The following is a 225,026-nucleotide window of genomic DNA, read 5'->3' on the forward strand; positions in this document are numbered from 1 at the left end:
CACGGTTTCGCAGCGGGTGTCGCAGGAGCAGCAGCATTACGCCAACCAGTATCACTTCACCGTGCAGGCGCCGCGTTTCAGCCTCGATCCCAACGATATCCAGGCGGTGTATCCGCCCGACCAGACCCAGGGCGAATACACCGATACCCTGGCCCATGTGGTGTTCACCAAGCAGACCCTGCCATGGCTGCGCAGGCCGAGCCTGGCCGAGCCACAGGTGGCCTTTCCCGATCAGCAGCACGACATGGACGTGCCGACCTGGCTGGCGGTGTTGATCTTCGACGAAGACGACGAAATCGCCTACCGCCAGCAAGGGTTCAGCGCCAGCCCCAGCGCTGGCAGGTTGCGCGATCTGTTCTTCAAGCGGCCACCGGGGCAGGGCGCCCAGGGCTACTCCTACTTCTACGCCGCCACCGGCCTTGATGCCGGCAGCGATGCGACGCAGCTGGAGCGCTACCTGGACTATGGCCAGCATGCCGACGACCCCTGCAACTACCTGGATATCCCGCTAGAGCTGTTCTGGCGGGTTGCGCCGTCGCTGGATGACCTGAAGATGATGGCCCACGTGCGCAACGTGCAGATCACCCGCAAAGCGACGGTCAACGGCGTGCCGGCCTCGCGCAACGATCTGTCGAAAGTGCCGGGTACCTCCAATTTCGCCATCGTCACCGGTTGCCGCCTGCCGCAGACCGCCAAGCGTTGCATCGCGCACCTGGTGTCGCTGGAAGCGCTGGAGCCATTCCTGCCGATCGATCCGGCCACCTCGGACGATGCCAGCCAGGTGCGCTGGCCTGACTCGGTGAGCCTGCCCCCTGAACCGGCCTTTCCCATCGCCCGTGATGGCTTCATGCGCCTGGCGGTACTGACCAGCTGGTCGTTCACCTCGACCGGTACCGGCAAGCGTTTCGAGCAGTTGCTGCTCGAACTCAACCCCAAGCAGGCCAGCAGTGTCGATGGCGTCGGCAACTTCGCCCTGGGCCTGCCGGTCGCCGCCGCGCAGGCGGGCGAACCGGAGGCGACACGCCAGGCCAGGAATGCGCTGGAGATGGGCTACACCGCGCTGGGCCACCATACCCGGGACGCCGGCAACACTGTTTCCTGGTACCGCGGGCCGCTGACACCCTACCGGGTCATGAGCAACACCGTGCCGCCGACATGGACCAGCGCCGATGCCGCCAGCGGCTACGACCCGGATACCGGGATGTTCGACATCTCCTATGCGGCAGCCTGGCAGGTCGGCCAGTTGCTGGCGCTGCAGGACAAGCACTTCGCGGTGATGCTCTACAACTGGCGGCGCAACAACCTGCGGGATGTCGCGGCGCAGATGGAGACGGCGATGCTGCAGCAGTCGCTGCACGAGATCCAGCAGCAGGTGCGCCATGACACCTTGGTCCAGCCCATGCTCAGGTCGTTCCTGCCCGCCAGCGAGGCGCAGCTGGCAGCGGTCAGCCTTGGCCAGGCCCGCGTCGAGCGGGCGGGCACGCAGCGCGATGTGCTCGCCGACCCCGAGTTGCTGCTGGCGGTCAAGGCGCCCACCTTGGAGGTGCCGCCCGAAATCTATGGTTGGCTGGCCAGGCTGAAGCTGCTCGATGGCGTGCCGTTCAACTACCTGGTGGCGGACGAGCGCATGCTGCCCCCGGAGTCGATCCGCTTTTTCTACCTGGACGAAAACTGGGTACAGAGCCTGCTCGATGGCGCCTTGAGCATTGGTCGCGCGGTAACCGGCAACAACGCCGCGCCCACGGTGGTGCACGACGTCGCGGTCAAGGCCAGCGTCGATCGCCGCGCCACCGGCCAGGCCTCGGTCAGTCGCCGCGAGGCACTGGGGCTGCAGGCGGCAGTGCAAAAGCAACAGATGGACGTGATCAGCGGCTTCCTGTTGCGCTCGGACGTCGTGCAGGGTTGGCCGGGGCTCGAGGTCAACGCCTACACCCCCGACGGCAAGGCCATGGATATCGTGCGCTTCGAGCGCCTGGCGCCCGGCGTGCTGCTGTGCCTGTTCGAACTGGACGGCCAGCCGCTGGGGTCGGTCGATATCCATGAGCCCGCCGAAGGCCTGCACTTCGGCGTGACGGACAGCCAGCCCAAGGCCATCAACCTGCGTTACAACTTCACCAACGCCGCCCATACCGCCGGCGACCAGGTGCCCGATGTGTTTCAGCCGGTGCCCTGGCGCGATGCGCAGCAAGCCCGGCAACTGCGCTTGTATCGCCTGTCGCGCAACCTGCATGGGCCGCAGTACGCCGACTACATACAGGGCATCTACAGCGGCTTCGATCACCTGCCGTCCTCCGAGTTCGCCTTGCAGATGGTCAAGGGGGTTGGCCTCGTTTCGTTCAACGTCAGTCCAGGATCGCCAGCATGAGCTTGATCATTCCCGTGAACGTCCAGGCCCTGCGGGTCAGCCCGAACGATGCAAGCCTGGTGACCAAAAGCCACGAATTGTTCGCCGGCGCCACCACCGGCTATGACGGCCTGCCCTGGCGCGAGCCCGGGCGCAATGGCGCGATCGTGCATTCGGGCACCTGGAGCAAGGCCAACGTCAGCAGCAACATCTACAACCCGTTGAGCCAGAATGTCATTGAGCAGCTCAAGGCCGGCATTCACCTGCACTGGGCGCTGCCCGACCGTATCGCCCAGGGGCGCCAGGTATCCTCGGGCGAGGTGGAGTACCCCGCGGCCCCCAACCGCTGGATGGTTACCCGGATCCTGCGCTGGGCGCAGGGTACGCACGTCAAGCAGTGGCTGATCGAAAGCGACTACCTGATGACGCCTCAGGAGTACGTGTCCGACTATTACCCTGCCAGCCAGCGCAACAGCATCTCGCTGCCGGTGGGCTGGGACGTGCCCCCCGGCTACGACGTCAGCGGCAATGGCGGCGCGGCGTATTACCCACCATCGCGACGCATGGGCCGAGTGTTCGAGCTCAAGACCTGGCAGCCGGAGCCCGACGCTCCGGGTGCGGGGCTGCTGGACGTGCGCCATCTGCCGGCGTTCGTGCTGTCGGCCGGCAACTACATGGCGCCGGGGCAAAGCCTGGGCGCGGTCAGTGCCATGGGCAACAGCGGGCCTACCTTCAGTGCCTATTACCCCGACTGCTCCAGTGTCTTCGGTTTTCACGACAATTTCCTGGACATGGGCCAAGGCTTCAGCCTGGGCAACGTGCAGTTCGATGTGTCTTATCAGGTCAGTGGCTGGCACAGCCACGCGGCCGACGACCCGTTGCAGGACGCTACCTTTCGCCAGGCGCTGGCCCAAGCCCAGGCCGACAACCAGCGGGCGCCGGACAGCGAACGCCTGTCAGCCGAACAGCTGTTGGCCGACGTGGTGGCAGGCTTCTACCAGTGGACCTATAACCCGCAGCCGGGGCAGTTGCCGGAGCGTTGCCTGTACACCGCGCAGGCTGCGCAAATCCCTTGGGACACCCGTGGGCAAAACCCGGCCGTGCCCGGTGCGAAGCCCGGGTTTCCCAAGTGCTACCTGGCGCCGGTGAGCGAGCGTGACGAGTCGGTGCGCGCGGCCCTGGGCAGCTCCAGCTCCTCGGCACTGGCCGCGCTGATCAAGGAACAATGGCGTAGCTGGAAACCCCAGGGAGCGACGGGCGGGCAGGGCGGCGACAGTGAGGCGATCGAGCACAACCTGGAGTTTCTCCTCGACGCGTTGCAACTGGGGCTGCTTGAGCGGGTGGGCAGCGACCTGACCCTGGTTCAGCTGGAGCAGGAGGTGCATCAGAACGGCTTCGGTGCATTGCAGTCCGGGCGCATCTGGATGATCCGCGAAAAGCGTTCGGCCAATGCCACGCCCTATGCCAATGCGCAGGCAACCCTGCCCGACGATCACAATCAGCTGGCCGAGAAGCTCGACAGCCTGAACCGTTACCAGCAACGGCTGGATGCGCTGCTCAACGTCATCGTCTCGTGTCGCCAGCAGATTTTCATGGACTGGTACAAGTACATCACCGCCCTCTACGACGAGAGCGGCTCGGTGCCTTTCGACATCCCGCAACTGAACAGCTACCTGGCCGAACAGATCCTCGACCTGTGGGCGAAGTTCGAGGCTGCTTTCGGCAAGGCTGCCGATGCTTCTCCGGCCAGCGGCAACATTCCGCTGTTCTGCTGCGGGCCGGAGGACTTCCTGCAGCAGGCGACCGATGGCCGCTATCTGACCAAGGCCTCGGCAGCGAGCCTGGCCGGGCGGCTTGTCGCCCAGGCCAACACCCTGGTGGCGCTGCTGTCCGAGCAATACCCCGGGTTCGAGCTGCAGACCACCAATGCCGCGCGCTTCTGGCAACCCAACGAGCCCGTGATGGTGGTGACCGGCGATACCGTGCAACCCGCGCGGCGTAACGGCAACGTCAAGCTTTTGCCGTGTCGTCTTGGCAGCCAGTTGCTGGAGCAGGTCGACAATGCCAGCGCCAGCCTGGGTGCTGGCGCTCTGCGTGCCTCGCTGACACTGGCGGTGCCTTCGGTGAATCCCGCAGCCAGTCCGGAGGCGCACGATCTGCAGCCACTGCTGGACGACCTTGGCCGCCTGCTGGGCGAGAAGTGCCTGCTCGACCCCTTGCTTTGCGCGCAGATCGCCTCGGCTCTGAATGGCGCGTCTGCAGCCGACGTGCAGGCCGCGCAACAAGCACTGGTGGCGCAAATCCAGCAGGCCTGGGCGCAGAATGCCGACGCACCGTGGAAGGCGCTGCCGATCATCGACAACCCCAGCCAGACCGTCGGCGGCCTGAGCCTGCGCTGGCAAGGGCAGGCGCCGCAGGGCCTGGCGCTCAACCATGCCCGTGACTGGCAGGATCCGTTCCTGCCGCTGTTCCTCACCTGGGAGGCGACCTACGTACCGTTCGAGCACCGTCGGGACGGTGCATCGGACTACGCCGCCGGCTATATCACCGAGCAGTTCCAGCTGGACGCGCGTGAAATCGAGCTGGTCTTCGGCAAGACGCCACCGCAGGCTGCGGCTGGCCGGGTGAAACTGACCGACAGCATCTTGCTGTCGTCCAAGGTCGCCGAACCGTTGATCGAGCAGTTGCGTCGCTACCTGCAGCACAATGACAACCCCGACCTGCAGGCGATCGTCCAGTACCTGCTGGACAAACCTCTGCTGGCGCAGGGGCTCAGTGGCGTCAATGCCGGCTTCCTCACCCGTGCGGCCGGTCTGCAGCTCAAGCCGTTCAACCCGTTCTACGATGAAGAGTCGACCCCCACGGCACTGGTCGACACGTTCGACAACACGCAGTACGTCAACAGCCTGACGCACTTCGTGGCCTGGGCGGCTGGCGAGCAGACCGGGCAAGTTCCCATCAGCCAGGAGAGCCTGTACAACCTGCTGCGCGCCGGTTACTTCAGCCTGTCCAGGTTGCAACTAGTGGATGCGTTCGGGCGCAAGCGCCTGCTGGTCGACACCGAGCGTTTCGAAGACCGCGACAAAGTCACCCTGGCCTGGCAGATGCAGGCACCGGACGGCGAGGCCGGCAAGGGCTACCTGGCGCCCCGGCTGGCCCAGCCGAGCCGCCTGCTGTTTCGTTGGCTGAGCGCCTCCGACGATGAGGTGCAGATGAACCCGCTGCCGTCCACATCGCCGCTGTGCGGCTGGATCGTACCCAACTACCTGGAGAACGCGCTGATGCTGTTCACCGGCGATGGGCGGGTACTCGGCTCGCTCGGGGTATTCGGCGCGCAGCAGGCGGTCGCCTGGCATTCGGCCCCCGGCAACCCGGCGCGGACGATGCGCGAAGACCTGGCCGACGCCAACCGGCACTTGGTCAAACTGGCCAGTTTCATCCTGGGCAAACCCAGGGCCTTCTTCGCCGCGTTGCTCGAGACTATCGACAATGCCCACACCTACATCCTGCCCAACGACCAGCAGGCGGCCCAGGCCCAGGCGGTGCTAATGGGCCAGCCCCTGGCATTGGTGCGCGCCAGCCTGCGCTGCGAGGTCCAGGGGCTGCCGGCCATGGCCACCGGCAGCGATGAACTGGCCCGCCTGCTGCCGGGCCAGTACGACAAGGTCTACGACTGGAGCTTGCGCGACGACGCCGCCATCGGTGGCGTGAGTATCCCGGTCAGGCTGGGTGACCGGGACCACCTCGAGGATGGTCTCGTCGCCTACCTGCTCGACAGCGAAGGGCCCTACACCACGCTCTATGCGCCGGCTGCTCCCAGCCCGGCGGTGGACGGTATCGCGCAGCCGGCGGCAGACACCATCACCCTCAACCTGCGCGCCAACCTCGACCCGCCGGCGCAGCCCTATGCCGATGCCGCGGCGCAGATCGCCGGCCTTCGCGATGTGCGGGTGCCGGCGCAAACGCCCCTGAGCCTGCTGATCGACCCCAGGGCCAGGGTGCATGCCACCACGGGGCTGTGGCCGGTCAAGGCCATCGGCATACCGCCGGATATCTGCGCCGCCGCGTTGCGCAACATCGAGGTGACATTCTTCACCCACCCGATCCTGCGCAGTCATCAGGCCCTGAGCCTGCCCTTGCCACCCGAGCCAGGCTTTACCTGGGAGTGGACTACCAGCGTGCTGCAGGGCGGCGTGCAGGTGCCGCGTGACGAGCCCTTGGCGGCCAGCCAGGTCGGAGACCGCGCGGCGTTCTCCTACACACCGCAGACCGCCGAGGATGGCTGGTTGAAGCTGAGGCCCGTCGCCAAGGACGAGTAAGGATCGGATAGACCAAAGGAGATTCGCCATGGCTGTCAGTGCCACGTTCCTCAACGACTCCACCCGCAAACCCGAGCTCTACATTGGCCGTTCCGACCTGGGTGACTACACCCTCACGGTGACCAGTACCACGGCGATCACCGCCACGGACATTCGCCTGCAGTTTCCCGGTACCTTGCTCAGCGCATCGGATGTGGGGAAGATCAAGGTCGCCGGCAGCGCCTGGAGGGCCACCGTGCAAGGCAACATGCTGGTGCTCAACGGCAGTCAGGGCATCGATGCCGGAGGCCGCCTGGCGCTGCAACTGAACGGAGTCGCCTCGAGCTTCTTCAGCCAGACCAACGCCGATCTTGGTGTACGGGTGAACGGGCAGAACATCTCACCGCCGTACAAGCTCTTCCTGCTGCGTTACCCTGAACTCGCCGCCGACCTGCGCCAGAACATGGCCGCGCAGTTGCTGCCAGACAGCAGCGTCTATGTCACCCCGGCGGACAACGTCACCATCGAGAACCTGCTGGTCCTGCAACTGACCAACCTCAAGCCGGGCGAGCCACTGGTGACAAAGCCCTGGGTGGACACGCCCACGGTACTGCTGTCGTTCGTCTACGGCGACAGCATTGGCGCATTGACCCCGGCCGACCCGCGTGATCCATTCTCGGCCTGGAACATCAAGGCCTCGGTGGAGGCGACCTACCACAATGGCCAGCAGACCTACGAATGGGGGGCGACCAATCCGGACCCGGGCGCCGGCGGCAACGACCCGGTATGGACCCTGAAGCCGGTGAGCACGAACCGAACGGTGCTCGGGGCCGGCGCGGGCGCCACGGCCGCCTTCGTGATCGAGAACATCACCACCCAGGCCCCGCGTGGGGCGACGCTTGCCTACCTGCAGTACAGTGATTTTCCAGGCTATGACGATGGTTACTTCACCCTGCCGGTGCAGAAGCGCGAGCCGACGCCGAATATCATCTTCTTCAATGGCGTGCCCTCCAACCTTGCCAACCTCGGTGACGAAGCCACCCTGCGTTGGCAGTGCTTCGACGTGCGCCAGGTCAAGTTGCAGTATGGCAACGTCACCCTGGACAGCGCCAAGGGACAGATCGGCACAGGGGTGAGCAGCGTCGCGCAATACAAGGTCAGGTGCGACAGGACCACCCAGTTCACCCTGAATGCCTACAAGACCCTCAACGCCGCCACACCGGACTTCACCACCCAGTTCACGGTGAACGTGCCCCCGGTGGCGATCGACGCGTTCACCGCTACGCCCGCCAGCGGCAGGGTGTCGACCGCCGTGACTCTGGCCTGGCAGACCCATGCCGCACGCTCGGCGATCCTCAGCGCGCCTGGCCAGGAAGATCATGCGATTGACAGGGAGGATCTGGCCTCGGGCCGTTACCAGGTCTTCCCGCAAAAGCCGATCAGCTACACCCTGACCGTGCAGGGGGAGGGCGGGCCGCTGTCGCGCAGCGTCGATCTGTTCTTCCTCAAGCGCGGCTGGAACACGTTCAACGGCACTCCCGACTTCATGGCGCCCACCGGGGCCATCGTCTTGAGCCAGGACACCACGTTGTGGCTGTTGTCGCCAGACAGCGCCAAGGCGATCTTCAGTACCCACGATGGGCAGAACTGGACCCAGGTTGGCGCATTCGACGACACCTTCACCGCGCGTGCCAATGCTGCAGGTGTGTACTGGAAGGGGCGGTTCTGGCTGATGGGCGGCGATACCGGTGCCCGGAGGCTGAACGATGTGTGGAGCAGCAGTGACGGCCTGCATTGGACCCAGGTGACCGCCGGCGCCGCCTGGCCTGGGCGGCGGGACTTCGGTTGCGTGGTGTTCCAGGACAAGCTGTGGGTGATGGGCGGGGAGGACCAGAACTACCAGTTGCTCAATGACGTATGGTGCTCGAGCGACGGGATCAACTGGCAGAAATCGGGCAATGCCGGTTGGTCGCCGCGCTCGCGGTTCGGGGTGACGGCCGCTGGCGACAGGTTGTATGTGGTGGGTGGCAAGTCGCAGCTGCAGCCAGCCGATAGTGATGTCTGGGCCAGCCGCGAAGGCAGTGGCTGGGAAGAACAGGCGCCGATGCCGGCGGCGGGGCGTACCAATCCCATCGTGTTCGTGCAGGACGAGGCGCTCTATGTAATGGGAGGCACCGCGGCGGATGGGAGCGCGCTGGGCGATCTCAACCTGTGTTCGCGCAACGAATGGAGCGTATTGCCCGGCATTTCGTGGAGCGTAACCAGGCCCGGCTACACCTGGTTCCGCGAGAGCGTCTGGATTGCTGGAGGCACGAAGGGCGGGACAGGGGCGAACAGGGCCGTCTATGCCTTGATGTTCTGACGGGTCGGGGAGGGTTGCGTGTTTCTGCGAGGGTGTGTCGAGGTTGCTCGAGCTGCCGGACAGGTGTAGGAGGCCGAAGGGGCATGCGTATAATGGCTATGCGCCATTAACTTCTGATCGCCATAAGGACATGCCGTTGCAATCTTCCCTGAATATCCAGCGCTTGTTGGCCGACAAGCAAATCGTGGTTCCCGATTACCAGCGTGCTTACGCCTGGGACATACCTTCGGACAGCAGTCGGTCGTCCCAGGTGGACGTCTTCCTCGCAGACTTGGAACGCCATCAGCTCAGCCATAGCCGCTCACCTTACTATTTCGGTCACTTCCTCTTCGAACGCACGGCCGAAAAACTGCACATCATTGATGGCCAGCAGCGCCTGACCACCATCACACTGTTCCTGCAGGCGCTTATCTGTCGGTTACGAACACTGCGGGCGCTGAACGAGGAGGAGGAAAGCTGTGTACGCGACATGATCCGTTGCGGGCACCTGCTGCGCTTCCAGACAATTGACTATGACCGCCAGGTGATGAACGACGTGGTGTTCGATGGGGTGAAGATCGACTACAGCGCTCTCGAAACGAAATCGGCGCTACGTATCCTGCGCGCCTTCGATTACTTCACCCAGCAGTTGCGCGACAAACCGCTCGCCTGGCTTGTAAGGATGCTCGCAGTCGTGGCTCAGGCGCGATGCACAGCCCACCTCGTGCATGACAAGGCAGAAGCTATCCAGATGTTCATCTTCCAGAACAATCGGGGCAAGCGTCCGTCGAATTTGGAGGTGACCAAGGCGCAGTTCATGTATGCGGTGCATCTGCGGGCAGAGGATCCGCACCTGCGCGAGCGATTGATCGAAGACTTGAACGCGCGTTTCGGGCGGATCTACAAAGCCATTGCCTCGACGGGCTATCGCATCGATGAAGACGACGTCTTGTTGTACACCCTTCGTGTCCAGCACAACTCGCTTTGGGAAAGCGCGCCTTTGGAAAGCATTGAGCAGGCCCTGTCGAGTGATGATGCGCTGGACTTCATCCAGCGTTTCGTCAAGCTGCTCGAAGCCAGCTTCGTCTACCTGTCGGCCTTTTTTGGCCGGGATGAAAAGGAACACTTCGCCATTCACTCGCTGGTCTGCCTGGGTTCGTTGGCGATTGCCCTGCCTTTCATCATCAAGGCCTATCGCCAGGTCATGCCCATGGAAAACATCAACGCCCTTTGCAGCGCCTTCGAGGGATTACTGTTGCGCCATCGCTTGATCGGCAGCCGTGCCGATCTGACTTCGCGCCTCAACGATGTGTTCGCCACGTTCTGTGAATCGGATGCGGACATCCAGCCATTGCTGGACCGCATTGCCCATCTGAAATCGGCACAGAAGGGTTGGTGGGCGTTCTGGAACGATGCAAAACTCGAAGAAGCCTTGGAGGGCGACATCAGTCACGCCAGCGCCCGACACCTGCTTTGGAAGTATGAGGTACATCTGGAAGGTGAAGGGCAGCAGGGATATCACCCCCGCCGGTTCGATCGCATAGAAAGACCCGAACTGGAGCATATCGCACCGCGCAGCGAGCCATCCTGCGACGTGCATGGATATGGTGAATACAGCGAAGACTTCCGGAGCCTGTACCTGAATTGCCTGGGAAATTATCTGTTGCTGTCAAAGTCGCACAACTGCGCGGTGGGGAACATTCCCTTCGCTCGCAAGTTGGCGACCTACAATCACAGCGCGCAACAGCGTGAGATACAGAGCTTCCTGGGAGAAGACGGCGTATGGGGAATGGATGCTATCGATAAGCGACATGAGCGCATGGTCGGGGTGTTGATGCAACAACTCTAGTGCGCAGTGCCTGTACACCAGGCGTGCTGCCGAAGTGCCCTGTCTCGGAAATACATTCTCTTTTGCCTAGTGACTTGGGTATCCGGCCTAGGCGCAGCCAAAAGTGAACAGCTTTTTTCCGAGGGAGGGCATCAGACTGCGCTGGAGCGGGCTATTTCCTCTCAACCCGGTTGCCCGGCACATGCAGATATGACATGACGCTCTCCGTCAGCTCGGTCGCCAGCCGTACCGCCTCCTTGTTGCGTGCCATGACCGCGGCCACCAGGCCTTCGATCAATGCCAACACGGCGATGTTGGAGCTGGTCAGCACCGGATGATCGGCGGGGGCATACAGCACGTGGCGGGCCAGCGGCGCCAGGGGTGAGGCCGGAGAGTCGGTGATGGCCAGCACGGTGGCCTTGCGTTCATGGGCGAAACGCGACAGCTGCAGGGTGTCTTGCGAGTAACGTGGCAGGGCGATGGCCAGTAGCACGTCCTGCTCGGTGATCGCAGCCAGGCGGTAGGCGGCATTCTCGTTGCCGCCCTCCATGCTGATGGCACAGGTGTCCTTGCAGAACGGGATCAGGGTCGAGGCGGCCAGCCCGGCCAGGTACACGCTGTTGCCGAAGCCCAGCACATAGACCTTGCGTGCCTCGAGCAGACAGCCGACGAACGCCTCGAAGGTTTCGGCCTGGTTGTTGCTGGCGGTGGTCGCCAGGTTGCTGCTGGCGCTCTGGATCTGTTCGTGCAGGCCAAAGTCGCCGGCCGGGCGCAAGGCGAGTTCGTTGCGCAGCTTGTCCACTGGCGAGACCATCTGCTGCAGGGTGGCCACCAACTCGGCTTTCATGCCGCTGTAGCCGCCCAGGTCCAGGGCCTTGGCCAGGCGATTGACCGCCGCCGGCGAGGTCTCGGTCGCCTGGGCCATGTCCTCGATGGTCAAGGTCGCCGCCTTCAGCGGGTGGCGCAGGATGTACTCGGCGACCTTGCGCAACGAGGGTGGTAGTTCTGCCAGGCTCTCCGACAGCTTGCGCATGACCGGCGCGGCGTAGACGGTGGTGTTCTTGGTATGGCTCGACATCCGGCGCGAGGCTCCCTGTGAATTGCCGGTAGTGTATCCCAAGGCGCTCTGCGGCGGGCTGGCGCAGAGCGCCTCGGGGTTACTTCAGGCTGCCGGCGAGGAACTGGCGCAGCCGTTCGGACTGCGGCCGCGCCAGCACCTCGCGCGGCTCGCCGCGTTCTTCGGCCAGGCCCTGGTGGAGGAACAGCACCTGGTTGGACACCTCGCGGGCAAAGCCCATCTCGTGGGTGACCACGACCATGGTCCGGCCCTCCTGGGCCAGGTCCCGCATGACCTTGAGCACATCGCCGACCAGTTCCGGGTCGAGGGCCGACGTCGGCTCGTCGAACAGCATTACCTCGGGCTCCATGGCCAGGGCACGGGCGATGGCCACGCGCTGCTGCTCGCCACCAGACATGTGCGCCGGGTAGGCGTCGCGGCGGTGGCTGACGCCGACCTTGGCCAGGTAGTGCTCGGCTTTGTCGCGGGCCTCCTTGCGGTTCATGCCGAGCACCTGTACCGGGGCTTCCATCACGTTGTCCAGGGCACTCATGTGTGCCCACAGGTTGAAGTGCTGGAAGACCATGCTCAGCCGCGCGCGCAGGCGCTGCAACTGACGCGGGTCAGCCGCCCGCAGCCCGCCTCGGGGGCACTCGCGCAGCTTGAGCTGTTCGCCGTTGACCAGGATCTGCCCGGCGTTGGGCTGTTCGAGCAGGTTGATGCAGCGCAGGAAGGTGCTCTTGCCCGAGCCGCTGGAGCCGATGATGCTGATCACGTCGCCGGCATCGGCCTGCAACGAAACACCCTTGAGCACTTGGTGGTTGCCGTAGCTTTTGTGCAGGTCGTGGATATGCAATTTGTTCATCAGACGGTACTCGCAGGGTTCAGTCGCTGAGCAGGCGACCTTGGCGGATGGCGGTATTGCCGGCGACCTTGGCCAGCCACAGGCCGGGCTGGGCGAAGCGCAGGCGTTCACGGGCGTAGAGGATGCCGTCGGTGGTGGCCCTGACCACACTGTGGCGGTCGCTGAGTGGGTCGAGCACTTCGAACAGCGGATCACCCACGCGCACCTGCGCGCCCAGCGGCTGCAGGTAGCTGACCACCCCCGGGTGCTCGGCGTAGGCGTATTGCGCGCCGGCGAAGGGCGTGGGTTGGCAGCAGTGTTGCGGGGCGGCTTGCCATGGGCCGTCGACCATGCCCTGGTCGGCGAGGTAGCCGAGGATCTGCTCGGCGCTGGCCTGGCATTGCTCGCGCTCGGTGTCGGCCATGCCGCGCAACTCGATGGTGGTCGCCACGCAGGCCAGGGGAATTTCCGCTTCGGGGAAGTACTCGCGCAGGTGCAGCCAGGGCGCGGCGCAGGCTTCGTCGAAGGCATCGCCACCGGCGCCTTCGGCCAGCAGCGCCGCTTGCGCACCGAGGCGAGCCGCCAGCGGACGCAACTGCGCCCAGTGCTGCGGCATGGCATACAGCAGCATCACCGATTCGAAATCGCAGTGCAGGTCCAGTACCAGGTCAGCATCGCAGGCGTGGCGCAGCAGCAGGCGGCGCAGGCCGTCGAGTTCCGAGTGAGGCGCGGGCAGTTCGTCGAGTAGCTCGAGCATGGCCTGGCGGATGGTTGCCACGTTGGCCTGGCCATCGCTGCCCAGCCGGCCTTCCAGGTGTACGGCCAGCGCTTCGGTCAGCGCCGGGAAATCACGATTGAAGTTGTTGCCGCTGTTGAACTCGAAACGCCCCTGGTGGGTGGCCTGGAACATCTGGCCGATGCCGATCGGATTGGCCAGCGGCACCAGTTCGATCACCGCAGTCAGCCGGCCTTGTGCCTCGAGTTCCAGCAACCTGCGCTTGAGCTCGATGGCCACGCGCATCCCAGGCAGTTCGTCGGCGTGCAGCGAAGCCTGTATGTACGCCTTGCGCGGGCCGCTGCCAAAGCGCAGCACGCGCAGCGAACGCTGGGTGCCGCAGGCGCTCCAGGGCAGGGTATGGTCAATGTGCTGCATGGAAGCTCCTTAGTGCTTGCGCGGGGCCAGGTAGGCCAGCCAGTGACGCTCGGCCAGCTTGAACAGGCGCACCAGCATGAACGTCAGCGCCAGGTAGATCAGCCCAGCGGTGATGAAGGCCTCGAAAGGCAGGTAGTAGCGGGCGTTGAAGGTCTTCGCCGCGCCGGTGATGTCCACCAGGGTGACGATCGACGCCAGGCTGGTGGTCTGCAGCATCATCAGCACCTCGTTGCTGTACTGCGGCAGGGCGCGGCGCAAGGCCGAAGGCAGCAGGATGCGCCGGTACAGCGTCAGGCGTGACATGCCCATGGCACGGGCGGCCTCGACCTCGCCCCGGGGTGTCGCGCGCAGGCTCCCGGCGAGCAGCTCGGCGCTGTAGGCGCTGGTGTTGAGGGCGAAGGCCAGGCAGGTGCAGAACGTCGCGCTGGACAGGTACGGCCACAGCGAGCTCTGGCGCACGGTTTCGAACTGGGCCAGGCCGTAGTACACCAAGAACAGCTGCACCAGCATCGGCGTACCGCGGATCACGTAGGTGTAGAGCCAGGCGGGGTAACGCAGCAGGCACGTGCGCGAGACACGCATCAGCGCCAGGGGGATCGCCAGAGCCAGGCCGCAGGCCAGCGAAATCAGCAGCACCTTGAGGGCCAGGGCAATGCCGTTCAGGTACAGCGGCAGGTTCTGCCAGATCAGCTGATAGTCGAGTGTCATCGGGCAGCTCCCCTAGAGTTCGGCGGCTTTGCAGCCGAGCGAGTAACGTTGTTCCACGCCGCGCAACAGCAGCAGCGACACGCTGGTCAACAGTAGGTACAGCGCGGCCACGGCGAGGAAGAAGGTGAACGGCTGGTGGGTGGCGTCGGCGGCGTTCTTGGCCTTGAACATCATGTCCTGCAGGCCGATCACCGAGATCAGCGCGGTGGACTTGGTCAGCACCAGCCAGTTGTTGGTGAAGCCCGGCAACGCCAGGCGCACCATCTGCGGCAGGCTGATTCGCCGGAACACCTGCGCGGCGCTCATGCCGTAGGCCGCACCGGCTTCGGCCTGGCCCTTGGGGATGGCGAGGAAGGCGCCGCGGAAGGTTTCCGAGAGGTAGGCGCCGAAAATGAAGCCCAGGGTGCAAACTCCGGCAATGAACGGGTTGATGTCGATGTACTGTTCGTAGCCCAGTGCCAGCGCCAGGCGGTTGACCAGGTCCTGGCCGCCGTAGAACACCAGCAGAATCAGCACCAGGTCGGGAATGCCGCGTACCACCGTGGTGTACACCTCGCCCGGTGCCGCCAGCCATTTCAGCGGTGACAAGCGGCAGGCCGCACCGACCAGGCCCAGGCCGATGGCCAGTGCCATCGCCAGCAGGGCCAGGCCGATGCTCAGCCACGCGCCATCGAGAATGCTCGATCCATAGCCATGAAGCATGATGAAAACCCTCGTCAGCCAGTGCTATTGGCCGTAGATGTCGAACGGGAAGTACTTGCGCTGCACCTGTTGATAGGTACCGTTGGCGCGGATCGCGGCGATGGCGGCGTTGAGCCGCGCGAGGTTGGCGGCGTCGCCCTTGCGCACGGCGATCCCGGCGCCGCGGCCAAAATAGTGAGGGTCGCCGATGTCCGGGCCGACCAGGGCGAAGCCTTGGCCCGCCGGGGTCTTGATGAAGCTCTCCTCGGTGTTGACGATATCGGCGAGGGTGGCGTCCAGGCGCCCGGACACCAGGTCGAGGAAGGCTTCGTTCTGCGAGGCGTAGCGCACGATCTCGACACCCGCCGGTTCCAGTTGCTCGGTAGCGAAGCGGTCATAGGTAGACGACCGCTGAACGCCGACCTTGCGACCCTTGAGGTCCACCACCGGGGTGTCGAGCCGGCTGCCGGCCTTCATCGCGAACTTGCCGGGTGTCTGGTAGTACTTGTCGGTGAAATCGACCGACTTCAAGCGATCCTCGGTGATCGACATCGACGACAGCACCGCGTCTATCTTGCGCACCTTCAACGACGGGATCATGCCGTCGAACTCCTGGATCACCCACTGGCACCTGACCTGCATCTGCGCGCACAGGGCATTGCCGATGTCGTAGTCGAAGCCGGCGAGTTCACCTTCGGGGGTGCGGTAAGAGAAGGGCGGATAGGCAGCCTCGATGCCGATGCGCAGGCTGGCGTCGTCGGCCTGGGCGAAGGCACTGCAGGCATAGAGTGCCAGCGCGCCGAGAAGTCCGGTTTTATTCATGTTGTTGGCTCCGGTGGATGGGGCGTTACCGGCCATGGCTCGACAGGCTCAGGGCTTGGGTATGGCCTGAAAATGACATGAATAATTTCATAAATCAATACAGTGAAAATAAACGTATCACTGCGTGGCTTGGTATTGCCCTGCCCAATGGCGCACCCGAGTGCGCTGAGTTCAAGCGCCACGCTTATGGCACGGCATTTCCACGATCACATTCGTTGCGCGCGGCGAATGCTGACAATTAACATAACGTTAGTTTTTATTTTGCCGGCACGGCTGCCAATGCTCTTTGGCGGTCAGCGGGCGCTTTCGTCGCCATGGGAGGATGATCAATGCACACCAGAATCACCGAGTTGCTAGGCACGCGTTACCCGATCGTCCAAGGGGGTATGCAGTGGGTTGGCCGCGCCGAACTGGCGAGCGCGGTCTCCAATGCCGGAGGTCTGGGCATCCTGACCGCGCTGACCCAGCCAACAGCCGACGCATTGGCGACGGAGATCGCGCGGTGTAAGGCCATGACCGCGCTGCCGTTCGGTGTGAACCTGACCATCTTGCCGACGACCACGCCGCCACCCTATGCGGACTATGCGACGGCGATCATCGAAAGCGGTGTCAAGATCGTGGAGACTGCGGGCCGCAGTCCGGCCGACCTGGTAGAGCGTTTCAAATCCGCTGGCATCAAGATCATCCACAAATGCACCTCGGTGCGTCATGCGCAGTCGGCGCAGCGGGCGGGTGTCGACGCAGTCAGCATCGACGGGTTCGAGGCCGCTGGGCACCCGGGCGAGGACGACATCCCGGGGTTGGTGCTGATTCCTGCCGCCGCCGCCGCGTTGCGCATTCCCATTCTCGCCTCCGGTGGCATCGCCAACGGCGCCGGCATGGCCGCCGCGCTGATGCTCGGCGCCGAGGGCATCAACATGGGCACGCGCTTCATGCTGACGCGGGAGGCGCCGATCCACGAGGCCATCAAGTCGGCGATCGCGGCGGGAACCGAGTTGGACACCCAGCTCATCTTCCGGCGCTTGCGCAATACCGGGCGGGTGTTCCGCAATGCGATTTCCCAGCAGGTGGTAGAGATCGAGCGCGATCCTGCCGTGCAATTCGAGGACATCAGGCCTTTGGTGGCCGGAGCGCGGGGCAGGGCGGCCCTGGAGAGCGGCGAGGTCGATGGCGGTATTCTCTGGGCCGGCCTGTCCATCGGACTGGTGGACGATATCCCGAGCTGCGCCGAACTGATCGACAGGGTCGTCGCTGAGTGCCGCCAGGCCATACGTCGCGGTGCGGGCCTGGTAGAGGAGCTGCCATGAATTACCAGACCATTCGCTACGAGCCGGGAGACGACGGCATCCTGCTGCTGACCCTCGCACGCCCCGCCAAGCTCAATGCCTTCACCGTCGAAATGTGCGATGAGCTGGTTGACGCCTACGCACGTGCCAGCCAGGACGATACGGTCAAGGCCATCGTGGTGACGGGGGAAGGGCGCGCATTTTGCGCAGGCATGGACCTGTCGGTGGAGGGCAATGTGTTCGGTCTCGACGAGCGCCTCACGCCGACCCTCGAAGACATGCGCCGGTGCGACGACCGGCCGGAGATCGAACGAGGCGTCAGAGATACGGGTGGGCGGGTGGTGATGGCGATGCTCGAATGCCTCAAGCCGATCGTCGGGGCGATCAACGGCCCGGCAATCGGGGTCGGCTCGACCATGCTGCTGCCCATGGACTTTCGCCTGGCGTCCCCGCTGGCACGCTTCGGTTTCGTCTTCGGCAAGCTGGGTGTCACGCCGGAAGGTTGTTCGACCTGGTTGCTGCCGCGCATCGTCGGGCTCGAGCATGCCTTGGAATGGATGTACCGGGCGCAGATCTTCGATGCCGACGAGGCGCTCGCCAAGGGCTTGGTGCGCGCGTTGCTGCCGGCCCAGACGCTGGTGACTGGCGCGCGCAACTTCGCGCTGTCGCTGGTACGCGAGCGCTCACCGGTATCCACTGCGCTGATTCGCCAGATGCTGTTCAGGAATAGTGCCCAGGCGCATCCACTCGCGGCCCATGAGATCGAGTCGCTGGCGATGTTCTACACCAGCCAGGCAGATGGCAAGGAAGGGGTGCGCGCCTTCCTTGAAAAACGTGCTCCACGGTTTGCAGGCCGCGCCTCCCATCTGCCGCCGTTTTACCCTTGGTAGGCGAACGGTACGCATGCCATGTGGTATGTACCGAATGATACGCTGATGGATTCAGCTTTATTTCAAGGGCGTTTGATCGATCAGCTCGGTACGATTGCTGTGTTGAGGTGGCCTCGGCGCCTATCGCGATCCCTGGGAAATCCATGGCCGGGCGATGGCGCAGATGGTGCCATTTCTGCGTCAGCAACTTTGGTAACGCGCAGGCCTGGCTTGGCAGCCCCCCGGTATTGGGTGTACCTCCCCAATGTTCTCGGGTTGCTTGGCTAACGCGTTGATTTAAAGCTGTTTATTTGATGGCATAGCGCTTGCTTGCACCCTCCACAGAACCCGTGAGTCCTGTGGAGGTGCAGCATGATCATCCCCCTCGAAGGCGCCACTCCGTGCGTGCCGGCATGAACCGCAAGCTACGCCCTGCCTACCTGGGGCTGCTGCTGGGCACCGCGCTGATCGGCCTCGGCGTGGCCTACGAAAAACTCTGGTGCGACCCCCGCGAACTGCTGCAGGAAAGCGCCGATGCACGAGCGCTGCACACACTCAGCCGCGAAGGCGTGACCGTGGAGTTCGAGGCTCGCCCCCTGGGTAGTGGCGAGCTGCGCGAAGGCGACTTCGCCAATATCCGTTTCAAGGTCAGCGACCAGGCCAGCGGTCAGCCCTTGTCGGGCATGGCCCCCGGTGCCTGGCTCGATCCCGCGCAGTCAGCCCCGGTCGGCGACCGCGACAGCAGCTGCAAGGCGCGCGTGGCGCTGTTTCTCAAGAGCAGCATCGGCGCTCGCCCTTTGCTCGACCTGAACAGCTACTTCCTGCTGGTGCTGAACAAGGATGCCAGCCTGACGGTGATCGACCCGACCGTGTCGGTGGGCGGAGTTACCAGTACCCTGGCGCGTATCGACCTTCCGGGGCGGCCCATGGACTGGGTGGCCACCGGCGATGACAAGCAGGTGTTCGTGTCCATGCCCGAGCGCAACCAGGTGGCCTTGATCGACACCGAGACGTTTACCCGAGTGGCCACCCTCGACGCCGGCGAGCAGCCGCTGCGCGTGGCGCTGCAACCGGACCAGCGCCTGCTGTGGGTGGGCAACAACAGCCATGACCCCGCCAAGGGCGGGGTGACGGTGATCGATGTGCCCAGCCGCACCCCGCTCAAGTCGTTCGCCACCGGCTCCGGCCACCACGAGATCGCCTTCAGCGCCGACTCGCGCTTCGCCTTCGTCAGCAACCGCGACGGCGGCACCCTGAGCGTCATCGACACCGCGCAGATGCGCCTGGTGAAGACCCTCGAGGTCGGCCCGCACCCGTTGTCGGTGGCCTATTCGCCGCTATCGCAGGCGGTCTACGTGGTCGATGGCCAGGAGGGCACGGTGCGGGTGATCGACGCCCGCAACCACACCTTGCGCCACACGGTCCAGGCCGAGCAGGGCCTGGGGCCGATGCGCTTCAGCCAAGATGGCCGCTATGGCGTGGTGCTCAACACCCTGGAGAACCAGGCGCTGGTGATCGATGCCAGCACCGACCAGCTGATCCACCGCATCCCGGTGGCCGCCGAGCCCTACCAGTTGACCTTCACCAAGGCCTACGCCTACGTGCGGGGTTTGGCCTCGCCGAAGGTGAGCATGATCAACCTGGCGAGCCTGGGGCAGGGGCGCACGCCGATCGTCCAGGGCTTCGAGGCCGGCCCGGCGGCACCGCGCCAGGCCGGCGACCTGCCGTTGGCCCAAGGGGTGAGCATCTCCCGCGACGACAATTCGGTTTTCGTGGTCAACCCGGTGGACAACACCACCTACTTCTACGCCGAGGGCATGAACGCGCCGATGTCCGGCTACAACAACCGCGGCCATCAGGCCCGCGCCGCGCTGGTCATCGACCGCAGCCTGCGCGAGCTGGCGCCCGGCGTGTACGGTTCGACGGTGAAGCTGCCGGCCGCCGGCACCTTCGATGTGGCGTTCCTGCTCAACCAGCCGCAGATCATCCACTGCTTCAGCACCGAGGTCGCGGCGTTGCCGCAGTCCGGCGTGCCCAAGCGTGCCCATGCCGAGTTCATCGGCACCGACCAGCCGCTGTTGCAGCACGCCCCTTACCTGGCCCAGGTGCGCATCCTCGGCGAGGACGGCAAGCCGCGCCTGGGGCTTGGCGACCTGAGCCTGCGCTACTTCCTGGCGCCTTCGTCGCTGCCACGCAACGTGGCGCTGGCCGAGGTGGGCGACGGGCTGTACCAGGCGCCGCTGGAACTGGCCGAAGCGGGCGCCTGGTACCTGCATGTGCAGTCGCCGAGCCTCGGGCGTGCCTTCACTGAAGAAAACTACACCAGCCTGCGCGTCCTGCCGGCCGCCGAGGCGCCCACCGCTTCCCAAGGGGAACCCAGGAGTGTGCGATGAACCGTCTGCATGGTGGAAAATTGCTGGGCCTGAGCCTGCTGCTGGCCAGCAACCTGGCGCTGGCCCATGCCGGCCACGACCACGGCGGCGCTGCCGAGCAACCGCCGGCCGCTCACCAGGAAAAAGCCAGCGTGCGCTTCGCCGATGTGGCGCTGCTCGACCAGGACGGCATGCCGGTGCGCCTGGAAAAGGACCTGGTGGGCGATCACCTGGTGGTCATGGGGTTCATCTACACCAGCTGCACCACGGTATGCCCGGTGGTGTCCTCGATCATGAGCAAGGTCCAGCAGCAGCTGGGCGGGCGGGTGGGCGAGGAAATCCGCCTGGTGTCGATCAGCGTCGATCCACAGCGCGACGATTCCAAGCGTCTGGCCGGGTACGCTCGGGCGTTCCAGCACGGGCCGGGGTGGAGCTGGCTGACCGGTTCGCCCTATGCCATCAGCGAAACGCTCAAGGGGCTCGGCAGCTTCAGCGCCAATCTCAGTGAGCACCCGCCCTTGATCCTGGTCGGTGACGGTCGTAGCGGGCACTGGACGCGCTACTACGGCTTCACCGACCCGAACGTGCTGATCGGCGAGATCAACCGCCTGAGCGCGCGCCGGGTGCATGCCAAGAGCACGGCCATCGCCGGCCAGGAGGTGCGGCCATGAGTGCCCATGCCTCCCGCAATGCCAGCATGCGCAGCCTCGACTGGCTGGTACTCGGCGCTTGCCTGTGGATCCTCGCCTCGGTGGCCTTTGCCCATGAGGGCCACGCCCCGGCGCCGCAACCTGCGCCACAGACGATGGTCAGCGGTGGCGGTACCCGCGATGCGCAGACCTGGTTCACCGACACCGTGCTCAAGGACCAGGATGGCCGCGAGCTGCGCTTCTACAGCGACGTGCTCAAGGACAAGGTGGTGATGCTCAACGTGATCTTCACCCACTGCAACGACGCCTGCCCGCTGATCACCCGCAAGCTGCGCGAGGTGCGCGAGGCCATGGGTGCCGAGCTTGCGGCGCAGGTGACCTTCGTTTCGGTGAGCAGCGATCCGTTGAACGATACGCCCGAGGTGCTCAAGGCGTTCGCGCAGAAGCAGGGGGTGGATGGGCCGAACTGGCTGTTTCTGACCGGTGACAAGGCCAGTGTCGACCTGGTGCTGGGGCGATTGGGCCAGTTCCTGCCCAGCCCCGAGCAGCACTCGACGCAGTTGATTGCCGGTGACGTGGCGGGCAAGCGCTGGAGCAAGATCCGCCCCGACGCGCCGCCCGCGGCGATCGCCCAGCGCATGCAACTGCTGGCACAGCCGTTGGCGGGGCGCTGACATCATGAGCGCCGCAGCCAAGTGGGGCCTGCTCATATTGTGGTGGTGCCTGTGCGGGGCGGTGCAACTGAGCGAACAGGAACTCGCTGGCAAACGCCTCTACCGCGAAGGCCTCTCCAGCAGCGACGCCCAGTTACTGGCCCGGGTCGGGCCCGGCGACATGAGTGTGCCGGCCAGCGTGTTGCCCTGCGCCGGTTGCCACGGCAACGACGGGCGCGGCCGCAGCGAAGGCGGAGTGCGTCCGCCGAGCCTGGACTGGCAGCGCCTGGCACTTGGCCCTGGCGACCGCGAGGCCAACAACCGGCGCTACCCGGCCTATACCGATGCCAGTCTGGCGCGGGTCATCCGCAGCGGCACCGACCCCGCCGGCAATCGCCTCGACCCGGCGATGCCACGCTTCGACCTGAGCCTGGCCGACCAACGCAATCTCACCGCCTACCTCAAGCGCCTGGGCGAGGACCGTGACCCCGGCGTGGAAGAGAGCACCTTGCGCCTGGGCACCTTGCTGCCCGAGGACGGCCCGCTGGCCGAGGCCGGGCGCACGGTGCGGGCAGTGCTGGAGGATGGCGTCGCGCAGTTGAACCAGCAGGGCGGCATACATGGGCGACGGCTGCAACTGGTCGCGCTGGACCCAGGGCAGGACCCGGCCAGCACCGCACAGGCATTGGACACGCTGATGCAACGAGAACGGGTGTTCGCCCTGGTCGCGCCCCTGGCGCCACTGCTCGACAGCCGCCAGCTGGAGCAGGCCGGCCTGCCGCTGATCGGTGCCACGCCACGCAGCGGTGGCAACACGCAGGTGTTCGATCCCTTGCCGGGCGTGCCCGGGCAATTGCTCAGCGTGGCGCTGCATGCCCGTGATGCCCTTGGCCTGGCGCCCGCTACCTTGCGGGTGGTGTATGCCGGCGCAGAGCAGGCCGATGCGGCGCAGGTGCTGCAGCAGCGTTTGCGTCAACTGGGGTTCGCTACCGCGCCGCCCCTGGCGTTCATGGGCCAGGCCCCGGACGGCGAGGGTATCCTTTTCCTCGGCCACGCCCAGGCATTCACCGCGCTGGCGTCGAGCCTGCAGGCGAGCGGGCGCAACCCCTACCTGTTCGCCGTGTCGGGCCAGGTGGCCGGCGCCGTGCCGGGATTGGCACCATCATGGTCGCGGCGGGTGCTGCTGGCCTATCCCTTCGTACCCGGCGACTGGACCGCGCAAGGCCGGGCGACCCTGGCCGGGGTGCAGCTGCGCCAGGGCCTGGAGCCGCGCCAGGCGTCGTTGCAGGTCAGTACCCTGTGCGCCTGGCAATTGTTGGTCGAGGCCTTGAAGCAGATCGGGCGCGACGCCAGCCGTGAACAGCTGTTGGTCGCCCTGGAGCAGTTGCATGACATCGATACCGGCCTCACGCCGTTGCTCGGTTTCGGCCCCGGACGCCGCCAGGGCATGACAGGTGCCCATGTGGTGGAGGTAAGCCTGCCGGGGCCTGGTTTCATTGAAGTGGCACCGTACCGAGCGGTGCCGGATAGCCCTTGAGATTCAGGAGAAGATCACCATGCGCACCCTGATTGCCTGCCTGTTGTCGCTGCTCGCCCTGGCCAGCCACGCCGACACCCCGGCGGCGCGGGTCAATGGCGTGGAGATCGGGGTGCTGCGCCTGGAGCGCTACTTCAGCGAATACCTCCAGGCCCAGGGGCGGGCGGTGGCGAGCATCCGCAACCCCAACCTGTACCAGCGCCTGCGCGCGCAGGCCCTGGATGAACTGATCGACAAGGAACTGCTCTGGCAGGAGGCCCAGCGCCAGGGTATCGATATCAGCGATGCGCAGGTGACGGCGCGGGTCGGCGAGGTCGAGGCGGCCTTCGGCAGCCCTGCGGTGTTCGAGCAGCGCCTGGCGCAAGCCGGCTTCGATCGGGCAGGCTTCGCTGACTACACTCGACATGAGATGGCCGCCCAGCAGGTTTTCGCCCGGCTGAGCGCGGTCGAAGAGCCCAGCAGCGCCGAAGTTGCAGCTTTCCATCAGGCCAACTGGCAAAGACTGCAAGGAATGCAGAACCAAAGTGATAATACTTCTGTCCTACCAGAACACGGCCTGCGCCTGGCCAGGGATGCGCTCGTCGCGCAACTCCAGGCCCAGGCGCGGCAGGCCGTACGCCAACGTTTGCGGGATTCCGCTACAGTGGAGCGCGCCGACTGAGGGGCGGGCAGGGCATTCCCCATTGTTGGGGGAAACGCCTCCGGGCAATGTGCCATCATCTTCCCCGGATATGGGGAACGGCCAGTCTGCGAGGTCTGAGGTAACAGACAAGCTGCAACGATATCAACGACTTGAAAGCGGTAAGCACTGATTTTTCATGCCTGGCACGAAGCCTGCTCAAGCCTCTACAAGGCCGCACTTCGCAGACCGGGAAACCGGGCAGTTCATGGGAGTGGACCTTGGTGAACAGAGTATTGGTAGTCGATGACGAACAGACCCTTGCGCAGAACCTGCAAGCTTATCTGCAGGCGCAAGGCCTGGAGGTCCATCTCGCCCACGACGGTGCCACGGGTATCGAAGAGGCCGAGAGACAGGCACCGGACGTGATCGTGCTGGATTACCGCTTGCCCGACATGGAGGGGTTTCAGGTCCTGGAGACCGTGCGCAGGAACAGGCAATGCCATTTCGTGCTGATCACCGCCCACCCGACCGCCGAGGTCCGTGAGCGGGCCGCCGAACTGGGCGTGACCCATGTCCTGTTCAAGCCGTTCCCGCTGATGGAACTGGCCCGCGCCGTCTTCGACCTGATGGGCATCGAGCGCCAGCGCAGGAGCACCGACCAGCCGGCCGCAGGGTACGTCGAACGACGCCAGAACAGGAACGAGTCGTTCCCCTTGCAGTTGTACGATGGCAGCTGGGTCCTGGCCGACCGCCGACGCAATGGCGGCAAGCCCACCGAACCTGACGACGAACAACTGCTCACCGGGGAATAGCGGCGCCCAAGGCCTCCAAGCCCGCGGCGCCGCCCCTGAGCGGAGTCGCAGGCCATGTCCCAGGCAATCGATGCAAGCAGTAACGGCCTCATCGCCGGTAAGCCGGAGCAGGCGCCCCTTTATCTTCCATACCCCCGCGACCTCCTGGCCCAGGCCCGCCAGCATGCCGGCGAAGAACGCCTGCTGGTCTGCCTGGAGCGCCTCTGCAGCGACACCCCAGCCACTTTCACCCAGCGCCTGGCCACCACCCTGCATTACCCGGTGCTTGCCACCCAGGCCCTGTTCGCCTGCGCCCCGGCCTTCGACCGGGTCAGCCTGGCGCAGTGCCTGAAACACGAATTCGCCCTGGTCGAGCACGACGGCGAGCGGGTCGGCGTGTTCGCCGACCCCTTCGACAGCGCCCGCCTGGCCTGGATCGACGACTGCCTGCAGGGCGCGCCGCTGTACCTGGCCCACGCCGCCGACCTGGCCGCGTTCCTGGCCCGCCACGAGGAAAGCTTCCATGCCGTCGATGCCCTCGGCCACGAGGCTGAACCCGGCAACGAGGCCGACCCGCTGCAGCGCCTGTCGCTGACCAGCATCAGCGAGGACCAGAGCCGGGTGGTCAAGCTGGTCAACTCCACCCTGTACGACGCCCTCAAGCTGCACGCCAGCGACATCCACTTAGGCATGACCGGCCAGGGCCTGACCATCAAGTACCGCATCGACGGCGTGCTCAACGGTGCCGGCAAGGCCAGCGGCAGCGCCTTCGCCGAACAGGTGATCTCGCGGATCAAGGTGATGGCCGAACTGGACATCGGCGAGAAACGCGTGCCCCAGGACGGTCGCTTCAAGGTGGCCATCGGCGAGCGGCAGATCGATTTCCGCGTCTCGATCATGCCGAGCATCTTCGGCGAGGACGCGGTGCTGCGGGTCCTGGACAAGCAGGACCTGTCCGACCAGGTCAGCGGCGTGCAACTGCAGGCCCTGGGCTTCGAGGCCCATACCTTGCAGGCCCTGCGCCGCCTGGCCGCCGAGCCCTACGGCATGATCCTGGTCACCGGCCCCACCGGCAGCGGCAAGACCACCACCCTCTACGCCATGCTCAGCGAGATCAACCACGGCATGGACAAGATCATCACCATCGAAGACCCGGTCGAGTACCAGCTGCCCGGCGTGCTGCAGATCCCGGTCAATGAGAAGAAGGGCCTGACCTTCGCCCGTGGCCTGCGCTCGATCCTGCGCCACGACCCGGACAAGATCCTCGTCGGCGAGATCCGCGACCCGGACACCGCGCAGATCGCCGTGCAGTCGGCGCTCACCGGGCACCTGGTGTTCACCACCATCCACGCCAACAACGTGTTCGACGTGATCGGCCGCTTCAACCAGATGCAGGTCGACCCCTACAGCTTCGTCTCGGCGCTCAATGCCGTGCTGGCCCAGCGCCTGGTGCGCCTGGCCTGCCCGCACTGCGCGCAGGCCTGCGAGCCGGATGACGACTTGCTGGCCGCCTCGGGCCTGGCCCGTGACGCGGTGGCCGGCTGGCGCTTCGTGCGCGCCCAGGGCTGCGGCCAGTGCCGTGGCAGCGGCTACCGCGGGCGCAGCGCGATTGCCGAACTGCTGCATCTGGACGACGACCTGCGGCAGATGATCGTCGAACGTCGCCCGCTCTCGCAGATCAAGCAGCTGGCCTGCCAACGCGGCCTGCGCCTGCTGCGCGCCTCGGCCGTGGACCTGGTCCGCGATGGCCGTACCACACTCGAGGAGATCAACCGTGTCACATTTATCGCCTGATCGGTATTGCGCGGTGCTGGGCGCCGAGGGTGTCGGCCTGGGCCATTGGCACGGCCGGCAGCATCAATGGCTGGGCAGTCGCGCGTTTGCCTGCGACGCCGCCCAGCCGGCCTGGGCCCCGGCACTGCAGGCCCTGGCCGGGCTGCTGGGTGAGCATCCGGCACGCGGCGCGCAGTTGCGCGTGCTGCTCTCGGCCCGCTACAGCCGCTTCTGCCTGGTGCCCTGGAGCGATGCCATCGGTACTCCGCGCGAACTGGATGCCTACGCCCGGGCCTGCTTCGAGAACCTTTACGGGCAGCCTCTGGACGACTGGCGCATCGTTCTTTCGCCGGAGCCGGCCGGCGCTGCGCGCATCGCCACGGCGCTGCCCGAGGCACTGCTCCAGGGCCTGCAGGCACTGGGACGGGAAAGCCGCCTGAGCCTGCGCTCGGTGCAGCCCTACCTGATGGCCGCCTACAACCGCTGCTCGGCGCAGCTGACCCAAGGTGATTTCCTCTTCGTACTGGCCGAGCCGCGCCGCAGCGTGCTGCTGCTGGCTTCAGGCGGCGCCTGGCAGCAGGTGCTGGCCCAGGGCTGCGCCGATAACGACCAGGCGCTGCAGGCGCTGATCGAGCGTACCTGTGAACTGTATGGCGAGCAGCTGCCTCGGGTATACCTGCACGCCCCAGGGCGCACGGCGGCCTCGCAACTGACCGCGGTGCAGCTGTGCGAAGCCAGCACCGAATCCGATCCGTTGTGCGCCATGTGGCGGGCGGTGGCCTGACATGCGCCGCCTCGACCTGGAATTCCAACCCCGCCACAGCAGCCCCCTGGCCTGGTCATTGCTCGCCCTCGGCGGCGCCGTGCTGGCCGTGCTGGTGCTGGCCCAGCAGCAACTGGTGAGCGAGCAGGTACAGCTGGAAGGCCGCGTACACCAGCTCGAACTCAAACTAGGCCGGCGCCCGGCCACCGCCGCGGTGCAGAGCAGCGCAGTGATCCGCGAGCAGGCCGAGCGCCTGGCCCAGATGCGCAGCGTTTCGCAGCAGTTGCAGCGGCCATGGCAGCAGCTGTTCGCCATGCTTGAAGCGATGCCGCAGGAAGATGTGGCGCTGCTCAGTCTGACCCCTGATGCCCGCAAGGGCCAGGTCCGTATCAGTGCCGAGGCGCGCAACCTCGAGGCCATGCTGCAGTACCACCAGCGCCTGGAGCGCAGCGCCGAGCTGTCGGACGTGTCGCTGCTCAACCACGAGGTGGTGGCCGGGCAGGTCGAGCATCCGGTGCGCTTCAACCTCACCGCCACCTGGGAGACCGGCCATGCGCGTCCGTAGCCTGATCGTCCATGAAGCGCTACGGCGCCTGGGCCGGGCCGGGCTGGCCGCGGTGCTGATCGGCGGCCTGGCCCTGGCGGTCGCCCTGGCCGGGGTGCTGCCCCAGTGGCAGGCGGTGCGCGAACTGCGTGCCAGCGAGGCCGATGCCAGTGCCCAAGTGCAGCGCCTGGCGCGTGGCGAGCTCAAGGTGCAGGCCAAGCCCGAGCAACAGGCGCTGGACGACCTGCGTCAGCAACTGCCCGATCAGCCCCAGGCCAGCGAGTTGATCGAGCGTCTGTACCACCTGGCCAGTGCCGAACGCATCAGCCTGGCCCGTGGCGAGTACGCCCTGGGCGTGGACCCGAAGACCCAGCTGGCGCGCTACCAGATCGTCCTGCCGGTGCGCGGCAGCTACCCGCAGATCCGTGGCTTCCTCAAGGCGCTGCTCGGCCAGTTGCCGACGCTGGTGCTGGAAGACCTGGAACTGCAACGCAAGCGGATCGGTGACCGGGAACTGACCGGTCGGGTGCGCATGACCCTTTACCTGTCGAGGTCGTGATGAACACTCAGCGTGCGGTGATTTGGGCCGGGTTCCTGGGGTTGAGCGCGGCGCTGGCGTGGGCGCCGGGGCACTGGTTTGGTGTTGAGGACGAGGCGGCCCCGATCGCCGGCAAGCCGGCTCCCACAGCGCCGGAAGCGTCCAGCAACCCAATGGCAGCCGACTCACCGGCGATCGGGGCGGCGCCGCCCTCGAGAGACCTGTTCCCGGTCCAGCAATGGACCCCACCCCAGGCCCTGGCCACCGTCACCGAACAACACGTGGTCACCGCCCCGGAGCCCGCCGCACCTACCGCCCCGACGCTGCCGTTTCGTTTCATCGGTCGCATGGGTGAGCGCGACGACCTGCAGATCTTCCTGCAGAGCGGCGAGAAGCTCTACGTCGTGCGCCAGGGCGATGTGATCGACGACACCTACCGTCTGGACCGCGTCTCGGCCACCGAGCTGAGCCTGGTCTACCTGCCACTGCATCAGCCACAGACCCTGTCTGTCGGGAGCGCACCATGAAACCGTCGAAGTTGTGCAAGCCTGCGCCGTTCGTGCTCCTGGCCCTGTGCGTGGCCATTGCCGGATGCGGTTCGAGCGCCGCGCGCAAGGACAGCCAGGAACTGATCAAGGAAGGCCAGTACGAGGCCGGCATCGCTCGCCTGGAAGAAGCCCTGCGCGAAGATCCGCGCGACACCGAGTTGAACATCGCCCTGGCCCATGGCCGCCAGGCCGCGGTCGAGGCGCTGCTGACCCAGGCCGACAGCGACCGCGTGCGCCATGACTTCGCCGGCGCCCGCATGGGCTATGGCCGGGTACTGACCATCGAGGCCAACAACCGCCGCGCCCAGGAAGGCATCCGCCAGCTGGAGCTGATCCGCACCCTCGACGACCGTGTCGCCCTTGGCCAGGCGGCGCTGCGCCAGGGCGACCTGTTCGGCGCCGAGCGCTACATGCGCGAGGTGCTGCGCCTCGACCCGCAGAACCAGAAGGGCCAGATGCTGCGCAGCGACATCGAGAACGTCCAGGCCCGTACCGCCACGCCGTACCCGCAACTGCGCAGCAAGCTGGAGCGCCCGGTCACCCTGGAGTTTCGCGATGCCGACCTGAAGACCATCTTCGAGGTGCTGGCCCAGGTCGCCGGGATCAACTTCATCTTCGACAAGGACCTGCGCCCGGACATGAAGGCCACCATCTTCGTGCGCGAGGTGCGCATCGAGGACGCGGTGGCCCTGCTGCTGGAGCAGAACCAACTGCGCCAGAAGATCGTCAACGACAACACCTTGCTGCTCTACCCGGACTCGCCGCAGAAGACCAAGGACTACCAGGAACTGGTCATGCGCACCTTCTACCTGACCAGCATCGATGCCAACACCGCGTTGAACATGGTCAAGACCATGCTCAAGACCCGCGACGTGTTCGTCGACGAGCGCCTCAACACCCTGACCATGCGCGACACCCCCGACGCCGTGCGCATGGCCGAGAAGCTGCTGCAGTCCCAGGACCAGTCCAACCCCGAGGTGGTGCTGGAAGTGGAAGTGATGGAAGTGGCCACCTCGCGCATCCTCGACCTCGGCCTGCAATGGCCCAACACCTTCGGCGTGCTGACCAGCGACGGCAAGTCGGTCAGCGTGCTCGACCAGTTGCGCGGCATCGACTCCAGCCGCATCAGCATCTCGCCGGCGCCGCAGGCCAAGATCAATGCCCAGGACAAGGACATCAACACCCTGGCAAGCCCGGTGATCCGGGTCAGCAACCGCGAGCAGGCGCGCATCCACATCGGCCAGCGGGTGCCGATCATCAGCGCCACCTCGGTGCCCTCGACCCAAGGCCCGGTCATCACCGAAAGCGTCACCTACCTGGATGTCGGCCTCAAGCTCGAAGTACAGCCCACCGTACATCTGAACAATGAAGTGGCGATCAAGGTGGCCCTGGAAGTGAGCAACGCCACGCCCCTGGAGGCCACCCGCCAGGGCACCATCCCGGTCCAGGTCGATACCCGCAACGCCCAGACCAGCCTGCGCCTGCACGATGGCGAGACCCAGGTGCTGGCCGGCCTGGTGCGCAACGATCACAACGCCAGCGGCAACAAGATCCCCGGGCTGGGCGACATTCCCGGCCTGGGCCGGCTGTTCGGCAGCAACAAGGACGACATGAGCAAGTCCGAACTGGTGCTGGCGATCACCCCGCGCATCGTGCGCAACCTGCCGTACCAGAGCCCGTCGGACATGGAGTTCGCCACCGGCACCGAATCGGCCCTGCAGGTGCGCCAGCTGGCGCAACCGGCGCCGGCCAGCGCACTGCCGGCCGATGCTCCGGTTGACGAGCCGGCTGCGGCGCCGCTGGTCGAGGGGCAGATGGCCGTGGTACCTGCCGCCGCGAGGCCACGGCCATGAAACGCCGCCAGCAGGGTTTCAGCCTGATCGAAGTGGTGCTGACCCTGGCACTGCTCGGCTTGCTCGCCAGCATGGCCGCGCCCCTGACCGAGACCGTGGTGCGCCGGGGCAAGGAGCAGCAGTTGCGCGAGGCCCTGTACCAGATCCGCGACGCCATCGACGCCTACAAGCGCGCCTTCGACGCCGGCTATATCGAGAAGCGCCTGAACGCCAGCGGTTATCCACCGAGCCTGCAGGTGCTGGTGGACGGCGTGCGCGATGTGCGCAGCGCCAAGGGCGCGAAGTTCTACTTCCTGCGCCGCATCCCCCACGACCCGCTGCGCGCCGCCAAGGACGACGACCAGGGTGGCTGGGGCCTGCGCGCCTACGACAGCGCGGCCGACAGCCCACGCGAAGGCGAGGATGTGTTCGACGTGTATTCCAAGGCCAGCGGCAAGGGCCTGAACAACGTGCCCTACGGGCAATGGTGAAGGCGATGAAAGCGAGCCGAGGCTTCACCCTCATCGAACTGCTGGTGGTGATGGCGATCATCGCCACCCTGATGACCATCGCCATGCCGCGCTACTTCAACAGCCTGGAGGCCTCCCGCGAGGCCACCTTGCGCCAGAGCCTGGCGGTGCTGCGCGAGGCGCTGGATCACTACTACGGCGATACCGGGCACTACCCCGATTCGATCGACCAACTGGTGGAGCAGCGCTACCTGCGCAACACCCCGGTCGATCCGATCACCGAGCGGCGCGATGCCTGGCAGCTGGTGCCGCCGCCCGAGGGCGTGGCCGGCGCGGTGGCCGACATCAAGAGCGGAGCAACCGGGAGGGCGCGCGATGGCAGCCTCTATGCCGAATGGTGAAGCCGGCTTCACCTACCTGGGCGTGCTGCTGCTGATCGCCGTCAGCAGCGTGGCCCTGGCGGCCACCGGCACCCTGTGGGCCACCAGCGTGCAGCGCGAGCACGAGCGCCAACTGCTGTGGGTGGGCGGCCAGTACGCCCAGGCCCTGCGCAGCTACTACCGCGCATCACCGGGCCTGGCCCAGTACCCACAGGAGCTTGGGGAGCTGGTGGAAGACAACCGTTTCCCGTCGCCGCAGCGCCACCTGCGCCGGCTCTACCCGGACCCTGTCGGCGGCGGCGAGGCATGGGGCCTGCTGCGCGCGGTCGATGGCCGCATCACCGGGGTATATAGCCGCTCCGACGCCGCGCCGCTCAAGCGCAGCGGCTTCGACGCCCAGTGGAGCGCCTTCGAGGGGCTGGAGCACTACAGCGACTGGCAGTTCGTCGCCGAGCAGGCCTTCGCCGAAAGCGCCGCTGGCGCCCGTCCACACGCCGGCCTGGGAGAGGCGCCATGAAACGCCTGGCCGCGTGGGTGTGCCTGTGCCTGGCCCTGTTGCATGGCCAGGCGCAGGCAGGGGCCGAGGACGAGATGATGGGCTTCATCGTCGACAACACCATCTCGCACATCGGCCACGACTTCTATCACGCCTTCAGCGACCGGCTGCGCGCCACCAGCCGGCTGGATTTCAACCTGGTGGTGCGCGAACGCCCGGATGCCCGCTGGGGCAGCCTGGTGACGGTGGAGTACGAACGCGACGTGCTGTACCGGCGCTTCCTGCCGCCCAACACCACGCAACTCAACGACGAGGCCATCGCGGCCGCCGACCTGGTCCGCCAGCAGATCATCCAGCGCAAATTGCAACGGCTGCTGCAGGACACAACCGATCTGGAGAGGGACGAGCTATGAGCAACCACCTTGCACGACGCATCGCCGCCTGCCTGCTGGCCGCCGGCCTCGGTGGCCAGGCCCTGGCCACGGAGCTGGTGTACACCCCGGTCAACCCGTCCTTCGGCGGCAACCCGATCAATGGCGCCTGGCTGTTGAACAACGCCCAGGCGCAGAACGACTACGACGATCCCGACCTCAAGGACCGCAGTTCGGCATTCGCCGGTACCTCGGCCCTGGAGCGCTTCAGCAACCAGCTCGAGTCGCGCCTGCTCGGGCAGTTGCTGGACAACATCAGCAACGGCAACACCGGCAGCATGTCCACCGACGCCTTCCTGATCGATGTGATCGACGATTCCGGGGCGCTGAGCATCAAGGTCACCGACCGGGCCACCGGGGAAGTCTCGATCATCGAGGTCAGCGGCCTGAACCCCTGAGAGGGACGGGTCTTTTACTGGGGAGAGAACGCCATGAAACGCCTGCTGAGCACACTGCTGATCCTCGCCGCCCTGGCTGGCCTGCAAGGCTGCGGCCTGCGCGAGCCGATGCCCGCGGAACAAGACCCCGAGACCCCGACGCTGACGCCGCGGGCCTCGACCTACTACGACCTGGTCAACATGCCGCGGCCACGCGGTCGGCTGATGGCGGTGGTGTACGGCTTCCGCGACCAGACCGGGCAGTACAAGCCAACCCCGGCCAGCTCGTTCTCCACCAGTGTCACCCAGGGGGCGGCGAGCATGCTGATGGACGCCCTCAACGCCAGCGGCTGGTTTGTGGTGCTGGAGCGTGAAGGCCTGCAGAACCTGCTGACCGAGCGCAAGATCATCCGCGCCTCGCAGAAGAAGCCTGACGTCGCCGAGAACATCCAGGGAGAACTGCCGCCGTTGCAGGCTGCCAACCTGATGCTTGAGGGTGGCATCATCGCCTACGACACCAACGTGCGCAGCGGCGGCGAGGGCGCCCGCTACCTGGGCATCGGCCTGTCGCGTGAATACCGAGTCGATCAGGTCACGGTCAACCTGCGGGCGGTGGACGTGCGCACCGGGCAGGTATTGGCCAACGTGATGACCAGCAAGACCATCTATTCGGTCGGGCAGAACGCCGGGGTGTTCAAGTTCATCGAGTTCAAGAAGCTGCTCGAGGCCGAGGTCGGCTACACCACCAACGAGCCGGCGCAGCTGTGCGTGCTGTCGGCTATCGAGGCCGCGGTGGGCCACCTGCTGGCCCAGGGCATCGAGCGGCGGCTGTGGCAGGTGGCCGGGGAAGGGGCGGGGGACAAGGCGGTGCTGGACAAGTATCTGAGTCAGTATCAGCAGCAGTAGCGACCTACGGGGGCACGTGGCCCGCCGATGCCCCCTGCAGTTGGCATTCAAAGCAAATCAAACTTTGCAGCCGTGGCGGTATCTCCCATTAACGCAACCAGGAGAAACCACCATGTCAGATCCACGCCATTCGCCGGCCAAGCAGGGCCCGCACTCATCCGAGCAGGCCACCGAGCCCGACGACCTCGGCTTCGACCCGGACTCGCCGGATGTCGATGACCCACAGGTTGATCCCCAGGGGCCGGCGAAGCCACCGAGGGATGTCGAAAAAGAGCGCTGAATCATTCGCCGCATTGGTCGTACAGCCGGCGCGCCAGAAGAATCGCCGGCATGTTCGACTCCGCCCACTGCGCCAGACGCTCCACCGTACCGCCCAGTGTCGCGCCCAGTTCGGTGAGGGCGTAGTCGACGGTGGGGGGCACGGTCGGGTACACCTGGCGCTCCACCAGGCCGTCGCGCTCGAGCTTCTTCAGGGTTTGCGACAGCACCTTCTGCGAGACGCCGGCGATATCCCGGCGCAGCTGGTTGAAGCGCACCCGCTCGCCGGCGCTCAGGCGGTCGATGAGCAGCAGCACCCATTTGTCGGCAAGGCGGTCGAGCACCAGGCGGGCCGGGCAGTTCGGGGCGAATACGTCGTAGGCGGGGCATTCGCGGTAATGGGCCATGGGTTACTCCGAGGTAATCAGGTGAGTGAAAAGTGCCTTCTTGAGCGCCCGGGCGGGACTGGTTAGGCTTTTGTCCATGGTTCGCGGCCGCGCCATACCCTCCTGTTGAACGCACTGAAGGACTATCGAGATGAACACCGAACCCAAGGTTTCGGCGCTGCGTGCTGGCCGCTGGATCACTCTGCTACTGAGCGCGGCGGCCACTCTGGGCAATGCCGGCGAGCTGGTGACCCCGGCCACCCTGGTCGTGGACCAGAGCCTGCCCAAGGCCCAGCTGGAGCAACAGATCCTCGCCGCCCGCCGCTACGACACCTTCTGGAACACCGGCGACGAAGCCATGGCCCGCGCCGCGCTGGCCAACGACTTTCGCGACAACACCCTGCCGCCGGGACGGCCACAGGGCCTGGAAGGGCCATTGAGCGCTTCCAGGGCATTCCGCGCGGCGGTGCCGGACCTGCGCTGCGAGGTATTGCAGATGATCGTCGCAGGCGACCGGGTGAGCGCGGCGCTGCGTTTTACCGGGCACTTCACCGGCAAGCTGGGCGAGCACCAGGGGCAGGGTCAGGCCATCGACTTCATCGCCATGGATATCTATCGCATCGCCGATGGGCGGATCGCCGAGGACTGGCATCTGGAGGACAACCTTGCGTTCATGCGCCAGGCCGGGTTGGTTGGGCGCTGAACACACGGGCTGGCCTTGATCCAGGGTTGCCAGGACTGGCCTCATCGCCGGCAAGCCGGCTCCCACAGGTACAGTGCATGGCGTGACATTTGAGTGGTCGGTGTGGGAGCCGGCTTGCCGGCGAAAGGGCGCGAAGCGCCCCCGGTCGGTCAGTCGAACACACGTGGCGGATTGACCGGCGTATCGCCCTGGGCCAAGGCCCAATGGGCGATCTCGTCCTTGCGCATGAACGCCACGCCGGCATGGCTGCGGGCATAGGCGAAAAACTGGTCCAGCGCATGCACCACGGTAGGCGTGCCGCCGATGCGGTCATGCGCCGACAGCGACATCAGCCGGCGCCGTTGGCGGCCTTCGGCATAGAGGACGTCGAACTCGTCCTTGAGCTCCTGCAACAGCGCGGCGCCGGTCATCGCCGTGGAACCGGCGATACGGCCGATGTCGTTGTTGCGCAGGGTGTAGGGCACCACCGCGAACGGCTTGCCGCGCACCGGGGTGATCGAGGGTTCGTCGCGGGCCAGGTCGTCGATGTGGTAGAGAAAGCCGAGCTCCTGGAGGATGTTCAGGGTCTCGCGGGAGTGACGCATCCAGAACGCGTTGAAACCCACCGGGCGTTGGCCGGTGACGCGCTCGATGATGGCGCTGGCCTGCTCGTACTGACGACGCTCCTCTGCCGGCGTCAGGCTGTACTGCGGTGCCCAGTGCAGGCCGTGGCCGGCGGCTTCGTGGCCGCGCCTGACCACCTCGGCCGCCAGCTCCGGGTAAGCCTCCACAGCCTTGCCGACCATGTGCGAGGTGCCCTTGATGCCGTGCCGGTCGAACAATGCGAGCAGGCGCGGCACGCCTTCCAGCGGGCCATAGCGGTACCAGCTCGGGGCGATGGTGTCGGGGTAGCGTGAATCCAGGGGCGGGAAGGGGCTTTCGGCGTGTTCCGGCTGGCCACCGGACTCGAATTGCAACGACACGGAAATCACCAGTTGCGCGCCATTGGGCCAGAACCCTTTGCCATCGGCGCTATCGGGCAGTGCGCCGGTGCTGCTGCCCGGCTCTTTCGCCAGTGCCGCCCCCGCCGCGACGGCGATGCCGCTGGCGAGGGTGCCTTTGATGAAATCTCTTCTGCTGGCCATTGTGTTGCTCCTGTGCGGGATGTCGATGCCGGGCAGTGTAATTAGCGAGGAAATCACCAATAATCGGGCGAAAGCCAAAATCATATTTCGGAAAAGTCGAAAAGTATGCTGGATAACCTGGCGTTGTTCCTGACCATCATCGAAAAAGGCAGCCTGTCGGCGGCGGGCCGCGAGCGCGGGTTGTCACCGGCCACGGTGTCCGAGCGCCTGGCGGCGCTGGAGGCGCATTACGGGGTGGCTTTGCTGACTCGCAGCACCCGTTCGCTGAGCCTCACCGACGCTGGCCGGCAATTGGCCGAGGGCGCGCGGCGCCTGCTGGCCGAGGCCGACGAGCTGGAAAGCCGTCTCAGAGACGGCCAGCAGAAGATCTCCGGATTGGTGCGCCTGAGCGCGCCGGTGGATCTCGGCCAGCATTGCATCGTGCCGCTACTAGATCGATTCCTGGCCGAGCATCCGCAAGTGTCGATCGACCTGGACCTGACCGACGGCTACGTCGATTTGGTGGGGCAGGGCATCGACTTCGCCATTCGCTACGGCACCTTGGCCGACAGTTCCCTGCGCGCACGGCCCCTGGGCGACAACCGCCGAGTGGTGTGCGCCGCGCCCGACTACCTGCGCTGCCACGGCACGCTACTGCACCCGGACGACCTGGCGCGCCACGACTGTATCGTCATGCGTTTCGGCATCCACGCCGAACGGGTCTGGCCATTTCGCCTGGACGGCGTGGCCTACCCGGTGAGCGTGCGCGGGCGGCGGGTCGCCAATAACGGTGAGCAGGTGCGCCGCTGGGCGCTGGACGGGCACGGGCTGTGCCTGAAATCGCTTCGCGATGTGCGCGACGACCTCGACAACGGCCGTTTGGTCGAAGTGCTGGAAGACTTCAGCGCCGGGCAGGTAGCCCTGCAGATCGTCTACCCGCCGACGCGGGTGCAGCCACGGCGGGTAAGGGCGTTGATGGAGGCGATCATCGAAGGCCTGCGCTAGCGCGCCCCGTGGCAGCTGGCCGAGCCATTGCCACAGGGCGGACCGGCATCAGCCTTCGGCTTGTCTGGCGGCCTCGACACCGGCGGCCGACAGCTTGATCGGGTAGTTGACGCTGAGCGTGTGGCCGGCTTCGACATTCACGCTGCCGTCGTGGATCAAGCCTTGCTCCTGCAGGGTCTTGAGCATGCCGGCCACGGCTTTCTCGCCGCGGTAGTTGTCCAGCACTTCCTTGCCCAACCCTTGCGGGTGGGCGTGCAACAGGCGGGTCAGGACTTCCGAACGCAGTGCATCATTGCTCATGGGAGCCTCGCTTTGTCAGTGGGGCGGGTTACTGGCCGTGCTTGGCCTGCAGTTCCTTGGCATGCTTGAGGTGCTCTTCGAGCTTGGGCAAGGTCTCGCCGGCGAAGGCCTTGAGCTCGGCCTTGTCGGAGGAGGCGGCCTCTTTCTTGAACAGTTCCACGGCTTTCTCGTGGGCCTCGACCTGGTTGTTGACGTAGGAGCGGTCGAACGACTCGTCGCGCCATTCCAGGATCATCTTCTTGACCTTGTCGGTCAGCGCCGCTTCATCGGGTACGCTGATGTCCAGTTTGCGGGCGATGTCGCCGAGCTTCTGGTTGGCCTGGGTGTGATCGGTGACCATCTGCTGGGCGAAGGTCTTGATTTGCGGGTTCTTGCTCTTGTCCAGCGCCAGCTTGCCGGTCACCACTTCGGCGATGCCGGCCTCGGTTGCGGCGTCGACGAAGTCGTCCGACGAGGCGGCCATGGCCTGTAGCGACGCCATGCCCAGCACCATGGAAAACCCGACCCGCTTGAGGAACAGAGTGCTCATGTGTGACTCCTTATCCGTTGGCGCGACGTCAGTGTCGCGTACGGTTGAGGGCCGGCGGCGGGCAAAGGTTTAATTTTTCTGCGTGTTTTGAACCGATCGCGACAAGCAAAGCTCACACCTTCAAAGGTGCAGAGGAACCCGACCATGAGCATCGAACGCAGTATTCCCGAACTCGAGGCCTGGTACGCCCAGTACGACGATGCCAGCTATCGGCGCGAATCGCCCGACGCCTATCACCATGAACTGCTGCGCACGGCCGAGGCGCTGCGCGATGATGGCGCGATCGACTGGGACGACTGGCTCAAGCTCAAGGAGCTGGCAGACCAGGCCCACCTGGGTGCACTGCAAGACGCGGTGCAGGCCCGCGTGGACGACCCCGACGCATGAAAGCGCTGAAGATCGCCACGTTCAATGTCAACGGCATCCGCAGCCGGCTCGACAACCTGCTGGCCTGGCTGGCGCGTGAGCAACCCGACATCGTCTGCCTGCAGGAACTCAAGGCCAGCGACGCGCAGTTCCCCCGTGAGGCCATCGAGGCTGCTGGCTACGGCTGCCTGCACTTCGGTCAGGCGTCATGGAACGGGGTCGCCATCCTCGCCCGCGGCAGCCAGCCCCTGGAGGTACGCCGCGGCTTACCGGGCATGGAGGACGACAGTCAGAGCCGTTATATCGAGGCGGCGGTGCATGGCGTGCAGGTGGCTTGCCTGTACCTGCCCAACGGCAACCCGCAACCGGGCCCGAAGTTTGTCTACAAGTTGCGCTGGTTCGAAAGCCTGATCGCCCATGCCGACACGCTGCGCCGCGCCGAGCACCCGGTGTTGCTGGCGGGAGACTTCAACGTGGTGCCCACCGACCAGGACATCTACAACCCGAAGTCGTGGCTCAAGGACGCGCTGCTGCAGCCCGAATCACGCGCCTGCTACCAGCGCTTGCTGGAGCAGGGCTGGAGCGATGCGTTGCGGCAGTTGTACCCGCACGAGCGGGTCTACACCTTCTGGGACTACTTCCGTAACCATTGGCCGCGCAACGCCGGGCTGCGCATCGACCACCTGCTGCTCAACCCGGCCTTGGCCCCTTACCTGAAGGACGCCGGGGTCGATGCCTGGGTGCGCAACGAGGCGCACGCCAGCGACCATGCGCCGGTGTGGATCAGGCTCGGCACACGCAAGCGGCGCTGAACTATAGTGATGGACGGCAAAGGCGGGACGACAAGGAATTTCGATGGTCGCAGCCAGGAAAAATATGGAGGACGGCGTGTTCGCGGTGACCGGCGAAGGCCGCGCCGCGTCGTTGTTCCGCCTGATCCTGGGCTTCATGGCGATGGTAATGCTGGCGTTCGTGTTGATCGAGGGCTGGCGGATCTGGCGCGAGTACCGGCAAGTGTTCAGCGACGCCGAGAATGCGGTGATCAATCTGGCCCGGGCCACCGCCCAGCACGCCGAGGACGCCATCCGCCAAGTGGATGCCATCACCGCCGTACTCGTCGAACGCCTGGAAGGCGATGGCTTCGCCCACATCGATCGCCCGCGTCTGCACGCCTTGCTCAAGCAGCAGGCGCAGATCATGCCGCAGCTGCACGGCTTGTTCGTCTATGGCGCTGATGGCAGTTGGATCGTCACCGACAAGGACAGGGTGCCGCCGGGCGCCAACAATGCCGACCGTGACTATTTCATCTACCACCGTACCCACACCGATCGCCAGGTTCGCATCGGCTCGGTAGTGCGCAGCCGCTCCACGGGCGACCTGATCATTCCCATCTCGCGGCGCCTGGATCTGCCCGATGGCCGTTTCGCCGGGGTGCTGCTGGGGACCATCAAGGTCGACTGGTTCGTGCGTTACTACGGCGACTTCAAGATCGACGAACGTGGCGCCCTGGTACTGGCCAAGCGCGATGGCACCATCCTTGTGCGGCGACCCTTCGTCGAGCAGGTCATCGGCCGCAGCCTGGCCGGCAGCGAGATCTTCCGTCATTACCTGCCCTACGCCAGCGAAGGGGTGGCCGAGGCGGTGGCTGTGGTCGATGGCACTACGCGGCTGTATGCGTTCCGCGCACTGTCCAGCTACCCGCTGGTGGTACAGGCGGGTTTGTCGCGGGAGTCGATCGTCGCGCCCTGGCGGCACGACATGCTCAAATCGCTGGCGGTGCTGGTCCTGCTGCTGGTCGGCCTGGCCGGCTTCGGTTGGATCGTCCTGCGCCAGTTGCGCGCGCGCATCGCCATCGAGCGCGCGCTGCACCAAGCCCACCAGACCCTCAAGGCCCTGGCCCTGACCGACAGCCTGACCGGGCTGGGCAACCGCCGTCGGTTGGATGCGGTGCTCGAACCGGAGATCCGCCGGGCGCGGCGCCAGGGCCAGCCGTTGGCCCTGGTGATGCTCGACCTGGACTACTTCAAGGCCTACAACGACCGCTACGGCCACCCGGCGGGCGACCAGTGCCTGCGGCGTTTCGCCGAGCTGCTGCGCCAGGCGCTCAAGCGCCCAGGGGACCTGGCGGTGCGCTATGGTGGCGAGGAGTTCACCCTGTTGCTGCCCGATACCGATGTCCAGGGCGCCAGCCAGATCGTCCAGGAGATCCTGCAGCTGTTGCGTCGGCTGGCCATCGAGCATGCCGGCAGCCCGTTGGGGCATGTCTCGGTCAGTGCCGGTATCGCGGTGGGGGCGCCGACGCTGGAGACAGTGACCCCGGAGAACCTGATGGCGGCAGCGGATGCGGCGCTTTATGAAGCCAAGCGCCAGGGGCGGGATCGTTACTGTCTGGCGGCCAGCGTGGAGCAGCATCCTGCGCATTGAAGCCGTAATGCCTGCTGTGGCTATGGGGCTGGGGCCTCACTCCACCTCGACCAGCACCCCATCACGACCAAGCCGATAACGCTGCAGGTCCTGGGCCAGGGTCAGGTGCCCGTTGTAGTACGCCTGCGCCTCTTCGCGTACCTCCTCGATGGAGCCACCACGCCCACCGCCTGACTGGTAGCGGGCGCTGAAATGCGTCAGTACCAGGTTCCTCACGCCCGCCGTTTCAGCGAAGCGCGCCACTGCGGCAGCGGTGCTGTGGCCAAAGCTTGCCTGGGCACGCTCGACCACCGGTTGGGTGAAGGTGGCCTCGTGGACCAGCACATCTACCTTCGCCGCCAACGTGCCCAACAGCTCCGGGCGGTCGTTGTCGCCACAGACGATGATCCGTTGCGCAGGGCGTGTCGGTTGCAGGTAGGCCTGCGGGTCGAGTTGGCGCCCCTCGTGCTCGACGCGCCTGCCACGGGCCAGTTGCCCCCACAGCGGCCCGGCGGGGATGCCGTCGGCCTGCAGGCGTTGGATATCCAGCCGGGGTTCGGGGTCGCGTTCCTCGAATACAAAACCGTAGGACGGCACCCGATGCGACAGCTCGACCACGCCGATCTGCACTGTGCCATGTTGCAGTCCGGTGAATGTCTCGAGCGCCTGCATCTGCAGCTCGAAAGGCAGGTAGGTGTCGCTGACCGCCAGGCTCTGGCGCACCCAAGCTTGCAGGTTGGCCGGTAAGACCAGCTGCAACGGCTCCTTGCGCCCTGACATGCCGGCACTGGCCAGCAGCCCGGGCAAGCCGAAGCAGTGGTCGCCATGCACATGGGTAATGAGGATGGCGCGCAGATCGCGCACCGACAGCGGGCTGCGCAGCAGCTGGTGCTGTGTACCTTCGCCGCAATCGACCAGGTACCATCCGGTACCGGAGGATTCGATGACCGCCGTCGCGCTGACGTTGCGGGCCTTGGTGGGCACCCCGGAAGAGGTGCCCAGAAACTGCAGGTCCATTGCCTGACTCCTTGATTCGACGTTGTTGCGGCCCCGCAGGGCGGGGCGCGCGGAGGCTAGCATGGTGCTGCCGGAGGGGCCAGCACCGGAGCACTCCCAACATCGAGCTTACGCGCCACCAGGCCGGGCTAGTAGACACCGCCCTGGGCGCTGGCGGCGGCCCCTGCCTTGAACTTGCCCGCCAACCCCTGCAAACCGCGCATCAACACCGTGGTGTCGACCCCGACCGCGACGAACGCCGCGCCCAGCTCGATATACCGGCGCGCCAGCGCTTCGTCGGCGCTGAGGATCCCCGCCGCCTTGCCAGCGCGAACGATGCGTACGATGGCGTCGTCGATGGCCGCCTGCACCTCGGCATGCCCCGGATTGCCCCGCTGGCCCATGGCGGCGCTGAGGTCGGCGGGGCCGATGAACACGCCATCGACGCCTTCGACGGCGCAGATCGCGTCGAGGTTGGCCAATCCCTCGCGATTCTCCACTTGCACCAGCAGGCACATCTGTTGGTCGGCCTGGTCCAGGTAGTCGGGGATGCTGTTCCAGCGCGAGGCTCGCGCCAGTGCGCTGCCGACACCGCGTACGCCGTGTGGCGGATAGCGCATCGCCCGCACTAGCTGGCGTGCCTGCTCGGCGCTTTCGACCATGGGCACCAGCAGAGTCTGCGCGCCGATATCGAGCAGTTGCTTGATCAGCGCGGTATCGCCGATCACCGGACGCACGATGGGCTGGGCCGGGTAGGGGGCCACGGCCTGCAACTGGCCGAGCAGGCTGCGCAAGTCGTTGGGCGCGTGCTCGCCGTCGAGCAGCAGCCAGTCGAAGCCGGCATTGGCCGCCAGCTCCGCGCAATACGGGTCGGCCAGGCCGAGCCACAGGCCGATTTGCGCCTGGCCGCTGCGCAGGCGTTGCTTGACGGTATTGATGGGCATGTCCATGGGCGCTCCTCAGACAAAACGGCAGGCGATCGAGCCGAGTTGATCGTAGTCGACGTGGAAGGTGTCGCCGGGACGGGCGGCCACCGGGCGGGTGAACGAGCCGCCGAGAATGATCTGGCCGGCCTCGAGCCCCACGTCATGCGCTGCCAGCTTGTTGGCCAGCCAGGCCACGCCCTTGGCCGGGTGATTGAGCACCGCAGCCGACACCCCGGACTCCTCGATCACACCATTGCGATACAGCACCGCCGGTACCTTGCGCAGGTCGATATCGCCCGGGCGCACGGCGCGCCCGCCCATCACCACGCCGGCGTTGGCGGCGTTGTCGGAGATGGTGTCGAACACCTTGCGGGTGGCGCCGCTGAGCGGGTCGACCTGCTGGATGCGCGCATCGATGATCTCCAGGGCCGGGATCACCCACTCGGTGGCGTCGAGCACATCGAACAGGGTCACGTTCGGACCCTTGAGCGGCTTGCCGAGGATGAACGCCAGTTCCACCTCGACCCGCGGCACGATGAAACGCTCGAAGGGAATGTCGCTGCCTTCGTCGAACAGCATGTCGTCGAGCAGCGCGCCGTAGTCCGGCTCGGTGATGTTCGACGAGACCTGCATGGCCCGGGAGGTCAGGCCGATCTTGTGGCCGACCAGCTTGCGGCCGTCCTCGATCTTCTGCGCCACCCAGGCGCGCTGGATGGCGTAGGCGTCGTCGATACTGATCGAGGGATGTTCCAGGGAGAACTGGCCGACCTGTTCGCGGGTGCGTTCGGCCTGATCGAGGCGGGCGGCGGCTTGCTGGATGATGCGGGCGTCGAGCATGGAGACCTCAGGGCTGGCGGGTGAACAGAGGGTGCAGGCTGCTGTGCTTGGCGTCGTACACCTGCGCCTGGCTTTCGTCGATCTGTAGGGTCACGCCGACTGGGCGACGTTCCAGCAGCGTATCCAAATGCCGGCGCAACACTGCCAGCAGCGCGTCGCCAACCTGCTGGTGCACCGCGGCGCTGCGTCCGCCGCCCATGCGCAGGTTGGCGTAGACGAAACCGTAGGCGCCGCGGCCATCGGCGATTGCCGCATGGGCGGCGGGGTAGGCCAGCACACGGGTGCCGCCGGTGGGGAACACCTGGCGATGATGTTCGTCGTGCTGGGCGAGCATGCAGTCGGCCAGGGCGCGACACAGGCCGGGCATATCGGCGTCGGCTTCGATATCCGGGCTGTAGAGCAGGACCAGATGGGGCATGGTGGTGCTCCTTACAGGCGGCTTGTGGAGGTGACCCCGGCCGGGTTCGAGGCCTGGGCGGCGGGGATCGCGCTGCCGTCCTGCGGGGTGACCGGGAAGATCGCGTTGATCTGGCCGGTGCCGGAGGAGCCGAAGTACGGCGTCACCACTTCGGCCTTGCCGTCGTACTGCGACCAACCCAGGGCGCCGAGCAACATGGCGGTGTCGTGCATGAAGCCTTCGCCATGGCCCTTGACCGCGTACTCGGGCAGCATCGCGCAGAAATCGGCCCAGTCGCCGTCCTGCCACATGCGCACCACGCGGTGGTCGAGGGTCTCCAGGAACGGGCTCCAGACCTTGGTGGCGAAGTCCGGGGCCTGGCCGTTCTGGGCGAAACGGTGGGACAGCGAGCCGCTGGCCAGGAAGGCCACGCTGCCGTCGTAGTGTTCCTCCACCGCCTTGCGCATGGCCCAGCCCAGGCGTGCGCTGTCGTTGAGGTAGTGCGAGGTGCATAGCGCCGAGACCGAGATCACCTTGAAGTGCTGGTCGGTGTTCATGTAGCGCATCGGCACCAGGGTGCCGTATTCAGGCGCCAGCGTGGTGGCGTCGTGGGCCATGGTCTCCACGCCCAGGCGATTGCATTCTTGCGCGAGGATTCGCCCCAGCTCGGGGTTGCCGGGAAAGCCGTAGTTCATGTTGGCGATGAAGTGCGGCAGTTCGTTGCTGGTGTACAGGCCTTCGAAGTGCGCGGCGCAGTTGATGTGATAGTTGGCGTTGACCAGCCAGTGGGTGTCGAACACGACGAGGGTGTCGACGCCCAGTTCGCGGCAGCGCCGGCCGATCTCGAGGTGGCCGTCGATGGCCGCCTGACGAAAGCCCTGGCGCGGGCCGGGCAGTTCGGACAGGTACATCGACGGTACATGGGTGATCTTGGCGGCGAGAGCGAGTGTGCCCATGGGAATCTCCGGTAACGGGTTGTTGTTATGTATCCATGGCGAGGGCTTCGCCCTCGTTTCGCCGGCAAGCCGGCTCCCACAGTGTGCGGTGATCCCTGTGGGAGCCGGCTCGCCGGCGATGGGCTGCCCAGCAGCCCCGCGTTACACCCCCCAGCGCGGAATGTGATGGCTACCCATGGATATACACACGTTCTTGATCTCGGCGAAGACCTCGAAGCTGTATTGCCCGCCTTCGCGGCCGGTGCCCGAGCCCTTGACGCCGCCGAACGGCTGGCGCAGGTCGCGCACGTTCTGGCTGTTGATGAACACCATCCCGGCCTCGATACCACGGGCCAGGCGATGGGCCTTGCCGATGTCCTGGGTCCAGATGTACGAGGCCAGGCCGTACTCGGTGTCGTTGGCCAGTTGCAGCGCCTCGGCCTCGTCCTTGAACGGGATCAGGCACACCACCGGGCCGAAGATCTCTTCCTGGGCGATGCGCATCTTGTTGTTCACATCGGCGAACACCGTCGGCTGGATGAACTGCCCCTTGGCCAGGTGTGCCGGCAATCCCGCCGGGCGCTCCAGGCCGCCGGCCAGCAGGCGCGCGCCTTCTTCCAGGCCGATGCGGATATAGCCGGTGACCTTGTCGTAGTGCTGCTGGGTGATCATCGAGCCGACCTGGGTCTTCGGATCGGTCGGGTCACCGACGATCAGGCGTTTGGCGCGGGCGGCGAACTCGGCGACGAACTGCGGGTACACGCTCTCCTGGATGAAGATGCGGCTGCCGGCGGTACAGCGCTCGCCGTTGAGCGAGAAGATGGTGAACAAGGCGGCATCCAGCGCACGCTCGAGGTCGGCGTCCTCGAAGATCAGTACCGGCGACTTGCCGCCCAGTTCCATGGAGTACTTCTTCAGGCCGGCCGTCTGCATGATCTTGCGGCCGGTGGCGGTGCCGCCGGTGAAGGAAATGGCGCGCACGTCCGGGTGACGCACCAGGGCATCGCCGGCTGTTGCGCCGTAGCCCTGGATGACATTGAGTACGCCATTGGGAATGCCGGCCTCGACCGCCAGGCGCCCCAGCTCATTGGCGGTCAGCGGCGACAGCTCGCTCATTTTCAGCACCGCGGTATTGCCCAGGGCCAGGCATGGCGCGGTCTTCCAGGTGGCGGTCATGAACGGCACGTTCCACGGCGACACCAGCGCGCACACGCCCACCGGCTGGTAGAGCGTGTAGTTGAGCATCTGGTCGTCCACCGGGTAGCTGTGGCCGTCCATGCGCGTACACACCTCGGCGAAGAAGTCGAAATTGTGCGAGGCGCGGGGAATCAGCACGTTGCGCGTCTGATGGATCGGCAGGCCGGTGTCCAGGGTTTCCAGTTCCGCCAGCTGCGGCACGTTCTGCTCGATCAGCTCACCGAGGCGGCGCATCAGGCGAGCGCGTTCCTTGGCCGGTGTATTGGCCCATTTCGGGAAGGCCTCCTTGGCCGCGGCCACGGCCAGGGCGACTTCCTCGGCGCCACCGCTGGCGACTTCGCCGATGGCCTCGCCGGTGGCCGGGTTGTAGTTGACGAAGGTGTCGCGGCTCTCGACTTCGCGGCCATCGATCCAGTGCTTGATCATGCTGTTGCCTCTTGTGCGTTGCGGGCGAAGAACTCGGCTTCGCTGACGATCCGGTTGACCAGGCGGCCGACGCCTTCCACTTCCACCACCACCTCGTCGCCCGGGACCACGTCGGCCAGGCCTTCCGGAGTACCGGTGGCGATCATGTCGCCGGGTTGCAGGGTCATGAAGCTGGAGAAGTATTCGATCAGGTAGGGGATGTCGAAGATCATGTCGGCCGTGGTGCCTTGCTGTTTCAGCTCGCCGTTGATCCAGGTGCGCAGGGTCAGGTTCGACGGATCCGGCACATCGGCGGTGTCGACGATCCACGGGCCCAGCGGGGTGGTGGCGTCACGGTTCTTCACCCGCAGGTTGGGGCGGTAGTAGTTCTCCAGGTAGTCGCGGATGGCGTAGTCGTTGCACACCGTGTAGCCGGCCAGGTAGTCGAGGGCGTCCTCGCGCTTGACGTTGCGCGCCGGCTTGCCGATCACCGCCACCAGTTCGCACTCGTAGTGCATGTACTTGACGTTGTCCGGGCGCCAGCTGACCTGGTTGTGTCCGGTATAGGTGCCGGGCGACTTGACGAAGGCCAGCGGCTCGGTGGGCGGGGTGAAGGCCAGCTCGGCGGCATGGTCGGCGTAGTTAAGGCCCAGGGCGAACATGCTGCCGGTGGCCGGCGGCAGCCAGGTGACCTGGTCGGCGTCGACCACACGGCCATCGGCCAGGCGCAGTTGCTGGTCGTTCTCGACGGTGACCGCGTGGACCTGGCTGTCGAACTGGATACGGGCGTGCTTCATGGGACGAGTCCTTGTTCGGCGACGATGGGGTTGGTCAGCTGGCCGAGGCCGTCGATCTCGACCGTCACCTGGTCGCCGGGCAGTACATCGACGCGGCCTTCCGGGGTGCCGGTGATCAGCACGTCGCCGGCATGCAGGGTCATGAACTCGCTGATCTCGGCGATCAGCCGGGCGACGCCGCGCACGCAGTTGGCGGTGTTGTTCTGCTGGCGCAACTCACCGTTGACCCACAGGCGAATGCCCAGCGCGTCGGGGTTGCCGACCTGTGCGGCCGGCACCAGTTGCGGGCCGAGCGGGCAGAAGCCGTCGCGGCACTTGGCCTTGACCGCCGGGCGGTAGTAGCTGTCTTCGGGCAGGCTGAACTCGTTGACGATGGTGTAGCCCGCCACGTATTCCAGCGCGTGGTCCAGGCTGACGCGGCTGGCATCCTTGCCGATGACCACGCCCAGGGCAGGGCCCGCTTGCAGGCGTTCGACTGCCGATGGGTAGGTCACCGGCTGGGCGTGCCCATTGCGGGTATTGGGCGTTTTGATGAACAACACCGGCTTGACCGGCGGCTGCTGGTACGGCGCTTCGTGGAAGGACGCCAGATGCTGTTGCAGCAGGCCCTGGTAGTTCAGGGCGACGCCGAACAGGCTGCCGCTGGCGACCTCGTGCAAGGCACAGCTCATGCATTTCTCCTGCGATGGGCGAAGCGACCGGAGTCGCTCCGTGGTGTTTTTGTTAATGTGTTAACGTTATATTTAATATGTTAACGATCGTCAAGGCATTCGCCGCTGGTCGGTGGTGCTAGGATGGTTTCCCCCGGCGCGTTTCACCGCTGCGAGAACAACAATGAAAGAACGACAGCCGATCCCCAACATCAACATCGGTCAGGTCTACGACCAGCGCTACAGCGACAGCGAGGTGCATTACGACCGCCTGGGCAACCTGGCCGGTTTCTTCGGCCGCAACATGCCGGTGCATCGTCACGACCGCTTCTTCCAGGTGCATTACGTGAAGACCGGCAGCGTGCGGGTATACCTGGACGAGCAGCGCTACCACGAGTCGGGGCCGATGTTCTTCCTTACTCCGCCGACCATTCCCCATGCCTTCGTCACCGAGCCCGATGCCGACGGCCATGTGCTGACCGTGCGCCAGCAACTGGTCTGGCAACTGCTGCAGGCCGAGCCTGGGCTGGCGCTCGCGCCGCGCCTGCAGCCGGCGTGTGTCGCGCTCGGTCATCTGCAGGGGGCGGCGGCCGAAGAGGTGCGGCGCCTGGAGCAGCTGTTCGACCTGCTGGGTAGCGAACTGGGCCATGGCCAGGCCGGGCAGGGCACTGCGGTGCAGGACCTGGCGCGCCTGGTGATGATCAGCCTGCTGCGCCTGTGCGCCAATTCGCTGGAGGCCACGCCCGCCCGGCACGAGGACCTGCAGCTGTTCCACCGTTTCAACGAACTGATCGAGCGCCACTACCTCGACCACTGGACCCTGCCGGCCTACGCGGCAGCCCTGGGCGTGACCGAGGCGCGGCTGAACGACGTGTGCCGGCGCATGGCAGATCTGCCGTCCAAGCGCCTGGTGTTCGAGCGGCTGATGCAGGAGGCGCGGCGCTTGCTGCTGTACACCGGCGGCTCGGCCAACGAGATCTGCTACCGCCTGGGGTTCAAGGACCCGGCGTACTTCAGTCGTTTCTTCCAGCGCCATGCGCAGATGACGCCGGGTGAGTATCGCCAGCGCCAGGCGGGGTTGCGTTGACATGCGGCGACGGGCTCCGGGCGGCTGGCTGTCGGCAGATCGTGCTATGGGGAAGGTATCGCGGGAATGGGTGATTGCCAGGAGCGCTGGTACTTTTCACAGGGCTGGACAGCCCGGGTGAAAATGTATTTCACTTTATTAATATCTTAATAAAACAGCCCTTGATCCTGATGACCCAACCAAGACCCTCCCTGACCTTGACCCTGCTGCAGGCCCGCGAAGCGACCATGGCGTTCTTCCGCCCGGCCCTGAATGCCCACGACCTGACCGAGCAGCAATGGCGGGTGATCCGTATCCTGCGCCAGCAGGGCGAGCTGGAAAGCCACCAGCTGGCCGACCAGGCCTGCATCCTCAAGCCGAGCATGAGCGGCGTGCTCAAGCGCCTGGAGCGCGACGGCCTGGTGGCGCGGCGCAAGTCGCCGGAAGACCAGCGGCGCATCTTCATCAGCCTGACCGTGCGCGGGCAGCAGGCGTTCCTGGCGATGAGCGAGGAGATGGAGCGCAATTACCAGGAGATCCAGCGCCAGTTCGGCGCGGACAAGCTGGAGCAGTTGATGGGGTTGTTGAACGAGCTGAAGAAGGTCAGGCCCTGACATCATTGGGGCCGCTGTGCGGCCCATCGCCGGCAAGCCGGCTCCCACAATGTCCGCGCCAACTGCCAACCCTGTGGGAGCCGGCTTGCCGGCGATGGGTTGCACAGCAACCCCATGGTCTACTGCCCGGCCAACTGCAGCGAATCATCGAGAATCTTCAGCAACGACGCTGCCCGCCGCGCATACACCGCCGGGGGCGCGTACAGCAGCTCCACATGCAGGCTGTCGATGATCCCCAGGTAGGCATCGCCATACAGCTCCAGCTTGTTGCCATCACTGCGGGCCCAGGCATGTCGGTCGAGCAGGGCCTGGCAGAAGCCCAGGCGGATCCGCTCCAGGTACGCCTCGAAGCCGCCGGTGACGATCGAGCGGACCGGCGCCGGCGGCAGGAATGCACTGCGCAGCACGAAGCGCAGGTTGGCCGAGGCCGCGTAGCGCTCGGCCAGGTGCAGCGGATGCCAGTGTCCCGGCGCCTCGCGGCCCGCCGCTTCATGGCCGAAGCCCGCCTCGACGTAGGCGGTCTCATCGGCCAGGGCCCGTTCGAAGGCGCAGACGAACAACGCGTCCTTGTTGGCGAAGTGGGCGTACAGCGAGGCCTTGCGCATGCCCGCCAGGGCGGCGATCTCGTTCAGCGACGAGCCGTCGTAGCCGTGCTCGGCGAAATGCTCCACGGCATGCTCGCAGATGCGCGCGGCGGATGGGGTCAGGGCTTTCAAGGCGGTCACTCCGGGTTGACGCTGCAGGACGAGGCGCTGATTGTCTTTGCCACGGCGGCGCGGGTCAAACCGACGATGACCACGGCCGCCGCCGCCAGCAACCAGGCCCAGGCCAGCGCGCCCAGTGTGGCCAGGTGCCCGGCCAGGGGCGTGGCGCTGGACGAGATCACCAGTTGCAGTGCGCCGAGCAGGGCCGCCGTCGAGCCGACATCGCGCTGCTGCGATGACATCGCCAGGGCCATCAAGGTGGCCTCGCAAACCCCCAGGCCGAACAGCGCCAGTACCACGCCCGCCAGCAGCAGTGGCAGGCCTGCGCCAGACAGGCCGGCAATCACCGCCAGTGCTGCGCCGGCACCCATGCACAGCGCCCCCCACCAGGCCACCTGGGCCACGCCGTGCCGGCTGACGCAATAGCCGGACAGCGCCGCGCCGAGCAGGATGGCAACGCCGCAGCCGCCGAACAGCAGGCCGAAGTGGGTGCTGGAGAGGCCGAAGTGCTGCTGGTACACATAAGCCGAGCCGGCGATGTAGGCGAACAGGAAGAAGAACACCGCCGACAGGGCCAGGGCCGGGCGCAGGAACGCGCCGTCGGCGGCGATGCGGGCGTAGGTACGCCATACCCTGGCCGGTGCCAGGCGTACCCGATGCGCTGGCGGCAATGTTTCATCGAGGGTCATGGCCGAATTGACCAGGGTCAGCAGGCCGAGGCCGGCCAGCACCAGCATGATCGCCCGCCAGCCGTAGGCCGCGTCGATCACTCCGCCCAGGGCCGGGGCGAGGATCGGCGCCAGGCCCTCGATGGTCATCAGCAGGGCGAAGATCTGCGCCGCCCGTGCGCCATCGGCGCTGTCGCGGACCATGCTCATGATCACCACCAGCGTCAGCGCGCTGGCCAGGCCCTGCACCAGGCGCGCCAGCAGCAACGCGTCCAGCGACGGCGCGCCCGCCGCGGCCAGGGAGGCGATGCAGAACACCAACAGGCCGGCGAGCAGCGGGCGACGCCGCCCCCAGGCATCCACCAGTGGCCCGAACAGCAATTGCCCGGCGCCCATGGCCAGCAGGAACACGGTCAGCGTCAGCTGAACCTGGGTATAGCCGGTGGCGAAATCGCGGGCCATCTCCGGCAGGCTGGCCAGGTACATATCGATGGCAGATGGGCCAAGGGCGCCGATCAGGGCGAGGGAGGCGGCGAAGCGCAAGTGTGAAGCGGGCATAAGCGGAAGTCCGTAAAAGCAAAAATATTACCCTACCGAACGGTAGGTTGGCGAAGTATGCCAGATATCTGCCGGGGGTCAACGCAAGGTCTGCCCACCAGGCAACCGCTTGCGCCCCAAATACACCGTCGCCGTTTGTTTAGCGCCACCGGTCCGATCCGCTCGGAATAATCCGAATCCCTCTTTATCGCCGTACTCCCAATCCATGTACGGCGCCTCGCCGTGCAACCCTTAGCCACACGAGGTTTTTGCAACCATGGCCAACAAAGACAGCAACATGACCGGTCGCCAGGACACCAACAAGCAGGACGCCAACAAGACCGGCAGCCAGGGTGGAACGAAGAACCCAGGCAATTTCGCCAATGACCGCGAAAAAGCGTCCGAAGCCGGTCGCAAGGGCGGGCAGAGCTCCGGCGGCGGCAATCGCCAGAGCGAGTCCGGCCACAAGGGCGGCCGCTCGTAAGTGAGGGCACGCGGTGCCGGGTTCGCCTGGCACCGCGCACACCCCACCAGGAGGTTCCCATGCGTATCGCACCCCTGATCTGCCTGTTGGGCAGCCTGAGCCTGCTGGCCGGCTGCTTCGACCGCGACAATGACCATCCGGCGAAAGACGCCGACCCGAGCAAGCCCTCGCTGCAGATGCAGCAACCCAATCCACCGACCAGCAACCCGTCCCCCGAAACCAAGCCGCAGAATCCATAACGCGAGGTGACTGGCATGGTGGCGATGATCCGTGACGGCGTGCGTTCGCAAGCCAGGCGCGACATGACTGATGAGGTAGCGCATCGCTACCAGGCGTTGCTGGCGGGACGCGATGCCACTGCCGAGGACTGGCTGGAAACACAACTGCGCCGCGTTCGTGACCGGGAAGATGACCTCCCGGAAGATCCGAACCTGCTGCCCCAGTGGGCCGAAAACCATGCCGCCCAGGTCGCCCACGACCATGCTCATTACCTGCGACAGCGGCGCGAAGGAGCGCCCCGGCGCTACTTCGCCACCCGCGCCCAGGCCCTCTGGTTCCTGCAGCAGGTCGCGCCGACCAAGGCGGTCGACGGCGCCTGGCTGCACGGTACCCTGCGGCATTGGCGCGACCCGCGTTACCACGGGTTGATCCGCACCTTTCTCGAAGAACTGGGCGACGGCGACCCACGTTGCAATCATGTGTTGATCTATCAGCGCCTACTCAGCCGCCTGGGGTGCCTGCAAGGGCTGCCACTTGAGCCTTCGCGCTTCGTGCAAGGGGCTGTGCAGTTGGCCCTCGGCCAGCACTGCGAGCGCTTCCTGCCCGAGGTGATCGGCTACAACCTGGGGTATGAACAGCCGCCGCTGCACCTGCTGATCACCACCCATGAGCTGGCCGAACTGGGTATCGACGCCCATTACTTCCAGTTGCACGTGACCATCGACAACGCCGCCAGCGGCCATGCCCGGCGTTCGCTGGAGAGCCTGCGTATGCTGGCGCCAGTGGACGATGAAGATTTCTATGGGCGTGTCAGGCATGGCTACCGGCTCAACGACCTGGGGCTGGACACACCTTCGCTGATCGCCAGCTTCGACCTGCAGGGCGAACTGCTCGCTGCGCTGGAGCGCAAGCGCGTGTTCGGCCAGTTCATGCACTCCGATCGCTGCCGCCTGCAAGGGCGGACCATCAACCAGTGGCTTGCAAAGTCGGGGGCGATGGCCGGGTTCCTCGAGGCCCTGCAAGTTCAGGGGTGGATCAAACGTGACAGCGACCCGACGCAGAGCCGCTTCTGGTCACTGATCGACGGCCCCGGCGCGGCGATGTTCGGCGTGTTCAGCGCCTACGAGAAGCAGCTGTGGCATGACTGGATCGCCGGTAGCTGGCAAGGTGCCGGGCCTCGTCGTGTGTCACCAGGGCAGTGGGAGCAGGCGTTGGCCCTGCAGGCGGAGGCGCCCGGCCGGGCCCAGGCCTCGGAGATCGCCACGCTGATCGAGGCCATGGCCGGTAACCGGCACGCCGAACCCGCTGGCCTGCGTGCCACTCGCGACTATATCGCTGCCACCGGGCTGTTCCAGGGAGGGCCGCGGTGATGCAACTCGACCAGAAGCAAATCCGTGCCGACGAGGCTTTGTTGCAACTGGGCCGCAGGCTGCACGCCGATGGCTACCGCTTCACCTGCGTCACCCCGGCGACCCAGGCGCGGGTCAACTCTCGGACTCAGGCCCAGCGCGCATGCACGCTGCGAGATGTATTCGGCTGGAGTCGACCGTTCCCGGCTTCGCTGATCAGTGCCGACGAGCTGGAGCAATTGCGCACCGCCGGCGTGCTGGAGGCGCACGGCGAGCTGTGGCGCAGCCGGGTGCGCTGGTCGAGCCTGGATGACCTGTTGCTGGTGCATTCGGCCTGGCCGACGGACAGCAATGACGCGGTGTTCTTCGGGCCGGACAGCTACCGCTTCGCCCAGCTGATCGAGGATCACCTGCGGCGCAGCCCCCGGCGCGTGCAGCATGCCGTCGACATCGGCTGCGGCAGCGGTATCGGTGCTTTGCTGATTGCCCAGGGCGCACGGCATGCGCAGGTCAGCGCGCTGGACATCAACCCGCTGGCGCTGCGCTACACAGCCGTCAACGCCGCCCTGGCCGGGCTGGCCAATGTGTCGGTCGAGCCCAGTGACCTGCTCACGGGCATCACCGGCACCTTCGACCTGATCGTCGCCAACCCGCCCTATATGCTCGATGCCAGGCAGCGCGTCTACCGTCACGGCGGCGGGGCGCTTGGTGCCGACCTGTCGCTGCGTATCGTCGAACAGGCTTGTGAACGCCTGACACCGGGCGGCACATTGCTGCTGTACACCGGGGTGGCGATCGTCGAAGGGCGCGATGCGTTGCTCGAGGCGGCCCGCCTGCGCCTGGCCGGCCCTGACTTGAGCTGGCACTACCGGGAACTGGATCCGGACGTGTTCGGCGAACAGTTGCTCGAGCCTGGCTATGAACAGGTCGAGCGCATTGCCGCCGTGGCCCTGACCGTCACCCGCCGCGGCGGATGAGCGCATGGGGCGGCCCTGCACGTTCGGCATCGAGGAGGAGTACCTGCTGGTGGCGCTGGATAGCGGCCGGGTGCTGTCCGCGCCGTCGGCGGCACTGACCCGACTGTGCCGTGAGGTGCTCGGGCCGTGTTTCGCCGAAGAGATGTTCCGCAGCCAGATCGAGCTGGCCTCGCCGGTGTTCGACACGCTGCACCAAGCCCGCGCTTTCCTCACCGAGCAACGCCAGCGCCTGAGCCAGGCGCTGGCTGGCGAGGGGGCGGGCCTGTACTGCGCGGCAAGCCACCCCAGCGCCCAGTGGTTGCGCCAGCATCCACGCGCGACCCCGCACTTTCGCCAGTTGTTCGACGACTACCGGCTGGTGGCCCAGCGCAGCCTGTTGAACGGTCTGCACGTGCATGTCGGGGTGCCACCGGGCCTGGATCGCATGCAGGTGATCAACCGGGTGCTGTACTGGGTGCCCTTGCTGTTGTCGCTCAGCACCTCGTCGCCCTACTGGGGCGGCCAGGACACCGGCTACATGAGCTATCGGCGTGTGGTGTGCGGGGAATGGCCGCACATGGGCCTGCCGGAACCGCTGCCGGATTGGAGCGCCTACGAGCGTTATCGGGCGCTGTTGCAACGCACCGGCACGTTGGCCGAGGACGGCGACTTTTGGTGGGCGATAAGACCTTCGCGGCGGTTTCCGACCGTCGAACTGCGCATTTGCGACGGCTGCCCCCGGCTGGAAGACGCCTTGGCCGTCGCCGGCCTGTTTCGCCATCTCGTCGAGCATGCGCTGGGGCGACACGCTGGTGCCCCCAGCCGGGAGATGCGCTGGATTACCCAGGAGAACTACTGGCGCGCCATGCGTCATGGCCGCCTTGCCACCTTCATTGGCGTGCATGACCAGCAACCGGTGAACGCCGAAGTCTGGCTGACCCAATTGCAGGTGCAATGCCCGGCCGACACTGCCGATGCCGAGCGATCTTTCCAGCAAGCACGGCGCATCCTGAGCGACGGCAGCAGCGCCGATCGCCAGCGCCAAGCCTACGGGTTGGCCCGCGAGCAAGGCCTGGATGAGCGTTTGGCAATGCGCAACGTGGTCAGGCAGGTGATGGACGACCATCTGTCGGCGACGGGCCCAGCTTGAGCAAACCATCCATCAGCCGGTTGCCTCGAAACTTGTGTGGTCTCTTGCGGTGCGGGCTTGCCCCGCGCCAGACCTTACGCAGCCATCACCCGAAGGAGTCCAGCCGATGCCCAGCAAGCCCCAGGACCAGTTCACCCTGCAGAACCCCCTGACCCAGTATCCGCATCCGCCATTCCCCGCCCAGCAGCAACCCGCTCCAGGCCTGGATGCGCACATGCAACCCAAGCCCGACCACGGCGAAACCACTTACAAGGGCTTTGGCCGCCTGGCCGGTCGGCGCGCCCTGATCACCGGTGCCGATTCGGGTATCGGCCGGGCCGTGGCCATTGCCTTTGCCCGGGAGGGCGCCGACATCGCCCTCAATTACTTGCCGACCGAGGAGCGTGATGCCCGCGAAGTGGTGCAGCTTATCGAGGCCGAAGGGCGCAAAGCCGTGGCGTTGCCCGGCGACCTGAAGGATCCGCGCTTCTGCAGCCAGCTGGTCGACCAGGCCCATGAACGGCTCGGCGGGCTGGACATCCTGGTCAACGTTGCCGGCAAGCAGGAGGCGCGCAAGGAGATCGGGCAGATCACCCACGAGCAGTTCGACCATACGCTGAAGACCAACGTCTACGCGCTGTTCTGGCTGTGCCAGGCCGCCGTGCCGCTGATGCCGGCCGGCTCGACCATCATCAATACCGCGTCGATCCAGTCCTACCAGCCATCGGCCACGCTGCTCGACTACGCCACCACCAAGGCCGCCATCGTCGCCTTCACCAAGGCCCTGGCCAAGCAGGTGATCGAGCGCGGCATCCGGGTCAACGCGGTGGCCCCCGGGCCGATCTGGACCGTGCTGCAGCCCAGTGGCGGCCAGCCACCGGAGAAGATCCCCGACTTCGGCGGGCACACGCCGATGAAGCGCCCGGGCCAGCCCGCCGAGTGCGCGCCGTTGTACGTGCTGCTGGCCAGCCAGGAGTCAAGCTACATCACCGGCGAGATTTTCGGCGTCACCGGGGGCAATCCGCTGCCGTAGGGCAAAGCCGAATAAACCTTCCGCGCGCCGCGCAGTCAGTCCTTGTAAGCGCCCCGTCGATGTGGGCCAGGGAGGTGGCTGATGAAACTCGTCTGCCTGCTGCGTGGCTGCCAATGGCGCAGCCAGTTGATCCGTGAAGTCGCCGGGCTGCAATGCCAGTGCTGCGAACGCTGTGGCGCGTTGCGCTACAGCCAGCCCGGCCTGTCCTCGAATGCATAGGAGCCAGCCATGGCCAGGGCTATCTGGAAAGGCGCGATCAGTTTCGGGCTGGTGCACATCCCGGTGTCCCTCAACACCGCCGTGCGCAGCGAGCGGGTGGATTTCGACTGGCTGGACAAGCGCAGCATGGAGCCGGTCGGCTACAAGCGGGTGAACAAGGTCACCGGCAAGGAAATCGACAAGGAAAACATCGTCAAGGGCGTGGAGTACGAGAAGGGCCGCTACGTGGTGATCAGCGAGGAGGAAATCCGCAAGGCACGGCCTGAGGCGACCCAGACCATCGATATCTTTTCGTTCGTCGAAGCCGGGGAGATTCCCCTGCAACAGTTCGACACGCCGTATTACCTGAGCCCGGACCGCCGGGGCGGCAAGGTCTACGCCTTGCTGCGCGAGACCCTGGCCAGCACCGGCAAGGTGGCCCTGGCCACTGTGGTGCTGCACACCCGCCAGCATTTGGCGCTGCTACGCCCGCTCAACGAAGCGCTGGTGATGATCACCCTGCGCTGGCCGGAGGAAGTGCGGGGCCTGGAGACACTGGAGCTGGACAAGAGCGTGACCGACAGCAAGGTCGACAAGCGCGAGCTGGATATGGCCAAGCGCCTGGTCGAGGACATGAGCGGGCCATGGAAGCCCGATGACTACCACGACGCGTTCCGCCAGACCATCCTCGACCTGGTCGAGGAGAAGGCCAGCAAGGGCAAGATCGAGACCGTGGAGAAAGGCGAGGGCGCCACGGCGGAGAAGGGCGCGGACATCATCGACCTTACCGAACTGCTCAAGCGCAGCCTGGGTGGCAAGAGCAAGGCGAAGAAGCCTGCGGCCAAGCGCCCACGCAAGGCGTCATGATCCGAACGCCGCTCTACAGGATCTGGCCTTCCAAGCCGCTGAGGTAATCGCCGAATCCCTGCCGCGCCCGGCTGTCCCGACGGCTGCTGGTCGCCACGCTATGGCTGGCGGTCCAGACGATCTGCGCACCGATGGCTTCCAGCGCCAGTACCAGTTGCACATCCTCGTGGGCCGGCAGCGGCTGGAAACCGCCGACCTTGGCATAGGCCTTGGCGCACACCCCAAGGTTGGCGCCGTGGATATGCCGATGGCCTTCGGTTGCCTGGTAGCGGCTGTGGTACAGCTGACGCAAGGCGGCACCCTGCCAGGGTTGCCAGCGCTCGATATGCACCGTGCCGCATACTGCGTCGGCATGCCATTGCAGCTGCGACAGCAGCCAGTGGCCTGGCACGCGGCTGTCGGCGTCGGTGAACGCCAGCCACTGGGCGCCGCGCTCGATCATCCACGCCGCCCCCAGGCGGCGGGCAATGCCGACATTGCCGGCCTCCAGTGCCAGCGTATGCACGCCATGGCGCCTGGCGATACGGGCGCTGGCATCGGTACAGCGATCGAGCACCACCAGCACCTCGACCTCCAGGCCCGCGGCTTCGGCCCGCGCAGCTGCCACCCGCACGGCCTTCAGGCAGTGTCCGAGACGCCGGGCCTCGTTATGGGCGGGAATGATCACCGCGATCATGGGCAGGTCTCGTCCAGGTCGACCACCCGTGGCTGGCACGACCAGTATTCGAGGAGGAAGTCCGCCTCTTCATGGCGCAACAGCGGATACAGCGGCAGGTGCCTGGCCAGCAGGGCATGCACTTGGCCGCCGTCCTGGGGGCAGCCGGCAATCGGATGGCGCCAGTGGCAGGCCAGTAATCCGCCGTCGCCAGCCAGGCTGGCCACTGACTGTTCGATCACCTGCAACCAGTCGGTGGGGTCGAGGTAGTAGCCGATCTCGCTGAGCACGATCAGGTCGAACTGCCCGCCCGGCCAATCGCCCGGCAGGTGCCCCTGCTCGACGCGGACATGATCGAGCCCCGTCAGGCGTTGACGGGCCAGCCTCACGGCAGTGGCGTCGATGTCCTGGCACAGCAGGCTGGCGCAGCGCTCGGCCAGCAACACACTCAGCTCGCCGTTGGCGCAGGCCGGCTCGAACGCCCGGCCGTAGCACTGGCTGGGCAGGCTGGCCAGCGCCAGGTCGCGCTTGCGGCGTTCGTACCAGCGGGTGCGAAAGGCCCATGGATCGTCGTTGCCGGCATACAGGTCGGCGAAATACTGCACGTCGAGGCTCATGGCGACTCCATTACAGGAAGATCAGTTCGAAAGGCTGCAACAGGCAGGTCTGCAGGCTGACGGGCAGCACCGGAGGATGCTCGCCGTCGGGCTGCAACTGGCTGGCGTGGGCGGCCAGGGCCTGGCGTTTGTACGCCAGGCGGGTGTCGTCGAGCTGTAACCGATGGGCCTGGGGCCAGGGCAGGCGCGGGTCATCGGGCGTCGCCCAATGCCACGCCCACACCGGCGCCTCCGCCAGTTGCACCCGGCGGGCCTGGGCCGCCTGGGCAGCGGCGCAGCCGGCGGCTTCATGGTCGCAGTGGCCGTCACCGCGCCAGGTGGTCAGTAGCAGGTCGTCCGGTTCGAGCAGTTGCTCCAGGTAGTTGGCCAGAAACGCTTGGTTGCGGGGCAGGGCGCCGTCCTTGAGGTTCAGGCGCCGCCAGTCCAGGCGGTTGAGGTCCAGATCCAGCTGTTGCAGGGCGTGCCGGCTTTCCTGGGGGCGCTGGTGGCGCAGACGGTGCTCGGTCCAGTGGGCTGAATGGGGGTGGCTGCCTTCGCCATTGGTGGCGGAAATCAGCAGCAGGTCCTGCTCGCGTCCGTGGAAACCGGCCAGCAGCCCGCCGGCCATGAGGATTTCATCGTCCGGGTGAGGGGCCAGCAATACCAGGCGCCGGCCCGGCGGACAGAGCTGTTCGGGCTTGAGCCACTTGGCGCGGGCCAGGTGCGCGGATTGCTGCCAGTCGCGCCAAGGGGTGCCGGCAGCCGTCTGGATACGGTTCTCGCTCATAGCTGCCAGGCTCCCGCCGGCATGCCGGTCACCTGCCTGCCCAGTTCGGCCAGGTCGCGTTCGGCATGGCTCTGGCGCAGGTACACGGGCAGGTCGGCGCTGAGCCGGGCGAAATGACTGCTGCGGCAGAAGGGCGTGGCCCCCAGCGCCCTGCCGACATGGCGGATCACCTGCTCGACGGTCTGTTCGACCTGGGCGCGGGCGCGGCGCACTTCGAAGCTGGCGTCGGCATGGGGCTGCTGGTCGATCCAGGCGGCGCATTCACGAAGGGCCGCGCGGGCGCCGTACAAGGCGGCATCCACCGCCCCCAGATGGGCATCGGCGTGTGGATCGGGGCGGGGCCTACGGCAATGCTCGCGCAGGTAGTCGGCCAGGGCCTCGGCTGCGCCGTACCAACACGCGGCGATACCGGCGCCGCCGTGCCAGAAGCCGGGACGAGCCAGGTACTGACCGGGCAGGCCGATGGCCAGCCCGGGGGTGTCGTCGAACTCGATGCTGACGCTGGTGGTGGTGGCCATGCCCACCGCCTGCCACTGGTCGGCCTGGATGCGCTGGCTGGGGTGCGACAACTCGATGGCCACCAGTTGCGGCTGGTCATTCTCCCAGGCGGTGATCAGCGCCCGGTCGATCTGCAGCGCGCCCGAGCACCAGGCCTTGCGCCCTTGCAGGCGTACCTGCCCGTCGTGCCGCTCGACGATACGGGCACGGGCGTCCGGCGGCTCGGCGGCCCACACCCCCCAGATCCCGTCCTGGGCGTGATGGGCGGCGCCGCATTCGGCGAGGATCGCCAAGGCATCGGTATGGCCTTCATAGAGCTTGGCCAGGGTCAGGTCGCAACCGGCGACCCGCGCGAGCGTCTGCCAGCGCTTGAGGGTCTGGCCCTGGCCGGGCAGGGGCAACAGGTCGAGGTGGTCGGCCTGCATGGCCTGCAGCAGCTCCGGCAGCAAGGTGTCGAGGTCGATGGCCTGCGGGCGGGCGCCGAAGCGGCGCAGCAGGCGGTCGAGGTTGGTCAGGTCGAAGTCCTGGACGATGCTCATCAACTTGGCTCCCCTTGGAGGTTCTTCTTCCAGCCACGTAGGTTCATGGCGCACAGGCAGAATTGCAGGACGATCAGCGCCCAGGCCTGGACGTGCCAGCCCCACAGCGTCCACATCAGGTTGCTGGCGATGAAACAGCAGAAGCCGATGCGGCGTCGGCGCGGGCGTTGCGAGCCGATGCACCAGGCTGCCAATACGGTCAGCAGCATGGCGGGCCATTGCAACAGGTCGAGCACGCGCTCCATCAGGCGATTCCCAACTGCTTGCGCATGCGCACGGTGATGGACTGCCGGGTCTTGGCCATGTCCGCCCATGGGTCGTCCACCTCGGCCAGCCGCGCCTGCAGGTTGCCGATGTGCCACTGGTTGGCGCCCTTGAGCTGGGTCAGCTCTTCGCGCCAGATCGGCACCGACACCGGCAGGCCTTCGCGGGCACGCAGCGAATACGCCGCGACCGTGGTGGCGCCCTTGCCGTTGCGCAGGTAGTCGATGAAGATCCGTCCGACCCGGTTGCGGGGCCCGGAGACGGCGCTGAGCCGCTCCGGGAACAGGCCCGCCATATGCTCGACGAGGGCATGGCTGAAGTCCTTCACTTCATCCCAACCGGCGCGGCGGGTCAGTGGCACCACCAGGTGCATGCCCTTGCCGCCGCTGGTCTTGAGGAACACCTTCAGGCCCAGCTCATCGAGCAGGGTGAGGGTCAGCTGAGTGGCTTCGAGCATGGCTTTCCAGGGCAATGCCGGATCGGGATCGAGGTCGAGGACGAAGCGGTCGGGCTTGTCGAAATCCTTGTCGGTGGCATTCCAGGTGTGCAGCTCGAGCATGTTCATCTGCACCGCGCCCAACAGGCTGTCGGCGCGGTTGAGCACCATCGCCGCCTGGCCGGCCTGCGCCTTGCTGTAGCTGCGCAGCGCCGGGATGTGCAGCTGGCCGGCGTTCTTCTGGAAGAACAGTTCGCCGCCCAGGCCGTCCGGTGCGCGCACCAGCGCCACGGGGCGGTCCTTGAGCTGCGGCAGCAGCCAGTCGGCGACCTGGGCGTAGTACTCGGCGACCTGGCGCTTGGTGGTGCCGTTGCTGGCGTCGACCACGCGGTCGGGGTGGGTCAGGCGCAGGCTGCCGAGGGGCTCGGCGGGGGGCTGCGCGGCGCGCTTGGCGGGCATGGCACGCTCCAGGTCGATGGCGGTGGCGGGTTTGTCGTCGCGCAGGCCGTGGAACACCGAGTGGCGGACGATGCCTTCGCGGGTCATCTGGGCGTAGGCGACTTCGGCCAGCAATTGCGGCTTGAGCCAATGCACGCCACGGGCCTCGGCGCCACGGGGCGGCTTGGGCAAGGCCGGCTTGTCGACTTCCAGGGGCTTGAGGCGGGCATGCAGGCTGTCCAGCGTGGTGGTGCTGAACCCGGTGCCGACCTTGCCGGCATAGCGCAGCTGGCCGCTGTCGTTGTCGTGCAGAGCCAGCAACAGGGCGCCGAACGCGTTGCGGCTGCCTTTGGGGTCGGTGTAGCCGACGATCACGAACTCCTGGCGCTGCTTGCACTTGAGCTTGATCCAGTCGCTGCTGCGCCGGCCCACGTAGGGGCTGTCGGCGCGCTTGCCGATCAGGCCTTCGAGCTTGAGGCGGCAGGCGCTGTCGAGCAGCGAGTCAACTGGCTCGGTGAAGTCGGCGGAGAACTTGAGGAGGTCCGAGGGCGTGTTTTCCAGCAGCCGGGCCAGGGTGGTGCGTCGCGCCTGCAGCGGTAGCTGGCGCAGGTCTTCGCCACCCAGGTAGGGCAGGTCGAACAGATAGTAGGTGATGCATTCGTCGTGCTCGGTGTCGAAGGCGTTCTGCAAGGCCTGGAAGTCGGCCACACCCTGGTCGTCGACCACCACCATCTCGCCGTCGAGCCACGCCGAATCGAGCTCCAGCGCTTTCAAGGCCTCGACCTGGCGCGGCATCTTCGCACTCCAGTCGTGGCCATTGCGGGTGAACAGGCGCACATCCGCGCCTTCGATGCGGGCGAGGATGCGGTAGCCGTCGAACTTGACCTCGTAGTGCCAGTCACCGCTGGGCGGCGAATCGACCAGGGTGGCGAGTTGCGGCTGGAGCCTGTCCGGCAGGGCGACGAGGCTGGCCTTGGCCTTGCGTTTGTTGGGAGTGGCTGTTTTCGCAGGCCGGCGCGGCGGCAGGGTGCGGTCGCTCAGCACGCTGTCCGGCAGGGCTTCGACGATGCTGTAGTCGGTTTCGCTGCGGGCCTGGCCATCGTGGGACTTGACCAGCATCCACTGCTCCTTCTTGCCGGCCAGGTGGGTGCGGAACAGGTTCCAGACGCCCGACAGCTTTTCGCCCTGCAGACGGAAGCGCAGCTTGCCCTTGGCATAGGCCTCGCGTGGATCGCCCTCGGGCTCCCAGATACCGCGATCCCAGACGATCACGTCACCGGCGCCGTAGTGGCCTTCGGGGATATTGCCTTCGAAATCGGCGTAGTCCAGCGGGTGATCCTCGACATGCACGGCCAGGCGGCGGACCTTGGGGTCGAGCGAGGGGCCCTTGGGAATGGCCCAGCTTTTCAAGGTGCCATCGAGTTCCAGGCGAAAGTCGTAGTGCAGGTGACTGGCGTCGTGTTTCTGAATGCAGAACTGCAAGGCATGGGCCTTGCCCGTGCGGCCGCGTTTGCCGGCAGGTTCGGGCGTGGCGTTGAAGTCGCGCTTGCGCTGGTACTCCTGCAGGGGCTTGGCCATGGCGGGCTCCAAAACAGTTCGCGGGGTCTCTAGGTTGGGAGACAAGGCGGCTGGGCGGAGTTCAAAAAAGCGTGGGCAGCTGCTGTCTGAAGAAACTCTGAATCATTGGCGGGCAGGGGCAGTCGACCGAATGAGCCCACAAATCGGAGAGCGATCATGCCCATCCCCGAAGACCCTAAGCCGACGGTCGAGATCGACGACACGCAAGACCGCATGGGCAGTGTCCATGAGCTGGATTTCAGCGAACGCCGTGATGAACGCCGGGGCCGTATTGGCGACGAGCGACCGGCACGGGAGGTAGAGGAGGAGCATCCACCGAGACGCGTTGCCGAAAGTGGCATGACCGGTGGCGAGGCGCTGAGTGACAGCCTGCACGAGGACAATGTCACCCTCGATGACCTGAGCCCTGACACGCTGCTGGACGAGACCGGTGCCCGCGATCCGGATGAGCCGGGCATGGCGGGCGGTCCGGCGGACAAGACCCTGCGCCATGTCGAGGCCCACGAGATCGGTGGCGGCATCGGCCTGGACGAGGCCGAACTGGCCCGCTCGGCGCCGTTGGACGGCGAGCCGTGGACCGACGAGGTCACCCCTGAAGACGAGCGGAGAGAACGCTGATGAACGAGCAACGTTGTTCCTGCAACCACTGTTCCTGCACCGTGGATGCCAATGCCGTGGTCCAGGATGGCAAGGCTTACTGCTGCGAAGCGTGTGCGACGGGGCATCGTAATGGTGAGCCTTGTCGCATGGGGGATTGTAAATGTGGGGAAGTGAGTCAGCCGAAGGAGAGTAATGTCGATAACGCGTTGGATGAGACTTTTCCGGCGAGTGATCCTATTTCGCCTTGATATTTATTTATACAGCAGCCCTGTCGCCAATTAATTCGACGATAGGGCTGCTGCCCACTAAAATTACATACCTTCACCCACACTAAAACCTTCAGCTCTTGCTCTTGCTCTTGCTTTTGCTTCTAAGTGCGCGATAGTTCAGGCGACACAAATTGCTCTTGCTCTTGCTCTTGCTCTTGCTCTTGCTCTTGCTCTTGCTCTTGCTCTTGCTCTTGCTCTTGCTCTTGCTCTGCTTTTGCTTCTAAGTGCGCGATAGTTCAGGCGACACAAATTGCGACTTCAGGAGGCCGAACGGAGGTCTTGCGGAGGGAGGTGACGGGCATGGATGCCCGTCAAGCGCTGCGCCCCAGGATGGGGCGTTCAGCGCGGTCCTCCCGGGAGCAAGGCCGGAGTGAGGGGACCCCGGAGCGAAGCGTAGGGGCCGGATGAATGGAGCGAGCATTTTTTGGTTCCTTTTTGATGCTTCAAAAAGGGACCCGCCGTAAGGGCGGAAAGGTGATTATGCGTCACCGTCGAAAATGAATGCGCATATAACTTTCAAAACACACACTGTGTAAGTCAAAGTCAAAGTCAAAGTCAAAGTCAAAGTCAAAGTCAAAGTCAAAGTCAAAGTCAAAGTCAATCGGCATCGGTTTTTATAGTTATAAGTGCATTCATTTACGATGTCGACGCATACTCACCTTTTCGCCTTTACGGCGAGTTCCTTTTTGTCGTGGCAAAAAGGAACCAAAAACCGTGCGCTCCATTCATCCGGCCCTCCGCTTCGCTCCGGGTTCCCTCACTCCGGCCTTGCTCCCGGGAGGACCGCGCTGAACGCCCCATCCTGGGGCGCAGCGCTTGACGGGCATCCATGCCCGTCACCTCCCTCCGCAAGGCCTGCGTTCGGCCTCCTGAAGTCGCGAAGTTACGGGCGGCGCCTGCACTGGCGCAGCTGTCGCTAGCGGGCTTCGGGGGTAGACTCCTGATCGGCAACGGCAACGGCAACGGCAACGGCAACGGCAACGGCAACGGCAACGGCAACGGCAACGGCAACGGCAACGGCATCGACCCCACACGTTCGCGTCAATGCGTCTGCCAGATCCCATTGTTGCGTTCGCAATCACTACGCGCCTGCCCCAGGCTTGGGGTGTCGTAGTAGTAGGTGATGATCCGCGCATCCTTGGGCACAGCCGGCCGGGTCGAGGGCTCGCCGCGCCCTGCGGCATCAGGATTGGCCAGGGTCTCCTGGGTCAGCGGGGCGATGCAGCTGCCCACGCTGCCATCGGCGCAACGCTCGACCTTGCGTTTCTGGCTGTTGAGCATCTCCTTGCTCTCGTTGCTGCACGACCAGGCAATCGCTTCGGCAGGCATGTTGCCGTAGCTGTAGCAGGTATGCCGCTGCACCGGCTTGACCGCCTCGCTGGACGAGCGAGTGACCACATCGCAACCCTCGGCCAGGACCTGCCCGCTGAGCAGGCTGCCCAGCAAAGCCACACACACAATGAACCGCATGACGAACCTCCCGGGCCCGTGAGGCCCTCAGCGCTTGTCCAGGGCCGGCCCGGCCTGTCGGCGCAGGGCCTTGGCGCGCTTTTCCAGAATCAGGTAGGTGATCACCGCCAGCAACAGCGGGATCAGGTAGTACAGCGTCCGATACCCCAGCAATGCGGCCACCAGCGTGCCCTGGCCCAGTTGCCCATGCAGCAAGGCAAGGAACACCGCCTCCAGCACCCCCAGCCCGGCAGGGATATGCGCCACCACCCCCGCCACGCAGCTGATCAGCAATACCCCCAGTACCGACGGATAGAACAGCTCCGGCGGCAGCAGCAGGTGGATCAGCGCCGCCATCAACGCCCAGTTGCTCGCGCCCAGCGCCACCTGGCACAACGCCAGGCGCAGGCTCGGCAAGGTCACTTCGTGCCCGCGCAGGTGCCAGGTGCGTCGCTTGGCGAAGGCACAGGCGAGCAGGTAGCCGGCCGCGACCGCCACCATCAGCACACCGATCAGGCGCAGGCCGCCGGCCCCGACCGCCCAGCTTGCCGGCAGCTTGACCAGGCCCAGGGCGAACACCGTGCCGGCCAGCAGCAGATAGCCCATCCAGTTGGTCAACAGCCCCAGGGTGAGGATGCGGGTGATGGTCGCGGTGTCCAGCCCCAGCCGGCTGTACAGGCGATAGCGCAGGGCTACGCCGCCAACCCAGGTGGTGAAGTTGAGGTTGAACGCATAGCAGACGAACGCCACCGGCAGCACCTGGCGGGCCGGCAAGCGGTGGCCGGTGTAGGCGCGGGCGAGCAGGTCGTAGCTGGCGAACACCAGGTAGCTGCACAGGGCCAGCAACAGCCCCAGGGCCAGGGTCGAGGGCCGGTAGGCCAGCAGCGACTGGCGCACTTCGTTCCAGTCCAGGTTGCGTGCCAGGGTGAACAGCAGCACCGGGATCAGCACCAGGAACAGCAGGGTGAGCAGGCGCATGCCCCAGGTCTTCCAGCGTGGCTTGGCCATCAGGTCTTGCCCCCGTTGAAGTCCGCCGGCGCTTCGCTGTCCGCTTGCAGCGACTGCAGGCGCTGCCGGTGCGCGGGGAACCAGCCGGCGATGCGCGGGAAGTAGCGGGTGATGTGAAAGCCCAGGAAGATCAACGGCGCGCGCCACCAGTAGCCACGCACCATGCGTTCCAGGGTCACGCGCTTGCAGTGCGCGGCGGTCAGTTCGCTCAGGTGCCGGTACAGGCCATCGTTGAAGGCGCGGTCGCGGATCATCAGGTTGGCTTCGAGGTTGAACGACAGGCTCAGCGGATCGAGGTTGCTCGAGCCCACGGTGGACCACTCGTCGTCCACCAGCGCCACCTTGCCATGCAGCGGGCGCTGGCAGTACTCATGGATTTCTACGTCATCGCGCAACAGGTAGTTGTAGAGCAGGCGCGATAGCGCGCGGACCCAGCGCATGTCCGGTTGCCCCTGCAGGATCAGGGTCACCGCCACACCGCGACGGGCAGCGTTGCGCAGCTCGCGCAGCAAGCGGTAGCCGGGAAAGAAATAGGCGTTGGCGACGACGATGCGGTGCCGGGCTTCACGGAAAACCTGCAGGTAGCACGCCTCGATGTCGGTGCGATGGCGACGGTTGTCGCGCTCCACCAGCACGGCGCTGGCCGAGCCGGCGTTGTCACCACCCGGCACCACTGCGCTTGGGCCGCCCAGCACCGGGGCAAGCATCCGGCAACTGGAGGCGTGAACCTGGGCCACCACTGGGCCTGTGACCTCCACCGCATAGTCCTGCTTGGCCTGCGGGCCGAAGTCGCCGAGGTGGTCGGCACTGTAGTTGATACCGCCAATGAACGCGCGCTGGCCGTCGATCACCAGGATCTTGCGGTGCAGGCGCCGGAACAGGTTGGTGCGCATGCCGGCCAGGCGCGGTTGCGGGTCGAACGCGTGGAAGCGCACCCCAGCCTCGGTCATCGAGGAAACAAACCCGTCAGGCAGGTCGGCGGTGCCGTAGCCGTCGACCGCCACCTCTACCCGCACACCGCGCCGCGCCGCATCGATCAACGCCAGGCGCAGCGGCTGGCCGACCTTGTCGTCGTAGATAATGAAGGTTTCCAGGAGAATTTCTTCCCGCGCCTGGGCCATCGCCTCGAATACGCGCGGGTAGTACTGCTCGCCGTTGATCAGCAGTTCGACGTGATTGCCGTCGCTCCAGGCCTGTTTCATAGCGTCACCTGCGCCACCAGCGGGGCATGGTCGGAGAGGTGCGACCATGGGTACCTGGACAACACCCGAGCCTCGCATGCCTGGGCATTGCGCAGGTAGATGCGGTCCAGGCGCAGCAGCGGCAGGCGCGCGGGAAAGCTGCGCGCCGGCCTGCCGAAGGCTTCGACCAGAGACGCCGACAACCGCGCATCGGCCTTCAGCCGCCAGTCGTTGAAGTCGCCGGCGACGATGACCGGCTCATCCGGCGGCAGGCGCTCGAGCAAAGCCAGCAACAGGTCGACCTGACGCTGGCGGTGCTCCTCGCGCAGGCCCAGGTGTACGCAGACGGCATGCACCTGCTCATGGCCGGGCACTTCGAGCTGGCAGTGCAACAGGCCGCGCTCCTCGTTGCCATGGATCGACACGTCGAGGTTGTCGTAGGCGCGGATCGGAAACTTTGAAAGCAGCGCGTTGCCATGGTCGCCATGGGGATAGACCGCGTTGCGTCCGTAGGCGAACTGCGGCCACATGCTGTCGGCGAGGAACTCGTACTGCGGGGTCTGCGGCCAGGTGGGGTGGCGCTCGGCATGTCGCTGATGGCTGCCATGCACCTCCTGCAGGAACACCAGGTCGGCGCCGGTGGCGCGCACCGCCTCGCGCAGCTCCGGCAGGATGAAGCGGCGGTTGAACAGGGTGAAGCCCTTGTGAACGTTGAGGGTCAGCACCGTCAGGCGGTGTACGGCGGTCACCTTGTCGATGATGCAGTCGGGGGCGGGCAGGGTGCCGTTCATAGCGACTCCTGCGGCTCGACGCCGGGCTCGGTCACCAGTTCGCCGTCGAGGCCGAGCTTGCCCAGCAGGCGACGGGCATCGTAGGGAGCATGGACTTTCTGGTCATTGTCGAAGTAGCAGTAGACGTCACGGGAGGCGCGTTTTGCCGGGGCGCGACCCACGACACGCCGGGCATCCTCCGGCTGGCCACCTGCGGCCCAGGCCTGGATACGCAGACGCCAGCGGCGCAAGGCGCTGGCGGTGTAGCCGCTGCTGTAGAGCTCGACATCGCCATGCAGGCGCAGGTAGACGAAATCGGCCGTGACTTCCTCGACATAGGGCCATTTGCCGGCGCTGTCGGCGACTACCAGCGCGACCTTGTGCTTGCGCAGCAGGGTGATGAAGGTGTCGCAGAGGAAGCTCGGGTGGCGAATCTCCACGGCATGGCGCAAGCGTGTATTGCCGCGGATGGCGGTACCACCGTTGTCCTGCAGGCGCTCGGCGGCCTGCCTGGCACACGCACGTGCGGCCTTGCGGTCGCGGGGTAGCAAAGCGAGGAAATCGCTGAAGCGCTGGGCGTCGAACTTCATGCTCGGCGGAAACTGCCAGAGGAATGGCCCCAGCTTGTCGCCCAGCAACAACGGCCCCGAGGCAAAGAAGTTGGCCAGCGGCTCGTCGATGTCGCGCAGCCGTCGCACATGGGTGATATAGCGCGGCGCCTTGACCGAGAAAACGAACCCTTCCGGGGTTGCATCGCGCCACTGGCGGTAGCGCTCGGGGGTCTGCAACGCGTAGAACGAGCCATTGATCTCGATGCTGTTCACCGCCCGCGAGGCGAACGCCAGCTCATCGTCCTGGCGCAGACCCTTGGGGTAGAAGTCCCTGCGCCATGGGCCATAGCGCCAACCGGAAATACCAATGCGGATCTCGCTCACGAGGGCTCCCTACGTTCGTGTACTCATCATTAGCGACCGGTAGCGGGGCGGGAGGGTTCATCAGGGTTGACGAGTGGTGCTGCTGCAGGAATCTGAACTGCGGAGCCTTCGGAGGATGCCGGTGGCTGGGGCACGAATCTCGTGAAGGGGTTAACTGCCTTACGTTCCGCCAGCACAGCAACGATCCCCAGGGCGAACGCTGTCGCCCTGGTTGGACCCTTTTAGGCATCAGCGTTCCTTGTCCATCCCTTGGCCTTGGTCACGCTGTTGACCACCACCGTTTCCAGTGTCGGAAAGGTTTCCCTGGTCGTCGGGTTGCTCCACCGATTGCCCGCCTTGACGCCCGGTGTCCTGGGACTGCGCCCAATCCTTGTCGGTCTTCTCTTCAGGCTGCCGGCCGGCCTGCTGGCCACCCTTCTGCCTGTCGCTCATGTCGCCTGCCGAGCCGTGGCCCCCTTGCTGGCCGGCGTTGCCCACATTGGTGTCGGCGCCCTGGGTCTGATCGCCGTGCTTGTCTTGATTGTCAGCCATGATGGCTTACCTCTGCTCGAACACAGGAAGGTCTGTGTTCACTTGTGACTGAGGTATCGGGCAGCGCAGTGCAAAGATTCTCGGATTATCGGACCAACTGCCTGAAGGACAGCGGGGCAAACATTTAGCGGGTGAAAAACAGTAGTACAGGGTGTGGCCTGCGTTGCAAGGAAAGCCGCCGATCAGGGGCGAGAAAAACCGGAACTTTGCCCGCCTCGCAGGCCTCCACCGCATGCCGGCGTGCAAATCGAGGTGAGCCATGAGCAGCGACGACGATTTCAATGACGATCTTGAACCAGGGGCCCCGGTGCAACCTGATGAGGACGAGCCGGAGGTGCAGCCGGATGACCCGGACATCGAAGGCCTGCCTGGCGAAACCGGACAACCGGCCTGAAGGAGGGCTAGCCATGAGATTCGACCGCTTTGCCCAATGGCTGGCCAACCGCAGCGGGCGCCCGGCGAGCTTCGTCATCGCATTGATGCTGATCATCGCCTGGGGCGTGAGCGGGCCACTTTTCCATTTCAACGACACCTGGCAATTGGTGATCAACACCTCGACCACCATCATCACCTTCCTCATGGTGTTCCTGATCCAGAACACCCAGAACCGCGACAACGACGAGCTGCACATCAAGATCGACGAACTGCTGCGCACGACCCAGCGGGCGCATAAGGCGCTGCTCGATCTCGAAGACATGGGGCCGGCCGAGCTGCACGCGCTGCGCAAGCATTACCAGCAACTGGGCGAGCATGAGCAATCGACGCCGGGCATCGACGCTCCGGACAAGACCACGCCTGACTGAGCCTGGAGGACGACATGGCCAGACACATCATCCACTACACCGGCCCGATCAACTCCGCGACCTGCGGCAACCTGATCAATACCTGTTCCAAGGCCTTGCAACAGGGCGCCGAGGTGCTGCAGATCAACATCGCCACCATGGGCGGCGAATGCAGCTACGGTTTCACCCTGTACAATTTCCTGCGCTCACTGCCGGTACCGGTGCATACCCACAACCTGGGCACGGTCGAATCGATGGGTAACATCCTGTTCCTGGCCGGCAGCCACCGTACTGCCTGCGCCTACAGCAAATTCCTGTTCCACCCGTTCCACTGGACCCTGCACGGCTCGGTGGACCATGCACGGATGGCCGAGTACGCCATGAGCCTGGACTACGACCTGCGCCTGTATGCGCAGATCGTCGCCGAGCGCACCGAGGGTGCGAGCGAGCGGCTCGATGTGACGCGCTACCTGATGGCCTATCCGCGGATCCTGGGGCCTCAGGAAGCGCTCGACAGCGGGATGATCCATGCCGTGGACGAACTGCCGATCGAGGTCGATGCCGTGCAGTGGAGCGTCCATGCCTGAGGCACGAGGCGCCCCGGCCATAGGCAGGCCGAGGCGGGGCGTGTGGTGCGTCAGTAGGGTAGCGAGCCGCTCAGACTCTCGATCGCCTCGATCAGCTCGTCGTAGCCCACCGGCTTGTTCAGGTGCCGGTCGAAGCCCGATTGGCGCGAGCGGTACTGGTCGGCGCTGGCCCCGTAGCCGGTCAGGGCGATGGCTGGGGTGTAGCGCAGGTGTTCCAGGCCTCGCAGGGCCTTGATCAGGGCGTGACCGTCCATGACCGGCATGCCGATGTCGGACAGGATGACGTCATAGCGGCCATGGGCGGCCGCCTCGAGTGCGGTTCGCGGGTCGCTGTGGGCCTCGACTTCGGCGCTTTCCATTTCCAGCAGCTGCTGCATCACCTCGAGAATTTCCACCGAGTCGTCCACCAGCAACACCCTGACGCCGCTCAAGCGGCCCTCGATGCTGTCGCCGCTGACCTCGGGCTGGGCCTGCTGTCCTGACGCGCACAACGGCAGGCACACCGTGAAGGTGGTGCCGCAGCCCAGCCCGGCGGACGCCGCGCTGACCGTGCCGCCGTGGGCCTCCACCAGTTGGCGCACCAGCGACAGGCCGATGCCGAGCCCGTCTCGGTGGTTGCCGGAACCCTGTGGCGCGGCTTGGGAAAACAGGTCGAAAACGCTTTCCAGGCTTTCGTCGGTCAGACCGATACCCTGGTCGATCACTTCCAGGCGCGCCTGGCTATCCTGGCGGGTTAGCGTCAGACGGATCTCGCTGCCGGCAGGGCTGAATTTCAGCGCATTGTTGAGCAGGTTCCAGACGATCTGCTCGAGCCGGGTGCCGTCGGCCTCGACATACACCGGGGCGCCGTCGGCGGGCAGAGCCAGACGCACCTCGCAGGCGTGCTGCTCGTTGGCCAGCACCGCCTGGATGGCCTGCAGCACCGCGCACAGGTCGAGCACCTGGGTCTTGAGCTTGAGCTTGCCGGTGCGGATGCGCGCCACATCGAGCAGGTCATCGATGATCCGCGCCTGGCTGGAGACCGCGTCGCAAATGGTGCCGACCGCCTTGCTGGCGACACCGTTGCTCTTCACCGACGGGGAGCGACGGAGGATTTCGGCATTCAGCTGGATCAGGTTGAGCGGGTGCTTGAGCTCATGGGACATGACCGCGAAGAACTCGTCCTTCATGTGGCTGCTGCTTTGCGACTCGGCCAGTTGCTTGCTTTGTTCGTCGTGCAGACGCTTGTGCCCGGTGAGGTCGCGGGCGATCTTGACGTAGCCGCGCAGGCTGCTGCCCTTGAGCCGTGACACTTCGCCGCTGCAGTAGAAGCGACTGCCGTCCTTGCGCACATGCCAGCGCTCGTCCTGGCCGCGACCGTGCAGGCGGGCGCTGCGCAGTTCGCGCTCGGGCACGCCGCTGGTCCGGTCCTGCTCGGTGAAGATCAGCTGGTAATGGTGACCGAGCACTTCGTCCTTGCCATAGCCAAAGATCAGCGCCGCGCCGGTATTCCAGTCGGTGATCAGGCCCTGTTCGTCGAGCAGGATGATGGCGAAGTCGTGGGTGCTCTCGGCGACCAGGCGCATGCGCTCCTCGCCCTGGCGCAGGCGTTCCTCGGCGGCGCGGCTCTGGCTGATGTCGATGAAGGTCAGTACGGTGCCGTCGACGTTGCGCTCGCTGGCCCGATAGGGCAGCAGACGGGCCAGATACCAGTGCTGGTTATGGCCGACCACTTCGCGCTCGATGGTGGTCTCGCGCTCGACCACCGCCCGGGCGTCATCGGCCAGGCCCGGATAATCGAGGCGATGGGTGATGTCGAGCAGCGAGCGCCCGGTGTCCACCGGCAGCATGCTGAAGATATCGGTGGCGCGCGGGGTGAACCAGCGGATGCACAGGTTGCGGTCGACGAACACCGTGGCGATGTCGGTGGATGCGATAAGGTTGCTCAGGTAGTCGTTGACCTTGTCGGTTTCCTCGACCTTGGTCTTAAGTTCGTAGTTGACCGTCAGCAGCTCTTCGTTGATCGACTGCAGCTCTTCCTTGCTGGTTTCCAGCTCTTCGCTGGCCGAGCGCAGTTCCTCGTTGATCGCCTGCATCTCTTCGTTGGAGGCGGTCAGTTCCTGGCTGGAAAACTCCGACTGCTCGATGGTTTCCTGCAGCTGCAGGCGCGTGCGGTGCAGTTCGCGCTCCAGGTTGCCCAACAGCATCCCTTCGGTCTGTTCGACGGCGGGTGCCTGGGTGATTGCGCTGTCGGCCTCGCCGCTCTGGAAGACCACCAGCAGGCACTCGCTGCCACTGGGTTCGTCCTGGTGCGGCTGGACCAGGATGCGTACCCCATCGGTATGCTCATCGAGGTCTAGGGGGACAGTGCGCGAGGTCACGGCCTGGCCGCTGCCCTGGGCCTGCAGCAAGGTGCTGCGCAGGGCCGGACGCAGCGGCGTGAGGACCAGGTTGAGCAGGTTGTGGCTGAGCTCGCCGCCGGCATGGCGCAGGTAGCGCCCCACGCCCTCGCTCATGTGCAGGATATTGCCCTCGGCATCGACCACCAGGCTCGGCGGCGTGCAGCGGGCGAGGGCGCGGTGATGGATTTCGGCATAGGACAGCTTGCGGGCGGCGCGTGCCCGGGCCGGTGCCGGGGCGAGCGCAGGCTCGGGGGCCTGCAGGCGCGCCGGATGACGCACGGCCGCCACTTCACGGGCACGGAAGATACGGTTGCGCTTGTCCACGGCGACGAACAGGTCGGCGGCAAGGTCGGTGGATTCGGAGCTGCCCAGGAACAGATAGCCGCCCGGGCGCAGCGCGAAGTGGAACAGGCGCAGGATGTCGCGCTGCACTTCCCGGTCGAGGTAGATCAACAGGTTGCGGCAGACGATCAGGTCCAGTTGCGAGAACGGCGGGTCGGACAGCAGGTTGTGGCGGGCGAACAGGACTTTCTCGCGGACCTCCTTGCGCACTCGGTAATGCTGGTCCTCCTTGAGGAAGAACTGGCGCAGCCGCGCCGGCGACACATCGGTGGCGATGGCGTCCGGATACTGGCCGCCACGACCGATGCCGATGGCGCGGTCGTCGAGGTCGGTGGCGAAAATCTGCACCTGGGCGCTGCGTCGTTCGATCGCCAGCTGTTCGGTCACCAGCATGGCCAGGCTGTAGGCCTCCTCGCCGGTCGAGCAGCCAGCCGACCAAACACGTACCTCGCGGGCCGGTTCTTCGTTGCCTTCGCGGTTCACCAGGCCTGGCATCACATGGCGCTGCAACGCCTCGAAGGCCTCGCGGTCGCGGAAGAAGTTGGTCACGCCGATGAGCATGTCGGCCAGCAGCGCCCGGGATTCGTCCGGGTGGCATTGCAGGTAGTCGCGGTAGCCGGCCAGGTCGGTCTGGCCGGTCACGTGCAGGCGCCGCTCCAGGCGGCGCAGCACGGTGGCGCGCTTGTAATGGCTGAAGTCGTGGCCGGTGTTGTCCTGCAGCGACAACAGGATTTCGTCAAGCAGCGGGTCGCACGCCGCCGGGTCGCCCTCGCGCTCGCCCAGTGCGGGCGGCAGGCTGTCGTCGTCGATGCGCGGCAACTTCACCTGGCGGGCGGTGCGCCACAGTTCGACCAGGCGGGCGGGCATCTCGGCCACTGGCAGGACCAGGTCGACCATGCCGGTGGCCAGCGCCGCCCGGGGCATCTCGGGGTACTCGGCGTCCTCGGGGGATTGCACCAAGGTCACGCCGCCCTGTTCCTTGATCCGCGACAGGCCCACGGCGCCGTCGCTGCCGGTGCCCGACAGCACCACGCAGAACGCATGGTCCTTGTGCACATCGGCCAGGTCGCGGAAGAACAGGTCGATGGCCACATGGTCGCCACGGCTGCGTTTGGCCGGGCTGACACGCAGGTAACCGTCGTTGGTCGACAGGCGATTGGCCGGGGAAATCACGTAGACATGGTTGCGCTCGATCGGTACCGGTTCGCTGACCTGGCGCACAGGCATGCCGGTCACCGCCTGGATGATCCGGTCGGCCTGGCTCTGGTGGTCCGGCGACAGGTGCAGCACCACCACGAACGCCATGTCGCAGTCCTGTGGGGTGTGGCGGAAGAAGGTGCGGATTGCTTCCAGGCCGCCGGCCGAAGCGCCGATGCCGACCACAGGGAAATCCAGGTGGCTCGGGCTTAGTGCCGGATTGTGCGGCGAGGCGAGGGACGTTTTGCTGGAGGACTTCATGGCATCAGCCTTGTACGGACCTGGAAATGGCCCTGGGACGCTTGGTCGGGCACTGGGCGCAGATTATAGGCTGCTGTTCATCCCGGCGACGAGCGGTTGGCTCCGAGCCGGGTCAGGTGTTCGAGGGCAAGTGGCCGGCAAGCGCATGGCGGCGTTGCCTTCGTCCACCGTCAGTATTCAGAGCTGTGACCCTTGGCGAGACGGATAAGTGCCGTCGGTCAGAACCCCTGCATAACAAATGAGCCGTTGGCCGGCTCCCCTGTTCGTAATTATGTGCACGGCATCTTCGCGCGGCACGTCCAACCCAGCGTAAAGGAGAAACGTCATGGCTCGTGACCAGGATCAGACCGGCCAACGCGGCGGCACCAAGGAAACCAACCCAGGCAACTTCGCCAATGATCGTGAAAGGGCCTCACGGGCGGGCCAGAAGGGTGGCCGCAACTCTGGCGGCAACTTCGCCAATGACCGTGCCCGCGCCTCCGAGGCCGGCCGCAAGGGTGGCCGCAACAGCCACGGGAGCGCCAGCGGTTCGTGATACTGCGGGCCCTCCCTTCCTGATTGTCGGACATTTTTTGAATTTTCATGGAACGACGTGATCTGTCAGAAAGTCATCCATGGAGAAGAGGAGGGCCTGCGTCAATGCCAAGTCCCCAGCTGTTTACCATCGAATACCTGCTGCACGGTCAGCCACGGCGTTTCATCATCCGCCAGGAACACATGGACAATGCCGAGGCCTGGCATTGGGCGAGTTGCGACGCGGGTTTGGGGATCATTCCGAAGTTCGGACGCGAGCGCATAAAGAAAGTCAGCCGGCCCATGGCCGAACGGCATGGGATAACCGATGTGCGCTGGCGGGTGTGAACCGGCGTGGACGCATGGTAGGCAATAGACTTCAGCGTAAGAGCGAGCCTGGCCGAATGTCAGTCAGTTAGCGTCACTGAGGCTGCTACGCAGCCTATCGCCGGCAAGCCGGCTCCCACAGGGACCGCGCAATTCATAAGGTCTGCGCTGTACCTGTGGGAGCCGGCTTGCCGGCGATGGGTCGCAAAGCGGCCCTATTGCTCAACTGAGCGGCATTAGGCCTGACCTGCTCTCACACTTCCATGCACACTCAGGCGCCTGACTCCGGGTCGCTGGCCGGAACCCCGGGGCGGTTCTCTTCCTCGGTCAGGTTCGGGTCGGCATCCGGGTCGTCGACCTGATCGTTGCGGCGGTCTGGCTCGAGTTCCGGCCAGTCGCTCTGCACATCGCCACCGCCCATCCAGTGTTTCGTGCTCATGTCGTCATCCTCTCCTCAGAGTGAAGAAACGGCCCACGGTCGGGCAGGCCGAACACAGGAGTGAACATCGCCACCCTCATGGATTGGGAGGTTGCAAAGCGCTTGAAGGGTCGATTGTATGCCACTGTGCGCCGACCAGCGGTCGCTCAGTTTCCCGAATACTTCACCGCGGCGGCCGTGCGGGTTGGCACGTTGAGGGTCTTGAGCAGCGACGACACATGGATGCGCACGGTGAATGGCGAGATGTCCAGCGCCCGGGCTATCTCCTTGTTGGTCTTACCCTGGGCGATCAGGCGCAGTACGTCCTGCTGGCGGTGGGTGAGCTGTTCCAGCTCGCTGGGGGCATCCAGATGCGGCAGCAAGCCGCTGGGCGCGTAGTCGACCACCACTTCGCCGTCGCGAATGGCCAGGATGGCCGCGCCGATGGCTTCGGGGCTGACGCTCTTGCCGATGAAGCCATCGACGCCGGCGGCCATGACTTCGCAAATCACCTCCGGGTCGTCGACCATCGAGACGACAATCAGCGTGGTGCGCCGCAAGTGCTGGCGCAGCTCGGCGAGGCGGCCAATGCAGGTGAGGCCGGGGAAGCGCAGGTCGAGGATCAGGGTATCGGGAGTGTCGCCTGTGCTGGCCAACCTGAGCACATCGGCGAGGCTGCCGGCTTCCTCCAGGCGCGCCTCGGGCAGGATGCGCCGCACGGTGTTGACCATGGCCTCCCTGAACAGCGGATGGTCATCCGCCACGATGATGCGGCAACTCACGTCGTGGAACTCCCTGTCGTCCGACCCATGCTAATTTAGCAGTCAGCTGCGGCTTTTTCCCACGAAAGGTGCCGCAAATGCCGACTGGCGCACAAGGACGTTACCCCATGAAGTTCGAGAAGAACAACGAACTGGATCAGGCCAACCTGCGTATCATCGTCGCCTCCTGCGCCATCACTTACGTGGCGTTGCTGGGTTTCCTGCCGGGCCGCTCGCCCTCCACATACCTGCCGGTGCTGCTCTACTACGCGGGGTTCGTGGTGGTATCGATCGGCATGCGCCAGGCCATCAAGCGTTGGCCCGGCCACTACCCGGCGCGGCGCATCTTCGGCATGCTGGGCGATTACACCGGCACCAGTTTCGGCCTGGTGGTTGGCGGTGAGACCGCGCTGCCGCTGTATGCGGTGATGGTGTGGATCAACCTGGGCAACGGCATGCGCTTCGGCTCGCGCTACCTGGCCATCGCCACCGTGCTGGCCCTGGCCGCGCTGGTTGTGGTGTGGCGATTGACCCCCTATTGGCAGGAACAGCCGTTCCTGCTGCCGATGCTGCTGACCACCAGCACCCTGATTCCGTTCTACGCCCACCTGCTGCTGGAGCGCACGCGCAAGGCCACGGCCCTGGCCGAGGCGGCGACGCGTGAGAAGTCGCGCTTCCTGGCCCAGGCCAGCCACGACCTGCGCCAGCCGATCCACTCCATTGGCCTGTTCACCGCCTGCCTGCGCGAAGCGCGGCTGGGCGAGGAAGAGCGGCGCCTGGTGGACAGCATCGACCGCTCGCTGCTCAACGTCTCGCAGTTGTTCCGCTCGATCCTCGACCTGTACACCCTGGACAACGGCCGGGTGCAGCCAAAGTGGGAAACCTTCGCCGTGGACGGTTTCCTGCGCGAGTTGCTGCGCCAGAACAGCGAGGCGGCGCGCTGGGCTGGGGTCGAGATGCGCCTGGTGCCCAGCCGCCACTGGACACGCGCCGACCCGGGGATGCTCGCGACCATGGTGCAGAACGTGCTGTCCAACAGCTTCAAGTACGCCGCCGGGCGCCCGTTGCTGATCGGCGTGCGGCCACGCGGCGAGGGCCTGGCCATCGTCGTCTGCGACCAGGGCCGGGGCATTGCCGAGGAGCACCAGGGCCACGTGTTCGAAGAGTTCTACCGGGTGCGCGAGGCACGTGACAAGGACGTCGAGGGCGTCGGCCTGGGGCTGGCCATCGTCAAGCGCCTGGGGCAACTGATGGGTTTGGCGGTCAGCCTGCGCTCGCGCCAGGGGCATGGCACCACGCTGACCTTGCAAGGGCTGCCCAAGGTGCCGGCACAAGTGCCACGGGCCGTTGCCGACCAGGCCGTGCAGGCAGGCATGCTCACCGGTTTGCGGGTGTGCCTGGTGGAGGATGACCACAACGTCCTGCAGGCCACCAGTGCCTTGCTGCAACGCTGGGGCTGCGAGGTGCAGGCCGAGAGCTCGCCCTTTGGCCTGGCCAGTGACTGCGATGTGATCGTTGCCGACTACGACCTGGGCCCACAGGCCACCGGCATCGACTGCATCGACCAGTTGCGCGCGCAACGCGGCGCCGAAGTGCCGGCGTTGATCATGACCGGCCATGATATCGACAGGCTGCAGGGCGCCCTGCAGGCACGGGGTATCGCGGTACTGGCCAAGCCGGTGCGACCGGCGGAGCTGCGTGCGGCGCTGCGGGGTTTGCGTGAGAGCGTAGCGGCGCCGGTCGTCTAGGCCGGCGCCCCCGACCATCACTGGAAGACCGGCGCCTGGCCTTCTTTCCAGCAGGTGGGGGATGGCGTGTAGATACCCATGCCGGCCACGGCCACCAGGCCGCCGCTGGGCACCTGGCAATCGTACTGGCCCTTGCTGGTGCTGGCGGTGAAGTAGGTGGTGTTGGAGTCGCTGCGCAGGTTGCTGACCTTGCTCACGGGCACGCCGAGGGTGACCTCGGTGCGTTGCTTGAGGGTGTCGGCGCTGGGGCTGGCGGTCTGGCAGCCGGCCACGGCGGCAAGGCCGGCGAGCAGGACGAGGGACTTGAAGGGGAAGGACTTGAGGATCATCGCGTTGCTTCCTTGGCATTGTTCTCGGTACCGCGCCCGCGCCGCCAGGAAGGGGGCTGGCGGTGGGACGCTTGGCCGACTATAGCGCCAGGGAAACGTTGCGCGATGTAGGGCGGATGTGCGAGGTGGCATTTTGCCTTTAGTGTCCGTTCTTCGAAGTGTCCGCCGTTAACGTTGCAGCGCCTATCAGACCGAGCGCCGCCCGCGCGGCGCTCGATCTCAAAAGCGCTGCAAGACTATCGCCAGGCCTCGCCCCCCAACCGCGCTCACCGTTTCACCACCAAGGTCAGAATGTCATAACTGGCCACCAGCTCACCCAGCTGGTTGGTCACCTCTACATCCCAGGCCACCACCCCTTGTGCCTGCCCCAACGGGCTGGTCTTGCCCTGGTCGATCTTGCGCTTGCAGGTCAGGCGCGCCTGGATGGTGTCGCCGATGCCCACCGGGGTGATGAAGCGCAGGGTGTCCAGCCCGTAGTTGGCCAGCACCGGCCCTTCGCCGGGGCTGACGAACAACCCGGCGGCGGCCGACAGCACGAAGTAGCCGTGGGCGATGCGCTTGCCGAACTGCGACTGTTTGGCGGCGATCTCGTCGAAGTGCATATAGAAGTGATCGCCCGACAGGCAGCCGAAGTTGACCAGGTCGGCCTCGGTCACCGTGCGGCGGTGGGTCAGCAGCGACTCGCCGATGCGCAGGTCGTCGAAATGGCGGCGGAACGGGTGCATTTCGGTTTCGATCACCTCGGCGCCGCGCACGTACTCGCCGGTCACTGCCATCAGCATGCTCGGCGAACCTTGCACCGCAGCGCGCTGCAGGTAGTGCTTGACCGCGCGCAGGCCACCCAACTCCTCGCCGCCACCGGCACGGCCGGGGCCGCCGTGCTTGAGCTGCGGCAATGGCGAACCATGCCCGGTGGACTCCTTGGCCGCCTCGCTGTCGAGGACCAGCAACCGCCCATGCCAGGCCGCCGCCACCGGAATGGCCTTGGCCGCCACGGCGCGGTCGGCGGTGACCAGGCTCGCCACCAGGCTGCCCTTGCCGCGGGCGGCCAGGGCCAAGGCCTCGTCGAGGTCGTCGTAGGCCATCAGCGTGCTGACCGGGCCGAACGCCTCGATATCATGGGCACCGCCCTCGGCATGCGGGTCGCGGGCCAGCAGCAGGGTCGGGGCAAAGAACGCGCCCTCGGCCACGCCATCGCCGACCGGGGTGAAACCGTCACTGGCGCCCAGCAACTGCTCGCAGGTGGCCAGCAACTGGCGCACGCGCTCGCCGACATCACGCTGCTGGTCATGGGAGGCCAGCGCCCCCATGCGCACGCCTTCCACCGAAGGATCGCCCACCACCACCTTGCGCAGGCGTTCGCGCAGGCGGGTGGCCACCGCATCGATGTGCCTGGCCGGGACGATGGCGCGGCGGATCGCCGTGCATTTCTGCCCGGCCTTGGTGGTCATCTCCCGCGCCACTTCCTTGATGTACAGCTCGAACTCCTCGCTGTCAGGGCTCACGTCCGGGCCAAGAATGGCGCAATTCAGCGAGTCGGCCTCGGCGTTGAACGGCACCGAGTTGCGGATCAGGTTCGGGGTGACGCGCAGCTTGGCTGCGGTGTCGGCGGAGCCGGTGAAAGTCACCACGTCCTGCCCCTGCAGGCGCTCGAGCAGGTCACCGGTGCTGCCGATCACCAGTTGCAGGCTGCCGGCCGGCAACAGGCCCGATTCGTTCATCAGGCGTACCACGGCCTCGGTCAGGTAGCTGGTGGACGTTGCAGGCTTGACGATGCACGGCATGCCGGCCAGGAAGGTTGGGGCGAATTTCTCCAGCATCCCCCAGATCGGGAAGTTGAAGGCGTTGATATGCACAGCCACGCCCGCACGCGGCACCAGGATATGGCTGCCGGCGAAATGGCCTTGCTTGCCCAGGGGGATCGCCGGGCCTTCATGCACCAGGTTGCCCGACGGCAGCTCGCGGCGGCCCATGCTCGAATAGGCGAACAGCGTGGCGTTGCCGCCTTCGATGTCGATCCAGCTGTCGGCGCGGGTGGCGCCGCTGTGATGGGACAGGGCGTAGAGCTGCTCCTTGCGCTCGGCCAGGTACAGCGCCAGGGCCTTGAGCCGGGCGGCGCGCTGCTGGAAATCCATGGCCAGTAGCTGCTTCAGGCCCTGGGCGCGGGCAAAGTCCACGGCCTCGGCGAAGTCCGGGCGTTCTTCGTGGCTGTAGGCCAGGACGTGGCCATCAAGGGCGCTGCGCAGGGCCTGGGCGCCGTGCTGGCCGATCCAGCGGCCGGCGATGAAGCTTTGCAGGGTAGGGGCGGCGGACATGCTGTTCTCCATGCTGTTCTGATAGACAGGGGGCGCGCTTACCAGAGCGCCAGGGTGTAGCCGATGATCAGACGGTTTTCGTCCACGGCGTTGGTCAGGCCATTGCCGGAACGGAAGGTGACGTTGCGCCAGCGCAGGCTGACGTCCTTGAACGGGCCGCTCTGGATCACGTAGGTGATGTCAGTGTCGCGTTCGCGCTCGCGGCCATTGCTGACCGTGGCGGTTTCGGCGTGGCGGCCGTCGGTGTAGCGGGTCATGAAACTCAGCCCGGGGATGCCGATGGCCACGAAGTCGTAGTCGTAGCGCAGCTGCCAGGAGTCGAGCCCGGCGCGGGTGAAGGTGTTGTAGGTGACCAGGTTGACGGTGTACGGATCGCCGCCGTTGAGGAATGGGAAGGCACTGTCGCCGGACATCTGCTGCCAGGTGGCGGTGAACTTGTGGGCCTTCACGCCCAGGGTGAACATGGCGTTGAAGTTGCGGTTGTCGATGTTGCCCGCGCGCTCGGCGCCGTCGCCGCGGCTGTCGAAGTAGCGCAGGTCGCTACGCAGGCTGACGCCCTCGGCCAAGGGCTGGGTATGCAGAAAACCGACGTATTGCTGGCGGTAGATGTCTTCGAGCTTGGCGTAGTAGTAGCTGACGCTGGCCTGCGGAGTGAGGGCGTAGCTGCCGCCGCCGAAGTCGTAGTGGTCGCTGCTGGCGGCACCGTAGCCGATATCATCGCGCCCGGAGGAGTCGCGCAGGTTGGCCTTGGTCAGGCGCCCGCCGTTGAAGGTCAGGCCGTCCAGCTCCTGGCTGGTCAGCAGGCCGCCCTGGAAGGTCGAGGCCAGCAGGCGGGTGTCGTTGTACACCACCACCGGCAGGATCGGCTGCAACGTGCCCAGGCGCAGGGTGCTCCTGGAGACCCGCAGCTTGGCGGCCAGGCCCAGCTCGCTGTAGTCGTCCACTGGCTCCAGGCTGTTCGGCCCGTAGGGCAGCAGGCCGGTGTTGCGTCGGTCGCGGCTGGAGTCGAGCTTGATGCCCAGTTGGCCCATGGCGTCCACCCCGACACCAACAGGCCCTTCGGTGAAACCCGATTCGAAGCGGGCGGTGAAGCCCTGGCCCCATTCCTCGGCCTTGCTCTGCGGGGCGTTGCTCTGGCGGAAGTCGCGGTTGATGTAGTGGTTGCGCAGCTCGAGGCGGGCGTGACTGTCAGCGATAAAGTCCGCCATGGCCGGCAAGGGCAGGGCGAGGGTGGCCAGCCAGGCGGCTGACTTGAGGTGCGTGCGGTTCATTGTTGTTGTACCCGACATTGTTATTGTTCTTGAAGTCAGTGCTTGCTGGCACCGGCGGCGCCGATACCGGTCATGGAGCGGATGAACTGGGCCAGGTAGCGCCCACGCTCTTCGTGCGCCCGCTGCGAGCCGTCGGTGACCGAGAAGGCCCAGGCCGCGAGGAAGGCCAGTGACATGGAGAACAGCGCCGGGTTGCTGTAGGGGAACAGCGCCCGTTCGTTGTGCAGCACGTTGACCCACACCGCCGGGCCCAGCACCACCAGCACGATCGCCGAGACCAGCCCGGCCAGGCTGCCGCCCACCGCGCCACGGGTGGTCAGGCCCTTCCAGAACATCGAGAGCAACAGCACCGGGAAGTTGACCGAGGCGGCCACCGCCAGCACCAGGCCGGAGAGGAAGGCGATGTTCTGCGACTCGAACAGCAGCCCCAGCAGCACCGCGAACAGGCCGATCCCCAGGGTAGCCAGGCGCGATACGCGCATTTCTTCCTGCTCGCTGGCCTGGCCCTTGCGCACCACGCAGGCGTACAGGTCGTGGGATACCGCCGAGGCGCCGGACAGCGCAAGGCCGGCGACCACGGCGAGGATGGTGGCGAAGGCCACCGCCGAGATGAAGCCGAGGAACAGGTTGCCGCCCACCGCCTGGGCCAGATGCACCGCGACCATGTTGCCGCCGCCGATGATCGCCCCGCTGGCGTCGCGATAGGACGGCTCGGTACCGACCATGACGATGGCGCCGAAGCCGATCACGATCAGCAGCAGATAGAAGTAGCCAATGAAGCCGGTGGCGTAGAACACGCTCTTGCGCGCTTCCTTGGCGTCGCTGACGGTGAAGAAGCGCATGAGGATATGCGGCAGGCCGGCAGTGCCGAACATCATGCCCAGGCCCAGGGAAATGGCATCCACCGGGTTGGACAGCAGCGCGCCCGGCGCCATGATCGCCTGGCCCTTGGCATGCACGGCCACGGCGCTGGCGAACATCGCCTCGGTGCTGAAGCCGAAATGCCTGAGCACCATGAATGCCATGAAGGTGGTGCCGGAGAGCAGCATCACCGCCTTGATGATCTGCACCCAGGTGGTGGCGAGCATGCCGCCGAAGGTGACGTAGAGCACCATCAACGCACCCACCAGCATCACCGCGTACAGGTAGTTGATGCCGAACAGCAGCTCGATCAGCTTGCCGGCGCCGACCATCTGCGCCACCAGGTACATCAGCGCCACGGCCAGGGTGCCGAAGGCCGAGGTCAGGCGCACCGGAGCCTGGGCCAGGCGGTAGGAGACGACGTCGGCGAAAGTGTACTTGCCCAGGTTGCGCAGGCGCTCGGCGATCAGGAACAGGATGATCGGCCAGCCGGCCAGCACGCCCAGGGCATACAGCAGGCCGTCGTAGCCATTCATGAACATCATCGCCGAGATGCCCAGGAAGGACGCGGCGCTGATCATGTCGCCGGCGATCGCCAGGCCGTTCTGCATGCCGGTGAGACCGCCGCCGGCGGTGTAGAAGTCGCTGGCCGAGCGGGTGCGCAGGGCGGCCCAGCGGGTCACCAGCAAGGTGAAGCAGACGAACACCAGGAACATCGAGATGGCGGTCCAGTTCATCGCGCGCACTCCTGCTTGACCACTTCGTTGAGCGGGTCTATGACGCGGTTGGCGCGGTGCATGTAGATGCCGGTGAGGGCGAAGGACAGCAGCACCATCAACACGCCCACCAGCATGCCGACGCTGGTCACTCCACCGCTGAGGGACTGGCCGAGCACGCCCGGGGCGAAGGCCACCAGCAGGACGAAGCCGTAATAGGCGACAAACATGGTCAGGGTCAGGCTGCCGTTGAGGCGGCGCTTGCGCTTGATCAGTTGCACGAAGGCGGGGTGGTTGCTGATGGTTTCGATGTGTTCGGGTGTCATGGGAGCGTTCTCTCTGGCTGTTGTAATTGTTTTTCAGGTCACGCGGGTGTTGCGGTGTTGCTGAGGGCCTCATCGCTGGCAAGCCAGCTCCCACAGAGATCTTTGTGGGAGCCGGCTTGCCGGCGATGAGGGCGCCTCGGTGTCAAAGCTGATCGAAGTCGAGCACCACCTTGTCGCTCAGCGGGTAGGTCTGGCACGACAGCACATACCCGGCGGCCACTTCGTAGTCTTCCAGGGCATGGTTGCTGTCCATCTCCACCTCGCCCTCGATCACCTTGCACTTGCAGGTCGAGCACACCCCGGCCTTGCACGAGTACGGCAGCTCGGCGCCGATGGCATTGCCGGCGTCGAGCACGCTGCGGGTGTTGCGCGGCAGGTCGAAGGCCAGGGCGCGGCCATCGCTGATCACGGTCACCTGGCTGACCGCCGAATCCAGCTCGCGGGCTGCTTCACGGGCCTCGCGGCGGGCTTCGCTGCCGGTGGCGGCGAACAGTTCATAGTGGATGCGCGCCTTGTCCATGCCGTTGGCCTGCAGGCTGTCGCGCACGGTTTCGGTCATGGCCTGGGGGCCGCAGATGAAGGCGGCATCGAGTGAGGTCACGTCGAGCCAGCGGGAGAACAGCTGGCCGCACTTGTCGGCGTCGATGCGGCCGTTGTACAGGTCGACGTCCTGTTGCTCGCGGCTGAACACGAAGATCAGGTTGAGGCGCTCGAGGTACTGGTTCTTCAGGTCCTCGAGGCGGTCGCGGAACAGCGCGCTGTTGCTGGCGCGGTTGCCGTACAGCAAGGTGAAGCGGCTGTCTGGTTCAGTGGCCAGCGTGGTGGCGACCAGCGACAGGATCGGAGTGATGCCGCTGCCGGCGGCCACGCCCAGGTAGTTGCCCCGGCGCGCCGGCTCCAGCGGCACGAAGAAGTTGCCCGAGGGCGGCATCACTTCGAGCTGCTGGCCGGCCTTGAGCACTTCGTTGGCAAACGCCGAGAAACGACCGCCCGGCACGCGCTTGACGGCGACTCGCAGCTCGTCGTCCTGCACCGCGCTGCAGATCGAGTAGGAGCGGCGCACCTCTTCGTCATCCAGGCGGGTGCGCATGACCAGGTACTGGCCCTGGGTGAAACGGAACTCATCGCGCAGGTGCGCGGGCACGTCGAAGGCGATGGACACCGCGTCGCGGGTCTCCTGGCGCACTTGCTTGATGGTCAGGCTGTGAAACTGGCTCATGGCGTTCTCCACGGCTCAAAGGCATTTGAAATAGTCGAACGGTTCCAGGCAGGCGCGGCAGCGGTACAGGGCCTTGCAGGCGGTGGAGCCGAACTGGCTGAGCAGTTCGGTATCGGCGCTGCCGCACTGCGGGCAACACACGCTGGGTGCCGCACCACGCAGGTTGGCGCTGCCCTCGGGTGGGGCGATGCCGTAGGCGCGCAGCCGCTCACGGCCTTGCGCACTGATCCAGTCGGTGCTCCATGCCGGGGTGAGACGACGCTCCAGCGCCGGCTCCGCGAAGCCGGCCTGTTCCAGGGCCTGGCGAATGTCACTCTCGATCACCTCGGTGGCCGGGCAGCCGGAGTAGGTCGGGGTGACCACCAGGTGCAGGTGGCCGGCGCGCCAGTCGAGGTCGCGCACGACACCCAGGTCGACCACGCTGACCACTGGCACTTCCGGGTCCATCACCTCGGCCAGCACCGCCCAGGCCCGGCTCAGGTCGCCATCGCGCAAGGCCCTGGCGCCGCGGTCGCCGGCGATCAGCTCACCAGGTCGCATCGGGGTAGGCTCGCGGCAGAAACTGCATTTCAGCCAGCAGCAGGCCGAGGTGTTCGCTGTGCAGGCCCTTGCGCCCGTCCAGGTAGAAGTGGCTGGCGGCCTTGGGCAGGGGCAGGTCGACCGAGGCGAAGATAGCCGTGACGGTGTTCAGCCAGTGCTGGGCGATCCGCGCCGGGTCGGCGCCGATACCGGCATTGGCCAGCTGGACTTCGCCGTCGTTGGCCACGCTCAATTCGACCGTGAAGCGCCACAGTGTCGGGATGGCTTCGAGCATGCGCCGACGGCTTTCTTCAGTGCCGCCGCCCAGGCGCTGCACCCACTCGCCGGAGCGGCGCAGGTGGTAGGTGACCTCTTTCAGGGCCTTGGCGGCGATGCCGGCGATGCGTTCGTCGCTGGAGGCCGTGAGCCCTTCGAGCGTGGCGTGGTGCCAGGCGTCGTAGAGGAACTGCTTGAGCATGGTGACGGCGTAGTCGCCGTTGGGTTGCTCGACCAGCAGCAGGTTGCGGTAGGCGCGCTCGTCGCGGCGGAACGCCAGGGCATCGGCGTCTCGGCCGTCGTCCAGCAGTTCGGCGGCGTAGTCCAGCCAGTTGCGCGCCTGGCCCACCAGGTCGAGGCCGACGTTCATCAGCGCCAGTTCTTCTTCCAGCGCCGGGGCCTTGCCGCACCACTCGCACAGGCGCTGGCCCTGGACCAGGGCGCTGTCGCCGAGCAGCAGCAGGTATTGGATGAGTGCTTGCTTGTGCATGGCGGGCCTCACATGTGTCCGACTTCGGCGGGCAGCTCGTAGAAGCTGGCATGGCGGTAGATCTTGTCGTCCGCCGGGGCGAACAGCGGGTCTTTCTCGTCGGGCGAAGAGGCGGTGATCAGCGCCGAGGGCACCACCCACAGGCTCACGCCTTCGCTGCGGCGGGTGTACAGCTCGCGGGCGTTCTCGATGGCCATGGCGGCGTCGGCGGCATGCACGCTGCCGACGTGCTTGTGGTTCAGGCCGTGCTTGCTACGCACGAATACTTCGTAGAGGGTCCAGTCAGACATGCTCGATCTCCGCATCGATGGCCGCTTCAGGCGGCGTTCTTGTTGTGTTGCTTGCGCGCATAGGCCACGGCGGCCTCGCGTACCCAGGCGCCGTCTTCGATGGCCTTGCGGCGGGTGGCGACGCGCTCCTGGTTGCATGGGCCGTTGCCCTTGAGCACCTCGTAGAACTCGTCCCACTGGATCTGGCCGAAGTCGTAATGGCCGCGTTCGGCGTTCCACCTGAGCTCAGGGTCGGGAGCGGTGCAGCCGAGCAGTTCCAGCTGCGGCACGGTCTGGTCGATGAAGCGCTGGCGCAGTTCGTCGTTGCTCTGGCGCTTGATCTTCCAGGCCATGGACTGGGCGCTGTTGGGCGAATGTTCGTCGCTGGGGCCGAACATCATCAGCGCCGGCCACCACAGGCGGTCGATGGCGTCCTGGACCATGTCCTTCTGCGCCTGGGTGCCGTGGCGCATCATGGTCAGCAGCAGTTCGTAGCCCTGGCGCTGGTGGAAGCTTTCTTCCTTGCAGATGCGGATCATGGCGCGGGAGTAGGGGCCGTAGGAGGTGCGCTGCAGCACCACCTGGTTGACGATCGCCGCGCCGTCCACCAGCCAGCCCACCGCGCCCATGTCGGCCCAGCTCAGGGTCGGGTAGTTGAAGATGCTCGAATACTTGGCCTTGCCGCTGTGCAGCTTGGCGATCTCTTCGTCGCGGTCGGCGCCAAGGGTTTCCATGGCGCTGTACAGGTACAGGCCGTGGCCGGCCTCGTCCTGGATCTTGGCCATCAACTGCAGCTTGCGCTTGAGCGAGGGGGCGCGAGTGACCCAGTTGCCTTCCGGGAGCATGCCGACGATCTCGGAATGGGCGTGCTGGGAAATCTGGCGGATGAGCGTCTGGCGGTAGGCCTCGGGCATCCAGTTCTTGGCTTCGATCTTGATCTCGGCGTCGATCTTCTCCTGGAAGGCGCGCTCTTCGGGCGACATCTCTTCCAGGGTCTTCAGGCGTTTGACGCCGGTTTCTACGAGCTGTGCGTACATGGTCGGGCTCCCGCTGATGGGCTGCTTGGGGCGTGGGTCATTTATAAGCGATACAAAACACAACATCAAACAGTATTTGATGTATCAAATAAGATTTGTGTATCGCTTTGCGGCCAATCGCTGGCAAGCCAGCTCCCACAGGTGCAGCACAGACCTAAGGAATTGCACGATCGCTGTGGGAGCCGGCTTGCCGGCGAAAGGGGCGCAGGCGCCCCCAGCTTTCTCAAGGCAAAAAAAAGCCCCGGATCAGGCCGGGGCTGAACGGAATGCCGATGAATCAGCTGGCCAGCCGCTTGTCATACACATGACAGGCCTTGCCTTCCGAGCGTTTCAGCGTGCCGCACGGCTGCAGCTGGATCTGCGTGCTGATGCCGATGTAGGTCTTGATCTGCTTCGCCAGTTCACCCACCACCTGCTTGCGCTGGCCCTCGTCGAGGTACTGGCTGTCGCTGCGCAGCTCAACATGCACCTCGACGCTGTCGAGATTGCCATTACGATACAGGTGGATCTCATACAGCTCGGAAAGCTGTTTTATCTTGAGTACCTGTTCCTCGATCTGCGTCGGGAACACATTGACCCCGCGAATGATCAGCATGTCGTCGCTGCGCCCGGTGATCTTGCCGATGCGCCGCATCGGTCGCGCCGTCCCCGGCAGCAGGCGGGTGAGGTCGCGGGTGCGGTAGCGCACCATCGGCAACGCCTCCTTGCTCAGCGAGGTGAACACCAGCTCGCCGAGCTGGCCGTCCGGCAGCACCTGGCCTGTGACGGGGTCAATGATCTCGGGATAGAAATGGTCTTCCCAGATGGTCGGGCCGTCCTTGGTCTCAATGCACTCCATGGCCACGCCCGGGCCCATGATTTCCGACAGCCCGTAGATATCCAGGGCGTCGATGCCCAGGCGCTGTTCGATGGCGCGGCGCAGTTCGTCGGTCCAGGGTTCGGCGCCGAAGATGCCCAGGCGCAGCTTGAGGTCGTGCGGGTCGATGCCCTGGCGCTCGATCTCGTCGGCGAGGTTGAGCATGTACGAGGGGGTGACCATGATGATGTCCGGCTGGAAGTCGCGGATCAGCTGCACCTGCTTCTCGGTCTGGCCGCCGGACATGGGGATCACCGTGCAGCCCAGGCGCTCGGCGCCGTAGTGCGCGCCCAGGCCGCCGGTGAACAGGCCGTAGCCGTAGGAGACATGCACCTTGTCGCCGCGGCGCCCGCCGGCGGCGCGAATCGAGCGCGCCACCACGTTGGCCCAGGTGTCGATGTCGTTCTGGGTGTAGCCGACCACCGTCGGCTTGCCGGTGGTGCCGCTGGAGGCGTGCAGGCGCACCACCTGGTCCTGGGGCACGGCAAACATGCCGTAGGGGTAGTTGTCGCGCAGGTCGTTCTTGCCGGTGAAGGGGAAGCGGGCCAGGTCCTCCAGCGATTTCAGGTCGTCGGGATGGGCGCCGCAGGCGTCGAAGCGCTGGCGGTACAGCGGCACATTGGCGTAGGCGTGGTTCAGGCTCCAGCGCAGGCGCTCCAGCTGGTGCTGGCGCAGTGCATCTAGGCTGGCGGTTTCCATCGGGTCGAGCAGGGCGCGGTCGGCATCGTGGTAGAGATTCATGGTTTCACTCGAGTTGTTCTTGTCGTGGGCCGGGGCCCTGAGTGTCATGGCAGGCAGCATACTGCCCGCGTCGCGTGGCGTCTCTGGCGGCTGATCAGAGGCGTTCGATCACCAGGGCGATGCCCTGGCCGACGCCAATGCACATGGTGCACAGGGCGTAACGGCCGCCGGTCTGCTCCAGTTGGTGCAGGGCGGTGGTGACCAGGCGTGCGCCGCTCATGCCCAGCGGGTGGCCCAGGGCAATGGCGCCACCGTTGGGGTTGACCCGCGGATCGTCGTCGGTCAGGCCCAGCTCGCGCAGCACGGCCACGCCCTGGGCGGCAAAGGCTTCGTTGAGCTCGATCACGTCCATGTCGGCCAGCGCCAGGCCAGTCAGCTCCAGTACCTTGTGGGTCGCCGGCACCGGGCCGATGCCCATTAGGCGTGGTTCGACGCCCGCCACCGCCAGGCCAAGCACCCGGCCACGGGCCTTGAGGCCGTGGCGTTGCGCGGCCTGTGGGCTGGCCAGCAGCAGGGCGCAAGCACCGTCATTGACCCCCGAGGCATTGCCGGCGGTGACGCTGCCGCCCTGACGGAACGGCGTGCCCAGGCGCGCCAGTTGCTCCAGGGTGGTATCGCCCCGCGGGTGCTCGTCCTGCTCGATACGCTTGGGCGGGCCTTTGCGCTGCGGGATCTCCACCGCGACGATCTCCTGGGCCAGGCGGCCATTGTCCTGGGCGGCGGCGGCCTTGAGCTGGCTGCGCAGGGCGAAGGCGTCCTGGTCTTCACGGGAGATGTCGAAGCGCTCGGCGACGTTCTCGGCGGTCTCGGGCATCGAATCGATGCCGTATTGCGCCTGCATCGACGGGTTGACGAAACGCCAGCCGATGGTGGTGTCGAATAGCTGCGCGCTGCGGCCAAAGGCCTGCTCCGACTTGCCCATGACGAAGGGCGCACGCGACATCGACTCGACCCCGCCGGCCAGCATCAGCCCGGCTTCGCCGCAGCGCAAGGCGCGGGCAGCATTGCCGATGGCGTCCAGGCCCGAGCCGCACAGGCGGTTGATCGTGGTGCCGGGCACCTCGATCGGCAGCCCGGCCAGCAGGCCGGCCATGCGCGCGACGTTGCGGTTGTCTTCGCCGGCCTGGTTGGCGCAGCCGAGGATCACATCGTCCAGCGCCGCCCAGTCCAGCCCGGGGTGGCGCGCCATCAGCGCCTTGATCGGCACCGCGGCAAGGTCGTCGGGGCGCACGCTCGACAGGGCGCCGCCGTAGCGGCCGATGGGGGTGCGCACGGCATCGATGATCAGCGCGTGGGGCAGGCTGGCGTCAGTCATTTGAAGTCTCCGGCGACAGCACGGTGCCGCGCACTTTGTAGGATTTGCCGTGGAACAGGGCGATCAGTTCGCCCTGCTGGTTCTCGATGCGCACGTCGTAGTTGCCGGTGCGGCCTTTGCGGCTTTGTTCGCTGGCGCTGGCCTGCAGGCGGTCGCCGAGCCGCGCCGGGGCCACATAGTCGATGCTGCAACCCAGGGCCACGGCCGCTTCATCGTAGCTGTTGCAGGCAAAGGCGAAGGCCGAGTCGGCCAGGGCGAACAGGTAGCCGCCATGGCAGGTGCCGTGGCCCTGGATCATGTCGGCGCGCACGGTCATGCCCAGGCGGGCGCTGCCGGGGCCGGCGTCGAGCAGTTCGATGCCCAGGCCCTGGCTGGCGGCGTCACGGCCGAACATGGCCTCGGCGCAGGCGCGGGCCAAAGTGTGTGCGGATTGATCAGCCATGCAGGCGGCCTCCTTCGGCGTGGGTGCGGCGCAGCAACAGGGACGGGCGGTAACGTTCCTCGCCGTAGCTGCGTTGCAGGTTGTCGAGCACGTTCAGGGTGTAGCCGATGCCCAGGTGGTCGGCCCAGGCCAGCGGGCCGCGCGGGTAGTTGACCCCGGCGCGCATGGCCAGGTCGATGTCGCCAGGGGTGGCGACGCCTTGCAGTACGGCATCGGCGGCTTCGTTGGCGAGCATGGCCACGGTGCGCAGCACCACCAGACCGGGCAGGTCGGCCACTGGGCAGGCGCTCAGGCCGGCCCGGGCAAGCAGGGCGACGGCCTGGTTCAGGGCCACGGCGCTGCATTCGGCGCCGTGGCTGATGGCCAGACGCGGGGCGCTGGCGTAGTCCAGGGCCAGGTCCAGCAGCACCAGGTTGCGCAAGCCGTCCTCGCGGGCGCGCTGGCTGGCCAGGCGGCCATCGGACAACGCCAGGGTGGCATCTCCCACGCGGAGCAGGCCGGTGCCGGCGCGTTCGGTGACGCCGACACCGTTGGCGCGCAAGCGCTCGACCAGGGGCTGCAGGGCACCCAGGTCACCTTCCAACGTGCAGCGCTCTACAGGCGCCTGACTGGTCAATGTCACGGGCTGTAGCCGTTCGGCACCCTCGGCGTAGTTATAAAAGCCCTGGCCGGTCTTACGGCCGAGGCGCCCGGCGTCGACCAGCTCTTTCTGCACCAGCGACGGCTGAAAGCGGAAATCGCCATAGAAGGCTTCGAACACCGAGCAGGTCACCGCGTAGTTGACGTCGTGGCCGATCAAGTCGGTCAGCTCGAAGGCGCCCATGCGAAAGCCCCCGGCGTCGCGCAGCAGGGCATCGAGGGTGGCGCAGTCGGCGGCGCCTTCCTGCAGCAGGCGCAGGCTTTCGGCATAGAAGGGTCGGGCCACGCGGTTGACGATAAAGCCCGGCGTCGAGCGGGCATGCACCGGTTGCTTGCCCCAGGCCCGGGCGGTGTCGTAAAGCGTGGCCGCCAGGCTCGGCGCGGTGGCCAGCCCGGAGACGACTTCCACCAGCGCCATCAAGGGCGCTGGGTTGAAGAAGTGCATGCCAATGACCCGCTCCGGGTGCTCGAGCCCGGCGGCGAGGCTGGTGATCGACAGCGAGGAAGTGTTGCTGGCCAGGATGCAGTCCGTGGCGCACAGGGCTTCAAGCCGACGCAGCAGGTCCTGTTTGACTGGCAGTTGTTCGACGATGGCTTCGATCACCAGACTGGCGTCGGCCAGGGCGTCGAGGCTGTCCACCGGTTGCAGCCGGTCGCGGATCGCGCTGCGGCTGTCAGGCGCAAGCTTACCTTTTTCCACCTGCCGGCCGAGCAGGCGATCGATGCCTTCGATCGCCTGCTCGGCGGCGCCGGGGCGCGTGTCGTATAGACGCACGGGATGGCCGGCCTGGGCCGCCACCTGGGCGATGCCGGCCCCCATCGCGCCTGCGCCGATCACTGCCACCAGGGCGTCGTTGTCGAGTGCGGCCATGATCAGCGCCCCTTGAACACGGGTGTGCGTTTGTTCATGAAGGCGCTGACGCCCTCGCGGTAGTCCTCGCTGCGCCCGGCCAGGCGCTGGAGGTCGCGCTCCAGCTCCAGCTGTTCATCGAAGCGGTTGTCGAAACTCTGGTTGAGGGCACGCTTGATCAAGGCCAGGCCGTAGGTGGGCTGGACCGCCAGGTGACGGGCCAGGCCGAGTGCTTCGTCGCGCAGCGCGGCATCGTCTACCACCCGGTGGATCAGCCCCCATTGCTCGGCCTGCTCGGCGCTCAGGCGCTCGCCCAGCATGGCCAGCGCCTTGGCCCGGGCCATGCCAACCAGCCTGGGCAGCAACCAGGTGCCGCCGGAGTCCGGCACCAGGCCAATCTTGCAGAAGGCCTGGATGAAGCTCGCCGAGCGTGCCGCCAGCACCAGGTCGCAGGCCAGTGGCAGGTTGGCCCCGGCACCGGCGGCCACGCCGTTGACCGCGCAGATCACCGGCAGCGGCAGGTCGCGCAGGCTGCGCACCAGCGGGTTGTAGAACTGCTCGATGGACTGGCCAAGGTCGGGCAGCTCGGCGCCGGGCGCGACATTGCGGTCGGCCAGGTCCTGGCCTGCGCAGAAGCCACGGCCTTCGCCGGTCAGCAGCAGTACCCGCGCGTGTTCGCTGTGGCGTACCTGCTTCAAGGCCTCGCGCACCTCCAGGTGCATCGCGGTATTGAAGCTGTTGAGCTGCTCGGGCCGGTTGAGCGAGAGGAGGGCAACGCCGTCGTCGCCGATGGAAAACAGGATGTGCTGGAAAGACATGACTGGCTCGCTCCGTCAGTCGGTGGAAGGCTTACAGCCCTTGGAATCGGGCCGGGCGTTTTTCCTGGAAGGCGCGGATACCTTCGTTGCGGTCGGCGGTGCCGGCCAGCAGGGTGAAGGCGTGGCGCTCGAAGCGCAGGCCGCTCGCCAGGTCCATGTCCTGGGCCTTGAGCAGCGCCTCCTTGGCCAGGCGCACCGCCAGCGGCGCCTTGGCGGCGATGGCGACGGCCACCTGCAGGGCACGCTCGACGGTGAGTTCGGGCTCGGTGACTTCACTGACCAGGCCGGCCTGCAGGGCATGACGGGCGCCGATGGCCTCGCCGCCGAGGACCATCTGCATGGCCAGCGGCTTGCCCACGGCGCGCAGCAGGCGCTGGGTGCCGCCGGCGCCGGGGAGGATGCCGAGGTTGATTTCCGGCTGGCCGAAACGGGCGTCGCTGCCGGCGATGACGATATCGGCGCACATCACCAGTTCGCAGCCGCCGCCGAGGGCGAAGCCGTTGACCGCGGCGATCAGGGGTTTGCCGAAACCGGCGATGCGTTGCCAGTGGGCCACGCGTGGATCGTCGAGGATGCCGACCAGGTCGCGCTCGGCCATTTCGTTGATATCGGCGCCGGCGGCGAAGGCCTTGCGGCTGCCGGTGATGACCACGGTTCGGATCTGCGGATCCTGGTCGGCGGCATGCAGTTCTGCGGCCAGCTCTTCCAGCAGCGCTGTGTTCAGGGCGTTCAGGGCTTGCGGGCGGTGCAGGGTGATCAGGCGGACACCGTCCGCCGGGGCCTGCACGATGAGGTTGCTTGGCATGGGATACCTCGGGCTGCACGTTCGGCGCCGGCTGGGGCCGGCTTTTCTTGGAGTTGTTCGTGGTGCTGGGGCAAGTATATGTTCAATGTGATACATAAAATCAACATAGAAATTGTAATTACGTATCCATATGTTAGGCGCGTGACGCTAACGCGGGGCAAGCCCGCTCCCACGCGGCCTAGCTTCTATAGCTGATATTTTGGGCGAGCTTGCCAAGTGATGAGGTCTTCACTGGTCGGAAGCTTGGTGAAGAAAAGTGATACACCAGCAAGCCATTGACTAAGTGATTTAATCTGATACAGGATCAGTGCGTATTCTGAATCATATCGAGAGCCAGACCCATGCCCTGCTACCGCCTCGACGGCCTGACCCCCGTGGTGCATCCCAGCGCCTATGTACACCCCAGCGCCGTGCTGATCGGCGACGTGCTGGTCGGCGCAAACTGCTACATCGGCCCCTTGGCCTCGCTGCGCGGCGATTTCGGGCGAATCATCCTGGAAGAGGGTGCCAACCTGCAGGACACCTGCGTGATGCACGGTTTTCCCGGCGGCGACACGGTGGTCGAGCGCAACGGCCATATCGGCCATGGCGCCGTGCTGCACGGCTGCCGGATCGGCGAGGATGCCCTGGTCGGCATGAACGCAGTGGTCATGGACGCTGCGCATATCGCCCCGCGCTGCATCGTCGCCGCCACGGCCTTCGTCAAGGCCGGCTTCGAATGCCCGCAGCAACACCTGGTGGTCGGCGCGCCGGCCGTGGCCAAGCGCCCGCTCAGCGACCAGGAACTGGCCTGGAAACAGCGCGGTACCGCCGAATACCACAGCCTTGCCCGGCGTTGCCTGAGCGCACTGGTGGAATGCCCGCCATTGACCGCGCCGGAGCAGGACCGCCCGCGCATGGGCGACTCCGGCTTCAGGCCCAAGGCCGAGGGCGCTGCATGAGCCTTGCGCGGTCGCGGCAGGCAGGTATAGTCGAGGCTTTAGCCGCGCCTCGTCCCCCCATGAGCAGCCTTGCCCCCCTGAATCACCTGATCACCCGTTTCCAGGAGCAGACGCCGATCCGCGCCAGCTCCCTGATCATCACCCTCTACGGCGATGCCATCGAACCCCATGGCGGCACGGTCTGGCTGGGCAGCCTGATCAACCTGCTGGAGCCGATGGGCATCAACGAGCGGCTGATCCGCACCTCGATCTTCCGCCTGACCAAGGAAGGCTGGCTGACCGCCGAAAAGGTCGGCCGGCGCAGCTATTACAGCCTCACCGGCACCGGCCGGCGGCGTTTCGAAAAAGCCTTCAAGCGCGTCTACAGCGCCAGCCTGCCAGCCTGGAACGGCGCCTGGACCCTGGTGCTGCTGGCCCAGCTCGACGCCACCAAGCGCAAGGCCGTGCGTGAAGAGCTCGAGTGGCAAGGCTTCGGCGTCATGGGCGCGAACCTGCTGGGCTGCCCGCGCACCGACCGTGCCGACCTGGCTGCGACCCTGCGCGAGCAGGATGCCGAGGACGACTGCATCGTCTTCGAGACCCACGCCCAGGAAGTGCTGGCCTCCAAGGCCCTACGCGCCCAGGTGCGGGAAAGCTGGAATATCGAGGAACTGGGCCAGCACTACAGCGAGTTCATCCGCCTGTTCCGCCCGTTGTGGCAGGCGATGAAGGACCTGGACGCGCCAAGCCCGCAGGACTGCTTCCTGGCGCGCACGCTGCTGATCCACGAGTACCGCCGCTTGCTGCTGCGTGATCCGCAGTTGCCGGACGAGTTGTTGCCGGGGGATTGGGAAGGGCGCGCGGCAAGGCAGCTGTGCCGCAACCTGTACCGGCTGGTGCAGGGCAGGGCGGAGGAATACCTGGCCAGTGCGCTGGAAACGGCGGATGGGCCGTTGCCGGATGCCAACGAAAGTTACTATCGACGCTTTGGTGGGCTTGGCTGAGTGAAAGGCGCGGGCAAGCCCTCTTGTGCGAAGAGGGCATGCAGGTTGTCAGATGACAAAGAACCCATGCGTTCCGTCACGCCCCAACTGATCCACCAAACCGAACTCCCAATCCAGATACCCCTGCATCGCTTCGCGCGGGTTATCCGTACCCTCGTAGGGCCGCCGATAACGATCGATGCGTGGCGCGCCCAGGCGCTGCTCGCCTTGTTCGGTCGGCAACCCGGCGGCGTTCCAGGCGCTGTTGCCGCCCTCGAGCACGAACACCGGCTTGCCGCTCAGTGCCGCCACCTCCGGTGCGGCATAGCGCGCCAGTTGGCTTGAGCCGCAGGTCAGGACGAAGTGCCGTGCTCCAGATAATGACGCCATCACGTTCTTCAGCTGACTGCGCAGCGCCCACACCGCACCAGGAATATGCTGCCTGACATGGTTGGTGCTGGTGGTGAAGTCCAGCACCTGGGTACCCGGTTCTGACAGCCAGTCGGCGAGAAGGGCGGGGCTGATGGTCTCGGCCTGGGGTGGCGCCGGCACGGGCGCGACCCAGGCACCGGGTTCCTTGAAGTCGCCCGGTGACAACCCATCGAGCACCGCCACCGCCCAGCCCATCTGCGCCAGCCACGATGCGCTCATGTTGGCGCGCACGCCGTCGTCGTCCACCAGCACCAGGCGCGCGCCGCGCACACTGGCGACATGGTCGGTCTCCTGCACCAGCTGGCCACCGGGCGTGGAGCGGGCGCCGGGCAGGTGGCCCAGGGCAAACTCCTCGGGCGTGCGCACATCGAACAGGTAGGTGGTGCGCTGCGCTTCGGCCTGCCATTGGCGCAGGCCTGCCAGATCGATGCGTGCCACACCGGCGCGGTCGGCCACCTGGCGGGCACGTTGCGCGGCGCTGTCGCGGGTGGTGGCGGTCACTGCGCGGAAACGGCGCGACTGGCCTTGCTCCAGGGTCTGCCCGGCGAGAGTCCAGCCGATGGTGCCGTTGCGCAGGGCCGCCACCGGGTTGGGGACGCCGGCATTGACCAGCGACTGGGTGCCGATGATGCTGCGGGTGCGCCCGGCGCAGTTGACGATCACCCGCGTATTCGGATCGGGGGCCAGCTCCGCCACGCGCAGCACCAGTTCGGCGCCGGGCACGCTGATGCCGCAGGGAATGCTCATGGTCTGGTACTCGTCGAAGCGGCGGGCATCCAGCACCACCACATCGGCGTTGGCGTCGAGCAGTGCCTTGACCTCTTCGGCCGCCAGCGACGGCGTATGGCGCTCGGCCTCCACCAGCTCGCCGAAGGCCTTGCTCGGCACGTTGACGTCGCGGAACAGCTCGCCACCCGCTTCGCGCCAACCGGCGAGGCCACCGTCGAGCAAGGCCACGTCGGTGTAGCCCAGGGCGAGCAGGCGCTGCGCGGCGGTCGACGCCAGCCCTTCGCCGTCGTCGTAGACGGTGATAGGCGTGTCGCGCCGTGGCACTCGGGCGTAGATCTCCAGCTCCAGGCGCGACAGCGGCACATTGGCGGCGAATAGCGGATGGGCCTGGGCGAACGGGTCTTCCTCGCGGACATCGAGCAAGGCCAGTTCCTGGCCGGCGAGAAGGGCGGCGCGGATAGCGTGGAAAGTACGACGGGTGGCCTGGCTCATGCGCGGTTCTCTTTCGACAGATCCCAGAGGTTGGGCAGGTGGCTGTTGGAATAGCCGGAAATGAAGGGTTTTGCTTCACCCTCGGCGCTGTACACCGCACGCCGCACGGCGCCGATGTTGGCGCCGTAGACATGGATGCTGATGGAAGTACGGTCGGCATGGGCATTGCGCACCTGATGCAGGTCGCCGATGCGCGGCGACACCGCGATCACCTCGCCGGGCGCGAGCCGCTCGGCCGGGCCCTCCGGCTGCAGGGCTCCGTGCGCCAGGGCATAGCCTTGGCTGATTTCGCTGCCGCGCAGCATGCCGATCAGCCCCCAGGTGCGGTGGTCATGCACGGGGGTTTCCTGCCCTGGCCCCCATACGAAACTGACGATGGAGAACCGCTGGCCGGAGTCGGCGTGCAGCAGGTACTGCTGGTAGCGCTCCGGGCTGGGCCGGGCGTAGTCGTCCGGCAGCCAGTCGTCGACACTGACCAGGTCGCGCAGCAGCCGCGCGCCGTGGTCGAGCAGGCGCGGCTCGTCCGGCGCCTGGGCGAGAAGGTCGGCCAGCTCGCCGATGAAGCTGCGTAGCCGTCCGTGGTTGGGCGTTTGAGACATGGGTTCCCTCGATGTCCGTCAGGTTAGGCAGCGCTGGGCGCTACCGTGGCGAGGAAAAAGGTATTATTCTTTTTGCGTATTTTTCCACATATTTATTATGCGAATTGAGAATGAAGATAGATGATATCGATGCATTCGTGGCCGTCATCCGCAGCCAGTCCATCAGCCAGGCGGCCGAATCGCTGCGCCTGACCCAGCCGGCCATCACCCGCCGGGTGCAGAACTTCGAGGAAGCCCTCGGCGTCAGCCTGCTGGACCGCAACACCAAACCGTTGAAACCCACGCCCATGGGCATGCGCGTCTACGAGCAGTGCCGGGCGGTGCTGCGCGAGATGGACGCGCTGCGCGAACTGGTGCTAAGCGACGCCTTGCCCAGCGGCGCCCTGCGCCTGGGGGTGCCGCAGACCATCGGCGACGTGGTGCTGCTCGACGCCCTCAGCCAGCTCAAGGCGCTGTATCCCGACCTGCAGACCCAGGTCGCCACCGGTTGGGGCAGCCATCTGCTGGGCAAGATGGAGAACGGCGAGCTGGACGCGGTGGCGGCGCTGTTCCCGGCCGGCAAGGTGTTCCCCGAGGGCATCGTCGGTCGGTCGTTGGCGCGCATGGACCTGGTGGTGGTGGCTGCCCGCGGCGAGGTGGGCAAGCGCAGTTGCAAGCTTGCCGACTGCTACCAGCGTGGCTGGGTGCTCAACCCCGACGGCTGTGGTTTCCGTGCCGGTCTGCAGCGGGCGTTGAACGACGAAGGGCTGTCGCTGCGGATCAACCTGGAAACCTTCGGTACCGAGTTGCAACTGGGCTTGATCGCCAATGGCCTGGGCTTTGGCCTGGTGCCCCGGCCGTTGCTGGACAACAGCCGCCACCGCGAGCGCCTGGACATCGTGCAGGTGAGTGATTTCAAGCCGGTGATCGACTTGTGGCTGATCCATCCGCGTTTTCTCGGCAACCTGCAGGCGCCGGTGGCGTTGTTTGGCGAGACCGTGGCGCAGCGGGTGGCGAATCAGGGGTGAGGTTTTGGGCGGTTGTTTTTTGGCTTTTGATCGCGTTTAGGCGAAGAGGTGCCTGGCGATAGCCTTGTAGCGCCTATGAAATCGAGCGCCGCCCGCGCGGCGCATCGCTGGCAAGCCAGCTCCCACATTTGTTTCGGGCCAGTCTGTCCTGTGAAGTTGTCGCTGTCCGCCTTGGTGCATGTCTTGAGACAGGTGGGACACCAGTGGCGCCCACACTGAAACCGCGTCGTACCCACAAGGCGTACAGCCGCGGCAGCGCAGGCATAACTGGCCCGAAACAAATGTGGGAGCTGGCTTGCCAGCGATGCGCCGCGCGGGCGGCGCTCGATCTCAAGAGCGCTGCAAGTGTAGCGGCGGACACCTGTCGGCCATCACCCGATCAGAAGCCCTGCATCCTAAAATTAAAAATATAATTTATATAACAACCATCAATAAATGCACTTTTTGTATATTAGATTAGAAGCAGATCGAATTTCACGGCACTTTTTAAGATCGATAGCATAAGGATCAAGCCAGGCACCGGCGGGCTTGATCGACACTCCCGCTGCGGCCAGCAATCAATGGATCGGCCTTGAGCGAGGAGATGGAATGTCCCGGCAAAGCAACACACTTGTCCCCGCCACGGCCCTGCTGACCCTGTTGCGCTGGCAGGGTTGGCGTAACCTTGGCCTGCGGCTGATCAGCCCGTTGCTGTTGCTGGTGGCGTGGGAACTTGCCTCGCGCAGCGGCCTGTTGCCGCCGCGAATCATCGCCGCGCCCAGCGCCATCGGCGACACCCTCTGGCAGATGATCGTCAGCGGCGAGCTGGCCGGGCATTTGTGGGTATCCCTCAAGCGTGCCCTGAGCGGCCTGGCCATCGGGGTCAGCGTGGGCACTCTGCTGGCGTTGCTCGCAGGCCTTTCGCGGCGTGGCGAACTCGCCATCGACTCGCCGGTGCAGATGCTGCGCACCTTGCCGTTCCTGGCCATCGTGCCGCTGTTCATCCTCTGGTTCGGCGTGGGCGAAACGCCCAAGATCGCCCTGATTGCCCTGGGCACCACCTTCCCGGTGTACCTCACCCTGTTCTCCGGCATCCGTGGCGTCGACCCCAAGCTGGTGGAGGCCGGGCAGCTGTTCGGCCTGGGGCGCCTGGGGCTGGTCTGGCACGTGATCCTGCCCGGCGCGCTGCCGGCGTTCTTCGTCGGCCTGCGCTACGCCTTCGGCATCAGCTGGCTGGGCCTGGTGGTGGTCGAGCAGATCAACGCCAGCGCCGGGCTGGGCTATCTGGTCAACGATGCCCGCGACTTCATGCGCACCGACGTCATCGTCATCTGCCTGATCGTCTACAGCGTGCTGGGCCTGTCCATCGATGCCCTCGTGCGCTTGTTCGAACGCCTGGCCCTGGCCTGGCGCCCCACCTTCATAAGGAACTGATCATGGAAGTCGCACTGCAACGCCTGCGCCCGCCGGTGCGGGTGCGCGGGCTCACGCGCAGGTTCCAGGGCCACACGGTGCTCGATGGCCTGGACCTGGACCTGGCGCCCGGCGAGTTCGTCGCCTTGCTCGGCCGCAGCGGCTCGGGCAAGACCACCTTGCTGCGGGCGCTGGCCGGCCTGGACCGGGTGGAGGCGGGTACGCTGGAGGTGCCCGGCGTGCATGCGGCGGTGTTCCAGGAGCCGCGGCTGATGCCCTGGAAGCGGGCCTGGCGCAATGTCCTCCTGGGCCTGAGGGGCGCCGAGCCAAAAGCGCGTGCCCTGGCGGCGCTGCGTGAAGTGGGCCTGGCGCACCGCACCGAGGCCTGGCCGGGCACCCTGTCCGGTGGCGAGGCCCAGCGCGTGGCCCTGGCCCGGGCGCTGGTGCGCGAGCCGCAATTGCTGCTGCTCGACGAGCCGTTCGCCGCGCTGGACGCCTTGACGCGCATGCGCATGCACCAGTTGATCCTCGAACTGTGGCGCACCCATCAGCCATCGGTGCTGCTGGTCACTCACGACGTCGACGAAGCCCTGCTGCTGGCCGACCGGGTCGTGGTGCTGGACGCCGGGCGCATCGCCGAGCAGATCCCGATTCGCCTGCCGCGCCACCGCGAGGTGGCCAGCCGTAGCTTCCAGGCGCTGCGCCAACACCTGCTGGCCCTGCTCGGCGTCGAAGCGCCTGCGCCCAGCCATGCCCATACCCTCGCACGGACCGCCCAACGATGAGCCTCGACTTGCATACCGCCGCCAAGGCGGCCGACCTCGATTCGCCGGCCTTCGCCGACTTGCTGGCCCACCTGAGCGACGAATTCGCTGCCAGCGCCGCCGAGCACGATCGCCAAGGCAGCTTCCCCCACGCCAACCTGCGGCGCCTGCATGAACATGGCCTGCTGGCCCTGACCGTGCCGCGCCGCCTGGGTGGAAGCGAAGCGACGCTGGCCCAGGCCCGGCGGGTGATCGCCGCCGTGGCCCGGGGCGAGCCGTCCACCGCCCTGGTGCTGGTGATGCAGTACCTGCAGCACGCGCGCCTGCAACAGAACCAGGCCTGGCCCGAACAGCTGCGCCTGCGCCTGGCCCGCGAGGCGGTGGCGGACGGCGCGCTGGTCAACGCCCTGCGCGTGGAGCCGGAGCTGGGCACCCCGGCCCGGGGCGGCCTGCCGGCCACCGTCGCCCGGCGCGTGGCCGAGGGCTGGCGGATCAGCGGGCGCAAGATCTACTCCACCGGCATCCCCGGCCTGACCTGGCTGGCAGTATGGGCGCGCAGCGACGAGGAAGAGCCGCGGGTCGGCACCTGGCTGGTGCATCGCGACACACCGGGCATCCGCATCGAGGAAACCTGGGACCACCTGGGCATGCGTGCCACTTGCAGCCACGACGTGATCTTCGATGATGTGCTGGTGCCTGCCGAGCACGCCGTGGACATCCTCCCGGCGCGTCAGCCACGCCCGTCCGAACTCGATCACAACGGCGTGCTGTGGCTGGCCGTGTTGCTGTCGAGCATCTACGACGGCGTTGCCCGTGCCGCCCGCGACTGGCTGGTGGGCTGGCTGGCCGGGCGCACGCCGGCCAATCTCGGCGCGCCGCTGTCGAGCCTGCCGCGTTTCCAGGAACTGGTGGGGCGCATCGACGCCTTGCTGCTGTCCAACCGGGTCCTGCTCGACGCCGCCGCCGAAGGGCGCATCCCGGCGAGCGAGGCCACCCAGGTCAAGTACCTGGTCACCACCCAGGCCATCAGCGCGGTCGAATTGGCCGTCGAAGCGATCGGCAACCCGGCGCTGGCCCGGGGCAACCCGCTTGAGCGGCATTACCGCGATGTGCTGTGCAGCCGTATCCACACTCCGCAGAACGACGCGGTGCTCGGCGCCGCCGGCCTCGCGGCGTTTGCCTTGCCCAGCCGTGGCGGCCAGGCATGAGCGGCGTGCGCATCGCCAGCCAGCTGGACGCGCGGTTCAACGCGTTGCTGGCCGCCGCCGTGCCAGGCGTGGAAATCCTGGCGCTGCCCAGGGGCGTGCCCCATGGGTTGCCGGACGATGTTCGGGTCCTGCTGGCCGCGCCCGACCCTGGCCTGCGTGATGCCGTTGCGCCGCCCTCGGGCTGGCCGTTCGGGCTCGGTTTCGTGCAACTGGTCAGCTCCGGCATCGACTCCTTTCCCGGTTGGTTGCTCGAACCGGTGCCCGTGGCCAGTGCCCGTGGGGTGACGGCGGACAGCCTGGCCGAATTCGCCCTGGCGGCGATGTTCGCCGCCGCCAAGCAACTGCCGCAGCTGTGGATCGACGAGCCCGGGCAATGGCAGCCACGTCCGCTGGCCTCGCTGGCCGGCAGCACCTTGGCGATCTACGGTTTCGGGCGGATCGGCCAGGCCCTGGCGCGCAAGGCCCTGGCTCTGGACATCGAGGTGATCGCCCTACGGCGCTCGGCCAGGCCGTTCGAGGTGGCCGGCGTACGGGGCGTGGCCAGTGTCGAGGAACTGTTCGCCCGCGCCGATCACCTGGTACTGGCGGCACCGGCCGACCCGTCGACCCGGCATGTCGTCGATCGGCGTAGCCTCGCTCACGCCAAGCCCGGTCTGCACCTGATCAATATCGCCCGTGGCAGCCTGGTGGACCAGGACGCCTTGCTCGATGCCCTGGACAGCGGCCAGCTGGCCCTGGCCAGCCTCGATGTCACCGAGCCCGAGCCGTTGCCGGCCGGGCACCGGCTGTACGGCCATCCCAAGGTCCGGCTGAGCCCCCATACCTCGGCCAACACGCCGCAGGTGTACCGCAACCTCGCCGCGCTGCTGGCGCGCAACCTCGAACATTTTCGCAGCGGACGACCGCTGGAGAACCTGCTGGCCCAAGGAGAGACCGCATGAGCGCCAGGCTGAGCCGCCTACCCACCGCCTATTCATTGCCTCGCGACGGCCACACCGTGCATCGCTGGCAGGACCCGCCCCAGCAACCGACCCCCGAGGCCGAGCGCCTGCTGCGCAAGCAACGCCTGGCCGGCTCGTTCCGCCTGTTCGCCCGGCACGGTTTCGACATGGGCGGCGCCGGCCATATCACCGTGCGCGACCCCCAGTACCCCGATCACTTCTGGGTCAATCCGGTGGGCGTGTACTTCGGCCATATCCGCGTCAGCGACCTGCTGTTGGTGAATCCTCGGGGCGAGATCGTCGAAGGGCAGGGCGCGTTGAACCTCGCCGCCTTCGCCATCCACGCGGCGCTGCACGAGGCGCGCCCGGACGTGGTGGCCGCCGCCCATGCCCATTCGTTGTACGGCAAGGCCTGGTCGAGCCTGGGACGCCTGCTCGACCCGCTGACCCAGGACGCCTGCGCCTTTCATGGCAAGCACGCGCTGTTCGACAACTTCACCGGGGTGGTGCTGGAGGCCAGCGAGGGCGCGCGCATCGCCGCCACGCTGGGGCCGGACAAGATCGCGCTGATCTTGCAGAACCATGGCCTGCTGACCGTCGGGCGTACGGTGGAAGCGGCGGTGTGGCGCTTCATCGCCTTGGACAACGCCGCCCACGCGCAACTACTGGCCGAGGCCGCCGGCACGCCCCGGCCGATCCCGGCGGCGGTGGCCGAGCACACGGCGCGCCAGGTCGGTACCGAGTTCGGCGGCTGGTTCAGCTTCCAGCCGTACTGGGACCGCCTGCTGCGCGACGAACCTGATTTTCTCGACTGAGTGCAAGGAGGCGCCATGAATCGCCGTCGTTTTCTGCAGTACAGCGCCCTGGGCGGGCTCGCCTGCGCGCTGCCCGGCGCCTTTGCCCGCGACTGGCAAGGGCTGACCCTGGGCGTGGCCACCTACAAGGGCGCCGCGCCGACCTTCTTCGAACAGGCCGGCATCGAGCGCCCACCGTATGGCGTGAAATACGCCGAGTTCAATGGCGGCAACCTCGGTTTCGAGGCGCTGGTCAGCGGTACCCTGGACCTGGCGCCGATGAGCGAGATCCCGCCGATCTTCGGTATCCGCAACCAGGCGCCGGTCAGGCTCATCGCCGTGCTGACCGGTGATGTCAACAACCAGGCCTTCATCGTGCCCAGGGGGTCGACGATGCAATCGCTGGCCGAGCTGCCGGGCAAGCGGGTCGGTTACATCCGCTCCACGTCGTCGCACTACCTGCTGCTGCGCGCCCTCAAGGACCAGGGCCTGACCCTGGCGGACATCCAGCCCCTGGCGCTGACGCCCCAGGATGGCTTCGCCGCATTCCAGAACGGCAACCTGGATGTCTGGGTGACCTTTGGCTACTTCATCCAGCTGGCCGAGCTGCGCAGCGGTGCGCGGGTGCTGCGCACCGGGCAGGGCTACCTGTCGGGCAATTACGTGATCGCCGCCAACCGGCGGGCGATCGAGGATCCGCTCAAGCGCGCGGCGATCGAGGACTATGTGCGCCGCGAATACCGCAGCTGGCAATGGGTGCAGCACCACCCCGAGGCGTGGGCGGCGCGATGCGAGCAGGTGCTGGGCATCCCCCGGGAAGTGTTCATTGCCCAGTACAAGGCCCAGAGCGGGCCGCGGGTGCTGCAGGCGGTGGACGATGCCGCGGTGCGGTCGCAGCAGGACGTGGCCGACACCTTCCACGCCGCCGGCGTACTGCCCCAGCGCCTGGATGTGGCGCCGTTGTGGGATCGCAGTTTCAGCTGGACAGAGTGATTCATGCGGCCCCCGCAGGGCCACGCCTGGCAAAAAGGACTTTCATGCCTCGTTCAACTCGATACGCCTGGCTACCGCTGGCACTGGCCTGCAGCACCGCGCTGGCCGATGTCGCGCCCTCGACCCGCGCCCTGCATGAGCGCCTGATCGTGCTCGACAGCCACCTGGACACGCCCATGCAACTGGCCCGGCCCGGCTGGGACATAGGGCAGCGCCACCGCTATGCCGACGATCTGTCCCAGGTCGACCTGCCGCGCATGCGCGACGGTGGCCTGGACGGCGGATTCTTCGCCATCTTCACCCCCCAGGGTCCGCTCACGCCCGAGGGACGCACCCTGGCCAGCGAACATGGCCTGGCGGTGATCACCCGGATCCGCGACATGGTCGCCGCCCGGCCGGACGCGTTCGCCCTGGCCACGCGGGCGCAGGAGGTGCCGGCGATCGTTGCCTCAGGGCGGCGGGTGGTGCTGATCAGCATGGAAAACGCCGAACCGCTGGCGGCCGACCCCGACCGGCTGGCCACCTACCACCGTCTGGGCTTGCGCATGCTGGGCCTGGTGCATGCGCAGAACAACGATTTCGCCGATTCGGCCACTGCCTTGCCGCACTGGCATGGGCTGAGCCCGGCCGGCCGCGAGCTGGTGCAGGCGGCCAACCGCCTGGGGATCCTGATCGATGTGTCCCATGCCTCCGATGCAGTGTTCGATCAGGTGCTGGCGTTGTCCCGTGCCCCGGTGATCGCCTCGCATTCCGGCGCCCGGGCCATCGGCCCGCATCCGCGCAATCTCGATGATGAACGTTTGCGCCAGCTGGCTGCCGGGGGCGGGGTGGTGCAGGTCAACACCTACGCCAGCGACCTGGTGCCGCGTGCGCCGAATCCCGCCCGGGACAAGGCCCTGGCACCGCTGTACCGGGAGTTCCGCCTGGCGGCCAGCCTGCCGCCTGCACAAGTGGCGGACCTGGCCCGGCGCATATGCGAGGTCGAGGCCCGGTATCCGTTGCCGGCAACCAGCCTGGACGACTTCATGGCGCATCTGCTGCACATCCTTGACGTAGTGGGGCCACGGCATGTCGGCATCGGCGCGGATTGGGATGGCGGCGGCGGGGTGGCGGGGCTGCGCGATGTCAGCGATTTGCCGGAGATCACTGCTCGGTTGTTGGCGGCGGGGTACCACGAACGGGACCTCGCGGATATCTGGGGAGGGAACCTGTTGCGAGTGATGGGAGAGGCGCAGGCTGCTGCTGCGAGCGCAGGTGTTTCAAAATAATTATGCGTTTTGTGCAGAATGCAAAGCTTGGGACATTACACATTTTAATATTTGCATATGCTCAAAATGTATTTCTCTTATCCCATCCCGCTCTCTAGGATGGCTCCACATAGAGCGTTTTCGTAGCTTGATAGCATCAAGTCATAACTGAAAACGATAACCGTGGACCAGGGAGAGTGCCCGCGATGCCATTGACCAGACGACAGCTCATTGCCCGTATCGGTGTGGTTGGTGGCCTGCAGGCTGCCACGGCGGCACTGGGCCTGTTTGGCACGTCGGGGTCGGCACGGGCCAGCCAGGAGAACTACGCCGCGTTGCCAATGGCCCGTGTAGGGCAGGGCGCCACTGTCACCGTGGTCGGCGCTGGCATCGGCGGCCTGGTGGCGGCCTACGAGCTGCGCAAGGCCGGTTTCGCCGTCACCCTGCTGGAAGCCCGCGAACGGGTAGGCGGGCGCAACTGGACCGTGCGCCGGGGGGATCGGGTCGCGTTCACCGATGGCAGCGTGCAGACCGTCGCGTTCGACGAGGGTTTCTACCTCAACGCCGGCCCCGGCCGACTGCCCAGCCACCACCAGTTGATGCTCGGCTATTGCCGCGAGCTGGGAGTGGCGCTTGAGGTGCTGGTCAACACCAGCCGCAACGCCCTGGTGCGTCCCGACCTCGACCAGCCGCCGATGCAGATCCGCCAGGCGGTCAACGACAGCCGTGGGCACCTGGCCGAACTGCTGGCCAAGGCCGTCGACCGCCAGGCCCTGGACCAGGAACTGAGCCTGGACGACCGGCGCAACCTGCTGGGCTTCCTGCGCACCTGGGGCGACCTGTCGGAGAAACTCGAGTACCTGGGCTCGGCGCGCTCGGGCTACAAGGTCTGGCCCGGGGCCGGCGACCAGCAGGCCCTGCGCAACGACCCGCTGCCCCTGCGCACCTTGCTCAACCCGGCCCTGGGCACGGCACTGATGATCGACGAGTACCCGGAGTTCTCGCCGACCATGTTCCAGCCGGTGGGCGGCATGGACCGTATTCCCCTGGCCTTCCAGCGCCACCTGCAGGATGTTCTGCGCCTGGGGGCCGAGGTGGGCTCGATCCGCAATTTCGAGGATCGGGTGGAGATCGGTTACCAGCAGCAGGGTAAGCCACAACGCATCACCAGCGACTATGCGGTGATCGCCTTGCCGCTGCCGCTGCTGGCGAAGCTCGACAGCAACTTCAGCGCCCAGGTGCGCCAGGCCATCGCCGCCGTGCAATTCGGCCATGCCAACAAGGTGGCCTGGCAGTCCCGCCGGTTCTGGGAGACCGACTACCAGATCTACGGCGGCCTGTCGTTCATCAATCAGGCGTCTTCCGGCCTGTGGTACCCCAGCGGTGGCTTCAACCAGGCTGAGGGCATTCTCGTCGCCGCCTACAACAACGGCGAGACTGCCCGCCAGTTCGCCGACAAGTCGGTCGCCGAGCAGATTGCTCTGTCGCGCCAGGCCGTTGAGCTGCTGCACCCCGGTCACGGCCACGAACTGCGCAAGCCGCTGGTGGTGGACTGGGGGCGCATACCCCACAGCCTCGGGCCGTGGATCAGCCACCCGCTGGCCGACGCCGACTACGACCTGCTCAACCAAGCCCAGGGGCGGGTGCATCTGACCAGCGACGCGCTGGCCCACAGCGGCATCGGCATCTGGCAGGAGACCGCCGCCGGCGCCGCCCGGCGGGTGGTGCGCAACCTGTGCGAGCGTGCCCAGGGCACCGCGCAGGGTCGGCAGACCGCCTGAGCAATACACAACGAAAACCATCTGCCAGGTAGCGGACCTCCGAGGCTGGCGCCTACACATCAGTGGAGCTTCGCCATGCCTTTCAAGCACGCCCTTCTGGGGTTGGGGGTCCTGTTCGCCGCGGCCAGCCAGGCCGCCGATATCGAGCGCGTCCCCTCGACCTATCCCAACTCGCCGATCCTGCAGTCGGCGACCCTGCCGCCGGGCACGGCGCTGACCTTCGTCTCGGGGATCCTGCCCGACCCGGCTGACCCCAAGGCGGCCAAGGATGAGCTGCGCGCCAGTGGCGACACCGAGGCGCAGACCGTGGCGGTGCTGCGCAAGGTCGAAGCCGCCCTGGCGCCGCGCGGGCTCGACCTGGGCGATGTGGTGCAGCTGCGGGTGTACCTGGTCGGCGACCCGCAGTTGCAGGGGCGCATGGACTTCGACGGCCTGCAGCGCGGCTTTCGTCAGTTCTTCGGCAGTGAGCGCCAGCCGTTGAAACCGACCCGCACCACGGTGCAGGTGGCCGGGCTGGTATTGCCCGGCGCCCTGATCGAAGTCGAGGCGGTCGCCGCCAAGGCCCGTTGAGCCCCCGAACCCGAGAGCGGCGGCCGGGCCATGGCCGCCACAAGGAATATCCGCAGATGCCCAAGACCTTCAAGCTTTCCCCCGTGGCCACCGCCCTGGCCCTGAGCCTGGCCGGCGAGGCCATCGCCGCCGAAGACCCGGCGCTGTCCACCGTGGTGGTGACCGGCGTGCGCGGCAGCCAGCAGCGCACCGTGACCGACAGCCCGGTGCCGGTGGACGTGATCTCCGGCGAACAACTGCGCATCAGCGGCCAGAACGGCCTCAAGGACATGCTCACGCGCCTGCTGCCCTCGTTCAACGCGCCGACCATCAACGGCGGCGGCACCGCCTTCCTGGTACGCGGCATCAGCATGCGCGGCCTGGGCGGCGACCAGGTGCTGATCCTGGTCAACGGCAAGCGTCGGCACAACACGGCGATGATCAACAACAACGCGCGGGTCGGCACGGCCGCGGTGCCGGTGGACCTGGACCTGATTCCCACCGCGGCGATCGAGCGCATCGAGGTGCTGCGCGACGGCGCGGCGGCGCAGTACGGCTCCGACGCCATCGCCGGGGTGATCAACATCATCCTCAAGCAGGACGCCGAGGGCATTACCTCCGACAGTTCCGTCGGCCAGTACTATGCCGGGGACGGCACCAGCGGCCATGAGGCGGCCAACGCCGGCTTCGGCCTGGGCGACGGTGGTTTTCTCAACCTGTCGTTCGACGCCAAGGTACAGGAACCCTACGACCGCGCCGGCGCCGTGCGCGGCAATTTCACCACCCTGGCCAACGGCCAGCCCGACCCGCGCCTGAGCGAACGCCACGGCTGGGGCGAGGAATACGGCCTGGGCCGCGACCGCACCTACAGCGGCGCCTACAACCTGGAACTGCCCCTGGGCGAGGAACTGAAGCTGTACTCGTTCTCCACCCTCAGCTACCGCGACGGCAAGAAGGTCCTCGGCCACCGCGCGCCCACCGACATCACCGCCACCAACTGGCTGGCCAACCCGCCTTATCCGAAGGGCGGCCAGGCCACCCGCGAAGTGGAGGAGACCGACTACCAGTTGCTCGCCGGTCTCAAGGGCCTGGCCGCCGAGTGGGATTGGGACCTGTCGACCACCTATGGCCGCGACAAGGCCAAGCTGTACACCGACAACAACCTCAACCTGTCCAACGACCCGTTGCTAAGCCAGCGCCGCTTTCACCTGACCGACGAGATCTTCGACCAGTGGACCACCAACCTGGACTTCAGCCGGGCCCTGGACATTGGCTGGAGCAGCCCGCTGGAAACCTCGTTCGGCGTCGAGTACCGCTGGGAGAAGTACCAACTCACCGAGGGCGAACCCAATTCCTACAACTATGGCGACTACGTCATCCCCAGCGGCCCGCTGGCCGGACGGCGTCCGGACCCCGGCCTGTTCTCGGTCAACGGCACCACGCCGGAGGACGCCGGGCAGATGATTCGCCATAGCGGTGCGGCCTACGTCGACTTTGGCCTCAACCTCACCCCGCAGTGGTACAGCGCCTTCGCCCTGCGCTACGAGCGCTACAACCAGGAGGTCGGCGAGACCGTAAGCGGCAAGTTCACCACCCGCTACGAGTTCGCCCCGGGTTACGCGGTGCGCGCGGCGGTGAGCAATGGTTTCCGTGCGCCTTCGCTGGCGCAGAACGTGTTCTCTTCGACCAGCTCGGTGACGATCTTTGGCGCCGGCGGCAGCACCAGTACCGCACGCACCAAGCAGATGCGCCCCGGCTCGCCAGAGGCCATCGCCCTCGGTGCGCAGACCCTGGAACCGGAGAAGTCGCGCAACTACAGCCTGGGCTTCACCGCCGAGCCCACCGAGCGCCTGCGCCTGACTGCCGACTTCTACCTGATCGACATCGACGACCGCATCCTGCAGACCGGCGTGCTCACGGGGCCTGCGGTGTCGCAAATCCTGGTGGCCAACGGCCTGTCGCCTGACTTGTCCGGGCAGTACTTCGCCAATGCCGCGGACACCCGCACCAAGGGCGTCGACCTGGTGGCCGAGTACCGCCAGCCGCTCGCCGAGTACGGCACCGTGCGCTGGAGCCTGGCCTACAACCGCAACAAGACCAGCATCCGTGACCTGGCCGATACCCCGGCGAGCCTGTCGAGCCTCGGCGCAGGGTACGTGCTGTTCGACCGCCAACAGCAGATCGACCTGACCAAGGCCACGCCCAAGGACAAGTGGATCCTCAACAGCAACTACAAGGTCGACGACTGGACGGTGAACCTGACCTTGACCCGCTACGGCGAGTACACCGAAGGCTCGAACATCCCGGCCAACGACCGCACCTACGGCGCCAAGTGGATCACCGACATCGACGTGGCCTACGACCTCACCCAGAACATCACGGTGGCGCTGGGGGCCAACAACCTGTTCGACAAGTACCCGGACAAGATCGGCATCGTGCCCTGGGCCGGGACCTACGAGTACGGGATGTTCTCGCCCTATGGGCTGGGTGGGGGCTACTACTACGGCCGTGTGAGCCTGGCGTTCTGATGAGTCATTTATTCAGTGGGCGTTACATGCTGACGGGGTTGCTGTGCCTGATGCTGGGGATCGCTCACGCGGACGAAACCCTGCGCGTCTCCAGCCAGAAGAACTCGCTGCAGGTGCTGCTGCAGGCCGCCGGCGAGCTCGACGATGTGCCGTACCCCCTGGAGTTCGCCGCCTTCGGCGCCGCCGCACCCACCGCCGAAGCCCTGGCGGCCGGGGCGGTGGATATCGGCACCCTGGGCACCGCGCCGTTCGTGTTCGCCACCGCGGCCGGCGCCGGGCTCAAGACCGTCGGGGTGGTGCGCCTGCAGGTGACGCCCACGGCGGTGGCGATCGTCGTGCCCGAAGCGTCGCCGCTGAGCGACGCGGCGTCGCTGGTGGGCCGGCGCATCACCACCACCCGTGGCTCCATCGGCCATTACCTGGCGCTGGCAGCGTTGCGCGCCACTGGCCACAGCGGCCGCGACGCCACGTTCGTGTTTCTCCAACCAGGCGAGTCACGCAGCCTGCTGGCCAACGGCGGCGCCGACGCCTGGGCCACCTGGGACCCGTACACCAGCATGGTCCAGCTCGAAGGCGGCACGCGGGTGCTGGTCAGTGGCGAAGGCTTGTTCGCCGGCAACATGCTGCTGGTGGCCAACCCTGCGGCGATCCGCGACAAGCCGGCGCAACTGCGGGATTTCCTGCGCCGGGTTGGCCGCGCCTGGGACTGGGCCAGCGCCCATGCCGAGCAGTTTTCGGCGATCCAGGCCCGCCAGAGCGGGCTGCCGCTGGAGGTGCACCTACGCTCGAACCGCTTTTCACAGCCACGCAGGGCCCTGGTGGACGACGCGCTGGTCAGGGACTTGGCCGACACCGCCCGGCTGTACCAAGACGAGGGGGTGATCGGCCCGGGCTTCGTTGCCGAACAACAGGTGGACGAGCAGTTCAATGAAGTATCGGAAGTTCAGTGAAAGTTATCCGCTGTGGGAAACTTAAGTTGTAATTTTTATAATGTTCATGCGCATTACTGATAATGCCATAAGTTGCTATGTAATATTTTGAAAAAAGTTTTGGGGCTAGAGAAAAACGATATTTCACAAGTGCTTGCCGCTTGTTGAAGATGGCCTGGCGACCATCGGAAGTCGCCGGTTAGCCGCCACTCACAGGTGCAGTCAAACCGTTCAGGAATAGGCGAGGGAGTGTTCATGCTGACGATTACCACGGTCGAGGAATTGACCGCCGCACAGTTAGACGATGTGATTCACGCCCGCACACTGGGCATCCTGATCAAAGGCTTCGCACCCGCCGATACCGTGGCCCTGGCCCTGGAGCGCCTGAGTCATCACGAACTGCGTGGTGCCTTCAGCGAGCAGACCGAGTTCGTGCGCCTGGGCAAGGCCTACATCGAGATCAGGGACGAGGCCAGCCGCGCCGAGTACCACGGCCAGGCCATCGCCAACATTCGCAAGATCCGCAGCGCCTTCGGCCCGCTGGCATCGCCCATCGACCATTTGCGCCTGCTGCTCGACGAGGTCTGGCCCAAAGGGGCGCGGCTGCTGGATGTGAACGGGCGCAAGTGCTTCGTCGGCATCGCCCGCTTCCAGGGCAACAACGTCGACCTCACGCCGCATACCGATGACCTGGCCCGCAATGCCCCGGCCGACCACCAGCCGCGGCTGCTCACCCAGCTGTCGACCAACATCTACCTGCAGATCCCCGAGGACGGCGGCGAGCTGGAAATCTGGAACCTGCACCCCGACGAGGCCGAGTACGAACGCCTGCGCGGCCAGCGCGCCTACGGTATCGAGCGCCACCTGCTGCCGCCGCCGGACTTGGTGGTCAAGCCCGAGGCGGGCGACCTGATCTTTCTCAACCCGCGGTTGATCCACGCGGTGCGCCCCTCGGCCACCAGCACCCGGGTCACCCTCGGCGTATTCATCGGTTATTTCGGCGACGACCAGCCTTTGGCCTACTGGAGCTAAGCAACATGAGCAATGTGGAAGCGATCAACCTCAAAGCCTATTTCAACAAGGGCGGCGAAGAGCTGGACTTCACCGGCAAGCGCTGCGTGCTGGCAGTCAGCGTGGGCCAGGAATACCACGAGGAGCAGAAACTCAGCTCCACCGTGCACCTGATCAACAAATCCGGCTTCAGCCAGGTGAAGGTGGTGGTGGCCGACACCTTGCAGCGCCACAACAAGCACGGCAAGTCGCCGGGCGAGGCGCTGTCGGCGTCGATTCGCGATGGTGACGCGTGGCTGGCACGCAACCGCAAGTACCTGGCCGGATTGGAGGCGCCGGTAAGCATCAGCCGCTGGAACCAGGAGCTGGCCTCGGACCGTTACGCCGAGCTGCGCCAGCAGGTGAACCAGCTTTATCGTGAAAGCGAGGACCTGCGCGGCGCCATCGAAGCGACCATCGGCGTGTTCATCGAGCGTCTGCGCTTGCGTGACCCCGAGGCGGACCTGGAGCGCGCCGCCGCCCAGTGCCGCGAGTACATCCTCGAGGAAGTGCCGATCATCCTGCCGCAGTGGGCCGAGCAGGGGTTCGACTACGTGATCTACCCGCAGCAGATGACCGACGCCATGGCGACCGCCCGGCGCCTGCTGGTCGAGCCTCACGCGCCAGATCGCGTGCACTGGCTGCCATTGAAGTTCAAGAAACGCGGCATCCCGATTCCCTTCACCCTGCCAGGGGTGGTGCATCCGGCCTGGGCTGCCAGCGCCATTGCCATCTGACCTTATAGCCACGCAGGCCCCACGCCACACGGACGATGGCCTTCACCCTGAAATCCGGAACAGGAGTTTCCATGGGCGTTTTTGCGCAACAGCAACGCAAATGGTGGGCTTTGCTCGGTGTGAGCATCGCCAGTTTTCTCGGCTGCGTCGACTTCACTATCGTCAACACCGCTCTGCCGGCGTTGCAGGCCGACCTCGGCGCCTCGGTGGGCAGCCTGCAATGGGTGATCAACGGCTTCATCCTGGCGTTGTCCAGCAGCATGGTGCTGGTGGGCAGGCTGGCCGACCTGAAAGGCCGCCGGCGGGTACTCAACCTCGGGCTCACGGTCTTCGGACTGGCCTCGCTGGCGGCAGGGCTGGCCAGCACCATCGATACGCTGGTGGCCGCGCGGATCGCCCAGGGCCTGGCCTGCGCGGTGCTGTACACCGCGTCGGGGGCGATCGTCGCGGCTACCTTCGCCAGCGAGGAGCAGGGCAAGGCGTTCGGCGTGCTGTTCGGTGTCAATGGTATCGGCCTGGCTGCGGGGCCGGTGTTGGGCGGGCTGATTACCAGCGCCTTCGGCTGGCAGTGGATTTTCCTGGTCAACGTGCCGTTCGTGCTACTCAGCCTGGCGATCATCGCCGTGGCGGCGGACGAGTCGCGGGCCGGTGAGGAGGGCGCGCGGCTCGACTGGCTGGGTGCGGCGTTACTGCTGCTGGGTTTGCCGAGCCTGGTGCTGGCCATCGTCCAGGGCGCCGACTGGGGCTGGACCTCGGCCAATACCCTGGGCCTGCTGGGGGTGGCGCTGCTTGCCCTGCTGGCCTTCGTCGCGGTCGAATTGCGGGTCGTCGCGCCGATCATCGACCTGCGCCTGTTCGCCAACCGCCGCTTTGTCGCGGCGGTCACCGCCAGTTTCGGCCTGGCGGTGTTCTATTGCGTGGCATTTTTCGTGATGCCGTTGTACCTGGCGCTGATCCGTGGTGAGAGCGTGCAGGCCAGCGGTCTGCTGTTGTTGCCGACCACCCTCGGCGTGGCGTTGCTGTCGCCATGGGTGGGGCGCCTGGTGGACCGCAAGGGCCCGGCATTGCTGGTGCAGGCGGGGCTGTTGCTGTTCGTGCTGTCCGCCGTGCTGCAGGCGGCATTCGGCGAGCAGACTTCGTTGCTGCACCTGCTCGGCGCCTTCGCGGTGATGGGGCTGGGCTGGGCATGCATCCTCGGGCCTTCGACGGTGCTGGGGATCTCCTCGGTGCCGCAGCAGGTGAGTTCGGTGGCCATGGGCTCGCTGATGACCCTGCACAATGTCGGCGGTGGGCTTGGCCTGGCGGTCGGTGTGGGGCTGTACCGGGCGGTGGCGGCCGATACCTTGTCCGGCGCCACAGGCGTACCTGCGCAGACCGCTTGGCTGGCCAGGGCGGCGGCGGCGCCGGAACAGGGCGCGGCCCTGCTGGGCGAGCACCTGGGGCAGGGCAGCGATGTCCTGCAGGGCTGGGTGCATGCCGCGTTTCTCGACGGCTACCAAGCGTTGATGGTGTTCCTCGCCGTCAGCCTGTTGCTGGTCTGGGGCGCGGTGACCCTGCTGCTGCGCACGACAAAAGCTCCTGCGCCTGTCCAGGAGCCCAGCCATGGCAAGGCGTGACGGCCGCCTGCGACTGGGGGCTTTTCTCTCCGGCGCCGGCGCCCACGCCGGCAGTTGGCGACACCCGCAGGCCGACGCCGATGCCTCGATCAACTTCGAGCGCTATCGACATTACGCCCAGACCCTCGAGCGCGGCTGTTTCGACGCGCTGTTCCTCAATGACAACGTCGCCGTCGGCGAGCTGGATCCACGGGTGCTGCGCAGCAGTGCCTACAGCCTGCGCTGGGACCCGCTGACCCTGCTGCCGGCACTGGCAGTGGTGACCCGCCACCTTGGCTTGATCGCCACAGCCAACACCAGCTTCAACGAACCGTACAACATCGCCCGCACCTTCGCGTCCCTCGATCACCTGTCCGCTGGTCGTGCCGGCTGGAACCTGGTCACCGGATTGATCGGTGGCGAGAACTTCAACCACGCGGCGCACGTGTCCCATGCCGATCGCTATGCCCGTGCCGGGGAATTCTTCGACGTGGTCACCGGGCTCTGGGACAGCTGGGCGGACGATGCCTTCCCGCTGGACAAGGCCTCCGGCACCTGGCTGGAGACCGCGCGGATGCGGGTGCTCGACCACCAGGGCGAGCATTTTCGCGTGCGTGGCCCGTTGAATGCGCCACGGCCATTGCAGGGCTGGCCGGTGATCGCCCAGGCCGGCTCCTCTGAAGCCGGAAGAGCGTTGGCGGCGCGCAGCGCCGAACTGGTGTTCACCGCCCAGCAGACCTTGACCGAAGGCCGGGCATTCTATGCGGACATCCACCAGCGCCTGGCCCTGGCCGGTCGGCCGCCGCAATCATTGCTGGTGTTGCCGGGCCTGGCGCCCGTGGTGGGGCGCACGGCAAGCGAAGCGCAGGAGAAGCACGAGCAACTGCAGGCGCTGGTAGACCCGGAGGCGGCGCTCAAGGCCCTGTCGTTCCTGCTGGATATCGGCATCGACCTGGAGCGGCTGCCTGCGGATGCCCCGGTTGTGTTGCCGGACCCGCTGCCACTGACCGAACGGCACAAGAGCCGCCAACAGCTGGTGGTGGACCTGATCCGCCGCGAACGGCCCACCGCCAGGCAATTGCTGGCCCGTCTCGGTGCCGGCGGACACCGGCTGCTGGTGGGCACACCCGGGCAGATCGTCGAGGAGATGGCCTGCTGGTTCGAGGAAGGGGCGGCGGATGGCTTCAACCTGCTGTTTACCCATCTGCCGGGCGGGCTGGATGATTTTGTCGGGCAGGTGGTGCCGGAGTTGCAGCGGGTGGGGTTGTTCCGGCGCGAGTATGAGGGGCGTACGTTGCGGGAGAACCTGGGGTTGCGGTATGTGCCGAACCGGCATTTTCTCACGTAAACACAGGGGCACTTTTTTCATCGCGTGTTGACGGGCAAGCGTCAGACGATGGCCATTTAGCGTTCTCAACATCGAGCGCCGCCCGCGCGGCGCATCGCTGGCAAGCCAGCTCCCACATCTGTTTCGGGCAAGTCTGTCCTGTGATGCATGACTTGAGACAAGTGGGACGCCAGTGGTGCCCACGCTGAGACCGCGTCGTACCCACAAGGCGTACAGCCGCGGCGGTGCAGGCATAACTGGCCCGAAACAGATGTGGGAGCCGGCTTGCCGGCGATGCGCCGCGCGGGCGGCGCTCGATCTCACAGGCACTGCAACTACAACGTCGAGCACCTTGAAAGCAATGTCTCCCACAGGGAGTAGCGATCACTTCAACCCCGCTGATCGAAGAAATGCCCCATCAGCTGCAACAACGGCCGGCGCCGGTTCTTCACCGCGAACTCCCATTCATGCGTCTGCGACGGCGCATGGCCGAGCTCATGCTCGCCCAGCAGCTTTTGCACCTTGGCCAGGCGGTACCAAGGCACCGAGGGGAAGGCATGGTGGACGATGTGCAGGTTGAAGTTGAGGATCACGAAGCGCGACCACAGCGGCAGGCTCTTGCAGTCGTGGGACACACCGTCCTGCTCCCAGAATTGCAGGCGATCGGCATCGCGGGCGAGCAGCGGGGCCTCGGCGTGGTGCGGCAGGTTGAGCAGCTCGACCATGAAGAACAGGAACACCCAGGTGATCAGGTAGAACAGCACCAGGTCCAGCAGGTGCCCGAGGCTCCAGGCCAGCACGGCCGCCGCCAGGTAGCCGGCCAGGTACAGGCGGGCGAAGCGGATCTCCTTGAGGATCCGTGGCGAACTGTCGCCCTTGGCCTTGGCGATGAATGGCGCGCGCCAGTTGAGCAGGAAGTGGTTGGCGGCGATCATCGGGATCCAGTGCTTCCAGACGAACTCCAGGGTGCGCTCCTGCTTCTTGGTCATCACCGAGAAACGCTCGATCATGCCGCGGTTCTCCGGGTCGTTCAGCGGGTGCGCGGTCCAGGTGTGATGAGCCATGTGGAAGCGCCGGCGGACCAGGAACGGCAAGGCGATCAGCCAGCCGTTGCAGTGGCCGATAAAGTCGTTGAACCGGCGGTTGGCCGAGGCGGCGCCGTGGGTCGCCTCGTGCATGATCAGGTAAAGCTGCACGGTGGCCAGACCGGCCAGCGCCAGGCCCAGCAACTGTAGGGCGGTGGAGTCGGCGAGCCAGAGATTCCAGGCCACCGCCAGCAGCAGCAGGTCGGCGACCCACAACATCACGGTCCAGGGTTCCCGGGCGCCGTCGGGGATCTGTTTTCTTACACTAAGCCATTGGTCCTTGGTCACTTGCTGAAACTCCGATCGGTTAGCTGGCGGCCCGGGAAGCCGGGGCCGCGGGAAGGCTGCAGAGGTTGTTGGCCAGGTGCGCGTAGGCCAGGTCGAAGCGGGCGATGTCGTCATCGAAACCGTGGCTGCGCGGCGCCACGCCGAAGTCCTGGAACACCAGCTGGATGCAGTCGTAGCGGCTGCCGTTCTCCAGGTGCCAGGCCGGCAGGTAGGCGGTGATCGCAAAGCCCAGGCGGCGCAGGCTGGCCAGCAGCTCCAGCTTGTCGGCCAGGATCACCAGGCCGACGTACTCGGCGTTGGAATACTGACGCAGCAGCGCGCCCAGCTCGGTCAGCACGGCATGGGTCGAGGCATAGCGGCCGCATTGGCCCGACAGCATCAGCGCGGCGGCCTGCGGGTCGTGGCTGTAGCTGAGCTGGCCATGGCGTTCGGCGCCGGTCGGGCCGCTGAGGTAGGTGTCCGGGTAGCTGCCGGGGGCAACGGCAAGCTGCAGGGCGGGGTAGAGCAGCCTGCGGATATAGTCGGCGGCGCCGGTGGTCACGTACCAGGGGGCGACGTGCGCGAAGCCGGCCTGGGGTACGGGGTGGATGGCGGTCAGGTGATACTCGCGCAGGCCATCGACCTTGTCCGGGCCGCCGTCATGGCCCACCAGCACGGCGGGGCGGATCTTCTTCATGACACCGTGGCTGGCGATGTTGCGGGTAATGTAGAAGCCCAGTTCCATGGGCGCTGGCCGGTGCGTCTCGAAACCGAGGCGGACCAGGCTGGAGATGGCGCCGCTCCTGCGTGCGTCAGGGTGAATCACACCGTGGCACACCTCCCACGACTGGTTCCACGGGCGGCGGGCGATGCAGCAGCAACCGGCCAGGTTGCCCTCGGCCTCGGCGACGAACCACTGCTGTTGCCCGCTGCTCATCGAGTGGCGGATGTAGGACGCGCTCTGGCAGGGGTGGGTGGTCTGCCCATAGACCTGCTGGAACAGCGCGGCGAGGGCTTCGATATCTGTGGGGCTGGCTGGGCGATAGCGCAGTGTTTCGGTTTCCGGCAACGGCGCAACGGCCGGTTGCGGCGAACGGGTCGCAGTCATGACGCACCTTTTGTCTTTATTGAAGGCGAACGAAGGCAGTGACCGCCCAGGGCAGGTCACGGGCACGTGGCGGGTCTGGGGTCAGTGACGGGGATGTCGTCGCAGATCGGCGCGGCTGGGTGATTCGTGTAGAGGGTGAGGCGAGGGGGCGTCATCCGTGAGCATGGCCATCATACGACTCCTGTACATGGCGGGTTCTTGTCCAAGGCCAGCGGAAGTCCTTGCCGCTGCCAGGAAACGGACTATAGAGCCACGCCGGGGGCCGTCAAACGGGCATCGGCAGGAGTCTGCAACGTGTTGCGCGGGCAAGGTGCCGAGGCGGCTGACAGGCCCGCCCCCTGTTCTTCGGCATGCCAGGCCCCGCAACAACACGCTGTAGGAATAGGCTTACATGTAAATGGCTGTAAAGACGACCCGGTATTCAGATATCACTGCCCTTGAGGCGGGCAACGCCGCTGTCGCGCTCGGGTCTGGCGTGGCCCGGCAGCAGTTCCGGCCGGGGTTGTCCGACCGTGCTGTAGACCCGGTTCCGACTGCCCAGGCCATCCACCAGGGGCGCCTGCAGCGGGGATAGGGTGACAGGTTTGCCGGGGGCCTTGAGATCGGCGATCACCTCGTCGACCAGAGCATCGATCTGCGTGCTGTCCCGGTGGTGGGCGGTGGTGATCAGGTGCGCGGTATCGCCCGAGGTGGCCAGGCAATGGCGTTTCCACACGCTGGCCGAGGGGCAGGGGAATACCACGGTGATCGAATTGGGGTTGCGCCAGGCGTCGATCCCCGCCGCCCGCAGCCGGTCCACCGCATGCTGGGCCAGGTCCAGGCAGCGTTGGATACGTTCACGCCAGTCGTCCATGGAACGGCTGCGCAGGGCGGCCCACATCATCAGTGGCGTGTGGCCGTTGCGCGAGCCGCTGATGGTCTGGTCGCGAGCGCTGATGTAGTCGATCTCCACCGAGATGCGTTCGACGTTGGCGCGCCGCGCCACGACGATGCCGCAGGGCATCGGCGAGCCGATCATCTTGTGCCCCGAGACGCAGATCGAGTCGATGCCGTCGGCGAACGAGTAGGGCTCGGGGGCGTCGACGAAGGGCAGGATCATGCCGCTCAAGGCCGCGTCGGCATGCAGGTAGTAGTCCTCCCGACGGATGCCGGCCTGGGCCAGGCGCTGCTGGATGGTGGCGATGTTGTCAGTGGCGCCGCGCAAGGTGGTGCCGATGTTGGCGAAGATGATCGGATGGCGTTCGCCGTCGGCCGCGATGCGTGCGACCAGGTCGTCGTAGTCCATCTCGCCGTTGGCCTGGGACGCCACCACCTGGGCCTTGATGCGCAGCAGGCGGACGATCTTGGCCACCGAGTAGTGGGTGTCCTGGGAGTAGTAGAGCGTGGCGTCGGGGAACAGCTCGCGGGCCAGGTAGCAGCCGAACATGTTGCCTTCGGTGCCGCCGTTGGTGACGTAGCCCCAGCTGTCCTCGAAGGGGATGTGGAACAGTTCGGCGAAGAAGCGCATCACCTCGCGCTCGAAGTCGAAGGAATTGAGCAAGTAGTTGCTGTACTCGTTCCAGTCCCCGCAGTTGTTGATGGAAAAGCGCATGAAACGGTGCAGCAGGCTGTAGTCGAAGTCGGCGGATTCGGGGTAGCCGACATTGAAGTACTGGTGGGTGAGGCAGTAGCGCCAGAATGCCTCGAGACGTGTGTGGTCGGCAGGTGAGAATGTCATGTCCAGCTCCATGGAGCGCGCCCGGCCGACCAGGGCCGGGCGCGTTGCGGGTGAAAGTCCTTGTCGGTGGCCGTGTCGGGCTCAGGCGGCCAGGGTGGCGCCGCCGTCGACCACGATGTCCTGCAGGGTCACGTGGCCGGCCTGCTCGGAGGCGAGGAACAGCACCACATGGGCGATGTCGTCGGGCGTGGCGATCTTGCCCAGGGGCACGCCGAGCTTGAACTGCTGTGGCAGGCCGTCGATCAACTGCCGTTCTGCCGCAGGATTGCCCAGCATGCCGGCCAGCATCGGCGTGCGCGTCGAGCCCGGCGAGACCACGTTGCAGCGCACGCCATAGGGTGCAAGCTCCAGGCCCACGCAGTGGCTGAGGCTGACCAGCGCGGCCTTGGAGGCGCAGTAGGCGGCCATGTTCAGGCGCGGCACATGGGCGGCGTTGGAGGCGACGTTGACGATGGCGCCGCGGCGCTGGCGGCGGAACACCGGGGTCCACTGGCGCATCAGGTAGAACGGCGCGCTGGCATTGACGTCGAGGCAACGCTGCCAGTCCTCGCAGGACACCTCGTCGCTGAGCCCAAGCCGCAGTACGCCGGCCACATTGACCAGCACATCGAGATACTGCGCCTGTTCCTTGAGCCGGTCGCAGACCCGTTGCACGTCGGCCGGGTCGGTCAGGTCGACATGCAGCAGCGGGAACGGCACGTCGGCTTCCTCGCAATCCAGGCCGATGACCTCGGCGCCTTCCTCGACAAAGCGCTGCGCCACGCAGCGGCCGATGCCGCTGGCGGCACCGGTGACCAGCACGCGCCGGCCAGTGAAGCGGGCCATGGCCATCAAGCCGCCCCCCGCGCTTGCACCAGCGACCACCAGCCATCCAGGGTCGGCGCGTTGGCCAGTTCCTCGAAGCTGACGGCGATGCCGCGCTGCTTGAGCTCGGCGGCCAGTTTCATCACCTGCAGCGAGTCGAGGCCGTAGAAGATCAGGCTTTCCTGGGGATCGAGCTCGCTGTCGTCCTCGATCATCTGGCGCACTCGACCGTGCAGCCAGTCACGGGTGGTCACGCCCGCCGGCTGGGTCAGCAGGGTGGCGGTGTCGGTGACATGGCCGCAGCGGGTGGCCACGTACTTCAGGGCCAGGCGGTGCTCCTCCTCGGAGAAATCAGCCACCGCGTCGCCCACCAGGAAGGCCTGGGTATCGTTCATGAAGGCGTCGGCGGCGGTGATCATGCAGCCGATATGGGCGTACACGCCGCCGATCAGCAGTTGGTCCCGCTGCCAGCCGCGCATGCGTTCGAGCAGGTCGGAGCGCTGGAAGGCGCTGTAGCGCCACTTGGTCAGCACGGTATCGCCCGGCTGCGGCGAAAGCGCATCGATGATCGGTTGCTGCTCGGGGCTGGCCGCGGGCAGCCCCGGGCCCCACATGGCGTTGAGCAGGGCGCGATCCTCGGGCGGCTGTTCATGGGGCTGGGCGGTGTAGACCACCGGGATGCCCTGCGCGCGAGCCCACTGGATCAGCCGCGACAGGTTATCCACCAGCGCGGTGAGCAGGGCGCCGTCCGGCTGGTAGAAGCGCAGGAAGTAGCGCTGCATGTCGTGGATCAGCAGCACGGCGCGGGCCGGGTCGGGTTGCCAGGTGGTCTTGTTGGCCGGGTAGCTGGCCGGTTGCGGCATGGGGTAGTCGTGGATGGTTGGAATGGTCATGTCGGGTCCTTGGACGATCAGGCGGTCGGGGCGACGGCGAGCAGCGCGCGCAGTTGCTTCTTGTCGATCTTGCCCACCGCGGTCAGCGGCATGGCGTCGATCAGCCGGATCCGGTCCGGGAGCTTGTATTCGGCGATGCCCAAGCCCATCAGGTGGCGGCGCAGGGCGATCGGCTTGAGCTGCGGGTTGCGCGAGACGATGAAGGCGCAGCTCTTCTCGCCTAGCAGTTCGTCGGGCAGCGCCACCAGGGCGGCGTGGGTCACATCGGGATGCATGACGATCAGGTTCTCGATTTCCTCCGAGGCGACCTTCTCGCCGCCGCGGTTGATCTGGTCCTTGATCCGCCCGACGACCCGCAGGTTGCCGTCGGCGCTGCGCTGGACGATGTCGCCGGAGTGGTAGAAGCCGTCCTGGTCGAACACCTGGGCGTTGTGCTCGGGGCTCTTGTAGTAGCCGCAGAAGGTATAGGGGCCGCGGGTGGCGAGCATGCCCGGCTCGCCGTCGGCGACCGGTTGGCCCTGCTCGTCGAGGATGCGCACCTCGTCCAGCTCGCTGATCGGCCGGCCCTGGGTGGTGAATACCTGCTCGTCGCTGTCGTCCAGGCGGGTGTAGTTGACCAGGCCTTCGGCCATGCCGAATACCTGCTGCAGCTTGCAGCCCAGCACCTCGGGCACCTGGCGCGCCAAGGCCTCGGCGAAACTGGCGCCGCCGACCTGCAGCAGGCGCAGGCTGCGCAATTTGGCGGCGTGCCCGGGGGCGGCCTGCAGCCACAGGGCCACGGCGCTGGGCACCAGGGCGGCCATGGTCACGGCGTGGCGTTCGATCAGGGCGAAGCAGTGCAACGGCTCCGGGTTGGCCGCCATGACGATGCAGCCGCCGGCGTGCAGCACGCCCAGGCCACCGGGGGAACTGAGGGTGTAGTTGTGCGCCGCCGGCAGCGCGCAGAGGAAGCGCGTGTCGCTGTCGAGGGCGCAGATCTGCGCGCTGGCCCGCACGCTGTAGGCGTAGTCGTTGTGGGTGCGCGGGATCAGTTTGGGGGTGCCGGTGCTGCCGCCGGACAGCTGGAACAACGCCACCTCGCCGGACGGACTGGGTGCGTAGTGGGTGCCGCGCACATCGGCGCTGGCGCTCCAGTCGTCGAGGGCATCGAGCATCAGCGTCAGCTTCGGGCGCAGGCCTTCCTTGGCCAGGTCGTCGAGGAACGCGTCATTGCGAAATACCTCATGCTCCGCCGAAGCGATCAGCAGGGCCGGCTGGATCTGCCGGGCGAAGGCGCCCAGCTCGTGCTGGCGGTGGCTGTACAGCGCATTGACCGGGGCGATGCCGGCCTTTAGCAGAGCGAACAGCACGATGTAGAACTCGGCGACGTTGGGCAGCTGCACCAGCGCGGTGTCGCCTTGGCCCAGGCCGTGGGCGGCCAGGCGCGATGCCAGGTTGGAGGCACGGCGATCCAGTTCGCCGTAGCTGATGCGGCGCTCGCCGCAGAGGATCGCCGGGGCCTGCGGCTGCACGGCGGCGCGGGCGATCAGCAACTGGCTGAGCGGCTGGTCGTTCCAGTAGCCGGCGGCGCGATAGCGCTGCGCCCGGTCCGCGGGCCAGGGGGTGAATTCGATGGTCATGGGCATCTCGGAAAGCGGGTTTGAGGTCAATGGTCCAGGCCACAGGCACGCAGCATGGTGCCGAGCTTGGTCTGTACTTCGTTCCATTCGCTGTCGGGGCTGGAGGCCTCGACGATGCCGGCGCCGGCGAATAGGCGCACGCGCTGGCCGTTGAAGGTGCCGCAGCGGATGGTCACCACCCACTCGCCGTTGCCCTGGGCGTCGCACCAACCGACCATGCCGGTGAACAGGTCACGCTCGAAGGGCTCGACGAAGCGGATCAACTGCCGGGCGCGCTCGGTGGGGTAACCGCAGACGGCGGGGGTCGGGTGCAGGCGGCAGGCCAGTTGCAGGGCGTCGATATCGGCCGAGGCCAGTTCGCCCTCGATGCGCGTGGACAGGTGCCACAACGCGGCGGTGCTGATCAGCGAGGGCCGTTCGGGGACCTGCAGGCGGCTGCACAGCTCGCCGACGCGCTGGGCGATGTCCTCGGTGACCAGGCGGTGCTCGTAGTGGTCCTTCTCCGACGCCGCCAGCCATTGCGCATTGGCGCGGTCGGCTTCGGGGTCGGCCATGCGCCGCACGGAGCCGGCCAGCGGGTTGCTGACGAAGGCGCTGCCTTGTTTATGCACCAGCAGCTCCGGACTCACCCCCAGCAGGGTGGAACCGTCGGCTAGGGGTACGCGGAAGTGGTAGCCCTCGCGGTTCAGTGCCTTGAGGTTGGCTTGCACCTGGGCTGTGTCCACGGGCGCGGCAAAGTGCAGTTCGCGCTGCACCGAGAGCACGGCCTTGCGCACATCGCTGTGCTGGAAGTTGACGATGGCGTGGCGCACGGCGCGCTTGAAACCGTGTTCGTCGGGGATGTTGGCCTGGCTGAGCAGAGCAGGCAGCGAGCCGGGCTGTACAGGAGCCGCGGCGCGCGCCTGCCAGGTATAGGCCTCGGGCACGTAAAGGCTGGAAGCCTGGGTGGTGTCGAAGGGGATCGCGCCGACCACGATGGGATTTTCCTGCCCGGCCTGGCGGGCGCGTTCGAAGGCCTGGTCGATGCTGCGGCGCAGTGCGCCACTGGCCAAATGGCTGCCGTGGGCCGCGGTGTCGATGCGTTCGCGCAGGCCGCTGACGCTCAGCTCGCGCTCGCCGGATGTGAATGAAAAGCTCGAATCCTCTTGGTTGAGCGGCATGGTGTCCCTGTCTTGCAAACGCAGGGTGCCTGTCTTCATGGGTTGCCTCCTTGGCGATGGGTGAGAAAGAAAACCTTGAAATATAATCATTCTCGTTAGTAAATATGAGGACGCGAAACACATGGATTTGTCAACTACGCGGGTAAGCGATGAGAGAGTTAACTTCGATGCAGGCCGCCTGTTGGATCGGGCGGGATGCACATGCGGCATTGGGTGGCGTCAGCGCGCACCTGTACGCCGAGTTCGATGGCCGGGCCATCGATGTGGCGCGCCTTGCCGGCGCACTTGAAGAACTGTACCGGGCGCATCCGATGCTCAGCCTGCACATCGACGGGCAGGGGTTGCAGACCATCGACGAAGCACAGCGCGCCCATCTGGAGTTGGAGGATTTCAGCGATCTGGATGGGCCAGCCGTGGAGCGGCGCCTGCTGGAGAAACGCCAGCAGTGGAGCCACCAGCGCCTGGACCTGAGCCTGGGTCAGGCAGCACGCTTTGGCCTCAGCCTGCTGCCGGGCAATGCCTGCCGCTTGCATGTGGACACCGACATGATCGCGGTGGACCCGTCGAGCTTGCGGGTGCTGATGGAAGACCTGGCCCGCCTGTACGACTCGCCTGAAAGCGTTCTGCCAACCACGCCAAACTACTTCGACTGGCTGGACCGGGTGCGTGCCGATGCCGACCTGCGTGCCGCCCGCAGCCGCGACCGCGCCTGGTGGCGAACACGCCTGGCGCAGATCGCCCCGGCGCCCACGCTGCCCTTGCTCCCTCCAGGGCCTGCACGCAGCGAGCGCTTTGCCGCTCGCCTTGAACCTGCGCAGTATCGTGCCTTGCAGCACGCGGCGCGGGCACAACGGATCACCTCTTCGGCGTTGATGCTCGGGCTGTTCGCCACCGCCCTGGGCGAACATACCGGCGATCGCCGCTTGCGCCTGAACGTCCCGGTGTTCTGGCGCGAACCGTTGCTGGAGCCTGTGCAACGCATCGTTGGCGAGTTCGCCAACCTGGTGCTGGTGGACGTCGACTTCACCGGTGTCGCCAGCCTTGCCGCGCTGTGCCGGGACCTGCATCGGCAACTGGTGGAGCGTCTGGCGCACAGCGCCTATCCGGGCGTGGACCTGATGCGCGACCTGTCGCGCCATCACGGTACGCCGCAACTGGCACCGGTGGTGTTCACCGCAGGGCTGGACCTGCCTGGCGGCGAGCTGTTCTCCGAGCGGGTGAGCCGGGTGTTCGGGCCGATGGACTGGGTGATCTCCCAGGGCCCGCAGGTGGCCCTGGACGCACAGGTGGCGCGGGCCGACGGTGGCCTGCTGATCAATTGGGACGTGCGCCTGGACGCATTGCCCGCTGACTGGGTCCAGGCACTGTTCGAGCGCTTCATCGCCCTGGCTGTGGCGGTGGCTGCCGACACGGGCGCGCTGCACCAGCCATTGGCGATTGCGGCGAGCCGGGAGCGACCCTTGAACGCCCTGCAACAGGCCTACCTGCTGGGGCGTGGCGAGCATTTGCCGCTGGGCGGCGTGGCCATGCAGGAGTTCCGCGAGTATCGCGGGCGCATGGACCTGGCGCTGCTGCGCAGCCGCCTCACGGACATGGTGCGCCGCCACGACAGCCTGCGTACTTGCATCGATGCCCAGGCATTGACCCAGTCGATAAGCGACCAGGTGCAGGTCAACCTGGAGGTGATCGACCTGCACGGGTTGACGGCCGAGCAGGCTCAGGCGCAGCTCGAGGTCCGGCGCCAGGACTATGCCCATGCGCTGTTCGACCTGGTCGGGCCGCCCTGGAATGTCACCGCCTTCCAGTTGCCACAAGGCGAGTTGGTGGTGTTCGTGCGCTTCGATGCACTGATTCTGGATGGACGCTCCATCGCGACCTTGATGGTCGAACTGTTCGACGGCCACTGCCAGCCGCTGACGGCCAGCGAGCCCACGGCGGCTGGCATCGACCAGAGCGAGGTGCGCAAGGCCGATGCCGAGTATTGGAAGGCAAAGCTGGCCGAGGTCGACGGCGCACCAAGGCTGCCGTGGCGCCAAGCCTTGGACAAGGTCGGCGTGGCCCGATACGCCCGCCAGCGCCAGGTAATCCCCGCCCAGGTATTCAAGGTATTGAGCCGCGCCGGTGCGCGTGAGGGGCTGTTCAAGAACTCGACGATCATGGCCGTGGTGCTGGAAGTGCTCGGCCACTGGCTCGACGAAGGCAGCCTGTGCGTGGCGGTGCCGGTGGCGCCGCCGCAGGACGGCGCATTCGCCAACCGCTCCAGCTTCATCGCCGTCGATTGGCAGCGCGGCCTGCCCAGCCTGACCGAGCGCGCCAAGCGCCTGCAGGCCGATGTGCTGGAAGGCTTGCAGCATCTGGCGTTCTCCGGCGTGGACCTGGCCCGCCTGCTGTACGACAGCAACGGCCCGGGCCCGGCGCTACCGGTGGTGCTGACCAACGGCCTGTCCTGGCCGGTGGGCGCGGTCGATGGCCCGATGTCCCTGAGGGCGGGCCTGACCCAGACGCCGCAGGTGGCCATGGACATCCGTTTCTGCAACACCGCCGAGGGCGGGTTGGCGTTCGAGATCGACTATGCCCGCGAAGCGGTCGATGGCCGCTGGGTCGGACAGTTGCTCGCGGCCTTGAACCAGGCGGTGGAGCAATTGGCCGGGCAGGCTGCATTCGAAGTCCACGCACGGCAGTTCATCGACCTTGGCCACTACCGCCTGAACAGCAGCGAGGCGCAGGCCGAACCGGTCGATTTCCTTGGGCGCATCGCCCACAACCTGTTCGGCCCGGACAATGGACGCATCGCCTTGCTGCATGGCGAGCGGCGCAACAGCTATGCCGAGCTGGGGGAGGGTGTGAAGCGCATTGCCGGGGCATTCCAGGCCCGCGGGCTGCGCCCCGGCCAGGTGGTCGCCATTTGCCTGCCACGCGGTCCTGAGCACACCATGACGACCCTGGCCTGCGCCCTGAGCGGGCTGGTCTGGGTACCGATCGACGCGGCGGCGCCCGAGGAGCGCCTGCGCTATCTGCTGGACAACTGCCAGCCGGCGCTGGTGGTCGACGCCGTCGCGCCACTGCTGGCCAGCCCTCCGGCAGCCCTGGAGCTGACGGGGCTGGCGGCCTTGTCGGCGAGCACCGCGCCGGCCTACTACCTGTACACCTCCGGCACCACCGGCAAGCCCAAGTGCGTGGTGCTGAACAACCGCGCCACCGCCAATGTCATCGGCAGCACCTTGGCGCAGTGGCAGGTCAGCCGCGATGATGTGTTCATCTCGGTGACCCCGCTGCACCACGACATGTCGCTGTTCGACGTGTTCGGCAGCCTGTGCGCCGGGGCGGCGCTGGTGCTGCCCGAGCCCGGCGAGGAAAAGGATGCGCTGCGCTGGAACCAGTTGGTCAGGCAGCACGGCGTGAGCCTCTGGTGCTCGGTGCCGGCCATCCTCGAAATGCTCCTGGCCTGCCGTCAGGGTGATGGTCTGCGCAGCCTGCGCCTGCTGGCCCAGGGCGGCGACTACATCAAGCCAGCGGTGATCGCCGAACTACGCGAGCAACTGCCCGAGGCGCGGCTGGTGTCCCTGGGTGGCCCGACCGAGACCACCATCTGGAGCATCTGGCACGAAATCGGTGAACAGGACCGCGCCAGGGTGCCCTATGGCCGGCCACTACCGGGCAACCGCTACTGGCTGCTGGACGAGCACGGCGCGCATTGCCCGCAGGGCGTCGCCGGGCGTATCCACACCAGTGGGGTGGGCTTGGCCTTGGGCTATCTGGAGGACGGCGAACTGGTGCAGAACGACTTCGTCGATGTGCTCGACGAGCACGGCGCGCCAGTGCGTGCCTTCCGTACCGGTGACCGTGGGCGCTACCGCGAGGACGGCGTGCTGCTGTTCGACAGCCGGGTCAATGGTTATGTGAAGGTGCGCGGCGTGCGGGTGTCGCTGCCGGACATCGAGATCGAGCTGATCCGCCATGCGGCGGTGCAGCAGGTGCTGGTGGTGGACTATGGCGACACGCAACAGGGCGAGGCCTGCATCGGCGCGCTGTATGTAAGGCGCCATGCTGCGCCGCCCGGCGCCGTGGCGTTGCGTGAACATGCCCGGGCCCTGCTGCCGCAGTCCCATGTACCCACGCGGTTCGTCGAGGTCGACGCCTTGCCGTTGACCGCCAACGGCAAGCCGGACCGCAGGCTCGCCCGCGCCTTGCTTGAAGGTGACACCGAGCAGGCGCCAATACCGGCGGCTGTGCCCAGCGACCCGCAGCGTCATGCCCAGGTGCTGGCGATCTACCAGCAGGTGCTCGGCGCCACGCAGCCGGCAAGGGATTTCCTCGCCATGGGCCTGCGGCCGCAGCACCTCAAACCGCTGGCGGCGCGCCTGGGCGAAGCCTTCACGGTGCGCCTGTCGCCCGCGCAGTTGCTGCCGTGCCGCACGGTGGAAGAGGTCGAGCGCCTGCTCGTCACTGCCCCCGTGTGAAACCGCCGGCCTGAATCAATCGCCCCGGACCTGGCCCGGGGCGCCAATCATCGTTCTTGGGAAATCATCGAGCATATGGACATCGCACACCTGGATATCGCCGGCATCGGCATCGGACCGTTCAACCTGGGCCTGGCCGCGCTGCTGTCACGCCACCCGCACCTGAGCTGCGCGTTCCTCGAGCGCAAGGCGCAGTTCCGCTGGCACGAGGGCCTGCTGCTGCCCGGCACCACCTTGCAGGTGCCATTCCTGGCCGACCTGGTGACCCTGGCCGACCCATGTCACCCGCTGAGCTACCTCAACTACCTGCACCAGCACGACCGCCTGTTCCAGTTCTACTACTACGACCACTTCCAGGTGCCCCGGCGCGAGTACGACCACTATTGCCGTTGGGCGGCGGGCCAATTGCCGGGCTGCCATTTCGGCGAGGAGGTCACGGGCGTGCGCTATGACAACGCCAGCGAACGCTTTGTCATCGACAGTGTGTCGGTGTCGGGCCTGGAGCGGCGCTACAGCAGCCGCGACCTGGCCATCGGCCTCGGTACCCGGCCGTGGTTGCCGGCCTGGGCGCAAACCCGCACCCAGGCGCCGTTGCTGCACTCGGCGGAGTTCGGCAAGCGCCAGGGCGAGTTGGAGCAGTGCCGGCGCGTGGTGGTGGTCGGCTCCGGACAGAGCGCCGCGGAGTGCGTGCTGGCGCTGTTCAACGCGCTGACCCCGGAGCAGGTGGAGGCGGGGGCGTCGATCCACTGGATCACCCGCTCGGGAGGCTTCCACCCCATGGAATACTCCAAGCTCGGCCAGGAGTGTTTCACTCCGGCGTACATGAACTACTTCCACACCCTGGCGCGGGACAAACGCCGAGAGATCGTCGCCCAGCAGGGCCTGTTGTACAAAGGCATCAGCTTCTCGACCATCGGCGCGATCTACGACCTGATCTACGAACGCTCCATCGGCGGGCGCGAGCCTGGGCTGACGCTGTTGTCCAGCTGTGACGTGGAGACGGTTGAGGACCTGGGCTCGGCGGGGCTGCGCATGACCTTCCGGCATAGCCAGCTGGAGCAACGGGCAACGCTGGACGCTGACGCGGTCGTCGCGGCGACCGGCTATGCCCATGCCTGGCCGCAGTGGTTCGAGCAGCTCAAGGGTTCGGTGCTGGCCACCGACGCGCACGGCGACTGCCTCGTCGGTGAGGACTTCACCGCGCAGCGTTGCGATGGCGGCAGTGGCCGCGTGTTCGTGCAGAACGCCGAGATCTTCCAGCATGGCGTCGGCTCGCCGGACCTGGGGCTGGGGCCGGTGCGCAATGCGGTGATCGTCAACCAATTGCTGGGCCGGGCGCAGTACCGGGTGCCGCAGCGCTCGTCGTTCCAGCGCTATGGGTTGCCGGAGGGGTGATTGGCGTTTGGGTTGCGAGGTGTTCGCCGGGAGGGATGTTGCGCCTATGAAATCGAGCGCCGCCCGCGCGGCGCATCGCTGGCAAGCCAGCTCCCACATCTATTTCGGGCCAGTCTGTCCTGTGAAGTTGTCGCTGTCCGCCTTGGTGCATGCCTTGAGACAAGTGGGACGCCAGTGATGCCCACGCTGAGACCGTGTCGTACCCACAAGGCGTACAGCCGCGGCGGCGCAGGCATAACTGGCCCGAAACAGATGTGGGAGCTGGCTTGCCAGCGATACGCCGCGCGGGCGGCGCTCGATCTTGAAGGCGCTGAAACTCCTTCGCCAAACACATAGCAGGCGACGCTCAGTCCCAGAAGCGCCGCCCACCTTGAACTACAACACCACCGCAGCCAAAGCCCGCCGGCCACCATCCACCTCGGCCAACACACCGAACGCCGCCGAAATCATCGCGCACAGGCGCTCGACCTGAGCACCACTGTAGCGCTCGCTGCGGTAGGTGATCACCAGGCGCAGCGAGCGCTGGCCATCGAACACATCTTCCATGATCTCGAACTGCAGGCCGAACATCGACTCGCTCTTGTCCGGGTCGATCTGCTTGTAGCGGATAGCCCGGCCATCGGGTGCCTGCAACGCGCCATTGAGGGCGTTGTTGGCGTGGATCTGCACATACACATCGAACATCAACCCCTCGGCGGGGGTCATGCCCAGCGCCTGCTGGATGGTCTCCATGGGCACGTCGGCATAGGCCATCGAATCGTTGATCATCCGCGTCACCTCGCCCAGCAACCCGGCCAGCGACTGTTCGGGGGCGAACTGCACGCGGTGGGCGACCATGGTGGTGAAGTAGCCGACGGTGTCGAAATACGCAGGGTCGGTGCGCCCGGACGCCGAGGTGCCGATCACCAGGTCCGAGAGGTTGCCGAGCTTGTGCAGCGACAGGGCGATGGCGGTGTAGATCACGCTGAACAGTGACGACTGGTGTTGCCGGGCGCTGGCGCCCAGTTGCTCCAGCATGCCGGGTTCGGGACGCAGCTCCAGCCAGCGCGCACGCGTGGTCGCCTGGTCGGCGGGCAGCAGCGTGGCGTCACCGCAGGCGGGCAGGGCGAGGCCGCGAGTGGCGTCGCGCAGCAGCTCGGTCCAGTACGCCAGGTGGCGCGGGTTCGGGCCCTGGGCACTCTGGGCCAGGGCGAATTCGTGGAAGGTGCGCGCCGCAGCGGGCCATTGCGGCGCCCGGTCCTGGGCGCGGGCCAGGTAGGCCTCGGCCAGTTCGGCCATGATCACGTTCAGCGACCACTCGTCGATGGCCATGTGGTGGACCAGGAATGACAGTACCTGGTGGCCACTGTGCGGGTCACGCAGCAGGCGCAGCCTGAGTGGCAGTTCGCGGGCCAGGTCGAAGCGGTGCTTCGCCTCGCTGGCCAGGCTCGCGCCAGCGCTTTCAGCGCTGTTCCAGAACCACTTGAAACGGCCCAGCTCGGCCAGCGGCACGATGCGCTGGCAGGCGTCGTCGCCCTCGCCATGGTAAGTGGTGCGCAGGCTGGCATGGCGCTCCAGCAGGTCAGTGAAGGCCTGCTGCAGCAGCGCTTCGTCCACCAGGTCGTGGAAGTCCAGGGCAAAGGGCAGGTTGAAGATGGTGCCGTAGTCGAAGGCCGCGCAGGCGCGCCACAACGACGCCTGGGCCAGGGCCATCGGCGCTTGCTGGATATCCCTGGCCTGATCGCTGGCCTGGCTGGCTTGCCCTTGGCTCAGCTTGGCCCGTGTGGCCAGCGCCGAGGCGCTGGGCGAGGCGAAGAAGTCGCTGAAGCGCAGTTCGATGCCATGCTCGCCCTGCAAGCGCCCGATGATCCGGGTGGCCAGCAGCGAGTGGCCGCCCATGTCGAAAAAGTCATCGTCCAGGGTCATGCCAGGCTCCGCCAATGCCTGGCGGAACGCCTCGAGGATGCGTTGCGCGATGTCCGTCGAGGGCGCCTGCGACAACGGTTCGAGCACCAGTGGCTGGTCGCCGGCCTGGGCGTCATAGGCGGCGCGGATGCGTTCGAGCAGGGTTTGCGGCGACTGACGCAGCACCGCATGGCAGAGCAGACCGAGCGCAGCCTGGTGATCGCCGGCCAGCAGCAGGGCCTCGAACGGCGGCTGCATGGTGGAATCCCAGGGCGCCGCCTGGCGCGCCCGCAGCAAGGCGTCCATGCCCTCGGCCGTGCTCCGTTCGATGCGCAGGCACGGGTACCAGCCGAGCTCCTGGGTCTTGTACAGGTCGCCGTCGTCGCTGAAGTGGTAGCGGCTGTTCAGGCCCGGCGTGGCTTCGACCACCGCCTGCACGGCCAGGGCCAGCAGCGACAGGTCGGCCGTGGGCCCAAGGCGCCAGGCGCCCAGTTGCCGGTGCAGCTGCTCGGGTTGCTGTTGCTGGGCGAACCAGGCGAGCTCTTCGTGTTCATCCAGGGCCTGGGGCGAGGGTAGGGTGGTGTTGCGTTCCAACATGGTTAGCTTCCTGCTGTTCGATCGATCAAGGCCCGCGTCGGCCTTCACTGCCATCCATGGATCGCGGTGAGTGGCCGCGCAGAGGGTTCGCACCACCAGGGTGCATTGCGTGAATCCCGAGGATTCGTTATGGTGAGAAAGATGCAAATAATTATCATCTAGATTGGCGCACGTCAAAGGAAGCCGTCTGGAATGCACCACGCTCAGGGAGAGGTACCGTGGACAACGGAACGTTCGCGCTTCGTCAACAGCTGCAACAGCTGTATCAGGATCATCACGGCTGGTTGTGCGAGCTGCTGCGCCGCAAGCTGGGCAACGCGGTGGACGCGGCGGACCTGGCCCATGACATCTACCTGCACCTGATGAACAAGGGCCAGGTGCCGACGGCGGAACAATCGCGCTGCCACCTGACGCAGATCGCCAACGGCAAGGTCATCGACCTGTACCGCCGCCGCCAACGTGAAACCCGTTACCTCGAGGACCACGGCCTGCAGCCTGAGCCGCGGGTGCCCTCAGAAGAGGCGCGGGCGCTGGTGGTCGAGGCCCTGGGCGCGATCGACAGCGCCCTGCAACGGCATTCGCCCAAGGCCCGCCAGGCCCTGCTGCTGTGCCGGCTCGACGGTATGGCCCATCGCGCCATCGCCGCCGAGTTGCGGGTATCGGTGTCCTCGGTCGAGAAGTACATCGCCGCCGGCGTGCGCACCTGCATGCGCTACCGCATCGGCAGTGGCGCCTGAGCGTGGGCATTGTTTTTTGCGGGTTTGCCCGCCTCGTGCGGAATACAGGTTGAGAAGGACTGGCGGGCTGGGCGCCCAAGTGGCTGCCCGGCCTGCTCTTCGTGCTGAAAAGGAGCATTCATGAGTGTTGAACAAGGGGTGGCGGTGCAGCAGCCCGCCAAGGGGCCGGTCGCCGCTGTGCTGGCACCGATTCGCGGGCGCTTGATCGTCGCCGGGGTGCTCGCCGCGCTGGGCGCAATGCTCAGCCTGGCGCCCCTGGCCGCGATCGCCGAGGTCGCCCGGTTGGCGTTCGCTGAAGGGCAAGGCGTCGCGCAGGCCTGGCCGGTGATCGTGCTGGGGCTGGGCTGTCTGTTCGTCGGCATGGCCCTGATTTCGCTGGGCGACCTGGTGGCCCACCTGGCCGACAACCACATCACCGGAACGCTGCGCCTGGCAATCATCCGCCGCCTGGCACGGGTGCCGCTGGGCTGGTTCACCAGCCGCGCCTCCGGCGAGGTGAAGCAGGCCATGCAGGACGATATCGGCATCCTGCACAGCCTCACCGCGCACTTCTACACCACCCTCGGACGCAGCGCCGGGGCGGTGCTGGCATCGATCGTCTACCTGTTCGCCATGGACTGGCGCATGGCGCTGGTGTCGATGCTGCCGTTCCCGCTGTTCTTCCTGTTCTTCGCCCGTGCCCACCAGGCCAGCGCGCGCAACATGCAGGCCTTCGGCGCCGGCATGGGGCGGATCAACCAGGCGGTGGTCGAGTTCGTCAACGGCATCCCGGTGGTCAAGGCCTTCGGTGGCCAGCGCAAGGCGCATGGCAGCTACCGCGAGGCGGTGGACGCCTTCGCCGCGGCCTTCACCGACTTCACCCGGCCGCTCGTCAGCGCCATGGCCAATGCCAACGCGATGATCGCGCCGGTGTCGGTACTGGGCGTGGTGCTGGCGTTCGGCACGCTGTTCGTCGGCCTGGGCTGGATCACCCCGGTGCAGGTGCTGCCGTTCGCCCTGGTGGCGCCGGGCATCTGTGCGCCGCTGCTGTTGCTGGCCTATATCACCCACGACCTGAACAACGCCACCGGTGCCGCCCAGCGCGTGCAGGCGCTGCTGAACACGGCGGTGCTGGAGATCGACGGCCAGGGCGCCGGCAAGCTGCCGGCCGATGCGCGCATCGAGGTGCAGGGCCTGGGCTATCACTACGACCCGCGCAATCCGGTGCTGAGCGAGGTGTCGTTCACCCTGGAACCGGGCACGGTCACTGCGGTGGTCGGCGCCTCGGGCGCCGGCAAGTCGACCCTGGCGCGCCTGCTGCTGCGCTTCTTCGACCCCAGTGCCGGGCGTATCACCCTGGGCGGCGTCGACCTGCGGCAGATCGACAGCGCGCAACTGTACCGGCGCATCGGCTTTGTCCTGCAGGACGTGCGCCTGATCCATGCCAGCGTGCGCGAGAACATTGCCCTGGGCCGGCCTTCGGCGAGCCAGGAGCAAATCGAGGCGGCGGCGCGGATTGCCAATATCCACGAGCGCATCCTCGCCCAGCCGCGCGGCTACGACGCGGTGATCGGCGAGGACGTGCAGTTCTCCGGCGGCGAGCTGCAACGGCTGAGCATTGCCCGCGCGGTGCTGCTCGACCCGCCGGTGCTGGTGCTCGACGAGGCCACCGCGGCGGCCGACGCCGAAAACGAAGTCAAGCTGCAACAGGCGCTGTCGCGCTTCGCCCGGGGGCGCACGCTGCTGGTGATCGCCCATCGCCTGGACACGGTGATGCACGCCGACCAGATCCTGGTGCTGGACCAGGGCACCGTCGCCGAGCGCGGCAATCACGACGAACTGCTGGCCCGTCGCGGGCTGTATGCCCGCTTGTGGGCCGCCGGCGGCTATGCGAAGACGCGGGTGACCGCGCAGGTGGAGGAGCACTGATCATGTTGGGGACTTTCGTTCGACTGCTCGGCGACGACGCCGTGTTCCTGCGCCGCTACATCCGCCTGGCGCTGGTGTATGGCGTGCTGTGCGGGCTGACCATCGTCGCCCTGGTGCCGATCCTGCGTCACCTGCTGGGCAACCAGCTGGAGGCCGCCGGCCAGTGGCTGGCGCTGCTGGCCGTGGGCGTGGTGGTGTGCTGGTACCTGCGGCGCCGGGTGGAGAAGGCCGGCATCGCGGTGGGCATTGCCGTGCTGCGCGGTGGCCGCCAGCGCCTGGGCGAGCATGTCGGCACGCTGCCGGTGGGCTGGTTCAATGCCGCCAACACCGCGCGCCTGAGCCATGTCACCACCCAGGGCATGATGGAGATCGCGCAACTGCCGGCCCACGTGTTCACGCCGCTGTTCACCGGGGTGGTGACGCCGCTGGTGATCCTCGTTGCGCTGTTGCTGGTCGACCTGCGCCTGGGCCTGGTGGCCCTGGTCAGCCTGCCGCTGCTGGCCCTGGTGATGCTGGCGACAATGCGCCTTGGCCAGCGCGCCGACCAGCGCTACCAGCGCGACACCGCGCAGACCAGCCAGCGCATGGTCGAGTTCGCCCAGGCGCAGTCGGTGCTGCGTGCCTTCAATGGCGAGCAGGGCGGAACGCGCTTTCTGGAGCAGGCCGTGGCCCAGCAACAACAGGCGGCGCGCAAGCTGATCCAGCTGTCGGCGCTGTCATCGGTGCTCAACGTCTGGGCGGTGCAGACCAGCTTCGCCGCGTTGCTGGTGGTCGCCACGCTGTGGCTCGGCGAACAGGCCGGCGCGGGCTTCGACAACGCAACGGTGATCGCCACCCTGGTTGCGTTGGTGCTGGCGACCCGTTTCATCGACCCGCTGCTGGATGTGGCCGGCTACAGCGAGGTGCTGCGCGGCACCCGCGGCCAGTTGCAGGCGGTGGCCGAGCTGCTGGCCGTCGAGCCGCTGCCCGAGCCCGCCGCACCGCAGGCGCCGGTCGACGGTTCGGTGCAGCTGGAGCAGGTCGGATTCCGCTACGGCGACGACCAGCCCGAGGTGCTGCGCGAGGTCAGCCTGGACATCGCGCCCGGCAGCATGACGGCGCTGGTCGGCGCATCGGGTTCGGGCAAGACTACCCTGGTGCGCCTGATCGCCCGCTTCTTCGACGTCACCCAGGGCCGGATCAAGGTCGGCGGGGTGGATGTGCGGCAGATGTCCGCCGAACAGCTGGCCGGGCAGATCAGCCAGATCTTCCAGGACGCCTACCTGTTCCAGGGCAGCATTGCCGACAACATCCGCCTGGGCAAACCCGACGCCAGCGAGGCCGAAGTGCTCGAGGCGGCGCGGCTGGCCGGGGTGCAGGAGATCCTCGAACGTCTGCCCGAAGGCTTGCACACGCCGGTGGGCGAGGGCGGTGCGCGCCTGTCCGGCGGCGAACGCCAGCGCATCTCGATTGCCCGTGCGCTGATCAAGGACGCGCCGATCCTGCTGATCGACGAAGCCACCGCGGCGCTGGACGCCGAGAACCAGGCGGCCATCGCCGAGGCGCTGGCGCGGCTGCGCGGCAAGCGCACGCTGATCGTCATTGCCCACCAGCTGTCGACGGTGGCCATGGCCGACCAGATCGTGGTGCTGGACGAAGGGCGTATCCGCGAACAGGGCGCCCATGCCCAGCTGGCTGCCGAGGGTGGCTTGTACGCGCACTTCCTCGAGCAGCGCCGGGCCGCCAAGGGCTGGCGCATCGGTGAGGCCGCAGGCGATGGAGTGACCGCTTGAGTCGGTTGTTGCTGCCAACACTGTTGTTGCTGCTGTGTGGCGTTTCACTGATGGTTGGGGCCAGCCAGATGTCCTGGTCGGCCTTGCTGTCGGCCTCCGACGATGCCTGGCTGACCCTCACCGCCAGCCGCCTGCCACGCCTGGCGGCACTGGTGCTGACGGGTGTCGGCCTGTCGATCTGCGGGGTGATCCTGCAGCAGATCGTGCGCAACCGCTTTGTCGAACCGGCCACTTGCGGCGGACTCGACGCGGCCAAGCTGGGCATCCTGGTGGCCCTGACCGTGCTGCCGGGTGCCGGGGCCACCGGGCGCATGCTGTTTGCCCTGGTGTTCTGCCTGCTGGCGAGCCTGGCGTATGTGGCGATCATTCGCCGCATACGCTTCACCAACCTGGTGCTGGTGCCGGTGATCGGCCTGATGTACGGCAGCGTGCTCAGCGCCATCGCCGAGTTCTATGCCTATCGCCACAACATCCTGCAGAGCATGCAGGGCTGGCTGCTGGGCGACTTCTCGCGGGTGATCGAGGGCAACTACGAGATCATCTACCTGATCCTGCCGATCGTCGTGCTCACCTATCTATATGCCCAGCGCTTCACCGTGCTGGGCATGGGCGAGGGCATGGCTACCAGCCTCGGCCTGAACTACGCGGCCACCGCGATCCTCGGCCTGGTGCTGGTGGCGGTAACGGTGTCGGCCACGGTGATAACCGTGGGCGCGATCCCCTTTGTCGGCCTGGTGGTGCCGAACCTGGTGGCGTTGCGCTACGGCGAGAACCTCAAGCGCACCTTGCCCATCGTCGCCATGTGCGGCGCGGCGTTGCTGCTGGCCTGTGACATCCTCGGCCGGCTGTTGATCCACCCCTACGAAGTGCCCATTGGCCTGACCGCCGGCAGTGTCGGCGGTGTGCTGTTCCTGGTGCTGATCCTGTGGAAGTGCAAATGATGCGCCGCGCCGCCTGGTTGTTGCTGCCGGCCCTGGTGCTGGCGTTCCTGTTGCTGGGCTCGGGCCTGGACTTCAGCTACGTAATCCCCAAGCGCCTGGTGCGCCTGGGCGCGATCGTGGTGGCCGGGGTATGCATCGCCTTGTCCTCGGTGATCTTCCAGACCCTGGCTGGCAACCGTGTGCTGACCCCGGCAATCATGGGCTACGAAGGCATCTACCTGTTGTTCCAGGCCGTGCTGGTGCTGTGGCTGGGCACCGGCAGCGTGGCGCTGCTCGGCGCGCAGGGCAACGCGCTGCTGTCGATGGCGTTGATGCTCGGATACTCGTGGCTGCTGCAGCGCTGGCTGCTGCGCGACGGGCGCGGGGATGTCTACCGCCTGTTGCTGCTCGGGCTGGTGCTGACCATGGTGCTGGGCACCTTCACCCAGTTCATCCAGCTAAAGACCAGCCCGGGGGAGTTCTCGATTCTGCAGAGCCTGGGCTACACCAGCTTCAACCGCGCCCAGCCGGCCCAGGTGCTGTACTCGGGCCTGCTGGTGGCGGCAGTGGCAGTGCTGGTGGCGCGCGGCACGCGGGTGCTCGACGTGCTGGCGCTGGGCCGCGACCAAGCCATTGCCCTGGGCCTGGACCATGGCCGCTGCCTGCGCCTGCAGATGGCGCTGATCGCCGTGCTGGTGGCGGTGTCCACCAGCCTGGTGGGGCCGACCGCGTTCATGGGGGTGTTCGTCGCCAACATCGCCTACGCCCTGGCACGCAGCGCCCGGCACCAGGTGACCCTGCCACTGGCCTGCGCCGTGGCCATCGGCATGTTCCTGCTCGCCCAACTGCTGGTCGAGCATCTGTTCAACTACCGGACCAGCGTGAGCATCCTCGTCAACCTGGTGTGCGGCGCGTACTTCCTCGCGCTGATGGTCCGTACCCGAGGCACCCCATGATCACCCTCGAACACCTGCACAAGGCCTATGGCGACAAGACCGTGCTCGAAGACGTGAGCCTGGCTTTCCCGGCCGGCCAGGTTACCTCGCTGATCGGCCCCAACGGCGCCGGCAAGAGCACCTTGCTGATGTGCATGGCCCGGCTGCTGCCGCCAAGCCGTGGGCACATCCTGCTCGACGGCCAGGACATCGGCCGCATCGCCATCGCCGACTACGCCCGCCGCGTGGCCACCCTGCGCCAGGTACTGGACTTCAACCTGCGCCTGACCGTCGAGGAACTGGTCGCCTTCGGCCGCTTCCCCTACAGCCGCGGGCTGCTGACCGCCGACGACCACCAGGTAATCGACGAATCCCTGGATTTCCTGGGGCTGCAAGCGCTGCGCCGCGCCTACCTCGACGAACTCAGCGGCGGCCAGCGGCAAATGGCCTTCCTGGCCATGACCATCGCCCAGCGCACCGACCTGCTGCTGCTCGACGAGCCGCTGAACAACCTCGACATGAAGCACGCGGTGCAGATCATGCAGGCGATCCGCAGGCTCTGCGACGAGCAGGGCCGTACAGTGATCCTGGTGGTGCATGACATCAACTTTGCCGCCAACTATTCCGACCACATCGTCGCCATGAAGCAGGGCGCGGTGCATAGCCACGGGCCGGTCGCCGAGGTGGTCACCGAGGCCAACCTGCGCGCGCTGTTCGGCCTGGCGTTCGAGATCCTGCCCAGCGCGCAGGGTTTCGTCTGCAACTACTTCAACCCATCATTATCGAGAGAGCTGGTATGAACGGAATCTGCAAGATACTCCTGGCCGCCGCCGTGGCGGCCGCATTGCCGGGCTGCGACCAGACCCCGCCGGAGCAGGCGCGCGCCGCCAGCGCCGACTACGCCCCGGTGAAGATCGAGCACGCCCTGGGCACCACGCTGGTCGAACACCAGCCGCAACGCGTGGTGGCCTTCGACATGAGCGAGCTGGACACCCTTGACCAGCTCGGCGCGCCGGTGGTCGGTATCGCCAAGGACTATGTCGCGGGTTTCCTGGCCAAATACCGCGATGACCCCAAGGTGGCGGACGTCGGCACCACCATCCAGCCCAACCTCGAACGCCTGCATGCGCTCAAGCCCGACCTGATCCTGATCTCGCCGCTGCAGGCGCAGAGCTACCAGGAGCTGAGCCAGATCGCCCCGACGGTGCATTACGACATCGACATGGACAACCGCCAGGGCAATGTCATCGACACCGCCAAGCAGCATCTGCTGACCGTCGGGCAAATTCTCGGCAAGGAAGACTTGGCCCGGGAAACCGCCGCGCGCATCGATGCCAAGGTGGCCCAGGTGCGCAAGGTGACCGACGGGCGCCCGGAAAAGGCGCTGGTGGTGCTGCACAACAACGGCGCGTTCACCGCCTACGGTGTGCGTTCGCGCTACGGCTTCATCTTCGACACCCTCGGGGTCAAGCCGGCCAGCGACGATATGCAGGCCGGCCTGCACGGCCAGCCGATCTCCAACGAGTTCATCCACCAGGCCGACCCGGACATCCTCTACGTGATCGACCGCACCGCGGTGATGGAGCGCCGCGCCGCGCTGGACCGCGAGACCCTGGACAACCCGCTGCTGCGCCAGACCAAGGCGTGGAAGAACGGCCATGTGGTGTTCGTCGATCCGCAGACCTGGTACCTATGCACCGCCAGCGTGACCTGCCTGGAGCGGGTGGCGGACGAGGTGGTAAAGGGGTATCAGGGCTGACTTCCTGAAAAGGGGGGCTGCTGCGCAGCCCATTCGCCGGCAAGCCGGCTCCCACAGAAACTGCAGCCATGCGCGATTCCTGTGGGAGCCGGCTTGCCGGCGTTGAGGCCGGTACAGATGTGAAACCGATAGTGGCCAAGTGACTGTAATTTCTGTTGAGGGATTCGCCGACTCGTACGGAATGACTAATGAGAAACATTACCATTGCGTCCCGAAAGGAATCCCTCATGCCTCCACTGCAACATCCCCAGGCACCGAAACTGCCCCGCAGGGCCTTGCGCATGGCCGTGCTGCTGGGCATGGCCGCCATCGCCGGCAACGCCTTCGCGCAACCGCCACGCAGCACCACCTCGGCGCAGCAGCAAACCCCCGATGTAAAGGAAGAGGGCCTGACCCTGCCGGAAACCCTGGTGCAGGAAACCCGTGACGCCCTCGGCGTCCCGCCCCCGGAATATGCCGGGGGCCAGGTTGGCTCAGGCAGCCGGGTAGGGCTGATGGGCAACAAGGACTTCAGCGAAACCCCGTTCAACGCCATCAGCTACACCAAGGAATACATCGAGAACCGCCAGGCCCAGGATATCGGCTCGGTGATCGGTGCCACCGATCCGTCGGTCTACGTGCCGAGCAAGCGCGGCATCTTCGAGACGTTCTTTATCCGCGGTCTGTACAGCACCGGCAACGACATCACCTTCAACGGCCTGCCGAGCATGGCGCCGAACATGCGCGGCTCCACCGAGCTTGCCGAGCGCATCGAAGTGCTCAAGGGCCCGTCGGCGCTGCTCAATGGCATGCCTCCAGACGGCAGCGTCGGCGGCAGCATCAATATCGTGCCCAAGCGTGCCGGCGACGAGCCCCTGGCCCGGTTGACCGCCTCCTACGAGTCCGATGGCCTGGCCGGCATGCATGCCGATCTCGGCCGCCGCTTCGGCGACCAGAAACAGTTCGGCGTGCGCTTCAATGGCGTCTACCGCGACGGCGACACCCCAGTGGACGACCTGCAGCACCGCATGCAGCTGTCGTCGCTGGCCCTGGACTGGCGCGGCGAGCGGGCGAGGGCGTCGCTGGACTACTACCACCAGCGCGAGCGCATGGACGGGGTCAACTATTTCGGCATCGCCTCGATCAGCCCCGGTGTGACCCACCTGCCCAAGGCCAAGAAGGGCGATCACTCGCTGGCACCGGAGTGGGGCTACACCGTCAACGACACCGACACCGTGGTGCTGCGCGGCGAATACGACCTCAACGACTCGCTCACCGCATTCGCCGGTTGGGGCCATAGGGAAGGGGGCTACAACGCGCTGATGACCAGCGGCATGCTGCTCAATGATGCCGGCGACATCTCCGCCACACCGATCCGCTCGGCCCGAGATGGCGAGCAGAAGTCCGGCGAAGTCGGCCTGCGCGGGCGCTTCGCCACCGGCCCGGTCGACCACGCCTGGTCGCTGGCGGCCACCCGCTACGACTCCGAGAACAGTTTCAAGGACAAGCGCCTGTCGTCGAACATCCGCACCAACTACTACAACCTGGACTATGGCCCGCGCCCGGAGATCGGCGAGTACGGCAACGTCACCTCGCGCATGCGCGCCCGGCTGAGCAGCGAAGCCTTGCTCGACACGATGTCGTTCCTCGATGACAAGGTGCAGTGGACCGTCGGTGCACGCCACCAGAACGTGCGCGCGTCGAACTACAACGGCAACCACCAGCGTACTTCCAAGCCCTACGATGAAAGCCGGGTTTCGCCGGCCACGGCCTTGCTGGTCAAGGTCACCGACGAACTGTCGCTGTACGGCAACTACATCGAAGGCCTGAGCCAGGGCGGCATCGCCCCGGACAACGCGCGCAACGCCGGCGCGATCATGGCGCCGTACCAGACCAAACAGTACGAACTGGGCGCCAAGCTCGACCTGGGCACCTTCGCGCACACTGTCAGTGTCTACCAGGTGAAGAAACCCAGCGCCTATACCGATCCGCTCACGCAGATCTACGGCGTGTACGGCGAACAGCGCAACCGTGGCCTGGAATGGTCGTTCTTCGGCGAGCTTGAGCCGGGCCTGCGCCTGCTGGGCGGTGCGTCCTACACCAAGGCTGAGCTGACCAAATCGATACGCAAGGAAAACGAAGGCAACCAGGCCACCGGCGTGCCCAAGGTGCTGGCCAAGCTCGGCGTCGAGTACGACCTGCGTGAGATACCCGGGCTGACCCTGACCGGCAACGCCAACTATGCCGGCCGGCGCTATGCCACCGATGCCAACAACCTGTCGCTGCCGTCCTACACGATTTTCGATCTCGGGGCCCGGTATACCCTGAAGGTCTCGGACAAGCCGGTCACTTTGCGTGCCACCGTGCAGAACGTGACCAACAAGGCCTACTGGATCGGCTCGTGGAACGGCGGCGACGGCAGCGGACTGTCCGGTGGGCTGGGCACGCCGCGGTCGTTGTTGTTCTCCACCTCGGTGGATTTCTAGCCAACTCCATACTGGCTGCGTGGGAGCGGCGGTGAGCCGATGCGACTTGCCCCGCGACCACCAGCGCAGCCGGTGCCAAACTTTCCAGAACCTTGACGACGTTAAACTATTCACTATGATTAACTTTCAATCGAAATGCTGAGCAACTGCTGAGTCCGGACACCCGTGGAGGTGCTCATCACCGGCGGGGCTTTCAGCCAAATCCAGTGAGGAGCGCCAATCATGGCGAGCACCGTAAAAACCCGCTCTGTCACGGCTCACGTGCCCGTGCAACTTGCCGAGAAGGTGGATCTGCTGGCTGAACGCCTGGAACGTTCCAAGAATTGGATCGTCAAGCAAGCCCTGATAGCCTGGATCGACCAGGAAGAAGAGCGTAGCCGGCTGACGCGCGAGGCCTTGGCTGACGTTGATGCCGACCGTGTGATCGACCATCAGGCCGTTCAGGCCTGGGCCGATAGCCTCGGCACGGATACACCCTTGCCCGTGCCCCGCTGATGGACTTGAAGTGGACCAGCAAGGCGCTCTCCGATATCGCCCGACTGTACGAGTTTCTCGCCGCAGTCAACAAACCGGCTGCCGTGAGAACCGTCCAACAACTCACCGGCGCTGCCTCAATGCTATTGGCCAATCCGCGTATCGGTGAACGATTGGAAGAGTTCGAGCCACGGGATGTGCGCCGGATACAAATCGGCCACTATGAGATGCGTTACGAGATCGCGGACTCAACGCTCTTCTTGCTACGCCTCTGGCACACCCGTGAGGATCGGTAGCCCCGCGACCACCAGCGCAGCCGGTGCCACGCTCACAGCGCGTCCGGAAACTCTTCGCGCAGGCTGCTCCCCAGCCAATCCATGAACCACAACGCATCGGCACTCGGCGGCTGGGGTGGCGTCAGCAACTGATAGCTCTCCAGCGCCACGGCCTGTTCCACGCAACGCACCAGGCTGCCTTCGCGCAGTTCACGTCCGACCAGCACCTCGGTGGCCAGGGCGATGCCGTGGCCGCGCTGGGCCAGGTTCAGCACGATATCGTTGCTGATATGCGAAGTATCGGCCTTGACCCGCACCCTCAGGCCATTGGCGGCGAACCAGCTGTTCCACCAGGTGCCGTCATCGACATGGATCAGCCGCAAGGCGGGCAGGTCGGCAGCGCTCAGCCCTGCGGGCAACTGCGCCAGGTAGCTCGGCGCGCAGACCGCGAACACCTTCGGGCGGATCAACACCTTGTGTACACCGCTCAGCTCACCCGGCAGACCGAAGGCGATGCCCAGGTCCGCCTGGCGCGCATCCACGCTGGTGAACGTGGCATTGGGCTCGATGGCGATCCTCAGGTCCGGGCGCAGGCTGCGCAAGGTGTCGATACGCGGTGTCAGCCAGCGTGAGGCGAACGCCGGCACACAGAGGATGCGCAGCCAGCGCTCGTCACCACGTTGTCCCAGGCGCGCACCGGCGTCGGCGAGGATCTGCAGCGCCTGCGCTGCGGCCTTGTAGTAATGGGCGCCGGGCAGAGTAAGGGTCACCCCGCGCGGGGAGCGTTCGAGCAAGCGTACACCCAGCCAGTCCTCGAGGTTCTTCACATGCCGGCCGATCGCCGGCTGGGTCACGTGCAGCGCCTGGGATGCCGCGACATAGCTGCCCAGGCGGGCAGCGGCCTCGAACGCACGCACGGCGTTGAGCGGGGGCAGGCGATCTTCGGCCATGGGCATTCCTTGGTTGTTAGTTTTTTTAATAGTGAAGGCAAATTTATTGTGCTTTTCCCGCTGGCTCAAGTTGCAGACACTCGGAGCAGCGTATTTCCGCGCTTTACGAGGAGCCCTCCGATGCGGCCAATAACAATAAAGAAGTCGTTCAACGCTCTTTCCATCCTGGCACTGGCACTCGCCGCACTGGCCGGTGCGGCGCAGGCGGCCGACAGCCAGGGGGCCTGCGGCGTGCCGGGGCTTGAGCCTTGCCCGCAGCCTTTCGACAAGGTGCTGCCGGCGGCCAAGGACATGCTCACCTGGGACCAGGACACTCGGGTCGTGGGCTTTCGCAACACTTATCGCCTGTACGGCGGCGATGTCTTCGCCCCGCGCGGCGCCACGCCATACCCCTTGCCGCAGGCCAGTCACAAACTGAGCGACATGCACTACCAGTTGGCCGGCAAGACCCACAACCTGGCGGACTACCTGGCCAACCAGAGCGTGACCGGCCTGCTGGTGCTCAAGGATGGCAAGATCGCTTATGAGCACTACGGCAAGGGCAACACCCCGCAGACCTTGTGGACATCGCGCTCGGTGGCCAAGTCGGTGGTCAGCGTGCTGGTGGGCATCGCCGTCAAGGAAGGCAAGATCCACTCGCTGGATGACAGGATCAGCCGCTATGTCCCGGAGCTGGAAGGTTCCGAGTGGCAGGACGTGACCCTGCAGCAGCTGTTGCAGCACACCTCGGGCGTCGTCTGGGACGAGAACTACGCCTCGAAGGATTCGGACTTCTCGCACATGACCCAGTGCGAGGCCACCGCCGATCCCTATCACTGCGTGCTCGACCTGGTGCGTTCGGTCAAGCGCAAGCCCGGGGTCAAGCCGGGCGAAGTCTGGTCGTACAACACCGGCGGTGCCTGGCTGGTGGGCCGGGTGCTGGAAAACGCCACCGGCATGACCATTGCCGAGTACCTGCAGAACCGCGTGTGGAGCCGCTACGGCATGCAGCAGGCCGGGGTCTGGCATGCGCTGGTGCCCGGCAAGGTGGACATGGGCGGCCATGGCTTCAATGCAACATTGCGTGACTGGGGACGGTTCGGCCAGTTCGTGCTGAGTGGCGGACAATTGCCGCAGGGCGAAAAGCTGCTCCCGGACGACTGGATCGCGCGCTCCACCCACTGGACCCAGGCCAAGGGCTCAGTGACGACCGCCGCGCCCAAGGGTCAATACGGCTACCAGTGGTGGTACAACGCCCCGGCCCCGGACAGCGATGCCGAACCCAAGCGCACCGCCACCAGCGACCAGACGTTCTGGGCGCTGGGCATCTTCGGCCAGAGCATCGCCATCAATCCGGCGGAGCGCCTGGTCGTGGTGCAGTGGTCGACCTGGAAGAACGCCGAAAGCCCTGGCTCGCTGTATGACGAGCAGGCGGTGTTCGTCAACGCGGTGGCCAAGGCGCTGAGCCAGTAGCGCCGGGCGAGGGCAGGGCGCCGGCAAGCGCCTGCCCAGTCACACGCGAAACCGCGACACGCTCGCCTGCATGCCCTGGGCAATCTCGCCGAGGCGCTGCGCCGCCGAGGCCAGTTGCCGCGTGGTGTCGGTGCTGTCCCGCGACATGCGGGCGATCAGTTCTACCTGATGGGCGACATCCTGGCTGGCCCTGGTCTGCTCGCCGATGGTCTGCGAGATTTCTTCGACCACCGACGCAGCGCGGCGGGCGCCTTCACGAATCTGCTGGATCGACGCCCCGGCCTGGGTGGCCAGCTCCACGCCTGCGCGCACCCGGGTGACGCCGGTCTGCATGCTGTCGACGGCGTTGCCCGTGCTTTGCCGGATGCGTTCGATCATGCCGGTAATTTCCCGGGTCGACTGCGCCGTGCGCCCGGCCAGACCGCGTACTTCGTCGGCGACCACGGCAAAACCGCGCCCGGCCTCGCCAGCACGAGCGGCTTCGATGGCCGCGTTCAAGGCCAGCAGGTTGGTCTGCTCGGCAATAGTGTTGATCACCTGGATGATCGAGTGGATTTCTTCCGAGCTTTGTCCCAGCACAGTGATGGTTTCAGAGGAACGGTTGACCGCTTCGTCGATCCCCTGCATGCCGCCGACCACGTTGAGGATGACCTCGCCACCGTCGCTGGCCAGGCGCTCGGACTGCCCGGAGATGGCCTGCGCATCGCGGGCGTGGTCGGCGATCCGCGCCAGGTTGGCAATCATCTGCTCGGTGGCCGAGGCCATGCTCACGGCGCTGTCGGACTGCTGGCTGGTGCGTTGCACCAGGCTGCTGGAAGCCTGGCCCAGTTCATCGGCCACTTCGCGCAGCAGCAGGTTCTCTTCATGGATTGCCTTGATCATGCTGCCCAGGCTGTCGCGCATGTCTGCCAGCGAGCGCAACAGATGCCCGGTTTCGTCACGGTCGTGGACCTCGATCGCGGTGGTGAGGTCGCCCTGGGCGATACGCTCGGCAACGGCCATGGTCTGGCTCAATGGCCGCAGGATGGAGCGCAGCAGTAGGAAGGTGCATAGCGCCAACGCCAGGGTCGCCAGGATCATCCCGCCCACCAGCACGCTGATGCCCTGGTGCAGGGTGGCGGTGCTCTGTTCGCGGCTTTTGTCGGCATTGCCGGCGATCAGGTCGCTCAGGGTGCTGTTGCGCTGCTCCAACTCCTTGAAGGCGGCAACGAAGGCTGGCAACTGCGCCTGGGCCTGCTCAGGCGACTGCAAGGCCAACTGGATGATCGAGGTGGCACTGGCGATGTAGTGGTCGAGGAGGGGGCCCAGATCATTGATGGCCTGATGCAGGTCGGTGTCCAGAGGCAATTCCAGGTTGCTTTGCACGACACTGCGGAACCACTTGGCGTGCTCGTCGAGGTCGGCCAGCACCTGGTTGGCGGTGTCCGTATCGCCCGGCTTGACCAGCAGGGCGGCCAGCACATCGGCGCGCAGCGCATCGTGCATCATGTCGCCTTCCATGTGGTTGCGCAGGGCGGCCATGCTGGCCTCGCTGCGCTGCAACGCCTGGTTCTGGTCATGCTCGGCGAGCAGGCCGCTGCCGCCGAGCAACAGGGCGGCGAGGATGCTGACGAGACCGAACCCGATGGTTTTCTGGCGAATGTCCATTTTCGAACAGGCTCCGTGGGGTGGGTTTGGTGAGCATAGATGGTTCGAGGTATTTCGCAGGGGGAAAAGGACGGCGCTGAGGTGCGGTGGGAGATGCCGGATATAACTCAATTAAATGAATATTTAGTTGAGTTATATGTTTTTGCCATAAAAAGTCGGGCAGGGCGTACGGACGTTTGCTGACGCCAGAGACCGTGTGTAGTGTGTATCCGGCTCACTTACCCTCAAAGGAATGAGACATCTACCATGCGTGGACTCACCGCGTTACCGCTGTTGTTTGCCCCCATGATCGCCTGGGGCGACTGCACACAGAACCTGCAAAACTGGGCCCAGGCCTTGCACCCAACACTTGAGCTCGCCAGCGACTTTGCAGTCTGCAAGGTCAATCCGGCAGATACCAGCCAGGTCGTGGCAGCCTTGCCGTTGAAGGTGAACGTCGATGAATACGGACAAGGCGATTACAGCCTGGATGTACTGGTGGCCGATGCCGCCAGCGGCAAGATCATTGCCCACCATTACCAGGAGGCGGTGATCATCTCCGACGCGGTGCAGTTTTCAGGCCTGACGCTGGACACCGCGCGCTATCAGGTTGCGCCAGGGTTACGCGCATTTGGCGTGCGCATTCGCCACACAGGCTCGTCACGGGTCAATCCGTTCAGCAGTGAAACCCTGAGCCTGTACGAACACGACGGTTCGCAACTGCGGCAGATCATGGGGCATTTGGTTGTGAGCGAGAGTCATGGCGAATGGGACGGTGTCTGCGCTGGAGAATTCGGTGAGATCAAACGGACGCTGGCGATGGGAGAACCCGGCAAGGACGGTTTCAGCGGATTGCGACTTACCGAGATATCGACCGGGAGCCAGAGTATTGCCAAGGGCGCTGATGACTGTCAGGAAATCGAAGGTGTCACGCAGACGAAAAGGTTCAGCCTGGAGTATGACGGCGGTCGGTATGGAGTGCCCAAAGGATTGAGGTTCGAGTGAGTAGATTGGAAATGGGCTTGGTGGAGGATGGAATTTGGCCTCCCTCTGGGCGTACTGCTCAATACGAACCTACGCATAATGACAGGGCCTTATGTTGAGCGGCGTCCGGATAATGCCACCGGCTCCGGGCGTCGCTTAATATAGGGTCCATTATGCGCATCCAACTCTCGCTCTCTGATCGCGCCGTGCGCGATGCTAAGGCCTACATGGCCAACCCTGACCCTGAGCATGCCATCGAGTCGCTGATTGATTCGTATGGCGTCCTGGTGGCCGACATTCGCAAGCTGCGCTCCAGGGTTCGTCAGCTCGATGACGAATCCGCCGAGCTGGATGGCCTGGTTGAAAAGCTGAGATCTGTCGCCGCGCTGATCCAGGATCTCTAACAGTTGAGGGGCAAAACTCGACAGTTGAGGGGCAGCTTTGACATTTGAGGGGCCGGAGCTGAGTACCTGGTTGGGATCAGTCGCTCCGCGACCATCCCAGCCGGGGGCTCAGATGCGGCGGACAAGCGCAGCGCGTCAGTTTTCACGCCGTTTTGGCTGCTTTCCTTTGGTGTCCAACCGCTTTTGATCGACCTGCAGCGCCGTTTCCAGGGCAGATCTGATGATGACATTTGAGGGGCCGGCGTCCAGGTAGTTGGCCTGTTGGCCCGCCGAAGGCGGGTGGGGGTGCTGTTACACCCCCACTTTACCGCGGTTTCCCGCGATCTTTAGTCTCCGAGCACGCCTATTCGCTTGTTTCCTTCGTTGCGCTCACCATTCATGTACTCCTGCATTTCCAGGCCTTGGAGAATGGAACCGATGACATTGAGGGCTATAGGTTTGTGGGTTTCGTTCAAGCTTCCGAACCGTCGCAGCAGCCCCAACATCTGTATCTCTAACCCTCGCTCTGCATCGCTCAGCAAGATCTCATCGGTGGTACACCCGAAATACTTGGCCAGCGCTATGACCTTGTCAGGTGGCGGCAGGTTTTTGCCCTTTTCCCAGCTTGCGACCGTGTTTTCTGCCACGCCGATGGCCTCAGCCACGACTTTCTGCGACACCTTTTTGGTCGCCCGCTTGTTTCTGATGTTCTCACCGATGCTCATCGCCGTTTCATCTGAGTGCCCATGATTCATTGACTATATCTCCTGTGTTTTTGTACAGCTAATACGTGTATTAGGCTTAGCCACTACGTATTGCTTGCAAAAAGCCTAACACGTGACGTAGCCTTAGCTTCGTAGTGTATTGGGTTGACAGGGATTTGGGATGTTCATCGATTGGCTGACAATTTCGCAGGAGCACGACCATGATCTACCGATCGTGTGCGACGTTGTGACGTTGACGATCGACTCGAACACGAATGAGGTGCTGAGCACCAAGCAGCCTCGCTTCAAGCACGAAGCAAGCTATTCGACCTCCGTCACTGTTCATGTCCAAGGCCGAAAAATCCGAGTCGAGGGCAATCCCAGCAGAGTAGGGCGGCTGGACAACCTATTCGGCTTCACCACCATTGAGCAGTGCGTTGCCGTCTACAACGACCTTCTTCGCGAATACGGGCTGCCTGGCTTTACTCGTTGTACTCGGCTCGATATCCGTCAGGGCGCTTCGGGCGCAAATTCCGGCGACCGGATTGCCGACGGCGCAAAAATCGAACGTATCGACCTCACAACGAACGTTGCGTTGGGTGAAGGCAATGTTTTGGCTTACTTACGCGGTGTATCTAGCCAACGTATCGGCCACTCCATCGGTTTCTTGTATCCCAATGGTCGCACTGTTGCCTGGACTCCGAAAGGAAATGGCCAGGGTGGCCGCCTGCAATATAGAAAGGCTTATGACAAAGCCTTTGAAATGGATCAAAACTGCCTCCCAAAAATCAAGCGTATTTATGGTGAAGAATCGCCTGAATATCAGTATGTCCAGCGCGTTCGTGATTACTGCGCTACTGAAGGTGTAGTGCGCCTAGAGCAAGAGCTAAAAAGCGAATTTTTGCAGCGCGAAGCCCTTTGCTACTGGGGCCTATTTGATGAAGGGCGTTTAGCCCAGCTCCACTGTGAGTTTCTTAAAATTGATGAAAAGCTGAAGGTGACTGCGATGGATATCGTTAGCATTAGCGAGCAGCTGTTGGCAGAGAAAATTGTTGATACCACTCGCGCTGCAAATACAACTGCCCTTTATGCCATTCAATGGATGCATGGCCAGCGCTTCGATTTCAAGAAACGACAAGTACAAGACCATGCAGCTCGTCTTAATCGTATCGGCATCAACATTCGCAATGCATGCGATACCAGCCGATTCGCGCCAATTTTCGTCCGCCAGTGCCGCGAAGTCACCAAGTCTACTTTGGCTGTTCCGTCCTGGTATCAACGCCCTAATCACTTGAGGCAGGTTGCGGCATGAAAACTGTCAGCTTCCAGGGCGTACAGCTTACATCTGGTCAACGGCACAGGCTGGAACAACAGCGCCGGATTCAAAGCATGTTGAATCCAGTATTAGCCGATCAAGTTGCTCAGACCATTGCAGTACTTGAGGCTCGAAAAGAGCAAGGCATTCAACCTGAGAGGCAGTGGATGACTGTCAGCGATTCACGGGGAACAGTCTCCATTGCTGAGTGGATGGGTTACTAAATTAATTCCGCCCAAAAGGGCAAAACTTAGGTCAGCCATAAGATGCTGACTGCCGATAGGAGAGGGCTGCACCATGTCTAATGCAAATACCATCACCGTTGAAGTCACAGGCCAGTATCGTACCGGCACTGCGGCAAAAAGCGGCAAGCCTTACTGCATGTACACTGCATTTGTCCATCTGCCCAATATCCCGTATCCGCAGATGGCTGACTTTTACGCCGAACTCCCTAATCAGGTACCTCAACCCGGAACTTACGAGTGCGATGTTATTTCCAGCGTTCGTGATTCTCGACTGAGTTTTGAGGTCGATCCTCGTCAAGGTCGCCGTGTAAGTACTGCTCAGGCTAAAACTGCCTAATGTCTGGTTTATTGCATTGCCCTGGAGAGCTTGTAGTTCAGAGCGGTGCATCGCCCGTGTGCTCGGTTGATTGGGTGCTTGTTCCATACATTCAACCATTTGACCCTTCACAGCTTGATCCAGTTATTTTGGGGCAAGCATTTGGTGCCGGTTTTACTTTGGTCGGATCTTTCTTGGTCATGTCCATAGGTGTCCGGGCCTTATTAAATTTCATCAAGCAATCATGAGGATTCAAAGTATGTCGATCAAAAAACTGTTCGCTGCCGCTACCGTTACCGCAACTGTTGTTGCCGCGCCGGGTGTCTTCGCAGCGGAAGGAACCGGCTGGGATTATTCCCAGATGACCTCTGCTGTAGATTTCAGCACCATCACTACGGGTGTTTTGGCTGTCGCCGGTATTCTTGCAGGCGTTTATGCCGGTATCAAAGGCGCTCGCATCGTTCTCGGTTTCCTGCGCAGCTGAGGTTGTTTGGGATGATCTGGGCGTCTTCGGGCGCCCTTTTTTTTACTTTTTTCAGGGGGCATGTATGGATCAGCTTTATTACTTCGCCATGTTCTGTATCGGGTGTGGATGTTCTTTTGCTGTCTTCTCCGGGTGGTGAACCATGAGGATTATTTGTTCCATATTTCTCCTGCTTCTATTTTTTCTTCCTTCTGATGAAGCATTTTCAGCTTGGTCGTGCAACCAAGCTTCTGTATCTACCTATCCAAAAGAATGTGCAGCGGGTGCTGGGTCGGCTACTCCCGAAGCATTTATTGAGGCGGCTATGGTCGCTGCTCGCACAGCTAATACTAGCTCTAGGGCCACCGACTATGCAGTCGTCGGCTGCTCTGCTACTGCTGCGGCATCAATGTACAGTTGTAAGTATTCATACAAATATTTTGGCTCATTATTTGAAGTGGGTATTTTCATCGAGGGAGCTGCTGAGGCGTCTTGTCCTGAGACGCTTGAGTCACGCGGCTCTAATAGTTCAGTAACAAAAGCCGGAGGTAAATACTATGTTACGTGGTCTGTTCGCTCTGTTGATTCTGATATATGCCATAACTCTTGCTCTTATCTCGCGGCATCAGCCGCCGTTAGCAACTGTTACCTGGTTACAGGTTCTACAGATAGTGGCTTTTGTAACTACGTCGTGGGTCTTAATTCCGCGAGTCCTTCATGTGCTTCTGAGGCCGGATACACCGCCCCAGGGATTGGCGATTCTCTCTCCCCAAACGTTGATCCTGGCGACAGTGGCGGCGATGGCTCCGATGGCGGTGCAGGGGATGGAGGCAATACAGGCGGCGGCAACGGCGGTGGGTCTGGCAACTCCGGTTTTGATGGCGAGCTGTCTTTCTCTGCTCCTGGAGCACTAGACACTGACGGTGTAGTCAACAGTGAGCTTAATGCAGCTCACTACAAAACATTTGTAGTCGGCACGGAAGCTGACTTTAACGATTCTGGCATTGGCAAAGCTCTTACTAACTTCAGCAATAAAATTTCAGGGGCAGGGCAGCAAGGCTCTTGCCCAACGGCTCAAATTCAGTTGTTGGGAACAGTCGTCGCATTCGATGCTCACTGTGATTTGTTTTCCGGCATTTCGCCAATCCTCACAGTCGTTTTCATGGCAGCGTGGTCGTTGCTAGCTGTTCGTATTTTTCTCTCAGCTTGATTTTAGCGGCTAAAACATAGGGGTCTTCATGTCTGGTTTCGGCGAATGGCTACTCTCAGTTCTTCAACAAATAATTCAGTTCCTTGCTGATATCGTCATAGCTGTAGCTGATTGGCTTTGGCAGGCCATGTTGAGCCTTATAAGCTCCAATACTATTGTGGGATTGATAGAGGTTGCAGGAGGGCTTTTTGAATCTATTGACCCCTCGGTCTGGTATTTTATGTCCATGTTTCAAATCCCTTATGGCATTACTGTAGTGCTCAGCGCTTATGTGCTGCGTTTTCTCATTCGTCGGATTCCTTTCATTGGGTGATTTATGGCTATTCATGCTTATGTTGGAAAGCCAGGGCATGGCAAAAGTTATGGCGTTGTTGAACATGTCGTCATTCCTTCTCTTAAGCAGGATCGCCATGTCTTTACCAACATCCCGTTGGCCGCAGATGAACTCTTGGCTGCATTTGGTGGAAATATCACTCAGCTACCTGAGGACTGGCATAATTTAGAAGATCTTGGCGAGATCATTCCACCTGGTGCTGTTGCGATTATTGACGAATGCTGGAGACGCTGGCCTTCGGGGGAGACTATTAATCGTGCAAGGCTTTCAGATAAGTCTCTGCTTGCGGAGCATCGTCATCGTGTCGATGCAAAAAACAACTCCATGCGTGTTGTTCTTGTCACTCAAGACCTCTCGCAGATAGCTTCATGGGTACGCCAACTTGTTGAAACCACTTACCGCATCCGTAAGCTTGGAAAGAAGATCTACAAGGTAGACATTTACCAGGGTGCGGTTACTGGCGACTCACCACCCAAGTCAAAATTAGTTAGGACTGATGCCGGTACTTTTAAGAAGTCTGTTTATTGCTTTTACAAGTCGGCCACTCAATCTGCATCTGGCTCAGTTGGCGATGAGTCTGCTGCTGATGGTCGCTCAAGTATTTTTAGATCTTTCGGGCTATGGTCTTGCCTTGCGGCCTTTCTGATTTTTATCGTGCTTGGGTCATACGGCGTTAAGAGCTTCTTCTCCTCTAACTCTGATCATCCCTCTCCTACAGAACCGGCTCTTCACCAGGTTAAGCAAAAGCCTATTGAGTATCCGCTATCCACTACCTGGCGATTAGTTGGCTTTGTCCACCCATCTAAGCCTGATCCTAATTCAAGGTCTATCGCTGAACCGTTGGCTCTTGTGTCTGACTCTAGCGGCAACACTCGATACATATCATTTAATCACTGCCGCTACACGGATGATTTCACTGAGGTATTTTGCATCGTTGACGGTTCAAAAATTACTAGCTGGTCGCTTAAAAAACCTTTGCCTGTGATTGGAGGATTGATTGGGGGAGGGGGTTAGCGTAGCGCTGCCCCCTTCACCAATTAATCCATTTTCCCCGGACGATTCTCATGACTTCCTCTAATACTTTTTGCCGCTTCATCATTGCATTGTCCTTCTCGGCCTTTCTCTCGCAGGCTAATGCTGCTGAAACTACCCAGCCATTAACATTTGACTTCCAAACTATTCAGGTATCCGCTGCACTTCAGCTGCTGGCAGACTATCGTGGGCTTAATCTCGTCCTGGGCGAAGGCATTACCGGCTCGATGTCGATGCGTATGAAGGACGTTAGTTGGGACGATGCTATTGAATTTGTCACTGGTCCTCGCGGTCTTCTGTACACGGTCGATGGTAAGTTTCTTCGCGTCAGCGCATATCCGCAAACGGACGACGATTCCGGCGGTACTTTCGGGACTTTTACAGGTCCGTCTGGCTCGCTGTCTGGCCCAGCTACACCGTCGTATAAGGTCACCGTATTAAAGGTTCGAAACATCTCGTCGTCGGATGCCATCAAGGCGTTTCCGCTCGATCAGGGAGAAAGCTTGAACGCCGAGGAAGGCTCTTCAGTTGTTGTTGCACGTATGAGTGACGAACGCTTGGCCGATCTGCGTACATATCTGACAGCTGTTGATTACTCGCGTAAGCAGGTGCTGATCGAGGCCCGAATTGTTGAGGTTGACCGATCCTATTCTAAGAATCTTGGTGTCCAATGGTCTGGCTCTGTTGGTAGCGGTGCCGGTGCTTTGATCGGCAGCGTTCCACTTGGCCTGACACCAGCTGCTATCGCTGGGTTTGGCATTACATCTAGGTCCTTCAATTTGGATGCTGAGCTGAATGCCATGGAACAGGCGGGTAGGGGTCGTGTAATCTCCAGCCCGCGCGTGATCATGACTGATCGGCACCAGGCGAAGATCATCAAAGGTTCTCAGGTTCCATACCAACAGTCGGCCGGTGACGGGGCTACATCCGTCTCTTTTAAAGAGGCTGCGCTTTCGCTCGATGTCACTCCGCTTGTGAACGATACCGGGGTGCTCCTGGACGTGATCCTTTCAAAGGATGAACCTGATTACTCGAAAGCAATGAACGGGGTGCCACCGATCAACACCACGTCGCTGACGTCCCGGGTGTTTTCAGGCTTTGGCAAAACTGTGGCGTTGGGAGGCGTGTACTCTGATACGGATAGCACCGTTGTGCGCAGCGTGCCGGTTTTGGGACAGATCCCAGGGCTTAAATGGCTGTTCAACAGCAGCTCGACAGTGAAGACTGAAACCGAACTGGTTTTGTTTCTGACGCCGCGCTTGGTAGACGCCCCTATATAACTCAACTAAATGAATATTTAGTATAGTTATAACTTTTTACCATTCTTGATGGAGCAGGGCATTCCTACGGCACCTCATGCAGCGTGTCAACATTTCATAGAAATTGAGGTGACGGCGTGGCAGAAAAACCCAAAGAACAGATTGATTTTGTCGCCTTGGCTGAGGCTTTCGCTGAAAAAATCGCGCAATTTGTAAGTATTACGGTGCCTGTCATGGAAGCTGTGGCGAAGGTGATTCCTCAAGTTGCCCTTGAGATTGATGGGTACTTTGAAGCATACCTGAAGAAGCTGGACGCGCTTCCTGCGCAGTCGAAAGTTGCCATGGGCATTGCTGCTGATAAAGGGTGGTTTTTTGGCTGGGCTACCACCTTGGAAGACTTGATGCCGCTAATCGAGTCTATTACGAGCATCCCCGAAGAAAAAATTGATCAGTGCATGATCGACTATTATCGCTTCAATTTTGAGGATTTTTGTAAGCGATTGCAGGACAGCAATCCTTCTAGAGCCGCAGCGATTGCTGCTGCAGCGAGAGCTCATTCTGAACTCGGTGTCGATGGTTTTCTCCTCGCCATCCCGGTCTTCATTGCACAGGCTGATGGGTGGCTCTCCGAAATCATTGGCATTCAGATGCCGCTAGGCAGGAAGCGATACCCCAAAGGTAGGCCGAGCGAGCCCATTACAAACGCAGGCCATATGCTCAAGCAAAGGTTTGAATCTGACCCGGAGTCGCTGGATCTCTTGAATCCTGTTTTCACGCTTCATGATTCTGACTTCCTCAAAACCTCAGGAGCTCGCAACCAGTCTGGAGCTTTTACGGCACTGAATCGCCACCAGGTTATGCACGGCGAATGTTCTGACTACGGAACTGAAGTGAACAGCCTGAAAGCGTTCTCGTTTTTGGTTTTTGTGGGCCTGCATCTGCAATCGATCTGTTCGGATCAGGACCTGTTGAGGTGATCCAAGCTTCTAATCTGGCCACCCACACCCCGGCAGCTCCATACGAAGGTGCGCATAATGACAGGGCCTTATGTTGAGCGGCGTCCGGATAATGCCACCGGCTCCGGGCGTCGCTTAATATAGGGTCCATTATGCGCATCCAACTCTCGCTCTCTGATCGCGCCGTGCGCGATGCTAAGGCCTACATGGCCAACCCTGACCCTGAGCATGCCATCGAGTCGCTGATTGATTCGTATGGCGTCCTGGTGGCCGACATTCGCAAGCTGCGCTCCAGGGTTCGTCAGCTCGATGACGAATCCGCCGAGCTGGATGGCCTGGTTGAAAAGCTGAGATCTGTCGCCGCGCTGATCCAGGATCTCTAACAGTTGAGGGGCAAAACTCGACAGTTGAGGGGCAGCTTTGACATTTGAGGGGCCGGAGCTGAGTACCTGGTTGGGATCAGTCGCTCCGCGACCATCCCAGCCGGGGGCTCAGATGCGGCGGACAAGCGCAGCGCGTCAGTTTTCACGCCGTTTTGGCTGCTTTCCTTTGGTGTCCAACCGCTTTTGATCGACCTGCAGCGCCGTTTCCAGGGCAGATCTGATGATGACATTTGAGGGGCCGGCGTCCAGGTAGTTGGCCTGTTGGCCCGCCGAAGGCGGGTGGGGGTGCTGTTACACCCCCACTTTACCGCGGTTTCCCGCGATCTTTAGTCTCCGAGCACGCCTATTCGCTTGTTTCCTTCGTTGCGCTCACCATTCATGTACTCCTGCATTTCCAGGCCTTGGAGAATGGAACCGATGACATTGAGGGCTATAGGTTTGTGGGTTTCGTTCAAGCTTCCGAACCGTCGCAGCAGCCCCAACATCTGTATCTCTAACCCTCGCTCTGCATCGCTCAGCAAGATCTCATCGGTGGTACACCCGAAATACTTGGCCAGCGCTATGACCTTGTCAGGTGGCGGCAGGTTTTTGCCCTTTTCCCAGCTTGCGACCGTGTTTTCTGCCACGCCGATGGCCTCAGCCACGACTTTCTGCGACACCTTTTTGGTCGCCCGCTTGTTTCTGATGTTCTCACCGATGCTCATCGCCGTTTCATCTGAGTGCCCATGATTCATTGACTATATCTCCTGTGTTTTTGTACAGCTAATACGTGTATTAGGCTTAGCCACTACGTATTGCTTGCAAAAAGCCTAACACGTGACGTAGCCTTAGCTTCGTAGTGTATTGGGTTGACAGGGATTTGGGATGTTCATCGATTGGCTGACAATTTCGCAGGAGCACGACCATGATCTACCGATCGTGTGCGACGTTGTGACGTTGACGATCGACTCGAACACGAATGAGGTGCTGAGCACCAAGCAGCCTCGCTTCAAGCACGAAGCAAGCTATTCGACCTCCGTCACTGTTCATGTCCAAGGCCGAAAAATCCGAGTCGAGGGCAATCCCAGCAGAGTAGGGCGGCTGGACAACCTATTCGGCTTCACCACCATTGAGCAGTGCGTTGCCGTCTACAACGACCTTCTTCGCGAATACGGGCTGCCTGGCTTTACTCGTTGTACTCGGCTCGATATCCGTCAGGGCGCTTCGGGCGCAAATTCCGGCGACCGGATTGCCGACGGCGCAAAAATCGAACGTATCGACCTCACAACGAACGTTGCGTTGGGTGAAGGCAATGTTTTGGCTTACTTACGCGGTGTATCTAGCCAACGTATCGGCCACTCCATCGGTTTCTTGTATCCCAATGGTCGCACTGTTGCCTGGACTCCGAAAGGAAATGGCCAGGGTGGCCGCCTGCAATATAGAAAGGCTTATGACAAAGCCTTTGAAATGGATCAAAACTGCCTCCCAAAAATCAAGCGTATTTATGGTGAAGAATCGCCTGAATATCAGTATGTCCAGCGCGTTCGTGATTACTGCGCTACTGAAGGTGTAGTGCGCCTAGAGCAAGAGCTAAAAAGCGAATTTTTGCAGCGCGAAGCCCTTTGCTACTGGGGCCTATTTGATGAAGGGCGTTTAGCCCAGCTCCACTGTGAGTTTCTTAAAATTGATGAAAAGCTGAAGGTGACTGCGATGGATATCGTTAGCATTAGCGAGCAGCTGTTGGCAGAGAAAATTGTTGATACCACTCGCGCTGCAAATACAACTGCCCTTTATGCCATTCAATGGATGCATGGCCAGCGCTTCGATTTCAAGAAACGACAAGTACAAGACCATGCAGCTCGTCTTAATCGTATCGGCATCAACATTCGCAATGCATGCGATACCAGCCGATTCGCGCCAATTTTCGTCCGCCAGTGCCGCGAAGTCACCAAGTCTACTTTGGCTGTTCCGTCCTGGTATCAACGCCCTAATCACTTGAGGCAGGTTGCGGCATGAAAACTGTCAGCTTCCAGGGCGTACAGCTTACATCTGGTCAACGGCACAGGCTGGAACAACAGCGCCGGATTCAAAGCATGTTGAATCCAGTATTAGCCGATCAAGTTGCTCAGACCATTGCAGTACTTGAGGCTCGAAAAGAGCAAGGCATTCAACCTGAGAGGCAGTGGATGACTGTCAGCGATTCACGGGGAACAGTCTCCATTGCTGAGTGGATGGGTTACTAAATTAATTCCGCCCAAAAGGGCAAAACTTAGGTCAGCCATAAGATGCTGACTGCCGATAGGAGAGGGCTGCACCATGTCTAATGCAAATACCATCACCGTTGAAGTCACAGGCCAGTATCGTACCGGCACTGCGGCAAAAAGCGGCAAGCCTTACTGCATGTACACTGCATTTGTCCATCTGCCCAATATCCCGTATCCGCAGATGGCTGACTTTTACGCCGAACTCCCTAATCAGGTACCTCAACCCGGAACTTACGAGTGCGATGTTATTTCCAGCGTTCGTGATTCTCGACTGAGTTTTGAGGTCGATCCTCGTCAAGGTCGCCGTGTAAGTACTGCTCAGGCTAAAACTGCCTAATGTCTGGTTTATTGCATTGCCCTGGAGAGCTTGTAGTTCAGAGCGGTGCATCGCCCGTGTGCTCGGTTGATTGGGTGCTTGTTCCATACATTCAACCATTTGACCCTTCACAGCTTGATCCAGTTATTTTGGGGCAAGCATTTGGTGCCGGTTTTACTTTGGTCGGATCTTTCTTGGTCATGTCCATAGGTGTCCGGGCCTTATTAAATTTCATCAAGCAATCATGAGGATTCAAAGTATGTCGATCAAAAAACTGTTCGCTGCCGCTACCGTTACCGCAACTGTTGTTGCCGCGCCGGGTGTCTTCGCAGCGGAAGGAACCGGCTGGGATTATTCCCAGATGACCTCTGCTGTAGATTTCAGCACCATCACTACGGGTGTTTTGGCTGTCGCCGGTATTCTTGCAGGCGTTTATGCCGGTATCAAAGGCGCTCGCATCGTTCTCGGTTTCCTGCGCAGCTGAGGTTGTTTGGGATGATCTGGGCGTCTTCGGGCGCCCTTTTTTTTACTTTTTTCAGGGGGCATGTATGGATCAGCTTTATTACTTCGCCATGTTCTGTATCGGGTGTGGATGTTCTTTTGCTGTCTTCTCCGGGTGGTGAACCATGAGGATTATTTGTTCCATATTTCTCCTGCTTCTATTTTTTCTTCCTTCTGATGAAGCATTTTCAGCTTGGTCGTGCAACCAAGCTTCTGTATCTACCTATCCAAAAGAATGTGCAGCGGGTGCTGGGTCGGCTACTCCCGAAGCATTTATTGAGGCGGCTATGGTCGCTGCTCGCACAGCTAATACTAGCTCTAGGGCCACCGACTATGCAGTCGTCGGCTGCTCTGCTACTGCTGCGGCATCAATGTACAGTTGTAAGTATTCATACAAATATTTTGGCTCATTATTTGAAGTGGGTATTTTCATCGAGGGAGCTGCTGAGGCGTCTTGTCCTGAGACGCTTGAGTCACGCGGCTCTAATAGTTCAGTAACAAAAGCCGGAGGTAAATACTATGTTACGTGGTCTGTTCGCTCTGTTGATTCTGATATATGCCATAACTCTTGCTCTTATCTCGCGGCATCAGCCGCCGTTAGCAACTGTTACCTGGTTACAGGTTCTACAGATAGTGGCTTTTGTAACTACGTCGTGGGTCTTAATTCCGCGAGTCCTTCATGTGCTTCTGAGGCCGGATACACCGCCCCAGGGATTGGCGATTCTCTCTCCCCAAACGTTGATCCTGGCGACAGTGGCGGCGATGGCTCCGATGGCGGTGCAGGGGATGGAGGCAATACAGGCGGCGGCAACGGCGGTGGGTCTGGCAACTCCGGTTTTGATGGCGAGCTGTCTTTCTCTGCTCCTGGAGCACTAGACACTGACGGTGTAGTCAACAGTGAGCTTAATGCAGCTCACTACAAAACATTTGTAGTCGGCACGGAAGCTGACTTTAACGATTCTGGCATTGGCAAAGCTCTTACTAACTTCAGCAATAAAATTTCAGGGGCAGGGCAGCAAGGCTCTTGCCCAACGGCTCAAATTCAGTTGTTGGGAACAGTCGTCGCATTCGATGCTCACTGTGATTTGTTTTCCGGCATTTCGCCAATCCTCACAGTCGTTTTCATGGCAGCGTGGTCGTTGCTAGCTGTTCGTATTTTTCTCTCAGCTTGATTTTAGCGGCTAAAACATAGGGGTCTTCATGTCTGGTTTCGGCGAATGGCTACTCTCAGTTCTTCAACAAATAATTCAGTTCCTTGCTGATATCGTCATAGCTGTAGCTGATTGGCTTTGGCAGGCCATGTTGAGCCTTATAAGCTCCAATACTATTGTGGGATTGATAGAGGTTGCAGGAGGGCTTTTTGAATCTATTGACCCCTCGGTCTGGTATTTTATGTCCATGTTTCAAATCCCTTATGGCATTACTGTAGTGCTCAGCGCTTATGTGCTGCGTTTTCTCATTCGTCGGATTCCTTTCATTGGGTGATTTATGGCTATTCATGCTTATGTTGGAAAGCCAGGGCATGGCAAAAGTTATGGCGTTGTTGAACATGTCGTCATTCCTTCTCTTAAGCAGGATCGCCATGTCTTTACCAACATCCCGTTGGCCGCAGATGAACTCTTGGCTGCATTTGGTGGAAATATCACTCAGCTACCTGAGGACTGGCATAATTTAGAAGATCTTGGCGAGATCATTCCACCTGGTGCTGTTGCGATTATTGACGAATGCTGGAGACGCTGGCCTTCGGGGGAGACTATTAATCGTGCAAGGCTTTCAGATAAGTCTCTGCTTGCGGAGCATCGTCATCGTGTCGATGCAAAAAACAACTCCATGCGTGTTGTTCTTGTCACTCAAGACCTCTCGCAGATAGCTTCATGGGTACGCCAACTTGTTGAAACCACTTACCGCATCCGTAAGCTTGGAAAGAAGATCTACAAGGTAGACATTTACCAGGGTGCGGTTACTGGCGACTCACCACCCAAGTCAAAATTAGTTAGGACTGATGCCGGTACTTTTAAGAAGTCTGTTTATTGCTTTTACAAGTCGGCCACTCAATCTGCATCTGGCTCAGTTGGCGATGAGTCTGCTGCTGATGGTCGCTCAAGTATTTTTAGATCTTTCGGGCTATGGTCTTGCCTTGCGGCCTTTCTGATTTTTATCGTGCTTGGGTCATACGGCGTTAAGAGCTTCTTCTCCTCTAACTCTGATCATCCCTCTCCTACAGAACCGGCTCTTCACCAGGTTAAGCAAAAGCCTATTGAGTATCCGCTATCCACTACCTGGCGATTAGTTGGCTTTGTCCACCCATCTAAGCCTGATCCTAATTCAAGGTCTATCGCTGAACCGTTGGCTCTTGTGTCTGACTCTAGCGGCAACACTCGATACATATCATTTAATCACTGCCGCTACACGGATGATTTCACTGAGGTATTTTGCATCGTTGACGGTTCAAAAATTACTAGCTGGTCGCTTAAAAAACCTTTGCCTGTGATTGGAGGATTGATTGGGGGAGGGGGTTAGCGTAGCGCTGCCCCCTTCACCAATTAATCCATTTTCCCCGGACGATTCTCATGACTTCCTCTAATACTTTTTGCCGCTTCATCATTGCATTGTCCTTCTCGGCCTTTCTCTCGCAGGCTAATGCTGCTGAAACTACCCAGCCATTAACATTTGACTTCCAAACTATTCAGGTATCCGCTGCACTTCAGCTGCTGGCAGACTATCGTGGGCTTAATCTCGTCCTGGGCGAAGGCATTACCGGCTCGATGTCGATGCGTATGAAGGACGTTAGTTGGGACGATGCTATTGAATTTGTCACTGGTCCTCGCGGTCTTCTGTACACGGTCGATGGTAAGTTTCTTCGCGTCAGCGCATATCCGCAAACGGACGACGATTCCGGCGGTACTTTCGGGACTTTTACAGGTCCGTCTGGCTCGCTGTCTGGCCCAGCTACACCGTCGTATAAGGTCACCGTATTAAAGGTTCGAAACATCTCGTCGTCGGATGCCATCAAGGCGTTTCCGCTCGATCAGGGAGAAAGCTTGAACGCCGAGGAAGGCTCTTCAGTTGTTGTTGCACGTATGAGTGACGAACGCTTGGCCGATCTGCGTACATATCTGACAGCTGTTGATTACTCGCGTAAGCAGGTGCTGATCGAGGCCCGAATTGTTGAGGTTGACCGATCCTATTCTAAGAATCTTGGTGTCCAATGGTCTGGCTCTGTTGGTAGCGGTGCCGGTGCTTTGATCGGCAGCGTTCCACTTGGCCTGACACCAGCTGCTATCGCTGGGTTTGGCATTACATCTAGGTCCTTCAATTTGGATGCTGAGCTGAATGCCATGGAACAGGCGGGTAGGGGTCGTGTAATCTCCAGCCCGCGCGTGATCATGACTGATCGGCACCAGGCGAAGATCATCAAAGGTTCTCAGGTTCCATACCAACAGTCGGCCGGTGACGGGGCTACATCCGTCTCTTTTAAAGAGGCTGCGCTTTCGCTCGATGTCACTCCGCTTGTGAACGATACCGGGGTGCTCCTGGACGTGATCCTTTCAAAGGATGAACCTGATTACTCGAAAGCAATGAACGGGGTGCCACCGATCAACACCACGTCGCTGACGTCCCGGGTGTTTTCAGGCTTTGGCAAAACTGTGGCGTTGGGAGGCGTGTACTCTGATACGGATAGCACCGTTGTGCGCAGCGTGCCGGTTTTGGGACAGATCCCAGGGCTTAAATGGCTGTTCAACAGCAGCTCGACAGTGAAGACTGAAACCGAACTGGTTTTGTTTCTGACGCCGCGCTTGGTAGACGCCCCTATATAACTCAACTAAATGAATATTTAGTATAGTTATAACTTTTTACCATTCTTGATGGAGCAGGGCATTCCTACGGCACCTCATGCAGCGTGTCAACATTTCATAGAAATTGAGGTGACGGCGTGGCAGAAAAACCCAAAGAACAGATTGATTTTGTCGCCTTGGCTGAGGCTTTCGCTGAAAAAATCGCGCAATTTGTAAGTATTACGGTGCCTGTCATGGAAGCTGTGGCGAAGGTGATTCCTCAAGTTGCCCTTGAGATTGATGGGTACTTTGAAGCATACCTGAAGAAGCTGGACGCGCTTCCTGCGCAGTCGAAAGTTGCCATGGGCATTGCTGCTGATAAAGGGTGGTTTTTTGGCTGGGCTACCACCTTGGAAGACTTGATGCCGCTAATCGAGTCTATTACGAGCATCCCCGAAGAAAAAATTGATCAGTGCATGATCGACTATTATCGCTTCAATTTTGAGGATTTTTGTAAGCGATTGCAGGACAGCAATCCTTCTAGAGCCGCAGCGATTGCTGCTGCAGCGAGAGCTCATTCTGAACTCGGTGTCGATGGTTTTCTCCTCGCCATCCCGGTCTTCATTGCACAGGCTGATGGGTGGCTCTCCGAAATCATTGGCATTCAGATGCCGCTAGGCAGGAAGCGATACCCCAAAGGTAGGCCGAGCGAGCCCATTACAAACGCAGGCCATATGCTCAAGCAAAGGTTTGAATCTGACCCGGAGTCGCTGGATCTCTTGAATCCTGTTTTCACGCTTCATGATTCTGACTTCCTCAAAACCTCAGGAGCTCGCAACCAGTCTGGAGCTTTTACGGCACTGAATCGCCACCAGGTTATGCACGGCGAATGTTCTGACTACGGAACTGAAGTGAACAGCCTGAAAGCGTTCTCGTTTTTGGTTTTTGTGGGCCTGCATCTGCAATCGATCTGTTCGGATCAGGACCTGTTGAGGTGATCCAAGCTTCTAATCTGGCCACCCACACCCCGGCAGCTCCATACGAAGGTGCGCATAATGTATATTATGTTAAATGACGTATTATGGGAGGTGACCTCCTGAGTCGATCACCTGTGGTTTGTGCCTGCCATCACGCTTGAGCTGCCGGCGCCATCTCGACAACTGCACAGCGTCCCTTCGTGCGTACCTTCTGCACCAGTCGCGCCCTGTTGATGAACACATCGATCTGACAGCTGCCCGAGTGCTGCACGTCTTCCCAGTATTCCGTATGCACAATCTGCCCGTTCTGCGGCCCCGTGTAAGTGCCCGCGGCTTCACGCGTGACATACCTGAGCACGACCAGATCCTCCTCCGGGACCACCATGACCTGCCGTGGCACGCCGAAGAAATCGATCAGCTCGCCCACCGGGCGATCTTTCCAGGCGCTGCTGGCTTCCAGCGATGCGCAGCCACTGAGCAATGCAGCGATCTTACAGTCCCTTTTCAACCCATCACAATGACGGTTTACAGGTCAGCAGCATACGATCTCGCTGCTGACCTGTTCTGCCACTGCAAATTAGCCTTCGTGTGTACACAGGCGCGGCACAATTCGAAGCAACAGTGCTACACCCTGAATCGATAAGGGGCGCTGGTAATGCGACCTATCGAGTATCACTCTGCGATCCGCTTTATCGCTTTTTCGATACGCTGACGGCCCGCGTGGGCAAGCTTACCGACCCCGGCTTCCTTGGCTACTGCGTAAACCAGCCCCTCTCCTACGTGACCATGCTTAGTCATTTCATCTACTAAGGCACCTAGTTCGGGCAAGCAGATTTCAGCAAGTGGGCGAATGGCATCGTCATCACCGGGCCTACGAAAGACAACGTTCATATCCGACTCGAGATGAGTCGGCCAGTAGAATGTTCCTGCCTGCTCCTCTTCATGAGATCGGAATCGTGCCCGCGCTATTTGATCGACGCGATCACGAATGCGCGAGCCCGTTCTGACCCAGCCATGAGCACGCGCGATACGCCGCGCAAGCGCCATATCGAGCACAGGCCCCTCCTCTGCCACCACATGGGCAATCATCTGTTCCAAGGTAGCCGTGTAGCTCGCTTCGAAGAATCTGTCTGGATCAACCGCTTTCACAGCCTCGGCAGGGTCTGCTTCCTTGTAAACCAGGTGCTCTACTGGTACATAAGAAATCACGGTATCTTCTGCTGCTTGAGCCGCGGCAGCTCTGGCGTATTTCAACTCTGGCATTGCGCCAGACGGATCATTGGCTCCAGCAGCTGAAGTCGAAGCTACAACAGCAACCTGATCCACAACCTCAATGACTTCAGCCATGGCAGCATCGACTTTTAGGCGCTCAGCCTCATGGGCAGCATCGATGACCGCCTGCTTGGCCCTCGATTCGGCAAGCAGTTCGGTGAGACGTTGATGCACCTTTTCTGCGGTTCCCACGGCATCAACCCACCAGTCGGTCGACCAGATCCTAACGATCTCCCAGCCAAGTCCACGCAGCACAAACTCACGCAGCTTGTCGCGATCACGCGCAGTCGCACTGCGGTGATAGGTAGCCCCATCGCACTCGACACCGGCTAGGAAGCGCCCTGGAGCATCAGGGTGCACAACCCCCAAGTCTACTCGGAAGGAAGAGACACCAATCTGGGTATGGATCTGCCAACCCTTCTTGGCCAAGGCAGCAGCGACTGCCTCTTCAAATGGGCTATCGAATCCACCCACACTACCGAAATTAGCTTCAGCCAAGGCCTGCGGCCCACGTTCAGCAAATTCGAGGAAATGCTTCAGGTCACGCACCCCGACGGCTTGCGTCCGAGCAAGGTCAATGTGCTCTGGGCGGAGGGTCGAGAACAGCACCAGTTCTTGGCGAGCACGCGTAATTGCAACGTTCAGTCGGCGCTCGCCACCCGGACGGTTCATCGGGCCGAAGTTCATAGACATCACGCCGGCAGCGTCTTTTCCGTAGGTGGTCGAGAAATAGATGATGTCCCGCTCGTCGCCCTGGACACTTTCCAGGTTCTTCACGAACACAGGTTCGAGCTCAGACTCAGCGAAGTACGAGTCGAGCGACGGATCCCTCCGGCATGCCTCATCGAGCATGTCCATGATGAGCTTCTGCTGCTCACCGTTGAACGTGACCACTCCCACAGTACGACGGCTCTCACGGAAGGCCGGCGACTGAAGGCGAGCAACAAGGTCAGCAACTAGGGCTCTTGCTTCAATCAGGTTGGTACGTGAGCCGCCCTTGTCGTAAACACCAGCAACTGGACACAGCCGCACAGCCTTATCAGCCGTGAATGGCGAAGGGAACGTCACCAGCTTCGAGCCGTAGTAACGCTGGTTGGAGAACGCGATCAGGCTCTCGTGACGGCTGCGATAATGCCAGTTCAGGTTGCGCATCGGCAGGTTCGCGCTGATGCATTCATCCAGGATGCTCTCGAGATCCGCTTCGACATCCTCATCATCAGCAGTGGACTCAGCCCGGTCAAAGAACGAGGTCGGCGGCAGCTGTTTCGGGTCACCTACCATCACGACCTGCTTTCCTCGCGCCATCGCACCAATTGCATCCCAGACCGGAATCTGAGAGGCCTCATCGAAGATGACGAGGTCGAACGGGGTTGAGGCTGGCGGCAGGTATTGGGCAATCGAGAGCGGGCTCATCAGCAAGCAAGGCGTCAGCTTGGTGAGGGCTTCTGGTGCCCGGGTCATCAACTCACGCAATGGAATATGCTTGGTTTTCTTGCCCATCTCATGACGCAGCAAGCCCCACTCTGAAGAGCGGCTCACGCTGTCCTGACTTGGCAGGTCAGCACACAGCCGAGCACGGAGCCAGTCCTTCGTCAGCTCGGTGAACTTGTCATCCAGCGCTCGGAAATCGCGAATACGCTGTTCATGCTCAACGCTGACAAATGTCCGGATCACTTCCTCGTTATCGACAGTGGTATTCAGCCACCAGCGAGCATAATTCACCTCGAAGACGCGGCGGACTTTTCCGGAGGTGATGGCTCCGCTTTCCATGGCCTGGACAATTGGGGCGAGGCCAACGGCGAAGGCCTCATCGCGCACCTTCCTCCAGGCACACCATGCCTTGAGTCGCGCCTCGGACGAAACTACGGTTTCGCAATTTTTCTTGAGGTCATTCAACGAAAGGTGTGAGGTCTCATCAGCACCGGCCTCGGTGAAGTGACCGATCGAAGTCAGATGCGATGAACGCTCCTGCAACAACGCAAGCTTTTCACGCAGGCCAACGCCTGCGAGAGCTATCGCACCTTCAGGCTCTAGCAAAGCGTTGCCATCGCCCAAGAGCGTTTGAAGGGGAGCCTTGTAAGCTGCAATCTGCTCCGGGTTCAGCGCGAGCTTCGCAACAGCAGTTGCTACCTGCCCTTGGAACACCACAGCCTGACGTGCAATCTCAAGCTTGGTCTTCAGGTCACTCCACACCGGTACCAGTTCTCGCAGGTCAGCCAGGTCAGACAGATCACGTTCAACTGCTGCCCGCTCCTTCAACAGATCGAAGTCACCTTTCAGCAAGGCTCCACAGCGGCCCTCCTGCACTTCTGGGTGATCATCAACAAAGTGACCACGTTCTTCGATATCCCGACGCTCAGCCTGGAAGCGCAGCGCTGCAGTAAGGAGTTCAATGTTAGTGTCCTTGCCGCACCAAAGCTGCTGAGTGCTCGAGCCAAGGTCGGACAAGGCAGCCATATCGCTATCAAGGCGAGTCAGCGTGCGAAGCCGTTGCAGTTCTTCCTTCAATGCATCACCCAGCTGGCCTTGCTCGACCAACTGGAGCCCATCATCGATCCAGTCCGAGTCTGATTGCTGGAGCCGAATGACCTCTTGAAGTTTGATCGACGTCGAAAGCTTCTCAGCGTCAGACTTAGAACCTTGCCAAACGGCAACGCACTCGTGCCCTGGCTTAAGCTCATCAATAGCGCGGCGCACGGCACGTATTGCTGCCCAGGTGGCTAAATCCTTACCGTGATCGGCCTCGCCTGCAGTGGTTTGAGTCGGGGCTAGCAAACCTGCGATACGACGCTTACCGAACCAGGACTTTGGCCAGAACGATTCCTCAGCCTCCTTCCACTCTCTCAGCAACAGATCGATGTCGAGCGATTCGATCGTATCGCCATAGGTCGCACTGAGCTGCTGCTTGAGCTCTACTATTTGGCTAAGCAGTGCCACCGCCTGAGCAAGCACATCGGTGACACTTTCCGGCCAGGCCGGGCTGAGCTCACCGAAAATGGTGCGACGTTGCTGCAGCAGGTCAATACCCTGCTTAGCATCCGCCACAACGCGAGAAGTCCAGAGCGGCGAAAGCTTAGCGTTTAGCTCTCGATGTTGTTCAACCCACGCACAGCCATCGCTCAGCCGTTGAGAAATGGAGCGGGCTTCAGGCCGCAACGCGAAGCGCCAATCCTGTCCTGCTGCCGCGGGTAGTGCCTGGGAAAGGACTGACAGCCCCTCCAGTGCATCCGGGGTGTATTCCGAAGCTAGGAGCCCAGCCAACTCAACGAACCGATCAGCCGCACACTGGACATCCAAGACGGTAGGTAACACATCACGAGCCGCCTGCACGAACTGTTGTTGCCAATGAGGTGACCATTCCGCTTGGCCAACTGCGGACAACGCATTACCAGCAAGCAGGCTGTAGCCCACAGCCTGCGCGTTCACTTCGAGGCGATCGCCCAATTCACGAAGCTCAAGCATGGCCTTGTGGTCATGCGTCTCAGGTGACGCCCAGCCAACAGGGGCAACAGCTTCATCGACACCCGAAGTGACCGTGCCAATCGCATCGTAGATGGTGTAACCGTTGCGATGGCGCCGGTGCAGTCGCTCGACGTAAATATTCAGGCTGTCGCGCAGCGTTGCGAGACGCTGAGCCTCAACCTCCCATGCAGCGGAATCGACCTGCCCTTTTGCCTCCCAAGCGGACTGCAGCTGGGCCAGCACATCAGTTTTCCGAGCCTTGCTTGAGTGCAACTCGAGGCAAAACTCACCCAAGCCAATCTCACGCAAGCGACGGTACACGACATCCAGCGCGGCGATCTTCTCCGAGACGAACAGCACGCGACGCCCTTGGGCAATCGACTGGGCGATCATGTTGGAAATCGTCTGGCTCTTGCCAGTACCGGGTGGGCCGATGAGCACAAAGTCTTTGCCCTTGGCTGCAGCCATCACTGCAGCCAACTGAGATGAGTCAGACGGCAGCGGGCAGAAAACGTCTGTCGGGCCGTAGTCGCGATCCAGCGATTGCGCCTCTGGGAACGGTGTATCCGAAACGAACGAATCGCGTGGGGTATCCAGAAGGTGCTGAACGACTGGGCTCTGCCGCAGGTGCTCAGCGTTCTCGGCCAGATCCTTCCACATGAGGTATTTGGCAAACGAGAACATCGACAGCACGACGTCTTCTCTCAACTCCCAACCTGGGATGTCCTTGATGGCATGGCCAACCTTGTTCCAAATACCGGCGATATCAAGGCCAGAATCGTCCCGAGGCAATTCGTGCTCCAGCGACCCCAAGCCCAATTCGAAATCCTGTCGAAGCATCTCAATCAGGGTGGGGTTGAAGCGCGGCTCATCATCGTGAAGCACCATGGTGAATCCGGAGCGAGCGCTCTTGCGCTCCAGCGTAACCGGTATCAAAACCAATGGCGCCTTGTACTTCTGCCCTGCTCTGTCCTCGCGTGTCCAACTCAGGAAGCCAATGGCCAAGAAGAGCGTATTGGAGCCGCCTTCCTGCAGCGCTGTGCGAGCACCTCGGTACAGTTCGGTGAGTCGAACATCCATCTCGTTGGATGTCAGCGCAACAAACACCTCTCTGCGATTGAGGGCATCCTCGGCATGCCGGCGACGAACATCCTCACGCTCACGTTGCTCATACAGAGCGCGCTCCCGCGGATCAGCACCATCCATGAGGTCTGGGCGGGTGAGCAGCTTCAGCGACTGACCACTGGCCAATACGTCCTCGAGGGCTCCTGGATCTGGGGACTCCAGCTTCAGCGCCCGCTTGCCTGTCTTGAAGTTCAAGAGGTTGTTTCGAAGCGAGAGATCCAGCAGTTTGCGCTGCCACCGGCCAAGTCGGTCTGCTGGGTCGAGCTTGGAAAGGTCTTCGACCACTACCTCGTGGATCTCATCAGGGATTCCAGCCCCGTCCTCGACCAGGAGCGTCGGAGAGTCCACCGGAACCTCATCAGCAATCCGAGCGATCTGAGCCTCAGCACTTGCGAGTGGCTTGATCCGTTGCAGTCGAGCCCGGCGAATGTCGAGCAGCATTTCAAATTCGCTGTCCGCGTCTTCGGCAATCTGCTTCTCACCTCTCTCGACTGCGTAAGAGAAGGTTGGGACAGGATTCTGCGTACTGAGTGTCGTTTCAAATAGAACCAGTTCCCGCAGCTTCACCCGCTTGCGTACCGCCGTCACATCATCGACAAGGGCAGTAGTGAACTCCTCCGGCTTCATCCACAACCCCGCGAAAGCGTGACCGCGGGTGAACACGATGACTGGGTTCAGCCCGATTTGCTCCAGGGCAGCGCAGAATAGCAGGGTAAGATCCATGCAGGTTGCCAAACCAGTATCGGCAATCTGGCTTGGGCTTCGCACCTTTTGACCTGACTGTTCAAAACTTGCCGGCGGCAATGCATAGTCGAGCTTCATCCGTGCGACGGCGCTCCAGACCGCAGACGCCAGCTGCCAAGCTCGCTTCGCGCCACCCTCGTAACCATCCAGCGATGAGGACAGTTCACTTTGGCGAAGCAACTCAGCCGTCTGCTTCAAGAGTCGTTCAACTGCCGGATCATTCGGCTGCACGAAGGCAGCCGTCATGTCAGGAATATGCCGCAACCCACCCCACTGATTTCGGGGCAGAAGGTCTACGACTTGCTCAAAACGGGAGACCTCCTTTCTGCCGCTCTCGGCTTCCTTGTCGTCCGCCTCAAGCACGAAGGTGAATGTCGACAGCTCAGCTTCGGTCAGACGACTAAGCAACGGGCCGTCCAAGACCAGATCAAGACCAGGAATGATCCGGAAGCTATCTGCCCCAATCTCGTCGATTCGCCATACCTTGGCCTTGAACACCTCAGGTTCTGAGGTCAATGTCAGGGTCGCATTAACGAAACGGTCTTCGGTCTCGTTCGCTATACGAAGTTCGCGAATTACGGGAATGGCGTTCTGGAAGTCGGCAAGGTTCAGCTTCGCCACAAGGGTGGCAAGGATCTTAACTTCTTTGGGTGGGATTTCTTCTTGAGCAGCGGGGGGCTGAACGATGTCGTCCATGCGCAACCTTCCTTGTTGTGATGCTCAAGGGAGTGCCGGACTGACCGGCCGCGAAGGGATCCTCTTGAGCTGATGGCGGGATGATAGCGCTTCCTGCTTCAGACGTAATGATCCTTTGGTCGTTCGGTGATGCTTAATCTGTTCAGCTAAGCAGCGATCTGCAGCAAAGCGCAGATGCATCCTGACTTGCCACAGACCTATCAGCTCTATCGGGGGTAAAAAATTAGTATCAAAGGTTTTTCAAAAGTGGCACAAAACTGCAAAAAGCTACATCAAGACTGACTAGCTCAAGGAAAGTCCAGCCACCTAAAACATTCCAGCGAACTATAAGCTAGATGTATTGGACTCAATACCTATCAATCTCATCTCAATGTTGTTCAAGCCGTCATACACAACTTTTGCATAGGAATGTTCACCAACCCAGTTCAGCTCATTTTTTATTTCTGATAAATCATATTTTATATCATCTAGCTTTTGTGAAACCTCTTCATTGATAGCGACAAGCCGTTCCAGAAGCGTCTCAATATTTTCATTACTCATAAAAACTCCTTTTCAAAGCAGAGGAAACGGTCTGGTAAGTTCTGCGCAAAGTGGTTGGAGGCTGGCCTAGCTTGGCTGCAAATAGACATTTTGAGGCGCAGCTTGCACATCGAGCAGTGGCTCAGTGCCATCATTAGCATAAAAATGACCTCCTGTGGAAGACCTACGCTTCGTAGTACCGCTTCATCGCCTTAACAGCGTTAGTGCTCAAGGCCACCGCGGCGCTGTTCGATCAGGCTCAGTAGCGATTTTATAGCCACACTCTGCGGCTTGGTTAAATCGTGCTGGTGAAAAATTCTCCCCGATCAGCCAGGTTGCTGATCAAGGACTCGCCCTTCAATTTGAATGCATCAATCGGCGATACCGCGATACTTGCGGAACAGGTTCTGAATCGCCCTGAGCTTCGTATGCACCTCTTTGTCTTGCACTGAGGCCAATAAAGCTAGTTTTATAAACATCAATCGATGAACGGCCGCATTCGTTCCGAGGACTTTGAGTCAGTAATCTCCGGCCCGTGAGTGGCTTATGAACATTTGACATCGCCCACTTGTTAAATTGCGTATTATGAGAGGTGACCTTCTGAGTCGATCACCTGTGGTGTCAGCGTTGAGAATAAATCGGCCCACCCAACCAGACCCCGTCCGCCCCGGCCTCCAAGGGATCCTTCAACGTCAAGGGCCAGCCTCTGATCATGTCGCCGGATGTCGCGCTCGCAACGTTTCGCTCCATCGCCCTGGGCACGCTTTACATGGAAGGATTCATCGTATGGAAACCCTAACTCACATGGACCTGACCCGAGTGGTCGACGAAGTTCTGCACACGCTCGCCACTGCCAAGCAAGTCAGCCCGACATCGCCGCTGGACATGATCGTATTTGACTCTCTGGACCAGATGCGGCTGCTGGTCGCCATCGAAGACCGTGTGCAATTCGTCTTCGACGATGCCGCGCTGCAGCCATTTTGTCTGGACAGCCGCGAGGCGCTGGTCGACAGCGTGATCGCCATGATGAACCAAGCGGGATAATCGACATGTTTGCACTGCAGGATTTACAGGCTCGTCGCCTGCTCTCGGTTGTCGCTTCCGGCAATGGTCTGATCGGCTACCGTTTTTGCGACACCCTTCACCAGGCCTACGAGGCCTTGGACCAGGCACTGATCAACACCATGAGCCGTCATATCAGCGCCACGGCGCACTCTTGCACGACGCTGATCGAGCGACAGGCACTGGAGAAGATCGGTTTTTTCAACAAACTGCCCTGCATCCCGATGACCGCCAGCCCGCATGCGTGTAGCGATCACTCTGAAAAGGAGCACGAGGGCGACTGGATATTGAGCCCCTCGACCTGCTATCACACATTCACCCACCTGGCCGGCAGCACAGAGCGTTGGGATCTCAAGTGCTTCACGGCGCTGGGCCATTGCCACCGGTACGAGCCCGTCCTCGAGGAGCCGACACGCCTGGCCAGTTTCACAATGCGTGAATTCGTACTGCTGGGTCAGCAATCGCAAGTCGAACACATGTGTCAGGTGCTGTTCGACAGTGGCGTGGCATTGATCAGACGCCTGGTGCCTTCGACCTTCGTGAAGCGGGCCAGCGATGTCTTTTATGGTGAGTCGGCCCAGGTTACCCGCAAGGTTCAACTGGCGCTGGGCGTCAAGCTCGAAGCAGTGATTCCCTGGCGCCAGCGCCAGGTCAGCGTCGGATCGCGCAACCTGCACCGCGACCTGTTCACGCAGGCATTCAAGATCGGTCCGCAAGCCCCTGAGCCCGCCATGCACTCAGCCTGCGTAGCCTTCGGCATGGAACGCCTGCTGCTGTCGTTGCTCGCACAGATCGGCGACCCCGACCGCCTACTTGCTCACTTACACGAGGTACTCGGTGCCCCGCCTGCCGGCCAACAGGCAAAGGAGTTCGAGCATGCAGCGCTGGTTTGACGCCGCAGTGGCGAAACGTATCGCCGTTGTCTCGTTTCCGTTGATGGGGACGATGGTCGGTAACCTGCTGATGATGCTCGTCGACCGGTTATGCCTGGCGCATTACTCACCGGCTACGTTGGCGGCATCGGGGCCGGCGGTCTTTACCAGCATGGCAATCATAGCGTTCTTCTGCAGCACCGTCGGGGTTACACGCTCTTTCGTCGCCCAGGCAAACGGCCGCTCGGGACTCGAAGAAGCCCGGGGTGAAGGTGCATTGGGATTATTCCTCGGACTGGCCTGCGGTGCGCTGCTGTTCATGGCCGCCCCGCTGATTGCGTTGATTCCGCAGTTGAGCTCGCGTCCCGCGCAAATCGTCAGCCTTGAGTCGCAGTACATGCTCTGGGCAGCGATTTTCGGTGGCGTGATGGCGATCAATACGGCGTTGTCATCGTTCTTCAATGGCGTGGGACGCACCCGTGAAACACTGATGGTCGGCATTGTGGGTCAGGTGGTCGACTCGATCTTTACCGTGGGCCTGGTGTTCGGCAAGTTCGGGTTACCGGAAATGGGTATGGCCGGCGCGGCTATCGGGACCCTGATCGGAACGTTGTCCATGCTGGGCTGCTACGCGGTCATGCTGCCCCGCGAGGTCTGTCGCGAGCTCCTGAATATCTTCATCGCCCGCAGTGAACACCTGTGGAGTCGCCTGGCATTCCGTCTGCGCCGAGGCGTACCCAGCGGTTTGTCGGCAGGGGTGGATCAGCTCGGCAACACGGCGTTCATCTGGATCGTCGCGGTACTGGGCACCAGTGCGCTGGCGGCCAACAACGTCAACTTGACGATCAACTACCTGGGCATCATCCCGATCATAGGGCTGGGTATCGGCTGCAGCATCCTGTGCGCCACGGCGGCAGGAAAACAGCAATATGCCGAGCTGGCGACGATAGTGCGGGTAACCGTGGTCATAGAGTTGATCTACGTCCTGCTGGTGTCCACCGTCCAGGTGACGATGCCGCAAGTCTTGCTCAAGGCTTTTGGCGACCTGGGGCACAACCAGGAAATCATTGACCTGGCCATCGATACGCAGCGCGTCCTGTGGACGTTTTCCGGTGCATTTGCTTTTTCGATGACCGGTGCCGCCGTTCTCGAAAGCATCGGTATGGCCAGGTTTTCACTGGTCGTGCGGCTGCTGCTGATGTGGTTCATGAGCATCCCGCTGATCTATTACGTCGCCATGGGCAATCGTGATGACCCGTCGTCGCTGGTGACCTGTTGGATCATCGGTTCGGTATTCGAACTCGCCATCGGGCTCATTTACTTCTGGCGGATCGCCAAAGCCGTACGAGGTGCCGAAAACCGCCTGCAGGTCAACCATCGTCCCGCCACGGAGGACGCCCTGTGAACATGAATGAAATTGATGCCCAGACCAACCGACCGATGGAGGCGCCGTTATATCGACGGGTGCTGGGACGTCCACCGACAAAAGACTTCGCGACACAGGGCTTCTGCGAAGGCACATTGCTGTTCAGCATCAGAGAAGCGTTCTACAAAGCCATCTTCTCCTTTTGCCAACGCCACGTGTACGCGGCTGATCTGATCGTGGAGCTGTCGGCCGACCCGGGACACTGCGCAATCCACAGCCTGACGCCTGATCTGGAATCCTGCCTCGCCCCCTTCACTGTGGATGTTCGGTATACGTTTGATGAACAGCGCATCTACAGCGCCGTCTCTTTGCGCGAGCGCTGAAACAAGACCTAAAGGTTCCGACCTCAGGCTCAGCTAAGATTCACTGGATATCTTCTCTCCTGCGCACATTCAGCGCTGCTCAGGAGAGGCCATCCACCCATGAAACCCGCCATAGCCGACTGGCTCAACAAAGTGACAGCTTCAATTGTTGTTTCTTAGGGCTGGTCGCGCCCCTGGATTTTCCCGAGCTGAACCACAGGTCAATTTTCCGCCTCAGGCGCCCGAAATGCTTTGCTGTAGTAACCAGACGAGTCGAAACAGCAAACCGCCTTCTTACCGGCCGCAAGCATCTCGCAGGCATCCCCAATTCGCTTTTCACGCGTCTTGAGTTGCTTCGCAGAAGTAATCCAGTGGATCCAGTCCACCCGCGCTAGGGTCGTCGTACTGTTCCAAACCTTTTGAGCCTCAGGTGTGGCTGCCAGGGCTTTCTCGAAATCCGCTGGGATATCCGGCTCGGGCTCCTTCTTCACTGGGATCAGTTCGAGGGTAACGATATCGCCAAAGGCCACACCCGCCGCATCAAGTAACTCGCTACTGACCTTCAACCAATGGCTCAACTGCCCATCTGGCTCAAGGGTTGCCCGAAAAGGATGCCCATTGATCGTCCCGTCAACAGTCGCCCTTCCCCGCCTCGGAAGCCGTTCACTCGCGTCCCTCGGAAGCACTACGAACGCCCACGACCTGCCATCACCGGGCTTTGCCGGACGAAGAAGCTTGGCTTCGAATCGCGACCTTGCATCCGCTACTGTCATGGCAGGTTCTCCAACCTTGCGCTCAGTTAACCATCACCTCGTCCAGCGCCTGCTCAAGGGTGCTGACCGTGCGCTGAAGATTGTGCAGCTTTTCAAGCCCGAACAGGCCGATGCGGAAGGTCTGGAAGTCGGCCGGCTCGTCGCATTGCAACGGCACGCCGGCGGCAATCTGCAGGCCGTGGCTGGCAAACTTCTTACCACTCTTGATATCGGCGTCATCGGTGTAGCTCACCACCACGCCAGGGGCCTGGAAGCCTGCTGCGGCCACGCTCTTGATGCCTTTGCGGGTCATCATTGCGCGCACCCGATCACCCAGGGCCTGTTGTTCGTTGCAGACTTTGTCGAAACCGTAGGCCTGCGTCTCTTTCATTACTTCGTTGAATCGCGCCAGGGCATCGCTGGGCATGGTCGCATGGTAGGCGTGGCCGCCCTGCTCATAGGCCTGCATGATCTGCAGCCACTTCTTCAAGTCGCAGGCGAAGCTGGTGCTTTGCGTCGACTCGATGCGCTCGAGGGCGAACGCGCTGAGCATCACCAAGGCGCAGCAAGGTGAGGCGCTCCAGCCTTTCTGTGGTGCGCTGATCAGCAGGTCGACTGCGCATTTGTCCATATCAACCCAGATCGCGCCAGAGGCGATGCAGTCCAGCACGAACAGGCCACCCACCGCATGCACGGCGTCGCCCACGGCCCGCAGGTACTCATCGGGCAGGATGATCCCTGACGACGTTTCAACGTGGGGGGCGAAGACAATCTGCGGTTTCTGCGACTCAATGGCCGCCAACACTTCTTCCAGAGGGGCCGGGGCGTAGGCCGCCTGGCGGCCCGCTTCAACCGGGCGGGCTTTGAGCACCGTTGTGGCCGCCGGGATATTGCCCATCTCAAGGATCTGGCTCCAGCGATAACTGAACCAGCCGTTGCGTAGCACCAGGCATTGCTGGCCGGTGGCAAACTGCCGGGCTACCGCTTCCATGCCGAAAGTGCCACTGCCCGGGACCACCGCAACCGCCTGGGCGTTGTAGACCTGTTTCAGAGTGGTTGAAATGTTCTTCATCACACCTTGAAACGACTGGGACATGTGGTTGAGCGAGCGGTCCGTATAGACCACCGAATACTCGACCAGCCCCTCGGGATCGATACCGGGATATATCTTCGACATGGTGTGGCTCCTTTGGCAGAGATGTCCTTGGCATCGACCCTGCCCTAAGCTATTGCAAATGACAAGATGAAGCAGGCACTACAACATTCGTTGAATAGCTCACGCGGCTATCAGCAGAATTTCCCGCGCCTCGGTCGCATGCTGAAGCAGCCCAGGATGCTTCACTTCAAGCTCAATGAGATCAGCTTGGTAGGTCAGAGACGGCGTCATCCGTGTTCCGTCCTGCAGGAAGCGAGTCAGACCAGCGAATTGTTCATGAGTGATCATTGACGCAACACTGCGATCCTCGGACAAAGCCTTTACCCGAGAAGCATTGAGGCTGGCGATGTCGGTGGCAAGCTCCGTCAGGCTTTGCCGGCTGTACTTGTACGAACCAGCCTTCAACTGAACGTGGGACATTATCAAACCGAGGTTTACCAAGCGATTTTGCAGTAGTGATATTTGGTCGAGACATGCAACGTTGCTAGTAGCAATCCGCGAATGTCGATCCAGCAGAAGCTTGGTGAATTGATACTGCTCATTGAACGATCCAATCAATGCCTTGAGCTGCTGATCATCGTTTTCTTCGCAGAACTGCATTGCGGTGAGTAGCAGGCCTCGAAAACGAGCTTCATCAGCAAGCAGGTTGCGCTCGTGGGCCTCACTCACCAAATGCCAGGTATGTGTGATCGTTTTTGATTGTTCGTCTATTTTCTGGCTGATCTTGTCGAGTTTTTTGCAAACAATGACAAAGCCTGCGGTAGTTACCGCGAGGTTGAGCCCGCTCATTACGAGATTGGCCGACTGCAGGCCCTGGAGCACATTCATGCTTTGCTGAACTTGATCCATTCCGGTTTGGAGCGACCCCAGGCCACTGGATAGAGTGGATTGCAGGTTCTGTAGGCTCTCTTGGACATGCCTTGAGTCGCCCGGGAAAAGCAGGTGTCCAACGATCTGCCCGGCCTTCTCGGTTCCCTTTGAGTGCCGGACTACGCCACCCCAAAGCGTGTAGTCTCCGCTGTGCAGCTTGGCCAGGACATCTGGGATATCAGGCAAGGAGCGTACAAGCGCGTCAACGTTTACAAACATGCTTTCAGTTTCTCCGTGTAGGCTTGGAAGTCCTGGTCGTAACGTGTGCGACGCAGCTTGGCAATGTGCAGCACGGCAGGAATGGTGATCCGGAACGCCGGCGACGAAGCCTGGTAAATCGCAAGCCCTGCGGCTCCGATGGCAAGTGGAGCTGCGACCATTGAGAGCACCCGGCCGCCGATGGCGCTGGCAAGGCCCGCCCCGCCGCCGGTGGCAGCCATACCACCCAGGCTGCCGGCAGATAACATCAGCGTTTTCACCATTTCACTGATGTAGCCAGCGAGATTGCCGCCATTCAGATAGTCCTTGAGCGCTTCATCTCCCATGTACTTGTCCACGGCTTGGCGGATGATGATTTCCTCAATGGCGAAGATGTCATCTTGCGCGGAGGGTTTCCCGTCCAGCTTTTTGGCGACATCCATCGCAACCTGGAGGTAGCCGATGCTCTCCGATTTGATTGCGGAGGCAATGGTGTTGCTTCCGAACGCACAAATTTCCTTTTCAAGCAGGCCCGAAATAGATTGCAAGCGGCCCTGCACCTTTCGGGTCACGATGGTTGCCTTCACATCGCTGTCGAGAGCTATCCTGCCCTTGCCACTATCGGTAATCAGGTCGGCCAAAACTTCCAGATCCGCTGATGCGGCACGCGATAAGAGATCCGATATTGACCGGTCTCTGGGAACAACTGATTCCATGCATCCCCCTGTAAAAATTCCTAAAGTGGCCGATCATCAACGTAATGATTGCCTATGGCCAGTACGGGCGAGCTGATTTTAGCCACAAGACGCACGCGTGTCTTGCAGACCGTCGAACCTATTGGCACCAATCTAGGGCGGTTAAGCACGGCTGTGGTGACTTGTTTATGCGTACCGGGCCGCGAACGGCAGCCTAACGAGGCAATGTGATAGCATCTGCGCGCCCCTGGAGGGGCAATCTTTTGATATCCCGCAAGGAATACGCTTCGTGAAAGACTTCGTCATCAGCGTCAACAACATCGTCCTCTACGTCTCCCTGGCCGTTATCTGGCTGTTCGCCCTCATCACCCTGTTCACCGGCGGATTCCTGCCAGCCCTGGGTGTGTTCGTGGTCGGCAGCCTCGGCTGGTGCATCGTTTCCGGCTTCTGGTTCGTCCAGTCGGCCACCTACGAAGAGCTGCGCAAGCTCAACGCCAGCAAGGACTGACGCATCCGGGCGGCTCGGCACCTCGCCTCGCAGCCGCCCTACCCTTACCCCGCACAAGCATCGGCCGATACCTCGCCCTGCGCCGAGACAGGCACATCGAACACGCGGTCGAACGCCCACTGAAACACCAGCGCATAAAAGAAGAAAAACACGAACAACCCCAGGTCGGTCACCAGCGCCGCCCACCAGGAAATCTGCAGCCACCAGGCCACCAGTGGCACCAGCAACAGCACCAACCCACCTTCGAACCCCGCCGAGTGCAGCAAGCGCCTGCCGAAGGTGCGGACACGGTTCAGCTGACGGCGCTCCCAAAACTCGAACAGGTAGTTGTACACCACGTTCCAGGCCAGCGCGCTGGCGGACAGCATCAACGACAGCGCGCCGGCATGTGCCAGGCCGTTGTCGTAGACCAAGGCGATGACCGGTGACAGCACGGCGACGGCGATCGCTTCGTAAAGAACGGCCTGGACGATCTTGCGGGCGGGACCTTGCATGGCAATGCACCTGTAAGTGGTCAAAGCGAATGCCGCCACGTTAGCGCTCGGTGAGCGCCACGAAAAATGAGATAAATTGAGCGGGCATCAATCCAATTCATCCCACGAGGTGGTCGGTGTTCTCTTCGCTTCCGCTCAACGCGTTGCGCAGCTTCGAGGCCGCGGCGCGCCTCACCAGCTTCAAGGCCGCGGCCGAGGAGCTCTCGGTCACGCCGGCAGCCATTTCCCACCAGGTGAAGGTGCTGGAGACCCGGCTTGGCACTTTGCTGTTCGAGCGCAGCGCGCAGGGCGTGAGGCTCACCGAGCCAGGCGAGCAGCTCTATCGCCAGGTCCATGGCGCACTCCTGGATATCAGTCGTAGCCTGGAGTACTTCCTACCCGGCACCGCATCACAGTCCCTGACCCTGTCCACCACACCCGGGCTGGCCGCCGCCTGGTTGATTCCGAGGCTGGGCGATTTCTACCGTGCTTTCGAGGCGCTCAACCTGCGCATCGATACCGGCAACGAACTGGTCGACCTGCTGCGCGACTCCAGCATCGACCTGGCAATTCGAGCCGTCAGCCACACCGACCCGAAGCTGTTCAACCTGCCGTTGATGGAGGAGCGTTTCGCGGTCTATGCCGCGCCTGCGGTGCTCGCCGCCATGGCGGTTGAACAGCTCCAGTTGATCGACCTGCGCTGGCAGGTCCCGCAAGGCTGCTCGATCAGCTGGCAGCTTTGGTGTGAGGCGGCGGGCTGCCAAGACTGGCTGGAGCGTGCACGCATGCGCGAATTCGATGACGAGCATTTTGCCTTGAGCGCCGCCGTTGCAGGCCAAGGCCTGGTGCTCGCGAGCAATGTACTGGTGGCCGATAGCGTGCAGCGTGGCGAACTGGCGGCCTTCCGGCCCGACGTCAGCCTGCCGGGGCCGCGCTACATGGCGGTCTGCGTACCTGGCCGGGAACGGCAGCCACACATGAAGGCACTGTTGGCCTGGCTGGCCGAAGCGGCCGCCGCGACGATGACAGAGGCAAGTCAGGTGCCGTTCTCCTTGAGCAGCTGACCGACACTGACGAGAACCAGCGCCAAATGATCGACAGTTGGCTGTGCCGTACCATTCCGAACGGAGGTTACCGGTCAAGCAATCCTGCGCGCCTGAGAAGATCGAGGTTGGTCGGCTTCACCGATACATGCACGAGCTCAGTGGGAGTAAACCAATGACACTCGACAATTTCATCGTCAGCGATCGGTTGCGCTGAAGAAGCCACGGGCATTTTGTACAGATAATGCTCCTCTGCGGCATAGGTGTGATGGCCCAGATATTGAGCCTCCTCCAGAGGCAAGCTGGTTTCCTCTCTCAATTCCCGACGGGCCGCTTCAAGCGGTTGCTCACCGGTTTCGAGTTTCCCGCCTGGCAGGGACCACACCGGGGCCTCCTTGCGTACGAACAGGATCTTTCCTTCCTGCAAGCATATGACTGTTGAATGCCGCTCTCTTGAAAGGGGCATGACTTACTCCTGCGGAACCTTGTTCACCGATCAGACGCTGTCGCGCCCGTTGTTCAACCGGCAGCGGTCAGCCTTTCTTGCGCAACGCCTCGACCAGTTGCGCCTTGGTCATGCTCGAGCGCCCCTTGATATCCTTGCTGCGCGCCTCTTTCATCAGGCTTTCCTTGGTTTGTGTTTCCAGTGACGCACCTGACTCACGCGCGTGGCCCTGACGGGTTTTCGCAGCCCGCTTGGCCGAGTCGGAGCGTGCGGTCTTCTTCTCGCTCGACGACGTCTTGCTTCCCGATCCGCCGGCCTTGTCACCCCCGCCGGACTGCTTGTTGACGGTAGCCCAGGCACGGGACTCGGCTTCGTCCTTGGAAAGGCCCTTGTGCTCGTAGCTTTGCTCGATGTGTTCGGCCTTGCGCTTCTGTTTCTCGGTGTACTTGTCTTTGTCTCCACGGGGCATGTCGTTCACTCCTGAGTGGGTTTGGCTGAACGGTTGAAGCCATGGCCGCTAGCGAAGTGCGATCGGCTGGACGAATGGTCGGCACTGTCCAGGCAGCTACACAAGGTGATAATCCGCGCCGGCCACCGCCTTCACGAACGCCCGATCGGCAAGCCGGCGCAGGTCGCGCCACTCAGTCCAGTCGATCAATCGCAGCCGGTCCATCTCGTCCGCCTGGCGCAGGAGTTCATCGTGATAGGTACTTGGACAGTGCCGACGCAGGGCGTGGTTGTCGTAGGTGTCGAACCAGTGGTTGATCGCTGCCAGCCGGCATTGCGCCGGGGTCATCGGGTCGCTGAAGGCATTCATCTCGAGCCGCCCTGCTTTCTTTGACGGAAGATGCCTGTGCGTCGTACGAGGTTCCCTCCAGCCGTCTGGACGGTTGGCGCGACGCAAATGCCGCTGGTGATCTGCGCTTGAACTTTAACGCGCTCCCTGGCTTCCCCTGCATAGACCGTCCCCACAGCGTGCAGGAGATTCAACCCATGAGAGCTTCGATCTGTCGCGGTACCGGCGAAGTCCGTATCGAAATGCATGCGGATCCGCTCGTCCTGAGTAGGAACGGCCGTGTGTTCAGCGCTACAGACACACGGAGCGTGCTGCCATGATCGATCCCGCCACCGGTATGAAGCAGGGAGAACGCTATGCCGTGGAAAACCTCGAGCGGGTGCATCCGTTCACCGGCTTCTTTCTCGACGGCAAGTACTATCTGGGGCCGGAACTGCTGACCGCCGTGGGATGGCTGGAGGGGCGGCGATTTATCTATGACAACCTCGATGCCACGGGCGAGCCTGTGTTCGCCAACCGCATCGCGGGTGAGATCAAGGACCTGGTGCTGACCTTGGCCGATGGCACTTCCCTGGCAGTGTCGCGCCTGGAGCATTGGCCCCCTGACGAGGGTGCCGGTGAAGTCGAACAGCCCGGGCAGCAGCCATCGGCACCCGAAGTTCCAGCCTTTGCAGCGGTGCAGGGACGACGTCTGGTGGCGGGTGTCGAGCGCCTGCAACGCCACCCCGCAGGCATCCTGGCAGCCGCCCTGGCCCTCGGATTCGTAGCGGGCTGGGTGCTGGCGGCACTTGAACGCAGGCGTCGGTAAGCGTACCAGGCGTAGGTGCGCCCTACCCCGGTCTGCGCCTGTCGCTGACAGCCATGCCAGGCTTGAAGATCAGCGTAAAGCTGCCGGTCAGGCGCGCACGCAATTCCTTGGGCATGGTGTATCCGAAATGGATCAGCCATGCGCCGTCACCCAGCAGAAAGGTATCGCCCCGATAGCGCTTGACCTCGGTTTCGCTGATGCCGATTTCCATTGCCACTTCCAGATCGGTGGGGGTGGTCACCATTTTACAAAGGCCTCGGGCAAAATTTTTATTGGAAGGTAAACAGCGCGTGTTCGACTTGAATAAGGGCGCTTTACCCCTTGGGCGTTCAGACCAAGTCGCAAGTCTCGGACGAATGGCAGCTGCTGTAACACGGTGGCGCGCTGGCGGGGTCAAGACGTTCTCGAAAAGCGGCCGTGAAAATCCGATCGACCTCTGGCCGCACCTCGACGTCCGATGAAAGGACGCTGTACATCACCGAGGGCAACCAGGAGGCGAGCCACTCATGAATGACCGCATCATTGAACTGTTCACCGATACCACGCTATTCGGTATCTCCATCCTCAACCTGCTGCTGGCGTTGGGCGTCGCCACCCTGACCTTTGTCGCGGCGCGGGCGGCGATCAGCTTTGTGCAGCGGCGGGTACGCCGCTGGTCCGCACACGACGGCGCGTTCAGCCAGGTGCTGGCCAAGGTGCTCGACGGCACCAGCAATGCCTTGCTGCTGCTCGCCTCGCTGCTGGTGGGCCTGGGCATGCTCGATTTGCCCGAGCGTTGGCTGGCCCGGGTGGGCAGCCTGTGGTTCGTGGTGGCAGCGCTGCAAATCGGCCTGTGGGCCAACCGCGCCATCGCCTTGGGCCTGCGCCGCTATTTCGCCCGGCACGGCGGCGACGGGCTGAACCAGGGCAGCGCGCTGGCCACGCTGTCCGCCTGGGGCGCGCGGGTGCTGCTGTGGTCGGTGGTGGTGCTGGCCATGCTGTCCAACCTCGGGGTGAACATCACCGCCTTCGTCGCCAGCCTCGGGGTGGGTGGCATCGCCGTGGCGCTGGCGGTACAGAACATCCTCGGCGACCTGTTCGCCTCGCTGTCGATCGCCGTGGACAAGCCCTTCGAGGTGGGGGACTTCATCGTCGTCGGCCCCCTGGCCGGCACCGTGGAGCATGTCGGGCTGAAGACCACGCGCATCCGCAGCCTGGGCGGCGAACAGATCGTCATGGCCAACGCCAGCATGATCAGCAGCACCATCCAGAACTACAAGCGCCTGCAGGAGCGACGCATCGTGTTCGAGTTCGGCTTGTCCTATGACACCCCCACCGATGCCGTGAAGAAGGCACCCGGCATCATCGAAGAGGCAATCAAGGCACAGGGCCAGGCACGCTTCGACCGCGCCCACCTGCGTGGCTTCGGCAAGGAGGCGCTGGAGTTCGAGTGCGTGTATATCGTTAAGGACCCAGGCTACAACCTGTACATGGATATCCAGCAGGCCATCAATTTCCATCTGCTGGAGCGTTTCTCCAGGATCGGCGCCAAGTTTGCCGTGCCGGTGCGGGCGATCAAGGTCACCGCGTTACCCCAGGAAGACATGCTGCGCTTCAAAGAGGCCTGAACGCCGTTGGCCGATGATCAGCGCCATAGCGTCATCAGGGCGCCTCGTGCGCCGGTCACCGGATCTTGCGCTGGCCTGGGCACGGCGGCGATGCGCGCCAGCGCTTGGTCGTGCGCGCCGTCCTCGGGCCGCTGAATTTCGTACTTCTCCTGCCCCAGCGGATAAGCCCCCACCACCAGGAAGTCCTCGCTGTGCTCGACACAGCAATGGCCGGTGCCAGCCGGTAGGACCAAAACATTGCCCGCTTTCACGGTCAACGTCTGGCCGCCCTCGCCGCCCAGTGTCACCCGTGCCTGCCCGCAGGCCACCCCCAGCACCTCATGGGCATTGGGGTGGAAATGCTGATAGTCGAAGATGCCGTCGCGCCACAACGGCGTCCATTGGTGGGCGGCGAACAACGCCTCGAAGGCGCCGGCGTTGTCATCAGCCGGCGCAAGGTGCAGGCGGTAGAGCAACACGGCGAAGCGGCTGTTCGGCGTCGCGCCGTCATCGGCGAAATGCAGCGTCCTTTGCGGCTGGGTGGTGCTGTCGAGGGTAAACATGAGGGCCTCGCGATGAAGTCGGGCAATACCCTTGAGAATGCGCTGCCAGTGTCGAGGTTCCTGCCGGGCGACCAGGTACACCCAGTGAAACTTTCGCCTTCGCGATCCAGTCCAGACCCTATCCATCACTGACAGGGACACGACGATGACAACGACGGTAGGTGACTTCCTGGTCGAGCGTTTGTACCGGTGGGGCGTGCGGCGTATCTATGGTTACCCGGGCGACGGCATCAATGGTGTGTTCGGCGCGTTGAACCGGGCCAACGGTAAGATCGCGTTCATTCAGGCCCGCCATGAGGAAATGGCCGCGTTCATGGCTAGCGCCCACGCCAAGTTCACCGGTGAGCTAGGGGTATGCATCGCCACCTCGGGCCCCGGTGCCTCGCATCTGCTCACTGGGCTGTACGATGCGCGCATGGACCACCAGCCGGTGCTGGCCATCGTTGGCCAGCAGGCACGGGCGGCGCTGGGCGGGCACTATCAGCAGGAGTTGGATCTGCTGTCGATGTTCAAGGACGTGGCCGGGGCGTTCGTGCAGCAGGCGTCCACCCCTGCCCAGGTACGGCACCTGCTCGACCGCGCCGTGCGCACGGCCGTGGGCGAGCGCAGAGTAACCGCCATCATTCTGCCGAATGACTTGCAGGACCTGCCCTATGAAGCGCCCGCCAGGGCCCACGGCACCGTGCATTCTGGCGTCGGCTACAGCAAGCCGAGGGTGCTGCCCTACTCGGCTGACCTGCAGCAGGCCGCCGACGTGCTCAATGCCGGGCGCAAGGTGGCCATGCTGGTCGGTGCCGGCGCACTGCAGGCGAGCGAACAAGTGGAGGCGGTGGCCGAAAAGCTCGGGGCGGGCGTGGCCAAGGCGCTGCTGGGCAAGGCCGTGCTTCCGGACACCCTGCCCTGGGTCACCGGTTCCATCGGCCTGCTCGGCACCGAGCCGAGCTACAAGCTGATGACTGAATGCGACACCTTGCTGATGATCGGCTCCGGCTTTCCCTACTCCGAATTCCTGCCCAAGGAAGGCCAGGCCCGTGGCGTGCAGATCGACCTGCAGCCCGACATGCTCAGCCTGCGCTACCCGATGGAGGTCAACCTGGTCGGTGACGCCGGCGAAACCCTGCATGCGCTGTTGCCCTTGCTCGAACACAAGCCCGACCGGCGCTGGCGCAAGAAGATCGAAGGCTGGCGCGCGCGCTGGGACAAGACCCTGGAAAAACGCGCCCTGGCCAAGGCCGACCCGATCAACCCGCAGCGGGTGGTGCATGAGCTCTCCCCACGCCTGCCGGACGCGGCCATCGTCACCAGTGACTCCGGCTCCTGCGCCAACTGGTTCGCGCGTGACCTGATGATCCGCCAGGGCATGCAGTGTTCGTTGTCCGGCGGCCTGGCGTGCATGGGCGCCGCCGTGCCCTATGCGATCGCCGCCAAGTTCGCCTATCCGCAGCGCCCGGTGATCGCCCTGGTGGGCGACGGTGCGATGCAGATGAACAACCTGGCCGAGCTGATCACCGTGGCCAAGTACTGGCAGCAATGGGAAAACCCCAAGTGGATCTGCGCCGTGTTCAACAACGAAGACCTCAATCAGGTCACCTGGGAGCAGCGGGTCATGGAAGGCGACCCGAAGTTCGAGGCGTCCCAGTCCATACCCGACGTGCCTTACCACCTGTTTGCCATTTCCATCGGCCTGCAGGGCATCTTCGTCGAGCGCGAGGACGAGGTCGCCAGTGCCTGGGAACGGGCCCTGGCCGCCGACCGCCCGGTGCTGATCGAATTCAAGACCGACCCCAACGTGCCGCCGCTGCCCCCGCACATCAAGCTGGAACAGGCGAAGAAATTCGCCAGCACCCTGCTCAAGGGCGACCCTGACGAGGCCGGCGTGATCGTGCAGACGGCCAAGCAGGTGCTGGGTGCAGTGCTGCCTGGCAAGAAGTGATGCCAGCCTTCCGGGAATCCGTTGGAACTTCACGCCAGCCCCGGGGCCTGCCCTTTCAGACCTATCAAAAAAGGAGACACGACGATGAATGCACAACTGAATGGCAAGCGCGTGGCCTTTCTGGTCACCGACGGATTCGAACAGGTGGAGTTGACTGGCCCTCGTGAAGCCCTGGAAAAACATGGCGCGGTGGTCGATATCCTGAGCGAAAAGGAAGGGACCGTGCGCGGCTGGAATCACGACAAGCCCGCCGATGAATTTGCCGTGGATGCAACGTTCGAGGCTGCCCACCTCGATCTGTACGATGCCCTGGTGCTGCCCGGCGGCGTACAGAATTCCGACACGATCCGGCTGATACCTGGCGCGCAGAAGCTGGTGAAAAGCCATGATTCCGCGGGCAAGCCGCTGGCGGTGATCTGCCACGGCGGGTGGCTGCTGGTCTCGACCGGCCTGGCCAAGGGCAAGCGGATGACCAGCTACAAGACCTTGCAGGATGACATCCGCAACGCCGGCGGCAACTGGGTCGATGAACAGGTGGTGGTGGACGGCAACCTGATCACCAGTCGCCAGCCGGACGATATCCCGGCCTTCAACGAGCAGTTGATCGCAGCGCTGGGCCGCTGACATTGGCGCATGGCCCCCTCGTCCCAGGCCTGCATCGAGCCGGGGCCATGCTTTGGGTTGTTCATGCCAGCTGCCGCCCGAATCTCTCTTGCTCCACACGCAAAACTCCTTGTCCCGCCAACGGCTTTTTCCGCTTTCCACCTCCACCCAGAATCCGCCCCTGACATCCCTCCCCGTTCAGGAGCCCACAAATTGCACTATTTCAAACCCCTATTAGTCACCCTGGCCCTGGTCAGCACCGCCCAAACCACCCAGGCCACCGATTGGCAATCCTCCCCCTACGGCCCTAACGACGAAATCGGCGCCGCCAACCTCCTCAGCCCCGAGGTGGTCAAGCAAGCCATCAGCCTGGTCAAAACCGGCAAGACCTACCCCCTCGCAGTCCCCGTCAGCAAGGACTTGCCCGCCTTCCGCCACCGCAGCTTCCACCTCTACAACATCCAGCCCGGCGAACAGGCCGGCCAGACCCTGGGCAAGAACAAATTCAGCTTCAACGATGAACTGGTCAACGGCTGGACCGGCGTCGGTACCCAGCTCAACGGCATCGGCCATATCGGTATCGACAACGTCTACTACAACGGCAACAAGGCCGCCGACTTCGTCACCGTCGAAGGTGTGACCAAGCTTGGTGTGGAAAAAGTGCCGCCGATGGTCACCCGTGGCGTGGTGCTGGACATGACCGCGTACTATGGCAAGGCCATCGTGCCGGGCGGTACGTCGTTCACCGTCAACGACATCAAGACGGTACTGAAGCGACAAGGCATCACCCTGCGCAAGGGCGACGTGGTGCTGTTCAACACCGGCTGGCTGGAACTGATCGGCAAGGACAACCAGCAGTTCCTCGCCACCGAGCCGGGCATTGACCTGCCGGCGGCCGAGTGGCTGGCCGACCAGGGCATCGTCGCCTTCGGCGGTGACACCTGGGCCTCGGAGGTCTACCCGAACCCCACCGGCGAAGAGTTTCCGGTCAACCAGTACATGCTGGCCAAGCGCGGCATCTACAACCTGGAACTGATCGATACCCGGGCGCTGGTGCGCGACAAGGCCTTCGAGTTCCTGTTCGTACTGGGCCAGCCGCTGTACAAGGGGTCGACCCAGGTCAATATCAACCCGGTGGCCATCCACTGAGTGCGAGCCGTTGCACGCCCTGCCCGCTACCTGCCGCTGCCAATTACGCTGTGAAAGCCCGTTCTGCAAAAACAGCCATCAGCGCTCCAGGGTAGTAGTGACACCAGTCGCCCAGCACTTGCAGCAGCTGGCCGCGTTCCAGTTGCTCCTTGACCATGTCCTCGAAAACATCGACCAGGCCAAGGCCTTGCAGGGCGGGCGCCAGCATCAGGTTCAGGTCGCCGAGGAACCGCGCTTGTGAGGCCAGCGCCCTGCTGTTACAGGTCCAGGGCGCCCCTGAGCAAGGCGTTGAGCATCCCCGCCACATCATCCCCCTGCTCGTCCAGCATACGCAGCGGGATGCCCTGCAACGCCGCTTGCGAATCCGCCACCCCGGTGAGGGCCAGCGGGCAGGCAATCTCCATCTGCAACGCGCGCAGTCGCCTGGCCAGGCCGGCGCTCACCGGCCCCTGCACCGCGATCACCAGCGCCGCTGGCTGGGTCGCCGCGCACACCAGGGGAAGTTCCTCCAGCGGCTGCCCGCAGCCGAGCACGTCGACGCGCTGTTGCTCGCCGCTCAGCAGCAGGCCGGTACACAGCAACGGCAGTTCGGCATGCCCCTCGGTACCGGCCAGCAGCACCCTAGGCGCATCGGCCTGATTCATCTGCAGGCGCAGCAGCAGGCGGGCGCGCAGGAACGAGTCGAGGAACAACCATTGGCTGCGCTCCCCGAAAGCCCTGCCCGCCGCCATTTCCTGCCACACCGGCAGCAGCACTTCACGCAGCACGATGGCCTTGGGCAGAAGCGTGAACAGCTGGCCATGGACACCTTCCAGCGCCCATGCATCGAATGCCATCGCCGCCCGTTTCACGGCGGCGCGCCAATCGTGGAAGGCCGAGTCCTGCTGTACGGGAGCGTGGTGCTGGGCGGCGAGCATTTCGCCGACCTTGCTGATCGGCAGGCCGTTGGCTGTCCAGTGCAGGATGTCGCGGATGCGCTGTACGTCGCCAGGCGTGTACAGGCGATGGCCACCCTCGGTGCGTTGCGGGCGGATTAGCCCGTGGCGCCGCTCCCAGGCACGCAAGGTCACCGGATTGATGCCGGTCAGGCTGACCACGTCGCGCATAGGCAGTAAATCGGGTGAGGTGGCGTCGGTCATCGCGAGGGGTCGTCGGAGAGGTGACACATTCTAAACCCATTCGCTACTGCGGCGAGCACAGGTAGGCCATTATGTAGCGAATGGCGCTGGCGCTTCGCATTCGTTGCGACCGGTATACCGCTTAGGATTTTCCGTGGGTGGCCCCAATGATCAACGCAAAACTCCTGCAACTGATGGTCGAGCACTCCAACGATGGCATCGTCGTCGCCGAGCAGGAGGGCCACGACAGCATCCTGATCTACGCCAACCCCGCCTTCGAGCGCCTCACCGGCTACTGCGCGGACGATATCCTCTACCAGGACTGCCGCTTTCTCCAGGGCCAGGATCAGCAGCAGCCGGGCATCGCAGCGATCCGCGAGGCGATCCGCGCGGGCCAGCCCTGCCGTCAGGTGCTGCGCAACTATCGCCAGGACGGCAGCCTGTTCTGGAATGAATTGTCCATCACCCCGGTGCGTAACGAGGCAGACCAGCTGACCTACTACATCGGCATCCAGCACGACGTTTCGGCGCAGGTCGCCGCCGAGCAACGGGTGCGCGAGCTGGAAGCCGAGGTCGCTGACCTGCGTCGTCAACTGGAGGCGGCCGGGCGCTGAGCAAAATATCTGTACAAGGACGTTGACTTGTACAGATTTAATCGTAGGCTTCCAATATACCTGTACAAAAATACCAGGCTGTACAGGGTTGCCCGGAGCCGAGCATGTCAACGTACCTGCAGCAATTCGCCGAGCGCTTTGCCCAGCTCGATGGGGACCACCTCGATGCGCTGGAAAACCTGTACAGCGAAGACATCACTTTCCGCGACCCGCTGCATCGGATCGATGGGCTGAAGGACCTGCGGGCTTACTTCGCCCAGCTGTACGCCAACGCCCATGACATCCGCTATGTCTTCGCCGGTGCCGACGAGGTGATGCCCGGACAGGGCTACCTGCGCTGGACCCTGCAGTTTCGTCACCCGCGGCTGGCCGGCGGTCGCCCGGTTTCCCTGCAAGGCTGCAGCTACCTGCAATGGCGCGACCGGGTGCATTTCCACCAGGACTTCTTCGACGCCGGCGCCCTGCTCTACGAGCATATTCCGCTGATGGGCGGGGCGATTCGCTGGCTCAAGGGGCGGTTGGCATGAGCCGCTGCTGGTTGACCGGTGCCAGCAGCGGCATCGGCGCGGCGCTCGCGCAGTGCCTGCTGGAGCAAGGCCACCAGGTTGCCCTGGGCGGGCGCCGGACCGAGCAACTGGTGCCGTTCGCCGAGCGCTTTCCCGGGCAGGTGCTGCTGGCAAATGGTGACCTGGACGATCCCAAGCAGGTCGCGCACATAGCAGACCGCATCCGTCAGGCCTGGGGCGCCCTGGACCTGGCGATCTTCAACGCGGGTACCTGCGAGTATCTGGAGCCCGGCCGGTTCGACCCGGAGCTGGTCGAGCGCGTGATGCGCACCAACCTGCTGGGTCTCAGCCATTGCCTGGCGGCCGCCCTGCCCCTGCTGCGGGCCGGCGCACGTCCTCACCTGGTGGTGATGGGCAGCTCGGTAACCTGGCTGGCCCTGCCCCGGGCCGGCGCCTATGGCGCGTCCAAGGCCGCCGTGCGCTACCTGGTGGAATCGCAGCGCATCGACCTGGCGCAGCAAGGTATCGACGTCACACTGGTCAGCCCAGGCTTCGTCGACACACCGCTGACCCGGCGCAACGACTTCCCGATGCCGCAGCTGTGGTCGGCCCAGCGCGCCGCCCGGCATATCGCCAGGCGGCTGCCGCGCCGGCCGCTGGAAATCAATTTTCCGAGCCTGTTCACCTGGGGATTGCGCCTGCTCGGCGCGCTGCCGGCGCGGGCGCGCCTGGCATTGGGCCGGCGTCTGGCACGCCGAGAAGCGGACTGAGCAATCATGCGCATAGCCATCATCGGCAGCGGCATCGCAGGCCTGACCTGCGCTTACCTGCTGTCACGCAAGCACGAGGTGACGGTTTTCGAAGCCGCCGGCTGGATCGGTGGCCACACCCACACCATCGACGTGGTCTGGCGTGGCGAGCGCCATGCCATCGACACGGGGTTCATCGTCTTCAACGACTGGACCTATCCCCATTTCATCCGCTTGCTTGAACAACTCGGGGTTGCCTCGCAGCCGACGCAAATGAGTTTCTCCGTGCATGACCCGCGCAGTGGCCTGGAATACAACGGGCACGACCTGAACACATTGTTCGCCCAGCGCCGCAATCTCCTGTCGCCAGGCTTCTGGGGCATGCTGCGCGATATCCTGCGCTTCAACCGACAGGCCCTCGCCGACCTGGAACAACAGCGTATCGACGCCACCACCACCTTGGGCGCGTATCTTCACGAGCGCGGTTACGGCCTGCGGTTCATCGAGCATTACATCGTGCCCATGGGCTCGGCGATCTGGTCGATGTCCCGTGCCGACATGCACAGCTTCCCGCTGGCGTTCTTCGTGCGCTTCTGCCGCAACCATGGCTTGCTCTCGGTGAACCAGCGCCCGCAGTGGCGTGTGGTCGAGGGCGGCTCGCGCAGCTATGTCGCCCCGCTTTGCCGAACCTTCGCCGAGCGTATCCGCCTCGACTGCAGGGTGCAGCGGGTCGGTCGCGACGAAGGCGGTGTCACCCTGTCCAGCGACGCCGGCACCGAGCGCTTCGACAACGTGGTGTTCGCCTGCCACAGCGACCAGGCTCTGGCCCTGCTGGAAGCCCCGAGCGTGCAGGAGCGTGCGGTGCTGGGCGCCATCGGCTATGCCGACAACGACGTGGTGCTGCACACCGACACCCGCCTGCTGCCACGCCGCCGCAACGCCTGGGCCAGCTGGAACTACCGGCTGGGCGGCTCCGAGCAGGCGCCGGCCGCGGTGACCTACAACATGAACATCCTGCAGGGTCTCCAGGCAGCGACGACCTTCTGCGTCAGCCTGAACCAGACCGCGCTGATCGACCCTGCGCAGATCCTCGCCCGCTTCAGCTACGCCCACCCGCAGTACAGCCTGGCGGCATCCGCCGCGCAGGCCCGGCAAACACAACTGCAAGGCCAGCAGCACAGCTACTTCTGCGGCGCCTACTGGGGCAACGGCTTCCATGAGGATGGTGTCGTCAGTGCGTTGCAGGTGGCCAGGCACTTTGGAGAACAGCTGTGAACAGCGGCCTGTGCCTGGGCTGGCTCAGTCATCGGCGCCTGAGCCCAAGGCCTCATGCCTTCCGTTACCGGATCGGCCTGTTCTACCTGGATCTGGACGAGCAGGCCTGGCTGATGGGCCTGTCGCGCTGGTTGGGACGTTGGCGCCTGGCCCCGCTGTGCTGGCGCGAAACCGACTACCTGCCGACCCTCACCCGCCAAGGTCAGTCGCTGGCCCAGGCCGCACGCCTGCTGGTGAGCCAGGCCACGGGGCAAATGCCCGACGGGCCGGTACGCCTGCTGGCCCAGCTGCGCTGCTGGGGGCTGTCGTTCAATCCGGTGAGCTTCTATTTCTGCCATGACCGCGACGGGCACCTGGCGGCGATCCTGCTGGAGGTGCGCAATACCCCGTGGCGTCAGCGTTTCCACTACGTGCTGCCGACGCACGGCGATCAGGCGAAAACGTTCGCCATGGCCAAGCGCTTTCATGTGTCGCCGTTCATGCCCTTGGACATGGACTATCGCTTGCGCTTTCACCTGGACCCGGCGCAGGTACGCATCCACATGGAGAACTGGCAAGGCGGCCAGAAAGTGTTCGAGGCCGACCTGGCCCTGAAGCGCCGACCGCTGGATCGCAAAGCCGTGCATGGCTACATCCTGGCCTTTCCCTGGATGAGCCTGCGCACCGTTACGGCCATCTACTGGCAAGCCCTGTGCCTGTTCGTCAAACGCATGCCCATCCACGACCACACCGCCAGCCGGGACGACCTGGCGCTCGGCCACCCCTGCGAGGACCCCGATCATGTCCGATCCGACCCTGAGCGTTAGCAAGTCCACGGGCCTGGCGCCGTTGCTTGGCGGCTTGGCGCGCAACGCCGTGCTCGCCCAGCTGGGCAAGCTGCGCCATGGCCATTTGCGGCTGCTCTGCCATGGTCGGCAGTGGGCGTTCGGCGATCCCGGCAGCGCGCTGCAGGCCGAGGTGGAGATTCTCGAGGACGCCGCCTGGAGCCTGATCGCCGGCAATGGTTCGGTCGGTGCGGGCGAAGCCTACATCCATGGTTACTGGCGCAGCCCGGACCTGGCGTTGGTCACCCGCCTGTTCGTGGCCAACCTCGATGTGCTCGACGCCCTCGAGGGCGGCCTGGCGCGCCTGGGCCGCCCTGCCCTACGGCTGCTGCACCGGCTGAACCGCAACAACCGGCGCGGCGCCCGGCGCAACATCCTGGCCCATTACGACCTGGGCAATACCCTGTTCGAGCAACTGCTGGACCCGACCATGATGTATTCGGCCGCGCAGTTCGAGTACCCCGGGCAATCGTTGGAGCAGGCTCAGCGGCGCAAGCTGGAGCGGATCTGCCAGAAGCTCGAGCTCAGTGCGCAGGATCACCTGCTGGAGATCGGCTGCGGCTGGGGCAGCCTGGCGATCCACGCGGCCACCTGCTATGGCTGCCGGGTGACCACCACGACCCTGTCGCAGGCGCAGTACACCTACACCCTGCAACGGGTGAAGGCCCTTGGGCTGGAGCAGCGGGTAACGGTGTTGTGCGATGACTACCGCGACCTGACCGGGACTTTCGACAAGCTGGTCTCCATCGAGATGATCGAAGCCGTGGGCCACCGCTACCTGCCGGTGTACTTCCGCCAGTGCGCGTCACTGCTCAAGCCCGACGGGCTGATGCTGCTGCAGGCCATCACCATCCGTGACCAGCGCTACGCCCAGGCGCGGCGTTCGGTGGACTTTATCCAGCGCTACATCTTCCCCGGCGGCGCCTTGCCCTCGCTGAGCGTGCTGCTGGACACCGCCAGCCATCGCACCGCGCTCAACCTCGTACACTTGGAGGACTTCGGCGTCGACTATGCCCTGACCCTGCGACATTGGCGCGACAACCTGCGCCAGGCGCGCACCACACTGGCAGCGCTGGGTTATGACGAGGCTTTTCAGCGACTGTGGGAGTTTTACCTGTGCTACTGCCAGGGGGGGTTCGAAGAGCGGGCCATTGGCGTGGCGCAACTGCTGTGGGCGGCGCCCCAGGCGCGGCGGGCGCCGTTGCCCGGGCACTGACGATGCCCGCCCGCTGGCTGATCGCCAATGCGCTGTGGTTGCAGGTCGGCTGGTGGGCCTGCGTGCTGGGTGCAACGACCCCCTGGCTATTGCTGCTGGTGCCGCTGGGCCTGGCCATGCATTTGAAACTGTGCCCTGCCCGCAACACCGAAGTCAGAACACTGTTACGCGTGACCTTGGTCGGTTGCATGTTGGACGGCCTGCTGGGGGCGATAGGGTTGTTTCGTTTCGAGGCTTGGCCACTGCCCTTGTGGCTGGCGTTGCTGTGGCTGGTGCTGGCCAGCGGCTTGCGCCACAGCCTGGCCTGGGCGGGGCGGCCGTTCTGGCGCGGTGCGGCAGTTGGCGCGCTGGGTGGCCCGCTGGCGTACGTGGGCGGTGCCAGGCTGGCCGATGTCGCCTTGCCGCTGGGGCCTGTGGTGACAGGCTGGCTGCTGGTGCCGGTCTGGGCACTGGCACTGCCCTTGCTGGTACGCCTCGCGCTGCGACGTTGAAAGTATCCGGAATCAGGGCGTGCCCGCCGGCAGGCGGCGGAAAAACAGGGTGATCTGGCCGATCTCCACGCCCAGCTTGCTCATGCGCGAGCGGTTGATCAGGGTGTCGTCGTCCATCAGGTACATCCAGTCGTCCAGGTCTACCTGCCAGTGCCGCCCGTCGACAGGCAGGTCCAGTTGGTAACGCCAGCGCAGCGCATTGCCGGCCACTTCGCCACGGGCCTCGCCGATCACGTCGCCAGCGGTGCCACGCCAGCGATCAGGGCCCTCGGGGACCAGCGTCCAGGTGCGCTGCTGGCGGGTACCGTCGCTGTAGAGAAATTGCTCGTCGAGGATCAGTCGATCGCCGTCGCGGCGGCTGTCGATACGCACATGGAAACGCTTCACTACCTCCCCGGAACGCTTCTGGAACATGCCCCAGGCCTGCACCGGGCGCGAAAAGAAGGCCGCCAGGTCCAGCTTGGGTTGCTCGCCGGCGTAGTGCTCGACGCCGACGTTGCCGCAGCTGCCCAGCAACAGGCACCCGGCCAACAACAATGCTTTGTACATGTTCAGTGTCCTCGATCGTTGCCGGCCAGGCCGAGCAGGCGCTGACGCAGTTGCGGATCCCGAGCCCGCGGGTCCAGCCAGATGGCGAAGAAGGCCTGGGCAAAAGCCACGTCGGCCACTTCATGGCGCAGCCGGCCATCGATGTAGAAGCGGCAGCCCTTTTGCGGGAGATACACCCCCGTGATGCGCATACCGGGACGCACATCCACGAATGCCGCTTGCATCTCACGGGACCATGCGTCGAGCTGTTGCGCCGTGACGCTGCCGGCGCCAAGACGGCGCATCTCTTCCACGCTGGCCTTGACCAGCGTTTTACGGGACAACGACCGGTGGTAGGTCAGCTCCAGGGCGAATGGCCGACTCCAGTCCAGCACCGGTCCGTCGGCCCACAGACGGGCGCTGTACAGGCGCAGGCCGAACCAGGTGAACTCGCCTTCACCCAGCCGTTGCGCCGCCGGAAGCGTGGCTCGCCAGTCCGCGCTGACCGAGGTAAGCGACATCAGCAGCAGGCAGAGGCAGGTCAATCGTCCGGTGGAAACCATGACAAACCTGTACAGAAAACAAATTTTGTACAAGATTATGGTTTTGTACAGATAAATTCCAATGCTGTATAGAAATTAAGGGCAGCTCGATTCATACCAGGGAGCACCTCGGATGAGCCTCATCACCAACCTGCACAGCCCCGCAAACGTGCTGGTCTGCGGCGCCAGCCAAGGCATCGGCCTAGCCCTGTGCGAACAACTGCTGCCACGCGAAGACGTGGGCCTGCTGATCGCCGTGTCGCGCCAGGCAACCCGTAGCCCCCTGCTCGATACTCTGGCCCTGACACATGGCCACAGGTTGATGCGCATCGACTGCGATGCTCGGGATGAACAGGCATTGCAAGCACTGGCAGCGCAGGTCCAGGCCAGCTGTGCGCAGTTGAACCTGGTCATCAGTACTCTCGGCGTGCTCCACGAGCCTCCGGTACGCGCCGAGAAGTCGCTGGCGCAACTGGACATGGCAGGGTTGCAAGCCAGCTTCGTCAGCAACTGCTTCGCCCCTATCCTGCTGCTCAAGCACCTGCTGCCATTGCTGCGCCAGCAACCGGTCACCTTCGCCGCCCTGTCGGCCCGGGTCGGCTCGATCGGCGACAACCACCTTGGCGGCTGGTACAGCTACCGCGCCAGCAAGGCCGCGCTCAACCAGCTGTTGCGCACGGCCAGCATCGAACTCAAACGGCTCAATCCCGCGTCGACAGTCCTTGCCTTGCACCCCGGGACCACTGACACCCAGCTCTCGCGCCCCTTCCAGGGCAATGTGCCAATCGAAAAGCTGTTCTCGCCAGCGTTTGCCGCCCGTTGCATCCTCGAACTTGTCGGCCAGCACGGACCATCGCAGACCGGTACCTTCTGGGCCTGGGATGGCAGGCCGATTCCCTGGTGACTCGCAGGCTTGTCAGGGATGGGGCGCAACGACGCTGGACACTGGGTCAAGGAAGATCAGTTGCAACGGCTCCGCCAGCAGCCGGTCAGCCTGCTCGGCAAAACGTTGAAAGTGTTCGGTGGCCAGGTGGGTGTCCAGGGCCTGTTGATGGTCGAACGCTTCACGCATGTAAAACGTCCCGGGCTCATCGCTGCGCTCGAACAACATGTAATCACGGTTGCCGGGCTCGGCCCGGGTCGGCTCGATCAGGGCCAGCAAGGCCTCTTTCAGGGCTCCCGCCTGGCCTGGCTTGGCCTTGAGGATGGCAAGGGAAACGAGGGGATGGTCTTGTTTGTTCACATCAAGCTCCTGGTCAGTTGATTGCCAGCCAGTCTGGCGTGCCCGGCGCTTGGGAAAAACCGGCGATGCGCGTGAACACTTTCACCGATGGAGTGAAAATCAGGACAATCAAAGCAGGCGACGGATCTCAGATACCAACGCCCTTGTCGCCTCTTCAAGCGTTCCTTCGTTACGACACAAAACCCACCCTTGATCGGCAACCACTCGCTCGAACGCTTCGGTGCATGCGACATGCTCCTCCAGCGCGTGCATCACCGTGCTGCTCAACCCCCGCGACCGTGCTGCTGCCCTGTTCCACGAGACTTCAGGGTCGGTAACAACACCCACATGCAGGTCCGGCACCCGCACGTTGCGTTCGATGTTCAACCGCAGGATCTCGGCAAACGGCACCAGCCGGCGAAACGCCGCATCGGACGGGTACCAGCGATCGATCAGGATGATGCTGTCCGTCGGCTGCTTGGCCAGCACGTGCCGGGAAATCCAGGCACGGCTGTCCGCCAGGCGCTCACAAACCTTCAATTCCAGGTCTCGGCAGGGTTGCCTGACGAACTGGTTGACCAGGGCCATGGTTTCGCCCCGGTAGGGATCGCTTTTCTTCTCGCAGATGCGGATCACCTTCCTGTTGTCCGCCCTCAGCGCTTGGGTGACGGCTTCCAGCAGCGTGGTCTTGCCGGTGCCCTTGGGCCCATCCAGCGAAATGAACAACGAACGACTCATGCTTCACACAACGATTGAATTCCTTTACGAACAGTCAATGAACCGGGCTCGGTCACATCAGACAGTAGAACTCACTGACCTCTGCGACGATTTCCCGGGCGGCATTGTACAGCCTCGCCTCGGGTGTCAGGGCCATGGAGCGGGCTTCGAGCACGTAGCGCTGACCGGCCTGGAAATGGGCGTAGTCGAGGGTGAGGTAGCACTGGCGGACGGTGGTTCCACCCATCATGCTCATCCCGCCTCCGCCGTTCGTTTCGTAATCGAAGCGCACCACCAGTTCGTGGCTGCCGGGGCTGACCTGGAAGAAACGGCCCTCGGCCAGGCGCTGATTGTCCAGCCGTTCGGCCAGCAGGACGCGATCGTTGGGGAATGGCAGCGAGAGGTCGACCCAGGCCATCTGCGGGTTGGCGGCTGGCATAGGGGCTTGGCAGCCGGGGATGGCGGTGATCAGCAACAGCAGTATCAGCCGACGCATGATGGCGGCTCCTTCGGGGCATGGATCAAGGATAGCGCTGGGGCCTTCAGAGGGGTAAGCAGGTCGTCGTGTATGCGGGGGATAAAACTCAGGCCCGCCGGGTTGAACCCGGACAGGCCTGAGGAAGGGAAACTGTCGGCCGCCGAGCGGCTACAGACTTTCGTCGAGGAACTTGACCACGGTGCCCATGCATGCCACCCGCTCTTCCACATGCGGCATGTGACTGGAGTTCTCGAACAATGCCCAGCGGATGCCTGGGATCAGGTCCAGGTACGGCTTGACCACCAGCGGCGTCGCTTCGTCGTAGCGGCCCGAAATCAACAGGCTCGGCACATTGATGCGCGGCAGGCGGTCGACGATGGTCCAGTCCTTGGTGCTGCCGATGATGTGGAACTCGTTGGGCCCAGTCATGGCGTGGTACACGGTCGGGTCGGCCTCCACCTGGGCGAAGGTGCGCGCCACCTCTTCCGGCCAGGGCTTGAGCCGGCACACGTGGCGGTCGTAGAACACCTGGGTGGCGGCGATGTAGTCGGCCGCGGTGTAGTCGCCTACGGCCTCGTGGCGTAGCAGGGTTTCCTGGACATCCTTGGGCAGTTCCTCACGCAGGCGGTTGGCCTCGCGCACCCAGGTGCGCATGTCGGCCGGCGAATTGGCGATCACCAGGCAGCGCAGGCCCCTGGGCTGACGCACCGCGTGTTCACTGGCGAGCATGCCGCCCCAGGACTGGCCCAACAGCGCGTAGCGCTGGCTGATGCCCAGGTGCTCGAGGAGGTTGTCGAGCTCCTCGAGGAACAGCTTCACCGTCCAGAACGACGGCGGCATCTGCGGCAAGTGGGTCGAGCGACCGTTGCCCAGCTGGTCGTAGTGAATGACCGGATAGCCGCCCGCGGCGACATCCTTGTAGGCATCGACATAGTCGTAGGTGCAGCCCGGGCCGCCGTGCAGAATGACCAACGGTGTGCGGCCACAGGCCAGGTCGCCGGTGACGCGATACCAGGTCTGGTAGTCGCCAAAGGGGGCAAAACCTTCACGCGATTGGGTGAGTTCCATTTCATCCGGCTCCGTGCGAATCATGGAGCACACGATAGCCTTACGCTGGATCCGGCGTAACTAGAGAGTTCTCTAGGTTTTCGGCTTTTTTGCCACGTTATTGGTCGAGCAGGCGGTAATGCACCGCCCGGGCGACCGCCTGGACACGGTTCTTGGCCCCCAGCTTATGCATGGCCGAGGTCAGGTGCAGGGAAATCGTCGCCAGCGAGCGATTGAGTTTCTCGGCGATCTCCCCCGCCGTCAGGCCTTCGGCGGCCCAGCGCAGACACTCCACCTCGCGGCGGGTCAGGCGGATGATGCGAGGGGCCGACTCCTTGGCCAACAAAGGATGGGCGGCCTCCTGCAGGGCATGGGCGATCAAGCTGAAGTCGGCAAGGTGTTCCCGAGCGTCATCCAGGTCGCGCTGGCTGGCGTGGGGACGCAGGCCGGTCAGGGTCGCCAGGCCGCCGCGCGGCAGGTGAATGGGCACGGTTACCCCGCAGGTCAATTGCGCATCGTGCAGGTAGCCGACCACCGGGGCATGACGCCGATCGATCAGACGTTGCAAGACAGTTTCGCCCTTGGGCAGGTATGACCAGACAAAAGGCCCGATGGACGACACTGCCACCTGCTGCACCGGGTCGATCTGGTAGAAGCCCTCCGAACACCACAGGTCTTGCCAGTCCTTCGGCGTCTGCCGCAGGCGGACCACAGCGGGGGTGATCAGCTCGCCGGTGTGGTCCAACGGCACCGGGCTGTAGTCGTACACCAGGGCATCGAAGCCCAGCTGCGCCGCCAGGTCGGCGACGCTGTCCATCTGTTCGTCCAGGCTATCGTCCGACGCCAGACGGGAATTGAGTTCAGCCACCTTGGCCTGCATACCTGACACTCCCTGTGTTCCCTCGTGCATTTCCATCTCGAAGTCCGGCACGTAGAATGCCACGGCTTGGCGCGGGACTGCCAGACGAAACCTATAGGAAACACTAGCTTGTAGGCGACGAATTCTCCTGCGCTAGTTATAGCTGCAAGCCATGGCCAACAGGAGAGTAGCGATGTGGCGAGAGATGCAACCTGACCAGCAGTTCGATGTAGAGGTCGACGGCCACAATCTCGTGGTGTACAGCTTTGGCGCAGGGGACGAGGTGCTGCTGTGCCTCAATGGTGGGCCTGGGCTGCCCTGCGACTACCTGCGCGACGCCCATGCCTGGCTCAAGGACCAGGGCATCCGCGTGGTTGCCTTCGACCAGCTCGGCACCGGCGCCTCCGACCGCCCGGATGACGACAGCCTGTGGAACATCACCCGCTACGTGGCCGAGGTCGAGCAGGTGCGCCAGGCCCTGGACCTCGGTCGCGTGCATATGCTGGGGCATTCCTGGGGCGGCTGGCTGGCGATCGAGTACGCCATCCATCACCCGCAGTCGCTGAAAAGTCTGATTCTCGAGAATACTGTCGGCGACATCCCACACCTGATCACCGAGCTTGCACGCCTGCGCGGCGCCCTGGGCAGCGAAACCGTGGCGATGATGCAGCGCCACGAGGCCACGGGCAATCTCGACCACCCCCAGTACCAGGCCGCCATCACCCTGCTCAACTACCGTCACGTCTGTCGGCTGGATGAATGGCCGGCGCCGATCCAGCGCTCGCTGGGCGACTGGAACATGGGCCCCTACACCACCATGCAGGGCCCCAACGAGTTCCTTTATACCGGCAACCTCAAGGACTGGAACCGCCTCGAACAGATGGGCGAATTCCGCATGCCGGTGCTGATCACCACCGGTCAGCACGACGAACTGACGCCGGCCTGCGCCATGCGCATGAAGCTCGCCCTGCACGGCCGCGCCGAGCTGCATGTGTTCCCCAACAGCAGCCATATGCCGTTCTACGAAGAGCCCCAGGCCTATTTCCCGGTGTTGCTGGACTTCCTGCAACGCAACCGGGGTTGATCGATGAGCCTGGCCCGCTACCGGTTCGTCCTGATCCGTCCGTTGCAATTGCTCCCGGTGCTATTGGGCATCAGCATCATCACCTTCGTGCTGGTGCGCGCGATCCCGGGCGATCCGGCGCGGGTGCTGCTGGGGGCGCGCAGCACGCCGGACGCGATCGCGAAGATTCGCGCCCAGTTCGGCCTCGACGAGCCGATCTGGGTGCAGTACCTCTACTTCCTGAAGAACCTGCTCAACGGCGACCTGGGCAAATCGCTGCTGTACAAGGTCGATGCCCTGCCCCTGATCGCCGGCCGCATCGAGCCCACTTTGTTGCTGGTGCTGGGCAGCGTGCTGCTGGCGTTGCTGATCGCCGTGCCGCTGGCCACCCTCGCCGCGCGGCGCAAGGGCGGCTGGGCCGACAACCTGATCCGCCTATTTACCACCGCGGGCCTCGGCTTACCGGCTTTCTGGCTGGGGTTGATGCTGATCCTGCTGTTCAGCGTGCATTGGGGCCTGTTCCCGGTGTCCGGCTACGGCCGGACCTGGCCCGACAAGCTGCACCACCTGGTACTGCCGTGCCTGACCATCGCCCTGGCGCTCTCGGCGGTGCTGGTGCGCAACCTGCGCGCGAGCATCCTCCTGGAGCTGCAGGCCGACCACGTCACCGCAGCCCGCGCTCGGGGCCTGGGGGAAGGCGCGATTCTGCGCCGGCACATCCTGCCCAACGCCATGCTGCCCACCATCAACCTGCTGGCGGTCAACATCGGCTGGCTGATCAGCGGCACCGTGGTGATCGAGAGCCTGTTCTCGCTGCCCGGGGTCGGCCAGCTGCTGGTGCGCGGCATCTTCACCCGCGACTACATGGTGGTCCAGGGCGTGGCAATGGTGCTGGCCTGCGCCACGGTGGCGGTGAACTTCATTGCCGACGTGGTGACCACCGCCCTCGACCCGCGGGTACACATCCAATGAGCCAGAGCCCCGCACTGCCATTGCGCTGGCGCCTGGCCTGGCACCTGGGCAATGGCCGCCTGACGCTTTACTGCGGCCTGGCGATCGTCCTCGGCTGGTGCCTGCTGGCCCTGTGCGCGCCGTGGATCGCGCCGTTCGATCCGCTGGCGCAGAACGCCGACCTGCGTCTGGCCGCGCCCAGCCTTGGTCACCCGTTCGGTACCGACAACTTTGGCCGCGACATCCTTTCACGGGTGATCTGGGGCGCGCGCATCGATCTGCAGATGGCGCTGATCGGGGTGATTTTCCCGTTCCTGCTCGGCACCTGCATCGGCGCGGTTTCCGGCTATGTCGGCGGTTTGCTGGACAACGCCTGCATGCGCCTGGTCGATATCGTCCTGGCCTTCCCGTTCCTGGTGCTGATGCTAGCGATCATGGCCATCCTCGGCCCGGGCCTGGGCAGCTTCTACATCGCCATGGCCCTGGTCGGCTGGGTGTCCTATGCGCGGCTGATCCGCTCGCAGATCCTGGTACTCAAGCAAGGCGATTTCGCCCTGGCAGCCAGGAGCCTGGGCTTCAGCCACCGGCGCGTGCTGTTCGGCCACCTGCTGCCCAACGCCCTGTTCGGCTCGGTGGTGTTCTGCATGTCGGACGCCGTGCTGGTGCTGCTCAACGGCGCGGCCGTCAGCTACCTGGGCCTTGGCGTGCAGCCGCCCACCCCGGAGTGGGGCACCATGGTGGCCGAGGGGCAGAGTTTCATTACCAGCGCCTGGTGGATCTGCACCTTCCCGGGCCTGGCGGTGGTGACCCTGGCCATGGGCTTCAGCCTGCTGGCCGACGGCGTCGCCGAGCGTCTGGGAGACCGCACATGAGCCCTGCCCTGCTCCAGGTCCGCGAACTGAGCGTCATCGCCCGCGCCGGCCAACGTGATATCACCCTCGTCGATCGCCTGTCGTTCGACCTCGGTGAGGGTGAGATCCTCGGCCTGGTGGGTGAAAGCGGCTCGGGCAAGACCCTGGCCTGTCGCGGCCTGATGCGCCTGCTGCCGTCGCCCAACCTGCGCCTCGAAGGCCAGGCCGTGCGCCTGGCCGGCAACGACCTGCTGCGCCTGGACGAGGCCGGGATGCTCCGTATGCGCGGTCGCGAGCTGGGCATGATCTTCCAGAACCCCAGCAGCCACCTCGACCCGCTGATGCGCATCGGCGCGCAGATCGCCGAGGGCATCCGCCTGCACCAGGGCGCCTCGCGGCGCGAAGCGCGGGCCGAGGCCATCGAAGTGCTGCGCCAGGTCGGCATCCCCGATCCGAAAACCCGCGTCGACAGCTATCCCCATGAGTTCTCCGGCGGCATGCGCCAACGGGCGATGATCGCCGTGGCCCTGGGCTGCAACCCCAAGGTGCTGATCGCCGACGAGCCGACCACGGCGCTGGACGTCACCGTGCAGGCGCAGATCCTGCGCCTGCTGCTGGAGCTGCGCGACCGCCGCGGCCTGTCGATGATCCTGATCAGCCACGACCTCGGCGTGGTCGCGCAGACCTGCGACAGCATCGCCGTGATGTACGCCGGGCGCCTGTGTGAACACGGCGCCAAGCAGGCCCTGCTGAGCCAGCCGCGCCACCCCTACAGCGCCGGGCTGCTGGCCTGTCACCCTGCGGCGCGGCGGCATGCGGGGCTGATGAACACCATTGCCGGGCAACCGCCGCTGCTCGACGCCCTGCCCGCAGGATGCCGCTTCGAACCGCGCTGCCCCCAGGCCACGCCTGACTGCCGGGCACAATTGCCGGAACTGCGCGTCACCGGCCCCGGCCATCGCCTGGCCTGCCATACCCCGCTACTGGCCGGAGGCCTGTCATGACCACGCTGTTGCAGGTCAACGACCTGCATGTGCAGTTCCCCGCCCCGGGCGGCGGCCTGTTGAACCTGCGTCCACGCAAAGTCAATGCCGTCAACGGCGCTTCGCTGAACCTCTCCGCCGGTCAGGCCCTGGGCCTGGTGGGCGAGTCGGGTTGCGGCAAGAGCACCCTGGCCCGGGCCATCCTGCAACTGACCCCTTCCAGCAGCGGCCAGGTGCTGTTCGACGGCAGCGACATGCGCCAGGGCAACCGCGTGGATATCGAGCGTCTGCGCCGCGAGACCGCGATGATCTTCCAGGACCCGTACAGCGCGCTCAATCCACGCCAGCGCATCGGCCAGATCCTCGCCGAGGTGCTGCAGGTGCAGCGCAAGGTGCCCGCCGCGCAGATCCCCGCCCGGGTCGCCGAACTGCTCGGCCTGGTCGGCCTGCGCGCGGAACTTGCCGAGCGCAAGCCCGGTTCGCTCAGTGGCGGCCAGTGCCAGCGGGTCGGCATCGCCCGGGCGCTGGCCGTCGAGCCGAGGCTGATCGTCGCCGACGAGTGCGTTGCCGCCCTCGACGTGTCGATCCAGGGGCAGATCATCAACCTGCTGCTGGAACTACGCCAGCGCATGGGCCTGGCCCTGCTGTTCATCACCCACGACCTGGGCGTGGTACGCCACCTGTGCGACCGGGTAGCGGTGATGTACCTGGGGCGGATCGTCGAGGAAGGCCCGGTGGCCGAGGTCTTCGACGACCCGCGCCATCCCTACACCGCCGCGCTGGTGCAGTCCATCGCCGACATCGACCCGGCCCGGCGCCTGCCGCAGCAGCCGCTGGCCGGCGAGCCACCGAGCCCGCTGCAGCCACCGTCCGGCTGCGCCTTTCACCCACGTTGTCGCCACGCGTTGCCCCAGTGCGGCACAGGTATGCCCCCCAGCCACGCAGAAGGTGGCCGCTACCATGCCTGCGTCCACCCGCGACTGCCGTGCTGACACACCCTACATAACCATCAAATGGAGCTTGAGCATGAAACCCACCGCATTGAAGTTACTCACCGCCGCCGTGCTGGCCGCCAGCACCCTGGCCGGCGGCATGGCCCAGGCCGCCGGCGTGCTGACCATCGGCTGCCGCGAGGAGAGCACTACCTTCGACCCGATCAAGAGCGCGCAGAACCGTGACAGCTGGGTCTTCGCCAACGTCTACGACGTGCTGGTGCGCGTCGACAACAGCGGCACCAAGCTGCTGCCGGGCCTGGCCGAAAGCTGGAAGATTTCCGACGACGGCCTGACTTACACCTTCAAGGTCCGCGAAGCCAAGTTCTCCGATGGCTCGGCGCTGACTGCCAGTGATGCCGCGTTCTCCCTGCTGCGCATCCGCGACAACCCCGGCTCGCTGTGGTCCGACTCCTACAAGATCATCGACAAGGCCGAAGCGCCGGACGACCGCACCCTGGTGGTGACCCTGAAGAGCAAGTCGGTGCCGTTCCTCGCGCAACTGGCCACCGCCAACGTGTCGATCCTGTCGAAAAAGGCCATGGACGCCATCGGCGAGGAAGCCTACGCCCAGCAGCCGGTGACCTCCGGCGCGTTCAAGGTCAAGGAATGGCTACGCGGCGACCGCGTGATCCTGGAGAAGAACCCCTACTTCTGGGAGGCCGATAAAGTCAGCCTGGACGGCGTCGAGTGGATCTCTATCCCCGACGACAACACGCGGATGCTCAAGGTCCAGGCCGGTGAGCTGGACTCGGCGATCTTCGTGCCGTTCTCCCGCGTCGACGCGCTGCAGAAGGACAAGAGCCTGACCATCCATATCGACCCGTCGACCCGCGAGGACCACCTGCTCATCAACCATGAGAAAGGCCTGCTGGGCAAGGTCGAGGTACGCGAGGCCATCGACCTGGCAATCGACAAGAAGGCGCTGGTGGAAACCGTGACCTTCGGCCATGGCGAAACGGCCTATTCGTACATTCCCAAGGGCGCGCTGTACCACAATGCCAACAACCCGCAACGCCCGTTCGACCCGGCCAAGGCCCGTGAACTGCTGAAGAAGGCCGGTGCCGAGGGGCTGAAGGTCAACTACGTGGTCAACGCCGGCAACGAGGCCGACGAGCAGATCGCCGTGCTGGTGCAGAAGCAGCTGGCCGATGTCGGCATCACCGCCAATCTGCAGAAAGTCGACCCGACCCAGAGCTGGCAGATGCTGGTCGATGGCGACTACGACCTGTCGGTGATGTACTGGACCAACGACGTGCTCGACCCGGACCAGAAGACCACCTTCGTGCTTGGTCACGACACCAACCAGAACTACATGACCCGCTATCACAACGACAAGGTCAAAGACCTGGTGGCCGCGGCACGGGTGGAGACCGACCCGGTCAAACGCGGACAGATGTACCAGGACCTGCAGAAGCTGGCCAAGCAGGACGTGCATTGGATCGACCTGTACTACAGCCCGTACATCAACATCTCGCGCAGCAATATCCAGAACTTCCTGCAGAACCCGTTGGGGCGTTTCACGCTCGAGGAGACCGTGAAGCTGGAGGCCGGTCAGAAGACCGCGCAGAACTGAAGCCAGTGAGGCGGCTCCTGGCCGCCTTCTTGACTGTGTTGTGGCAGACAGGTGTTGGCGGTAGCCTCGTAGCGCGCTTGCGACCGAGCGCCGCCCGCGCGGCGCTTGGTCTAATAGGCGCTGCAACTCTCTCGTCATACACCTCGAGAAGCCAACGCCGCCCCCTTTTGTTTCACACCTTGGCCTTGCGCCGTCGCAACCACATCCAGGCAACCCCCGCCAACACCACCAACCCCACCGGTAGCGCCTGCGCCTTGTACGGCCGCAATGCCGCCCGCGCGGCATCCAGCTTCTCTGTCACGTAGCGTTTGTTGGCCTGATCGAACCTGGGCGCTTCGCACTGGTTGCCGAAATCCTCTGCCCACTGCACAAACGGCCCCTGCTGGACGTAACGCTTGTACAGCGCGCTTTCCTGTTCGGTGCCCGGCACCCAGCCCGCCGCCGTGCATAGCACCGCGGCGAAGGCCTGGCTGCTGCGCGGCAACTGGTCCGCAGCCTGGTTGGCCAGGTCGGCGGCGACATAGCGATAGTGGTAACGCTGGTCGGGCTTGGCCTCGGTCGCCAACTGGCGCTGCACCTCGCCGGCACCGATGAACGGCCCGGGCTGCAGGGTGGCGCTGCCCAGGCTGAAGCTGCCGCCCAGCCAGGCATAGTCCGGCGCCATTTCGTAGCCGAGGATCTCCATGCCGGCGCCGCGTGCCAAGGTGGCCGCGGCAAACAGCGCCTCGGCGCGGCCCGTGGGTGTCCAGCGCGAGACGGCCTCCTGGCGGTGCTGGCCGTAGGCCTTGGCATCGGCCTGCAACTGCGTCGTGGCGAAGTAGCCGGGCGCCTCATCGTAACGGCCCTCGCGCAGCAGGCGGCGGCCCAGCAGCTCGCGCAGTTGCGTCGCCACCGGGCGCGGTACATAGCCGCCCTCTTCCACCTTGGGTGCCGGTGGCGCCGGCACATGGGCGTCGACATAGCCCTTGAGCTCGTCCAGGGTCAGCACGCGGTCGGCCACGTTGGCCGTATCCTGCCAGTAGATCTCCTGGCTGCGGTACAGCAGGTCGAAGGCCTGCAGGTAGTCGCCGCGCTCAAGCGCCAGGATCGCGCCCTCGCCTTCGACCCGGCAGCCGGGCTTCACGCTTTCATAGTCCCAATCGGGTGTCTGTCTCGAGCCCCACGACTCTTCGCGGGGGAACGCAGCGGCGGCCTTGGCATAGGCAGCCGCGGCCTGGGCCTTGTCGCCGTCGCGCAAGGCCAGCTTGGCGCGCAGCCACCAGGCAAGGCCGGTATCGCCAGCCTGCTGCAGATAGCTCCTGGTCGCGGCATAGTTGCCTTGCTGGTAGGTCAACGCAGCCAGGCGGTCGGCGTCCTCCAACTGGTCGCCGACACTCGCCTGCAGCAACGCGGGCAGGCGCCGGGCCTGGGTTGGCGGCTGGCCGTCGTAGTCCCAACCGACATGGCTGAGCAGATAGGCGGTGAGCAGCTTGCGTGGCATCGGTTGTGCCAACTGTGTCTTCAGCTGCTCATCCGGCAGGCTCACCAGTTCGTTGGCAAGCAGCCTGAGCGAGCTGTAGCCGCTGCCCGAGCCCAGACGGCTCTGGCTGGCATACAAGCGGATGGCGCTGTTCCAGTCGCCGGCGAGCTTGGCCAGACGGGCCTCCTCGCCAAGGCTGGCAACCCCCAGCTCCAATGGGTCGCTGAAGCCTTCGGCGCTGAGCGCGCGGGCTTGCTGGAAAGCCTTGCGTGCCTGGGCCTGCAGGGCCTGCGGTGTCTGTTGCGGATCATCACTGGCCTCGAAGCTGCGGGCCATCAAGGCCCGCCCCAGCGAGTAGGCCGCCCAGGTGCTGCGCAGCTTGCGTTGTTCAGCTGGCAGGGCTAGCACCTTGGCGAAATAATCCGCGGCCAGGGCATGCTCGCCTGTGTCGAAAGCCACCGCGCCGGCAATGTACAGGCGCAGTTCATCCGGCAGTTCGGCGCCCTGCTCCAGCACTTGTTGCGGACCCGGCAGAGTACGCAGTTGCCCGACCTTCTCGCGCAGCGCTTCCGGTAGCTCGCTTGCCTCGATACGGCTGCGCTGCTCACGGTAAGGTCGGTCGTTGTCGTCACCGTCCCAGTAAGGGGTCAGGGTCGCATCGGTGGCGGGCTTGAGGCCTGCGATCTGCTCGCCGAGGCGATTCACCTCGAAGCCGAAATTGCCCTCCGGCAACTCGGCCAGGCTGTGCGCCCGGTCGCCGAGCAACTGCATCGGGAAGTCCGGGCCACAGGCCAGCGCCGGAACGGCCGGCACGCTCAGGGACAGGTACAGCAGGCGCCGGGGCCATTTACGGGTAGACATTCCATGCTCCTTGATCGATTCCATGGCAGCGCGCCCAGCCGAGGACGCGCCGGCCGCCAGCGGCGATGCGCACGCTGGACTGGCGGTTGAAGACGAGGTGTTGGGGGGATTGCTGCACGCGGTAGCCGTTGACTCCGTCGGCCACCTCGCAGGATTCGACGTTCAACGCCACCCGTGCAGGCACCGGCAGGTCGAGATTGCCGACGTTGACCAGGCTGATGTCGTAAAGTCCGGCCTGGCTGGACAGTTCGACCCGCCACGCGCTGGCAAGTGCATCGCCACGCGCCACCGCCTTCAACGTGGTCAGGCTCCAGGCGCGGCGGTCGCCAGGCAGCGGCAGGCGGAACCAGATCAAACCGGCCAGGTGCGCAGGCGGCTGGGTGCGCAGTTGCCGGCCCAGGTCCGAAAGTTGTTGTGGATCGGCCAGCAGTTCGCGGCGTTCGCCACCACGGTTCAAGGGCGTTTCGCTTTCCACAATCGGCGCGCCGCCGCTATCGGGCAGCAGCGCGACGCCATAGGCTGGCAAGGCCAGGTAGAACGGTTTTACGCTGACCCTGCCCCAGCGTTCGGCCCATTGCCTGGCCTGGGCAGGGTCGAACAGGCCGCGCCGCGGATCGCTCACCGCATGCACCTGCAGCACGCTGCTGTCCACCGCCTGCAACAGCGCCGGCAGGTGCGGGCTGTCAAGCCAGGCGGGCAACGCGGTGATGCTCAGCTTCAGGCCCGGCGGCAGTTGTGCGCGCAGTTTCAGGAGAAATTCGCCATAGCCCGCAAGGCGGGCGCTGCCGCTGTCATGGTCGATCTCCAGCCCGCTCAGGAGTACCCCCGCAGCCTGCCATTCCGCCAGCAGCAGCGCCACCTGGGTGCCTGCCTCCTGCAGGTCGAGCCCCGGGAGTTGGCCATCCAGGCGCACCACCGCGATCACCGATCGACCATCGGCCTTGAGCCGTGGCAGGTCGACCAGCGCCCTGCTCCACCCGGCCTTGGGCTGCGCTTGCAAGGCCAGTACGCGCAAGGTCGAAAAGTCGGCGCGGCTGTCCGCCAGGGCCTGCTCGTGGGCGGGTTGCCATTGGCGTTGCCAGATATAGAGCTGCTGGTCGAGCGGCGGTGCGGGCTCAGGCCGGCAGCCGGCGAGCGCTCCGAGCGCAACACAGAAGAACAGGTGACGCAGGGACGGGTTGGCGGGCATGCAATCCTTTGTCTGGCGCGTTGGGCTGCCGGTGGCGAGGTGGCGATATTACCTCAACTCAGCCTCGAGGCGGCGTCCTGCCAGCTGCGGAGTACAGATGTTCTCCCTGGGCGTATATGCCGGGATTACCGTTAGTGAGTAAAGCGCCTTCACTCAGCACGCGTCATTTTAAATAGCTGCGTACTAGTTAGAAGACTATCTAACTTTGACTTCAACTACGAACTTGCAAGCCGAAAAATAATAACCAAGTTAATTGATTATCATTTACTAGCCAAGCCATGCAAACATCAAGATTAATTATTTGTGCATAGTCACGATTAATAATTCGCAAGCATTCTAATGCGCGCATAAAAATCACGTGTTTCATCTAACTCTTCGCCCCACATTTACTTGCAAAAGCGAAGCGTCCGACTAGTTTTGTGTTTGTCTTCGCCAACATCATAAATACAACTCTCCCACCATTAAGTTCAGAGGAGTACATATTCTCGCGCCCATGGGGCGTAACGCTCGATTGCTGAAACGGAAATCATTCAAATAACAAGAGGGACGCTTGATGAAGCGCAGCCGCGGGTATCGTGCGCTCTTGCAAAGAGGGCCGGGTAAACATTTCTGGTTGTCAGTACTGTGCTTCTCAGGCCTGGTGATCGCCAGCTTTGTATTATTCGAACAACAGATCCAGAACTTCCTCTTCCACCTCGAACAGTTCCTGCCTTCGACCCCCGCCCAGATGCTTACCCTGGCGTTGCTGCTGATCGGCCTGCTGGCGCTGGACGTGGTACTACCCGTGCCGTCGAGCATGGTCGCGCTGCTTGCGGTGGCGACGCTTGGCAGCGTTGGCGGCTACCTGGTGATCTTCATCGGCCTGTGCCTGGGTGCCGGGCTGGGGTATGCGCTGGGGGCCGGGTATTTTCGCCTGCTATCCAGCCGCCTGGGCCTGCACCAGCGCCAGCCGGGGCAACTGGCGTATCGGCTGGGCACGCTGTCGTTGATCTGCCTGCGCGGCGTGCCGGTGCTGGCGGAAACCTCGGTGGTGGCGGCCGGCATGCAGCACTATCCGTTGCGCGCCTTCATCCTGGTCACCACCTTGGCCAATGCCGGCCTGGCACTGGCCTACAGCGCCATCGGCACCTTCCTGGTCGCGCAGAACGCGCTGCTGGTTACCCTGCTCGCCGGCATGGTCCTGCCCGCGTTGTTCATCGCCGGGTACAGCCTGTTCAAGGCCTTGCGCAAGGGTGAAGCACTGCGCGGGCGTTTCACGGTCAGTTACGACTACCCCGTGGTGTTCACCGAGCACCTGTTCGATCCGCTCAACACCTGCCTGCACCGCCAGCTCACCGCACAGCAGCGTGGTCGGGTAACGGTGCTGGTCTTCGCCGACGAACAGCTGCTGCGCTGCGCACCGCACCTGGCGGGCCAGATCGACGCCTACTTTGCCGCCCATGCCGCGGACCTGAACCTGAAAGCCGCGCCCATCGCCGTGCCGGCCGGTGAGCTGAGCAAGGACGCACAGGTATTGCAACAGCTGTACAGCGCCATGCTGAGCCATGGGCTGGACCGCCATTGCTTTGTCCTGGCCCTGGGCGGCGGCGCCGTGCTGGACACGGTCGGCTACGCCTGCGCCACCTTTCACCGGGGCATGCGCCTGATCCGCATCCCCAGCACGGTACTGGCACAGAACGACGCCGGCATCGGCGTGAAAAACGGCATCAACGCCTTCGGCCAGAAGAACCTGCTTGGCGCCTTCTACCCCGCCAGCGCGGTGATCAATGACTTCCAGCTGCTCACCACGCTGCCCCACCGCGACCGCATCGCCGGCCTGGCCGAGGCCGTCAAGGTGGCGCTGATCAAGGACCGCGCCTTCTTCGAGTGGATGGAGCGGGAGGCCGACGCCCTCGCCCACTTCGATCATCCGGCCAGCCGCTACGCCATCCGCCGTTGCGCCGAGCTGCACCTGGGGCACATCACCGGTGCCGGCGACCCCTTCGAGCGCGGCAACGGGCGGCCCCTGGACTACGGCCACTGGGCGGCGCACAAGCTGGAAAACCTCAGCCAGCACCGCCTGCGCCATGGTGAAGCGGTGGCGGTGGGCATGGCCCTCGACGGGCTCTATGCCAATGCCCTGGGTCTGTTGAGCGATGCCGACAGCGAGCGCGTCATCAGCCTGTTGCTCAGGCTTGGCTTCAACCTGTGCCCACCGGAGCTGAGCCTGAAAGATGCGCATGGGCGTTCGCGGGTATTGCTCGGGCTTGAGGAGTTCCGCCAGCACCTCGGAGGACAGCTTTCCATCCCCATGCTCAGCAGCATCGGTACATCGGTCGACCTGCACCAGATCGATGACGCTTTGATGGAACAGGCGCTGCTGCGGCTGGTCAGCCAGCGCGCGCCCCTCACCCTGGGCGAGGGCTACGCGCAATGAACCCGATCGCGCCGGGCCTGAAAACCTGGATGACCGTTGGCCGGGTCTCCAACCTGCCCACGGTGTGGACCAACACCCTGGCCGCCGCCCTGCTGGCCAGCAGCGCCGGCGCCCTGGCGCCACCCTCGTCGCTGGTGTGGCTCCTGCTGCTGGCCATGCTGTCGCTGCTGTACCTGGCCGGCATGCTGCTGAACGACCTGCTGGACGCCGATTGGGACCAACAGCACAGCAACGCCCGCCCCATCACCCTCGGGCTGGTCAGCCGGCGACAGGTGCGCCTGGCCATCTACGGGTTGCTGCTGCTGGCCGCGACCGCGGCGCTCGGCCTGAGCCGCCTGGTCGAACAGCCGCACTGGCTGCTGGGCAGCGTCACCCTGCTGGTTGGCTGCATTCTCGGCTACAACCTGCTGCACAAGAAGTACGCCCACAGCGTCTGGTTGATGGGGGCGTGCCGCTCGGCCCTGTACCTCACCGCAGCGGCCAGCCTGGCGGTGCCGGCGCAGCCCATCTGGCTGTGCGCGATCCTGCTTGGCGTGTACATCAGCGGGCTGACCTACCTGGCGCGCCTGGAGCACCTCAATCAGCTGCTCAGCCGCCTGCCCCTGCTGCTGATGCTCAGCCCGCTGGCCCTGGCGGCCTACGCCGAGACCCTGTGGTTCTGGCCGGTGTTGCTGCTGTGGCTGGGCTGGCTGGGCTGGCACTACTGGCTGCACCTCGCCGATCCGCGGCGCCGACAGGTACGCGCCTTCATCGGCGCGGGGCTGGCGGCCCTGCCGCTGTTCGATGCCCTGGTGCTGGCGGTGGCCGACCAGCCCCTGGGCAGCCTGCTGTGCGTCCTGGTGTTCTTCCTGCTTCCACACCTCCAACGCTGGATCAAACCGACATGAACAGTCATATCGCTTCGTCGCCAACGGCGGCGCTGGACATGCGCCACGACTGCCTGGCCGAACGGCAGCAGGCCTTGATCGCGCAACTCGATCAGGCCGAGTTGCAGTGGTGGCAACAGGCGCAGGAACGCCTCGGGCAGTCGCCGGACGCCAACACTGCCGCCCTGCTGAGCAGCCAGTGCAAGCGCCGGATCGGCGATCGGGCCATGCCCGACGATGAGGGCTGGAGCCAGTTGCAACTGGCACGCGCGCTGCTGCTGGCGCAGGTTCTCGACCAGCAACCCCAGGCCGGGCAGTTGCCTTTGCTGCGCCAGCTGTTTCTCTGGGGCGACGACCAGGAAAAGGTTGCCCTGCTCAAGGCCCTGGACTGGCTCGACAGCCGCGGCTCATGCGTGGATCTGGCTTTGCAGGCCGGGCGTACCAGCAACAGCCAGGTGTTCGCCGCCCTCGCCCTCGACACCCTCTACCCGTTCCGCCACTACCCGGAGCGGGCGTTCCACCAGCTGGTGCTCAAGGCGCTCGGCATGGGGCTGGACGTAAGCCGCCTGCGCGGCCTGAACGAGCGCCAGGGCGTCACCCTCAACCAACTGGCCCTTGATCTGCTGGATGAGCAACTGGCTGCCGCGCGCCCAGTCTCCGGCGGTCTGTACCTGGCGATTGCCTTCAACCTGCTCAGCCCGGCGCAGCACCAGCGTCTGCTCGGCCTCTGCCGCCAACAATGTCTGCCCCTCGGCTGGCATGAGCAGCTGGCCACCTGATACCCGACGATGCCTTCTCCCTGACGAGGATTCACCATGCCCAAATACTTCGACCCGCATATCCATATGGTCAGCCGCACCACCGACGACTACCAGAACATGGCTGCCGCCGGCATCACCGGGGTGATCGAGCCCGCGTTTTGGCAGGGCCAGGCCAGGACCAGCCTCGGCAGCTTCGTCGACTACTTCGACACCCTGCTGGGTTGGGAGCGCTTTCGTGCCAGCATGTTCGGTATCCATCATTTCTGCACCATCGGCCTGAACCCCAAGGAAGCCAACGATCTGTCGATCGCCAACGAGGTGCTGGAGATTCTGCCGCGCTACCTGGTCAAGGACGGCGTGGTGGCCGTGGGTGAAATCGGCTATGACGACATCACCCCCGAAGAAGACCGCTTTCTCGCCGCGCAGCTTGAATTGGCCAGGCAATTCAACCTACCGGTGCTGGTACACACGCCGCACCGCGACAAGATCGGCGGCACCAAACGCACCCTGGCGGTGATCCGCGAAGTCGGCATCGCCGAACACTTGGTGATCATCGACCACCTCAACGAGCTGACCTTGCCGCTGGTGCTCGACAGCGATTGCTGGCGCGGCCACTCCATCTACCCCAACACCAAGATGTCCGAGCAGCGCATGGTCGCGCTGCTCAAGGAGTACGGCACCGAGAAGATGGTGGTCAACAGCGCCGCCGACTGGGGCATCAGTGACCCGCTCAAGGTACCCAAGACCGGCCAGGCGATGCTCGCCGCAGGCTTCAGCGAAGCCCAGGTCGAACAGGTGCTGTTCCACAACCCGGTGGATTTCTTTGCCCAGAGTGGCCAGCTGGACAAGGCCCTGGTCAGCACCCCGCTGCCCATCGACCAGCGTCGCCAGTGGCAGGAAAACTCGGCCCTGCGCGGCCAGGATCCGGTGGTCAAATGAGCGCTGGCCGGGGTTGGACCGCCACGCAGCTCGGCTACTGCGGCAATGTGCATCCGGCCCCTGACCTGGCGGCGCTGCGTGATTCGATAGCACAGCACTTCCAAGGCGTACGCCGGCTGCGCGGCCTCGACGAGCAAGACAGCGGGCTGTGGATCAGCGCCCACGCCGCTTGCGAGTTGCGCGAAGCGCCGGCACGGCAGGCGTTTCTCGACCTGCTGCGCCGCAGCGGGCTACGCCTGACCTCGCTCAACGGCTTCCCTTATGGACAATTCCATGAGGGCGCGGTGAAGGCCGCCGTCTACCTGCCCAGTTGGGCCGAGCCGCAACGGCTGGCGTACAGCCTGGACCTGGCGCGGCTGCTGGCCGAGGCCCTGCCGCCGGAGTGCGGGCAAGGGGTGATTTCCAGCGTGCCGCTGGGCTACGCCGCCCACTGGAGCCCGACGCTGCAGCAGCGTGCCGAGGAACAGCTGCGCCAGCTCACCACGGCGCTGGCCCGGCTGCACCAGGAAACCGGCAAGAAGATCATGATCTGCCTGGAAATGGAGCCGGACTGCGTACTGCAGAGCACCGACCAGGCCATCGCCTTCTTCCACCACTGGCAAGCCAGCGACCCTAACCATGAGTACCTGGCACTGTGCTACGACGTCTGCCACCAGGCGGTGATGTTCGAGGACTGCCGGCAGTCCCTGGAGAAACTGCGCCAGGCCGGCGTACACATCGGCAAGATCCAGCTGTCCAATGCGATGATCTGCCGCCTGCCGGCCCAGGACTTGCGCCGTTGCGCCCAGGTACTCGAGGTGCTCGGCGGCTTTGCCGAAGCCACCTATCTGCACCAGGTGCAGGCGCGCGACAGCCAAGGCCACCTGTGCGCCTGGGCGGACCTGCCGGCTGCGCTCGCGGCCTGCTTGGCGGAGCCCGGGCGCTACCGAGAATTGCGGGTTCACTTCCACATCCCGCTGTTCAGCGAACACCTGCTGCTGCCGGAGCTCGGCGCCAGCCAGGTCGCCCTGGCACAGACCTTCGACTTTCTCGCCGCGCACGAGGACATCCGCCCCGTGCTGGAAGTGGAAACCTACAGCTGGGGCGTTCTGCCTGCGCAACTGCGACCCACCACCGCCGCTGCCCAGCAACAGGGCATCAGCGACGAATTGCGTTGGGTCGAGGAGCAGTTGCGCCAGCGTCGCCTGCTGCAACCCCACGCACAGGAGGTGTGTGCCGATGCCGTCTGAACAACCCCGCCAACCGCTGCTGCTGATCAACGTGGTCGGGCTGACCCCGGCACTGCTCGGCGCGGCCACGCCGCACATCAACAAGCTGCTGCGCACAGCCAGAATGGCCAGCCTGCAACCGGTGTTCCCCGCCGTTACCTCCACGGTGCAGGCCTCGGTCCTCACCGGCCTGCCGCCGGCCGGGCACGGCATCGTCGGCAATGGCTGGTACTTCCGTGACCAGGCCGAAGTGCGCTTCTGGCTGCAACCCAACGCCCTGGTCCAGGGCGAGAAGGTCTGGCAGACGCTCAAGCGCGAACTGCCGGGCTTTCGCTGCAGCCAGTTGTTCTGGTGGTACAACATGTACGCCGACGTCGATGCCGCCATCACCCCGCGACCGCACTATCCAGCCGATGGCCGCAAGCTGTTCGGCCTGTACTCGTCCCCGGCAAACCTGCATGCGCGGATCGAAGAGCAGATCGGCGCGTTTCCGTTCCCGGCGTTCTGGGGGCCGGCCGCCGGCATCGCCTCCAGTCGCTGGATCGTCGATTGCGCCATCGCCGAGTTCCAGCTCGATCGCCCGGACCTGCAGCTGATCTACCTGCCTCACCTCGACTATTGCCTGCAACGGCTGGGGCCTGACCATCCATCGATCGCCGACGAGGTACGGGCCATCGACCACGAGGTCGGCCGCCTGCTGCGCTTCGCCGAGGTACAGGGCGCAGCGGTGATGCTGCTGTCGGAGTACGGCATCGAAGCGGTCAGCCAGTCGGTGTCGATCAATCGCCTGCTGCGCGCCGAAGGCCTGCTGCAGGTGCGCCAGTCACTGACCTGGGAGTTGCTCGACCCCGGCGCCAGCGAGGCCTTCGCCGTCGTCGACCACCAGATTGCCCATGTCTACGTCCGTCAAGCCCGCGACATCCCTCGGGTCAAAGCCCTGTTGCAAGGCCAGCCCGGCATCGAACGGGTACTGGACAAGGCCGAGCAGCAGGCCTGGCAGCTGGACCACGCGCGCAGTGGCGAACTGGTCGCCGTGGCCGCCGCCGATCACTGGTTCGACTATCACTACTGGCTCGACGAGCGCAAGGCACCGGACTTCGCCCGCACCGTGGACATCCACCGCAAGCCCGGCTACGACCCGCTGGAGCTGTTCATCGACCCCGCCATCCGTTTTCCCAAGCTGAAAGTGGCGCGGCGCCTGCTGCAGAAGAAGCTCGGCTTTCGCTACTACATGGACCTGATCCCGCTCGACACCTCGATGGTCCGTGGCAGCCACGGTCGCCTGCCCGCCAGCGCGCAGGTCGGCCCGCTACTCATCACCAATTGTGATCTGCCGTTGCCGGGCAACTTGCCGACGACAGCAGTGAAGCAACTGCTCCTGCAGCATTTTCTGGGGCACTCATACACCGACCTGGCCAAAGCCAAGGAGCTTACATGCGGCGAGCCATCTCAATAACCGTCCTCAGCGCACTGGCCGGACTGGCCCAGGCCGAGGGCACCACCCCCTTCGATTGCAACCAGTTCATGCAGTTTGGCGGCAACGTCGACCAGGCCCGGCAGACCTTCGCCCAAGGGCCGGAAAGCCTGAGCTGGAACTGGTTCGTCTGCCTGAACCAGCCGGTCGAGTCGAACAGCCCCAACCGGGTCTGGGAAACCCTCAAACCCTCGGACCAGGTCTACCTGAGCAATGGCGCCGCGCCGCTGCCCTGGGGCCAGAGCGAGCCGGTGCCGGCCGCGGTGTTGCAGGCGGCCCAGGCCCAGGGCCTGAACCCCGACCGCACGTTCCACAACCTCAACGCCGTGCAGCAGGTGGACGGCCTGATCCTGGAGATGGGCGGCGCGGTACCCACCGCGCAACAGGGGCAACCGGTGCGCTTCCAGCTGTTGATGGGCGAGGACACTTTCAACTACATCGTGCAAAAGCAGGTGTACAACGTGAACGGCCAGGCCGCCTTGACCAGCAACCTAGCCTTTCCCTCCACTGCCTGGGAGCTCAAGGCCGCCTGGCTATGGATCGGCAACGACCCGGATTATCAGCAGCAACTGCAAGGCGATGGCTACTACATCGCCCAGGCCTATTACCAGCAAGACAATGGCCAGTACCAAGTCGGCTACGCCGCGCTCAGTGGCCTGCACGTGGTCAACAAGCTGAACCCGAAATGGGTGTGGACCACCTTCGAGAATCGCAACAACGGAAAGTACACCGTGACCAACGCGATTCCCCCGACCCCGATGAGCAACAGCACCGGGCCGACGCCGGCAGCGCAGACCGCCAACGCCACCTTCCAGGCCATGTACCCGGCGCTGGCGCAATACGAGCTGATCGGCACCCAGTCCGAGACCAATCCGACGCTGCTGGCCAACTCCCAGCTCGAGTCGGCCTTCCAGAGCCAGTCTTCGTGCTTCGCCTGCCATGGCACGGCGGCCTACTCCAAGACCAAGGGCTATTTCAATTTCGCCCAGAAGCAGCAGGGCGGGATTGTCTATCCGACTGCCGAAGTGCCGGCGTCCGAGTTCGCCGGGTACAACAAACTGGACTTTGTCTGGTCGCTGAAACGCGCCCAGTGGCAACGCTAAGGAGCATGACATGAGCGTACTGAACTTCCCGCGCATCTATCTCGGCGGCCATATGTTCTGGAGCCCGCCGACCGCCAACAACAACGACATGTTCCCGCTCTACGACGCCTCGCAGATGCGCCTGAACTGGCGTTTCCTCGAGTACTACGGGATCAACCCGGCGAATGCCAGCAGCAAGTTGATGCCATGGGTCATCGCTCCGCAGGTGCTGCTCGAAGCGCCAACCTATGTGACCCAGGTGCCGGGCAACGTCTCGCAGAATCCCAGCGTGATGATCCCCGGCGAGTGGAACCTGTTCGGCGACAACGCCTGCGGCACCGTCAACTACACGCCGGCAGACCCCACGATCCCGGCGACCGCCTCGGTCATCACCGGCGGCGAGCTGCCCGGTGGCGGCTACGTCAGCCAGGATCCGCTGATCAACCAGACCTACAACCTGCTCGGCAACCCGTTCGGCAGTGACGCCCCCACCCCGGCGCGCTTCGTCGATGTCAGCCCCTGGCAGAACACCTTCACCGCGCTGTATTTCGACCGACTGGTACTCGGCGACGCCCAGTG

218 protein-coding genes and 4 pseudogenes (2 of these 222 cut by a window edge) are annotated in these 225,026 nt (G+C 64.2%); 133 read left to right on the forward strand and 89 right to left on the reverse strand.

Annotated features, from left to right (window positions below; all coding sequences use genetic code 11):
* The 4 genes from KSS90_RS12205 to KSS90_RS12220 form a co-directional block, all read left to right on the forward strand.
* A protein-coding gene (locus KSS90_RS12205; protein WP_217869599.1) for a hypothetical protein crosses the window boundary here: on the forward strand, positions 1-2,365 show its 3' portion. 89 nt of this gene lie to the left of the window's left edge; 2,365 of the gene's 2,454 nt are visible here — the last part of the coding sequence; its start codon lies off the left edge, out of view; it ends in the stop codon at positions 2,363-2,365.
* A complete protein-coding gene (locus KSS90_RS12210) occupies positions 2,362-6,663 on the forward strand; it encodes a hypothetical protein (protein ID WP_217869600.1) in 4,302 nt (1,433 codons plus the stop codon). Before KSS90_RS12205 ends, KSS90_RS12210 begins: the two co-directional genes overlap by 4 nt.
* Positions 6,664-6,691: 28 nt before the next feature.
* The gene (locus tag KSS90_RS12215) at positions 6,692-9,004 is read left to right on the forward strand and encodes a Kelch repeat-containing protein (protein ID WP_217869601.1); all 2,313 of its coding nucleotides are present in this window, start codon (positions 6,692-6,694) and stop codon (positions 9,002-9,004) included.
* 130 nt (positions 9,005-9,134) lie between these two features.
* The gene (locus tag KSS90_RS12220) at positions 9,135-10,832 is read left to right on the forward strand and encodes a DUF262 domain-containing protein (protein ID WP_217869602.1); all 1,698 of its coding nucleotides are present in this window, start codon (positions 9,135-9,137) and stop codon (positions 10,830-10,832) included.
* Positions 10,833-10,983: 151 nt separating this feature from the next.
* On the opposite strand, the gene KSS90_RS12225 is transcribed toward KSS90_RS12220, so the two are convergent.
* The 6 genes from KSS90_RS12225 to KSS90_RS12250 all read right to left on the reverse strand — a co-directional run bounded on the left by KSS90_RS12225 (position 10,984) and on the right by KSS90_RS12250 (position 16,076).
* Positions 10,984-11,889, reverse strand: a complete 906-nt coding sequence (locus tag KSS90_RS12225) for a MurR/RpiR family transcriptional regulator (RefSeq protein WP_217869603.1) — start codon at positions 11,887-11,889, stop codon at positions 10,984-10,986.
* Between the two features lie 79 nt (positions 11,890-11,968).
* The gene (locus tag KSS90_RS12230; RefSeq protein WP_217869604.1) at positions 11,969-12,733 is read right to left on the reverse strand and encodes an ABC transporter ATP-binding protein; all 765 of its coding nucleotides are present in this window, start codon (positions 12,731-12,733) and stop codon (positions 11,969-11,971) included.
* Positions 12,734-12,752: 19 nt separating this feature from the next.
* A complete protein-coding gene (locus tag KSS90_RS12235; protein ID WP_217869605.1) occupies positions 12,753-13,865 on the reverse strand; it encodes a succinylglutamate desuccinylase/aspartoacylase family protein in 1,113 nt (370 codons plus the stop codon).
* 9 nt (positions 13,866-13,874) lie between these two features.
* Positions 13,875-14,573: an ABC transporter permease gene (locus KSS90_RS12240; RefSeq protein ID WP_217869606.1), complete on the reverse strand. Its 699-nt coding sequence runs from the start codon at positions 14,571-14,573 to the stop codon at positions 13,875-13,877.
* A gap of 12 nt (positions 14,574-14,585) precedes the next feature.
* Positions 14,586-15,275, reverse strand: a complete 690-nt coding sequence (locus KSS90_RS12245; protein ID WP_217869607.1) for an ABC transporter permease — start codon at positions 15,273-15,275, stop codon at positions 14,586-14,588.
* 24 nt (positions 15,276-15,299) lie between these two features.
* Complete coding sequence (locus KSS90_RS12250; RefSeq protein ID WP_217869608.1) at positions 15,300-16,076, reverse strand: lysine/arginine/ornithine ABC transporter substrate-binding protein; 777 nt, start codon at positions 16,074-16,076, stop codon at positions 15,300-15,302.
* A 329-nt stretch (positions 16,077-16,405) separates the two neighbouring features.
* Here KSS90_RS12250 and KSS90_RS12255 point away from each other — a divergent pair, with 329 nt between their 5' ends.
* The 21 genes from KSS90_RS12255 to KSS90_RS12355 all read left to right on the forward strand — a co-directional run bounded on the left by KSS90_RS12255 (position 16,406) and on the right by KSS90_RS12355 (position 34,194).
* Positions 16,406-17,383, forward strand: a complete 978-nt coding sequence (locus KSS90_RS12255; RefSeq protein WP_217869609.1) for an NAD(P)H-dependent flavin oxidoreductase — start codon at positions 16,406-16,408, stop codon at positions 17,381-17,383.
* Positions 17,380-18,252, forward strand: coding sequence for a crotonase/enoyl-CoA hydratase family protein (locus tag KSS90_RS12260; RefSeq protein WP_217869610.1), 873 nt, complete (start codon positions 17,380-17,382; stop codon positions 18,250-18,252). Before KSS90_RS12255 ends, KSS90_RS12260 begins: the two co-directional genes overlap by 4 nt.
* A gap of 392 nt (positions 18,253-18,644) precedes the next feature.
* The gene (locus KSS90_RS12265; RefSeq protein WP_217869773.1) at positions 18,645-20,624 is read left to right on the forward strand and encodes a cytochrome D1 domain-containing protein; all 1,980 of its coding nucleotides are present in this window, start codon (positions 18,645-18,647) and stop codon (positions 20,622-20,624) included.
* A complete protein-coding gene (locus KSS90_RS12270; protein ID WP_217869611.1) occupies positions 20,621-21,274 on the forward strand; it encodes an SCO family protein in 654 nt (217 codons plus the stop codon). The genes KSS90_RS12265 and KSS90_RS12270 overlap by 4 nt, the downstream gene beginning before the upstream one ends.
* Positions 21,271-21,927, forward strand: coding sequence for an SCO family protein (locus tag KSS90_RS12275; protein ID WP_217869612.1), 657 nt, complete (start codon positions 21,271-21,273; stop codon positions 21,925-21,927). Before KSS90_RS12270 ends, KSS90_RS12275 begins: the two co-directional genes overlap by 4 nt.
* Before the next feature lie 4 nt (positions 21,928-21,931).
* A complete protein-coding gene (locus KSS90_RS12280) occupies positions 21,932-23,443 on the forward strand; it encodes a cytochrome c/ABC transporter substrate-binding protein (RefSeq protein ID WP_217869613.1) in 1,512 nt (503 codons plus the stop codon).
* 19 nt (positions 23,444-23,462) lie between these two features.
* Positions 23,463-24,104, forward strand: a complete 642-nt coding sequence (locus tag KSS90_RS12285) for a SurA N-terminal domain-containing protein (RefSeq protein WP_217869614.1) — start codon at positions 23,463-23,465, stop codon at positions 24,102-24,104.
* Between the two features lie 239 nt (positions 24,105-24,343).
* A complete protein-coding gene (locus tag KSS90_RS12290) occupies positions 24,344-24,877 on the forward strand; it encodes a response regulator (RefSeq protein ID WP_217869615.1) in 534 nt (177 codons plus the stop codon).
* 54 nt (positions 24,878-24,931) lie between these two features.
* The gene (locus tag KSS90_RS12295; RefSeq protein WP_225933161.1) at positions 24,932-26,650 is read left to right on the forward strand and encodes a GspE/PulE family protein; all 1,719 of its coding nucleotides are present in this window, start codon (positions 24,932-24,934) and stop codon (positions 26,648-26,650) included.
* Positions 26,631-27,413: a hypothetical protein gene (locus KSS90_RS12300; RefSeq protein ID WP_217869616.1), complete on the forward strand. Its 783-nt coding sequence runs from the start codon at positions 26,631-26,633 to the stop codon at positions 27,411-27,413. The genes KSS90_RS12295 and KSS90_RS12300 overlap by 20 nt, the downstream gene beginning before the upstream one ends.
* Before the next feature lies 1 nt (position 27,414).
* Positions 27,415-27,957, forward strand: coding sequence for a PilN domain-containing protein (locus KSS90_RS12305; protein ID WP_217869617.1), 543 nt, complete (start codon positions 27,415-27,417; stop codon positions 27,955-27,957).
* A complete protein-coding gene (locus tag KSS90_RS12310; RefSeq protein WP_217869618.1) occupies positions 27,944-28,495 on the forward strand; it encodes a GspMb/PilO family protein in 552 nt (183 codons plus the stop codon). Before KSS90_RS12305 ends, KSS90_RS12310 begins: the two co-directional genes overlap by 14 nt.
* Positions 28,495-29,001 carry a hypothetical protein gene (locus tag KSS90_RS12315; protein WP_217869619.1) on the forward strand — a complete coding sequence of 169 codons (507 nt, stop codon included), beginning with the start codon at positions 28,495-28,497 and terminating at the stop codon, positions 28,999-29,001. Before KSS90_RS12310 ends, KSS90_RS12315 begins: the two co-directional genes overlap by 1 nt.
* A complete protein-coding gene (locus tag KSS90_RS12320; protein WP_217869620.1) occupies positions 28,998-30,875 on the forward strand; it encodes a secretin GspD/PilQ domain-containing protein in 1,878 nt (625 codons plus the stop codon). The genes KSS90_RS12315 and KSS90_RS12320 overlap by 4 nt, the downstream gene beginning before the upstream one ends.
* On the forward strand, positions 30,872-31,345 hold the full coding sequence (locus KSS90_RS12325; RefSeq protein ID WP_217869621.1) for a type II secretion system protein: 474 nt from the start codon (positions 30,872-30,874) through the stop codon (positions 31,343-31,345). The genes KSS90_RS12320 and KSS90_RS12325 overlap by 4 nt, the downstream gene beginning before the upstream one ends.
* Positions 31,346-31,350: 5 nt before the next feature.
* Positions 31,351-31,725 carry a type II secretion system protein gene (locus KSS90_RS12330; RefSeq protein ID WP_038706100.1) on the forward strand — a complete coding sequence of 125 codons (375 nt, stop codon included), beginning with the start codon at positions 31,351-31,353 and terminating at the stop codon, positions 31,723-31,725.
* Positions 31,700-32,221, forward strand: coding sequence for a type II secretion system GspH family protein (locus tag KSS90_RS12335; protein ID WP_217869622.1), 522 nt, complete (start codon positions 31,700-31,702; stop codon positions 32,219-32,221). The genes KSS90_RS12330 and KSS90_RS12335 overlap by 26 nt, the downstream gene beginning before the upstream one ends.
* Positions 32,218-32,613, forward strand: coding sequence for a curli production assembly/transport protein CsgE (gene csgE, locus KSS90_RS12340; protein WP_217869623.1), 396 nt, complete (start codon positions 32,218-32,220; stop codon positions 32,611-32,613). Before KSS90_RS12335 ends, csgE begins: the two co-directional genes overlap by 4 nt.
* Positions 32,610-33,029 carry a curli assembly protein CsgF gene (locus KSS90_RS12345; protein WP_023632251.1) on the forward strand — a complete coding sequence of 140 codons (420 nt, stop codon included), beginning with the start codon at positions 32,610-32,612 and terminating at the stop codon, positions 33,027-33,029. Before csgE ends, KSS90_RS12345 begins: the two co-directional genes overlap by 4 nt.
* 33 nt (positions 33,030-33,062) lie before the next feature.
* Complete coding sequence (locus KSS90_RS12350; protein ID WP_217869624.1) at positions 33,063-33,914, forward strand: CsgG/HfaB family protein; 852 nt, start codon at positions 33,063-33,065, stop codon at positions 33,912-33,914.
* Positions 33,915-34,026: 112 nt separating this feature from the next.
* On the forward strand, positions 34,027-34,194 hold the full coding sequence (locus tag KSS90_RS12355; RefSeq protein ID WP_177182940.1) for a DUF6021 family protein: 168 nt from the start codon (positions 34,027-34,029) through the stop codon (positions 34,192-34,194).
* Position 34,195: 1 nt separating this feature from the next.
* On the opposite strand, the gene KSS90_RS12360 is transcribed toward KSS90_RS12355, so the two are convergent.
* Complete coding sequence (locus KSS90_RS12360) at positions 34,196-34,579, reverse strand: winged helix-turn-helix transcriptional regulator (protein WP_217869625.1); 384 nt, start codon at positions 34,577-34,579, stop codon at positions 34,196-34,198.
* 130 nt (positions 34,580-34,709) lie between these two features.
* On the opposite strand from KSS90_RS12360, the gene KSS90_RS12365 reads away from it, so the two are divergent.
* Positions 34,710-35,261, forward strand: coding sequence for an ester cyclase (locus tag KSS90_RS12365; protein WP_217869626.1), 552 nt, complete (start codon positions 34,710-34,712; stop codon positions 35,259-35,261).
* A 149-nt stretch (positions 35,262-35,410) separates the two neighbouring features.
* Here KSS90_RS12365 and KSS90_RS12370 read toward each other — a convergent pair whose 3' ends face one another.
* The gene (locus tag KSS90_RS12370) at positions 35,411-36,385 is read right to left on the reverse strand and encodes a polysaccharide deacetylase family protein (RefSeq protein WP_217869627.1); all 975 of its coding nucleotides are present in this window, start codon (positions 36,383-36,385) and stop codon (positions 35,411-35,413) included.
* Between the two features lie 105 nt (positions 36,386-36,490).
* Between KSS90_RS12370 and KSS90_RS12375 the strand changes: the two genes are divergently transcribed.
* On the forward strand, positions 36,491-37,369 hold the full coding sequence (locus tag KSS90_RS12375) for a LysR family transcriptional regulator (protein WP_217869628.1): 879 nt from the start codon (positions 36,491-36,493) through the stop codon (positions 37,367-37,369).
* 48 nt (positions 37,370-37,417) lie between these two features.
* On the opposite strand, the gene KSS90_RS12380 is transcribed toward KSS90_RS12375, so the two are convergent.
* Positions 37,418-37,669: a hypothetical protein gene (locus tag KSS90_RS12380; protein ID WP_217869629.1), complete on the reverse strand. Its 252-nt coding sequence runs from the start codon at positions 37,667-37,669 to the stop codon at positions 37,418-37,420.
* Positions 37,670-37,697: 28 nt separating this feature from the next.
* A complete protein-coding gene (locus KSS90_RS12385) occupies positions 37,698-38,198 on the reverse strand; it encodes a DUF4142 domain-containing protein (protein ID WP_217869630.1) in 501 nt (166 codons plus the stop codon).
* A gap of 144 nt (positions 38,199-38,342) precedes the next feature.
* On the opposite strand from KSS90_RS12385, the gene KSS90_RS12390 reads away from it, so the two are divergent.
* The 3 genes from KSS90_RS12390 to KSS90_RS12400 are packed head-to-tail and all read left to right on the forward strand — an operon-like array spanning position 38,343 to position 40,988.
* Positions 38,343-38,585, forward strand: coding sequence for a hypothetical protein (locus KSS90_RS12390; protein WP_102685119.1), 243 nt, complete (start codon positions 38,343-38,345; stop codon positions 38,583-38,585).
* Complete coding sequence (gene xth / locus KSS90_RS12395; protein WP_217869631.1) at positions 38,582-39,376, forward strand: exodeoxyribonuclease III; 795 nt, start codon at positions 38,582-38,584, stop codon at positions 39,374-39,376. Before KSS90_RS12390 ends, xth begins: the two co-directional genes overlap by 4 nt.
* A 43-nt stretch (positions 39,377-39,419) precedes the next feature.
* Positions 39,420-40,988 (forward strand): sensor domain-containing diguanylate cyclase, encoded by a 1,569-nt coding sequence (locus KSS90_RS12400; protein WP_217869632.1) that lies wholly within the window; start codon positions 39,420-39,422, stop codon positions 40,986-40,988.
* Positions 40,989-41,024: 36 nt separating this feature from the next.
* On the opposite strand, the gene KSS90_RS12405 is transcribed toward KSS90_RS12400, so the two are convergent.
* From KSS90_RS12405 to KSS90_RS12440, 8 genes are all read right to left on the reverse strand, one after another.
* Complete coding sequence (locus KSS90_RS12405) at positions 41,025-41,984, reverse strand: ribonuclease Z (RefSeq protein WP_217869633.1); 960 nt, start codon at positions 41,982-41,984, stop codon at positions 41,025-41,027.
* A gap of 128 nt (positions 41,985-42,112) precedes the next feature.
* Positions 42,113-42,913: a 4-hydroxy-2-oxoheptanedioate aldolase gene (gene hpaI / locus KSS90_RS12410; RefSeq protein ID WP_217869634.1), complete on the reverse strand. Its 801-nt coding sequence runs from the start codon at positions 42,911-42,913 to the stop codon at positions 42,113-42,115.
* Between the two features lie 9 nt (positions 42,914-42,922).
* Complete coding sequence (hpaH, locus tag KSS90_RS12415) at positions 42,923-43,726, reverse strand: 2-oxo-hept-4-ene-1,7-dioate hydratase (RefSeq protein WP_217869635.1); 804 nt, start codon at positions 43,724-43,726, stop codon at positions 42,923-42,925.
* Between the two features lie 7 nt (positions 43,727-43,733).
* Positions 43,734-44,144, reverse strand: coding sequence for a 5-carboxymethyl-2-hydroxymuconate Delta-isomerase (locus KSS90_RS12420; RefSeq protein WP_217869636.1), 411 nt, complete (start codon positions 44,142-44,144; stop codon positions 43,734-43,736).
* An 11-nt stretch (positions 44,145-44,155) separates the two neighbouring features.
* A complete protein-coding gene (gene hpaD / locus KSS90_RS12425; RefSeq protein WP_217869637.1) occupies positions 44,156-45,079 on the reverse strand; it encodes a 3,4-dihydroxyphenylacetate 2,3-dioxygenase in 924 nt (307 codons plus the stop codon).
* A gap of 141 nt (positions 45,080-45,220) precedes the next feature.
* The gene (gene hpaE, locus KSS90_RS12430) at positions 45,221-46,681 is read right to left on the reverse strand and encodes a 5-carboxymethyl-2-hydroxymuconate semialdehyde dehydrogenase (protein WP_217869638.1); all 1,461 of its coding nucleotides are present in this window, start codon (positions 46,679-46,681) and stop codon (positions 45,221-45,223) included.
* The gene (locus KSS90_RS12435; protein WP_217869639.1) at positions 46,678-47,457 is read right to left on the reverse strand and encodes a fumarylacetoacetate hydrolase family protein; all 780 of its coding nucleotides are present in this window, start codon (positions 47,455-47,457) and stop codon (positions 46,678-46,680) included. The genes hpaE and KSS90_RS12435 overlap by 4 nt, the downstream gene beginning before the upstream one ends.
* Entirely contained in the window at positions 47,454-48,128 is a 675-nt protein-coding gene (locus tag KSS90_RS12440) for a fumarylacetoacetate hydrolase family protein (protein ID WP_217869640.1), read from the reverse strand. The genes KSS90_RS12435 and KSS90_RS12440 overlap by 4 nt, the downstream gene beginning before the upstream one ends.
* A gap of 163 nt (positions 48,129-48,291) precedes the next feature.
* Here KSS90_RS12440 and hpaA point away from each other — a divergent pair, with 163 nt between their 5' ends.
* Positions 48,292-49,194 (forward strand): 4-hydroxyphenylacetate catabolism regulatory protein HpaA, encoded by a 903-nt coding sequence (hpaA, locus tag KSS90_RS12445; protein ID WP_217869641.1) that lies wholly within the window; start codon positions 48,292-48,294, stop codon positions 49,192-49,194.
* A 170-nt stretch (positions 49,195-49,364) separates the two neighbouring features.
* Positions 49,365-49,787, forward strand: coding sequence for a homoprotocatechuate degradation operon regulator HpaR (hpaR, locus tag KSS90_RS12450; RefSeq protein ID WP_023632900.1), 423 nt, complete (start codon positions 49,365-49,367; stop codon positions 49,785-49,787).
* Positions 49,788-49,906: 119 nt separating this feature from the next.
* Here the strand turns inward: hpaR and KSS90_RS12455 are convergent, their stop codons facing one another.
* The gene (locus tag KSS90_RS12455; RefSeq protein WP_217869642.1) at positions 49,907-50,503 is read right to left on the reverse strand and encodes a TetR/AcrR family transcriptional regulator; all 597 of its coding nucleotides are present in this window, start codon (positions 50,501-50,503) and stop codon (positions 49,907-49,909) included.
* A 5-nt stretch (positions 50,504-50,508) separates the two neighbouring features.
* The gene (locus KSS90_RS12460; RefSeq protein ID WP_217869643.1) at positions 50,509-51,717 is read right to left on the reverse strand and encodes a multidrug effflux MFS transporter; all 1,209 of its coding nucleotides are present in this window, start codon (positions 51,715-51,717) and stop codon (positions 50,509-50,511) included.
* A gap of 340 nt (positions 51,718-52,057) precedes the next feature.
* Here KSS90_RS12460 and KSS90_RS25885 point away from each other — a divergent pair.
* From KSS90_RS25885 to ku, 8 genes and pseudogenes are all read left to right on the forward strand, one after another.
* Positions 52,058-52,180 (forward strand): annotated as a pseudogene (locus KSS90_RS25885) (con-10 family general stress protein); the annotation flags it as partial.
* A gap of 59 nt (positions 52,181-52,239) precedes the next feature.
* Complete coding sequence (locus tag KSS90_RS12470) at positions 52,240-52,419, forward strand: hypothetical protein (protein ID WP_217869644.1); 180 nt, start codon at positions 52,240-52,242, stop codon at positions 52,417-52,419.
* A 15-nt stretch (positions 52,420-52,434) separates the two neighbouring features.
* Complete coding sequence (locus KSS90_RS12475; protein ID WP_217869645.1) at positions 52,435-53,769, forward strand: iron-containing redox enzyme family protein; 1,335 nt, start codon at positions 52,435-52,437, stop codon at positions 53,767-53,769.
* Positions 53,769-54,725, forward strand: coding sequence for a methyltransferase (locus KSS90_RS12480; RefSeq protein ID WP_217869646.1), 957 nt, complete (start codon positions 53,769-53,771; stop codon positions 54,723-54,725). Before KSS90_RS12475 ends, KSS90_RS12480 begins: the two co-directional genes overlap by 1 nt.
* 4 nt (positions 54,726-54,729) lie before the next feature.
* Positions 54,730-55,854: a carboxylate-amine ligase gene (locus KSS90_RS12485; RefSeq protein WP_217869647.1), complete on the forward strand. Its 1,125-nt coding sequence runs from the start codon at positions 54,730-54,732 to the stop codon at positions 55,852-55,854.
* Between the two features lie 106 nt (positions 55,855-55,960).
* A complete protein-coding gene (locus KSS90_RS12490) occupies positions 55,961-56,866 on the forward strand; it encodes an SDR family oxidoreductase (protein WP_217869648.1) in 906 nt (301 codons plus the stop codon).
* 81 nt (positions 56,867-56,947) lie between these two features.
* Positions 56,948-57,085, forward strand: coding sequence for a PSPA7_2676 family Cys-rich small protein (locus KSS90_RS12495; protein ID WP_177182941.1), 138 nt, complete (start codon positions 56,948-56,950; stop codon positions 57,083-57,085).
* A gap of 9 nt (positions 57,086-57,094) precedes the next feature.
* On the forward strand, positions 57,095-57,931 hold the full coding sequence (gene ku / locus KSS90_RS12500) for a non-homologous end joining protein Ku (RefSeq protein WP_217869649.1): 837 nt from the start codon (positions 57,095-57,097) through the stop codon (positions 57,929-57,931).
* A 13-nt stretch (positions 57,932-57,944) separates the two neighbouring features.
* Here ku and KSS90_RS12505 read toward each other — a convergent pair whose 3' ends face one another.
* From KSS90_RS12505 to ligD, 6 genes are read right to left on the reverse strand one after another with little or no spacing between them, the layout of a single operon-like run.
* On the reverse strand, positions 57,945-58,607 hold the full coding sequence (locus tag KSS90_RS12505) for a glycosyltransferase (RefSeq protein ID WP_217869650.1): 663 nt from the start codon (positions 58,605-58,607) through the stop codon (positions 57,945-57,947).
* On the reverse strand, positions 58,604-59,203 hold the full coding sequence (locus KSS90_RS12510; RefSeq protein WP_217869651.1) for a class I SAM-dependent methyltransferase: 600 nt from the start codon (positions 59,201-59,203) through the stop codon (positions 58,604-58,606). The genes KSS90_RS12505 and KSS90_RS12510 overlap by 4 nt, the downstream gene beginning before the upstream one ends.
* Before the next feature lie 10 nt (positions 59,204-59,213).
* Complete coding sequence (locus KSS90_RS12515) at positions 59,214-59,969, reverse strand: PIG-L deacetylase family protein (RefSeq protein WP_217869652.1); 756 nt, start codon at positions 59,967-59,969, stop codon at positions 59,214-59,216.
* Positions 59,966-61,006 (reverse strand): acyl-CoA dehydrogenase family protein, encoded by a 1,041-nt coding sequence (locus KSS90_RS12520; protein WP_217869653.1) that lies wholly within the window; start codon positions 61,004-61,006, stop codon positions 59,966-59,968. The genes KSS90_RS12515 and KSS90_RS12520 overlap by 4 nt, the downstream gene beginning before the upstream one ends.
* Positions 61,006-61,251, reverse strand: coding sequence for a hypothetical protein (locus KSS90_RS12525; protein WP_217869654.1), 246 nt, complete (start codon positions 61,249-61,251; stop codon positions 61,006-61,008). Before KSS90_RS12525 ends, KSS90_RS12520 begins: the two co-directional genes overlap by 1 nt.
* Positions 61,251-63,722 (reverse strand): DNA ligase D, encoded by a 2,472-nt coding sequence (ligD, locus tag KSS90_RS12530; RefSeq protein WP_217869655.1) that lies wholly within the window; start codon positions 63,720-63,722, stop codon positions 61,251-61,253. The genes KSS90_RS12525 and ligD overlap by 1 nt, the downstream gene beginning before the upstream one ends.
* Positions 63,723-63,878: 156 nt before the next feature.
* Between ligD and KSS90_RS12535 the strand changes: the two genes are divergently transcribed.
* Complete coding sequence (locus tag KSS90_RS12535) at positions 63,879-64,340, forward strand: phosphotransferase system, HPr-related protein (RefSeq protein WP_217869656.1); 462 nt, start codon at positions 63,879-63,881, stop codon at positions 64,338-64,340.
* Positions 64,340-64,570: a metallothionein gene (locus KSS90_RS12540; RefSeq protein ID WP_081941252.1), complete on the forward strand. Its 231-nt coding sequence runs from the start codon at positions 64,340-64,342 to the stop codon at positions 64,568-64,570. Before KSS90_RS12535 ends, KSS90_RS12540 begins: the two co-directional genes overlap by 1 nt.
* A 1,062-nt stretch (positions 64,571-65,632) precedes the next feature.
* On the opposite strand, the gene KSS90_RS12545 is transcribed toward KSS90_RS12540, so the two are convergent.
* The 6 genes from KSS90_RS12545 to KSS90_RS12570 form a co-directional block, all read right to left on the reverse strand.
* A complete protein-coding gene (locus KSS90_RS12545) occupies positions 65,633-66,061 on the reverse strand; it encodes a hypothetical protein (RefSeq protein ID WP_217869657.1) in 429 nt (142 codons plus the stop codon).
* 27 nt (positions 66,062-66,088) lie between these two features.
* Complete coding sequence (locus tag KSS90_RS12550; RefSeq protein ID WP_217869658.1) at positions 66,089-67,048, reverse strand: lysylphosphatidylglycerol synthase domain-containing protein; 960 nt, start codon at positions 67,046-67,048, stop codon at positions 66,089-66,091.
* Entirely contained in the window at positions 67,048-68,250 is a 1,203-nt protein-coding gene (gene clsB, locus KSS90_RS12555; RefSeq protein WP_217869659.1) for a cardiolipin synthase ClsB, read from the reverse strand. Before clsB ends, KSS90_RS12550 begins: the two co-directional genes overlap by 1 nt.
* The gene (locus KSS90_RS12560) at positions 68,247-69,020 is read right to left on the reverse strand and encodes an endonuclease/exonuclease/phosphatase family protein (protein WP_217869660.1); all 774 of its coding nucleotides are present in this window, start codon (positions 69,018-69,020) and stop codon (positions 68,247-68,249) included. Before KSS90_RS12560 ends, clsB begins: the two co-directional genes overlap by 4 nt.
* On the reverse strand, positions 69,017-69,934 hold the full coding sequence (locus tag KSS90_RS12565) for a DUF72 domain-containing protein (RefSeq protein WP_217869661.1): 918 nt from the start codon (positions 69,932-69,934) through the stop codon (positions 69,017-69,019). Before KSS90_RS12565 ends, KSS90_RS12560 begins: the two co-directional genes overlap by 4 nt.
* 228 nt (positions 69,935-70,162) lie before the next feature.
* Positions 70,163-70,465 carry a hypothetical protein gene (locus KSS90_RS12570; protein ID WP_217869662.1) on the reverse strand — a complete coding sequence of 101 codons (303 nt, stop codon included), beginning with the start codon at positions 70,463-70,465 and terminating at the stop codon, positions 70,163-70,165.
* A gap of 259 nt (positions 70,466-70,724) precedes the next feature.
* Here KSS90_RS12570 and KSS90_RS25675 point away from each other — a divergent pair, with 259 nt between their 5' ends.
* The 3 genes from KSS90_RS25675 to KSS90_RS12580 are packed head-to-tail and all read left to right on the forward strand — an operon-like array spanning position 70,725 to position 71,834.
* Positions 70,725-70,859, forward strand: a complete 135-nt coding sequence (locus KSS90_RS25675; RefSeq protein WP_263975111.1) for a hypothetical protein — start codon at positions 70,725-70,727, stop codon at positions 70,857-70,859.
* A gap of 13 nt (positions 70,860-70,872) precedes the next feature.
* Positions 70,873-71,268 (forward strand): low affinity iron permease family protein, encoded by a 396-nt coding sequence (locus tag KSS90_RS12575; RefSeq protein WP_217869663.1) that lies wholly within the window; start codon positions 70,873-70,875, stop codon positions 71,266-71,268.
* Between the two features lie 14 nt (positions 71,269-71,282).
* Entirely contained in the window at positions 71,283-71,834 is a 552-nt protein-coding gene (locus tag KSS90_RS12580) for an ATP-dependent Clp protease proteolytic subunit (RefSeq protein WP_217869664.1), read from the forward strand.
* A 50-nt stretch (positions 71,835-71,884) separates the two neighbouring features.
* On the opposite strand, the gene KSS90_RS12585 is transcribed toward KSS90_RS12580, so the two are convergent.
* Positions 71,885-76,015: a CheR family methyltransferase gene (locus tag KSS90_RS12585; RefSeq protein ID WP_217869665.1), complete on the reverse strand. Its 4,131-nt coding sequence runs from the start codon at positions 76,013-76,015 to the stop codon at positions 71,885-71,887.
* Between the two features lie 325 nt (positions 76,016-76,340).
* On the opposite strand from KSS90_RS12585, the gene KSS90_RS12590 reads away from it, so the two are divergent.
* Together KSS90_RS12590 and KSS90_RS12595 are read left to right on the forward strand one after the other, a co-directional pair.
* The gene (locus tag KSS90_RS12590; RefSeq protein ID WP_046855650.1) at positions 76,341-76,550 is read left to right on the forward strand and encodes a con-10 family general stress protein; all 210 of its coding nucleotides are present in this window, start codon (positions 76,341-76,343) and stop codon (positions 76,548-76,550) included.
* A 104-nt stretch (positions 76,551-76,654) separates the two neighbouring features.
* A complete protein-coding gene (locus tag KSS90_RS12595; protein ID WP_046855649.1) occupies positions 76,655-76,876 on the forward strand; it encodes a DUF6555 family protein in 222 nt (73 codons plus the stop codon).
* 250 nt (positions 76,877-77,126) lie between these two features.
* Here the strand turns inward: KSS90_RS12595 and KSS90_RS12600 are convergent, their stop codons facing one another.
* On the reverse strand, positions 77,127-77,294 hold the full coding sequence (locus tag KSS90_RS12600) for a hypothetical protein (protein WP_217869868.1): 168 nt from the start codon (positions 77,292-77,294) through the stop codon (positions 77,127-77,129).
* Between the two features lie 146 nt (positions 77,295-77,440).
* The gene (locus tag KSS90_RS12605; protein ID WP_217869666.1) at positions 77,441-78,055 is read right to left on the reverse strand and encodes a LuxR C-terminal-related transcriptional regulator; all 615 of its coding nucleotides are present in this window, start codon (positions 78,053-78,055) and stop codon (positions 77,441-77,443) included.
* 107 nt (positions 78,056-78,162) lie between these two features.
* Between KSS90_RS12605 and KSS90_RS12610 the strand changes: the two genes are divergently transcribed.
* The gene (locus tag KSS90_RS12610) at positions 78,163-79,782 is read left to right on the forward strand and encodes an ATP-binding response regulator (RefSeq protein WP_217869667.1); all 1,620 of its coding nucleotides are present in this window, start codon (positions 78,163-78,165) and stop codon (positions 79,780-79,782) included.
* Between the two features lie 17 nt (positions 79,783-79,799).
* Here KSS90_RS12610 and KSS90_RS12615 read toward each other — a convergent pair whose 3' ends face one another.
* The 16 genes and pseudogenes from KSS90_RS12615 to paaF form a co-directional block, all read right to left on the reverse strand.
* The gene (locus KSS90_RS12615) at positions 79,800-80,111 is read right to left on the reverse strand and encodes a hypothetical protein (protein ID WP_046855646.1); all 312 of its coding nucleotides are present in this window, start codon (positions 80,109-80,111) and stop codon (positions 79,800-79,802) included.
* 266 nt (positions 80,112-80,377) lie between these two features.
* On the reverse strand, positions 80,378-82,426 hold the full coding sequence (gene paaZ / locus KSS90_RS12620; protein WP_217869668.1) for a phenylacetic acid degradation bifunctional protein PaaZ: 2,049 nt from the start codon (positions 82,424-82,426) through the stop codon (positions 80,378-80,380).
* Between the two features lie 38 nt (positions 82,427-82,464).
* On the reverse strand, positions 82,465-83,697 hold the full coding sequence (locus KSS90_RS12625) for an OprD family porin (protein ID WP_217869669.1): 1,233 nt from the start codon (positions 83,695-83,697) through the stop codon (positions 82,465-82,467).
* Positions 83,698-83,732: 35 nt separating this feature from the next.
* Positions 83,733-85,301: pseudogene (locus KSS90_RS12630) on the reverse strand (cation acetate symporter); the annotation flags it as partial.
* A complete protein-coding gene (locus KSS90_RS12635) occupies positions 85,292-85,600 on the reverse strand; it encodes a DUF485 domain-containing protein (RefSeq protein WP_023631978.1) in 309 nt (102 codons plus the stop codon). The gene KSS90_RS12635 and the pseudogene KSS90_RS12630, both read right to left, overlap by 10 nt.
* A gap of 142 nt (positions 85,601-85,742) precedes the next feature.
* Positions 85,743-86,819, reverse strand: a complete 1,077-nt coding sequence (paaE, locus tag KSS90_RS12640) for a 1,2-phenylacetyl-CoA epoxidase subunit PaaE (protein ID WP_217869670.1) — start codon at positions 86,817-86,819, stop codon at positions 85,743-85,745.
* A gap of 15 nt (positions 86,820-86,834) precedes the next feature.
* A complete protein-coding gene (gene paaD / locus KSS90_RS12645) occupies positions 86,835-87,359 on the reverse strand; it encodes a 1,2-phenylacetyl-CoA epoxidase subunit PaaD (protein WP_038706123.1) in 525 nt (174 codons plus the stop codon).
* The gene (paaC, locus tag KSS90_RS12650; protein ID WP_217869671.1) at positions 87,346-88,104 is read right to left on the reverse strand and encodes a 1,2-phenylacetyl-CoA epoxidase subunit PaaC; all 759 of its coding nucleotides are present in this window, start codon (positions 88,102-88,104) and stop codon (positions 87,346-87,348) included. Before paaC ends, paaD begins: the two co-directional genes overlap by 14 nt.
* Before the next feature lie 8 nt (positions 88,105-88,112).
* Positions 88,113-88,394, reverse strand: coding sequence for a 1,2-phenylacetyl-CoA epoxidase subunit PaaB (paaB, locus tag KSS90_RS12655; RefSeq protein ID WP_046855639.1), 282 nt, complete (start codon positions 88,392-88,394; stop codon positions 88,113-88,115).
* A 26-nt stretch (positions 88,395-88,420) separates the two neighbouring features.
* Positions 88,421-89,410 (reverse strand): 1,2-phenylacetyl-CoA epoxidase subunit PaaA, encoded by a 990-nt coding sequence (paaA, locus tag KSS90_RS12660; RefSeq protein WP_217869672.1) that lies wholly within the window; start codon positions 89,408-89,410, stop codon positions 88,421-88,423.
* A gap of 277 nt (positions 89,411-89,687) precedes the next feature.
* Positions 89,688-91,007, reverse strand: a complete 1,320-nt coding sequence (gene paaK, locus KSS90_RS12665) for a phenylacetate--CoA ligase PaaK (RefSeq protein WP_038707537.1) — start codon at positions 91,005-91,007, stop codon at positions 89,688-89,690.
* Positions 91,008-91,101: 94 nt separating this feature from the next.
* Entirely contained in the window at positions 91,102-92,322 is a 1,221-nt protein-coding gene (gene pcaF, locus KSS90_RS12670) for a 3-oxoadipyl-CoA thiolase (RefSeq protein ID WP_302467773.1), read from the reverse strand.
* A complete protein-coding gene (gene paaI, locus KSS90_RS12675; protein WP_217869673.1) occupies positions 92,315-92,764 on the reverse strand; it encodes a hydroxyphenylacetyl-CoA thioesterase PaaI in 450 nt (149 codons plus the stop codon). Before paaI ends, pcaF begins: the two co-directional genes overlap by 8 nt.
* A complete protein-coding gene (gene paaH, locus KSS90_RS12680; RefSeq protein WP_217869674.1) occupies positions 92,757-94,274 on the reverse strand; it encodes a 3-hydroxyacyl-CoA dehydrogenase PaaH in 1,518 nt (505 codons plus the stop codon). The genes paaI and paaH overlap by 8 nt, the downstream gene beginning before the upstream one ends.
* 2 nt (positions 94,275-94,276) lie before the next feature.
* Entirely contained in the window at positions 94,277-95,071 is a 795-nt protein-coding gene (gene paaG, locus KSS90_RS12685) for a 2-(1,2-epoxy-1,2-dihydrophenyl)acetyl-CoA isomerase PaaG (RefSeq protein WP_217869675.1), read from the reverse strand.
* Between the two features lie 31 nt (positions 95,072-95,102).
* Positions 95,103-95,876: a 2,3-dehydroadipyl-CoA hydratase PaaF gene (paaF, locus tag KSS90_RS12690; protein ID WP_038706129.1), complete on the reverse strand. Its 774-nt coding sequence runs from the start codon at positions 95,874-95,876 to the stop codon at positions 95,103-95,105.
* A 341-nt stretch (positions 95,877-96,217) separates the two neighbouring features.
* Between paaF and paaY the strand changes: the two genes are divergently transcribed.
* Both paaY and paaX read left to right on the forward strand, forming a co-directional pair.
* Positions 96,218-96,817, forward strand: coding sequence for a phenylacetic acid degradation protein PaaY (gene paaY, locus KSS90_RS12695; protein ID WP_217869676.1), 600 nt, complete (start codon positions 96,218-96,220; stop codon positions 96,815-96,817).
* Positions 96,818-96,876: 59 nt separating this feature from the next.
* Complete coding sequence (gene paaX / locus KSS90_RS12700) at positions 96,877-97,800, forward strand: phenylacetic acid degradation operon negative regulatory protein PaaX (RefSeq protein WP_102682033.1); 924 nt, start codon at positions 96,877-96,879, stop codon at positions 97,798-97,800.
* Positions 97,801-97,848: 48 nt separating this feature from the next.
* Here the strand turns inward: paaX and KSS90_RS12705 are convergent, their stop codons facing one another.
* Both KSS90_RS12705 and KSS90_RS12710 read right to left on the reverse strand, forming a co-directional pair.
* Entirely contained in the window at positions 97,849-99,432 is a 1,584-nt protein-coding gene (locus tag KSS90_RS12705) for a rhodanese-related sulfurtransferase (protein WP_217869677.1), read from the reverse strand.
* Positions 99,429-100,031, reverse strand: coding sequence for a cysteine dioxygenase family protein (locus KSS90_RS12710; RefSeq protein WP_217869678.1), 603 nt, complete (start codon positions 100,029-100,031; stop codon positions 99,429-99,431). Before KSS90_RS12710 ends, KSS90_RS12705 begins: the two co-directional genes overlap by 4 nt.
* Before the next feature lie 110 nt (positions 100,032-100,141).
* On the opposite strand from KSS90_RS12710, the gene KSS90_RS12715 reads away from it, so the two are divergent.
* The 16 genes from KSS90_RS12715 (at position 100,142) to KSS90_RS12790 (ending at position 118,894) form a co-directional block, all read left to right on the forward strand.
* Positions 100,142-101,038 (forward strand): LysR family transcriptional regulator, encoded by an 897-nt coding sequence (locus tag KSS90_RS12715; RefSeq protein ID WP_198755408.1) that lies wholly within the window; start codon positions 100,142-100,144, stop codon positions 101,036-101,038.
* 588 nt (positions 101,039-101,626) lie between these two features.
* Positions 101,627-102,451 (forward strand): ABC transporter permease, encoded by an 825-nt coding sequence (locus KSS90_RS12720; RefSeq protein ID WP_217869679.1) that lies wholly within the window; start codon positions 101,627-101,629, stop codon positions 102,449-102,451.
* Between the two features lie 2 nt (positions 102,452-102,453).
* On the forward strand, positions 102,454-103,215 hold the full coding sequence (locus KSS90_RS12725) for an ABC transporter ATP-binding protein (protein ID WP_217869680.1): 762 nt from the start codon (positions 102,454-102,456) through the stop codon (positions 103,213-103,215).
* The gene (locus KSS90_RS12730; RefSeq protein ID WP_217869681.1) at positions 103,212-104,402 is read left to right on the forward strand and encodes an acyl-CoA dehydrogenase family protein; all 1,191 of its coding nucleotides are present in this window, start codon (positions 103,212-103,214) and stop codon (positions 104,400-104,402) included. The genes KSS90_RS12725 and KSS90_RS12730 overlap by 4 nt, the downstream gene beginning before the upstream one ends.
* Positions 104,399-105,343: an NAD(P)-dependent oxidoreductase gene (locus tag KSS90_RS12735; protein ID WP_217869682.1), complete on the forward strand. Its 945-nt coding sequence runs from the start codon at positions 104,399-104,401 to the stop codon at positions 105,341-105,343. Before KSS90_RS12730 ends, KSS90_RS12735 begins: the two co-directional genes overlap by 4 nt.
* Positions 105,340-106,158 carry a class II aldolase/adducin family protein gene (locus KSS90_RS12740; RefSeq protein ID WP_217869683.1) on the forward strand — a complete coding sequence of 273 codons (819 nt, stop codon included), beginning with the start codon at positions 105,340-105,342 and terminating at the stop codon, positions 106,156-106,158. Before KSS90_RS12735 ends, KSS90_RS12740 begins: the two co-directional genes overlap by 4 nt.
* Positions 106,159-106,173: 15 nt before the next feature.
* Positions 106,174-107,130 carry an ABC transporter substrate-binding protein gene (locus KSS90_RS12745; protein ID WP_217869684.1) on the forward strand — a complete coding sequence of 319 codons (957 nt, stop codon included), beginning with the start codon at positions 106,174-106,176 and terminating at the stop codon, positions 107,128-107,130.
* Between the two features lie 44 nt (positions 107,131-107,174).
* Positions 107,175-108,398, forward strand: a complete 1,224-nt coding sequence (locus KSS90_RS12750) for a dipeptidase (RefSeq protein ID WP_217869685.1) — start codon at positions 107,175-107,177, stop codon at positions 108,396-108,398.
* Positions 108,399-108,583: 185 nt separating this feature from the next.
* On the forward strand, positions 108,584-110,158 hold the full coding sequence (locus tag KSS90_RS12755) for a flavin monoamine oxidase family protein (RefSeq protein ID WP_217869686.1): 1,575 nt from the start codon (positions 108,584-108,586) through the stop codon (positions 110,156-110,158).
* Positions 110,159-110,233: 75 nt separating this feature from the next.
* The gene (locus KSS90_RS12760; RefSeq protein ID WP_046855620.1) at positions 110,234-110,728 is read left to right on the forward strand and encodes a RidA family protein; all 495 of its coding nucleotides are present in this window, start codon (positions 110,234-110,236) and stop codon (positions 110,726-110,728) included.
* A gap of 56 nt (positions 110,729-110,784) precedes the next feature.
* Positions 110,785-113,235, forward strand: coding sequence for a TonB-dependent receptor plug domain-containing protein (locus KSS90_RS12765; protein WP_217869687.1), 2,451 nt, complete (start codon positions 110,785-110,787; stop codon positions 113,233-113,235).
* Positions 113,235-114,185, forward strand: a complete 951-nt coding sequence (locus tag KSS90_RS12770; RefSeq protein ID WP_225933163.1) for an aliphatic sulfonate ABC transporter substrate-binding protein — start codon at positions 113,235-113,237, stop codon at positions 114,183-114,185. Before KSS90_RS12765 ends, KSS90_RS12770 begins: the two co-directional genes overlap by 1 nt.
* A gap of 234 nt (positions 114,186-114,419) precedes the next feature.
* Entirely contained in the window at positions 114,420-115,196 is a 777-nt protein-coding gene (locus KSS90_RS12775) for a 2OG-Fe(II) oxygenase (protein WP_046857791.1), read from the forward strand.
* 5 nt (positions 115,197-115,201) lie between these two features.
* The gene (locus KSS90_RS12780; protein WP_046855617.1) at positions 115,202-115,951 is read left to right on the forward strand and encodes a tRNA-dependent cyclodipeptide synthase; all 750 of its coding nucleotides are present in this window, start codon (positions 115,202-115,204) and stop codon (positions 115,949-115,951) included.
* 71 nt (positions 115,952-116,022) lie between these two features.
* The gene (locus KSS90_RS12785) at positions 116,023-117,567 is read left to right on the forward strand and encodes an MFS transporter (RefSeq protein WP_225933164.1); all 1,545 of its coding nucleotides are present in this window, start codon (positions 116,023-116,025) and stop codon (positions 117,565-117,567) included.
* Positions 117,554-118,894, forward strand: coding sequence for an LLM class flavin-dependent oxidoreductase (locus tag KSS90_RS12790; protein ID WP_217869688.1), 1,341 nt, complete (start codon positions 117,554-117,556; stop codon positions 118,892-118,894). The genes KSS90_RS12785 and KSS90_RS12790 overlap by 14 nt, the downstream gene beginning before the upstream one ends.
* A 368-nt stretch (positions 118,895-119,262) precedes the next feature.
* Here the strand turns inward: KSS90_RS12790 and KSS90_RS12795 are convergent, their stop codons facing one another.
* The 7 genes from KSS90_RS12795 to KSS90_RS12825 all read right to left on the reverse strand — a co-directional run bounded on the left by KSS90_RS12795 (position 119,263) and on the right by KSS90_RS12825 (position 127,565).
* Positions 119,263-120,177: a fatty acid desaturase family protein gene (locus KSS90_RS12795; RefSeq protein WP_225933185.1), complete on the reverse strand. Its 915-nt coding sequence runs from the start codon at positions 120,175-120,177 to the stop codon at positions 119,263-119,265.
* 88 nt (positions 120,178-120,265) lie between these two features.
* The gene (locus tag KSS90_RS12800) at positions 120,266-121,333 is read right to left on the reverse strand and encodes a GNAT family N-acetyltransferase (protein WP_217869689.1); all 1,068 of its coding nucleotides are present in this window, start codon (positions 121,331-121,333) and stop codon (positions 120,266-120,268) included.
* 421 nt (positions 121,334-121,754) lie between these two features.
* A complete protein-coding gene (locus tag KSS90_RS12805) occupies positions 121,755-123,050 on the reverse strand; it encodes a histidine decarboxylase (protein WP_217869690.1) in 1,296 nt (431 codons plus the stop codon).
* An 81-nt stretch (positions 123,051-123,131) separates the two neighbouring features.
* A complete protein-coding gene (gene dhbA, locus KSS90_RS12810) occupies positions 123,132-123,914 on the reverse strand; it encodes a 2,3-dihydro-2,3-dihydroxybenzoate dehydrogenase (protein ID WP_367616216.1) in 783 nt (260 codons plus the stop codon).
* Entirely contained in the window at positions 123,881-124,747 is an 867-nt protein-coding gene (locus KSS90_RS12815) for an isochorismatase (protein WP_217869691.1), read from the reverse strand. Before KSS90_RS12815 ends, dhbA begins: the two co-directional genes overlap by 34 nt.
* Positions 124,748-124,764: 17 nt before the next feature.
* Positions 124,765-126,366, reverse strand: coding sequence for a (2,3-dihydroxybenzoyl)adenylate synthase (locus KSS90_RS12820; protein ID WP_217869692.1), 1,602 nt, complete (start codon positions 126,364-126,366; stop codon positions 124,765-124,767).
* Positions 126,367-126,392: 26 nt separating this feature from the next.
* Positions 126,393-127,565 (reverse strand): isochorismate synthase, encoded by a 1,173-nt coding sequence (locus KSS90_RS12825; protein ID WP_217869693.1) that lies wholly within the window; start codon positions 127,563-127,565, stop codon positions 126,393-126,395.
* 128 nt (positions 127,566-127,693) lie between these two features.
* Here KSS90_RS12825 and KSS90_RS12830 point away from each other — a divergent pair, with 128 nt between their 5' ends.
* Together KSS90_RS12830 and basC are read left to right on the forward strand one after the other, a co-directional pair.
* Complete coding sequence (locus KSS90_RS12830; protein WP_225933165.1) at positions 127,694-131,986, forward strand: amino acid adenylation domain-containing protein; 4,293 nt, start codon at positions 127,694-127,696, stop codon at positions 131,984-131,986.
* Positions 131,987-132,061: 75 nt separating this feature from the next.
* Positions 132,062-133,381 (forward strand): putative histamine N-monooxygenase, encoded by a 1,320-nt coding sequence (gene basC, locus KSS90_RS12835; protein ID WP_217869695.1) that lies wholly within the window; start codon positions 132,062-132,064, stop codon positions 133,379-133,381.
* Positions 133,382-133,756: 375 nt separating this feature from the next.
* Here basC and KSS90_RS12840 read toward each other — a convergent pair whose 3' ends face one another.
* On the reverse strand, positions 133,757-135,862 hold the full coding sequence (locus KSS90_RS12840) for a condensation domain-containing protein (RefSeq protein ID WP_217869696.1): 2,106 nt from the start codon (positions 135,860-135,862) through the stop codon (positions 133,757-133,759).
* Positions 135,863-136,080: 218 nt separating this feature from the next.
* Here KSS90_RS12840 and KSS90_RS12845 point away from each other — a divergent pair, with 218 nt between their 5' ends.
* The 10 genes from KSS90_RS12845 to KSS90_RS12890 all read left to right on the forward strand — a co-directional run bounded on the left by KSS90_RS12845 (position 136,081) and on the right by KSS90_RS12890 (position 147,128).
* The gene (locus KSS90_RS12845) at positions 136,081-136,599 is read left to right on the forward strand and encodes a sigma-70 family RNA polymerase sigma factor (RefSeq protein WP_217869697.1); all 519 of its coding nucleotides are present in this window, start codon (positions 136,081-136,083) and stop codon (positions 136,597-136,599) included.
* A gap of 120 nt (positions 136,600-136,719) precedes the next feature.
* The gene (locus KSS90_RS12850) at positions 136,720-138,507 is read left to right on the forward strand and encodes an ABC transporter ATP-binding protein (RefSeq protein ID WP_217869698.1); all 1,788 of its coding nucleotides are present in this window, start codon (positions 136,720-136,722) and stop codon (positions 138,505-138,507) included.
* A gap of 2 nt (positions 138,508-138,509) precedes the next feature.
* Positions 138,510-140,279 (forward strand): ABC transporter ATP-binding protein, encoded by a 1,770-nt coding sequence (locus KSS90_RS12855; RefSeq protein ID WP_217869699.1) that lies wholly within the window; start codon positions 138,510-138,512, stop codon positions 140,277-140,279.
* Positions 140,276-141,220 (forward strand): ABC transporter permease, encoded by a 945-nt coding sequence (locus KSS90_RS12860; protein WP_046855604.1) that lies wholly within the window; start codon positions 140,276-140,278, stop codon positions 141,218-141,220. The genes KSS90_RS12855 and KSS90_RS12860 overlap by 4 nt, the downstream gene beginning before the upstream one ends.
* On the forward strand, positions 141,220-142,155 hold the full coding sequence (locus KSS90_RS12865; protein ID WP_217869778.1) for an iron chelate uptake ABC transporter family permease subunit: 936 nt from the start codon (positions 141,220-141,222) through the stop codon (positions 142,153-142,155). The genes KSS90_RS12860 and KSS90_RS12865 overlap by 1 nt, the downstream gene beginning before the upstream one ends.
* A complete protein-coding gene (locus KSS90_RS12870; RefSeq protein ID WP_217869700.1) occupies positions 142,152-142,934 on the forward strand; it encodes an iron ABC transporter ATP-binding protein in 783 nt (260 codons plus the stop codon). The genes KSS90_RS12865 and KSS90_RS12870 overlap by 4 nt, the downstream gene beginning before the upstream one ends.
* Positions 142,931-143,893, forward strand: coding sequence for a siderophore ABC transporter substrate-binding protein (locus tag KSS90_RS12875; RefSeq protein ID WP_217869701.1), 963 nt, complete (start codon positions 142,931-142,933; stop codon positions 143,891-143,893). The genes KSS90_RS12870 and KSS90_RS12875 overlap by 4 nt, the downstream gene beginning before the upstream one ends.
* Before the next feature lie 227 nt (positions 143,894-144,120).
* Entirely contained in the window at positions 144,121-146,358 is a 2,238-nt protein-coding gene (locus KSS90_RS12880) for a TonB-dependent receptor (protein ID WP_225933166.1), read from the forward strand.
* 222 nt (positions 146,359-146,580) lie between these two features.
* The gene (locus KSS90_RS12885; protein WP_217869702.1) at positions 146,581-146,853 is read left to right on the forward strand and encodes a CopG family ribbon-helix-helix protein; all 273 of its coding nucleotides are present in this window, start codon (positions 146,581-146,583) and stop codon (positions 146,851-146,853) included.
* Positions 146,853-147,128 (forward strand): type II toxin-antitoxin system RelE/ParE family toxin, encoded by a 276-nt coding sequence (locus tag KSS90_RS12890; protein WP_050705773.1) that lies wholly within the window; start codon positions 146,853-146,855, stop codon positions 147,126-147,128. Before KSS90_RS12885 ends, KSS90_RS12890 begins: the two co-directional genes overlap by 1 nt.
* Before the next feature lie 32 nt (positions 147,129-147,160).
* Here the strand turns inward: KSS90_RS12890 and KSS90_RS12895 are convergent, their stop codons facing one another.
* Positions 147,161-148,057 (reverse strand): LysR substrate-binding domain-containing protein, encoded by an 897-nt coding sequence (locus KSS90_RS12895; protein WP_217869703.1) that lies wholly within the window; start codon positions 148,055-148,057, stop codon positions 147,161-147,163.
* Positions 148,058-148,177: 120 nt separating this feature from the next.
* Here KSS90_RS12895 and KSS90_RS12900 point away from each other — a divergent pair, with 120 nt between their 5' ends.
* The gene (locus KSS90_RS12900) at positions 148,178-149,509 is read left to right on the forward strand and encodes a serine hydrolase domain-containing protein (protein ID WP_217869704.1); all 1,332 of its coding nucleotides are present in this window, start codon (positions 148,178-148,180) and stop codon (positions 149,507-149,509) included.
* Between the two features lie 39 nt (positions 149,510-149,548).
* Here KSS90_RS12900 and KSS90_RS12905 read toward each other — a convergent pair whose 3' ends face one another.
* Complete coding sequence (locus tag KSS90_RS12905; protein WP_217869705.1) at positions 149,549-151,156, reverse strand: methyl-accepting chemotaxis protein; 1,608 nt, start codon at positions 151,154-151,156, stop codon at positions 149,549-149,551.
* A 246-nt stretch (positions 151,157-151,402) separates the two neighbouring features.
* Between KSS90_RS12905 and KSS90_RS12910 the strand changes: the two genes are divergently transcribed.
* Entirely contained in the window at positions 151,403-152,140 is a 738-nt protein-coding gene (locus tag KSS90_RS12910) for a PA3715 family protein (protein WP_217869706.1), read from the forward strand.
* A 152-nt stretch (positions 152,141-152,292) separates the two neighbouring features.
* A complete protein-coding gene (locus tag KSS90_RS12915) occupies positions 152,293-152,523 on the forward strand; it encodes a DASH complex subunit Dad3 (RefSeq protein WP_138217818.1) in 231 nt (76 codons plus the stop codon).
* Between the two features lie 326 nt (positions 152,524-152,849).
* Here KSS90_RS12915 and KSS90_RS12920 read toward each other — a convergent pair whose 3' ends face one another.
* Complete coding sequence (locus tag KSS90_RS12920; RefSeq protein WP_217869707.1) at positions 152,850-153,257, reverse strand: helix-turn-helix domain-containing protein; 408 nt, start codon at positions 153,255-153,257, stop codon at positions 152,850-152,852.
* A gap of 130 nt (positions 153,258-153,387) precedes the next feature.
* On the opposite strand from KSS90_RS12920, the gene KSS90_RS12925 reads away from it, so the two are divergent.
* From KSS90_RS12925 to KSS90_RS12970, 10 genes are all read left to right on the forward strand, one after another.
* Positions 153,388-154,518, forward strand: coding sequence for a phage/plasmid replication domain-containing protein (locus KSS90_RS12925; RefSeq protein WP_217869708.1), 1,131 nt, complete (start codon positions 153,388-153,390; stop codon positions 154,516-154,518).
* A complete protein-coding gene (locus KSS90_RS12930; protein WP_217865857.1) occupies positions 154,515-154,745 on the forward strand; it encodes a hypothetical protein in 231 nt (76 codons plus the stop codon). The genes KSS90_RS12925 and KSS90_RS12930 overlap by 4 nt, the downstream gene beginning before the upstream one ends.
* A gap of 73 nt (positions 154,746-154,818) precedes the next feature.
* Complete coding sequence (locus KSS90_RS12935) at positions 154,819-155,103, forward strand: alkaline phosphatase family protein (protein ID WP_217865858.1); 285 nt, start codon at positions 154,819-154,821, stop codon at positions 155,101-155,103.
* Between the two features lie 238 nt (positions 155,104-155,341).
* Positions 155,342-155,566 carry a hypothetical protein gene (locus tag KSS90_RS12940; RefSeq protein ID WP_217865859.1) on the forward strand — a complete coding sequence of 75 codons (225 nt, stop codon included), beginning with the start codon at positions 155,342-155,344 and terminating at the stop codon, positions 155,564-155,566.
* A gap of 142 nt (positions 155,567-155,708) precedes the next feature.
* Positions 155,709-156,755 (forward strand): hypothetical protein, encoded by a 1,047-nt coding sequence (locus tag KSS90_RS12945; protein ID WP_217865860.1) that lies wholly within the window; start codon positions 155,709-155,711, stop codon positions 156,753-156,755.
* A 28-nt stretch (positions 156,756-156,783) separates the two neighbouring features.
* Positions 156,784-157,068 carry a DUF2523 family protein gene (locus tag KSS90_RS12950; RefSeq protein ID WP_217865861.1) on the forward strand — a complete coding sequence of 95 codons (285 nt, stop codon included), beginning with the start codon at positions 156,784-156,786 and terminating at the stop codon, positions 157,066-157,068.
* Between the two features lie 3 nt (positions 157,069-157,071).
* A complete protein-coding gene (locus tag KSS90_RS12955) occupies positions 157,072-158,103 on the forward strand; it encodes a zonular occludens toxin domain-containing protein (protein ID WP_217865862.1) in 1,032 nt (343 codons plus the stop codon).
* A 50-nt stretch (positions 158,104-158,153) separates the two neighbouring features.
* Entirely contained in the window at positions 158,154-159,401 is a 1,248-nt protein-coding gene (locus tag KSS90_RS12960; protein WP_217865863.1) for a secretin GspD/PilQ domain-containing protein, read from the forward strand.
* 116 nt (positions 159,402-159,517) lie between these two features.
* Positions 159,518-160,357: a hypothetical protein gene (locus KSS90_RS12965; protein ID WP_217865864.1), complete on the forward strand. Its 840-nt coding sequence runs from the start codon at positions 159,518-159,520 to the stop codon at positions 160,355-160,357.
* 131 nt (positions 160,358-160,488) lie between these two features.
* Entirely contained in the window at positions 160,489-160,719 is a 231-nt protein-coding gene (locus tag KSS90_RS12970; protein ID WP_138217818.1) for a DASH complex subunit Dad3, read from the forward strand.
* 326 nt (positions 160,720-161,045) lie between these two features.
* Here KSS90_RS12970 and KSS90_RS12975 read toward each other — a convergent pair whose 3' ends face one another.
* Complete coding sequence (locus KSS90_RS12975; protein ID WP_217869707.1) at positions 161,046-161,453, reverse strand: helix-turn-helix domain-containing protein; 408 nt, start codon at positions 161,451-161,453, stop codon at positions 161,046-161,048.
* A gap of 130 nt (positions 161,454-161,583) precedes the next feature.
* On the opposite strand from KSS90_RS12975, the gene KSS90_RS12980 reads away from it, so the two are divergent.
* From KSS90_RS12980 to KSS90_RS13020, 9 genes are all read left to right on the forward strand, one after another.
* A complete protein-coding gene (locus KSS90_RS12980; protein WP_217869708.1) occupies positions 161,584-162,714 on the forward strand; it encodes a phage/plasmid replication domain-containing protein in 1,131 nt (376 codons plus the stop codon).
* Complete coding sequence (locus KSS90_RS12985) at positions 162,711-162,941, forward strand: hypothetical protein (protein ID WP_217865857.1); 231 nt, start codon at positions 162,711-162,713, stop codon at positions 162,939-162,941. Before KSS90_RS12980 ends, KSS90_RS12985 begins: the two co-directional genes overlap by 4 nt.
* A 73-nt stretch (positions 162,942-163,014) precedes the next feature.
* Positions 163,015-163,299, forward strand: a complete 285-nt coding sequence (locus KSS90_RS12990; RefSeq protein ID WP_217865858.1) for an alkaline phosphatase family protein — start codon at positions 163,015-163,017, stop codon at positions 163,297-163,299.
* A gap of 238 nt (positions 163,300-163,537) precedes the next feature.
* Complete coding sequence (locus tag KSS90_RS12995) at positions 163,538-163,762, forward strand: hypothetical protein (RefSeq protein ID WP_217865859.1); 225 nt, start codon at positions 163,538-163,540, stop codon at positions 163,760-163,762.
* Positions 163,763-163,904: 142 nt separating this feature from the next.
* A complete protein-coding gene (locus KSS90_RS13000; RefSeq protein ID WP_217865860.1) occupies positions 163,905-164,951 on the forward strand; it encodes a hypothetical protein in 1,047 nt (348 codons plus the stop codon).
* 28 nt (positions 164,952-164,979) lie between these two features.
* Positions 164,980-165,264: a DUF2523 family protein gene (locus KSS90_RS13005; protein ID WP_217865861.1), complete on the forward strand. Its 285-nt coding sequence runs from the start codon at positions 164,980-164,982 to the stop codon at positions 165,262-165,264.
* A 3-nt stretch (positions 165,265-165,267) separates the two neighbouring features.
* Positions 165,268-166,299, forward strand: coding sequence for a zonular occludens toxin domain-containing protein (locus KSS90_RS13010; RefSeq protein ID WP_217865862.1), 1,032 nt, complete (start codon positions 165,268-165,270; stop codon positions 166,297-166,299).
* Between the two features lie 50 nt (positions 166,300-166,349).
* On the forward strand, positions 166,350-167,597 hold the full coding sequence (locus KSS90_RS13015) for a secretin GspD/PilQ domain-containing protein (RefSeq protein WP_217865863.1): 1,248 nt from the start codon (positions 166,350-166,352) through the stop codon (positions 167,595-167,597).
* A 116-nt stretch (positions 167,598-167,713) separates the two neighbouring features.
* Positions 167,714-168,553, forward strand: coding sequence for a hypothetical protein (locus KSS90_RS13020; protein WP_217865864.1), 840 nt, complete (start codon positions 167,714-167,716; stop codon positions 168,551-168,553).
* Between the two features lie 130 nt (positions 168,554-168,683).
* On the opposite strand, the gene KSS90_RS13025 is transcribed toward KSS90_RS13020, so the two are convergent.
* The 3 genes from KSS90_RS13025 to KSS90_RS13035 form a co-directional block, all read right to left on the reverse strand.
* Positions 168,684-168,959: a hypothetical protein gene (locus KSS90_RS13025; RefSeq protein WP_225933075.1), complete on the reverse strand. Its 276-nt coding sequence runs from the start codon at positions 168,957-168,959 to the stop codon at positions 168,684-168,686.
* Between the two features lie 245 nt (positions 168,960-169,204).
* Positions 169,205-175,831, reverse strand: coding sequence for an anti-phage protein ProA (proA, locus tag KSS90_RS13030; protein ID WP_217865866.1), 6,627 nt, complete (start codon positions 175,829-175,831; stop codon positions 169,205-169,207).
* 324 nt (positions 175,832-176,155) lie between these two features.
* On the reverse strand, positions 176,156-176,371 hold the full coding sequence (locus tag KSS90_RS13035) for a hypothetical protein (RefSeq protein ID WP_217865867.1): 216 nt from the start codon (positions 176,369-176,371) through the stop codon (positions 176,156-176,158).
* A 765-nt stretch (positions 176,372-177,136) separates the two neighbouring features.
* On the opposite strand from KSS90_RS13035, the gene KSS90_RS13040 reads away from it, so the two are divergent.
* Genes KSS90_RS13040 through KSS90_RS13055 form a run of 4 tightly spaced genes read left to right on the forward strand, consistent with a single transcriptional unit; the run spans position 177,137 to position 180,033 of the window.
* Positions 177,137-177,394, forward strand: a complete 258-nt coding sequence (locus KSS90_RS13040; RefSeq protein WP_217865868.1) for a phosphopantetheine-binding protein — start codon at positions 177,137-177,139, stop codon at positions 177,392-177,394.
* A 5-nt stretch (positions 177,395-177,399) separates the two neighbouring features.
* A complete protein-coding gene (locus KSS90_RS13045) occupies positions 177,400-178,305 on the forward strand; it encodes a class-II aminoacyl-tRNA synthetase family protein (protein WP_217865869.1) in 906 nt (301 codons plus the stop codon).
* Positions 178,289-179,689: an MATE family efflux transporter gene (locus KSS90_RS13050; protein ID WP_217865870.1), complete on the forward strand. Its 1,401-nt coding sequence runs from the start codon at positions 178,289-178,291 to the stop codon at positions 179,687-179,689. Before KSS90_RS13045 ends, KSS90_RS13050 begins: the two co-directional genes overlap by 17 nt.
* A gap of 2 nt (positions 179,690-179,691) precedes the next feature.
* Positions 179,692-180,033: a hypothetical protein gene (locus tag KSS90_RS13055; RefSeq protein WP_217865871.1), complete on the forward strand. Its 342-nt coding sequence runs from the start codon at positions 179,692-179,694 to the stop codon at positions 180,031-180,033.
* Between the two features lie 200 nt (positions 180,034-180,233).
* On the opposite strand, the gene KSS90_RS13060 is transcribed toward KSS90_RS13055, so the two are convergent.
* The 4 genes from KSS90_RS13060 to KSS90_RS13075 form a co-directional block, all read right to left on the reverse strand.
* A complete protein-coding gene (locus tag KSS90_RS13060; RefSeq protein ID WP_217865872.1) occupies positions 180,234-180,785 on the reverse strand; it encodes a YdeI/OmpD-associated family protein in 552 nt (183 codons plus the stop codon).
* A gap of 22 nt (positions 180,786-180,807) precedes the next feature.
* Complete coding sequence (locus KSS90_RS13065) at positions 180,808-181,941, reverse strand: pyridoxal-phosphate-dependent aminotransferase family protein (protein WP_217865873.1); 1,134 nt, start codon at positions 181,939-181,941, stop codon at positions 180,808-180,810.
* Positions 181,942-182,040: 99 nt separating this feature from the next.
* Positions 182,041-183,009, reverse strand: a complete 969-nt coding sequence (locus KSS90_RS13070; RefSeq protein ID WP_217865874.1) for a hypothetical protein — start codon at positions 183,007-183,009, stop codon at positions 182,041-182,043.
* Complete coding sequence (locus KSS90_RS13075; RefSeq protein WP_217865875.1) at positions 183,000-183,629, reverse strand: YaaW family protein; 630 nt, start codon at positions 183,627-183,629, stop codon at positions 183,000-183,002. The genes KSS90_RS13070 and KSS90_RS13075 overlap by 10 nt, the downstream gene beginning before the upstream one ends.
* Positions 183,630-183,972: 343 nt before the next feature.
* Here KSS90_RS13075 and KSS90_RS13080 point away from each other — a divergent pair, with 343 nt between their 5' ends.
* The gene (locus tag KSS90_RS13080; RefSeq protein WP_023630431.1) at positions 183,973-184,191 is read left to right on the forward strand and encodes a hypothetical protein; all 219 of its coding nucleotides are present in this window, start codon (positions 183,973-183,975) and stop codon (positions 184,189-184,191) included.
* A gap of 44 nt (positions 184,192-184,235) precedes the next feature.
* Here the strand turns inward: KSS90_RS13080 and KSS90_RS13085 are convergent, their stop codons facing one another.
* On the reverse strand, positions 184,236-184,685 hold the full coding sequence (locus tag KSS90_RS13085) for a PACE efflux transporter (RefSeq protein ID WP_217865876.1): 450 nt from the start codon (positions 184,683-184,685) through the stop codon (positions 184,236-184,238).
* A gap of 116 nt (positions 184,686-184,801) precedes the next feature.
* Between KSS90_RS13085 and KSS90_RS13090 the strand changes: the two genes are divergently transcribed.
* Positions 184,802-185,728 (forward strand): LysR substrate-binding domain-containing protein, encoded by a 927-nt coding sequence (locus KSS90_RS13090; protein ID WP_217865877.1) that lies wholly within the window; start codon positions 184,802-184,804, stop codon positions 185,726-185,728.
* A gap of 67 nt (positions 185,729-185,795) precedes the next feature.
* Here the strand turns inward: KSS90_RS13090 and KSS90_RS13095 are convergent, their stop codons facing one another.
* The 3 genes from KSS90_RS13095 to KSS90_RS13105 all read right to left on the reverse strand — a co-directional run bounded on the left by KSS90_RS13095 (position 185,796) and on the right by KSS90_RS13105 (position 186,969).
* Positions 185,796-186,173 carry an NUDIX domain-containing protein gene (locus KSS90_RS13095; protein WP_217865878.1) on the reverse strand — a complete coding sequence of 126 codons (378 nt, stop codon included), beginning with the start codon at positions 186,171-186,173 and terminating at the stop codon, positions 185,796-185,798.
* Positions 186,174-186,240: 67 nt separating this feature from the next.
* Positions 186,241-186,621 (reverse strand): termination factor Rho, encoded by a 381-nt coding sequence (locus KSS90_RS13100; protein WP_217865879.1) that lies wholly within the window; start codon positions 186,619-186,621, stop codon positions 186,241-186,243.
* A gap of 96 nt (positions 186,622-186,717) precedes the next feature.
* On the reverse strand, positions 186,718-186,969 hold the full coding sequence (locus KSS90_RS13105) for a hypothetical protein (protein ID WP_217865880.1): 252 nt from the start codon (positions 186,967-186,969) through the stop codon (positions 186,718-186,720).
* A gap of 295 nt (positions 186,970-187,264) precedes the next feature.
* Between KSS90_RS13105 and KSS90_RS25580 the strand changes: the two are divergent.
* Positions 187,265-187,541: pseudogene (locus tag KSS90_RS25580) on the forward strand (SDR family oxidoreductase); the annotation flags it as partial.
* Positions 187,542-187,778: 237 nt separating this feature from the next.
* Here KSS90_RS25580 and KSS90_RS13115 read toward each other — a convergent pair.
* On the reverse strand, positions 187,779-188,000 hold the full coding sequence (locus tag KSS90_RS13115; protein ID WP_217865882.1) for a hypothetical protein: 222 nt from the start codon (positions 187,998-188,000) through the stop codon (positions 187,779-187,781).
* Between the two features lie 262 nt (positions 188,001-188,262).
* Between KSS90_RS13115 and KSS90_RS13120 the strand changes: the two genes are divergently transcribed.
* A complete protein-coding gene (locus KSS90_RS13120) occupies positions 188,263-189,363 on the forward strand; it encodes a mechanosensitive ion channel family protein (RefSeq protein ID WP_217865883.1) in 1,101 nt (366 codons plus the stop codon).
* Positions 189,364-189,380: 17 nt separating this feature from the next.
* Here KSS90_RS13120 and KSS90_RS13125 read toward each other — a convergent pair whose 3' ends face one another.
* Positions 189,381-189,905: a cupin domain-containing protein gene (locus KSS90_RS13125; RefSeq protein WP_217865884.1), complete on the reverse strand. Its 525-nt coding sequence runs from the start codon at positions 189,903-189,905 to the stop codon at positions 189,381-189,383.
* 145 nt (positions 189,906-190,050) lie between these two features.
* Here KSS90_RS13125 and KSS90_RS13130 point away from each other — a divergent pair, with 145 nt between their 5' ends.
* From KSS90_RS13130 to KSS90_RS13140, 3 genes are all read left to right on the forward strand, one after another.
* Positions 190,051-191,838, forward strand: coding sequence for a thiamine pyrophosphate-requiring protein (locus tag KSS90_RS13130; protein ID WP_217865885.1), 1,788 nt, complete (start codon positions 190,051-190,053; stop codon positions 191,836-191,838).
* Between the two features lie 84 nt (positions 191,839-191,922).
* Entirely contained in the window at positions 191,923-192,462 is a 540-nt protein-coding gene (locus tag KSS90_RS13135; RefSeq protein ID WP_217865886.1) for a type 1 glutamine amidotransferase domain-containing protein, read from the forward strand.
* Between the two features lie 192 nt (positions 192,463-192,654).
* Positions 192,655-193,590 (forward strand): cyclase family protein, encoded by a 936-nt coding sequence (locus KSS90_RS13140; protein ID WP_217865887.1) that lies wholly within the window; start codon positions 192,655-192,657, stop codon positions 193,588-193,590.
* 85 nt (positions 193,591-193,675) lie between these two features.
* Here KSS90_RS13140 and KSS90_RS13145 read toward each other — a convergent pair.
* Together KSS90_RS13145 and KSS90_RS13150 are read right to left on the reverse strand one after the other, a co-directional pair.
* Positions 193,676-193,816 (reverse strand): annotated as a pseudogene (locus KSS90_RS13145) (LysR family transcriptional regulator); the annotation flags it as partial.
* Between the two features lie 31 nt (positions 193,817-193,847).
* A complete protein-coding gene (locus tag KSS90_RS13150) occupies positions 193,848-194,729 on the reverse strand; it encodes a MerR family transcriptional regulator (protein ID WP_217865888.1) in 882 nt (293 codons plus the stop codon).
* 146 nt (positions 194,730-194,875) lie between these two features.
* Between KSS90_RS13150 and KSS90_RS13155 the strand changes: the two genes are divergently transcribed.
* The 7 genes from KSS90_RS13155 (at position 194,876) to KSS90_RS13185 (ending at position 200,383) form a co-directional block, all read left to right on the forward strand.
* Complete coding sequence (locus KSS90_RS13155; protein ID WP_217865889.1) at positions 194,876-195,322, forward strand: PAS domain-containing protein; 447 nt, start codon at positions 194,876-194,878, stop codon at positions 195,320-195,322.
* Positions 195,323-195,426: 104 nt separating this feature from the next.
* Entirely contained in the window at positions 195,427-195,849 is a 423-nt protein-coding gene (locus KSS90_RS13160) for a nuclear transport factor 2 family protein (protein WP_217865890.1), read from the forward strand.
* Positions 195,846-196,598: an SDR family NAD(P)-dependent oxidoreductase gene (locus KSS90_RS13165; protein ID WP_217865891.1), complete on the forward strand. Its 753-nt coding sequence runs from the start codon at positions 195,846-195,848 to the stop codon at positions 196,596-196,598. Before KSS90_RS13160 ends, KSS90_RS13165 begins: the two co-directional genes overlap by 4 nt.
* 6 nt (positions 196,599-196,604) lie before the next feature.
* A complete protein-coding gene (locus KSS90_RS13170; protein WP_217865892.1) occupies positions 196,605-197,852 on the forward strand; it encodes an NAD(P)/FAD-dependent oxidoreductase in 1,248 nt (415 codons plus the stop codon).
* Positions 197,849-198,658 carry a DUF1365 domain-containing protein gene (locus KSS90_RS13175; protein WP_217865893.1) on the forward strand — a complete coding sequence of 270 codons (810 nt, stop codon included), beginning with the start codon at positions 197,849-197,851 and terminating at the stop codon, positions 198,656-198,658. The genes KSS90_RS13170 and KSS90_RS13175 overlap by 4 nt, the downstream gene beginning before the upstream one ends.
* On the forward strand, positions 198,633-199,892 hold the full coding sequence (locus tag KSS90_RS13180) for an SAM-dependent methyltransferase (protein ID WP_217865894.1): 1,260 nt from the start codon (positions 198,633-198,635) through the stop codon (positions 199,890-199,892). Before KSS90_RS13175 ends, KSS90_RS13180 begins: the two co-directional genes overlap by 26 nt.
* Before the next feature lie 2 nt (positions 199,893-199,894).
* Positions 199,895-200,383, forward strand: a complete 489-nt coding sequence (locus KSS90_RS13185; RefSeq protein ID WP_217865895.1) for a DUF2878 domain-containing protein — start codon at positions 199,895-199,897, stop codon at positions 200,381-200,383.
* A gap of 12 nt (positions 200,384-200,395) precedes the next feature.
* On the opposite strand, the gene KSS90_RS13190 is transcribed toward KSS90_RS13185, so the two are convergent.
* Positions 200,396-200,932 carry a DUF3833 domain-containing protein gene (locus KSS90_RS13190; RefSeq protein ID WP_217865896.1) on the reverse strand — a complete coding sequence of 179 codons (537 nt, stop codon included), beginning with the start codon at positions 200,930-200,932 and terminating at the stop codon, positions 200,396-200,398.
* A 2-nt stretch (positions 200,933-200,934) separates the two neighbouring features.
* Complete coding sequence (locus KSS90_RS13195; protein ID WP_225933076.1) at positions 200,935-201,474, reverse strand: chalcone isomerase family protein; 540 nt, start codon at positions 201,472-201,474, stop codon at positions 200,935-200,937.
* A gap of 112 nt (positions 201,475-201,586) precedes the next feature.
* Here KSS90_RS13195 and KSS90_RS13200 point away from each other — a divergent pair, with 112 nt between their 5' ends.
* The gene (locus KSS90_RS13200; RefSeq protein ID WP_217865897.1) at positions 201,587-202,357 is read left to right on the forward strand and encodes an SDR family NAD(P)-dependent oxidoreductase; all 771 of its coding nucleotides are present in this window, start codon (positions 201,587-201,589) and stop codon (positions 202,355-202,357) included.
* Between the two features lie 12 nt (positions 202,358-202,369).
* Here the strand turns inward: KSS90_RS13200 and KSS90_RS13205 are convergent, their stop codons facing one another.
* From KSS90_RS13205 to KSS90_RS13225, 5 genes are all read right to left on the reverse strand, one after another.
* Complete coding sequence (locus KSS90_RS13205; RefSeq protein WP_217865898.1) at positions 202,370-202,696, reverse strand: putative quinol monooxygenase; 327 nt, start codon at positions 202,694-202,696, stop codon at positions 202,370-202,372.
* A 108-nt stretch (positions 202,697-202,804) separates the two neighbouring features.
* The gene (locus tag KSS90_RS13210; protein ID WP_217865899.1) at positions 202,805-203,413 is read right to left on the reverse strand and encodes a dTMP kinase; all 609 of its coding nucleotides are present in this window, start codon (positions 203,411-203,413) and stop codon (positions 202,805-202,807) included.
* Between the two features lie 52 nt (positions 203,414-203,465).
* Entirely contained in the window at positions 203,466-203,888 is a 423-nt protein-coding gene (locus KSS90_RS13215; protein ID WP_217865900.1) for a PA0061/PA0062 family lipoprotein, read from the reverse strand.
* Between the two features lie 150 nt (positions 203,889-204,038).
* Positions 204,039-204,938, reverse strand: a complete 900-nt coding sequence (locus tag KSS90_RS13220) for a proline iminopeptidase-family hydrolase (RefSeq protein ID WP_217865901.1) — start codon at positions 204,936-204,938, stop codon at positions 204,039-204,041.
* A 97-nt stretch (positions 204,939-205,035) separates the two neighbouring features.
* The gene (locus KSS90_RS13225; protein WP_217865902.1) at positions 205,036-205,797 is read right to left on the reverse strand and encodes a LuxR family transcriptional regulator; all 762 of its coding nucleotides are present in this window, start codon (positions 205,795-205,797) and stop codon (positions 205,036-205,038) included.
* A gap of 172 nt (positions 205,798-205,969) precedes the next feature.
* Here KSS90_RS13225 and KSS90_RS13230 point away from each other — a divergent pair, with 172 nt between their 5' ends.
* The 6 genes from KSS90_RS13230 to KSS90_RS13255 are packed head-to-tail and all read left to right on the forward strand — an operon-like array spanning position 205,970 to position 212,192.
* Positions 205,970-206,860 carry a proline iminopeptidase-family hydrolase gene (locus KSS90_RS13230; protein ID WP_217865903.1) on the forward strand — a complete coding sequence of 297 codons (891 nt, stop codon included), beginning with the start codon at positions 205,970-205,972 and terminating at the stop codon, positions 206,858-206,860.
* Between the two features lie 3 nt (positions 206,861-206,863).
* Positions 206,864-207,811, forward strand: a complete 948-nt coding sequence (locus tag KSS90_RS13235; RefSeq protein ID WP_217865904.1) for an ABC transporter permease — start codon at positions 206,864-206,866, stop codon at positions 207,809-207,811.
* Positions 207,808-208,662, forward strand: a complete 855-nt coding sequence (locus tag KSS90_RS13240) for an ABC transporter permease (protein ID WP_217865905.1) — start codon at positions 207,808-207,810, stop codon at positions 208,660-208,662. The genes KSS90_RS13235 and KSS90_RS13240 overlap by 4 nt, the downstream gene beginning before the upstream one ends.
* Positions 208,659-209,645, forward strand: a complete 987-nt coding sequence (locus KSS90_RS13245; protein ID WP_217865906.1) for an ABC transporter ATP-binding protein — start codon at positions 208,659-208,661, stop codon at positions 209,643-209,645. The genes KSS90_RS13240 and KSS90_RS13245 overlap by 4 nt, the downstream gene beginning before the upstream one ends.
* Positions 209,642-210,616: an ABC transporter ATP-binding protein gene (locus tag KSS90_RS13250; protein WP_217865907.1), complete on the forward strand. Its 975-nt coding sequence runs from the start codon at positions 209,642-209,644 to the stop codon at positions 210,614-210,616. The genes KSS90_RS13245 and KSS90_RS13250 overlap by 4 nt, the downstream gene beginning before the upstream one ends.
* A 34-nt stretch (positions 210,617-210,650) precedes the next feature.
* On the forward strand, positions 210,651-212,192 hold the full coding sequence (locus KSS90_RS13255; RefSeq protein WP_217865908.1) for an ABC transporter substrate-binding protein: 1,542 nt from the start codon (positions 210,651-210,653) through the stop codon (positions 212,190-212,192).
* 172 nt (positions 212,193-212,364) lie between these two features.
* On the opposite strand, the gene KSS90_RS13260 is transcribed toward KSS90_RS13255, so the two are convergent.
* Positions 212,365-214,512 carry a hypothetical protein gene (locus tag KSS90_RS13260; RefSeq protein ID WP_217865909.1) on the reverse strand — a complete coding sequence of 716 codons (2,148 nt, stop codon included), beginning with the start codon at positions 214,510-214,512 and terminating at the stop codon, positions 212,365-212,367.
* Positions 214,499-215,701: a DUF3142 domain-containing protein gene (locus KSS90_RS13265; RefSeq protein WP_217865910.1), complete on the reverse strand. Its 1,203-nt coding sequence runs from the start codon at positions 215,699-215,701 to the stop codon at positions 214,499-214,501. The genes KSS90_RS13260 and KSS90_RS13265 overlap by 14 nt, the downstream gene beginning before the upstream one ends.
* Before the next feature lie 553 nt (positions 215,702-216,254).
* Between KSS90_RS13265 and KSS90_RS13270 the strand changes: the two genes are divergently transcribed.
* The 8 genes in view from KSS90_RS13270 to KSS90_RS13305 are tightly spaced (at most 36 nt apart) and all read left to right on the forward strand, a layout consistent with a single transcriptional unit that may run on beyond the window.
* A complete protein-coding gene (locus tag KSS90_RS13270; protein WP_217865911.1) occupies positions 216,255-218,117 on the forward strand; it encodes a 3-dehydroquinate synthase in 1,863 nt (620 codons plus the stop codon).
* The gene (locus KSS90_RS13275) at positions 218,114-219,004 is read left to right on the forward strand and encodes a UbiA family prenyltransferase (RefSeq protein WP_217865912.1); all 891 of its coding nucleotides are present in this window, start codon (positions 218,114-218,116) and stop codon (positions 219,002-219,004) included. Before KSS90_RS13270 ends, KSS90_RS13275 begins: the two co-directional genes overlap by 4 nt.
* Entirely contained in the window at positions 219,001-219,762 is a 762-nt protein-coding gene (locus KSS90_RS13280) for an EboA domain-containing protein (protein ID WP_217865913.1), read from the forward strand. The genes KSS90_RS13275 and KSS90_RS13280 overlap by 4 nt, the downstream gene beginning before the upstream one ends.
* Positions 219,763-219,798: 36 nt before the next feature.
* Complete coding sequence (locus tag KSS90_RS13285) at positions 219,799-220,683, forward strand: TatD family hydrolase (protein WP_217865914.1); 885 nt, start codon at positions 219,799-219,801, stop codon at positions 220,681-220,683.
* Complete coding sequence (gene eboE / locus KSS90_RS13290) at positions 220,680-221,912, forward strand: metabolite traffic protein EboE (RefSeq protein WP_217865915.1); 1,233 nt, start codon at positions 220,680-220,682, stop codon at positions 221,910-221,912. The genes KSS90_RS13285 and eboE overlap by 4 nt, the downstream gene beginning before the upstream one ends.
* Positions 221,902-223,347, forward strand: coding sequence for an alkaline phosphatase family protein (locus tag KSS90_RS13295; protein ID WP_217865916.1), 1,446 nt, complete (start codon positions 221,902-221,904; stop codon positions 223,345-223,347). Before eboE ends, KSS90_RS13295 begins: the two co-directional genes overlap by 11 nt.
* The gene (locus KSS90_RS13300) at positions 223,326-224,468 is read left to right on the forward strand and encodes a hypothetical protein (RefSeq protein ID WP_217865917.1); all 1,143 of its coding nucleotides are present in this window, start codon (positions 223,326-223,328) and stop codon (positions 224,466-224,468) included. The genes KSS90_RS13295 and KSS90_RS13300 overlap by 22 nt, the downstream gene beginning before the upstream one ends.
* A gap of 10 nt (positions 224,469-224,478) precedes the next feature.
* Positions 224,479-225,026, forward strand: partial view of an Ig-like domain-containing protein gene (locus KSS90_RS13305; RefSeq protein WP_217865918.1) — the 5' end (the start) only. It continues 1,840 nt past the right edge of the window; the window shows 548 of its 2,388 coding nt (coding positions 1-548); the start codon lies at positions 224,479-224,481; its stop codon lies off the right edge, out of view.

Origin of the sequence: Pseudomonas maumuensis, from assembly GCF_019139675.1 — a bacterium.
In the GTDB taxonomy this organism is placed as follows: domain Bacteria; phylum Pseudomonadota; class Gammaproteobacteria; order Pseudomonadales; family Pseudomonadaceae; genus Aquipseudomonas; species Aquipseudomonas maumuensis.

Coding starts and splice junctions, on each gene's coding strand:
- KSS90_RS12800 (WP_217869689.1), bottom strand. CDS start 121,333: ATGACTGCGACCCGTTCGCCGCAACCGGCCGTTGCGCCGTTGCCGGAA.
- KSS90_RS13135 (WP_217865886.1), top strand. CDS start 191,923: ATGAATGCACAACTGAATGGCAAGCGCGTGGCCTTTCTGGTCACCGAC.
- KSS90_RS13085 (WP_217865876.1), bottom strand. CDS start 184,685: ATGCAAGGTCCCGCCCGCAAGATCGTCCAGGCCGTTCTTTACGAAGCG.
- KSS90_RS13150 (WP_217865888.1), bottom strand. CDS start 194,729: ATGACCGACGCCACCTCACCCGATTTACTGCCTATGCGCGACGTGGTC.
- KSS90_RS12210 (WP_217869600.1), top strand. CDS start 2,362: ATGAGCTTGATCATTCCCGTGAACGTCCAGGCCCTGCGGGTCAGCCCG.
- KSS90_RS12745 (WP_217869684.1), top strand. CDS start 106,174: ATGAATCGCCGTCGTTTTCTGCAGTACAGCGCCCTGGGCGGGCTCGCC.
- KSS90_RS13050 (WP_217865870.1), top strand. CDS start 178,289: ATGCAGCGCTGGTTTGACGCCGCAGTGGCGAAACGTATCGCCGTTGTC.
- KSS90_RS12900 (WP_217869704.1), top strand. CDS start 148,178: ATGCGGCCAATAACAATAAAGAAGTCGTTCAACGCTCTTTCCATCCTG.
- KSS90_RS12535 (WP_217869656.1), top strand. CDS start 63,879: ATGCCCATCCCCGAAGACCCTAAGCCGACGGTCGAGATCGACGACACG.
- KSS90_RS12285 (WP_217869614.1), top strand. CDS start 23,463: ATGCGCACCCTGATTGCCTGCCTGTTGTCGCTGCTCGCCCTGGCCAGC.
- KSS90_RS12775 (WP_046857791.1), top strand. CDS start 114,420: ATGCTGACGATTACCACGGTCGAGGAATTGACCGCCGCACAGTTAGAC.
- KSS90_RS12295 (WP_225933161.1), top strand. CDS start 24,932: ATGTCCCAGGCAATCGATGCAAGCAGTAACGGCCTCATCGCCGGTAAG.
- KSS90_RS12935 (WP_217865858.1), top strand. CDS start 154,819: ATGTCTAATGCAAATACCATCACCGTTGAAGTCACAGGCCAGTATCGT.
- KSS90_RS12320 (WP_217869620.1), top strand. CDS start 28,998: ATGAAACCGTCGAAGTTGTGCAAGCCTGCGCCGTTCGTGCTCCTGGCC.
- KSS90_RS12610 (WP_217869667.1), top strand. CDS start 78,163: ATGAAGTTCGAGAAGAACAACGAACTGGATCAGGCCAACCTGCGTATC.
- paaG (WP_217869675.1), bottom strand. CDS start 95,071: ATGTCTTTCCAGCACATCCTGTTTTCCATCGGCGACGACGGCGTTGCC.
- KSS90_RS12970 (WP_138217818.1), top strand. CDS start 160,489: ATGCGCATCCAACTCTCGCTCTCTGATCGCGCCGTGCGCGATGCTAAG.
- paaZ (WP_217869668.1), bottom strand. CDS start 82,426: ATGTCCGCCGCCCCTACCCTGCAAAGCTTCATCGCCGGCCGCTGGATC.
- KSS90_RS13230 (WP_217865903.1), top strand. CDS start 205,970: ATGTGGCGAGAGATGCAACCTGACCAGCAGTTCGATGTAGAGGTCGAC.
- KSS90_RS12335 (WP_217869622.1), top strand. CDS start 31,700: ATGGCAGCCTCTATGCCGAATGGTGAAGCCGGCTTCACCTACCTGGGC.
- KSS90_RS12750 (WP_217869685.1), top strand. CDS start 107,175: ATGCCTCGTTCAACTCGATACGCCTGGCTACCGCTGGCACTGGCCTGC.
- KSS90_RS12855 (WP_217869699.1), top strand. CDS start 138,510: ATGTTGGGGACTTTCGTTCGACTGCTCGGCGACGACGCCGTGTTCCTG.
- KSS90_RS12850 (WP_217869698.1), top strand. CDS start 136,720: ATGAGTGTTGAACAAGGGGTGGCGGTGCAGCAGCCCGCCAAGGGGCCG.
- KSS90_RS12470 (WP_217869644.1), top strand. CDS start 52,240: ATGCGTATCGCACCCCTGATCTGCCTGTTGGGCAGCCTGAGCCTGCTG.
- KSS90_RS12420 (WP_217869636.1), bottom strand. CDS start 44,144: ATGCCCCATCTGGTCCTGCTCTACAGCCCGGATATCGAAGCCGACGCC.
- KSS90_RS12350 (WP_217869624.1), top strand. CDS start 33,063: ATGAAACGCCTGCTGAGCACACTGCTGATCCTCGCCGCCCTGGCTGGC.
- KSS90_RS12505 (WP_217869650.1), bottom strand. CDS start 58,607: ATGATCGCGGTGATCATTCCCGCCCATAACGAGGCCCGGCGTCTCGGA.
- KSS90_RS12365 (WP_217869626.1), top strand. CDS start 34,710: ATGAACACCGAACCCAAGGTTTCGGCGCTGCGTGCTGGCCGCTGGATC.
- KSS90_RS13120 (WP_217865883.1), top strand. CDS start 188,263: ATGAATGACCGCATCATTGAACTGTTCACCGATACCACGCTATTCGGT.
- KSS90_RS13160 (WP_217865890.1), top strand. CDS start 195,427: ATGTCAACGTACCTGCAGCAATTCGCCGAGCGCTTTGCCCAGCTCGAT.
- KSS90_RS12585 (WP_217869665.1), bottom strand. CDS start 76,015: ATGAAGTCCTCCAGCAAAACGTCCCTCGCCTCGCCGCACAATCCGGCA.
- KSS90_RS13240 (WP_217865905.1), top strand. CDS start 207,808: ATGAGCCAGAGCCCCGCACTGCCATTGCGCTGGCGCCTGGCCTGGCAC.
- KSS90_RS12245 (WP_217869607.1), bottom strand. CDS start 15,275: ATGCTTCATGGCTATGGATCGAGCATTCTCGATGGCGCGTGGCTGAGC.
- KSS90_RS13125 (WP_217865884.1), bottom strand. CDS start 189,905: ATGTTTACCCTCGACAGCACCACCCAGCCGCAAAGGACGCTGCATTTC.
- KSS90_RS12545 (WP_217869657.1), bottom strand. CDS start 66,061: ATGCGGTTCATTGTGTGTGTGGCTTTGCTGGGCAGCCTGCTCAGCGGG.
- KSS90_RS12830 (WP_225933165.1), top strand. CDS start 127,694: ATGCAGGCCGCCTGTTGGATCGGGCGGGATGCACATGCGGCATTGGGT.
- KSS90_RS12805 (WP_217869690.1), bottom strand. CDS start 123,050: ATGACATTCTCACCTGCCGACCACACACGTCTCGAGGCATTCTGGCGC.
- eboE (WP_217865915.1), top strand. CDS start 220,680: ATGAGCGCTGGCCGGGGTTGGACCGCCACGCAGCTCGGCTACTGCGGC.
- KSS90_RS12490 (WP_217869648.1), top strand. CDS start 55,961: ATGCCCAGCAAGCCCCAGGACCAGTTCACCCTGCAGAACCCCCTGACC.
- KSS90_RS12880 (WP_225933166.1), top strand. CDS start 144,121: ATGCCTCCACTGCAACATCCCCAGGCACCGAAACTGCCCCGCAGGGCC.
- paaC (WP_217869671.1), bottom strand. CDS start 88,104: ATGCACAAGCAAGCACTCATCCAATACCTGCTGCTGCTCGGCGACAGC.
- KSS90_RS12495 (WP_177182941.1), top strand. CDS start 56,948: ATGAAACTCGTCTGCCTGCTGCGTGGCTGCCAATGGCGCAGCCAGTTG.
- KSS90_RS12950 (WP_217865861.1), top strand. CDS start 156,784: ATGTCTGGTTTCGGCGAATGGCTACTCTCAGTTCTTCAACAAATAATT.
- KSS90_RS13220 (WP_217865901.1), bottom strand. CDS start 204,938: ATGGAACTCACCCAATCGCGTGAAGGTTTTGCCCCCTTTGGCGACTAC.
- KSS90_RS12980 (WP_217869708.1), top strand. CDS start 161,584: ATGTTCATCGATTGGCTGACAATTTCGCAGGAGCACGACCATGATCTA.
- paaB (WP_046855639.1), bottom strand. CDS start 88,394: ATGTCTGACTGGACCCTCTACGAAGTATTCGTGCGTAGCAAGCACGGC.
- KSS90_RS13265 (WP_217865910.1), bottom strand. CDS start 215,701: ATGCCCGCCAACCCGTCCCTGCGTCACCTGTTCTTCTGTGTTGCGCTC.
- paaX (WP_102682033.1), top strand. CDS start 96,877: ATGAGCAGCCTTGCCCCCCTGAATCACCTGATCACCCGTTTCCAGGAG.
- KSS90_RS12220 (WP_217869602.1), top strand. CDS start 9,135: ATGCCGTTGCAATCTTCCCTGAATATCCAGCGCTTGTTGGCCGACAAG.
- ku (WP_217869649.1), top strand. CDS start 57,095: ATGGCCAGGGCTATCTGGAAAGGCGCGATCAGTTTCGGGCTGGTGCAC.
- KSS90_RS13250 (WP_217865907.1), top strand. CDS start 209,642: ATGACCACGCTGTTGCAGGTCAACGACCTGCATGTGCAGTTCCCCGCC.
- KSS90_RS12305 (WP_217869617.1), top strand. CDS start 27,415: ATGCGCCGCCTCGACCTGGAATTCCAACCCCGCCACAGCAGCCCCCTG.
- KSS90_RS13065 (WP_217865873.1), bottom strand. CDS start 181,941: ATGTCGAAGATATATCCCGGTATCGATCCCGAGGGGCTGGTCGAGTAT.
- KSS90_RS12885 (WP_217869702.1), top strand. CDS start 146,581: ATGGCGAGCACCGTAAAAACCCGCTCTGTCACGGCTCACGTGCCCGTG.
- KSS90_RS12915 (WP_138217818.1), top strand. CDS start 152,293: ATGCGCATCCAACTCTCGCTCTCTGATCGCGCCGTGCGCGATGCTAAG.
- KSS90_RS13185 (WP_217865895.1), top strand. CDS start 199,895: ATGCCCGCCCGCTGGCTGATCGCCAATGCGCTGTGGTTGCAGGTCGGC.
- KSS90_RS13270 (WP_217865911.1), top strand. CDS start 216,255: ATGAAGCGCAGCCGCGGGTATCGTGCGCTCTTGCAAAGAGGGCCGGGT.
- KSS90_RS12625 (WP_217869669.1), bottom strand. CDS start 83,697: ATGAACCGCACGCACCTCAAGTCAGCCGCCTGGCTGGCCACCCTCGCC.
- KSS90_RS12875 (WP_217869701.1), top strand. CDS start 142,931: ATGAACGGAATCTGCAAGATACTCCTGGCCGCCGCCGTGGCGGCCGCA.
- KSS90_RS13300 (WP_217865917.1), top strand. CDS start 223,326: ATGCGGCGAGCCATCTCAATAACCGTCCTCAGCGCACTGGCCGGACTG.
- KSS90_RS12705 (WP_217869677.1), bottom strand. CDS start 99,432: ATGAGCCAGGCCACCCGTCGTACTTTCCACGCTATCCGCGCCGCCCTT.
- KSS90_RS12790 (WP_217869688.1), top strand. CDS start 117,554: ATGGCAAGGCGTGACGGCCGCCTGCGACTGGGGGCTTTTCTCTCCGGC.
- KSS90_RS13095 (WP_217865878.1), bottom strand. CDS start 186,173: ATGCCCCTTTCAAGAGAGCGGCATTCAACAGTCATATGCTTGCAGGAA.
- KSS90_RS12895 (WP_217869703.1), bottom strand. CDS start 148,057: ATGGCCGAAGATCGCCTGCCCCCGCTCAACGCCGTGCGTGCGTTCGAG.
- csgE (WP_217869623.1), top strand. CDS start 32,218: ATGAAACGCCTGGCCGCGTGGGTGTGCCTGTGCCTGGCCCTGTTGCAT.
- KSS90_RS13130 (WP_217865885.1), top strand. CDS start 190,051: ATGACAACGACGGTAGGTGACTTCCTGGTCGAGCGTTTGTACCGGTGG.
- KSS90_RS12380 (WP_217869629.1), bottom strand. CDS start 37,669: ATGAGCAATGATGCACTGCGTTCGGAAGTCCTGACCCGCCTGTTGCAC.
- KSS90_RS12910 (WP_217869706.1), top strand. CDS start 151,403: ATGCGTGGACTCACCGCGTTACCGCTGTTGTTTGCCCCCATGATCGCC.
- KSS90_RS12795 (WP_225933185.1), bottom strand. CDS start 120,177: ATGTTGTGGGTCGCCGACCTGCTGCTGCTGGCGGTGGCCTGGAATCTC.
- KSS90_RS12435 (WP_217869639.1), bottom strand. CDS start 47,457: ATGAAGCACGCCCGTATCCAGTTCGACAGCCAGGTCCACGCGGTCACC.
- xth (WP_217869631.1), top strand. CDS start 38,582: ATGAAAGCGCTGAAGATCGCCACGTTCAATGTCAACGGCATCCGCAGC.
- KSS90_RS12400 (WP_217869632.1), top strand. CDS start 39,420: ATGGTCGCAGCCAGGAAAAATATGGAGGACGGCGTGTTCGCGGTGACC.
- KSS90_RS13100 (WP_217865879.1), bottom strand. CDS start 186,621: ATGCCCCGTGGAGACAAAGACAAGTACACCGAGAAACAGAAGCGCAAG.
- paaK (WP_038707537.1), bottom strand. CDS start 91,007: ATGAATCTCTACCACGATGCCGACCGCGCCCTGCTCGACCCGATGGAA.
- KSS90_RS12385 (WP_217869630.1), bottom strand. CDS start 38,198: ATGAGCACTCTGTTCCTCAAGCGGGTCGGGTTTTCCATGGTGCTGGGC.
- KSS90_RS25675 (WP_263975111.1), top strand. CDS start 70,725: ATGAGCAGCGACGACGATTTCAATGACGATCTTGAACCAGGGGCCCCG.
- KSS90_RS12780 (WP_046855617.1), top strand. CDS start 115,202: ATGAGCAATGTGGAAGCGATCAACCTCAAAGCCTATTTCAACAAGGGC.
- KSS90_RS12710 (WP_217869678.1), bottom strand. CDS start 100,031: ATGTCTCAAACGCCCAACCACGGACGGCTACGCAGCTTCATCGGCGAG.
- KSS90_RS12785 (WP_225933164.1), top strand. CDS start 116,023: ATGGGCGTTTTTGCGCAACAGCAACGCAAATGGTGGGCTTTGCTCGGT.
- KSS90_RS12260 (WP_217869610.1), top strand. CDS start 17,380: ATGAATTACCAGACCATTCGCTACGAGCCGGGAGACGACGGCATCCTG.
- KSS90_RS12280 (WP_217869613.1), top strand. CDS start 21,932: ATGAGCGCCGCAGCCAAGTGGGGCCTGCTCATATTGTGGTGGTGCCTG.
- paaD (WP_038706123.1), bottom strand. CDS start 87,359: ATGCGACCTGGTGAGCTGATCGCCGGCGACCGCGGCGCCAGGGCCTTG.
- KSS90_RS12760 (WP_046855620.1), top strand. CDS start 110,234: ATGCCTTTCAAGCACGCCCTTCTGGGGTTGGGGGTCCTGTTCGCCGCG.
- KSS90_RS12460 (WP_217869643.1), bottom strand. CDS start 51,717: ATGCCCGCTTCACACTTGCGCTTCGCCGCCTCCCTCGCCCTGATCGGC.
- KSS90_RS13225 (WP_217865902.1), bottom strand. CDS start 205,797: ATGCAGGCCAAGGTGGCTGAACTCAATTCCCGTCTGGCGTCGGACGAT.
- KSS90_RS12485 (WP_217869647.1), top strand. CDS start 54,730: ATGGGGCGGCCCTGCACGTTCGGCATCGAGGAGGAGTACCTGCTGGTG.
- paaE (WP_217869670.1), bottom strand. CDS start 86,819: ATGAGCCAGTTTCACAGCCTGACCATCAAGCAAGTGCGCCAGGAGACC.
- KSS90_RS13115 (WP_217865882.1), bottom strand. CDS start 188,000: ATGGTGACCACCCCCACCGATCTGGAAGTGGCAATGGAAATCGGCATC.
- KSS90_RS12615 (WP_046855646.1), bottom strand. CDS start 80,111: ATGATCCTCAAGTCCTTCCCCTTCAAGTCCCTCGTCCTGCTCGCCGGC.
- KSS90_RS12905 (WP_217869705.1), bottom strand. CDS start 151,156: ATGGACATTCGCCAGAAAACCATCGGGTTCGGTCTCGTCAGCATCCTC.
- proA (WP_217865866.1), bottom strand. CDS start 175,831: ATGGACGACATCGTTCAGCCCCCCGCTGCTCAAGAAGAAATCCCACCC.
- KSS90_RS12575 (WP_217869663.1), top strand. CDS start 70,873: ATGAGATTCGACCGCTTTGCCCAATGGCTGGCCAACCGCAGCGGGCGC.
- KSS90_RS12275 (WP_217869612.1), top strand. CDS start 21,271: ATGAGTGCCCATGCCTCCCGCAATGCCAGCATGCGCAGCCTCGACTGG.
- KSS90_RS12515 (WP_217869652.1), bottom strand. CDS start 59,969: ATGAGCGAGAACCGTATCCAGACGGCTGCCGGCACCCCTTGGCGCGAC.
- ligD (WP_217869655.1), bottom strand. CDS start 63,722: ATGGCCAAGCCCCTGCAGGAGTACCAGCGCAAGCGCGACTTCAACGCC.
- KSS90_RS12345 (WP_023632251.1), top strand. CDS start 32,610: ATGAGCAACCACCTTGCACGACGCATCGCCGCCTGCCTGCTGGCCGCC.
- KSS90_RS13245 (WP_217865906.1), top strand. CDS start 208,659: ATGAGCCCTGCCCTGCTCCAGGTCCGCGAACTGAGCGTCATCGCCCGC.
- KSS90_RS12975 (WP_217869707.1), bottom strand. CDS start 161,453: ATGAATCATGGGCACTCAGATGAAACGGCGATGAGCATCGGTGAGAAC.
- KSS90_RS12590 (WP_046855650.1), top strand. CDS start 76,341: ATGGCTCGTGACCAGGATCAGACCGGCCAACGCGGCGGCACCAAGGAA.
- KSS90_RS12820 (WP_217869692.1), bottom strand. CDS start 126,366: ATGACCATCGAATTCACCCCCTGGCCCGCGGACCGGGCGCAGCGCTAT.
- paaA (WP_217869672.1), bottom strand. CDS start 89,410: ATGTACGCACAGCTCGTAGAAACCGGCGTCAAACGCCTGAAGACCCTG.
- hpaI (WP_217869634.1), bottom strand. CDS start 42,913: ATGGACATGCCCATCAATACCGTCAAGCAACGCCTGCGCAGCGGCCAG.
- KSS90_RS12870 (WP_217869700.1), top strand. CDS start 142,152: ATGATCACCCTCGAACACCTGCACAAGGCCTATGGCGACAAGACCGTG.
- KSS90_RS13195 (WP_225933076.1), bottom strand. CDS start 201,474: ATGGTTTCCACCGGACGATTGACCTGCCTCTGCCTGCTGCTGATGTCG.
- KSS90_RS12215 (WP_217869601.1), top strand. CDS start 6,692: ATGGCTGTCAGTGCCACGTTCCTCAACGACTCCACCCGCAAACCCGAG.
- paaY (WP_217869676.1), top strand. CDS start 96,218: ATGCCCTGCTACCGCCTCGACGGCCTGACCCCCGTGGTGCATCCCAGC.
- KSS90_RS12265 (WP_217869773.1), top strand. CDS start 18,645: ATGAACCGCAAGCTACGCCCTGCCTACCTGGGGCTGCTGCTGGGCACC.
- KSS90_RS12930 (WP_217865857.1), top strand. CDS start 154,515: ATGAAAACTGTCAGCTTCCAGGGCGTACAGCTTACATCTGGTCAACGG.
- KSS90_RS12765 (WP_217869687.1), top strand. CDS start 110,785: ATGCCCAAGACCTTCAAGCTTTCCCCCGTGGCCACCGCCCTGGCCCTG.
- KSS90_RS13040 (WP_217865868.1), top strand. CDS start 177,137: ATGGAAACCCTAACTCACATGGACCTGACCCGAGTGGTCGACGAAGTT.
- KSS90_RS12865 (WP_217869778.1), top strand. CDS start 141,220: ATGCGCCGCGCCGCCTGGTTGTTGCTGCCGGCCCTGGTGCTGGCGTTC.
- KSS90_RS12310 (WP_217869618.1), top strand. CDS start 27,944: ATGCGCGTCCGTAGCCTGATCGTCCATGAAGCGCTACGGCGCCTGGGC.
- clsB (WP_217869659.1), bottom strand. CDS start 68,250: ATGAAACAGGCCTGGAGCGACGGCAATCACGTCGAACTGCTGATCAAC.
- KSS90_RS12925 (WP_217869708.1), top strand. CDS start 153,388: ATGTTCATCGATTGGCTGACAATTTCGCAGGAGCACGACCATGATCTA.
- KSS90_RS12560 (WP_217869660.1), bottom strand. CDS start 69,020: ATGAACGGCACCCTGCCCGCCCCCGACTGCATCATCGACAAGGTGACC.
- hpaR (WP_023632900.1), top strand. CDS start 49,365: ATGACCCAACCAAGACCCTCCCTGACCTTGACCCTGCTGCAGGCCCGC.
- KSS90_RS12240 (WP_217869606.1), bottom strand. CDS start 14,573: ATGACACTCGACTATCAGCTGATCTGGCAGAACCTGCCGCTGTACCTG.
- KSS90_RS13285 (WP_217865914.1), top strand. CDS start 219,799: ATGCCCAAATACTTCGACCCGCATATCCATATGGTCAGCCGCACCACC.
- KSS90_RS12250 (WP_217869608.1), bottom strand. CDS start 16,076: ATGAATAAAACCGGACTTCTCGGCGCGCTGGCACTCTATGCCTGCAGT.
- pcaF (WP_302467773.1), bottom strand. CDS start 92,322: ATGACTGACGCCAGCCTGCCCCACGCGCTGATCATCGATGCCGTGCGC.
- hpaE (WP_217869638.1), bottom strand. CDS start 46,681: ATGATCAAGCACTGGATCGATGGCCGCGAAGTCGAGAGCCGCGACACC.
- KSS90_RS12235 (WP_217869605.1), bottom strand. CDS start 13,865: ATGCAGCACATTGACCATACCCTGCCCTGGAGCGCCTGCGGCACCCAG.
- KSS90_RS12635 (WP_023631978.1), bottom strand. CDS start 85,600: ATGACACCCGAACACATCGAAACCATCAGCAACCACCCCGCCTTCGTG.
- hpaH (WP_217869635.1), bottom strand. CDS start 43,726: ATGCTCGACGCCCGCATCATCCAGCAAGCCGCCGCCCGCCTCGATCAG.
- KSS90_RS12550 (WP_217869658.1), bottom strand. CDS start 67,048: ATGGCCAAGCCACGCTGGAAGACCTGGGGCATGCGCCTGCTCACCCTG.
- KSS90_RS13165 (WP_217865891.1), top strand. CDS start 195,846: ATGAGCCGCTGCTGGTTGACCGGTGCCAGCAGCGGCATCGGCGCGGCG.
- hpaD (WP_217869637.1), bottom strand. CDS start 45,079: ATGGGCACACTCGCTCTCGCCGCCAAGATCACCCATGTACCGTCGATG.
- KSS90_RS12720 (WP_217869679.1), top strand. CDS start 101,627: ATGTCCCGGCAAAGCAACACACTTGTCCCCGCCACGGCCCTGCTGACC.
- KSS90_RS12595 (WP_046855649.1), top strand. CDS start 76,655: ATGCCAAGTCCCCAGCTGTTTACCATCGAATACCTGCTGCACGGTCAG.
- KSS90_RS12940 (WP_217865859.1), top strand. CDS start 155,342: ATGTCGATCAAAAAACTGTTCGCTGCCGCTACCGTTACCGCAACTGTT.
- KSS90_RS13215 (WP_217865900.1), bottom strand. CDS start 203,888: ATGCGTCGGCTGATACTGCTGTTGCTGATCACCGCCATCCCCGGCTGC.
- KSS90_RS12330 (WP_038706100.1), top strand. CDS start 31,351: ATGAAAGCGAGCCGAGGCTTCACCCTCATCGAACTGCTGGTGGTGATG.
- KSS90_RS12890 (WP_050705773.1), top strand. CDS start 146,853: ATGGACTTGAAGTGGACCAGCAAGGCGCTCTCCGATATCGCCCGACTG.
- KSS90_RS12740 (WP_217869683.1), top strand. CDS start 105,340: ATGAGCGCCAGGCTGAGCCGCCTACCCACCGCCTATTCATTGCCTCGC.
- KSS90_RS13275 (WP_217865912.1), top strand. CDS start 218,114: ATGAACCCGATCGCGCCGGGCCTGAAAACCTGGATGACCGTTGGCCGG.
- KSS90_RS12985 (WP_217865857.1), top strand. CDS start 162,711: ATGAAAACTGTCAGCTTCCAGGGCGTACAGCTTACATCTGGTCAACGG.
- KSS90_RS13055 (WP_217865871.1), top strand. CDS start 179,692: ATGAATGAAATTGATGCCCAGACCAACCGACCGATGGAGGCGCCGTTA.
- KSS90_RS13255 (WP_217865908.1), top strand. CDS start 210,651: ATGAAACCCACCGCATTGAAGTTACTCACCGCCGCCGTGCTGGCCGCC.
- KSS90_RS12480 (WP_217869646.1), top strand. CDS start 53,769: ATGCAACTCGACCAGAAGCAAATCCGTGCCGACGAGGCTTTGTTGCAA.
- KSS90_RS13000 (WP_217865860.1), top strand. CDS start 163,905: ATGAGGATTATTTGTTCCATATTTCTCCTGCTTCTATTTTTTCTTCCT.
- KSS90_RS12570 (WP_217869662.1), bottom strand. CDS start 70,465: ATGGCTGACAATCAAGACAAGCACGGCGATCAGACCCAGGGCGCCGAC.
- KSS90_RS12510 (WP_217869651.1), bottom strand. CDS start 59,203: ATGAGCCTCGACGTGCAGTATTTCGCCGACCTGTATGCCGGCAACGAC.
- KSS90_RS13260 (WP_217865909.1), bottom strand. CDS start 214,512: ATGTCTACCCGTAAATGGCCCCGGCGCCTGCTGTACCTGTCCCTGAGC.
- KSS90_RS12955 (WP_217865862.1), top strand. CDS start 157,072: ATGGCTATTCATGCTTATGTTGGAAAGCCAGGGCATGGCAAAAGTTAT.
- KSS90_RS13010 (WP_217865862.1), top strand. CDS start 165,268: ATGGCTATTCATGCTTATGTTGGAAAGCCAGGGCATGGCAAAAGTTAT.
- KSS90_RS12225 (WP_217869603.1), bottom strand. CDS start 11,889: ATGTCGAGCCATACCAAGAACACCACCGTCTACGCCGCGCCGGTCATG.
- KSS90_RS13005 (WP_217865861.1), top strand. CDS start 164,980: ATGTCTGGTTTCGGCGAATGGCTACTCTCAGTTCTTCAACAAATAATT.
- KSS90_RS13200 (WP_217865897.1), top strand. CDS start 201,587: ATGAGCCTCATCACCAACCTGCACAGCCCCGCAAACGTGCTGGTCTGC.
- KSS90_RS13035 (WP_217865867.1), bottom strand. CDS start 176,371: ATGAGTAATGAAAATATTGAGACGCTTCTGGAACGGCTTGTCGCTATC.
- KSS90_RS13280 (WP_217865913.1), top strand. CDS start 219,001: ATGAACAGTCATATCGCTTCGTCGCCAACGGCGGCGCTGGACATGCGC.
- paaH (WP_217869674.1), bottom strand. CDS start 94,274: ATGGCCGCACTCGACAACGACGCCCTGGTGGCAGTGATCGGCGCAGGC.
- KSS90_RS12375 (WP_217869628.1), top strand. CDS start 36,491: ATGCTGGATAACCTGGCGTTGTTCCTGACCATCATCGAAAAAGGCAGC.
- KSS90_RS13155 (WP_217865889.1), top strand. CDS start 194,876: ATGATCAACGCAAAACTCCTGCAACTGATGGTCGAGCACTCCAACGAT.
- KSS90_RS13235 (WP_217865904.1), top strand. CDS start 206,864: ATGAGCCTGGCCCGCTACCGGTTCGTCCTGATCCGTCCGTTGCAATTG.
- KSS90_RS12270 (WP_217869611.1), top strand. CDS start 20,621: ATGAACCGTCTGCATGGTGGAAAATTGCTGGGCCTGAGCCTGCTGCTG.
- KSS90_RS12730 (WP_217869681.1), top strand. CDS start 103,212: ATGAGCCTCGACTTGCATACCGCCGCCAAGGCGGCCGACCTCGATTCG.
- KSS90_RS12995 (WP_217865859.1), top strand. CDS start 163,538: ATGTCGATCAAAAAACTGTTCGCTGCCGCTACCGTTACCGCAACTGTT.
- KSS90_RS12325 (WP_217869621.1), top strand. CDS start 30,872: ATGAAACGCCGCCAGCAGGGTTTCAGCCTGATCGAAGTGGTGCTGACC.
- KSS90_RS13295 (WP_217865916.1), top strand. CDS start 221,902: ATGCCGTCTGAACAACCCCGCCAACCGCTGCTGCTGATCAACGTGGTC.
- KSS90_RS12540 (WP_081941252.1), top strand. CDS start 64,340: ATGAACGAGCAACGTTGTTCCTGCAACCACTGTTCCTGCACCGTGGAT.
- KSS90_RS12315 (WP_217869619.1), top strand. CDS start 28,495: ATGAACACTCAGCGTGCGGTGATTTGGGCCGGGTTCCTGGGGTTGAGC.
- KSS90_RS12770 (WP_225933163.1), top strand. CDS start 113,235: ATGAGTCATTTATTCAGTGGGCGTTACATGCTGACGGGGTTGCTGTGC.
- KSS90_RS12525 (WP_217869654.1), bottom strand. CDS start 61,251: ATGGAGCGCGTGCTCGACCTGTTGCAATGGCCCGCCATGCTGCTGACC.
- KSS90_RS12360 (WP_217869625.1), bottom strand. CDS start 34,579: ATGGCCCATTACCGCGAATGCCCCGCCTACGACGTATTCGCCCCGAAC.
- KSS90_RS13060 (WP_217865872.1), bottom strand. CDS start 180,785: ATGACAGTAGCGGATGCAAGGTCGCGATTCGAAGCCAAGCTTCTTCGT.
- KSS90_RS13015 (WP_217865863.1), top strand. CDS start 166,350: ATGACTTCCTCTAATACTTTTTGCCGCTTCATCATTGCATTGTCCTTC.
- KSS90_RS13190 (WP_217865896.1), bottom strand. CDS start 200,932: ATGTACAAAGCATTGTTGTTGGCCGGGTGCCTGTTGCTGGGCAGCTGC.
- KSS90_RS12725 (WP_217869680.1), top strand. CDS start 102,454: ATGGAAGTCGCACTGCAACGCCTGCGCCCGCCGGTGCGGGTGCGCGGG.
- KSS90_RS12840 (WP_217869696.1), bottom strand. CDS start 135,862: ATGTTGGAACGCAACACCACCCTACCCTCGCCCCAGGCCCTGGATGAA.
- hpaA (WP_217869641.1), top strand. CDS start 48,292: ATGAAAGAACGACAGCCGATCCCCAACATCAACATCGGTCAGGTCTAC.
- KSS90_RS13070 (WP_217865874.1), bottom strand. CDS start 183,009: ATGTTTGTAAACGTTGACGCGCTTGTACGCTCCTTGCCTGATATCCCA.
- KSS90_RS12580 (WP_217869664.1), top strand. CDS start 71,283: ATGGCCAGACACATCATCCACTACACCGGCCCGATCAACTCCGCGACC.
- KSS90_RS12920 (WP_217869707.1), bottom strand. CDS start 153,257: ATGAATCATGGGCACTCAGATGAAACGGCGATGAGCATCGGTGAGAAC.
- KSS90_RS12755 (WP_217869686.1), top strand. CDS start 108,584: ATGCCATTGACCAGACGACAGCTCATTGCCCGTATCGGTGTGGTTGGT.
- KSS90_RS12735 (WP_217869682.1), top strand. CDS start 104,399: ATGAGCGGCGTGCGCATCGCCAGCCAGCTGGACGCGCGGTTCAACGCG.
- KSS90_RS12405 (WP_217869633.1), bottom strand. CDS start 41,984: ATGGACCTGCAGTTTCTGGGCACCTCTTCCGGGGTGCCCACCAAGGCC.
- KSS90_RS12230 (WP_217869604.1), bottom strand. CDS start 12,733: ATGAACAAATTGCATATCCACGACCTGCACAAAAGCTACGGCAACCAC.
- KSS90_RS12715 (WP_198755408.1), top strand. CDS start 100,142: ATGAAGATAGATGATATCGATGCATTCGTGGCCGTCATCCGCAGCCAG.
- KSS90_RS12475 (WP_217869645.1), top strand. CDS start 52,435: ATGGTGGCGATGATCCGTGACGGCGTGCGTTCGCAAGCCAGGCGCGAC.
- KSS90_RS13170 (WP_217865892.1), top strand. CDS start 196,605: ATGCGCATAGCCATCATCGGCAGCGGCATCGCAGGCCTGACCTGCGCT.
- KSS90_RS13210 (WP_217865899.1), bottom strand. CDS start 203,413: ATGAGTCGTTCGTTGTTCATTTCGCTGGATGGGCCCAAGGGCACCGGC.
- KSS90_RS12255 (WP_217869609.1), top strand. CDS start 16,406: ATGCACACCAGAATCACCGAGTTGCTAGGCACGCGTTACCCGATCGTC.
- KSS90_RS12600 (WP_217869868.1), bottom strand. CDS start 77,294: ATGAGCACGAAACACTGGATGGGCGGTGGCGATGTGCAGAGCGACTGG.
- paaF (WP_038706129.1), bottom strand. CDS start 95,876: ATGCCAAGCAACCTCATCGTGCAGGCCCCGGCGGACGGTGTCCGCCTG.
- KSS90_RS12990 (WP_217865858.1), top strand. CDS start 163,015: ATGTCTAATGCAAATACCATCACCGTTGAAGTCACAGGCCAGTATCGT.
- KSS90_RS12945 (WP_217865860.1), top strand. CDS start 155,709: ATGAGGATTATTTGTTCCATATTTCTCCTGCTTCTATTTTTTCTTCCT.
- KSS90_RS13045 (WP_217865869.1), top strand. CDS start 177,400: ATGTTTGCACTGCAGGATTTACAGGCTCGTCGCCTGCTCTCGGTTGTC.
- KSS90_RS13105 (WP_217865880.1), bottom strand. CDS start 186,969: ATGAATGCCTTCAGCGACCCGATGACCCCGGCGCAATGCCGGCTGGCA.
- KSS90_RS12390 (WP_102685119.1), top strand. CDS start 38,343: ATGAGCATCGAACGCAGTATTCCCGAACTCGAGGCCTGGTACGCCCAG.
- KSS90_RS12960 (WP_217865863.1), top strand. CDS start 158,154: ATGACTTCCTCTAATACTTTTTGCCGCTTCATCATTGCATTGTCCTTC.
- basC (WP_217869695.1), top strand. CDS start 132,062: ATGGACATCGCACACCTGGATATCGCCGGCATCGGCATCGGACCGTTC.
- KSS90_RS12440 (WP_217869640.1), bottom strand. CDS start 48,128: ATGAGCTGTGCCTTGCACGAGGTCGCCAGCGGCAGCCTGTTCGGCGTC.
- paaI (WP_217869673.1), bottom strand. CDS start 92,764: ATGGCTGATCAATCCGCACACACTTTGGCCCGCGCCTGCGCCGAGGCC.
- KSS90_RS12520 (WP_217869653.1), bottom strand. CDS start 61,006: ATGAGCATCGTCCAGGACTTCGACCTGACCAACCTCGACCGCCTGCTG.
- KSS90_RS12370 (WP_217869627.1), bottom strand. CDS start 36,385: ATGGCCAGCAGAAGAGATTTCATCAAAGGCACCCTCGCCAGCGGCATC.
- KSS90_RS12825 (WP_217869693.1), bottom strand. CDS start 127,565: ATGAAGACAGGCACCCTGCGTTTGCAAGACAGGGACACCATGCCGCTC.
- KSS90_RS12355 (WP_177182940.1), top strand. CDS start 34,027: ATGTCAGATCCACGCCATTCGCCGGCCAAGCAGGGCCCGCACTCATCC.
- KSS90_RS12815 (WP_217869691.1), bottom strand. CDS start 124,747: ATGACCATTCCAACCATCCACGACTACCCCATGCCGCAACCGGCCAGC.
- KSS90_RS13180 (WP_217865894.1), top strand. CDS start 198,633: ATGTCCGATCCGACCCTGAGCGTTAGCAAGTCCACGGGCCTGGCGCCG.